Consider the following 230,686-nt stretch of genomic DNA (forward strand, 5'->3'; position numbering starts at 1 on the left):
ATTCAGAGCCCCGAAACGGTAAAAGAAAAAGACGTCAGAGACACTCTCTGACGTCTTTTTTTACGGGAGCCGGATGCTGCCCGCATATTTGTCCTTCCAATAAGCGCTTGTATTCATATTTGTGATGGTTACGCCTGCGGACACAGTGACATGAATCACTTGTCCGTTCCCGATGTAAATGGCCGGATTCAAGCTCTCCGCTTTAAAGAAGACCAGATCGCCGGGCTTCAGATCCTGTTTATCGACCGGAGCGCCCGCCTGCATCTGCTTGTCCGCGTAACGCGGCAGGCTGATTCCTTTTGCTTTTTGATAGACGTATTGAACAAATCCGGCTGTATCAAAGCCATTTTCCGGTGAAACGCCGCCTTTCAGATAAGAAATTCCGATATGATCAGCCGCTGTTGACACAACGGGATTATCTTTAGAAATAGTCAGGTTGCTGAATCGGCGCACTCCTGTAAAATGCTTTTTCCAATAATCTTCCGCCAAATAAGAAATGGTGACTTTTTCGGAGCGGCTCGCTTGGATGAATCTTCCCTCTCCCGCATAAATGCCTGCATGGGAAATTCCTTTTTTATACGTGTCGCTGAAATAAATCACGTCCCCGGGCTTTATGTCGCTCAGTTTGATTTTCTCACCGACCAGCCACTGCTGCTCCGCAGATCTCGGCAGGTAAATGTGAAGCCTGTTTTCGAAAACATATTGGACAAGCCCTGAACAGTCGAATCCCGCTTCAGGCGTGCTGCCGCCGAATACATACGGAATGTCGAGATAACGGGCGGCCTCCTGAACGATCAGATTATCAGCCAGCTCCGGATCTTTTTTAATCCGTCTCGCGCCAAGATATAAATTCATCCAATAACTGCTTTTTTGAAAGCGCGTGATCGTCACGCCTTCTGACGGAGAACTGTGTATCATCTCTCCGTTTCCGATATAAAGACCGTCTTGGACGGGCGTGTTTTGTGTTGAATCCGACTTTTTGAAAAAAACAATATCTCCCGGTGAAAGGTCATTTTCTTTGACCGCAGCTCCGACTTTCCATTGATCACTGACCGTTCTCGGCAGATGGATGTTCTGTCTGCCGAAAAGATAATGGATCAATCCGGACGGATCAAAACCGTCCTCAGGCTCTTCGCCTCCGTAAACATATTTATTTCCGACAAGTTTTTGTGCGTCTGAAACGATCAGGACAGAAACTTGAGAATCCGCTTCAGCAATTTCCGTTCTCGTTACTGCAGGTGCCACAAGACAAATCATAAGGCCGGCAAGGATGTACTTCCTCCAGCTTGTGAGCATGTTTTTTGTTCACTCTCCTTGTTTTTAGTAGTTTTTACATCGGTAACTTTTAACAAATGTTTAGAGAGCATAAAAAAAGAATGCCCATATCAGGCATTCTTTACTGGATTCGGTGCAAACAATATGCCGGCAAGCGGAATCATGCGCTTATTTTGCGCCCGCTGTGTCCTCTTGCTGAATTTTTTGCATTTCCGTGTCAATTTTTTGTTTTTCCTGATCTGTGAGCTGATCATTGTATTTAAAAGCTGACATAAACATAAATACCATAATGATCGCGGCAAACGGCCATCCGGCTTTAATGATTTTCATTTGTTTTTCCCTCCGCTTTCTTTTTTAAGATATTGCTGTGGTCCACATCAAACGTTAACTTTCCGTCCTTGACGCTCCAATTGAAATTCGATTCTTTCGTCAGTTCTCGTATGATTGTTTTATGATTGATGCTGCCTTTTTTAACCGGCGCAGGCGTCGCTTCATGAATGTTCATCGGCGTGACTTCAAAGCGTCCCGTGCCGTTTTTTTGCAAATGATATTGTACAAGCGCCGTGTCTCTCGTTCTTGTCCATCCCTGGTCAAATACGAAGTTGCCCAGGCTGTAGAAAATAACGGTACCGTGGTACATTTCGATCGGTTCAAGCACGTGCGGATGGTGTCCGACGATGATATCCGCTCCGGCATCTGACATTGCTCTTGCCAACTGGCGCTGTCTGTCATTCGGATCATTATCATATTCCTGTCCCCAGTGTGTTTGAACAATGACAAGATCGGCTTTCTTTTTGGCTTTGGAAATCATCGGAATGAACAGCTCAGGATCGGCCGGAAGCACACCCGGCGCATTTCGTTTAGCTGCAAAGCCTTTTCCGGAAACATCGGTGAATCCCAGTGTTGCGATTTTGATTCCGTTTACATCTTGATATGAAATGTTCTGCTCAGCCTCTTTAAGCGTCAAGCCCGCACCGACAAGTTCAAGGTTCTGCTTTGAAAATTCTTCAACAGTATCCCGCATTCCTTGAGGGCCGTAATCCATCGCATGGTTGTTGGCTGCCGTCAAAACGGTGAAATTTGTGTCCTTCAATACTTTTACGGCATCTTTGTCTGACTGAAGGTGAATATTTTTGTCTGCTTCTTTGTAGTTCTTTTTATATGTAACCGGGTTTTCAAAGTTTCCCGATACATAGTCAGATGCTTCAAAAAATGGCTTTGCGTAGCGGAAGACGCTTTCCGTTCCGTTATGCTTTGTCACTTTCTCCACATTCCGGCCCATCATAATATCTCCGACGAACGAGGCTGATACAAGGTCATCGGCATTTCTTTTCACACTCGGTGTCTCCGCCTTCCCTGTCAGGATGCAGATGAACATCAGGCAAAAGACGATCGGCAGTGCGATAAAAACGTGAAGATTGGTTTTCTTTTTCTGCTGTTTGGTCAGCTTCAGCAGTTTCTCTTGAAAGCTTAATTGTTTTTTCATCGTTTGACACACCTTACATTAGATTAAGTAGTAAGCAAACATAATGGCAAAAGTGGCGCCGCTTAAAAACAGCGTGCTGGCAAATGTAATCGTTAATCCCTGTTTCTGAATGGTGTTGGCGATCAGACCCGGTACAATGATACCGATTCCGCGGAATTCTGATATCTCAAATGGTACGATCGGGTAGAGAAAATCCAATGCGATTTTTAAGCAGATTCCCGTGATCAGCATAGCTGCGAATTTTCTGCGTCCGTATAAAATCATAAATCTGGATAAACCGTATTTGACGATCACGTATGTAAGAAGACTCACTAACAATACGAGTAAAATAAAGACCGGCTGGTTAAAAACGAGCCCTAAATAACCTGGTACAACTAAACCGGCAGGTACGATACCTGTTTTTTCCGCGAAAATTAAACTGATTAACACGCCTAAAATAAGTGAGATATATAAATCTGATCCGAACATTTATCCTTTTCCTCCTAGCTAACGAGCTGTTTCACCTTATACTCTTGGATTTTTTCAATTAATGGCTCCGCTGAACCGTGGATGTTGCCGACGCCATATATGACACGGTTTTGCATTCTAGTTTTCAGCACGTCCATGATTTCGTCTGTAGATTTGTATTCGAGATCGTGCAGGGTATCGGCAGGAATCTTGCCTTCTTCATAAGCTTTGACGATCGGTTCTGTCGTCTCGCCGATGAGAATGAGTTCCTTCGTTTTAATGTACGGAAGCACGTCATTGGCAAACTGAATCGTTCTGTCCACGCGGTCGGCGCGGCAGTTCATGATGACGATCGGTTCATCTGTCGGATAGCCGATTTCCTTTACACGTTTCCATATATTCAAAGTAGAAGATGCATCATTTGCGGCAAAGCCATTTACGAAATGACCGGGCTCTTTTGTGCTGAGCAGCGGCAGAATTCTCATGGCGCCTGGATCAGGCGGCGCATTCAGCATGCCTTTAAACGCCGTTTCTTCATCTATACCAAGAGCCTGGGCAACGCCGAGCGCAAGTGAAGCGTTATCAGGAAAGACCATATATTCGAATTTCCGCAGGTATTCATCAGTAATTTTAGAGTTATCCGCAATAATGACTTCGGTATTCCGCTCTGCGGCTTTTTCTTTAAAGAAATCTGTGTATTCACTGTCTGTAATCACAAGATGGCCGTTATAAGGAATCGTCGCGGTGAAAGCTTCAGCGATTTCATCAAGCGTCGGCCCCATAACGTCCATATGGTCTTCAAGCACATTCACGATGACGCCGATGTTAGCTTGAAGGAGTTCTTCCTGAAAGATAATCTGATAATCCGGGTTTACCGCCATACATTCACTGACAATGGCATTGGCGCCCCGTTCTACGGTTTCCTTCATTACTTCTTTTTGCTCGCCGATATTCGGGCCCTGCGGTTTCCGTTTGATCGGTTTCTCCTCAGGTGTATCCCAATAGATCATCCTTGCATCTGTTCCCGTCGTTTTTCCGACTGTTTTGTAGCCCGCCTCCATCAGTATTCCGGTCGTCAGCCTCGTTACGGTTGACTTTCCGCGGATACCATTAATATTGACGCGTACTGGCAGAGCATCGATATTCTTCTGATGCCGCCTTTTTTCAATGATTCCGATGATTAGTACGGCAGCACAGGCTATAATGAGTAACCACATTGATTTTTGACATCTCCTTCTGTATTGATAAATTCATTCATCAGTATATAGCTTCACTATGAATTCTCAATCGGCATTATGTAACATAATCTTCCCGCTTTCACTGAGCCAAACTTCTCTATTAGTGACGCTATTCTTCCTATTATCGAATTGCTTTTTTTGGGAATCGGCAGGACTTAGAACTTACTTCAATTTTTTTCAGAAAAAATGAATGCGTTTACATTTTCCCTCGTCTATTTATTTGGACTAATAGAACTATTCGCGTTCCGGAAGAAAAAGATGTAATCATAATCCATCTTATCCAGCCTTTTATACCAGTGTTTTCCGCATTGCGCATACGTTTTCTGACTCTTTGTCCGCTGGATGCACACTTCCTGTTTTGTTAAGAATAAGGTCTTAAAGTCATTCATTTTTCCCCTGTATTCTGCTGTCAGTCCCATTCCAAAATAACTATTGAGATGTCTTGTACATGACAGAAACAGACGGGTCCGGAGTGTTTACAAGAAATATACATTTTATATGCGGAAAGCCTATCTGCTTTCGTTCCGTTTACAGGCCATTTCTCACTCTTTTGAAATAATTTTAATAAATCTTTAAATTCGTTCAAGAAAAGTTCATCCATAATTGTGGAGTTTATGGAAAAACAGCAAGCAGCATCAAGAAATTCCTCTAATTTATAAAATGCATAAAAAAGGAATGGATAATGATCCCCGCCGGCATCTGAAAGTAAAAATTCATTTAAAGCTGAATGCACGTGCCTTGGAATATATGAAAGACAAGCTGAATTCCTATGCGGCTATCGGCAAAATGAACAAACAAGCCTCAGCCAATCTGAACGAGCGGAGCAAGCATCTCAATTGGGCGTGAGATCTATCCTTTCATAGAGATTGTCCCTGATATCAAAGTGAACATCTCTCAAATCGGTATCGTGAATGAATAGAGGCTCCGGCCTCTTTTTTTTGTTGCCAAGCGAAAATATTCGTGATACTCTTTTTGTGTAAACGGTTACATAAATAGAGGAGGAGTGTTTGTTGGCAACGATTAAAGATGTCGCAGGCGCTGCCGGCGTCTCTGTTGCCACGGTCTCGCGTGTCCTCAATGACAACGGCTACGTGCATGAAGATACAAGAACGAAGGTCATGCTTGCCATGGAGAAGCTGAATTATTATCCGAATGAAGTTGCCCGCTCTCTTTATAAAAGAGAATCCAGACTGGTCGGACTTTTGCTTCCGGATATTACGAATCCCTTTTTCCCGCAGCTTGCCCGCGGCGCTGAAGACGAATTGCAGCGGGAGGGGTACCGGCTGATGATCGGCAACAGCGATGAGGAATTGGAAAAAGAGCTCGACTATCTGCAGACATTTAAACAAAATCAAGTTGCCGGAATTTTGGCGGCCACCAATTACCCTGATCTTCCCGAATACAGCGGGAGCCTTTACCCGGTCGTATTTCTGGACCGGGCAAAAGAAGGCGCTCCTTCCGTATTCAGTGACGGCCGGGCAGGCGGAAAACGGGCGGCTGAGGAAATGCTCCGCGGCAAAAGCACAAGCATCACGCTCGTCAAAGGCCCCGGCCGCCTTCCGACCGCTCAGGAACGTTTTAACGGCGCACGTGACGTGCTGCAAAAAGCGGGCGCGCAGTTCAATGTCATCTCCGCCGCTTCATTTTCCATCAAGGATGCCGCCATTTTAGCGAAAGAATTGTTTGCCGCATTCCCGGAAACTGACGGCGTCATTGCCAGCAACGACATTGCGGCGGCGGCCGTCCTTCATGAGGCGCTGCGGCTCGGTAAAAAAGTTCCCGAGGAGATTCAGATTATCGGATACGACGATATTCCGCAGAGCAGTCTCTTGTTCCCGCCTCTTTCAACGATCCGCCAGCCTGCATATGAGATGGGAAAACGAGCGGCAAGCCTGCTGCTGCAATTAATAAAGAAAGAACCGCCAAAAGAGACGTCCATTCAAATGCCAGTCACATACATGGAAAGACAAACGACGAGAAAGGATGAGTACAAGTGAGTGAAATTTGTGTTATCGGAAGCTGTTCTATGGATCTTGTCGTCACATCCGAACGGCGTCCGAAAGCGGGAGAAACCGTACTGGGCGCAGACTTTCAAACCGTGCCCGGGGGAAAAGGCGCAAATCAGGCCGTAGCCGCTTCCCGCCTGGGCGCTGACGTATATATGGTAGGGAAAGTAGGGAGTGACAGCTACGGAAAAGCGATTATTGAAAACCTGCAGGCAAACGGTGTCAATACGGACTATATGGAAACGGTTACACACAAAAAAAGCGGAACGGCTCATATTGTGCTCGCAGAAGGAGATAACAGCATCGTCGTCGTAAAAGGCGCAAACGATGACATCTCCCCCGCTGATGCCAAAAGCGCACTCGCGAAACTTCCCGGCATTGATATCGTGCTGATCCAGCAGGAGATCCCCGAAGAAACCGTTGAAGAAGTGTGCAGCTACTGCCGCGCGCATCAAATTCCGGTGATCCTTAATCCGGCGCCGGCCCGTCCGCTGAAACAATCAACGATTGAGGATGCCGCTTATCTTACGCCGAACGAACATGAAGCATCCATTTTATTTCCTGGCCGGAAGAAAGAAGAGGCGCTAGCCGGCTATCCCGGCAAACTGTTTATTACCGAAGGGAAACAAGGTGTGCGGTATTCTGACGGCACTGCAGAGCGGCTCGTTCCCGCCTTCCCTGTGGAAGCGGTCGACACGACGGGAGCCGGTGATACTTTTAATGCGGCACTTGCCGTCGCACTCGCGGAAGGACAGGACATTGAACAAGCGCTTCTGTTTGCCAACCGCGCCGCCTCCCTATCCGTGCAGCATTTCGGCGCCCAGGGCGGCATGCCGGACAGAAAAGCAGTCGAGGAGTTGCTGTCATGAAGAAACACGGAATGTTAAACAGCCACATTGACAAAGTATTAGCCGATCTCGGGCATACAGACCTCATCGCGATCGCCGATGCGGGTCTCCCCGTCCCAGACGGTGTCCCTAAAATTGATTTGTCCTTAACGGCGGGCGTTCCCGCCTTTCAGGACGTGACCAGCCTGGTGGCCGGGGAGATGGAAGTCGAAAAGGTGATAGCCGCCTCCGAAATCAAAGACGCCAATCCTGAGAATGCAAGTTTTCTAGAAAGCTATTTCTCAGAGCGGACAATCGAGTACATGCCCCACGAAGAATTCAAACGGCTCACACAGAAAGCAAAAGCCGTCATCCGAACGGGTGAAATGACACCATACGCCAACTGCATCCTGCAGGCGGGAGTGATTTTCTAGAAGGAAGGGATCCAGCATGCACATCGGCATGACAGACATTCATAAAGCATTCGGGAAAAATCAAGTGCTCTCCGGCGTCACATTTGAGCTCCTGCCGGGAGAAATCCACGCTTTAATGGGAGAAAACGGAGCGGGTAAATCGACTTTAATGAATCTGCTCACCGGACTGCACCGCCTCGACAAGGGAAACATTACGATAAACGGAACAAATATGACCTTCTCAAATCCAAAAGAAGCCGAAAAGCACGGAATCGCCTTTATCCACCAGGAGCTGAATATATGGCCGGACATGACGGTGCTTGAAAACCTGTTTATCGGCAAAGAGCTGACGACGGCATTCGGCGTTTTGGAGACGAAGAAAATGAAAGCGCTAGCAAAATCACAGCTTGAAAAACTGGGAGTCTCTCTGCCTCTTGACCGGGAAGCCGGACAATGTTCCGTCGGCCAGCAGCAGATGATTGAGATTGCTAAAGCGCTGATGACAAACGCCGAAGTCATCATTATGGACGAACCGACCGCGGCGCTGACCGAACGGGAAATCAGCAAGCTGTTTGACGTAATGACGGCGTTAAAGCAAGACGGCGTTTCAATTGTCTATATATCGCATCGAATGGAAGAGATATTTTCAATTTGCGACCGGATCACCATTATGCGGGACGGCCTCACTGTCGATACGGCGCATTTAAAAGATACTAATTTTGATGAAGTGGTCAAAAAAATGGTCGGCCGGGAGCTGACTGATCGGTATCCGACACGCACACCGTCACTCGGCGATAAGGTGCTCGAAGTGAAAAACGCCTCAAAAAAAGGAAGGTTTTCACAGGTCAGTTTCCATGTGCGCGCCGGGGAAATCCTTGGCGTCTCCGGCTTAATGGGTGCCGGACGGACAGAAATCATGAGGGCGCTGTTTGGAATTGACCGGCTCGATTCCGGAGAGATCTGGATTTCCGGCCGAAAAATCGGCATTCGGGGTCCGGCTGATGCCATCCGCAAGGGACTCGGCCTGATTACAGAAAACCGGAAAGATGAAGGACTGCTTCTGGATACGTCCATTCGTGAAAACATCTCATTGCCGAACCTGACCAGTTTTTCTCCGAAAGGCATCATTGACCGAAAACGCGAGGCGGAGTTCGTCGAGCTGCTGATCAAGCGGCTGACCATTAAGACCGCGTCTCCGGAAACCGCCGCGCGTCATTTATCCGGAGGAAATCAGCAGAAAGTTGTCATCGCCAAATGGATCGGAATCGGCCCAAAAGTTCTCATCCTCGATGAACCGACAAGAGGCGTCGACGTAGGTGCGAAACGGGAGATCTATTCATTAATGAATGAGCTGACCGACCGAGGCGTCGCCATCATCATGGTTTCTTCCGAGCTGCCGGAAATTCTCGGCATGAGTGACAGAATCATCGTCGTCCATGAAGGACGCATCAATGGAGAAATCAATGCGGCCGGCGCAACACAAGAACACATCATGACACTTGCCACGGGAGGGCAGCAGAATGAAAACTGAACCAATGACATCAACTGAACAACAGCGTTTTTCCATTCATACCTTTACGCAAAAACTCGGTCCGTTTCTCGGCTTACTGATTCTTGTGCTGATCGTTTCCGTCTTAAACCCGAGTTTTCTTGAACCGCTCAATATTCTCAATCTTCTTCGGCAGGTTGCGATTAACGCGCTGATCGCTTTCGGAATGACGTTTGTCATTTTAACGGGAGGCATTGATCTTTCTGTCGGAGCCATCCTCGCCTTATCGAGCGCATTGGTCGCCGGTATGATGGTATCAGGCATCGACCCGATCTTAGCCGTTATCATCGGCTGCGCGATCGGCGCCGTACTAGGCATGATGAACGGTTTATTAATCACAAAAGGAAAAATGGCTCCGTTTATCGCCACTTTGGCGACAATGACGGTCTTTCGCGGACTGACCCTCGTCTATACGGACGGAAATCCGATTACGGGACTCGGTACAAATTACGCGTTTCAATTATTCGGGCGCGGTTATTTTCTCGGCATCCCCGTACCCGCCATTACCATGCTGATTGCATTTGCGGCCCTATGGGTTCTTCTGCACAAAACACCGTTCGGCCGCCGGACATACGCCATCGGCGGCAATGAGAAAGCGGCGCTGATTTCCGGTATCAAAGTGCCCCGCATCAAGATCATGATCTATTCTCTGACAGGTTTATTATCGGCTCTGGCCGGAGCGATTCTGACATCACGCTTAAATTCCGCACAGCCGACGGCCGGGGAATCATACGAGCTGGACGCCATCGCAGCGGTCGTCTTAGGCGGAACGAGCCTGTCCGGCGGACGGGGACGCATCATCGGTACGCTGATCGGGGTTTTGATTATCGGTACGCTGAACAACGGCTTGAACCTTCTCGGCGTATCGTCTTTTTATCAGCTCGTCGTCAAAGGAATCGTCATTTTAATCGCGGTGCTGCTGGACCGCAAAAAATCGGCATAGTAGGAGGAGCATTATGAAGAAGGCCATCATCGCGATTGCGGCATTATCACTGTTTTTACTGTCCGCCTGTTCACTTGAACCGCCCCAATGGGCAAAACCGTCAAATACCAAACATAAAAAAGAATTCACACTCGGACTTTCCGTCTCCACTTTGAACAACCCGTTCTTCGTTTCATTAAAAGACGGCGTGGTAAAAGAAGCCAAAAAACGGGGCATGAAGGTCATCGTTGTCGATGCCCAAAACGATTCATCAAAACAGTCGAATGACGTAGAAGACCTGATCCAGCAGGGAGTCGATGCGCTGCTGATCAATCCGACCGATTCATCAGCGATTTCAACCGCCGTCGAATCTGCAAATTCCCTCGGCATTCCCGTCATTGCGCTTGATCGTTCAGCCGAACACGGCAAAGTCGAAACGCTTGTCGCTTCTGACAATGTCAAAGGAGGAGAAATGGCAGCCGGCTACCTCGCCGATCAGCTCGGAAAAGGCGCCAAAGTCGCGGAATTGCAGGGAGTTCCGGGCGCATCCGCGACCCGGGAACGCGGTACGGGCTTTCATCATATCGCCGACGAAAAGCTGAATGTCGTCACGAAGCAAGCGGCCGATTTTGACCGTACTAAAGGATTGACCGTCATGGAAAACCTGCTCCAGGGCCATCCTGACATCAAAGCCGTGTTCGCCCATAATGATGAAATGGCGCTCGGTGCGCTCGAAGCGATCAACAGCTCAGGCAAACACATTCTGGTTGTCGGTTTTGATGGAAATAAGGATGCGATTTCCTCCATTAAAAACGGGAAGCTGACAGCCACGGTCGCCCAACAGCCGGAGCTGATCGGAAAACTGGCGGCGGAAGCGGCGGAACAGGTGCTGAAAGGAGAAAAAATCAAAAAAACCATTTCCGCTCCATTGAAACTTCAAACGCAAAAGTAACCGTCCGATGTTTAGATTTCCGGAAAAACGTGAAAAGAAGATGTAAAAGGAGAGATAGAGATGAAGAAAACAGCCAAAGCGGCATCCATCCTGACCCTTGCAGCGGGAATATCAGCGGCTTCAGCTGCCGGAATAACGCCTCTTCCTGAGACACACGCGCAAGAAGCGGTCAAGATTGACGATCTGTACAGCTATCCGCTTGACTCTTATCTCGTTTCCGCGGAAGCATTGAACGTCAGAACAAAAGCATCGGCTGTCAGCCCGAAAGCTGATGTCCTTCATTTAGGCGACAGCTTAAAAATCATTTCATTCCAGAACGCAGACTGGGCAAAAGTTCATTATAAAAACGGAAAAACAGGATTTGTATCTACTCATTATATTGTTAAAGCAGCAACAACCGTAAAAACGACCGCAAAAACTAAAGTATTTACAGAAAACCGAGCAGTCAAAGCTTCCCTTGCTAAAAATACGAGCGTTTCTTTCTTAGGATGGAAAAAAACTGCCGGCGGCGGCATTGATTTCGGCTGGGCGCTTGTCGATTACGGAGGCGCAACTGGATACATCAGCACAAAAGATCTGCAAAAACTGACATAATTTCAAAAACGGATTTCGCACATTCACCGCGAAATCCGTTTTTTTCTTTCTGACAGTCAAAATTGTCGGGGATTCGAAATATTTCTCAGGAAATATTGTCACATAAAGACGAATGCATACTGCATCAGCGGATCATTTTAAAATGATTTCTTTATGTAATCCGCCAGACTTCTCGCATTGTCACGAATATCTGCCGCACCCGCCCCATTTACACCGTACAGCGCGAAAGCCGGCAAATAGGTCATACCCGTAAAATTAGCCATTGCCTGAAACGGCCTTAAAAGCTCGCTCAATGTAAAGTGGTTGGAACCGCCTGCCTGGTATGCATCCTCCCCGGCACCTACGGAAACAGCCAGCAGTAATTCTTTGCCGTGCAGCGCCTTGCCTTTGGAGCCGTAAGCCCAGCCGTACGACAGCACATGATCCATCCATGTTTTTAAAAGCGGAGGAGCACTATACCAGTAGAGCGGAAATAGAAATACGATCCGGTCATACTGTTCACACAGCTGGCGTTCCTTTTCCGCATTGATTTTCCCGTCCGGATATTCTTTATAAAGCTCACGGACCGTAATGTCATCGTGATTTTTTAACTCTTCTGTCCACGCCTTATTGACCACTGAGTTTTCCATGTCAGGGTGAACCGCCAATACCAAAACTTTCACAGCTACCACACCTTTCCCTTTTGACTGTATTTTACCTAATCATTGCCGATTCAGCCAAATAAAAAGAAAGCCCGGGAGAAAAACGGGCTTTCTTTTTTCATTTATTCAGGGCTTCCTTCGGTTGTTTCAATATCCTTCGCGAAATTCGGATTATCTAAATTCGCGTTGAAAAAGTCCGCCGTATTCGGAAGCTTGAGATTCATGTTCATTTTTTGAGAAATGGTCACTTTGCAATCTTTAATGATATAGTCAAACACATGTCCGCCGGAATTGCGGCCTTCATCAATGAAGTGCAGGTGATACCCGGAAACAGCGATGCCGTTTGCGTAACCCGGCGTCCAGAAGCCGGCAATCGTTCCCTGAATGTCGTCAAAGTTGAACACAGGCTGTGTTTTCACCGCTTCGATCATCGGAACGTACGGTTTCTCCTGACGTTCTACCGTTCTCGTCTGCACCTTTTTAAATACACCGTCTAAACGGATCGCATAAAATAAGTTTTTACTAGGCAGAAGGCTGGCCATTTCCTGTTCGAATTCTTCACGGGTCATTTCGCCGTCGATCGTATGCGTCATATCCGGTGTGAAAAATGTGAATGAACAGAATGGTGACAGGTCTCCGCCTTTCACAGGCGTAGCCGTTCCGTCGCCGCGCAGACGGTAAAATTGTCCGTCAAATCCGATTAATTCCCCGTCCAGTTTGTTGAAAGTGCCGATTCCGAAATCACCGAACTTCGGAATGTCAGCCATATCAAAATCTCCGTCATATACTCCGTCCAGCAGAGATGTCATTGTTGATACTTGATAGATCTGATCCTCAGGTGAGCCTTTTTCTCCGCGGCTCATCACTTGGATGTCGTTTGCATTTTTCATTCTCTTCACTCCTTTTAAATTAGGCTGTTTTAGAAAACAGGTCATGGTGCGCAGAGTGCTAGAGAGCTTTTGCTTTCATTCTTTCTTTGAATTGCTTCGGAAGCATGTCACTTGATAAATGAACGTTGTCACTGTAATCGACAGGAATGTCGATGATCACAGGGCCTTCTGTGTTCAAGCCTTTTTGCAGCATGTCTGCCAGCTGTTCCGGTGACTCGACACGCAAGCCGGTGGCGCCGAAGCTTTCTGCATATTTTACGATGTCAATGTTTCCGAAATCTACGCATGATGTACGGTTGTATTTTTTCATTTGCTGGAATGCGACCATATCATATGTGCTGTCATTCCATACAAGGTGAACGATCGGCGCTTTTAAGCGGACTGCCGTTTCCAGTTCCATTGCGGAGAACAGGAATCCTCCGTCTCCTGAAACGGATACGACTTTTTCACCCGGATTCACCAATGTGGCAGCAATCGCCCAAGGAAGCGCTACGCCCAATGTCTGCATGCCGTTGCTGATCATCAGCTTCAGCGGCTCATAAGCGCGGAAGTAGCGGGACATCCAGATCGCGTGAGAACCGATGTCACAAGTAACGGTCACATCGTCAGCAATCGCGCTGCGAAGTTCTTGGACGATTTGCAGAGGATGCACTCTGTCGGATTTATGATCGCTTGGCGCCTTCTCGCTGTCTGTCAGCATTTGTTTTAATTCGCTCAGCACTTCTTGTTCACGGCTGCCCATATCGAATGTCACAGCATCGTGCTCGATTTGTTTAACCGTTGCGGCGATATCCCCTAATAACTCTAATTCCGGCTGATAGGCATGATCGATATCGGCCTGAATTTCGTCAAGATGGATAATAGCACGGTCGCCGTTTACGTTCCAGAACTTCGGATCGTATTCAATCGGATCATAACCGATCGTTAATACGACATCCGCCTGTTCAAGCAGAAGATCGCCAGGCTGGTTGCGGAACAGTCCGATCCGGCCGAAATATTGGTCTTCAAGCTCTCTGGACAATGTGCCGGCCCCTTGGTACGTTTCAACGAAAGGCAGTTTTGTTTTGGCAAGCAGTTTGCGGATTTGTTTTACCGCTTCCGGTCTTCCGCCTTTCATGCCGACTAACAGAACGGGAAGTTTCGCCGTCTGGATTTTGGCGATAGCCGCGCTGACCGCTGATTCCGGTGCAGGGCCTTGTTTCGGCGTCGGCACGCTGCGTACGTTTTTAACATTTGTGATTTCATTCACAACATCCTGCGGAAAGCTCACAAAAGCCGCGCCTGCCTGACCTGCTGACGCTGCCCTGAAGGCGTTTGTTACCGCTTCTGGTATATTCCCTGTTTCCTGTACTTCTACACTGTATTTTGTGATCGGCTGAAATAGTGCCGCATTGTCTAATGATTGGTGTGTCCGTTTTAACCGGTCCGCGCGAATCACGTTTCCCGCCAGTGCCACTACCGGATCACCTTCTGTATTAGCCGTTAACAAGCCGGTCGCTAAGTTGGATGCCCCCGGGCCTGAAGTAACGAGACAAACGCCAGGTTTTCCTGTCAGTCTTCCGACAGCCGCTGCCATAAACGCAGCGTTCTGTTCGTGACGGCATAAAACCAGTTCAGGTCCTTTATCTTTTAACGCATCAAATACTGCATCAATTTTTGCACCCGGAATGCCAAAAACATGTGTGACACCTTGCTCCACTAAGCAATCAACAACAAGCTCCGCCCCGCGATTTTTTCCAGAGGTTCTCAGTTCATTTGTTGCTTTTGCCAACACCCTCACTCCTTATTATGCATATTAAATATAAAATTTTAAGTAATTTGTGATATTATTCACTATACACCCTTTGGAAATTGACCTCCAATATCAATTCGCCGTATGATTAATATGTTTCACGAATAATTAACAAAGGGAAAGGAATGGATAAGGATGGAGCTTCGCCATCTTCAATACTTTATTGCCGTTGCTGAAGAACTTCATTTCGGCAAAGCCGCGCTTCGGTTAAATATGACACAGCCGCCTCTCAGCCAGCAGATCAAACAGCTTGAGAAAGAAGTCGGCGTGACTTTATTAAAGCGCACGAAACGGGTTGTAGAGCTTTCTGCTGCCGGAGAAAGTTTTTTGAAACACAGCAGAAACGCGATCGAACAAATAGAAAAAGCGATTGAAATGGCGCAGAGGACAGCGCGGGGAGAGCTCGGCCGGCTTGTCGTCGGTTTTGTCGGCTCAGCCACATATGAATTTCTGCCGCCGATCATTCGGGAATTCCGCGAAAAATTCCCCTCCGTCAAGCTTGATCTGCGTGAAATCTCTTCTTTCAGACAGCAGGAAGAGCTTCTGAAAGGCAACATTGATATCGGCATCCTTCATCCGCCTTTACAGCATTCGGCTTTACATATGGAAAAGGTGCAGAGCAGTCCTTGCATTCTGGCCTTGCCGAAGCAGCACCCGCTTACCGCCAAAGAGACAATCGACATTCAGGATTTAGAAAATGAACCGATTATCACACTGGCGAAAGAAACATGGCCTACTTTATACCTGGAATTTGTAAACTATTGCGAGCAGGCGGGCTTTAAACCGAAAATTGTTCAGGAAGCGACGGAGTATCAAATGGTGATCGGATTGGTAAGCGCCGGAATCGGTGTAACCTTCGTGCCTTCTTCAGCTAAAAAACTGTTTAATCTCGAAGTCGCCTATCGCGACATCAATCAGGTTCAGCTTACCGCCGATTGGGTCATCGCCTACCGCAAGGACAACCAAAACCCGATCCTGAAACATTTCTTGGAGATTATCAATAAACGCCAGGCTTTATTGCAGGCGGATAAGGAAAAAGTATAAAAAAGAGGACGCCGAGAAGCAGCCTCTTTTTTTTTGTGCTTTAATGGAATTTTACTAAATTAGTAGAAACGCTCAGTACACCTTTCGGCCTGTACTCGTATACATACAGTACAACTGATCAGGAGGGATAAAAATAACGGGGCGGCAATGACCCATCCAAAAAGGAGGCAGAACATATTACACATATTAGCGTCATATTGACCCTGATTTCTTTCTTTGTGACCATTATTCTTATTTTTTGGAGACCCCGGGGATTAAATGAAGCCGTTCCGGCATCGCTGGGCGCCATTTTCGTTTTGTTATGCGGAACCGTTTCCTTTCATGATTTAGGAGATATAGGGTCTAAAGTCACCGGAGCATCGATCACCATTATTTCCACAATGATTATGGCGATCGCGCTCGAAAGCTTCGGTTTTTTTAATTGGGCGGCAGCCAAGCTGCTCCATCGCGCCAGAGGATCAGGCATCCGGCTGTTTTGGCTGACCAACCTGCTTTGTTTTTCAATGACGCTCTTTCTGAATAATGATGGCAGCGTCTTAATCACCACTCCTATTTTACTGTTGGTATTAAAGTATCTCGGACTTAAAAAACATCATAAAACGCCCTATTTAATCAGCGGCGTCTTAATTGCGACGGCGGCAAGCACTCCTATCGGCGTCAGTAATATCGTCAATTTAATTTCTCTCAAAATGATAGGCATGGACCTTTATTTGTACACCAATATGATGTTTATCCCCGGCACGCTGGGGCTCGTGTTTATGGCCTTTCTGCTGTTTGCTGTTTTTTACCGCCGCTTGCCGAAACAGCTCCCCGATATTCCGGTTCATTTTGATTCACTGGAACACAAAAGATATCATCCGCTTCAGCCTCCGCCAGATCAGGCCCAAAACAGCCGTACGAAAATCATGTTTTGTGTTTTAGCGTTTGTATTGTTAGTGCGGGTCAGTCTGTTTGCCGCTTCATACAGCGGCATATCCGTTTCACTTGTGGCAGTCATCAGTTCAGTCATCCTGCTTGCCTGGAGATGGTTTCATTTAAAAATGAGTCCGGCAGACTTATTAAGGAAAGCGCCCTGGCATATCTTTGTTTTTGCCTTCACGATGTACATTATCATCTACGGACTGCATAATATCGGACTGACCGCATGGCTTGTTCAGTATATTGAGCCTTATGTCTCACAGAGCATTGCCCACGCGGCTTCTATTATGGGTATTGCTACATCCGTCCTCTCTAATTTGTTTAATAACCATCCTGCCCTAATGATCAGCACCTTGACATTAACTGAAATGTCAATTGACCCATTAACCGTAAAAATCATTTATTTGGCTAATATTATCGGCAGTGATATCGGATCATTGCTTCTGCCAATCGGGACATTAGCCACGCTGATCTGGATGCATATCATCAGACAGCACGGCGAAAAAGTCTCTTGGTCAGAATATATCAAAACGACCATTGTCGTTGTCCCTCTCACCGTTGTATTTACCATTACCGTTTTATATGTTTGGATCAGCTGGATCTATCTTTAGCTCCGATGAAAAAAACTGCCTGCTGTATAAGAGAGGCAGTTTTATTATTTATGGGAGGTGCATGGTTTTTAAATGATTCAATTTCCAAAAGACCGTATCTCCGTCCGCATTGGTCAATTCAAGAATGTTATCTGAGACGTCCTGTAACAGCCCCACTTTATTCGGTATATCTCCTAAATCCAGAATAATCAATTTGCCGGTATATTTTTTTAATTGCTCCTCAAAATTCCGGACAAGGGGCACACTGGCAGGAACGACCGGCAGTTCTGAGCTGTTTAATGTATACGGCGTCTGCTCATCGGAATATGGTGTCAGCCATTTTAAATGATGCATTGAGATGAAAAGCGTCTTATAAACCGGAGAGAAGAAAACAAAATAATCGTTTAAAACACTTGTTACATACCCATGAATGGACCGGTCTCCCGTAACGAATATTTCTGTAAATCTGCCTTTTATATGCTGGAGGGTATTCCGGTAAGAAAATGAATGTTCCTGTTTTTCAGGATGCGGACTTTCTTCTCTTGTGTGCGGCCCTTTATTCTCATCGTCCGGCACAGTCAAAGTCATCCGCTGCAGATGCAGCAGCGGGATATAAAGAAACGTCCGGCCGTCATGGATCACAATAATATCATGACCGATATCCAAAAGAGTTCCTGAAAATGTTGTATTTCCCGATATCTCAATATCGACTTGTTTATCCAGAAATCTGCTTAATCCAGCCATTTCATCCTCCCCTCTCCCTCGTTTTCGGACAATCTTTCCGGTCATTTACGGCCGTGTTTCCACCGGTAATCTATTGTTCTTAATACAGTGGCGTAGCTATAAGATTCATCTTCTTCCCGTTTTGAGGATCGTACGGACTTTGATGATCTTTTCGATTTTTTAGAGGAAGTATGCTGCTCTTCATGTGATTCTTCTTCAGCGCACTCTTTCTCATCTTTATTCTCGTCTTGATTCTCGTCTTTTTTGGCCGCTCCTTTTGCCCCTTCGCTGATGCTCTTGATATGAAAAGGATAGATCCGCAGCACTTCTTTATCTTTCACAAGAGTGTAGTGGCCGTCGGAATTATCCACAAGTATACCTTCAACGGCTTCAGGACCTCCGCGGTTGATGGAAACCCATTTGTGGATCAGGCGTTTAAATATGCCGTGAAAATCATCAGCCATTTCAAATTCCGGGCGCTCTTCCTCTTGGCCGTCCTCTTCTTGTTCGGCGCTGATGCTTTTGACATGGTCGGCATTAAAATAGACGATTCCGTCATCTTCCGTTTCCAGCACGAGAAAATCATCCCCTGTTTCGTGAAGCTTTCCTCTTTTCGATTCCGGACCTCCCTGATTCAATTGCACCGTGCGATTGGTCATCCTGCTGATCAGGTCTTGAAAATCATCAGCTCTCTCGCATTCTGCCGGCTCAACCGGCGATAAGGTCTCACTCGTATTTTCCGTAACGCTTTTCACGTGCTTCCATTGATAGTAAACGATTTTATTATCAACCTGAAGAGCGATATAATCCGATTGAATGTCTGCCAATCTTCCTGTCTTGGACTCCGGGCCTCCCCGATAGACAGTAATCACTTTTCCTTCCATCGCATGCAGAAAGTTGTCATCAGACCGATGCCGATTCGTATTGCGTTTCATCTATTGTCCTCCTAGTCATATTTCTCATTAATGTCAAACATAATGCATATATACGTATCCCGATTCCTTTCGGGAACTGGTTCACCAGCCTATTTGTAAAAAACCTTTCTTCCTTCCCAAATCAGATATTCCACTGCTCTAACTCGCTGCTGATGAAAGCAGACCGTTCCTTAATGTATTCGCAAATCACATCAGGCTCCCGGTCAAAGCGGTCAAGCTCATCTTTTTTATAAGGGTCCTTCGCGACATGCGGCCTGATCTGCTCATACAGCGACATCACCTTCGGCTTCATATGTTCAATAGTAAACAGGGTCTGAAGCGTCTCTTCCAAAAGCTGTTTGTACGCTTTGCGGAAATACGGTTCATCCAGAAGTCTTGCAGTCAAGGTATTAAATCCTTGTATTCTGACATAATCAGCCTCCATCCGGTCACCGTGAATGTCTCGTCCCCACGTCGCATCGTAATCCCACGGAATGACTTCAAAAAGTCCCGTTTCATGGCTGCGGTACAAGGCGTAATTATGAACAAACCCATCGTAGTTTGAGGTAAACACGATGCCCGCAAGCCACCGCAAATACTTATCCGCGTCCAAGTGTTTGATAATCTCCCCCTTGAACTCTGACTTCGGCACGGTATTAATTTTATAAATCATATCCTGCAGATAAAAATCGTCTTCTTTCGTTCCCGTTTTCTTTTCATAGCCAAGTTCGAGCGATGTTTTCGTGTCCCGCTCCAAATCACTGACAAGGGAGAAATTTGCATCATCATCCACCGCGTAAAAAACAGCGCCGTCAGCCAGGTTCCGTTTCGCCAGAAAATATTCATCTACTGACTCCAGCTCAAGGTACACCCCCTCATATTTGCCGTTGATCTGCAAGGATACGAAATTCGCCTTTGGCGACAGCGTTCCAAGCTCCGCGAAGAAATCGAGAGACAGCTTATTCCGCATCATCGACGGATCTTTGTACTCGGCGTTTAAATGTATTTCTTTAGCCCTGCGAAATGTTTTCGGCGAATAAAAAGTGACGTGATACGATTTTTTCTTAAAGTCTCTTATATGAGAGCCGCGGTACGCCAGATCAATGTCAAGGCGTTTTTGATTCACTCTCAGCACCGCAGGCACCGGATCATCATCCCAAATGTCTTTTTTCAGCTCCAACAAGTCCTTCGGGTGAATAAACAGCTGATATAAAGGCAATGCTGATTGGTCTTTCACCTGAAAACCTCCTTGTATTAATTTAGGCTGTGCTTTTTCGATAAAACTCAGCGGAACACACATACACTTTTTTTATCCATGCGTACTATGTGGTAGTAAGGATCGCATCCTTAAAACATATATCAAGAGGAGGTTTCAAAATGGGCCACTATTCCCATTCTGATATCGAAGAAGCAGTAAAGTCCGCAAGCACCGAGGGATTAAAAGATTATTTGTACCAAGAACCAAAGAGCAGTAAGAAAAGAAAGTCCCGCAAAAATAAAAAATCTCGCAGCCACAAGAAATCACGTTCTCACAAAAAATCTCGCAGCCATAAAAAATCATGCCGCTCTCACAAAAAATCTCGCAGCCATAAAAAATCACGTTCTCACAAAAAATCCCGCAGCCATAAAAAATCACGTTCTCACAAAAAATCCCGCAGCCATAAAAAATCACGTTCTCACAAAAAATCCCGCAGCCATAAAAAATCACGTTCTCACAAAAAATCCCGCAGCCGTAAAAAATCGTGCCGTTCTCACAAAAAATCCCGCAGTCAGAAAAAATCGCGTTCTCACAAAAAATCTCGCAGTCAGAAAAAATCGTGCCGCCGCAAGAAAAAACGCACTCAGAAAAAACCTTACCGTTCTCATAAAAAACAAAGCCATAAAAAAGACGATTACTGCACCAAAACAGAGTACTGGAAAGACGGAAATGTCTGGGTTGTAAAGAAAAACTATAAGAAGTAATCCCCCAACAACCTAATATCACTTGTAAATAGGCTGCCGGCTAAACGGAAGCCTTTTTCCTCAAACAGATATATGCCACGAAATAAGATATGCATCCGGGTTTCTTTTGTTGTGCTTCCGAATTTTCTTTCGGTATAATCAGGTCATACGAAAAAGAAAGGCGGCTGACATGATGCATATCTTACGAGCAGACGAATTGAACGCGAAAGATACCTACAAATTGCTTTCGGGCACAGTAGTTCCCCGGCCGATTGCATTTGTCACTACGCGTTCATCTATCAACGGCGCCGTAAACGCGGCGCCCTTCAGTTTTTATAACGTTATCTCCGCAGATCCGCCGCTTCTTGCCATTTCTGTAAACCGCGCGGAGGGACAGCAGAAAGACACTGCGAGAAACATAATCGCTCATCAGGAATTCGTCGTGCATGTCAGTGATGAGTCCATCATTGAAGACATTAACAAAACGGCGGCAAGGCTTGGCCCTGATGTCAGCGAGCTTGACATGACAGACCTTTCCGTGACAGACAGCACCTGCATCAGCGTTCCCGGTGTAAAAGAAACGAAGGTCAGGTTTGAATGTATACTCGAACGCCACCTTCCGTTCCAAAATGACGGCGGGGAAACAACGACAGACCTCATCATCGGGAGAGTCGTTTGTTTTCATTTGAATGATCAAGTATATGATGCCGATAAGGGCTACATACGGACAGATGAACTGCAGCCGGCGGCGAGGCTCGCGGGGAATGAATACGCCAGAATCGGGAAGACATATACACTTGTCCGCCCGACCTGAAACAGGAGCCAATATAATAGAAGAAACTAGTCAAAAAGACCCCTTTTAAAAGGGGTCTTTTTTTATCTGTTGACTGTTTAACTCAGTCTAATGTCTTATAAAAGATTGAAACTTACAAGGTCCTAAACGAATGACAAGTGTTTAGGGGGCAAACGATGGATTTCATTCAGTTACTGATTTTTTCAGCCGTATTTATTTTGCTCAGCTTTATGTTTCAAGTATTTTCCGTCAAAGTTCTCCATTTGCCAAGCCTGTAAAGCAGAAGCTGATAAACGGCACACATCGATTAATCGAAATCATACTGCTTATTTCAGGCATCGCAGCGGTGTCATTAATCAATGAAATGTACGTATTTGCGGGAGTTGTTTCCATGCTTTTCTGCTGCAGCGGCTTAATGGAGCGGCGGCACCGGCGGGAGAAAAAGCAATATGTGTACGATTCGTTTTACGCGGGGCTATCTGCCGCACTCGGCGTACTTATTTTTTTCATCCGTTAACGGATCATGCTCTATACCCCTGCGGCCGCACCGTCGCCGCGCGGGTCGGCCCCGCCTTGGAGAAAACCTTCGTCATCAATGACGATCGCTGCAGCATGTCCCATGATCCGGTCAAAATCGCTAACCGTCTCGACGCGGTGGCCGCTTTGCTTTAATGCTTCTCTCGTTTCACGGCTGATCCGGCTTTCGACCCTCAGCCCTTCATACGCCTCTCCCCATGTCCGCCCCCACACCCAGCGCGGCTCACTGACCGCCTGTTGCGGGTCCATGTTGTAATCAATGATTCGTGTAATCAGCGCCGTCTGAGTTTGCGGCTGGCCTTCTCCTCCCTGGGTGCCGTACAGGATGTGCGGCTTCCCTTCTTTACAGGCCATCGCCGGCATGAGGGTGTGGAAGGTCCGTTTGCCGGGTTCGAGCGTATTGACATGAGATTCATCCAGCGAAAAAAATGACCCGCGGTTTTGCAGCAGAATGCCCGTCTCCCCCGCCGTAACGGCTGACCCGAACTCAAAATAAAGGCTCTGTATAAAGGAAACGGCATTTCCTTCCGCATCTCTGACGGCGGCATAAGCAGTGTCGCTTCCGACCGGACGGCTTACCGCCGGCGCAGCCGTGTAACCGATTTCTTCCGCCAGCTGCTTTGCATATTGTTTATCAAGTAACCGATCCAGCGGAATATGAGAAAACGCCGGATCAGTCAGCACTTCATTCCGATGCTGAAAACTCTTTTTCAGCGCTTCGATCAGCAAATGATAATATTCAAAGGAGCCGTGTTCGATCTTAGAAAAATCATAGTTTTCCAATATATTAAGCGTCATTAAGCCTGTAAACCCCTGTGAATTCGGGGGAGCCTGATAGATGCGGTACCCGCGGTAATCGGAGGATACCGGGTCCGTCCACTCGCCGCGATGGGCTTTAAAGTCATCAAGCGTCAGACGGCCGCCGTTGTTTTGCAAAAATGATATTATGCTTTGGGCGATATCCCCTTCGTAAAAAGCGCTCCTGCCTTTTTCGGCAAGCTGCTCCAAGCTGGCCGCCAGATCCTTCTGGACAAACCGCTCGCCAGGCATGGGCGCTTTTTTGTTTCTCGTAAAAATGGCTGAGGTATAAGGTGTTGAGGCTAAAAGAGCGAGATTTCGTTCTGTGTGGGCGCACTGGTCGGCGGACACCGGGAATCCGTCTGCCGCATAATCAAGGGCGGGCTTCAGCACCTCAGCGAGCGAAAGACGCCCGTACGCCGAAAGCACGGCATCCCAGCTGTCCGCCATTCCCGGAACGGTAATGGCGCTTTCTGTCCCTCGCATCGGTATCGCTTCTCTGCCTCGATACAAGTCTCTCGTCACATGTTTTCCTGAGCGGCCGCTCCCGTTGTAAGCTTTGATTCGCCCCGTTTCTTGATGGTATGTAAGCCAAAATGAATCTCCGCCAAGCCCCGTCATATGCGGATAAACGACTGCCAGGCAGGCGCTGACCGCCACCGCTGCATCAAACGCGTTTCCCCCCTTTTCAAGAATGCCGGCCCCCGCCTGGGAAGCAAGATAATGCGGACTGACGACCATTTGTTTCGTTCCGATGGTAGAAGTATTCATGGCAAGCCCCTTTACAAATTTTCTCAAGTATAAAAAGCGGCACCGACGGCATCTACTTTTCTGAGAGAAAATCTCACACACTATTTTCTTTCCGATAATAAAAAATCAGTATTTATTACGTAACGAAAACAATTAAAAAATTTATCCTTCATACCGTAATATTTCATGATACAATAATGTCTGCCAGATGAAGGAAGGTGAAGCCGATTGGAACATGAGTACAGCATTCCGAACCTTGTACTTGATGAAACGGATAAACATATTCTCTCGATTTTGCACGAGGAAGGGAGGATTTCCTATACAGACTTAGGAAAGCGGGTTAATCTGTCGCGTGTGGCGGTTCAGCACCGCATCCAGCATTTAATGGATGCCGGCGTAATTGAAAAATTCACCGCTGTCATCAACCCGGCGAAAATCGGCCGCCATGTGTCCGTGTTTTTTAATGTGGAAGTGGAGCCGCAGTATTTGGAGGAAACAGCGTTAAAGCTTGAAAAGGAGCCGGCCGTGACAAGCCTTTATCACATGACCGGACCGAGCAAGCTGCATATGCACGGCATTTTCGCAAATGATCAGGAGATGGAAGAGTTTTTGACAAAACGGCTTTATACGCAAAAAGGCGTCGTCAGCGTCGATTGCCAAATGCTGATTAAACGGTACAAAAGCAGAATGGGCATGAAGCTGTAAGGAGGACACAGCAATGAAAAACCCCTATTGGGACATTACCGCGGCAATGGTGCGAACAGGCATTCTCGGATTTGGGGGCGGCCCGTCCGTGATTCCGCTCATCCGCCATGAAGCCGTCAATAAATACAAGTGGATAGATGATGATGAATTCGGAGAAATATTAGCGATCGCAAATGCGCTTCCCGGACCGATTGCCACAAAAATGGCCGCGTATCTGGGCTTCAAGCTGAAAGGCACGTTAGGCGCAATCTTGGCAGCCCTCGCCCACATTCTGCCTACATGCCTTGCGATGGTAGGCTTGTTTGCCGCTGTAAATGTGTTAAGCCACTCAGCGGTTGTTGCCGGCATGATTGGCGCCGTCACGCCGGTTATCGCCGTCATGCTCGGCATCATGGCGTACGAGTTTGGCCAAAAAGCGCTAAAAGGTTTCGGCTGGGTCACCGGCATCCTGTTTTTTATCATCGCTTTTATCGGCCTGCAAACGCTGCAGATCAATCCCGGCTTTGTCATTATTATTTTCTTAGCATACGGCGCGTTTCATTTTAAATTAAAAGACAAAATCACAAATAAACGTTCAAAAGATAAAGGAATGTCGGCTTCATGATTATGATCTATTTATTTATGGCGTTTTTTATTGCAAATGTACTCGGATATGGCGGCGGCCCTGCGTCTATCCCGCTCATGTTTGAAGAAGTCGTCAACAGATACAGCTGGCTCTCAAACGATCAATTCTCAAACATGCTCGCCCTTGCGAACGCATTGCCGGGCCCGATCGCCACTAAAATCGCCGCGTATGTAGGCTACAGCGCAGGAGGATGGCCCGGCTTCCTGATTGCGCTGATCGCAACCGTCGTACCGTCAGCGCTCGCATTGATCGTGCTGCTTCGCATCATTCAGCGCTTTCGACAATCACCCGTCATCAAAGGCATGACGCTGTCCGTCCAGCCCGTCATCGCCGTCATGATGCTCATTCTTACGTGGCAAATCGGTGCAGACGGCATCAAAGCGATCGGCTGGATTCAATCACTAGTCATTGCGGGGATTTCCCTCCTTGCCCTGACAAAATTCAAGCTGCATCCGGCCTTTCTGATTATCGCGGCGTTTTTGTATGGAGGCCTTGTGGTTCCTCATTTGTAGAAAAAAGCACCTGGACAGGTGCTTTTTTATTTTGGCCCGGAAATGCCGTTTGATATGACAGCTGTTTCTTCTCCTGCATCACTCTTGATGATGTGCTTGACTTGCAGCGTAGTTCCTGCCATTCTCACAGATTGCTTCAACTGAGGCGAATCGGTTTCAACCTGTATCCAAACAGGAGGCTGGACCTTCCAAAATAAAAACAATGCAAGAATCAGCATGACAGCAATGACCGACAGCGAAAACTTCATAACGCATCGCTTCTTTTCAGTAAGCTGCTCGCAGCGTTCAGCGCCTGATGATCATGAAGAATATCACCGGGACGATTGCCTTCTCCCAGCACATAGCCTTTAAAGGGCATCCCCATAAAATGAAAAATATGTTCAAATTGCTGAATCAGCGGCAGCCCTTTTAGTTTAGGATTGTCTCCGCCCACTGCTGTTACATAGGCCTGCTTCGCTGACATTTGCTGTTTAAAATCAGGAAATCTCGGATCTCTCAACGTCTGTGACCAGCGATCAATAAACAGCTTTAATGTCCCTGACATGCCAAACCAATAAATTGGGGTGGCAAAGACGAGAATATCACACTGCAATATCCGTTCAATAATAGAATCGCAGTCATCTTGAACAGGACGAAAGCCGCCTTGGGCGTGACGCAGATCTTCAATTGGCCGGATCTGATATTTCCGCAAATGAATGTGCTCCGCATCGAATCCTTGAACAGCTTTATCCGCAAGAATATCCGTATTTCCGCCAGACCGAGTTCTTCCATTAATAACCGCAATTTTCATGATGCATCTGCTCCTTTGTTTACGAATGATTTTCTTCATCATATAATGGATTAATCGATCAATACAGATGATTATTTCGATTATTCCAATCGATAAAATCGATTTAGAAAGGGCGAGATCAAATGGAATTGAAGCAGCTGATCACCTTTATTACCGCAGCAGAACATGTAAACTTCACCCTAACCGCCAAGATGCTTAACTATGCACAATCAAGCGTTACCTCTCAGATCAAATCACTTGAAGAAGAAATCGGGACTCCTTTATTTGAACGGCTCGGCAAGCGGCTTATCTTGACAGAAGCCGGCAAAACATTCAAATCCTATGCGGAGAAGATCATTGCGTTAACAGAAGAAGCAAAAATGGCCGCAAATCAAGTAAGAGAAACAACCGGAACCTTGAAAATCGGGGCGACGGAAAGCCAGTGCACATATCGCCTTCCGCCTATCATAAAAGAATTCAAACAGGCTTTTCCTCAAGTAAAGCTCATATTCAAACCGTATATTTCCAACGAACAAGCGAAAGAACAGCTCTTACAGGGCCAGCTTGATATCACCTTCATTTTAGATGTGAATCGGACGGAAGACGCACTGCACGTTGAATCTCTGATTCAGGATGAGATCAAAATGGTAGCAGCCAATGACCATCCTTTTCCAGCAGACTCACCAGTAACATTGAAGGATCTTCAAAACGAAACCCTTCTGCTGACAGAGGACGGCTGCTCATACCGCACGCTCTTTGAGGACACTTTACAAGACGCCGGAGTCTACCCTAATAAATTAGAATTTGTCAGCATAGAAGCCATCAAACAATGCGTGATGGCCGGACTTGGAATTGGACTATTGCCTGAAATGACAGTAAAAGACGATATTGCCGAAGGACGGATGACAGAGCTCAACTGGCAGAATGAATGCCCTGTTTTTACTCAACTGGCATGGCATAAGGACAAGTGGATGTCTGCACCATTAAAGGCTTTTATCGATTTGACGCGAAAAACATTCAAATAGAAACCTTATCCGCAAGGTCGACAAGGTTTTTAATAAAGCAGACACCAGGCATACAAAAAAACACTTGGCGGCTTTCAGCCCCAAGTGTTACACGTGATTTTTCCGATAAAACGTTCGCAAGACATGTGTTTCAAGGTCAGCCAGACGGACAGGGATCGGCAGTCTGCTTTCATGATTGATCAAACTCATCGTGATTTGATAGCTGCTTTCTAAATCAATGTTATGTCCGCAAGACAAGAAAATAGGCTTCACATCCCGCCGCGTCCGCAGCGCCCGGCCATATACTTCGCCGTCAATGATAATATCGGTGTATGCGCCGACTTCATTTTCAGGCATCTCGAAATCGCAGCCTTTGATTTTGAGATAGGTTTTCGCAATCCCGATCGTCGGCTTCCCCAGAAAAAAAGCCGCATGGGTGGCAACGCCCATATGATTGTAATGCAGATACCCGTTGCCATCAAACAAGAAGGCATCCGGCTCCGTCTCCAGCTTTTTCGCCGCCTCGATAATCAAAGGCAGCTCGCGAAACGCAAGAAAACCGGACACATACGGCACGCTGATTTTCCCCATACTGTGCACCTTTTCAATGACTTCTTTTGTATCGGCGTCAATCACGATGATACTGCACACCCCGTACGGTTCCCCGTCCTGCTCCCAATAAGCGAGGTCGACGCCTGCGCAGGTGTTGATGGAGTCTGGAGGGATGACGGGGGATAGGTTGATTTTATGTATAAGGGATTGTTGTATTTGAATAAAATCCGCTTCATCATTTAGATCAAAATCGTGAATTTGATGTATTTTCATTTCACTTGTTTTCCTCGTTTTCATTTCTAAAATCGTCTTTTCAGTTCAAGTTCTTCATTTCGATATACAACGCAATAAAACTTCCATTAGGATAATCTCCATCCCAGCCACATGGAAAATAGCCCGCTTTATAAATTTTGAAAAGTTTTTCAAAGAAATTGTCTGTTTTCCCGTTTACTGCTCTATTTATTGCACAATTATTTAGATCTGCTACGATCTCTTCAAGAAAAGTATTAAATTTAGTCGTAGCACTTCTGACATTTTCCGAAAAAATATTCAGAAGCATGTCTAGGTTTTGTGGTTTTTGACCATCGTTTAATTCATAAAATTTTCCCCATACCTCACTCATTTCGTTTTCTTTTATATCTTTCCACGTATATTCATCTTCACCAATTATATCTTCGTAAGCATAGTACTTAGCTTTTTCTTCATCATTAATAATTTTAGTAAAATAAGAGATATCATGTGATGCAACTGCTTTAAAGGTTTTGGAAAAATCAATAACTTCTTTTACCTGATTATGATAATATTCGTATTTCATTACTTTATACACCTTTCCTAAGTACAACCGTAGGGTTACCAACTCTCTAAGAAATCCTTTTCCGTTCTTTCTTTTAAAATGAAAGCAGATAAGACTACCTGCTTACTATTAGTATTCTTTTTTCACATCTTTCTCTGATCAGGTCTCAACGCATCAAAAAGAAAATTCATTATTCATATAAACTTTCTATTTCAATCCCCCAGAAGCTCCCTTCATTTATACAATTTGAGTCTACTCTTTTCAGTTCTTCTTTCAACCATTCAATTACATATTCAGGAATATCATTGTCGATAAAAGCATCTTCTCCATTAATTTGAATAGCTTTGTCAATCATTTCTGAGAAAAGCAGTATACTTTCTGCAAATTGATTTATTGAAGAGTTAATAAATACTTCTTTATATTCATTACCATTATCTAAATAAACAATTCTCTCGTTATTTTCTATAATACAAATGGGATCTCCGGAACCAGTAGAACCTAACAACCAATATTTTCGAAACGCTTCCGACACATCAAAGATACTTGTAATTGGTTTAAATGATGTTTGAAAAGAAGTGAAATCCAAATATGGCGGAGGGGTTTCAGGTAAACCTCCTAAAGAAATAAATTTTTTAAATTCCTCCGAAAAAGGAGTCTCTACTAAGTCATCGTATGGAAACTTTAATATCGGACCATTTTTATTAACATCCCAACTTCGATTAAATTCTTCAAGTGTTAGCATGCTGACACCTTAGCCTTCCGCTGTTACTCATTCTGCAGTTATAAGTCTAATCCTCAATTAAATCAAGATAATATTTATCATTTTTCATAAGTTCGATTAAAAACTCTTCTAATGAATCTGCAATTTTTATATCATCGTAATATATTGCATTGTTTTGTTCATTGCCTAATGCAATTAACAATAAAGCACTTTCATTTGCTTCAAAAAAAATTAATTTATCTTCTTCAAGTTCCTCATAAACTTCTATATCTGGATAAAACTCAAAGTCATTAACTTTTAATCTTGCATCTCTAAGTGAAGCAGGTCCAAGAATGCGATTAATATTATATTCTGATTTTTTTAGAAAGCCGTAACCAATCTCAAGAAGAAACTGTCTCAAATCATAAGGCAACCTTAAACCTAACCTATTTTCTACTTCTAAGATTTCATTCTCGCTTACTGGATAAAATGTATTTTCTTTGTAAGTTTTAATAAAATCATATTTCACAATTATTTACCTCCTTTGAATAGTTCATTAGCAGGCGAACCCGTACCGTGAATACCGGATTGATGCTCATTAGGAAACTTAGATGGGTAAATATTCCCCCACTCGTGCTCTCCCTCAAAACTGTTTTCGATAATATGGTGAGCATCATACTTATCACCTTTTTTTCTCACCGGTTCACACTCCCGCTGTTTCTGCGGTGGAGAGTTTTTCTCCTGTGACAGGTTCATAGCCCAACAGACATTTAAGTCATCTTAAACAGAAAATAACAATTCATTTGTAAAAAAACCTTGAAAGGCTTCACTAGCCAATCAAAGTCAATTAATTCTTCTAACTATCCCATTTTTAAGTCTAATCCTCAATTAAATCAATATAATATTCGTTATCATTGAGGAACTTTTTAAAAAAATCCTCTAACGATTCAGCTATTTGAGTGTCAAAATAAAATATTGGATTGTTTTCCAATTGTAAATCTATAGAAATATAAACACCCTCGTTTACTTCAAAAAAAATAAGTTTATTTTCATCATCATAAAGTTCATCTAAATCTGGATCAAATTCAAAAATTCCTTCTCTTAGTCTAATGTCCGCTACTGCCCCTGGCCCCAATATCCTATTAATTGCATTATCACTTTCACCTTTAATAAAACCATAACCGACTTCTAAATATAATTGTTTTAAATCATTTGGAATATCTACGTTCATTCTTTGTTCAGCTTTTAATATATCCTCTTCAGATACCTTATATGTTTTATTTTCTAAATGATTTATAAATTCAAATTCAGCCATAAACTATTTTTACCTCCTTGGAAAGCAAACATTCATTTTTTGTTCAGTTATTCCTGTTACATACAAAGAAGCACTTGATGCCTTAAGTGCAATCAAGTGCTTGTCTTAACACCAATCCTATTCAACTGGCCCCATAAATTCAGTAATAATAAGAATATGTTCTCTTAATTTTACCTTTTCTAGATTCTCTACTTTTTCAGATCCACCTAAACCTAGTAAAGGAGTGTATCCGAAACATTCGTCATAATCAGGTTTACCGTATATTCTACTAGCTTCAGGATAAGGTTCCCACATTAATTCATCCTTCATAAAATCATTATCCTTTAAATCATCAAAAAAGAAATCAAATCCAGATGAAACAACATGAACGTGCCCTTTCCTAAAGTTTAATAAATTAACATATTTATCTTTTTCCCATACTATAATATCACCCATTGCGGTGGTGAAAATAGGAATCGCTTGCTCGTACCTCGTATAACATCTTTCTAAGATATCCAAATACTCATCTGGATTAATTACTTTTAAAAAACCGTTTAATAATGTTCCAAAACCATATCTATCCCATACTTCTATCAGTTCTGCAGGAAGTTTGTCTTCATATCTTAAAGTAATTCTTTCATCAACTGTATCGTATTTAATATAATTCTCAAAGGTATCCAATTAAAATGCCCCCTCTTGTTATTGGGTCAACTTTACATTCAAATAAGTATTCTTTATTTCTGCAGGTGACATATTCTCCGCCGTTTTCCTAATTTGCTCATCAACAATATCAATTCTATATTTCCATTGTGATCCTAAGGAGGAATTAACTCTTTTATCCCCTAAACCGCCAATACTGTCTGCCCTTCCTCCAGCTATTTGATCTGGATTGTGAAGCGCAGCTTGTGTGTCTATCCAATTTGATGCTTGTTTAGTCGCATCAGCTCTTGAAAGTCCTTGCTTTCGTAGTTCAGCAATTTTATCTTTAAGTGCTTCTTGTCTTGCCATTTTTTGAGCAGCATTTCCTTCTATCGCTCTACCTTTAGCAATATATCTTTCTCTATTTTTCAAATATTCGTCAACTGTTAATTCGTTCATTCCTTTTTCTTGATTTTTTAGTTGTCTTGCAAATTCTTCAGGATCATGTTTTATATTTCTCTTAAACTTCACTTCAATTTCACTTATTCTAGGTACATAATCTAAATGCCTTACATTACCCGTACCTTTTATGCCTTTACCACTGCCCGCCATCTTCACAATCCCAAGATCTTTCACAGCAGTCGTTTTTACATCAGCATGAATGATTGGGAAAGTTGCGCCATCCGGTGTGACAGTCTTGTGGACGCGAATTTTTACATTCGTTGGGACTTTGAATTCTTTTACTTGGTCTAGAATCTTTTTCCCTTTTTCAACTTTTGCTGTTTGTGGCGATTTTGCAAGCGGGATGCCTTTGTTTACATGCTTCGCCAATACACCAGCACCAACCAAACTCAACGCCGCTTCCAGTGCACCCGTTTTCCGCTTCTCCTCAGACACTTTGTTTCCGAACATATCCCGTCCTGTGACGGCTTCTGAAAAACCGTTTGAGGCGACGAGGCCGTATGCGCCCATTTCTGTCATTTTGAGAATGTCTAAGGATTTTCCGGTTTTATAGACGTCTAAAGCGTGTTCTGCGGCCATGACGGTTTTTCCGGTTTTGTAGATGGCTTTTCCGCCTTTGAAAGCGCGGCCCGCCCACCCGACGACCGGTATGAATCCGGCGGCGGCCATTGCTCCCGCTGTGACGCGTTCTGCGGTGGAGAGTTTTTCTCCGGTCACCGGATCAACGCCTTCGGCTGCTCTTTTATAATCATAATAGCCAGTGACTTCTCCGGTAAAGTTGCAGATACCGTCCCATGTTTTCTCGTACCATGGTTTATTGGCTTCTTTTTCAGCCTTTTCCTGAAGCCGTCTTGCTTCGGCCTGCTGGGCTTTTGCATCAATATAGTCCGTTCCCTGCTTTTCTGCTTCAATGACGCTTTTGTAGATTTCATTGCTGTGGAAGGCTTTTTTGTCATAGTACATAGGGGATGCGCTTTTCCCGTTGCTGGTGGCTTGCATGAGAACGGAATATTTGCTGAGAACCGCGTTGTCCAGAGATTCTAAATTTTGATATTCAGTGGTCAGGGATTCATCAAGCTTATCGACTGCCGTGATTGTGTCACGTCTGGTTTTCTGGGCATCGCCCATCTTATCTGCGTAATCATCAAGCGTATACGTGTCGAGATGAATAATATCGCTGATGCCTGACAAGATGGAGTCGATTTCGGCTTTATGGGCGGAGACAATCTCTGAAGCTTTCAAGTCCGCGTTGGGCAGCTCATGCTCCAAAAACGAAGTCTCCACATATGAATCGCTGAGTTCTTGATCTTTAATATCACCTGAAATGCCGTTTAAAAACGCAATTTGAGCAGAAACAAGCGTCAGCCAGCTTTCGGCGATTTCCGCTTGTCCCTGAAAGAAATCCTTTATATTGTCTGCGCCTTTCCCTTTCAAAGCATCACCCAGATCAGCCATGCCTTGAAAGGCTTTTTTGAGCGCATTCAGCTGTTCTTCAAGAGCTTCGTATTGTTTCTTTCTCTTGTCTGCTTCATCCGTTAACGATTGTGATTCAAACACTTTGCTCATCGGCAAGTCCTTTCTTTCGTTATTTTACGGCGATTGCCTCGTCCTGTTCTTTCAGGGAGTCTACATTGTCTTTTACGTCCGCGATGTTCTTATGAACGGCTTGCTTATATTCGCTGATCATGGATACAAGCTTTGCCTCGCGGGAGTGGTACTTGGAGGTATAGTCAAGCTTGTTTTTCCCGTTTGAACCCGCATTCCCGATCGAAACGGCCTCCAGCGCGCTGCTGACGGATTCAAGCTGTTTCATGACGGCTCCGTATTTGAGTTTTATTTCTGTCATTAAAACCAACTCCAGCTTCTTTTGATTGATTGTATTTTGTCTCCCACGGCGTCAAGGGCTTCTTCACCAAGCGTCAGCAGGTGCTCTGCTTCTCTCGCGATGCTTCTGGCGGCAAGGAGCCCTCCTTTTTCAATTTCAAGCTGTGTCATCTTTAAGCCGATCCGATAAATATATCCGTCATATTTGTCTGTAACGATTCTGTATGCCTCTGTATGGGCCTGATCGCGCCGCTCATCAAAATCTTCAGCGAAAGTGCCGGTCCAATGATGATCCAAGTGCGGTCTGAGGATGTCTTTGATTTCAGACACGCCCTCTTCCTGCAGAGATTCTATATCTCTCTTCGCTTCTTTTAATTTATCAATTTGGTGTTCGATCTCGCCCAGTTTATGGCTGATTGTGCTGTTAATATGGCTTAATGTGCTTGAATGGCTCATCTGTTTTCACCTCGTCTTACGCAAAAAGTCGTACAAAAAGCACAGACTTTTCCACACTATATTTCCATATATTATATTTTAAAATAGACAGAAAGCAGCTTAAATAGGTTAAACGGCTTATTTTCAGCAGCCGAGGTGCTCTTTATTAACGCCAAAAGACTCATGCAATCGGCACGTTCATTCACAGACCTCCTCTATATATCCATGATAAATTCCCTAAAAAAAGGAGCCGGTTATCAATAACCGTCTCCTTTGCCGTGTATCATCATTATAAATATAATAAAGGCCGGCGCGGAGGCCGGCCTTTCAAGTGACAGAATCAGTCTGAGGCAGGACGGCTTTTCTTCCGATTGAGATATATTCCACGCCCGCCTGTTCCGCTTCTTTAAGCGAGTGGCAGTTTCTCCCGTCGAAAATAACCGGAGTTTCCATCAGCTCTTTGTAGGCTTCAAGCGGAAAATGCTTAATATCTTCCCAGTCTGTCAAAATCAACACGGCATCAGCTCCCCTGACCGCTTCTTCTATAGACTCCCGATAGGAAACCCCGGGCGGAAGCAGCTCGGAAGCCCGGAATGAAGCGATCGGATCGTACGCTGTCATCCGGGCGTCAAGAGCCGCCAGACGATCCGCAATGACAATGGACGGCGCATCCCGCATATCATCGGTATTCGGCTTAAAAGACAGCCCTAATAACGCTATGGTTTTTCCCGTAACTCCGCCGAGCCTGTTCAGCACTTTATCAACCAGCATGGACTGCTGGTTATTGTTGACTTTAATGACGGACTTCAGCAATTCAAAATCATGCTCCACATGTCCCGCGATCTGCACGAGGGCGTTTGTATCCTTCGGAAAGCAGGAACCCCCGTAGCCGATGCCGGCTCTTAAGAATTGATCGCCGATCCGTTTATCCAATCCCATTCCGTGCGCGACTGATTCCACATCCGCACCGACTTTTTCACATATATTAGAAATTTCATTAATAAAACTGATCTTTGCCGCTAAAAAAGCGTTCGATGCATATTTGATCATCTCGGCGCTTCTGATATCCGTATGATAAACCGGAATGGCAAACGGCGCGAAAACCCGGTCAAGCGTTTCTCCCGTCTGCCGGTCTTCAGTTCCGATTACGATGCGGTCGCCGTGAAAGGTATCGTGAATCGCCGAACCTTCACGGAGAAATTCCGGGTTCGAGGCGATTGAAATATTTACGTCCGATTTCAGCCGTGAATGAATAACTTCGCTGATCCTGTCATTCGTTCCCACGGGAACCGTGCTTTTTGTCACGACGATCGCATCTTTAGAAATAGATTCGGCAATCCGTTCGGCGACATTTTCAATATAGGTAAGGTTTGCGTGCCCGTCTTCTTTTTGCGGCGTTCCGACCGCTATAAAAATAACCTCTGCTTCCGCAAGCCCTTTTTCGTAGCTCGTTTCAAAGGCCAGCCGATGCCGGCCGATATTTCGTTTCATCATATCTTCAAGGCCCGGTTCAAAGATAGGGGATATTCCCTTTCTCATCTGCTCAACCTTACGTTCGTCAATATCTATACATGTTACGTCATGGCCGATTTCTGAAAGAGACACTCCTGTCACAAGACCGACGTAGCCTGTTCCGATCACTGTTATTTTCATCGTGTTCCCCCAACCGTTTAGAAATTGCTGCTGGGCAGCTTACCGTTATTAGCATATGATCCCGGCGCCGGCAGAATGCCGGAAGCCTGCGGTCATGATAGAAAAAACGGTGCCGGCCGCTGATTATAGCATAAGCATAAAAAGATCATCTTGCAAAACAGCCGCTTATGCTTCATTTAAACGGGGTAGGGAAGATGGTTAAAAAAGACCCCAGCGCTTACGGCGGGCCACAGGCAGCGGAGGTTCCTTATAAACGGCTTTGTTTTCAACGAGAAGCGCCGCGTTTTCCGTAAGCATATAAACCAGCTCCGCCCCGGCTTCTTTTTTCAGAACGCCGAGCGCCTCCTGATAATAAAAATTTCTCGACCCGAGATTATGAGCGTCAGATGCGAGAAAGTGGATCAAATTCGCTTCAATAAGCTGCAGTGAAAAGCTCTTCGCTTTCCGCCCGAATGCTCCGGCAAGGCAGCCGGCCGTCACTTGGGCAGCAGCGCCTTTCTTTACAAGACTGTAAAGGACGGACGGGTTTTCGCGGATTTCTCTGTTCCGCTCCGGGTGGGCGATGACAGGGACATATCCCCTCAGCTGCAATTCATAAAATAGCCGTTCGGCATAGGCCGGAACATGATCGGCCGGAAACTCCGCCAGCACATACTTTGTATCATGGAGCGGGATAAGCGGGCCGCTTTGAAGACCTGCCAGCAGATCTCCGTCTGTTCTGATTTCCTGTCCGGGCAGAACGGTGAGCGGAATGCCTTCCTTATTCAAACGTTTGTTTAACAGTCTGACCGCTTCTTTGACCGTATGCCGGTCCGTGTCATAGCGGTATTTCACGTGATGCGGCGTCGCAATGATCGTATCAATTCCCTGTCTGACCGCTTCTCTCGCCATCTCGAGGCTTTCTGTATCATCCGCCGCGCCGTCGTCTATGGAAGGAAGGATGTGGCAATGGATATCTATCATATTTTAATCCCTCCTTCTTAAAAAGAATGGACCGCGCCCATTATGACATTACTGTCCATAATAGGCGTAGTCCGAGTGTTTCGTTTGTTTTTTTCCGTTCATCACGGCTCCGAGGAGCTTGCACGGGCAATAATCGAGCGCTTCTTTCGCCTTGGCCGCTTTTTCCTTGTCCGTTTTCCCGCTTGAAATCACCATAATGGCCCCGTCAGTATAGCTGCCTAATATTTTCGTATCGGCTACGGCCAAAACGGGAGGCGTGTCTAAAATCACCTTATCATAAACTGCGGATGCTTCTGACAGAAGATCTCTCATGGCCCCCGTCGATAAAAGCTCCGCCGGATTGGGCGGGATCGGCCCGCTCGTTAAAATATCGAGATTGGCTTCCTCAGCCCGCAGGACGGCTTTCTGAAACGGAATCTGTTGTAACAGCAGCGACGTTAAGCCGGTTCCGTTATCCAATTTGAAGGTGAAATGAACCGTCGGTTTGCGCAGATCCGCATCAATTAAAAGCACTTTTTTCCCCTGCTGGGCAAATACGACGGCAAGATTGGCCGCGGTAGTCGACTTTCCTTCTTCCGGACCTGCGGATGTGATTAAAAGGGACTTCACCTCCGTATCGACGGAAGAAAATTCAATGTTTGTACGGATCGTCCGATATTGTTCTGAGTTGATGGACTTCGGCTCTGACATCGTAATCACGCTTCGTTTTGCCGGCTTGTCTTTTTTACGCGTCAACTTGTCCGCCTCCCGCTTGTTTGGTTTCTGCCATCCTCAAATTTTTGGCAACGCTGTCTTTTGCGCTGATTGAAGTAACCGTTCCCAAGACCGGGATGCCGAGCAGCGATTCCAGCTGTTCCTCCGATTTGATCGTATTATCCAGATGTTCCAGCAAAAAGGCGAGACCGATTCCGCCCAAAAGTCCGGCTGCAAACGCAATCGCGATGTTCAGCTTACGGTTAGGCTCTGCCGGTGACTGGCTGTCCGCCGCTTCGGCCTTTGAAAGAATGCTGACATTATCCACGTTCATGATGGCCGTGATCTTGTCCTGAAAAACGGCTGCAACCGTATTTGCCATAACGGCCGCCCGCTTTGCATCCGTATCCCGCACGGCGATCGTCACGACTTGTGAATCCTGCTCGCTGGATACCGTGATTTTCGATTCCAGCTCTTTCGAAGTCATGGACAGATTCAGCTCTTTAATCACCTCATCGAGGATGACCGGGCTTTTGATGATGACATTATACGTGTTGATTAATTGGAGGTTGGTTTGAACGTCATTGAATTGGACTTCTTTTTGATTGTTTTTGGATTGACTGACCAAAATTTGCGTTGAATTTTCATAGACCGGCGTAAGAGCGAAGAAACTGATGAGTCCGCCTGCGGCAGATGCCGCCGCGGTGATAATAAGTATAAACAGCAGACGCTTTCTCAGTATTGCGAATATTTCTTTTATGCTTGCGGATTCTCCCATATAACCTCCATATCACTTTCCGTGTATTCCTATTCCCTCCAATGAACTTTTCCAATTACGATTATACAGATTTGAACTGTCATTTCTAACCTTTTCAAATGACAATATTCGACAAAAATACACAAACACTTCTATTCGGTTTATTTTTGTAAGCGCTTTATACGCTGTTATCACAGGAACAATAAAAAATCCCGCGGTCAAGAGCCCGCGGGACTTTATGTTGCATATCCATTTTTAATATGAGAAATCAAATTCTCAAGCATTTCTTTAGTGGTCATCTCAGAGGACTGCTCACCGATGTCGTGCGCATGCATTAAAATCTTCAGAAACTCCTCTTGATCTAACTTCGTTTTCTTCATCATTCGTTTCCTTTCGGCTTCCATTAAATTGAAAACAAGATTATTATATGCTGTCGGGTGCTGTTTTGCAATCTCTAATACATCATTCGACACACTCGGGTTTTTATGTCCTTTTTTAGGAAAAACTTTTTCCGGACCATGTGTTGCGATATAATAGAGGAATTGGAATCTTTTTATTTTGTGACTCGTTAGGAGCGATAATCATGCTTCAGGATATGATTGCTAAAGAAGATGTGCTCGCAGCGGCTGAACAGCTTAAAGAACTTCTTCCTTACAATGAAGACAATGTTCAGCTGATGAAGAAAGCACTCATTTTATATCGGCAGGATTCCGTCTATCGTATACAGGTTCAAACCCCGACAGAGATTTCCGCGTATGTGCAGGATGTTGTGCCTGTAAGGGTCACGCTGAACTTATTTTTCATGGTGAAAAGCGGCTGCGCATGCCCGTCTGAGGCGATCTGCCGCCACGTGCTGGCCGTTTTTCTTTACGTATATGCCCAATTTGAACGGGTCGGTTCCTTTACCGAGCATTGGCTGGAAAGAGAAAAGCTTGAGGAAAGCAAGGAGCTTGTCCGCCGGCAGTTTCAGGAAAAAGTGCTGCCGAATGAAGAGTCGCTGTCAAGCTGGCTCGCTTTTTTTGATTCGGAATTCTCGCTGTGGGAGGCGCGGACGCCGGCCGGAAGCCAGACGATGCAGGGGCTTTATTACGGCTATTTGTCAGCGCTCAAAAAACATGCCCCGAAAAAACCCGAGCTCAAAAGCTTATATCAGATTCATTCGGCGCTTGCCGTCTGGCTTCACATGTTTACTTTGATTGAGTCAGGCAGACTGGATGCCGAAAAAGATTATTACAGCATCAATCCATACGTTGAACAGCTGTTGGATACGATTTACTCCTCCATTGACAGACTGAAAACGTATGCCTTGTCTTTCTCGCTTGATCCCTTTTTGGACCGGACGCCTCCGGTGATCCGCAGGCTTCTGCTGAAAGAGGAGCTTTTTCAATACGAACGCCTCCGGGTATTCGGTGAAGTTTGGAGCGCGCTTTTGAACCGGCCGAAATGGGTCGCGCGTGAACAGGAGATTCTCGCACAGGAAAGCGGCCGCCGTTTTTCACCGGAAGTACGGTTCGGACGGCTTCATTTGGCCTTTTTGCAAAAAGATGATGCAGCGGTCTTTGAAGATATTTCACGCTTCCCTTCCGAAGCGCTGCCTTATACCTTTCAATGGCTCAGTGAGCTCACCGCCAAAAAAGACTGGAAACGGCTGAAAACATGGTACGGTCAGATCGAACCGCTTGCCGTGAACTACACGAAACTTGATAAGCCGTTTAAAGAAATGCGCGATATTATAGGAGAGCTGTTTGTGCTGCTGGCGGATTATGCGCGGCACTCACGGGATGATCAGCTGTTTGAACGGTTTGCCTCCGGCTGCCTTCCCTATACCTTTACAGAATACAGCCAGTATCTGTACGAAAAACGGCGGTATGCGGAGTGGGTGGAGATTCACAGCCTCGTCGGTTTTTCCGTCTGGGAAATCGAAAAGGACATCCTGAAGGAAATTGCCGCCAGTGATCCGGAAGCGCTCATCCCCTCCTATCACCGGGCGGCGGCCTTTTTTATCGACCAAAAAAACCGCAGCGCCTATAAAGAGGCTGCGCGCCATCTGAAAAAACTGCGGACGCTTTATAAAAAGGCAAAAAAACAGCAGGTTTGGGAGCGGTATATCAGCCAGCTGAGCGCAAGCTACAAGAGGCTGCGCGCCCTTCAAGAAGAATTGCAGAAAGGAAAGTTGATTGATGGCGAGTCTTAAGGAAATTTTCATTCATGTAGAACAAATGGAAGATTGGACATTTACGCTGTCAAGCCATGACGAGAAAGAACAGCCGCTTACGCTCAGTCAGATGAAGACTCATCTGTTCCAATGGCATGAGTCCACCTTTTACGGAACGTTTCTTGAAGACGTCAGCTTCATCGGCACTCCGGCTGTTCTGCTCAGCCCGTGGATGACCGTCGAGCTGCTCGGAAAAAACTCGTTCAATTCATTCAGCACCGTTCAGCTGACAAAGGAAACGGAACCATTAATCGAAGCGGCTTCGACGATATACGAATTTATAGCCGACGGCGATTTTCTTCCGGATTATGAGGCTTGGCAAAAGGGCGTCCTGCGCTTCAAAGACCGCGAGCTTTTGCTGGAAGGCTTTACGGCAGACTGGTTCTCCGCCGCGGTTCAGGACTACATTCAGTACAATGATGACCTGCGGGAAAAATGGCAGCAGATCGAAACCCGTTCGCCGGCCGTTCATACGTTTAAAGGCTCCTTTTTGGACGAAGATGATTTTCTCGAGGGAATCGGCTGGAATGATGATTTGACGCCGTTTACCGTCGGGCTGCGATTAAACGAGCCTGATTTTGACGGTGACGACTGGAAAATCGAAATGTTTTTACGCGAGAAAAAAACCGGAGCCATCACCTTTTTCGACGGACTGAAGGGGCTGAAAAAAGCGTGGCAGGCTTACAGCGGAAAAATCGCGCGTGAACAGGACCGCTTCCGCCGAACGGTTCCCTGGCTTTCATTTGATTCGGGAACGACGCTCATTTCTGAAGAAGAAGCTTGGATCTTCTTATCGGAAGCGAGTGAGACGCTTGTCGATATGGGCGTGGAGATTCTTCTTCCATCGTGGTGGCAGATTGTCCGGGAAAGCAATATGATGCTCAAAGCAAAAGTGTCATCCTCGCCGCGGGGCGAGTCCTTCGTCGGCATGAATGCCCTGCTTGATTTCAACTGGAGATTCGCCACAAACGGAATTGAGCTGACAGAGGATGAATTCAATGAGCTTGTCGCAAACAACAGACGTCTCGTCAACATCCGCGGCCAATGGGTGAAAATTGATCCGCTATTTATTAAACAGATGAAAAAACTGATGGAAAAAGCGGAATCTGAGGGTCTCCACATGTCCGACGTGCTGGCGCGCGAACTGATGGATCACGGGGAAAACGGAGCCGAGGACACGGACATCATTGACTCATCGGCATTTGCAGGGATCAAGATCGAATTATCAAAGCAGCTCAGAAGCCTGATCCGCAAACTGACGGAGGCCCGGGATCTGCCGGAGCATGAAGTCAGCGCCGCGTTTCAGGGACAGCTCCGCCCTTATCAGGTGTACGGCATGAACTGGCTTCTCTTCCTGCGGGAAAACGGCTTCGGCGCCTGTCTCGCAGATGATATGGGACTTGGAAAGACGATTCAGATGATCGCCTATTTTCTTCATGTGAAAGAAAGCGGCCGGCAAAAAGCGCCTGCCTTAATCATTGCGCCGACATCGGTACTCGGCAACTGGCAGCGTGAGCTCCAGACCTTCGCGCCGCAGCTGAAGGCCGTGCTTCATTACGGACCCCGCCGGCCGAAGGAGGAAGCATTTGTCCCGGCCTATCAAGACGCGGATGTCGTTCTTACTTCTTACGGCCTCTCGCACGCCGATCAGGAAGAGCTTTCTTCCGTGACATGGAGCACTATCTGCCTTGATGAAGCGCAAAATATTAAAAACGCGCATACGAAGCAGTCCCGCGCGATCAGAAAGCTGAAAGGCGTCCATCATATCGCGCTGAGCGGAACACCGATGGAAAACCGCCTGACAGAGCTTTGGTCGATCTTTGATTTTATGAACAAAGGCTATCTCGGCAGCCTGACCGGCTTTCATAAACGCTATGTGCTGCCGATTGAAAAAGACCGTGATGAAAAAAGAATCAACCAGCTTCAGCAGTTAATCCGGCCGTTTTTACTGCGCCGGACAAAACGGGATGAAGAAGTGGCGCTTAATCTCCCTGACAAGCTGGAACAAAAAGAGTTTATCCCGCTCTCGGCCGAACAGGCCTCCCTTTATGAGCAGCTTGTCAAAGATACATTTGAACATATGGCTTCTCTGACCGGCATGCAGCGGAAAGCGCTGATTTTGAGCATGCTCGGCCGCTTGAAGCAAATATGCGACCATCCTGCGCTCTATTTGAAGGAAGAACAGACAGAGCTGTTAAACGGGAGATCCGTCAAACTGGAAAAGCTGCTTGACTTAATGGCGGCGATCCGCGGCCAAGGGGAAAGCTGCCTCATTTTCACCCAATACATTCAGATGGGCAACATGATGAAGCGCCTCCTGGAAAAAACATTCGGAGAGCCTGTTCAGTTTTTAAACGGAAGCCTGCCCAAGCAGGAACGCGATTCCCTTGTGGAACGGTTCCAGAAGAAAGAATATCCGACGCTGATTTTGTCACTGAAAGCGGGCGGAACCGGTCTGAACCTGACGGCTGCCAATCATGTCATTCACTATGACAGATGGTGGAATCCGGCGGTGGAAAACCAGGCGACCGACCGCGCCTACCGAATCGGCCAGGAGCGGTTCGTCCACGTGCACAAATTAATTACGACGGGAACGATTGAAGAAAAAATTGATGCCATGCTCGAAGCGAAACAAACGCTGAACGATCAGATTATCCAAAGTGAAAATTGGATTACCGAGCTGTCGTCCGATGAGCTTGAAGAATTATTCACCCTCAGCGCATCGGCGCAATCACATTAAACGCAAAAAGGCCGGCTCTCTCGGAAGAGCCGGTCTTTTAAAATGCCGTCCTTACTGTTACGCCGCATTTGCCATGAATGCGTCACGCCAGTCGTGAACAGTATCGCCAAACCTTTTAAAGTAAATTCCTGATCATATGCGCAACGCCGTTTTGATCATTTGTCAATGTAACGGCGTCAGCGATCTCTTTAATGTCTTCTCTCGCATTTCCCATCGCTATGCCTTTTCCGGCCGCTTGAAGCATTGAGTAATCATTTAAGCTGTCACCGACCGCTGCGGTTTCAGCCATCGGAATGCCGAGCTTTTGCGCCAGCCGTTTAAGCGCCTGCCCTTTAGAAGCATGTCGCGACGACAGTTCAAAATTGTGATCGGCAGAGCTGACAAGGGTGAGGTCTTTCTGATCGCTGAATCGGTCCCAGCCCGCTTTCAGCTTCCGCTCATCAAACGAAAACCCGAGAATATTGTAAAAATCCAAATGTTCTTCTTTCTCAAAGAGCTCACGGTATGATTGAATGTAAGCAAAGCCCGACTGGCTGTATTGCACAGAAGCCGCCTGCTCCAAAATAGAAAGGTCGGTTTCCGGATTGGCGCTTTTTACCCGATCCATTTCGATCTCGAGCAGCTCCCTGCCGGTTTCAGGCGTATAGATGGCTTTGTTTGTAAACACCTCATAGTAATATCGATTCTCTTCAAGCCAGGACAAAATCCCCCGGGCCCTTGTTTTTTCAATCGCATCACAATGGTACAGGCTGCCGTCAGGAGCATGAATGGCGGCTCCGTTTGCGCTGATAATCCAAGTTTTTATGCCGAGCGGTTTGAATATGGAGTGCACGTCAAAATGCGCGCGTCCCGTGGACACCACGATTTCAATTCCCGCTTTCCGGGCTTCCCTTAAAGCCCGCTCGTTTTCATCGCTTACTTGATGACTGCTGTTCAGCAGTGTGCCGTCCAGATCTATGGCAATCAGTTTCACATGTCCTCATCCTCTTCTTCAGAATCAGTTACAAGCAATTCTACGCCGTGCCGGTCGAGCAGATCGCAAAAATCCTGATCAGGCAGCCGATCGGTGATCAGCAGGTCAACCTCGTGCAGGTCTGCATATTGATAAAAACTCGTACGGCCAAGCTTGGAATGATCGCTCAGCGCAATCACCTGTTCCGCCTGCCGGATCATTTTACGCTTGACCATGCCGTCTTCTTCATGCGGTATCGTCAGACCGTTTTCCGAGATGCCGACAACGCCGATCAGCACCTTATCGGCGTGATAATCCCCCAGTTTTTCCACCACAGAAGCGCCGTATAAAAACCGATGTTCCTTTTGCAGCTTCCCGCCGAGCAGATGAATGTCAATTCCCTCTTTTGCAGAGAGGATATCGGCCTGATTGATCGAATTTGTAATAACAGTGCAGCCGGTGACATTTAAATGCTCGGCGCAGGCCTGAACGGTTGTGGAGGTATCCAGGATGATCCGGTCTCCTTTATGGATCAGGGAGGCGGCCAGTCTGCCGATTTTGCTTTTCTCTTCAGAAACGGTTTTCAGCCGGCCGGAATAGCCAGGCACTTCCTGATGCACAGACGGCAGAATCGCGCCGCCCCGTGTTCTGATAATGGCCCCGCGCTCTTTCAGCTTGACAAGGTCCCGTCTTGCGGTGTCTCTTGAAATATGAAGCAGCGAACATATCTGTTCAGCGGTGATCCGCCGATGCCGTTTCAAATATTCCATTATCGCAATCAGTCTTTCTTCTTGATACACGTCCTCATTCCTTTTTTCGTCACTTATCTGTAAGTAATTATAAGTTTTTATCTTAAAATATTCAATTATTTTAAGTGTTTATAAGTGAAATCACTTCTTTTTAACCATTTTTTAGACCCCGAACCAAAAAAACCAGTCTTTCGACTGGCGTATAGGAAGGGGGTATTGCGGGGCCCGCCAAAAGGCGGGAAAAAGAGGAAAAAAAGCATGTTATTCAGCCAGCGGCTCTTTCCGTTTTTGATCCATAAACCGAACGGTATCAGCCATGACCTCGGTCACATAAACTTTTACGCCGTCTGTCTTTTCATAGCTTCTCGTCTGGATTCTGCCGCTCACACCGACCAATGACCCTTTTTGGCAGTACAATGCCGTGTTTTCAGCGCTTTTTCTCCAAATGGTGCAGTTGACAAAGTCAGTTCCGGTTTCACCTGACGCGCTTTTAAAATTGCGGCTGACAGCCAAGGTAATATGAGCCACGGCAATGCCCGCTGATGTAAAACGGAGCTCCGGGTCTTTCGTCAGCCGGCCGACAAGCATCACGTGGTTAAACAAGCCGTATCCTCCTCTCTTTTCGAGGGTGGCTTCATTGTAGTACAAGAGCTCCTGAAAGCAAAAAGCGGAAAAAACCGTTATCCGTTTATGCCTCTCTTATGATTTCGCTTTTCTTTCAGATAAAAAAAACTTTTTCTTTTGACCGCTTATGTAATATGTATTTTTGAGCAGCCGCGAAAAAAGTTTCGTTTTAAGCCAGTTTTTCTCAAACATCCTGACAAACTTTCCGCCGTCCCATGCGAACCAGTAAAAACTCAGCTTTTTATCAGTCAGCGAAAGCTGAATTTTATACTGTTCCATGCGGTCTTTTGTTTCATACAAAAAGACGACATTCCCTCTTCTGTTAAGATGCACCTCGCACTCTTCCTTTTTGGATACTAAGTAGGAATGATCGTCTTCCCGCCTTAAGCCGTCTTCTATATAAATTTCCTTCAGGCGCAATTGATTCATAAGCATCTCTCCATGACTATATTCTTTTACATTATAATGAAAAAATAGAAATGATTAAATGTTGACCGCCTACAAAAATGATGAAGCATGTCTTACAGCATTTTCCCGGAAAAAGTGATATGTGTTATAATAAATGAACGAAAAAACATGGACAACAGGGGTGAAAATAGAGATGAAGACCTTTAAACTGGTTGATCTGAATGTGGAACGTTTAGATAAAGACGATCGGCCGATTGAACAGTTTCCCCTTTTAGACGGATTGATTATCAATAAAGAAGACGGTGAAAACCATTGGTTAATTGAAGCTCTGGTCCCGGCCGAACACTTTTCTTTTTTTGACATGCTGATGAAAAGCCAGAAAGAAGCGAAGGTGTTTGTAACGATTACGAAAAAAAGCAACCGTCCCGCCCAGCTGACGGGAAGCATCAAAAATATCGTCGAGCTGGAAAAGAGTATACAAGTTTTAATTTACGGTCAAATGGTGTCAAGAAATCACCCCGGATCAGAAAGCATTCTGGAGTCGCTCGTGAAAGAAGGATACTCAGGCAGCCGGCTGATTGAAGCGTTCAAACAAAAATTATAATCATGAAAAAGGCCGGACGTTAATCATCCAGCCTTTTTTTATGCCCTAGTCATTGTGATGCGCCCGCTGTTTCAGCAGATCTCTGATTTCAGTCAGCAGTTCTGTCTGCTGATCTGTTTCTTCGGCTTCTTCCGCCTCTTCTTCAGCTTCTTTTTTACGTCTCAGCTTGCCTATTGTGCGAATCACGATAAAAATAGAAAATGAAATAATGAAGAAGTTCACAATCGTTTGTATAAAGCTTCCGTACTTGATATGGGCGTCGCCGAATGTCACTGCCAGTCCTGAAAAATCAAGGCCGCCAAGAAGAAGACCGACAAGCGGCATAATGATATCTTCAACGAGTGACGTCACGATTTTCCCGAAAGCGCCGCCGATGACAACACCGATTGCCAGATCCATAATATTGCCCTTCATCGCAAAGCTTTTAAATTCTGACCACATTACATTCACCCCTTTCTACACGAAATGGGCTTTTTTATAAGCCCATTTGTTTATTTTTATTCTCCGAGTGCAAAGGTTAATTCGGCTTCACACACGAGCTCGCCGTCAACTTTGGCAACGCCTTTGCCGCGTCCGATCGTACCGCGTGCACGTGTAATGTCCACTTCAAGCTCCAGCTTGTCACCCGGTTTTACCTGCTTTTTGAAACGGCAGTTATCAATCCCCGCAAAAAACGCGAGTCTGCCCCTGTTTTCTTCTTTAATCAGCATCGCCACAGCTCCGACCTGCGCCAAAGCCTCTACGATTAATACGCCCGGCATAACAGGGTATTCAGGAAAATGGCCGTTAAAAAAATCTTCATTCGCCGTCACATTTTTATATCCCGCCGCCCGTTTTCCTTCTTCGACTTCCGTAATTCTGTCTACCAGAAGAAACGGATAGCGATGGGGAATAATTTCTTTAATTTGCTGAGTATCAAGCATTCTCTTGACATCTCCTTCATCGACAATAGTATGTATAGAAGGTATAAGTGGTAACCAATCTGTACATTTGGAAGTATATTATGAATCAATTTCTTTTTCAACCGCACTATAAACTGTAACCAGCTGGCAATGAGCCTCGTCCATTAATGTGTTATGATAAATAAAGATTTTTACCCTAAGCAAAGAGGTTGGAAGATGATTGCTAAGTTTACTGAAAAACGCACGCTGGTGATGCTGAATGAGTGGTATGACGCCATGGGAAAACGCCAATTCGATCTAGCCCGTTCCCTTCACGAACAAATCAATCAGCATCTCCCCAAATTACAAAAGAATGCAAAGCTCAATCTCAGATATCAGCTGTTTTTTGCACGGTTTCAGCTGCTGTTTGAGAAAAAAGACGGGCTGGTTAAACTGTTCTGTGAGCTGAAGCGGCGCAAAGATGAGATGGATCATGAATTAACTTATTATTTCCATTTTTTTAAAGGATTATTCCATATGGTGAACGGCACTCCGAACCGGGCTGTCTGCCGCTTTAAAGAAGCCGAACAGTACCTGCCGGCCATCCAGAACCGTATTGAAGCCGCTGAATTTTATTATAAAACAGCGGGTGCTTATTACATGATGAAGTCGCCTCCGCTTTCCATTCAATATGTCAACAAAGCGCTGAAGATCTATCAAAATGAATTCGGCTACATCAAAAAAACGCTCAGCTGCCAGCTGCTTCTCGCCGTAAATTACATAGACGAGGCACGCTATGAAGACGCTGAACAGCTCTTCAATGAATCCATAAAAATAACAGACCGCATCAATGACAATAACCTGCTGTGCCACGCTTATTACAATTTTGGTTTTTTAAAGACCGCTCAGAAAAAAGATAAAGAGGCGCTTCCTTTTTACAAAAAGGTATTGGGCAATCAGCGTTTTGAAAAGGAGTCTCCCGTTTCCTACCTTCATTGTGTATACGAAGCGGTCAGAGCACTTTTTAAAACCGGATGCTCCGCCGAAGGACAAACCGTGCTGCAGAAAGGATTATACATAGCTGACAAAGTGCAGAACAACATCATGAAACTGAAGCTGGCCGCGCTCAAAACACTGTATACCTCTCAGGAAGATCCGTACGACCGATTGCAGAAGCTCGTGCTGGAGCTGCAGAAAATTGAAGCGTGGGTGGATTTGGAAGTGCTGCTTCAGGATATTACGGATTACTACAAAAAAAAGGGCGATTTTGAGAAAGCCGCATTTTTCATCATGCGCGGCTGATCAAAACGCCCCCTTCTTTTATTATCTGACTGAGTTGATTAAGCCCAGCATTTGGTCTCCCAATGTAATCGTGCGGCTGTTCAGCTGGTAAGAACGCTGCGACACGATTAAGTCGGTCATTTCCTTAGACATATCGACATTTGAATTTTCAAGCGCCCCCTGCTCCATGCCGATCCCCTGCCGGTTTGCGCCGGTCAGCTCTTCAATCGCTGAAGCTCCCGCACCGTTTACGGAAAACAGATTATCCCCTTCCGCATGAAGCGCCTGAGGATTATTGACATTGACGATGCCGAGATTAAACGTCTGAGAACGGGTCCCTGCCTGGTCTGAAGCTGTCAGGGTTCCGGTTTTGCTGATTTTCAGCTTAGTCAGCGAGCTGTCAATTTGGATGGGCTGACCGTTCTCATCGAGGATGGGATTGCCTCCCGCCGTCATCAGCTGCAGAACCCGGTTATTTCCGCCGGCCGGCTTGAGGGTGAGTGAGCCGTCCCTTGTATACACCCGCCGTCCGTCCGCTTCTGCCTGGAGATATTGATATGGTGATGTGAACGCGATATCAAGATCACGGTCGGTTTTTTTGATGCTTCCCTGCCCTGAATCCAGCTGCGGCGTCATCATCGCTCCGGCGCCGAGACGCAGGCCGGGCGGTGTTTTCCGCATGTTCGGCGAATTTTCCTTTTTATCATCTATTTGATCATACTGCTGCCTGATCAGCTCGGAAAAGCGGGAGTCCCTCGCTTTATAGCCTGTCGTATCACTGTTTGAAAGGTTGCTGCTGACTGTATCCATCTGCTGCTGAAGCTGGTTTAAGGCTGTTGAAGCCGTCAGCATTGATCTGAGCATCATAATTGAACGTCCCCCATTTTATTACACTTTGCCGATTTCATTTGCGGCTTTATCCATGCTTTTATCGTAAGCCTGAATGACTTTCTGATTGGCTTCAAATGATCTGTATGCTTCCGTCATTTCTGTATACGTGCTTGTCACGTCCACGTTTGAAAGCTCCGAGACGCCTTGTTTTAAGGTATACGAGACTTGGGGATTCGCCGCCGCACTCGGCAGTTCAGAGCCGTCGGCCGTGCTGTATAGGTCATTGCCGTCCCGTTTCAGATTGCGCACGTCTTCTTCCATTCTGATGTCAATCTGTCCCGCCGGCCGGCCGTTTGTTGTGACCGTGCCGTTTTCTGATACGGTGAATTTTTCATTGTCGACTGTAATCGGCTGTCCGTTTGTTGATAAAACAAGGTTTCCGTTTATCGTAAGCTGATTGTTTTCATTTAATGAGAAAGTGCTGCTTTTTGAATAGCGGACGCCGCCCGCAGTCTGAACCGGATAAAACAGCTCGGCGTTTTCATTCGTTTTGGCATTCTTGGGAACCTGATTCTCCATAAGCGCGATATCCGTCGGCTGATCGGTCGTTTTCAGGCTGCCCTGCGTGAACAATGGTTTCAGCTCCTGCATGTACACGCCTGTGTTGACGGAACCGATTTTCGTTTTTTTGTCGCCTTCTATTCGGCTCAAAAGCATTTCGGGAAAGGCGCGGATTGAACCTTGATCCTCTTTGTACCCTGATGTATTCGCGTTTGCGATATTATTTGACAGCATTTCCGTTCTTCTCTGCTGTGTAATCATTGCGGACGTTGCGGTATATAATCCTTTTAACAAGTCTTCCACCTCTGAAATAGCATGATTTCCAGTTGCCTAACCAGAACGTTTGTTCTATAATGAAGATCAGCATTTTTTCTTATTATCGGATTTACATTCCCTTTCGTGAAGGGTTTTACAGAAAAAACCTCATTCTTTTTCAAGAATGAGGTTTTATGATCAGCTCAGTTTGCGTTTTGGAAGCTTGTCCATGTTATCAAGCATGACGCCGGTTCCGACCGCAACACAATCCATCGGATTCTCAGCGACAAGAACAGGCACCTTCAGTTCTTCGGCAAGAAGCTGGTCAAGTCCGTTTAACAGCGCTCCCCCGCCGGTAATGATGACGCCGCGGTCGATGATATCAGCGGACAATTCAGGCGGTGTTCTTTCAAGAACCTGCTTGGCAGCCTGCACAATGACGGCAACTGATTCACGAAGGGCTTCTTCCACTTCTTTGCTGTTTACTGTAATCGTTCTCGGCAGACCGGAAACCATGTCACGGCCGCGAATGGTGATTTCTTCATGACGTGCGTCTGGGAAAACCGTTGCGACCTTCACCTTAATATCTTCAGCGGTACGCTCACCGATCAGCAGCTTGTACTCGCGTTTGATATAATTTAAGATTTCCATGTCAAACTTGTCCCCAGCCATCTTAATAGAAGAGGAGGTGACAATATCGCCCATAGAAATAACTGCGATATCCGTCGTACCGCCTCCGATGTCAACAACCATGTTACCGCTCGGCTGGAAGATTTCCATACCTGCGCCGATAGCGGCAACTTTCGGTTCTTCTTCAAGGTACACATGCTTTCCGCCGCTTTTTTCTGCGGCTTCTTTAATCGCTTTTTGCTCAACGGACGTAATATTCGTCGGGCAGCAGATCAGCATACGCGGTTTTGAGAAAAGTCCTTTTACATTCAGTTTATTAATGAAGTGTTTCAGCATGGCTTCTGTTACTTCGAAGTCTGCGATTACGCCGTCTTTCAGCGGACGGATCGCAACAATGTTCCCAGGTGTACGTCCAACCATTCGTCTGGCTTCTTCGCCGACCGCCAGCACTTTGCCGCTGTTTTTATCAAGCGCCACAACGGACGGCTCATTCAGAACAATTCCTTTTCCTTTTACATGGATCAGTACATTTGCAGTACCGAGGTCAATTCCAATATCCCTTGCAAACATCTATTTATATCCTCCTTGATATCTGTTTCACAGTAAAATATCCACATTGTGCCCTAATTATATATATTATCATAATTTATCAAAAAAAAGCTGCTGAACGAGATAAGTTCTTGACAAAATTTTGCGGATATTCGCGAAACTGCCCGGAGGAAAAAAAGGGAGCCGGCAGACGTCAGACGCTACGGCTGCTGAACGGGCTCCCCTTCTAGAATTTCATCTTTTTTGTACTTTAATTTCGTCGCCTCTCCTCCTCTTAAATGTCTGATGGATTTATGATAATCGAGTATTTCTTTTACTTCATTCGCCAAGTCAGGATTGATTTCAGGCAGGCGCTCTGTCAGATCTTTGTGTACGGTACTTTTGGAAACACCAAACTCTTTCGCAATGACACGAACGGTTTTTTTCGTCTCCACGATATACTTACCAATCTTGATTGTTCGCTCTTTGATGTAATCGTGCACACCACTCGACCTCCCCAGTTGGATGTGAGAAGTGTGAAATGAGATCCGTATTCTGTAACAGATTCACTGATGATGCAGCTTCTTTGTTGTCCGATTATATAAGAAGGTTTTTGAAATATGCCCACGATCCCTCACCTCAAACACTCTCTTTGATAGGTTTGTAACAGTGTATTAGCAATGAATTGGGAATATGCTAAAAACTCAATAAGGACAAGGGACGGATCGCAATTTTCTGCTTTTTGAACGAGGGGCTTTACATCGGCGCGATCCTGCTGTAGAATGAAACAGCGCAATTAGTTACTTAGGTAAGTTTTTTGAAAAGGAGAACGGAAATGATCCCCGTCAACAGACGCCTCATTCATCAAATCAATCAATGCGCCCGCCTGATTACGAAGAAAGCCAATGAGCGGCTGGAACCATTCGGCCTGTACTCCTCTCAATGGTCAATCCTATATTGCTTGAAAACGATCGGACCGATGACCCAAAAAGAAATCTGGTCCTATCTGAATGTGGAGGCGCCGACCGTTACCAGAACGATCAAACGCCTTGAAGAAAACGGCTGGATTCAGCGGGAACAGGGAGAAGACAAGCGGGAAAAGCTCGTCGTCTTGACGAAGGAAGCTGAATTGAAATACGACTGCATCAATCAAGAGATGCTGAAGTTCGAGGAAGACATGCTTGCGGATTTCCAAGATGGAGATAAGGAAGCTTTTTCTGAGTTTCTGAATGTGTTTTTAACGAAATAAAAAAGAAAGGGAAGTGCTGTACTTTTGAGTAAATCTGACTCGATCTGGACCAAAGATTTTATTATGGTCGTACTCGTGAATTTATTTGTCTTTGTGTTCTTTTATACATTTTTGGCCGTGCTGCCTATTTATATGATTCAGGAGCTTGGCGGCAGTGAATCGCAAGGAGGGCTTTTGATCAGCCTGTTCCTGTTATCTGCTATTATTACCCGTCCTTTTTCAGGGTCGATTATTGAACGGTTCGGCAAGAAAAGAATGACGATTGTATCTCTGGCGCTGTTCGCCCTGTCTTCTTATCTGTATTTGCCGATACACAATTTCTATCTGCTGCTCGGACTGCGTTTTTTCCAAGGCATCTGGTTCAGCATTTTAACGACGGTCACGGGTGCAATTGCCGCTGACCTTATTCCCGCCAAGCGGCGCGGCGAGGGACTCGGTTATTTCGCGATGTCTATGAACCTTGCCATGGCGATCGGTCCGTTTCTCGGGCTGAGCCTTGTGAAAGTCATTTCATTCCCGGTTTTCTTTACGATTTTCGCCGTGTTTGTTTCTTTAGGCTTGTTAATTGCTTTCATGATTCGCGTGCCGGATCAAAACAACAGCGGAACGACTGTCTTCCGTTTTTCTTTCTCCGACATGTTTGAAAAAGGCGCGCTTAAAATCGCGATTGTCGGGTTGTCCATTTCTTTCTGTTATTCAAGTGTGACTTCATATTTATCTGTTTATGCAAAGACGATCCATCTGTTGGATGTCAGCGGCTATTTCTTCGTCTGTTTCGCCGTGACGATGATGGCAGCCCGTCCTTTCACAGGAAAGCTGTTTGACAAAATCGGACCGGGAATCGTCATCTACCCGTCGATTATCGTATTTTCCGCAGGGCTTTGCATGCTGGCGATGACAAACAGCGCCCTCATGCTTCTCTTATCCGGCGCCGTCATCGGTCTCGGCTACGGCTCTATCGTACCGTGTATGCAGACTTTGGCGATTCAGAACTCGCCCGGACACCGTTCAGGCTTCGCAACGGCTACCTTCTTCACTTTCTTTGACAGCGGGATTGCCGGCGGGTCCTATGTATTCGGCCTCTTCGTCGCTTCGGCCGGATTCCATTCGATTTATCTGGCAGCGGGGCTGTTCGTCCTGATTGCTTTACTTCTGTATGGCTGGAGCCAGAAAAAAAGAACGCCGCTTGAAGCGGACGGAAACGTTTCAATCGCAGACTGATATGACAAAAAGCCGGGGGCAGCCCCCGGCTTTTTTTATTCTGCCGCTCTTTCCCGCACCATTTGTCCCGCCGCTTTCGCATAAGGCGGATGGAAATACATAAGCACCGTATAACCGAGACATGACACAATCACACCCGCGAACCAGGAAATATCGTAGATGCCGGCGAACGCCGGGACGTACATCCCGATTAAGGAAATAAACGCGCCGAGAAAGGTCGCGGCAAAAGCCCGGTAATTATAGCCTTTGTAATAAGTGTACTGTCCGTTTTCCGAATAAAGGTCTTCAACTGAAAGCTGTCTTTTTCTGATGAGAAAATAATCAGCCATCATCACCCCGGCTACCGGTCCGAGCATCCCGCCGATGAGTCCGAGAAACGCATATACATTCGTGGCGCTCTCCATCAGCTTCCACGGTATTGTGAACAGGGCCAGAACGGCGGTCAAATACCCTCCCCTTCTGAACGTAATATATTTAGGCAGGGCATTCGCCAAGTCATAGGCCGGTGACACGATGTTTGCCGCCACGTTGACCGAGACGGCGGCGATGCAGAGTGTGATGACCGAAAGAGCGATAACGAAAGGATTATCAAACCGGGCCAAAATCTCCACCACATCCCAAATTGGTTTCCCGAATGCAACCTGTGATCCGGATGTCACTGTAATGCTTGCAAATGCAAACAGGGCAAACGTTCCCGGCAGGCCGTAAAACTGGCCGCGGATCTGTTCTTTTTGCGACGCGGCGAACCGGGTGAAGTCAGGAATATTCAGAATCAATGTCGCCCATATTCCGATAATGCCCGTTACTCCCGCCGCAAACGGCCAAAACGTTTCAGAAAAGGTATGAAATTTTCCCGGCTGCGAGTAAATCGGACCGAGCCCGCCGGCAATATCTATCGCCCACCAGACCATGCCGCCGAATACGAGATAAACAAGCGGACCCGCCCACACTTCAAATTTTTTGATCGATTCCATGCCGTGCCTCAGCACAAGCAGATGAATGCCCCAAAAGAAAATAAACGACAGAAAGCCCGGCAGATGAAGCCCGAATATATTCCAATCTCCGCCGAGGCTTCCCCAGCCCGGCCATATGTTCAGCAGCAGAATGTTTAAAGCCGTGCTCCCGGCAAATGTTTGAATTCCGAGCCACATAATGGCCGTAAACGCCCGGAGAAGCGCCGGAATGTTTGCGCCGTATATTCCGTAAGAAGCCCTGATGATGACCGGAAAGGGAAGCCCGTATTTCGTTCCGGCATGTCCGTTTAAGGCGAGAGCGGCGAATAAAATGAGTGATGCTGTCACGATAATGGCGAGCACCTGCCACGGAGAAAGGCCGATCGCAATGAGCCCGCCTACAGTCGCATAGGTCGGGATGTTATGAATGCAGCCCATCCAGATAGATGCAAAATTCACCGCTTTCCATGTCCGTTCTCCTTCTTCTAAAGGCAGTAAATCTTTGTTGCTGAGCCGATCATTCGTTGGTTTTTTCATCTTCACCCTCCTGTATGTACGGTTTCCTCACATATCATGTTAAAGAATATAACTGAAAATTCCGTAAATAACATTGGGCGCTATCGACAATTTTCGTTTTGATTTTTGAGCACATTGCACATAAAAAAAGAGACGGGAAGTACCCGTCTCTTTTTGATGCGGCTGTTAAGAGGCCTTTTTGAGAAGAACCGAAAACCGGAACGCCATCAAAAGGCTTACGGCGCCGACAATGATAAGAATCGTGCCGAGCATATGAAAATGGCCGGCGGTTATTTCTTTTCCGAAAAGAATGCCCAAAATGACGGAAGATAAAATCGAACCGAGATACCGGCAGGTCTGAAACAGGCCGGACGTTGTTCCGACCATGTCGGCTGGACTTGTTTTCAGCATGGCCGCCTGAAACGTCACATTGCCGAAGCCGTAACCGACACCCAGGACGGACAGAATCAGCCCCTTACCTATCATAGGCGCCTGAAGGAAGAAGAACGTTAACAGCACCGCCCCGATCGCAGTCAGGCAGGTTCCGGCAACAATCGGCTGAAGAACCCCTTTCTTATCTATCCATTTTCCGGTCAAAGGCGACACCAGGATGCTCATGCCTGACATAAACAGCATAATCATTCCGCTTGTCTGGACGGACAAATGCATTTCATCCTGAAAATAGCTCGGAAGTCCGAAAAAGATGCAGTAAAAGAATATATTCAGCAGAATAAATTGAATATACACCGACGATAGTTTCCGATGCGTTTTAAACAGCCTGACATCAATAAACGGCTTCTCCGTTTTCAGCTCGCGCCAGATAAACAGCCCGACAAACAAAAGCCCGAATACGCCTTCTGTATAGTGAGGCTTCGTACTGAAGGACAACAAAAATGACAAAAGCAGAATAATCGCCCCGGCAAACAGGAGTATCCCGATCGTATCAAGCTGGCGGAGCACGGCTTTCAAGCCGCCGATCTCGCGCTTTTCATCTTTCGGAAACATATACATCCCGAGAAAAAAGCTGAGAATGATAAACGGCAGATTGACGAAAAAGATCGCGGGCCATCCTCCCCAAACGATCAGAAAACCGCCGAGTGTCGGACCGAGCGCCGTCATAGCTGATGCAAAGATCGACAGGACGGCAAGCGCCGACGCCTGCTTCTCCTGTATATTCGAACGGATCAACCCGACGCCGGACGGATATATCGCGCTGCTTCCGATCGATTGAAACAGTCTCAAAATTAACAACGTCATGAAAGTCGGCGCAAACGGCGCGCCGACGGCCGAGACGGCAACAAGCAGAAGCCCGATCAAAAACAGCTTCTTCCTGCCGAGCATATCACCGAGCTTTCCGGTAACAGGCTGCGCCACCGCACTGGCCAGATAAAAGGACGATATCAGCCAGGACACCGTTGTAAACGACAGGTGAAATTCATGCTGAATACTGTGAAGCGCAAGAGAAATCATCGACGAGTTCAATGGGTTCAGCATCGTCCCCGAAGCCACGGCCGTCAAAAACAGAACGCGGCTTTTTTTGGAGATTGTCATTTTGTCTGTGCGATAAATTCTTCCGTCGTCCGGCTTCTGCCGATTCTCGGGAAGATAAACTTGAGTGTCGCTTCGTGCTGTTCATCGCTGAACGTCGCCATCGCGTCAGTCACGAAAACTTGCTGATACCCGAGCTGAAAAGCTTCCCGCGCCGTGCTTTCCACACCGATGTTTGTCGCAATCCCGCATAATACAATCGTGTCGATTCCCCGTCTTCTGAGCTGAAGATCCAGATCCGTGCCGAAAAACGCGCCCCACTGCCGTTTTGTCACCGTATAATCATCTTCTTTCACTCCGATTTCAGGCACAAATTCCGCCCAATCCGCCGCCGGAGCCGAATGGCCCGCCGCCCCTTCATCCGTCAGCGGCTTCAGCGCATCAGCCCCGTCATGAAAATCAACGTTCACAAAGCTGATAAAACCGCCTTTTTCCCGAAACACATCAATTAATTTTTTCGCGTTTGGCACAACGGCCCCGCTTTTATCCATCGGCACAATGCCTTTTTGTAAATCAATAAGGACCAAAGCCGTTTTTTCAAATTGCAGATTCAAAGATGTTGTCATATTCCATTCCTCCTGATGCAGTTAGTGTTTCTCACCCCGATTATTTTACTCTTTCCCGGACAGGATTTCTTCTTCCGTGCTCCGATGCTCTTTTTATGGATATAAAGTCACATGACGTTCATTTGAAAAGCGACATGATGAACGCAAAAAACCATGTCAGATAACCTTACACGAAAATGTTTTATCATTCTTTTTTCTCTATAATAATGAATTAATCACAATTACATTCTGAATGAGACGGAGGAATACAACATGCAGATGGGCGATACAGTATTTATGTTCTTTTGCGCTTTACTCGTGTGGCTGATGACCCCCGGGCTGGCTTTATTTTACGGCGGAATGGTAAAAAGCAAAAATGTGCTCAGCACGGCGATGCACAGTTTTTCTTCCATTGCCATCGTATCCGTCGTTTGGGTTTTGTACGGATATTCACTTGCTTTTGCTCCCGGCAATACATGGCTTGGCGGCATTGAATGGGCCGGTCTGAAGGGAATCGGCTTTGACCCCGGAAGCTACAGTGATACGATCCCGCATTCATTGTTCATGATGTTCCAAATGACATTTGCAGTCCTGACAACGGCAATTATTTCCGGAGCATTCGCTGAACGCATGAGATTCAGTGCTTTTCTTTTATTTTCCTTTTTGTGGGTTTCCCTCGTATATACACCTGTTGCGCACTGGGTATGGGGCGGCGGCTGGATCGGCCAAATGGGCGCCCTTGATTTTGCGGGCGGAAATGTTGTTCACATCTCTTCCGGAGTTGCCGGACTCGTTCTGGCGATTGTCCTCGGGAAACGCAAGGACGGCACGGCGGCTTCTCCTCACAACTTAATTTATACGTTCTTGGGCGGGGCGCTCATTTGGTTCGGTTGGTTCGGCTTCAATGTCGGCAGCGCCCTGACGCTTGACAGTATCGCGATGTTTGCTTTCATTAATACAAACACCGCAGCTGCGGCCGGAATTATCGGCTGGATTCTAATCGAATGGATGCTGAACAAGAAACCGACTATGCTGGGTGCTGTATCAGGCGCTATCGCCGGACTTGTCGCCATTACGCCGGCTGCCGGGTTCGTTACGCCGTTTTCTTCCATCGTGATCGGTTTTATCGGCGGGCTTGTCTGCTTTTGGGGCGTATATTGGCTCAAAAAGACTTTCGGATACGATGATGCGCTTGACGCTTTCGGCCTGCATGGAATCGGCGGGACATGGGGCGGCATCGCGACCGGTTTATTCGCCACCACTTCCGTCAATGACGGCGGGGCAAACGGGCTGTTTTACGGCGATCCGGGACTGCTTTGGAAACAGATTGCGGCCATTGCGGCAACCTATGTATTTGTATTTATTGTCACTTTCGTTATCATTAAAATTGTAGGTCTGTTCATCCCCCTCCGCGCCAGTGAAGAAGAAGAATCACTCGGGCTTGATTTAACGATGCATGGGGAAAAAGCATATCAGGACTTATAAAGTGAGGAGTGACTTAGATGAGCGGTCAAATGTTCAAGGTAGAAATCGTTACGCGTCCGGCTAAGTTTGAAACATTGAAGCAGGAACTCGGTAAAATCGGAGTCACATCGCTGACTTTCTCCAACGTACACGGCTGCGGCCTTCAAAAAGCCCACACCGAACTGTACCGCGGAGTCAAAATTGAAAGCAATGTGTATGAACGGCTGAAAGTGGAAATCGTTGTCAGCAAGGTCCCCGTTGATCAAGTGGTGGAAACGGCGAAAAAAGTGCTGAAAACGGGAGAGCCCGGCGACGGCAAAATATTTGTCTATGAAATCGGAAACACGATTAATATCCGCACCGGAGAAGAAGGACCAGGAGCTTTATAAACATACAGAACGCCCGGAGACAGCATGTCCCGGGCGTTTTTTTTTCGGGCTTCATTAAAAAGAAGAAGCCTTTTTTTCATGCGGGACAGGCCGCTTATGCCGTACGGTTTGTTTTTTTGAATATGTACTGATATTGACCAGTATGCCGCACAAAAACAGCGTCATAATCAATGAAGAACCGCCGTAGCTGATAAACGGAAGCGGCACACCCGTAACCGGGAGGAGTCCGCTCATCGCTCCCAAATTCAATACAACCTGAAACATCAATTGGAACGTAATTCCGATGGCGAGAAGCTTCCCGAACGGGTCATCAGCACGCATGGCTGTTTTTACGCCGAGAAGCATTAACGCGAAATATAATCCCAACACGATCAGAACACCGAATATCCCCAGTTCTTCGCTGATCACAGCCATAATGAAGTCAGTATGCGCCTCAGGCAGGTAATTCATTTTTTCAACACTGTTCCCAAGGCCTCTTCCGAAAAATCCGCCTCCGGAAATGGCGAAATAAGATTGAATCAGCTGATAGCCGTCCCCGTTCGCGTCACCAAACGGATTGGTAAAAGAAACAAGGCGCTTCACACGATAGGAAGCGGAAAATGCGAGATAAATGACTCCCGACACCGCCGTCGCGCCGAGCACGAGCAAATGGCGCTTTTTCAAGCCGGCACATAATAAAATTGACCCGCACGCCGCCAGAATTAAGGAAGCCGTTCCTAAATCAGGCTCCGCCAATGTCAGCAGAAAAGCGGTTCCCAAAATGACTAAAGGCGGCAGAACCCCCTTTACAAATTGATGAATGTACGGCTGCTTTTTCGTGTAAATCGCAGCGAAATACAAAATCATCGCAATCTTCGCCAATTCAGACGGCTGTATGACAAGCGGCCCCGCTCCCAGCCATCTGCGGGAAAAATTCCGCTCCAGCCCGATTCCCGGTATCAATACGAGCAGCAGCAACACCAGTGATCCGACCACAAACAGCGGTACAAGCCGGGCATAGCGCTTATACGGCAGACAGGCTGCAAATAAAAATAAGCATATTCCGATCAGCAAAGAGGTTCTCTGTTTATGGAAGAAATAGGATGGATCTCCGTATCGCTGAGACCCCATCACATCACTGGCGCTGTACACCATTAACAAACCGAATCCGCAAAGCAGCATGATGACAAACACAAGCGGCAGATCGGCGTTTTTCAAACGTTTCAGCAACGGACAAAACTCCTTCGGCTATTCTTTTCCCTCATACTTGACGCACAGTAATACAGTCACGTTTCATTCTGTTTACTTTTTTATAATTATTTTTAATACCAATTGTGTCTCATAGAAAAAAGCATTACACTGTTCATATAAAATAAAGATAAAAGGTGATATTTGTGAATTACGAACTGTTTAAAGCGATCAATGGTTTGTCGCACCATAGTGCCATTCTCGACTCTATCATGGTATTTATAACGGAATACGCCCTTTACGCCTACGCCCTTTTCCTGCTTGCCATGTGGCTGTTTGGAAACACAAAAGGCAGACAAAACGCCCTGTACGCGGGCTTCACGGGTGTTGCGGCGCTTATCATCAACTACCTCATCACGAAAGTCTATGTCGAGCCGCGCCCCTTTGTCGATCATACGGTTCATACGCTGATCCCTCATGCCGCGGATGCTTCTTTTCCGAGTGACCATACGACAGGCGCTTTGGCCATTTCAATTGCGATTCTGTTCCGCAACAAAAAACTCGGCTGGCCGCTAGTGATTTTCGGCCTTTTGACCGGCTTCTCAAGAATTTGGGTCGGCCACCATTATCCGATTGATGTACTCGGAAGCATTATCGTTTCCCTCGTTGTCGGATTCCTGCTGTTCAGATTTTCAAATGTGCTTCGTCCGATTGTCGACCTGATCGTGCGAATCTACGAAAGCATCGTTCATAAAAACAAATCGACAAACCATCATATATAAAAAAAGCCGGCGTCTTTCACAGACTGCCGGTTTTTGTATGTTTGGCGGTATGTTTTTTCCTTTGTAAAACACAGAATACAGCAATGCCGAGACTGTCAATCAGCACATCACGGAGGCAGCCGTTTCTGCCGAAAAAGAGCTGGACGATTTCTGTCAGGAAGGCGGCGGCCAATGCATAGAGCACCGCCCTCTTCATGCGTCTGCGCTCCCTGAAAAACAAACAAGTGAGCACAAAAAAGGAAAACGCGTGCCCGAGCTTTTGAATCGCCGCTTCAGGTACGGTGAGCTCCGCCATATCGAACACAAAGAAACCGGATGCATCCGGATGGGGCGTGAAACGGAAGGCCATCGTCTGCGTCACAATCATATCGTGAAAGCTTTCAGTCAAAGCAGAAATGAAAATAAAGACGAGCCACCCCGCCGCCAGACATTTATTCATTCAGCATCTCCCTCGTTTTCTATTAGTATAAAGGCACATAAAGCAAAATGAAAAGCGCCTATCAGAGCTGATAGGCGCTTAAGGATCACAGTTACTTGCCTGAATCTTTCATTGAACCGTCATCTTTACCATCTGTCTTGTCTTTTGTGCCGTCTTCTTTACCGCCGGGTTTTTCCTCGGTTTCTTGTTTAGGCGTCACATCTTTTTTCTCGGAAGACTGCTGAATGGACCCTTCCGTTTCTTCTGTTACAGCGTTTTTCTCTTCAGCTGCCGCTTTTTCAATAGATGTTACCGGTTTGTCCATAAAGTTCAGCGGATTCATTGCTACGCCGTCTTTGCGGATTTCAAAGTGCACGTGATTTCCGCTTTCTTCACTGTAAAGGTTTTTTCCTGATTTTCCGATAACCTGGTTCTGCTTCACTTTGTCGCCCTGATCGACGCTGACTTCAGATAGAGACTGATAGACAGTAGACAGGCCGTCTGAGTGTTCAATTTCAACCACATATCCCAGTACCGGATCTTTAGCAGCTTTCACAACCGTACCGCTCAGAGAAGCGGAAACGTCAAATGATTTTCCGTCTTTCTCAGCTAAGTCAATTCCTTTACTTAGGCTGTACGTGTTATTATAGTTAACAAGTGCTGCTTCTTTCTCTTTTTTTGCGGCATTCGTTTCATAAAACTTTTTCACAACAGAAACATTTTCAGAATGAGCAGCCGGCATTGCGACGTTTTCCATTGACTTTCCTACTTCGACGGCATCGTCTTTGCCGCTGTCATACGCGGAGTTTCCGCCGTTATTCGTCAGATTGTCCTTCACATCATTTGAAACGGATTGATACCAAAGGACAGCTGTTAAAATGACGGCCGCACTGACTAAGTAAATTGCAGGGAATATCCAGCGTTTGCGAAAGAACCGCTGAAGTTTTTTGACTTGAGAAGTTTTCTTTTCTTCCTCTCTCATTTGTTCATCACCTCAGCAACATTCTGAACACTTTTCTGAAAATATATACACATCATAAAAAAACTTTTTTGAAGTAGTATGTGCAGATTGCTCATAATTATGTAATGAAATGTGAAGGGAGATCCCGGAATATGAATTTGACCCTGCGCAAAGCCGTATTGGAAGATTTAGATGCGGTTGTGGCTATATACAACTCGACGATCGCCTCAAGGATGGTCACGGCTGATACGGAAGAAGTGACGCCCGAAGACCGGATGGATTGGTTTTTGCGGCACACGGACAGGCGCCCGCTGATGGTCGCGGAAGATGAAAACGGAAAAGTGGCGGCCTGGATCAGCTTCGAAACGTTTTACGGCCGTCCGGCCTATGACAAAACGGCGGAGATCAGTATTTATCTGCATCAGGATTGCCGGGGCAAAGGAGCGGGAAGCTTTCTGCTGAAAGAAGCCCTTGAGATGGCTCCGAAAATCGGCATCCGTAATCTGATGGCTTTTATCTTCGGCCATAATGTGCCGAGCATTAAGCTGTTTGAAAAATTCGGTTTTACCGAATGGGGCGTATTCCCGGGTATCGCCGAAATGGACGGAAAACGATATGACTTGAACATTTTAGGGAGAGAACTGTCATGATCAGCATCGATAAAGAAGAAAAAGACGGTAACCAGCCGCTCAATAAAAAAGCCCGTTCCCTTGCCGACATCGCCAAGTGGGGAAAAATCACCGCCGTGTTTCTTATCATTACGGGCTCTCTTTCCGCCCTGTCAGCCATTGTGACGCTGCTCGGAGCCATACCGGGTGTTTTGCTCATCATTTCCGGCGTCATGCTGATGCGCTCGGCAAAAGCCGCAGCCGCCCTTCAGGAAGAATCAGAAGAAAACGCGGAAGAAAATATGCTCGAACATTACGCATCCTTTATCAAAATGCAGTTTTTTTACGCGGTATCGAGTGTGGCATTGGGCATTATCGCTTTTATTTTATTCGTCATTTTCGCTGTCATCGGAATTGTGGCTTACCACAGCACTGATACGTATGACGCGCCTGATTCATATTACTATGAGAACGACCCTGTGTTTGAATGACAAAAGAGCTGATCGCGCGTCAGCTCTTTTTTAATACAGCATCTCTTTTTTTCGATCTTCTTCTGTTAAGAATTCAATAAAGCTTTTCATCGCAGACGGCTCCTCCGCTACCAATCGGGTATAGGCGCTTTTCCGTTCTTCGGACAGAATATTGCTTTTTCTGATTCTGTTCAGCATATACAGGCGGATCGTTTTTTGCACCTGTTTCCGCTGGTAGCCGGCTTCTTTAAAAAACGCAAGACCCAGAGCCGCAAGGAGTGCAAAAATGCCGGCCGACACGAGGGCTCCTCTCCCGGAAGGGGCCTGAATCAAAAGCGATGCCAGATGAAACAGACTAAAAGCGGCGAGCGGGAAAGCGAGAAAACGGTAAATGATGCTTTTTTTCATCAGCGGTGCGATGGCGATTTGTATTTTCTGAATTTCTTTTTTTATGAATCCCGGCAATTGTTCCGCATGTTCCAGCTTCATACCCTCTCCCCTTTGCTGTCATTTTGTCTTCTTTTTCATATATGCTTATTCTACCGCACCCGGAACTTTCTTTGAAAGAAAACTGCATCCATCTTTGATTCCGGCTCTTTATTCTTTTAAATTGTCAATGTTATAATTTGAAATGGGAATCAGATTGCTGCACTTGTCGGAATACTAATGGGCACAGTCTTGATAAATATGATATAGCGGGGTTGCAAAGTGAGCATTTCATTTATTTTATTCGGATTTTTTTTCGTTTTAAATATACTTTTGGCCGTCATCATGATTTTCAAAGAAAGACGCGACGCCAGCGCTTCATGGGCCTGGCTCTTGGTTCTTTTTTTTATTCCCATTTTGGGGTTTATTTTATACCTGTTATTCGGCCATAACCTGAGACGCAAGCACCTGTTTCAATGGGAAGACCGTAAAAAGATCGGGATTGAAAAGCTGCTGAAGTCTCAGCTGAAAGATCTGAAGTCGAGGCAATTCCAATTTAACAACAGGGCGACCGTGGATAATAAAGATCTCATCTATATGCTTGTCATGAACAACCACGCGGTTTTTACAGAGGATAATTCGGTTGAGATTTTAACGGACGGGCGCGATAAGTTCAAACGTTTAATGCAGGACATTTCCAACGCAAAAGATCATATTCACCTTCAATACTATATTTATAAAGGTGATGAGCTGGGAAAAAAATTGCGTGACGCCTTAGTGAAAAAAGCACGGGAAGGCGTAAAGGTCAGAGTGTTATATGATGAACTCGGTTCACGATCACTCAGAAAAAAATTCTTCAAGCCGCTTCGGGACGCCGGCGGCCATGTGGAAGTCTTCTTTCCTTCCAGGCTTCGTCCGATTAATTTGCGGCTCAATTATCGGAATCACCGCAAGCTCGTGATTATTGACGGCGAAACCGGCTATGTCGGCGGCTTTAACGTCGGAGATGAATATCTCGGCCTGAATCCGAAATTCGGCTATTGGCGGGATACGCACCTCAGGCTTCAAGGTACGGCGGTACATGCCATTCAGACACGGTTTATCCTCGATTGGAACCAAGCCTCCCATCACCATACGCTCACATACGTTCCGAATCATTTTCCGGAATGCGAGCCGAAGGGCAATGTCGGGATGCAGATTGTCACAAGCGGACCGGATTCAGAATGGGAACAAATTAAAAACGGCTATATTAAGATGATCTCAACGGCGAAACGGTCGATCCTGATTCAGACGCCTTACTTTATTCCTGACTCCAGTCTTCTAGACGCCCTCAGGATAGCCTGTCTGTCAGGCATCGACGTCAAAATCATGATCCCGAACAAACCGGATCACGCTTTCGTTTACTGGGCGACTTTATCTTACATAGGCGATCTTTTGAAAGCCGGGGCCTCGGTCTACATTTACGATAACGGCTTTATTCATGCGAAAACGATTGTCGTCGATGATGAGACGGCTTCGGTCGGTACCGCGAATATCGACGTCAGAAGCTTCAGGCTTAATTTTGAAGTCAACGCCTTTATTTATGACGTCACCATCGCGAAAAAGCTCATTTCCTCATTTAAAGAAGATCTGCTCGTCTCCAGAAAATATACGTATGAAGAATATCAGGAGCGTTCACTGTGGATCCGCATTAAAGAATCGGTTTCAAGGCTTCTGTCGCCGATTTTGTAATTCCCGGGTGTAACCCGGGAATTTTATCATATAGAAATGGATGCACGGCAGGAAAAAAACACATTTTATATTCAAAAGAATGACCGAATAGTGTATAAATGAAAAGTGAGTATTTTTTTGTAAAGGAGTGCCATGTTTTGAAACCTGAATCAGTGAATCGTTCGCTTATTTCTATTTCGAAATGGGGAAAAGCGACAGGTATTTTATTCATTATTATGGGCGCATTTGCGGCGCTGGGGGGTGCGTTTTTCTTCTTAATCGGAGCCATTCCCGGCGTTTTGCAGATTATTGCCGGCATTTTTCTGATGCGCTCGGCAAAAGAAGCCGGACAGATGGCGGAACAGTTCAATGAACTGACAGAGGAACATATGCTGGAGAATTACGCAAAATTCGTGAAAATGCAGGGGATCTACCTCATTGTAACGATCGGCCTGTCCGTTCTCGGCATCATTCTCTTCATTGTCCTCATGACGTTCGGCATTGTTGACGGTATGTTTGATAACATTGATGCAAATACATATTAAAAATCCCGGCGCGTGAGCCCGGGATTTTTTCTTATTCGGCTTACAGCTCCACTATTGCCTTTTAACGAGGCTGTCCATTTCTCTGCAGGTCCTCAAAAAGCCAATTTCCGCCGCAATATCATAAGCGGATTTCCCTCGGCTTATTGGCTATTAAATCCCCTCTTACATCGAATACAAAGTAAAACATGACAGATGACTCCGTCAGATTCAGAAACAAGAATTGTGATTCTGCGAAAAAAGAATAAGGTTATGGCGGAACAGGACCGCCCATAATGTATTTTTTAGGCCTTTGTAATTAAATTACAAATACTCATAATCTTCCCTTATGCATTCGTGATATGATATTGAAGGGAGCGGTCAAAAGCTTTGGCGTTAGTCATTAAGAAGGTTTTAAATCTATACGGGTGCTGCCTCACGTCAAAGTCAGAAAAAATATTATAGGAGGTCACATATGTTTAAATTTAAAAAGAAGTTCTTAGTTGGATTAACGACAGCTTTAATGGGTATTAGCTTGTTTTCGTCAACCGCGTCTGCAGCCGGCACAGACTACTGGCAAAATTGGACTGATGGAGGCGGAATCGTAAACGCTGTCAATGGGTCTGGCGGGAATTACAGTGTTAATTGGTCCAATACCGGAAATTTCGTTGTTGGTAAAGGCTGGACGACAGGTTCCCCATTCAGAACCATAAACTATAATGCCGGAGTTTGGGCGCCGAATGGCAATGGATATTTGACTTTATATGGCTGGACGAGATCACCTCTCATCGAATATTATGTAGTGGATTCATGGGGTACTTACAGACCTACCGGAGCGTATAAAGGTACTGTAAAAAGTGATGGAGGTACATATGACATCTATACAACGACACGTTATAACGCACCTTCCATTGATGGCGATAACACTACTTTTACGCAGTACTGGAGTGTCCGTCAGACAAAGAGACCAACTGGAAGCAACGCTACAATCACTTTCAGCAATCATGTTAACGCATGGAAGAGTCATGGTATGAATCTGGGCAGTAATTGGTCTTACCAAGTCTTAGCGACAGAGGGATACCAAAGCAGCGGGAGTTCTAACGTAACAGTGTGGTAACAGATCATCTTTAATCAGGGGCAGCTAACGGGCTGCTGATCGTTCCTTGAGAAATTTTAAAATCAATATGATTGTGAGTGCTAAGAGGCGACGGTCTTTTAGTTGGACTCCAAATATGGAGCCAAAACCGCAGCCTCTTGATCTTTTACGTTTGATGTGTTTCTCCGATGGCTTTCATTTCATGCCTGCGTTCCTTCGCTTCTATCATAACGGCTCTTCCCGCTTTTCCTCCTTATCCCCTGTAACCATTTTCGTTACACTTCTGACGGCATGAAGCCATCTCTTTTTAACAAAAGAGATGATTCATTACATCATAAAGAGATTTGTTCGCCAGTTCATTCTCCATTGCCCGCTGTACGCTTCCGAACGTCTCATCAAGCGCATGCTGAATATTTTTGCCGACCGGACAGTCCGGATTCGGATTGTCGTGAACCGCAAAAAGCTCTTCCTTATTTTGTACCGCCCTGTAAACCTCTAAGAGGGTAATCTCCGACGGATCTTTTTTCAGGCTGGCTCCCGCAACACCTGCCCGGGATGTCAGAAGACCTGCTTTTTTCAGCTGGCTGATCGTTCTCCGCACTACGACGGGATTGGTGTTTACGCTGTCCGCAATCATATCTGACGATGCCCGTTCATCCGTTGAGATCAGCGAAAGAATGTGAATGGCCACAGCAAGACGGCTGTTAATCATGTTTTTCACCACCGGTGTAACCACTATGGTTACATTTCATTTGTTTTTCAATTATTAATATACACTAAAATACGCGGCAGGATGAAATCAAGTTGACAATTGAGGTGTAAATAGGCCGGCGGAAACCGGCCGGAGAGGGATTAAAATAAGAAATAACGCTGTCCGAGCGGAACATAGCTGACAGGCTGGCATGCCAGTTCTTCACCGTCGGCGAACACCTGATAGGTTTTCGGATCGACTTGTATATTCGGCATCGCGTCATTCAGCTTCATGTCGAGCTTACTCAGCTTGCGGATATTCCGTACGGGGGAAATCATTTTTTCAAGCCCGAGCTTTTCCGGTACGCCGTTTGCGATACCGGCCTGGGACATAAATGTAATAGACGTATTGCGGTTTGCTTTCCCGTAGGATGCGTACATCTGGCGCATAAACACAGGCTCAGGCGTCGGAATGGAAGCATTCGGGTCTCCCATCTGGGCGCGGGCGATCATGCCCCCTTTGAGCACAAGTTCAGGTTTGACGCCGAAGAAAACCGGATCCCACAATACGAGGTCAGCGAGCTTTCCTTTTTCAACGGAACCGACTTCATGACTCAGGCCGTGAGTGACGGCAGGATTGATCGTGTATTTGGCGACATAGCGTTTGGCGCGCACATTATCATTGCCGCTTTCTCCTGAAAGAGCGCCCCGCTGCTTCTTCATTTTATCGGCAACCTGCCATGTCCGGATAATCACTTCTCCCACCCTGCCCATCGCCTGCGAGTCAGATGATGTCATGCTGATCGCGCCGATATCGTGCAGAATATCCTCCGCCGCGATGGTGGCCGCTCTGATGCGTGAATGACTGAACGCCACGTCTTCAGGGACTTTTGAATCTAAATGATGGCAGACCATCATCATATCAAGATGCTCGTCCATCGTGTTGACCGTATACGGAATCGTCGGCGTCGTAGAGGACGGCAGAATATTGGCGTAAGAAGCGAGTTTCATAATATCCGGTGCATGGCCTCCGCCGGCTCCCTCTATGTGATATGTATGGATAACCCGGTCGCCGATCGCATCAAGCGTATTTTCTAAAAAGCCCGCTTCATTAATCGTGTCTGTGTGGATTGCCACCTGAATATCCGCCTCATCCGCGACTTCCATGCACGCTTTAATGGCGCTTGGCGTTGATCCCCAATCTTCATGCAGCTTCAGGCCGATCGCGCCGGCTTCTGTCTGTTCAATGAGAGGCGCTTTATCAGAGGCATTCCCTTTCCCTAAAAAGCCGACATTGATCGGAAACTGCTCAGCCGCCTCCAGCATTCTCGCCATGTACCATGCGCCGGATGTACAGGTCGTCGCTTTACTTCCCGTCGCAGGGCCCGTTCCGCCGCCCAAAAGCGTGGTCACGCCTGAAGAAAGCGCGACTTCCATCTGCTGCGGGCAGATGAAGTGAATGTGCGTATCAACGCCGCCAGCCGTTACGATTTTTCCTTCGCCGGAAATGACTTCTGTTCCGGCGCCGATGACCATGTGCGGGTCCACCCCATCCATAATATCCGGGTTGCCGCTTTTCCCGACGCCGACAATCCGGCCGTCCTTCACCCCGATATCCGCCTTGACGATCCCTGTATAATCCAGGACGACGGCATTTGTAATGACCAGGTCAAGCGCTCCGTCTTTCCCTGTGATACGGCCGTTTTGCCCCATGCCGTCCCGGATTGTTTTTCCTCCGCCGAAAATCATTTCTTCTCCGTAATTCGTGAAGTCTTTTTCGACTTCAATCCATAAATCCGTATCTCCGAGTCTGACTTTGTCTCCCGTTGTCGGTCCGAACAGTTCTGCGTATTGCTCACGTGACATTTTCATCGGATCGCTTCCTCCATCCATCCGGCTTTTTTAAGATTTGACAGAGTCTTTTCTTTTCCCCGCTCATCCATATACGTATCGGCCATGCCGTTCAGGCCTCTGACCGTTTTTCGTCCTCCGATTTCCACGAGTGTGACGGTTTTCTCTTCTCCCGGTTCAAAACGGACTGAGGTGCCTGACGGGATGTCAAGACGCATGCCGATTGCTTTCTCCCGATTGAAGGACAGGGCGCCGTTGGCTTCCGCAAAATGAAAATGCGACCCTACCTGCACTGACCGCGTTCCATGATTGGTCACTGATACTTCCAGCGTTTTTCGGCCTTCGTTAATAGTGATGGTCCCCTTTGCGACTTGAATGGCTCCCGGCTTCATGACTTCACCTCCGCTTTGATCGGCTGATGAACGGTGACAAGCTTGACCCCGTCCGGAAACGTCGCTTCCACCTGAATGCTGTCCAGCATTTCCGGAACGCCTTCCATAACGTCTTTTTCCGTCAATACGCTGCGGCCGGATTCCATCAGCTCAGCAACGCTTTTTCCGTCTCTGGCGCCTTCCATCAGATAACAGGTCAAATATGCGGCAGCTTCAGGATAATTCAGCAGAACGCCGCGCTCTTTCCGCTGTTTTGCGAGCTCTCCCGCTGTGAAAATAAGCAATTTTTCTTGTTCAACCGGTGTCAGTTTCATCTGTATTCCCCCTTAGTGATAGTCAAACGCAATCCACATGGTCATACCGAGACGATGCAGGCGGTTACCACCCCCTTCACCTCATGAAATGTTAAGTGATAAAAAGTATTCGACGGTGAACGGCCTGATTCCTTTTGCAGAAATTCCAGATTTCTTATTTTTTTAAAACAAACGTTTAATCAAATGTGAAGAGAGATCACATTCTTTGTGAATATTATAAAGAAATTATCGTAAAATTTATAGAATATTTAAAAAGTTAGTGAATATTAACCAAACGAACTGGAATTTTTGTCATTTCTCATAACAAAAAGCCCAAAATATTTTGGGCTTTTGCTTTGTTTCGATATCAAATTAATCGTCACTGAGTTTATCTTTCGTTTCGCCGACACCCTTTTGCAGGCTGCCTTTCGCTTTGTCCTTCTTCCCTTCCGCTTTTAAGTCGGACTTGTTTGCCATGTCACCTGCTTTGTCCTTCGCTTCCCCTTTCATTTTGTTCATGCCGCCTTTTACTTTGTCTTTTAACCCGTTATCTTGACTCATATCCCTTCAGCTCCTTTTTTGTTTTGTGTACTTGTTTTCTTCCCTTTCAGCATTATCGCAAACATGTAAACTCTCAATTATTGATTTCACAGCGCTCTCCGTAGCGGAGCACTTTGTAAACGGCCAATCCGTCTGACAGCTTATTATCCCCGTGTTTGACCGGCAGAAGGGCAAAGAATACATAATACGTTGAAAAATAGACAAATTGGTAAAAAAATAAGTTTGGCTCGAGAACATCTTTCATGATCAGCAGATTTATTATAAAAATAGAAGCGAGATTAAACAGACAGCCTCCGGAATAGACGAGCGCGCTCGTCAGCCGGTTATCTATCCGCAATTCGCCGAATTGGCAAAAAGAATCTATAAAGTAGATACGCCGCACCTGAATCGGCCCCACTTTTAAAAAACGTTTCCCCATACCGATATCCAATGACGCTTTGCCTCCGAACAGCATTGCCATAAAGCTGTGGCCTGACACATGGATGACAGACACCATCGGTAAAATGATGAGAAAGGATACGAAAAACTTTATCATATCATTAAATCCGAACAACAAATCCCTCCTTTCAATCGTCCGTTTTTCCCTCTTTTGCGATTTTTCCGATTTCTTCAACGCTCAAACCTCATAATGTGCATAAAAAAATAACCATCTGCCGATCAGATGGTTAGAAAATTTATATATCGTATAAACATTGTTCTTTTTGAATGTTTTCTCTCATGTGAATCACTTTTTCATAAAAATACGCCGCTTCTTTATATTGCTCATGGGCGCTTGTGTATATGGCAGCCTCCAAGGCGAAATCTTCAATATACACATACAGCGATTTTTCATTCATATAGTCAAACACTTCATGGATTAAGTCCATATTGAGGGATTCCAGGTAAAGCGCTTGTAAAAACTTATATTTCTCTAAACTGAATCGGTCGCCGCGTTCCTTCGCGATCGTGACCCCTTTTTCATAATAAGTAAGAGCCGCTTCGTCATCACGCAGCCTGAAAAGGGTGTGTGTTAAGCTGAACAGCGCCTTCGGAAGCTGTTCAAGCTGATGTTCTTCAAAAACGGGCACCGCTTTTCTAAAATAACGGGCCGCTTCAGCCAGATCACGCTTTTCAGAATAACAATTCCCCAGATTGTAAAGCGAAGACCCGATCAGGCGGGGCTGTCCTTCAAGCAAAGAAAGGCGGAGCGCTTCGTCTAAATGCTCAAGCGCTTTGTCGTAGTTTTTGCAGTCGATATAGTTTCCTGAGATGACGAAATGGCACTGTATTCTCCGCACTCTGTAAAAATCGTGTTTCATATATGTATCCAGCGCCTGAATCCCGTGATTCATGGAGAAATGAGTCTGCTTCATGACGTAAAACACTTCAGACATCTTGAAATGGAATTCCGCCCTCTCTATATCATCCTCGACAAATGAAAGGAGTTTTTCCGCTTTCCGGTAAAAAGAAATAGCCGCAACATAGTTATTCTGATCGAACTCATACATTCCTCTGAACAAATGGAAATAATACTCGGACAGTCCCGATATGCTGTCCGTGCTTTCGATCGTCTTTTGCAGCTCGCTGTACTGAATTTGAGATTGTTCGGTGAAATCCGGCTTGACGTAATCAAGCATAATATGATGGCGGTAGCTGATCAGCTGGTAATATAACAGCAGCAGCTGGTCTTCCTCCATACGTTGTATATCCTCATCAATTTCCTCTTTCAGCTTTATGGCATCAGCCGCTTGAAACGCTAAAATGTGCTTGTACCATTTGTTGATCTTGACTCCAACTTGAGATGACGGAATCTCGTATGCGGTCATGCCCCTTTCACAACCTTTTCTAATTTCTATTGGTTATATTTTAACATATTGTATGGCTTTGGAATTGAATAACTTGATCGTCCTGCATCAAAATTCCTATCATATATTTCGGCCGGCATCGGTTTTTTTTGAACAGGCCGGAGCTTCATTTGAATAAAAAAGCCTGCCCTTGTTCGGGCAAGCCTTTATTCATCCGCCTATATACGACATTTCCACTTTCTTTTTCCCATCTGTTTTAGAAAGCGCGCGGTCAATTGAATACTGATCCGTGCGATTTCTCCAGACAGAGGCGATGGATTCCGTCAATTCGTCATCAGTCAGGCCGCCGCGCACAAGCTTCCGCACATCGAAGCCGCTAGAAGCGAACAGGCACGTAAAAAGCTCGCCCCTTGCCGACAGACGCGCTCTGTTGCAGGAGGCGCAAAATGCATCCGAGACGGAGGAAATCACGCCGATTTCGCCGGAACCGTCGAGATAGCGGAATCTGGAAGCGACCTCTCCTTTATAATTCGCTTCTATCGGCTCCGCCGGCATGTGCTGATTGATCAGATCAATGATCTCAGCCTTCGTGATGACGTCTTTTTTATTCCATTGATTTGTATTGCCGACATCCATAAATTCAATAAACCGAAGAATATGACCCTTTTCTTTAAAATAACGGGCCATCGGCAGGATGTCTTTTTCATTGACGCCCTTTTGAACAACCATATTGATTTTCACACCGAGTCCGGCTGCTTTTGCCGCTTCAATGCCCTCGAGCACCTTGTTCACCGAGACGCCGCGGCCGTTAATGGCCTTAAACCGCTCATCCTCTAAAGAATCAAGACTGACGGTCACGCGATGCAGCCCCGCCTGCTTCAGCTTTTCCGCATACACGGGAAGCAGAGAGCCGTTCGTTGTCATCGCAATATCGTTAAGCCCCGGGATGCGCGCAAGCTTTTTGATCAATTCAGGCATATCTTTTCTCATCAGCGGCTCCCCGCCCGTCAGCCTGATTTTTTCAACGCCGAAGCGGCCGACAAACAGTTTGGCAAGCCGTTCAAGCTCCTCAAATGAGAGCAGTTCCGTCTTTTGCAGAAATGGATAATCCGGTCCGAACAGTTCGGCTGGCATACAGTACGTGCATCTGAAATTGCAGCGGTCGGTTACAGAGATACGGAGATCCCTGAGCGGCCTTTCCCTTTTGTCTGACACGCGGCGCGTTTCTGTATTCATAAGCCCAAGACCCCTTTCTATTGTTCAACCCGTTCAGGATGTGTGTATACGTTAAACGATCCGTTTCTGACAAAGCCTATCGCCGTCATGTTCAGCTCTTCCGCCATTTGCAGCGCAAGCTCCGTCGGCGCCGATTTTGAAATGACAATCGACACGCCGATTTTTGCGGCTTTCAATAAAACCTCTGAGGAAATCCGTCCGCTGAAGACAATCAGCTTGTCACGGACCGGCACTCCGTTTTTCAGGCAGTTGCCGTACAGCTTATCCAGCGCATTGTGGCGCCCGATATCCGTCCTCATGAAGAGCATCTTTTCCGTATCGCACAGCGCCGCATTATGGACGCCGCCCGTTTCCTGGAATGTGCCGCTTTCGCTTTGCATCTCCTTCATGAGGCGAAGACACGTTTCAGGAGTTATGGTGATGCGGCTGACGGCGGTTTTGGCTGTTTTCACATCCTGCTGAAAGTAAAAATGGCGGCCTTTCCCGCAGCATGAACCGATCACTCTCTTCGTATAGTCTTTTTGCTCAAGCATTTCGGGATTCGTCAGCTCCACATATGCAAATCCGAGACTTTCATCTATCGTAAAACTTTTGATCTCTTTTTCAAAACGAATGACGCCTTCTGACGCGAGAAATCCGATAACGAGTTCCTCTAAGTGGTCGGGCGTGCAGACGAGCGTAACAAATTCCTGCCCGTTCACCATGACAGTCAATGGATACTCTGATACCATCCGATCTGCCGTTTTTGTTAATACCCCTTTTTCATAACGGTATATTTCTCTTACCGCCGTTGTTTTTTCATCCACTGTTTTCCCCTCCGCAGTATCCTTCTCTTTTATTCTTCCATAATCCCTGTATTTTGTCGAATTTGCGGTTTAAAAAAAGAGCCCTCTTCGGACTCTATGTTTCGTTGCGATGATGTCTGCTTAAAATGGTGAATAAAATAACGGCGGCGATAATGGCCAATATACTGACGAATATGAAGGCGGCAAGCTTCAGAAAAATTCCCATCAGTACAAAAACGACTGCCGCCAGCACTAATATAATGCCTGCTCCTTTTAACAACAGCGTTCATCTCCTTTTAGTCGTATCATTCCCGCGGTTCCGTTTTCTAAACAAAAAAGACGCCGCGCGGGCGTCCTTTTTCAGCCTATTCTTTTGCTAAATCCTTTGCAGCGTCTTCCCAAGCCTGTTTGAACTCGTCCGCGCTGTCAGCTGAGACATACGTCCCGCCTCCTGCTTCTGCCGCTTTTTCAAGGCTTTCGCTTCCTTTCATGCCGAAGTTGAAGCCGATGATATTGACGATTGTGTTGACGTTCGCTTTACGGAGCTTTTGAATTTCAGCCTGAGGATTACCGCCGCATGTTTCTTCACCGTCTGTAATCAGGTATACGACGTTTTTCCCTTTAGCGCCGGCCCGCTCAAATTCTTCGCGTGTATCAGAAAGCGCTTTTGCTATCGGTGTCCAGCCTGTCGGTTTAATTTTGCTGAGTGATTGCTCAAACGGAGTCACGGCGTACGGCTGAAGTCCGTATAACGTTTCTGTCGCATTACATGATACGGCTTTGCCGGAGTTTTTATTATTGCCCTTATGGCCGAATACCCGAAGCATCAGATTCGTGTCTTCAGGAAGAACTTTCGCAAAAGAGGTGACAGCATCTTTCGCAACATCTATTTTACGTTCTCCCCCCGTTTTTTGTATCATGCTTCCGCTTGCATCAAACAGCACAGCGACGTTGGTTTCCTCTTGCTTTTTCTCAGCCGCAAAAACAGGTGATCCGAGTGAGAGCGTCAAAAGTCCGACAATCCCCGCAGTAAACATTTTTTTCATTTCCTTCATTCCTCTCCATTTGTTTTTGCCGATGGGCCCCGGCTCTTCTCTATGCTAGTTTAGCTATTTGGAAAAAGATATAGGGCGTGATGCCTTTTGTGGAACGGCGATATATGACCAAAAATGAACAGAATTATGCGCATCATCCTAAAAAGATTGGCTAAATGATGACAGTTTTAATGCCTTTTTCGCCCTTTTTGTAATATAAGTCCGGGATCTGATTCTTTTTACAGTTTTCTCTTCATCTCTTCATGAAAATTTTGTTAAATCAAACATAAAAAAAGGGCCGATAAACGGCACCTTTTTCTTATTCCGCTAATGATCTCGCTTCCATTGTAAAGATACGGTTCATATCCTTTTGGCTGTGAGCTTCGTAATATTTTCCTCCGCCCGCTCCGGCAATCGCATGCAGCTGGCCGTTGAAACCTTCCTTAAAGTCAAAACCGATCACGTTGACTTTAATATGATGTTTGCGTAGTTCTTTCGCCGTCTTAATAGGATCTCCTCCGCATGTCTCTTCACCGTCCGTCAACAGGTAAACGGATTTAAAGCCGAATTTATGAACACCGTTAAAAGAAGCCTTCGCATCTTCTAATGCTTTTGCAATCGGTGTCCAGCCTGTAGGCCCGATTCCGTTCAGAGAGTTGAGGAAGCTTTGTCTGTCAAACTTTTGGAACCCGTACACACCGCGAATGGCTTCACATGATTGAACTTTTCCGGAATTTTTATTATTGCCTTCCGAACCGAAAACCGTCATTCTGACTTGTGATGTAGACTTAATTCGATCCGCAAAACGGATGATTTCATCTTTTGCCATATTGTATTTAGATACGCCGTCTATCCGTTTCGCCATACTGCCGCTCGCATCAAGTAAAATGGCGGTATTGTTTCTGAATAAAAGAGTGTTCTCGTCTGCTTTCTCAGCAGCAAAAGCAGGAGATGCAGCAGTCAGCATCAATCCGAGCATAAGTATGAGTGAAAATGTTTTTTTCATTGCTTTTTCCCCTTTTCAATAGATTTACGTTCAACGCCGAACAATATTTATCGTAAATGAGATGAAAAGGGAAATAAATAGGACGGGCTTCCTCATTATTTTTGCGTACATTCACATAGAAGCGGCATTTTTATCAGTGATTTTCACCCGGTGCGCAGCCATCTGTCCGCAATTGTCAGCCTTTAGCCTTTCGTTATATGAGTCCGTTGGTTGTTTTACCGTTTATGGAATAGTTTTCCGAAAAAAAGACGCTGATGACAGCGTCTACTTTTTCGCCATATATTTGTTTAAAAATGAAGCGGCCTCGGAAATGTTCACTCCCTGATAGTAATGCTTGACGATGTCCGCCACCGATTTTCCCTGCTCCGCCATGTAATTGGCTCCGTACTGGCTCATACCCACGCCATGGCCGAACCCCTTTGTCGTAATGGTGATGCTGCTCCCGTTTCGTTTCCATTCAAAGTCGGCAGACCGGAGTCCGAGTTTTTCCCGGATGTCTCTGCCCTTCAGCTTCTTGCCGTTTATGACGGCCGTCGCCACTTGATGCCCCGGTGTTCTGGCCGTAATCTGCCCCACCGTGCTTTGTCCTGAAAGCTGCACGCCGAGCTTCTGCTGAAACTCAGACACACTGAAGGTCTGGGTGGCGAGATATTTCGGCGATTTCTTATCCCAAGGGCTTTTCACACTCTTTAAATAAGGAATAGCGCTTGTCCAATAGGCTTCCGCATTTTCCGTATAGCCGTTGCTTGTAGAGAAAAAAGATGCCTCAATCGGTTTGTTGTCATACGTTAAAATCTTTCCTTGGGTGCCGGCCACCGCGTTTGTGATTTTCTTAAGGTTTTGTGCGTACTCAGAACCCCATTCTTTTTTCAGCTGGCTCTTGCTTTGATAGACTTGGAACATCTGTGTGTCATCCACCAGCGATCCTTTAGGCGCCTGAACGGCTGAGTCAGCGACCATCAGTCTGACGATGAATGTCCGGGCAGCGAGCGCCTGGGCTTTTAAGGCCTCCGGTTTAAAGTCAACGGGCATTTCGGAAGCTACAACTCCGGTCACGTACTCTTCAAGCGGAATGTTCTCTACAGAATGTTTGGATGTCCGATAAACCGGAATGGATACAGGTGATTCTTTCAATGTTTCTGCTCCTTTTGTCTCTCGTATGGTGTGTGCTGTTTTGTGTCCGGGCTCTTTATTCGCGGCCGCTCCTTTTTCTGCCTGAAACGGAAGAACGAGAATGGTGGGAACAAGAAGAATAAGTACACACAGCCCGGATAGTAGAAATACAATGGGTTTCATATATCAGCTGCCTCCTGCTTGGGATTCGACTCTACTTCATCTTATGGGCAGGGACAAGCTAATATGACTTCCTTTTGGACAGAATCTTTATTCGATTTTTCACGCCAAAAACGTATTCTTTTTTGAAAATCAGAGCATAATAATGATGATAAACCCTATAAAAAAAACAGTATGCCAGATTGACATACTGTTTTTATAACCTTTATGCGTTTAAGTCAGTAACGGCTTCTTTGCTTTCTTGTTCAGCGGCCGTTTCATCAACGACACGCTCAATGTCAGCGCCGAGAGCCGCAAGTTTTTTATGGAAATCCACATAACCGCGATCCAAGTGCTTCAGTTCCGTAACGCGTGTATGACCTTCAGCCACTAATCCCGCAAGAATCAGCGCCGCGCCCGCACGCAGGTCCGTAGCGGCAACTTCTGCGCCTTGCAGCTGTACAGGACCGTTAATGATCACAGAACGTCCTTCAATTTTAATGTCGCCATTCATCCGGCGGAATTCTTCAGCATGCATAAAACGGTTTTCAAACACAGTTTCAGTAATCATGCTTGTTCCGCTCGCACGGAGAAGCAGCGCCATCATTTGCGACTGCATGTCAGTCGGGAATCCGGGGTGAGGCATCGTTTTGATGTCGATCGGCTTCAGCTGGGCAGGACCGATGACACGAAGGCCTTCTCCTTCATCCGTAATTTTGACTCCCATTTCTTCCATCTTCGCAATTAAAGACGTAAGATGCTCAGGAACCGCACCTTTTACTAATACATTTCCTTCCGTGATAGCCGCAGCCACCATAAAAGTACCCGCTTCAATACGGTCAGGAATGATATTATGTCTTACGCCGCGAAGCTTCTCGACACCTTCAATTTTAATGGTGCCTGTGCCGGCTCCGCGGATTTTTCCGCCCATCGCATTGATATAGTTCGCTAAGTCAACGATTTCAGGCTCTTTTGCCACGTTTTCAAGCGTTGTTGTTCCTTCAGCTAATGCAGCTGCCATAATCAAGTTTTCTGTCGCACCCACACTTGGGAAATCTAAATAGATTTTTGCGCCCTGCAGACGGCCTTCCACTTCCGCTTCAATAAAGCCGTTGCCTACTTTGATTTTTGCACCCATTGCTTCAAAGCCTTTTAAATGCTGGTCAATCGGTCTTGAACCGATAGCGCAGCCGCCCGGAAGCGCTACTCTTGAATGACCCGTACGGGCTAATAGAGGGCCCATTACAAGCACTGACGCGCGCATTTTACGCACATATTCAAAAGGTGCTTCTGTTTCTAAAGCGTAAGAAGCGTTTACCGTAACTTCATTATTCTCAAAATGCACATCTGCTCCTAAATGACGCAACACTTCATTAATTGTATATACATCGGAGAGCGTAGGTACATCACATATTACGCTTTTTTCTTCACTTGCTAATAAAGATGCAGCGATAACAGGTAAAACGGCATTTTTTGCTCCTTCAACTTTCACTGTGCCGTTTAACTTCTGACCGCCGCGGACGATGATTTTTTCCAAGGTATTCCCCTCCGCGTCCCTATATTCTCTATATTAATATTCAGTTGTCACGATTGGTGTGCCAACCGTAACGGTATGTTTTTCGCCCATTCCCGCACTTCTAAGCGCAATTTGCACATTCATCTTATGTTTAGATGTCATGATGTAATCTGTCCACTTATGTGTAAATGCAGAAACAGAAACGAAATGAGGCTCAACTACATGTTCAACTGGACTTGCTTCAAATTCTTTCATGAGCTGTTCTGCTTTTTTTTGCAAAACAATACTCATATTATCATTTAAATGACCCTTTAGACAAGTAAAAATATATACTTTATTTTGAAATATGTCATGTGCCTGCCGTTCAAACTGTTCATATGTATCATTCCAGTTTTCCGGTTGCTCCGGGCTCATTTGCTCATATAATAAATACGAAGTTGGGTTCTGGTTTTTGAGGGTAGTGACGAGCTGCAGTTTAAAAGTTGTATGATTTTTTTTGTCAGAATACGTGCCGACAGCCTTTACAATTTTATCTTCTTGAGCGGTTTCCCACTGATATTGCGGATTCTGCGTCTTCAGTTCTTTCACCTTGTCATCAAATTCACTCAGTGACAGGTTCAGATTTTCTTTCGCATGAAGCGTCCACTCATCTACAGTGACATGCTGCCGCTCCATTCCTTCGGCAATCTGGGCAAGCGGAGACAGCTCACTTGCATGAATGGAATGAAATACCGCAATTAAGGCGCTTAAAAAAACAAAAATCAAGATGATACGGCCTGCTCTTTTTTTCTTCATATCGATCTCTCCCCCTTACTCCCATTTTTGCCGGAGCCGGGGAAAGCGATACATGGAAAACTTCGTCAAAACTCGCCAAACGGGTGAAGAAAAATTGGTTTCTCCCCCAGCGATTCCCTTCATTTCAACTGACGAAACACCTTAAAACAAGTATGGAAGCTGCTTCGAATAGGTAAGATAATCTAAAAAGAAGTCAGCGACTGCCGTTCCGATCGCAATGGTAAGAAGAATAATCAGCAGCCTTGCCTGCACTATTTTTCCTTTTCGGATCAGCGGATCAAAGTTGACGGCCTGTAGCGCCCACCATGTCACCGCAATGCATACCAGATGAACCAGAATGCTGATTGCGGCCTGCTGCCCCAATACATTCACACATTCCATCTCCTTTCATTTTTTCCGCCCCTCATATCCTCTCTTATTATATAAGAAGAAAAGAGAAAGATGATCATTTTCACAGCAGAATTTTTATCCAAAATTAGGGGCAATCCCCGCTTAAATGTCCGTTCTCCCGCATGGTATACTTTTTTGGAAAGGAGATGGGAATATGAATCATTCCTTTTTTCATCCGGAAAAGCAGTATGGAGAATCACTGCCCGTATTTGACCATGAGTGGGAAGCGATAGCATTCTACTATGATTATAGACAGTCTCAAACAGAGGAACTGAAAGAATTATGTCAGTTTTTCAACATTTCTCTTGATTATTCACACGGAAGCCTGAAGAAATTAGAAGCTCTCTACTTCCGCAGCATAAAAGAGCTGCTATTGGCGGACTGGAATCTGCCGATTGACGAATTTGAGAAAATGCTCAGTGTGTATGTCATTGATTGCGCCATCAGACACCATGACGATGCCGAATGGATCGTTAAACCATATCCGTATACGGACGGCGCCTATACGACGGGCGTGCGAAGAGGAAACAAAACGTGGCACACTGACAACTGCTGTGAACATTTATATCTGCAAAAAGAAGAGGATCATCCGCTTATCGGCGTCTATGAATCTCTTATGCGTTAATATAGAAAAAGAATCCTTCTCAGACAGCCGAGAAGGATTCTTTTTTAGTTTCCTGCAACATCCAATCTGTTTACAGCCCGCTGTAAAGCAAGCTCAGCCCGACGAATGTCAGTATCATCTGATCGTTTGTTCAAACGGTCTTCCGCCCGCTTTTTCGCAGCAAGGGCGCGCTCTTTATCAATGCTGTCCGCTGTTTCAGCAGCTTGTGCAAGGATAGTGACCTGATCAGGACGGACTTCTAAAAATCCGCCGCTGACAGCCGCCAAGTCGGTCTGTCCGTCTTTTTTAAGGCGGACAGCGCCGATTTTAAGCGGAGCCACGGTCGGAATATGGCCCGGCAAGATACCGAGATCACCGCTCTCGGCTCTTACGCTTACCATTTCAATATCAGCATCATATACTGGGCCGTCGGGAGTAACGATATTGACTTTAACGGTCTTCATGCTTTTACCCTCCTAGGACCAGATTAAACTTCTACACCCATCTCTTTTGCATTCTCAATGACTTCTTCAATGCGTCCCACAAGACGGAATGCATCTTCCGGAAGATGGTCATATTTACCGGAAAGGATTTCTTTAAAGCCTTTAACTGTTTCTTTAACAGGCACGTAAGAACCCTTTTGTCCCGTAAACTGCTCAGCTACGTGGAAGTTTTGAGAAAGGAAGAACTGGATACGGCGTGCGCGGTGAACGACAAGCTTGTCTTCTTCACCCAATTCATCCATACCAAGAATTGCGATAATATCCTGCAGTTCTTTGTAACGCTGAAGCGTTGACTGAACTTCACGCGCCACCGCATAATGCTCTTCTCCGACAATTTCCGGAGCAAGCGCGCGGGAAGTGGAAGCCAGCGGATCAACCGCAGGGTAGATACCCATTTCAGTCAATTTACGCTCAAGGTTAGTCGTTGCGTCCAAGTGAGCGAACGTCGTCGCCGGAGCCGGATCAGTATAGTCATCGGCAGGCACGTAGATCGCCTGGATAGATGTAACTGAACCAACGTTTGTAGACGTAATACGCTCTTGAAGCTGACCCATTTCTGTCGCAAGCGTCGGCTGATAACCAACCGCAGAAGGCATACGGCCGAGAAGCGCGGAAACCTCTGAACCCGCTTGTGTGAAACGGAAAATGTTATCGATAAAGAACAGTACGTCCTGTCCTTGTTTATCACGGAAATGCTCAGCCATTGTAAGACCAGTCAGTGCTACACGCATACGTGCGCCCGGCGGCTCGTTCATTTGTCCGAAGACCATGGCTGTTTTCTTGATAACGCCTGAATCGCTCATTTCGTAGAAAAGGTCGTTCCCTTCACGAGTACGCTCCCCTACACCGGCGAATACGGAAATACCGCCGTGCTCTTGCGCGATGTTGTTGATTAATTCCTGGATTAATACGGTTTTACCTACACCGGCACCGCCGAACAATCCGATTTTACCGCCCTTGATGTAAGGAGCGAGCAGGTCAACGACCTTAATTCCCGTTTCAAGAATTTCAACCTCAGTTGAAAGCTGATCGAATGAAGGAGCTGATCTGTGGATCGGGTCCTTTTGAGCATCCGCAGGCAGCGGCTCATTTAAATCAATTTTATCTCCCAGTACGTTAAATACGCGTCCGAGAGTCACATCACCGACAGGAACGGAAATCGGAGCACCTGTATCAACTGCTTCCATTCCGCGCTGAATTCCGTCCGTAGATGCCATGGCAATTGTACGGACTGTATCATCGCCTAAATGAAGAGCAACCTCTAGCGTTAGATCGATGCTTACTTCATTTTCGCCTGTAGCTGGCTGTGAAACTTTAATCGCATTATAAATCGCAGGCAAGTGGCCGTCCTCGAAACGTACGTCGACAACCGGTCCAAGCACCTGACTTACGCGTCCTTTCTTCATCGCTATCCCTCCTGACAAAATCTTTCTATTCTAAAGCGGCTGCACCGCCGACAATTTCGGTAATTTCTTGTGTAATCGCCGCTTGACGCGCGCGGTTATATGAAAGCGAAAGTGAATCAATGAGTTCTTTCGCATTATCAGTCGCATTTTTCATCGCTGTCATTCTCGCAGCGTGTTCACTTGCTTTACTGTCAAGAAGCGCGCCGTAAATTAAGCTTTCCGCATATTGAGGAAGCAGCACTTCGAGCACCTCTTCTTCATCCGGTTCGAACTCGTAAGAAGCCGTGCGCTTCCCGCCGCTCGTTCCGAAATCCGTTAAAGGCAGCACTTTTTTCTCCGTCACTTCCTGTGAAATCGCACTGACGAAATGGTTATACACCAAATGCAGTTCATCAAAAGCGCCGTCGATAAACATTTGAACCGTCTGACGGGTCAAATCTTTAATCTGAGCAAAAGTGACCTCGTCGCCAAGCCCCACTAACTCAGACAAAATCGGCATCTCCCGTTTTTTGAAGAAATCGCGGCCGACTCTGCCGATTGCAATCACCGTGTATTCATCTTTAGACTGATGGCGTTCTTGAATGGTGCGGTAAGCGTTTCGCAAAACCGAACTGTTAAACGCACCCGCAAGCCCGCGGTCAGACGTAATGACGAGATACGCCGTCTTTTTCACATCTCTTGAGACAAGCATCGGGTGTTTCGCGTTTTTCGCGCCTTTTCCGACGTTAAACACAACCTCCTGGATCTTATCCATATACGGAGCAAATGACTTCGCGTTGGTTTCCGCACGGTTCAGCTTCGCAGCGGATACCATCTGCATGGCTTTTGTAATCTGGCTTGTTTTTTTCGTTGACGTGATCCTTGACTTAATATCGCGTAATGAGGCCAAAGATTTCACCACCTTTATTCTTCATTTGCGTAAAAAGAGAGAAAAAGAGAACCTTTTTCTCTCATCTTCTAAGGGTTAGTTGCTTGGTGCAAATGTGCGTTTGAAGCCTTCGATTGCAGCTTTGAAGTCTTCATCAGCAGGAAGGTTTCCTGTTTTCGCAATGCCGTCAAGCAGATCTTTATGGTTTTGATCAAGGTACATGTAGTACTCTTCTTCAAAACGTCTGATATCCGCAACCGGAATATCATCAAGATATCCTTTTGTCAGCGCATAAAGAATGGCTACCTGTTTTTCAACCGGAAGCGGCTTATTCAAGTCTTGTTTCAGCACTTCAACTGTACGCGCACCGCGGTTCAGTTTCGCCTGAGTCGCCTGGTCAAGATCAGATCCGAATTGGGCGAATGCTTCAAGTTCACGGTATGAAGCAAGGTCAAGACGCAATGTTCCCGCTACCTTCTTCATCGCTTTGATTTGGGCTGATCCGCCGACACGGGATACGGATAATCCGGCATTGATCGCAGGACGCACGCCTGAGAAGAATAAGTCGGATTGAAGGAAAATCTGTCCGTCAGTAATGGAAATGACGTTTGTCGGGATATAAGCGGAGATATCTCCTGCTTGTGTTTCGACGAACGGCAGCGCCGTAATTGATCCTGCGCCTTTAGCGTCACTCAGCTTGGCTGCGCGCTCAAGCAGACGGGAGTGAAGATAGAATACATCCCCCGGGAATGCTTCACGGCCCGGCGGACGGCGAAGAAGCAATGACAGCTCACGGTAAGCGGCCGCTTGTTTGGATAAATCATCATATACGACGAGAACGTGCTTGCCGTTGTACATGAATTCTTCACCCATTGTCACCCCTGCATACGGTGCAAGGTAAAGAAGCGGAGCCGGCTGTGAAGCAGACGCCGTCACGACAATCGTGTAATCAAGCGCGCCATGCTTACGAAGTGTTTCCACCACGCCGCGTACTGTAGATTCTTTTTGACCGATCGCTACATACACACAGATCATGTCTTGGTCTTTTTGGTTTAAGATTGTATCAATCGCAACAGATGTTTTACCTGTCTGACGGTCCCCGATAATCAGCTCACGCTGTCCGCGGCCGATCGGAATTAACGCGTCGATCGCTTTGATACCCGTTTGCAGCGGCTCATGTACCGATTTACGGTCCATTACGCCTGGTGCCTGGCTTTCGATCGGGCGGGTTTTGCTTGTCAGAATCGGGCCCATTCCGTCTACCGGCTGTCCGAGCGGGTTGACGATACGTCCGATTAATTCTTCACCTACAGGAACTTCCATGATGCGGCCCGTTCTTTTGACCTCATCACCTTCACGGATATCTCTGTAAGGTCCTAAGATAACGATACCTACGTTGGATTCTTCAAGGTTTTGAGCCATACCCAAAACGCCGTTTGAAAACTCAACAAGTTCACCGGCCATACAATTGTCAAGGCCGTGCACACGCGCAATACCGTCTCCGACTTGGATGACTGTACCTACGTCATGAACTTCAATTTCAGATTGGTAATTTTGAATTTGCTGCTTTATCAGCGTGCTAATCTCTTCAGCTTTGATGCTCACTTAGGTTTCACCCCTTCTATCGATTTCCTCCGGCAAGTTGACGTTCCATGCGCTCAAGCTTTCCGCTCACGCTTCCGTCATAAATCCGGTTTCCAATGCGGACTTTAATGCCGCCTATTAAATCCGTCTGCACTTCATTTCTGATTCTGAGCGAAGCGATTCCGGCTTTTTTTGCAAACACTTGAGATAATGATAACATTTCCGCTTCTGACAGCGGTTTTACTGAATAAACAACCGCATCCTCTGTCTGACGGGCCTGATTGGCAAGTTTGATAAACTCGTCTGTGAGATCAGGCACAATCGAAGACCGGCGGCGGTCAATCAGAAGAAAAATCGTATGCAGCACAGACTCAGACAGTGCGCCGAACGATTGCTGAATCAGCTCTTTTTTCTTAGCAGCCGATACCTTCGGATGGCTTAGCACTTCCTGTAATCCGGCTTCGTTCCGGAAAACTTCTTTTAGTACGGTAAGCTCTTCTTCGATTTCATTGATTTGAGAAGTCTCAACGGCAATGTCGAAAAGCGCTGACGCGTATCGTTTAGAGACAGCAGATCCACTCATCGGCTCTCTCCTACCTCTTTAAGATAGTCCTGAATCAGTTTCTCCTGGGCTTGTTCATCAAGCTCTTTTTCGATCACTTTCGATGCGATTAAGACAGAAAGTGATGCGACTTGCTCGCGAAGTGCGGAAACCGCTTGTTCTTTTTCTTTGACAATTTCGGTTCTCGCCGCTTCTTTTAATCTTTCAGACTCGGCGCGCGCAGCCTGGATAATATCTTCCTTCTGCTTTTCACCCAGTTTTTTCGCATTTTCAATGAGTGATTGTGATTCCTGTTTCGCTTCTTTTAAAAGAACGCGCTGCTCTTCAATCAGCTTCTGCGCTTCTTTATTTCTTTCTTCAGCGGACGTAATTTCGCCGGTGATATGATCTTCACGCTGTTTCATTATATTTAATAGCGGTCCAAGAGCGAATTTCTTGAGAAGCGCTAATAAAACTAACATAGCTAACAATTGGAATAGGATATCTCCGCCGTTAAACGACAGTCCTAATTCAAGAGGTAATTGAGACATCTACTACGGCAACTCCCTTCTGCAGGTTTTCTCTGCTGATAAAAGCCGTTTCAAGACGGCCTGCTTATCAGACATAAAGCAATGGCGAAGGTTCTCTTAGAGTGATCTTCGCCATTTTTAGTTCATATAAGGCTTTTATGCTTAGCCAAAGAACGCTAAGAACGCGATAACGACAGCGATAATTGGAAGGGCCTCAACCAATGCGATACCCATGAACATAAGAGTTCTAAGTTCTTTTCCTGCTTCCGGCTGACGGGCAATTCCCTCTACCGTACGTGAAACAATCAAACCGTTACCAATACCTGCACCAAGTGCACCTAAACCGATTGCAATCGCAGCTGCTATTAAATTCATGAAAAAGTTCCTCCTTTAAAATGTTATCCGAATTGGATATATGATTTTAATGATCATGACTGATTTTGTGTGACATGTACACCATCGTCAGCATCGTAAAGATAAATGCCTGGATGGTACCGATGAACAAGCTGAACGCCTGCCATGCAAGCATCGGAATAATGGCTCCGACTGTACCGACCAAACCGAGAAAGAAACTGTTTGAGTAGAAATTCGTCGCCAGATTTGCAAGAAGGCCAAGAAGAATTTCCCCGGCGAAAATGTTACCGTAAAGACGAAGTCCGAGTGTCAGCGTATTCGCAAACTCCTCAATGATCTTCATCGGGAACATAAGCGGAACCGGTCTGAGGTAATCCTTAGAATATTCCTTCAAACCTTTCATCTTCACGCCGTAATAGTGTGTTAATGACACGACCATAACGGCTAGAGTCAGAGTAATAGCCGGATCAGCCGTCGGTGATTTCCACCAAAGCTCGTGTCCGACCGTTACAGAAAACGGCAGCCCCAGCATATTTGATACAAATATGTACATCAGCAAGGTTACACCAAGCGCCAAGAAGTTAGCCCCTGTCTTTAAATCCATTGTACTGCCTATAATATTGCGGACAAAATCAACAATCCATTCCATGAAGTTCTGGGCTTTTCCCGGACGGATGGACAGCGTTCTCGTAGTAAGAATCGCAATCAGCAGCACAATCACACTTGCCACAGTAATCATCAGAATGTTTGTCAGATTAAAAGTAAGACCATACAAATCAATAGTTCTGTAATCGTGATTCAATGGGTTTTCACCTCTCTTCCATTGATGAACGTTTGAGCTGAATAATGGAATCTATCATAATGACGGGATAAATTGTCATTAATCCAATAATCACACTTGCCACACTGACTTTGTCGGGATATTTAAAGGCGATAGCCATCGCAAGTATCGCATTGCACCAACGCGCTGCGCTCCCGAGTGATCGTATGGACTTTCCTTTCGCTACGGCCTTGTCAAAAGCATTCATTCTTCTGGTCAAGAGCCACAGATTAAACAAACTGAAAACAGTTCCCAAAAAGAGGCCTAGAAAAACAGTTTTATACGCCGTAAGACCATATCCCAGCAAATAGATTGCCAAGATCACAAATACATATCTCCGTTGTCTGCTGAATGTAAGATTGGGATCGTCCATCAACTATCTGTCTCCTGATGAAAAAGTAATATAATTCCTGGATACGGCATACATGCGGTTAACCCTTTGCAGAAGGCCTTTTTTGTCCCGCAAAAAAACGGCCTGTTCGAAAAAACCACTCATCCTCCTGATGCGGGATGCTGTTTCATTCGCTTAGATAAATCCTCATATAACGGGTTTTTTTGGAGGATTTAAAATGAGGATGGATACTAGAAATGAAAGGAATGAAAACCTTCTCATAATACCCTCGTTTAGCATACAATAGCCCCTAACATGTGTCAATCTGTTTAAAGTTAAAAAACTTTTTATACCGGAAGCATACACAGAATGTTCACAAATTCACCTATAAATGTATGAACTCTCCCCTTTCAGCAAAAATTTGGATAAAAAAAGAAAACCTCTGAATGAGGTTTTCCGATTTATTTTGTTCCGTACAGTCTGTCACCCGCGTCACCGAGACCCGGAACGATATAGCCTTTTTCATTCAGCTTTTCATCCAGGGCCGCGATGTAAATATCAACGTCTGAATGGTGTTTCTGCAGCTCTTCCACGCCTTCAGGAGCCGCTACGAGACACATGAAACGAATGTTTCTCGCCCCGCGTTTTTTCAGGCTGTTTATTGCTTCAACCGCAGAGCCTCCCGTTGCAAGCATCGGGTCCACGACAATAAAATCACGTTCTTCCACATCAGAAGGAAGCTTAACATAGTATTCCACCGGTTTTAAGGTTTCCGGATCACGGTATAATCCGACATGTCCCACTTTGGCCGCAGGGATTAATTTCAGCATGCCGTCAACCATTCCGAGACCCGCTCTCAGGATCGGCACGATACCGAGTTTCTTCCCTGAAATCACTTTGGATGTCGCTGTTTGAACAGGTGTTTTCACTTCCACTTCTTTAAGAGGAAGATCACGTGTAATTTCAAACGCCATCAGTGATGCAACTTCGTCCACAAGGTCTCTGAAATCCTTTGTGCCTGTATTTTCATTCCGAATATATGTCAGCTTATGCTGGATTAAAGGATGATCAAATACGTAAACCTTTCCCATACTGTGTTCAGCTCCTTTTTTGTTGTCCGAGTAACTTTTTCACACTTCTATTGATTCTACAGAAAAAGACAAACAGTTTCAAGAAAATCATAAAAAAACCCGCCGGATTAGGCTTCCGGCGGATTTCTTCCTTATCAATAGTCCAGTTCTTTATATAAAGGAAACTTTTCAGTCAAGGCAGATACACGCTGTCTTGCTTCTTCAAGCTTTGCTTCGTCTTCGTGATTTTTCAGCGCAAGGCCGATGATGGCGCCGACTTCTTCAAGTGCGTCACCGTCAAATCCGCGGCTTGTCACAGCTGCCGTACCGAGACGGATTCCGCTTGTGACAAACGGTTTTTCCGGATCATAAGGGATCGCGTTTTTATTAGATGTAATGCCGATTTCATCAAGAACATGTTCAGCGACTTTTCCGGTCAGACCGAGAGAACGGAGGTCGACAAGCACGAGGTGGTTATCCGTTCCGCCTGATACGAGCTGAATGCCCTCTTTGGTCAGAGATTCAGCAAGACGCTTCGCGTTCGAGATGACGTTTTGCGCATATGTTTTGAAATCATCTTCAAGCACTTCCCCGAAAGAAACGGCTTTGGCCGCGATGACATGCATAAGCGGTCCGCCTTGGATGCCCGGGAAAATGGATTTATCAATCTTTTTGCCGAACTCTTCACGGCAAAGGATCATTCCTCCACGCGGTCCGCGAAGTGTTTTGTGAGTCGTTGTCGTTACAAAGTCAGCGTAAGGAACCGGATTCGGATGAAGGCCGGCCGCGACAAGACCCGCGATGTGCGCCATGTCGACCATGAAGTAAGCGCCGACTTCATCAGCGATTTCGCGGAATTTTTTAAAGTCGATCGTGCGGGGATACGCGCTCGCTCCGGCAACGATCAGTTTCGGCTTATGCGCCAACGCTTTTTCACGCACATCTTCATAATCTATATATTGCGTGTCTTTATCGACACCGTATTCAACAAAGTTGTATTGAACGCCGCTGAAATTAACCGGGCTTCCGTGTGTTAAGTGGCCGCCGTGGGAGAGGTTCATCCCGAGCACCGTGTCGCCGTGCTCTAAAATCGTGAAGTAAACAGCCATGTTCGCCTGAGCGCCTGAGTGCGGCTGAACGTTTACATGCTCAGCTCCGAAAATCTCTTTCGCGCGGTCGCGGGCGATGTCCTCGACGACATCAACGTGCTCACAGCCGCCGTAGTAGCGTTTGCCGGGGTAGCCTTCAGCATATTTGTTTGTTAAAACAGAGCCTTGCGCTTCCATTACCGCTTCCGTCACGAAGTTTTCAGAAGCAATTAATTCGATATTAGTCTGTTGACGCTTACGCTCATTTTTAATGGCGTTAAACACTTGTTGATCTTGTGCAGGTAAATGTTTCATCAGCGAAATCCTCTCCTATCCGTTTCCTGTTCTTTATTTTTACCACCCTTATTGTACATGGTTTTTCAGGTGAATGTAACAGCTTATTTAAAAAAAACACAATATTTAATTGGAAAACACGAACATTATATAGGAAAAGCATTTTCATCATTCGCATTCATAAACGGCGCGAATTCCGCCGATCAGCTTCGGCCTTGTCCGGGCCATCGTCACATGCGCTTCTCCGAGCTCACGGCTTGATATCCGGACAGGGACGGCAACGGGTTTTAAATGCATGCCGATGAACGTATCACCGATGTCAATTCCGGCGTCAGCCTGAATCGATTCAGCGAGCACGGGAGATTGCATCTGCCGGTATGCATATGAAGCCATCGCTCCGCCCGCTTTCGGGACGGGGACGGCTGAAACGATGGGGAGCTTGAACCGCTCGGCCGTTTCCGCCTCAATGACAAGCGCCCTGTTTAAATGCTCGCAGCATTGAAAAGCAAGATGAACACCCGTTTTTTCCTTGAACCGGGCAAGTCCGCCGTAAATCAATTCAGCCCAATCGCCGCTCCCCGCGGTGCCGATCCGGCTTCCCGCGGCTTCACTCGTACTGCACCCGATGACCAGCAGACTGCCGGCCTTAAGTCCGGCCTGCTCTTGAAATTCAGTCAGCATGTCCGTCCATTTTCGCTTCATCTCTTCCATTGTCCAGCACCTCTTACAGATTTTTTTCTTCGTAATCTGCGATTTTGCCGATCCGCCGTTCGTGGCGGCCGCCCGTAAATTCAGTCGTCAGCCAGATTTTTGCGATTTCGCGCGCCAGCCCCGGGCCGATGACGCGCTCCCCCATCGCAAGAACATTCGTATCATTGTGTTCCCGCGTCGCTTTTGCGCTGAAGGTGTCATGCGCAAGCGCACAGCGTATTCCTTTTACCTTGTTTGCGGAAATGCTCATGCCGATGCCTGTGCCGCAAATTAAAATTCCCCTGTCAACTTCACCGTTCACCACTTTTTCCGCTACCGGAAAAGCGTAGTCAGAATAATCAACAGAACCGCTGCCGCATTCACAGCCCATATCAATGTATTCAATCTGCAATTCATCCAGCAGACTTTTGATTTCTTCGCGGATATGGACGCCGCCGTGATCTGACGCAATAGCTACTTTCATTCATTTACCTCCTAGGTGTGGCTGGGCGAAGACAGCCCAGTGTGCTTGTCCTTTTTTACGAAATCCGTTGATTTTATTCTACTCTTTCATATTCGTTTTGCAAATGACCTGTTTGCAGATTTTCTGACAGATTACTTGCTTTTTCCGTCAAGCAATTGGTCAGCCAAAAGGGTCAGCAGTTCCTCCAGTTCGTCCCGCGTCCTTTTATAAACATCAAGCGGACCGCCGAACGGGTCAGAAATATCGCCGCTTTTTCCCGTTACGTATTCTTTAATGGTAAATACTTTACCATGACTGTTTCGATATCGGCTTTCGATCAGCTGTTTATGCTGTTCGGTCATCGTCAGCACCAGATCGGCCGTCTCGATATGTTCTTCCGTTAAGGGAGATGAACTGTGATTGAGAGCGATCCGTTTTTCAAACAGCGCTTCCACGGCATGAGCCGACGCTTTTCCGTTCGGGGACGCGAATACTCCGGCAGAGCTTGCGCTGACGTCCAGCCCTTTCGTTACTGCAATGGATTTAAAAAGAGCCTCAGCCATGGGACTGCGGCACGTATTGCCTGTACAAACAAAAATTATTTTCATATCCGTCACCTCTTACTGCCTATTATAAATGAAGAAAAAAGAAACGGCATCTTCGTTTCTTTTTTACTCAGCCCTATATCGGTAAAAGCAGTTTCAGCCCGAATCCGATCAAAATGGCTCCGCCGAGGGCTTCGCTGTAGGAGCCGAGCCATGATTGCACCTTTCTTCCCGCCAAGAGCCCCGCCCATGTTAAAACGGTGCTGAAGATTCCGAACAGCGCAACGGCCAGCATCGGGTTGGAGCCGTTCATCCCGAGGCTGAGCCCGACAGAAAAACTGTCAAGACTGACACCGACCGCGAATAAGAACAGTCCCGAGCCTGCCGGAGATATGAGCGGCCCGTCCGATTGTTTAAACGAAGCGATGATCATTTGCACTCCTAAAATGAAAAGAAGAGACCCGCCGATGTAAACGGCAAGCATCCCCAGAAAACCGGACAGCAGATGCCCGGCTGCCATTCCTGCCAGCGGCATGATGACATGAAACAGCCCGATGACAATTCCTATATGAAAGATTTGTTTTTTCTTCAGCTGAATCATTCCCATTCCGAGCCCGACGGAAAAAGCATCCGTCCCCAAAGCAAATGCCATGATGCTTAAGGAGACAAGCTCCCCGATGAATAGATTCGACATGAAATAAAAAACCCCCTTGGACGTGCCCGCTTGTTTAGCTTATGCATGTCCGAAAAGGGGTAGAACAAGTTAATGGATAACGGTGCCGCCCGCAGCCTTCATCAGCCTGTTCATAATGGCGAGTCCCACTCCGGTGTCCGGAAAGGATTCAGAAATAATCATATCCACTTTTGCATCATCAAAGCTGCGGAGCGCATCGTACAAGGCCGTCGCCACTGTTTCAAGGTCGGCGCGCCGGCCGCATACCTTAATAAAATCAGCCTCGTACCTACCGGCATTCTCCTCTGTTGTCAGAATGCCGATCCGTTTTCCCCGGCTTTTATATTCGTCAGCCAGCTCTTGAATTCTCAAAGCGCCGCCGTCGGCAATAGCCATCGGCGCAGAAGGCGCATAGTGTGTATATTTCATACCGGGAGAAATAGGAACCTGATCTTCTTCGGTCAGCCCTTTATCCACAAGAACCGGACCGGCTGCGGATTCAATCTGTTCTTTTGTCACGCCGCCCGGACGAAGCAGCACGGGCTGTTTCCCCGTACAGGACAGAACGGTTGATTCCACTCCGATTCCGGTCGCTCCGCCGTCCACAATGCCGGCAATGCGGCCGTTTAAATCATGAGCCACATGCTCGGCCTTCGTCGGGCTCGGTTTTCCTGATAAATTGGCGCTCGGCGCTGCGATCGGCAGTCCGGCCGAACTGATGAGGGCTAACGCCACCGGATGATCAGGCATTCTGACCGCTACCGTCTCAAGTCCCGCGGTGACACGGGGGGACAGCACGCCGGGCTTACACGGCAAGACCAGGGTCAGCGCGCCCGGCCAAAAAAGCGTCATGAGCTTTTTCGCCGTTTCAGGAATATGGCTGATAAAACGATCAAGCTGGCTGATGTCAGATATATGCACAATCAGCGGATTATCGCTCGGCCTTCCTTTCGCCTCATAAATTTTCGTTACGGCTTCCGTATTTTCAGCGTTAGCGCCCAGTCCGTAAACGGTTTCTGTCGGAAAAGCCACAACTTCATTCTGCCGGAGCAATTCCGCGGCTTGTGTAATCTGGGGATCGGTTGTGGATAATTTTGCGGAAGAATCCACAAACCATCTTCTTGTTTTCATGTATAACCAAACTCCTTATTTTAAAGCGGTAAAACTTTATTTTCTCTCATGTATTCCTTTTGAAAGTATAAAAGATGTCCTTTAATAAAACAAGTGTTATCCACAAACTGTGGACAACACTTTTCGATAAGTGGATAACTTTGTGCATAAGTGAGGTTATGCAGAGGTTTTCACCATCAAAAACGAACCTTCTGTGCATAACGAATTGCGGAAATGCTCGGACGTATACAGTTCATCAGGCACATCGGCGCATTCTTCAAATCCCATCACACTCAGAAATTCAGCAGATGAGGGCTGATTGGCGACTAAGTAGACATCTTGAATTTCATGTTTTTTGCACAGCACATCCATACTTTGAAACAGCGTAACGATATGGCTTTGGTTCAGCCTGTCCGACATAACGAGTGAACGGAGAAGCCCTTTTCCGCCGCTGAATTTTTCGATCCCGAGACAGGCGGCAATCTCTTTCTCACTGTCCTCCAGCATGATAAACCGGCTGATCTGCTGATCGATTTCCGCATGTGCCGTATCAGCCTTTTTCAAAAAGGCCTCCAGCGCCTCCGTATCTTGATCTCTTGCCACTCTCAGCTGATAAAACATATATTTCCCCTCCGTTTCGATCAACTCTTTCTTCCAATCTATGAATCGAATCCGGATTTATGCCTTTTTGCTTCAGGAAAACAGATCTGAAATCCAATCGACGAGGAAAAACTTCACTTCAGTATCATCGTCATCTTTATTTTCTTTCTTCGCTTTATCAGCTTTCGCTTTGACGTCATCCATCACTTTTTCTGTCTGTTTTTTCGTTTCTTCCTGCTTCTGTCCGCCGTCTTCCTGATCTTTCACCGCTTCACCGTTTGAAAAATCAAGGAAGCATAGCGGCGGAAACAAGACGCACCACCAGTTGGCGCCCTCGCCATTGCCGAGGGTAATTAAAATCGCTTCATATTTTCCGGCCGGATAGACCATATTGCCGTAAAGCTTTGTCGGAAACGAAATTTTATTGAATTCAACTGAAACGGATTGATGCGCACCTTTTTCTTTCATTGTTTGTTTGGCGATTTCTTTAATTTCAGGAAGCTTTGAACGGATGAGCCGCCGCGCTTCTTCAATAGAAGTGATATCTTTCACCCAGCCCGTGATTTCCTTGTTTACAGCATCTCTGATCTGGCGCTTGAGCGTTTGATCCTCATCGTTATCACTGTTGGCTAAGATCCGAAGCCGTATCGCTTCATCCGGTATGACAACGGGCTCATTGGCTGACGCCCGCGCTGTTTCTTCTTTCGTTAAGCCCGCAAGCGCTCCTGATAATAAAAGAAAAATATATATGCAGATCATCATTGTCTGTTTCATCGGTCCCCACCGTTCCTCTCCGTGCTTTTTTATCTAGTCTCATTATGGACATGACCGAAAAGGTTTAAACCGGCGGGAAGAAAAAAATCTAGCAAGCTGATAATCTGCATTGACAGACTCAGAATATGGTACGATATTATTTTGATAGGAGGGTTTTCAGATGAAATATAATTACACCGTGCTGCTGTCGGCGGCATGTATGTCTGTCATTTATTCTATTTTGTATGTTCATCAATTTATTTTCGCGGCTTTCATTTCGATGGCATTTTATTTTTTGTTTCCCTATTTGATTTTTGCGCTGCCGCTTCAATACTTTTTGAATAAAAAGCCGAAGAGATTTCATCCGCTTTATTTCCTTTATTATTTAGGAACGTCATTTGTCGCAAACGGGATCATCTTCGGTCTGTTGCAGCCGTCAGGCCAATCTCTGTTTTCTAATTCGGCCTTTTATATTTTTGCGGTTTTAACAGCCGCCGTCTATTGGGTGTGGGATTCCGTATTGCTGCAAAGACAAAGTCCGGCTACAGAAGCGTAATCAGCAGACAGACGGCTGAAGGCAGAGCGGCGCAAAAGAAAACGGCTGCCATCTTTAAACGGGCGTGCCGGCCTTCTTTTGTTTCAGAATGATAATTGGCCCGCTGTTCTGCTCCGCTTACGGCCAACCCGGAAACGATGATCGCTGTGATGATAAGAACGGCCGTAACGGCACCGAAAATGCCGTCAAAGCCAAACGGCAGAACAAACCCCGCCGCATAAGCTGCGGCGGCCAGTATACAGCCGAAAGCAAATGCTTTTTTCAAGGCGGATACCCCTTTCATTTTCTTTCCATTGTAACAAAAGCCTGCCGTGTGCGTCACCGGCAGGCTTTTTTCATGATGTGATGACCGCGGATACGGTTCTGTCTTTTCCATTGATGTCCTTTATGACTTCCACTTCCGCATTCGGAAAGGAATGACGGAACAGGTCTTTCACGGCTTTTCCCTGATTATATCCGATTTCAAAGACGACAAGCGCTTCATCTTTCATGACAAGAGGCAGCTCCTCCATAAACCGCTTGTAGAATTTCAAGCCGTCACCGCCGTCCGTAAGAGCATGAAGCGGCTCATGAAAACGGACGATATCGGATAACTCCGCCATCTCTTCTTCAGAAATATACGGCGGGTTGGACACAATAATATCCGCTTTTATTCCTGATGAAATAAAAGGAGTTAAAAGATCTCCCTGCAAAAAGCGGACGTCCGCTCCGAGGTTTTGCGCATTTCTTTCCGCCACCTGAAGCGCTTCTTTTGATATGTCCGAAGCCGATACTGAAAAATGTCCGCATTCAAGCGCAAGCGTCACCGCAATGGCTCCGCTCCCCGTTCCGATATCAATTACATTCAGACGTTCTCCCTCAGAAAACACCCGCTTCTGTCTGTCCAGCAGATGAAAGACGACTTCTTCCGTTTCCGGACGCGGAATGAGAACATCGTCATTCACAAAGAATTCCCTGCTGTAAAACTGTTCTTTCCCGATAATATATTGAATCGGAATGCCTTCTTTATGCATTTCCACATGCCGTCTGAAACGGTATAGCTCATCCTCGCCGACAGGCTCCTGCAGACTTGCGAGAAGCTTGCTCCGATCCATTCCCGTATCATTTAACAGCAGCAGCTCGGCCGCGTTTTTTTCTCTTCCCGCTTCGGTTAAATAAGAAGAAGCCCAGCTTAGGGCTTCAAAAACGGTCTTCATCTTAATTTTCCGCCTGCTGGAGCTTGCTTGACTGGTCTTCTACGATTAACGCTTCAACCACTTCATCAAGCTTCCCTTCAAGGATTTGGTCCAGCTTTTGAATCGTCAGTCCGATGCGGTGATCCGTCACACGGTTTTGCGGGAAATTGTATGTGCGGATACGTTCAGAACGATCGCCTGAACCGACGGCTGATTTGCGTGTCTGATCATATTCTGCCTGGGCTTCCTGCTGGAATTTGTCATAGATTCTGGCGCGGAGCACCTTCATCGCTTTTTCTTTGTTTTTAATCTGAGATTTTTCATCCTGACAGGATACGACGACACCCGTCGGCAAATGCGTCAGGCGTACGGCCGACATTGTCGTGTTTACGCTCTGTCCGCCCGGTCCGCTTGATGCGAATGTATCGACGCGGATATCCTTTTCATGGATGTCCACTTCTACTTCTTCCGCTTCCGGAAGACACGCCACCGTCGCCGTAGACGTATGAATGCGGCCGCCTGATTCCGTTTCCGGCACCCGCTGCACGCGGTGCGCCCCATTCTCATACTTCAGCTTGGAGTACGCGCCTTTTCCCGTAATCATAAAGATGATTTCCTTGTAACCGCCCGTTCCGGTCACGTTTGCTTCCATGACTTCGGTCTTCCAGCCTTGGATTTCGGCATAACGGGAGTACATTCTGTAGAGATTTCCCGCAAACAGAGCGGCTTCTTCTCCGCCCGCTGCGCCGCGGATCTCCATGATTACGTTTTTGTCATCGTTCGGGTCTTTCGGGATGAGGAGCACTTTCAAACGCTCTGATAAGGTTTCGGTCTCTCCCTGCAGTTCGGAAATTTCTTCCTTCACCATTTCTCTCATATCGGCATCAAGCTTATCCTCAAGCATTGCTTTCGCATCGGCAAGCTGTTCTGATGCATCTCTGTATTGTCTATAGACTTCAACAGTTTCCTGTATATCAGACTGCTCTTTCGAATATTCTCTAAGCTTTTTCGGATCGTTGACCACTTCCGGATCACTTAAAAGCTCATTTAATTTTTCGTATCGTTGTTCAATTGACTGTAAACGGTCTAACACGGTCTTCACCTCTGTTTTCCTGTGCGTAACATTCTCATTATAGTATAGGGCTTATCACCAGTCAAAAGCAATCGGCCTCTGCTATACTGAAACAAAAAAGGAGGAGCGGATATGCTGAAATCCATCCACCATATAGCAATCATATGCTCTGATTATGAAAAGTCGAAAGCTTTTTACACCGAAACGCTCGGTTTCGGTATTATAAAGGAAACCTACCGAAAGGAGCGCGGGTCTTATAAACTCGATCTGGCGCTGGACGGCACATATGTGATTGAATTGTTTTCCTTTCCCGATCCGCCCGAGCGGCCGACCCGTCCTGAAGCAGCAGGTCTCCGGCACCTCGCCTTCACTGTAAACGATCTTGAAGCGGCTGTCAGGGAGTTAAAGGAAAAGGGCATCGACACAGAACCGGTCAGAACCGATCCGCTGACGGGGAAACGCTTTACCTTTTTCTTCGATCCCGACAAGCTTCCGCTGGAATTGTATGAAGCGTAACGTTTTTTGAAGAAATGTTGCTTTCTTTGGCGAATTCCTTCTTGTTTTGTCTAACATGAAGGGAACGCCGCATCATGGTCGAATACCTAGCTGAAAAGGAGGTATGTGATCATGAATACAAACATGGCTGCGAAAGAACTCGGTGTCTCCGCAAAAACGGTGCAAAGGTGGGTCAAGCAGCTGAATCTTCCGGCTGAACGAAATGAGCTCGGGCATTATTCCTTTACGCCTGAGGACCTTGATGTGCTAAAATCGGTCAAACGGCAAATTTCTGAAGGCACTGCTCTGCTGGACGTGCAAGTGCCCCGGCAGCCGAAAAAACGGACGGGCTTTATTTTGCAGCGGCCGAAAACCAGCAGCGGCGCCGAACAAAGGTTGGCAGAGCTGGAACGCAAGCTGGATATTCTCACGAAAGAGAAACAGGACGGGGACCAACTGCTATCAAGAATAGCTGAGCTGGAACGCCAGCTGAAACAAAAGGCGGATGAAGGTGTGTCTTATCAGCTTCTTCAGCACAGACGGGAAATCGACGACCTCAATGCCGAATTGCAGACATTGGCCTCCCGCATCCAGGAACTTGTCCAGACAGCTCCCCTCTCAGAAACAGCCGCTTCTTCAGAACATAAGAAACCCAGAAAAAAAACGAGATTTTCGCCTTTTAAATTTCAATTCTAATTAAAAAAGCTCCCTGAAACAGGGAGCTTTTCATTATGCAGTCAGCGCAATGATGATCGGCAGTGAGATTAGAGATAAAATCGCACTGATCACGAACGCAGACGCAGTTTCTTCCTCTTGTTTTTCGAAACGTGTGGCAATCATCGCCGCTACCGCAGATCCAGGGAATGCAACAAGCAATACCGCTTTTGTGATCTGGTCAGCCGGAAGTCCGACTGCAAGAGCGATCAAGTACATCAATGCAGGCTGAACGGCAACTTTTAACAAAGCGATACCGAAAGCCGGCACACTGAGCTTGATGTTGCGGATACCGACAGTTACACCGACGGCGAAGAGCGCAACACCTGATGTTGTGCTTCCGAGCTGCTCAAGCATTTTGTCGCCGAGCTCAGGAAGACTTACACCGAACAGCACTAGGATGATACTGATAAGCGGTGCAGCCGCAAGCGGTTCGGAAAGACCGTGAAGAATAGACTTACCAGTCATTTTCCAGAAGCTTTCGTTTTCATTGTCTTTTTTCTTAGATGACTCACCGACAGTAGCGATAATGATCGCAAGCGGATCAAGCATAGCGTTAACCACGATACCCGTTACGGCAATAGGAATCGCTACTTCGTTTGCGCCGAATAAACTTCCGAGTACAGGAATACCCATAAATGCAAATGTCGGCTGTGCTGAGTTTAAAGAAAATACAGATGAGTTCGTTAAATCATACTTAAAGATGAATTTACACACCAGCAGAATGACGATATAGAATCCGACAATCCCGATGATCAAAGCGATCATTAAAGGAACCTGTGTTAAAAACGCACTTCTTGAAGTGGTTAAAATACTGGCGATAAAATGCGCCGGAAGCGCGTACTTCGTAACTAAGGTACTTACCCCTTTTGCTGACTTCGCGTCATAACTTCCGAAGCGACCTGCGAACCAACCCAGCACGATCACGAAAAAGATCGGTGCCAGGAGGATTAAAATATCTAAGAAGCTCAAAATGTTCTCCTCCAAATCCTTAATGTCCGTATACTTTAGCCTTTATATAAAAGCTTTCCCTCGGACTGTAAAATTAATCGTAAAATTATTTAGCTACAACTTGTTTGTATTGCGGTTTCCACATTGCATCAAGAACGGCTTGTTCTACATTTTCAGGAGTGCGGTTTGCCACGCCTTCTTTAATTGCAGTTTCTGCTACGGCGATCGCAACTTTAATTGAAACTTCTTGTAAGTCGCTCATGCTCGGCAGAAGGCCTGCACCCGGTGTTTCAAAATCAACGCTTTCTGCGATTGCGTCAGCAGTTGCCGCAAACATTGCAGGAGTAATCACTTTCGCTTCTACAACGATTGAGCCGAGGCCAAGTCCAGGGAACGCGAATGCGTTGTTAGATTGTCCGATTTCATGAGAAACGCCATTGTACTCAACATTTTCAAACGGGCTTCCTGTTGCCACAAGAACTTTACCGTCAGTCCATTTGAAAAGATCGCTAGGAACAGCTTCAGCAAGCGGTGTCGGGTTAGACATCGGCATGATGACCGGACGCTCAACGTGTTTTGCCATTTCTTTTACGATTTCTTCACTGAATGCGCCGCTTTGGCCTGAAGTACCGATTAAGATAGTCGGTTTTGCTTGACGGATCACTTCAATGAAAGGAATTTGTCCATTTTCATCGCGTTTCCAATCTTTAATTTCTTCAGCTGTGCGCAGGTACGGCTCTTGGAAATCAAGAATGTTTTCCATACCTTCAACTAACAGGCCTCTGTAGTCCATTGTGTAGAATGCTTTGTTGGCTTCTTCTTCAGAAAGACCTGCAAGCACCATAGTGTCGCGGATTTGGTCAGCGATTCCGATTCCGGCAGATCCAGCACCGAAGACAACCACACGCTGATCTTTAATAGAAGCGCCTGTTTTCTTCATAGCTGCAAGCACACCTGCAAGCGTAATCGCACCAGTACCTTGAATATCATCGTTGAAAGTAAGAATTTCATGATTGTATTTCTTCATGATATTGCGCGCGTTTTTGTTTCCAAGGTCTTCCCAGTGAAGAAGAGCTTTAGGGAAATATTTAAGCGCAGCTTTTACATAAGCGTCAATGAAAGCTTCGTAACGTTCGCCTTGGATACGTTCATGGCGGTTACCGATGTATAAAGGATCGTTCAGAAGTTTTTCATTGTTCGTACCGACGTCAAGAACGACAGGAATAACACGGCTTGGATCAATACCGGCAGCGGCTGTGTATACAGCTAATTTACCGATGGCGATGTTAATTCCGCCTACACCCCAGTCACCGATTCCGAGGATGCTTTCTGAGTCTGTCGCAACGATCAGATCAATATCGCCGGCAGTGGCATGAAGGTTTTCAAATGCTTCTTCAATGCCTTCCACATTGTCGATAGAAAGGTAAATCCCTTGAGGTCTTCTGTACTCATGGCTGTATTCTTGAATCGCTTCACCTACAGTCGGTGTGTAAACAACCGGCAGCATTTCGCGAAGATGGTTTTGAAGCAATTTAAAGAAAAGAACTTCGTTACGGTTTTGCAAATCATTCAAATATACGTTTTGGCGAAGGCGGTCCGGCTGAGCCTGAAACTGCTCGTATGCGCGTTTAGCCTGTTCATCAAGAGACAGAATTGTCGGAGGAAGCAGCCCGTCTAATCCAAGGCTTTTTCTTTCCTCTGCTGAAAACGCAACGCCTTTATTTAAAGTAGGGATAGATAGAACTTCTTTTCCTCTTAAAGTAGTTTCTAAGTTGCCTTCCTTCGTTACTTTAATATTATTCAAGAAAATCTCCTTCTTTCTTCAAATAGTTAACAAAGTTAAGTAATTACCCAATTTGGTTAATGTGATCGCGATCTGCTATATCTTTTTTTGACAATTATTCGAACAATGTCTCATAACTATTTACATTACTTAGTCATTTTATGCCTGTAAAAATGAAAATTCAAGAGATGAAAATTACTTAATTTTTTCATACTCTTTTTTAAGTTATTTAACTACAATATTTGAAAAAACGTCAAAAAAACACCGGAAGTTTTACCGATGTTTTCATGAAAAGGGTTATTTATCAGTCTGTTTTTTCGGCACTTCGTGATGATGCCTGCATCTCGCTTCGTATGACTCTGATGCGCCGACTAAAATGACCGGGTCATCATAGGAAGCGGGCTTCCCGTCAATTAAACGCTGCGTACGGCTTGCCGGCGACCCGCAGACAGAGCATACCGCCTGCAGCTTCGTTACCGATTCGGCAACCGCCATCAGATTCGGCACAACGCCGAACGGCTCTCCGCGGAAATCCATATCAAGTCCGGCCGCGATGACACGATAGCCTTTATCGGCAAGCCGGGATAAGTCGTCAATGATCGATTCGCCGAAAAACTGCACTTCATCTACCGCGATGACGTCCGTGCTTTCACTGATATGATCCCATATTTCAGCCGAAGACGAGATGACGTGGCTTGTCATGGATGTGCCGTTGTGGGAAACGACGGCTTCCTCACTGTAGCGATTATCAATGGCAGGTTTGAATACCTTAACCTCCTGCTTCGCATATGTCGCTCTTTTCACTCTGCGGATCAGCTCTTCTGATTTCCCAGAGAACATGCTGCCGCATATCAGCTCAAGCCATCCGCTTTGCTTCATTATGTACATAGGCTATCCGCTCCCCTTTTTTCCTGTTTATAGACATAAAAAACAGGCAAGAAGCAATTCTTGCCTGCCTGTAAAATCTATTATTACTTAAGACCGTATTTTTTGTTAAAGCGATCAACACGACCATCAGCAGAAGCGAATTTTTGACGTCCAGTGTAGAATGGGTGGCATTCAGAGCAAATCTCAACGCGTACCTCTTCTTTTACTGAGCCTGTTTCAAATTCATTTCCGCAAGCGCATTTAACTGTTGCTTTTTTGAAATTAGGATGAATTCCTGCTTTCATTGTATCCATCTCCTTCCGCCCTGAATCCCATGTGGAAACAGAGTTATTATTCCGGAGCGAATCCGGAACGCATATGAGAGAATTATATCAGTCATTTACTGCATTTGCAAATACATTTTTTATCAGCGGCGGGCTGATGATGACAGGTTCGCCTGCTTCCATTCTTGGTTGATCAGATCGAAGAATTCCTGATTTGTTTTCGTTTTTTTCATTTTTCTCATAAACTTCTCTGCGAAGTCCGGAGAATCAGACATCGACTTGCGGATCGCCCATAAACGGTCAAGATGCTCTTTCGGCACGAGCAGCTCTTCCTTCCGTGTACCGGAGCGGCGGATATCGATCGCCGGGAAAATCCGTCTTTCCGCAAGAGAACGGTCAAGGTGAAGCTCCATGTTGCCCGTTCCTTTAAATTCTTCATAGATGACGTCATCCATCCGGGAGCCCGTGTCTACGAGTGCCGTCGCTAAAATGGTCAGGCTGCCGCCCTCTTCAATGTTTCTCGCGGCACCGAAAAAGCGCTTCGGACGATGGAATGCAGCCGGGTCAATACCGCCGGAAAGCGTACGTCCRCTTGGCGGGATAACGAGGTTGTAGGCGCGTGCCAGGCGGGTAATGCTGTCCATCAGGATGATAACGTCTTTTTTGTGTTCAACGAGACGCATCGCCCGTTCAAGCACAAGCTCCGCTACCTTGATGTGATTTTCCGGCACTTCATCAAACGTGGAGCTGACGACATCGCCCGCTACGGAACGTTCGATATCCGTTACTTCTTCCGGTCTTTCATCAATTAAGAGCACGATCAATTCAGCGTCAGGCTGATTTGTCGTAATGCTGTTAGCGATTTCTTTTAACAGCATGGTTTTACCGGCTTTCGGCGGCGCCACGATCAGACCGCGCTGGCCGAAACCGACAGGAGCCATCATATCGAGAATTCGTGTAGAGAGATAATTCGGTTTCGTCTCAAGCACCATTTGGCGGTCGGGATAAAGCGGAGTCAGCGCAGGAAAATGAACGCGCTCCTTCGCGGATTCCGGATCATCGCCATTTACCGCTTCAACGTGCAAAAGTCCGTAATAGCGTTCGTTCTCTTTCGGCGGGCGCACCTTGCCGGAAACTTTGTCACCGTTTCTTAAATCAAAGCGGCGGATCTGGGAAGCAGAAATGTAGATGTCTTCTGAGCTTGGCGAGTAATTAATCGGTCTGAGGAAGCCGAACCCTTCCGATTGGATGATTTCGAGCACACCTTCCATAAACAGAAGATCCTCCTGCTCGGCGTTGGCTTTCAGTATGGCAAAGATTAATTCTTTTTTGGTCAGTTTGCTGTAATAGGAGATTTTATAATGTCTTGCCAGTTCGTACAGTTCTTTTAATTTCATATTTTCCAAAGAGGAAATAGATACGTCTTTCATAAAAAACACCACGCTTTTCATAGTCAATGTATTGCTGTTTTCATTCAAATCGGCTGCTTTGCATGATTCCGCCAAAGCACATTCTTTTATAAAACATTCAGGAACTTCTATCGGTAACACTTCCACCCATGATCGGCGCTTTTTTTAAAAAGGATTGTCTTAATGAGTTTTGAAGGAAGCGAGGACAAAAACTTGAGAAGATCAATATTTATATCGTCTGTATGCGGTAGAATTTGAAAATTTCCCAGTACTCAAAAGAAGGAATGACACAGAAAAATCGCAGCACTCTTTATTTTTACCTCATTTTAAAAAATTATTCAACTTAAATAATGCTTTGACATATAAATGATAGGGTTGACTCTTTTTTGCAAAAGAAAAGCGGGACGGAAAGTCCCGCTTTTCTCTATTTATGGCCGGATCACAAGATTTGGTTTTTTCTTCAGGCTGTGTCTTCCGTCAACGAATCGGACTGTTCCTGATTTCGCCCGGATAACCAGACTTTCGGTCGTGCCGACTGTGCCTTTGAACTGAACGCCTTTCAAAAGCTCTCCGTCCGTTACGCCCGTTGCCGCAAAAATGGCGTCGTCCCCTCTCACAAGATCCTCCATCCGGAGCACTTTGGATACATCAAGGCCCATCCGCTCACAGCGGGCTTGCTCTTCCGCACTTTGCGGCAGAAGCCTGCCGATGATTTCGCCGCCGAGCGCTTTTAACGCAACGGCAGACAGCACGCCTTCAGGTGCCCCTCCTGAGCCGAAGAGAATGTCTACGCCCGTATGGTCAAAGGCCGTATTGATGGCGCCCGCGACATCACCGTCGTTGATCAGTTTGATTCTGGCGCCGGCCTCACGCAATTCAGAGATGATTCTTTCATGTCTGTCGCGATATAAAATGGTTGCCACGACATCTTCAATGTCTTTGTTTTTCGCTTTCGCAACAGCTTTTAAGTTATCAATGACAGGAGCTTCGATGTCGATGCAGCCTACCGCTTCAGGTCCGACCGCAATTTTTTCCATATACATATCAGGAGCGTTCAGCAGTGTTCCATGGTCAGCGACCGCGATCACCGTCAGCGCATTCCAGCCGCCGCTGGCTACGATGTTAGTGCCTTCAAGAGGATCGACGGCGACATCGACGCGGGGGCCGTAGCCGTTTCCGAGCTTTTCGCCGATGTAAAGCATCGGCGCTTCATCCATCTCTCCTTCCCCGATAACGACCGTTCCTTTCATCGGCACCGTGTCAAACACGTCACGCATGGCGCTTGTCGCCGCATCATCGGCTTCATCCTTTTTCCCGCGGCCCATCCATCTGGCAGATGCTAAAGCCGCCGCTTCTGTAACCCGAACCAATTCCATTGATAAGCTTCTTTCCATTTCAACACGATCTCCTCTCAAAAGTCCGCATTTCTATGAATTTTGGAGCTGTTCTATCTCTTCGTCCGTCAGCCTCTGCCGCCAGATTGTGGCGCCCAGACCTTCGAGTTTTTTCTCAAGATTGCTGTAGCCGCGGTCCAAATGCTCAAGACCGGTAATTTCGGTTACGCCGTCGGCCATCAGCCCTGCTACGACCAGACAAGCGCCTGCACGCAGATCGCTCGCCTTTACTTTTGCGCCCTGCAGCTCGGCCGGACCGGTGATAATCGCTGACCTGCCTTCCACTTTCATGTTGGCTCCCATCCGTCTCAGCTCATCAATATGCTTAAATCTGGCCGAGTAGATGGTGTCAGTCACGACACTCGTGCCGCCCGCTCTCGTTAACAGAGAGGTCATCGGCTGCTGAAGGTCAGTCGGGAATCCCGGGTAAACAAGCGTTTTTACGTCGACCGGTTTTATCTGCTTCTGCCCGCCGAGCATAAGAAGCTGGTCGTCACTCGTCTCGATGTGAAAACCCATTTCCCTGAGCTTTGCCGTCAAAGACTCCAGGTGGGTCGGTATGACATTATCAATAATGACTTCTTTCCCCATCGCCGCGCCGGCGATCATAAAGGTGCCCGCCTCAATTCTGTCCGGGATGATGGTATGTCTGCACCCGTGCAGCTCTTTCACGCCGTCGATTCTGATCACATTGGTTCCCGCGCCTTTTATCTTTGCGCCCATGCTGGTGAGCAGTGTGGCAACATCAATAATCTCAGGTTCCTTGGCGGCGTTTTCTATCACGGTTTTTCCTTCAGCGAGCACAGCGGCAAGCATGATATTGATCGTCGCCCCGACGCTGACGACATCTAAATAAATCCGTGCGCCTCTCAGCCTTTCGGCGCGCAGATAAATCGCGCCTTGTTCATTGGTGACTTCAGCCCCAAGCGCCTCAAACCCTTTTATATGCTGGTCAATCGGCCGAGGCCCGAGATGGCACCCGCCCGGCAGTCCGATGACCGCCTGTTTGAAGCGGCCGAGCATCGCGCCCATTAAATAATAAGAAGCACGGAGTTTTTTCACTTTGCCGTTGGGAAGCGGCATGCTGATCATCGGTGAAGGGTCCACGACCATTTCTCCTTTTTCAAAATGGACGTTTCCGCCGATTTCTTTCAGCAGGTCACGCAGCGTTTCAATATCTGAGATCTCCGGAAGCCCTTCGATCGTTACTTCGGAATTTGCCAGAATGGTTGCGGGTATCAATGCGACGGCGCTGTTTTTCGCACCGCTGATATGTACGGTTCCGTTTAACGGATCGCCGCCGGCAATATTCAACTTTTCCATGATAGTCTCCTTCCATAAGAAGATAGCTGCGGAGCATAAATAAAATGGCATTTTATTCTGTCTCTGCAAATAAAGCTCTTGTCCAAAATGTAGCCAATTCGAAGAGAAAGAATACAAGGACATTATAAAATAACAGGAAGAAAATAGCGAAGCTTTACGGGGCATTTTTTACACAGGATGCACAGAGACCCGCCGGGTTCACATTCCGGGGAACTTTGATATGAAGGCCCGCCGTCAAACAGGAAATAGGGTGCGGCAAACGGATGCAACCGGTTTGCCGCCCATTACACCCTTATTTATTCCAGTCTGCCAAAAATTGCTCAATGCCTTTATCCGTTAACGGATGTTTTGTCAGCTGGTGAATGACTTTCAGCGGCATCGTACCGATATGTGCACCGCGCAAAGCCGCTTCAGTCACGTGCTGCGCATGACGGATGGAAGCTGCGATGATTTGTGTATCAATGTCATGAAGGTCAAAAATCTGTCTTACTTCTGAAATCAGGTCAAGGCCGTTATGGCCGATATCATCCAGGCGGCCTAAGAACGGAGATACATAAGTCGCTCCGGCTCTTGCGGCTAAAAGCGCCTGGTTGGCGCTGAAGATGAGCGTTACGTTTGTTTTTATGTTCAGGTCGCTCAGCGCTTTTACGGCTTTTAACCCTTCAGACGTCATCGGGATTTTCACCGTGATATTCGGCGCGATTTTCGCCAGTTCTTTACCTTCTTCAATCATTTCTTCAGCATTCAGGGAAATGACTTCTGCGCTTACTGATCCGCTCACGACTTCCGTAATTTCACGAAGTCTGTCATGGAAAGTCACGTCAGCTTCTTTTGCTACTAAACTAGGGTTTGTCGTCACTCCGGCAAGAACGCCAAGTTCGTAAGCTTCTTTAATCTCGTCAATGTTTGCTGTATCAATGAAAAATAACATAAGGAAAGCCTCCCCAGTAATAAGTTTTCAGAACTGTAAAACATGATTGCGCTTTCTAAAGGTAAGACATAAAACCGCCTGGCAATGCTGTCAGGCGGTTTATGGATGTTACACCGGATTAAGCTTGGTTTGAAGAACCGAACTCACGCATTTTACCGATAACCGTTTCTTTGATCGCTTCACGAGCAGGTCCAAGATATTTACGAGGATCGTATTCGTTCGGCTTAGCTGCCAATGTTTCGCGGACAGCTTTTGCAGAAGAAATTTGGTTTTCAGTGTTTACGTTGATTTTAGCCGTACCAAGTGAGATTGATTTTTTAATGTCGGCAGTCGGAATTCCTGTACCGCCGTGAAGTACTAACGGAAGGCCGGTTGATTTGCCGATGTCTTCCATTTCTTTGAAACCGAGGTTCGGTTCGCCTTTGTAAGGGCCATGAACAGAACCTAATGCAGGTGCAAGGCAGTCGATGCCAGTGCGCTCTACAAGTTCTTGACACTCTTTAGGGTCAGCATAGATTACGCCTTCAGCGATAACGTCATCTTCCTGTCCGCCGACAGTTCCGAGCTCAGCTTCAACTGAAACGCCGTGGAAATGAGCAAGCTCAACCACTTTAGATGTAGTTGCTACGTTTTCCTCAAACGGATGGTGAGATGCGTCGATCATTACAGAAGTGAAGCCTGCATGAATCGCTTTCGCACAAGATTCAAAGCTTGAACCGTGGTCTAAGTGAATGGCAACAGGTACTGTCACTTTGTATTCTTCCATAAGAGCTTTAACCATGGCAACGACTGTTTTGAAGCCGCCCATGTAGCGTCCCGCGCCTTCTGAAACACCAAGAATAACCGGGGATTTTTCCTCTTCTGCTGCTTGTAAAATAGCTTGAGTGAACTCAAGGTTATTTAGGTTAAATTGTCCAACAGCATATCCTTTTTCTTTAGCTGTATTCAACATTTCCGTCATTGAAACTAAAGGCATGTCGAAAGTCCTCCTTATGTAGCCTGATTTGCTTCTTCTCGAAAAAAGCTTTCCACCCTATAGCATGACCATAAAAACCTGTCATATGTAAAACAACAGATCGCTTTTTCTCCATCTCTAGGATACCAACTTTTCGACAAATCGGCAACACAATGACATAATTGTTTCTAATTTTATTAATTCGATTTTAGAGGTAAATACTTTTTCACCGCGTCTCTGATCTCGTCAATGTCGAAAGGTTTTGCAAAATGAGTCAGCGCTCCGAGCTCTTTTGATTCCTTAATCATATCGAGTTCTCCGTAAGCGGTCATAATAATGACGCGGATGGAGCCGTCGATCATTTTCATGCGTTTGAGAATTTCGATTCCGTCCATGCCGGGGATTTTCATATCTAAAAGCACAAGATCCGGCCGTTCTTTCGTTACGATGTCCAGCGCCTGTATGCCGTTGGCGGCCTGAAACGTCTGGTACCCTTCTTTATGAAACACTTCATTGAGCAATATACGTATACCATATTGGTCATCTACGATTAAAATCTTTTCATTCATCATTTTACACCCCAATATTATCATTTTCGTCAAAAGGAAGCAGTTGTTAATGTATTCTGTTTGATTTTCACATTTCCTTTAATTATAATAGTCTACTTTCCGACATTTTCTGAGCATTTTCTCTTTTGTTGTATACTGTTCTTGTTAGTGTAAAGGAGGTTTCACTCATGTTAAAGATCTTTACGACGCAGCTTGCAGGCATTTTTTCCCGCATTCAGGATAAGGAATCCGAAGCAATAGAAGACGGCGCGCGGCTGCTGGCTCAGGCGGCCGTCAGCGGCCATTCCATCTATTTATACGGCGCAAATGAGATGCAGGGCATTTTGTGCGAGGCGGAACTCGGCTCTGAACCGATGCCTTCGGTCAAGGCGTTTCCGGATACAGCTGATTCGATTACAGAAAGCGACAGGGTGCTGATGTTCTGTTCAGGCCCGGGTACGGCTGAAGAACAGGCGCTGGCAAAAAAGCTTTATGAAAAAGGGATCGGCCTTGTCTGCGTGTCCCCCGTCATTAAGGATCAAACCGGGATTGAGGCATTTTGTGATGTTCATATTGACAGCAAATTAAAAATGCCGCTTCTGCCCGATGAAGACGGAACAAGATACGGCTTTCCTTCATTAATGACAGGCCTGTATGTCTATCACGCACTGTCCTTTACATTAAAAGAAATGGTGCAGGAATATGACTGATGAAGAAAAAAGACTTGCCGCTTTTAACGGAGGCAAGTCTTTTTTTATTACTTCTGTTCGGCAGCTTGTACGGAAGCGCCGATAAAGTCTTTGAATAAAGGCTGAGGTCTTGTCGGTCTTGATTTGAACTCAGGGTGGAATTGGCAAGCGACATACCAAGGATGGTCTTTCAGCTCGATAATTTCCACAAGGCGGCCGTCAGGGCTTGTGCCTGAGAACACAAAACCGTTCTCTTCCATTTGCTGTCTGTATTCATTGTTGAATTCATAACGGTGGCGGTGGCGTTCGTATACCACTTCATCCGCATATGCTTCGAAAGCTTTCGTGTCTTCCTGAAGCTTACAAGGGTACAGTCCGAGACGAAGCGTTCCTCCGAGATCCTCGACATCTTTTTGTTCAGGAAGAAGGTCAATGATCGGATAAGGAGTGGACGGATCGATCTCCGCAGAGTGCGCCCCTTCCAGACCTAATACGTTTCGCGCATATTCAATGGATGCAATCTGCATACCGAGGCAGATGCCGAAGAACGGAATTTTATTTTCACGCGCGTACTTGGCGGCGATGATTTTCCCTTCTACACCGCGGTCTCCGAATCCGCCGGGCACGATGATTCCGTCTGTGCCGTCAGTCAGCTCTTGAATATTGCTTTCCGTCACTTCTTCGGCGTTAATCCATTTGATCTTCACATCAGCGTCAAACGCATAGCCCGCGTGGCGCAGTGATTCAACGACTGAAATGTAAGCATCTTGAAGCTCGACGTATTTTCCGACGAGACTGATTGTAATGGTTTTAGACAAGTTTTTCACTCTTGTGACAAGGTCTTTCCATTCCGTCATATCCGGATCTTTGCACTCTAATTTCATATGATCGCAGACAAGCTTATCGAGTCCCTGCTCCTGAAGGTTAAGCGGGATGGAGTAAAGGTTGTCCGCATCTTCACATTCAATAACCGCTTTCGTGTCAATATCGCAGAAGAGCGCGATTTTATCTTTCATATCTTGAGAAATCGGCATTTCTGTGCGCACGACGATGATATTAGGCTGAATGCCGAGGCTTCTCAGCTCTTTTACGCTGTGCTGCGTCGGTTTTGTTTTCAGCTCGCCCGCCGCTTTGATGTACGGAACAAGCGTACAGTGAATGTACATTACGTTTTCATGGCCGATGTCGCTTTTCATTTGACGGATGGCTTCAAGGAACGGAAGGGATTCGATATCTCCCACGGTTCCGCCGATCTCAGTAATGACTACATCTGCATTTGTTTCTTTGCCGGCGCGGTAAACGCGGTCTTTCAGTTCATTTGTGATATGCGGAATGACCTGAACCGTTCCCCCGAGGTAGTCCCCGCGGCGTTCTTTCTTCAATACAGCAGAGTAGATTTTACCGGTCGTCACATTGCTGAATCTGTTCAGATTAATGTCAATGAAACGCTCGTAGTGCCCTAAGTCAAGGTCAGTCTCAGCGCCGTCATCGGTTACGAACACCTCACCGTGCTGGTACGGGCTCATCGTTCCCGGGTCAACGTTGATATAAGGGTCAAATTTTTGGATGGTGACGCTCATGCCTCTGTTTTTCAACAGGCGGCCCAGTGATGCTGCCACAATTCCTTTTCCGAGTGAAGATACAACTCCCCCGGTTACAAAAATATATTTCGTCATTTCGTTTGCTCCTCTCTTCGGTCTGCGCTACATTCTTTAAAATGTGCCGTTTTATAGAAAATCATTTCACTAAAAACAAATGATGTATAAAAGAATTTGGGAGATGAAAATAAGAAAGCTCCCTTTCAATTTCTTGAAAGGGAGCGTAGCACTCTTATGAATTCTCTTCTTTTTGAAGAGCCCAAAATACATACTACATAGTTCGACAATGAAAGTCAAGATCGTTTTGCTGCTATGAAATCAGCGTTTTTGATCCTCGTCTTCATCCTCATCATCTTCCTCATCTTCTTCAAGCATATCCTCTTCGATCTCAAGATCGTCGTCATCTTCTTCATCGTCGATATCTTCGTCGTCAAAGCTGTCTGCTTCAAGATCAATATCTTCTTCCAATTCATCGAGATCGATGTCATCTTCATCAACTTCCTCGAATTCGTCAAGATCAAGATCTTCCTCAACGGCTTTTTTCGCTTTTTTCTTTTTCGCTTTTACAGTCGGCTGTGTTTCTTCGTCCAGCTGATCGTACGGATACCAGCTGCGAAGCCCCCAAGTCTGATCTGACAGAGCAATAAAGCGGCCGTCAATGTTGAGGTCAGTATAAAATTGGGCGATGCGGTCACCCAGTTCCTCTTTCGTAACACCGAGCAAGGAAGTAATTTCATTCAGCAGCTCCTGGAACGGAACCGGTTTTTTATGTTCTGAGAAAATTTCGTGAGCGATTTCAACTAAAGCCATCTGCTTCAGCTGTTCCTGAGAATATTGTTTGATACTCAAGGTCGGACACTCCCTTTCTATTACTTATATGTATCTGTTTCTATCCTATAATAAGAACGATTTTGTATTGTTTTGTTCATAAACCATACCTCTCATTATAAACAAATTAAAACAGAATATGCTACCCTTAACAGTGTAATTTAAGAAATTTTAGAGGCGTCCCTTCATAATTCGGCCGATGTGCGAAAACAAAGCCGCCGGCATATGCGCGGGCGGCCTGCTTCTCTCTATGAAGACTCTTGTTTTCCCGTACCGAATACAGACATGGCGAGCAATTCACTGACATCATAAGTGCCGATCGCGTCTTCGGCTTCTTTCGCTTTTGTACCGTCACCGAGCATGGTCAGGCAGTAAGGGCAGCCGGAGCTGATGACCGTCGGGCTGACAGAAAGCGCCTGCTCAGTCCGGGCCGTGTTGATTCTCACTCCCGTTTCTTCTTCCATCCACATGAGGCCTCCCCCGGCGCCGCAGCACATTCCGTTTTCGCGGCTGCGCTCCATTTCCTTCAATTGAACGCCCGGGATGGCTTTTAAGATCGCTCTCGGCGGCTCATACACTTCATTGTATCTGCCTAAATAGCATGAGTCATGGAAGGTGATCGTTTCATTCACCGGATGAAGCGGTTTTAGTTTCCCCTGCGACACCAGCTCGGCTAATAATTCAGTATGATGATAGACTTCAGCCTGGAATCCGAAATCCGGATATTCATTTTTGAACATATTATAGGCGTGCGGGTCAATCGTGACGATTTTTTTGATCCCGTGTTTTTCAAATTCGCCGATGTTGTGTTCCGCCAGCTCTTGGAACAGAAACTCGTTGCCTAAACGGCGCGGCGTATCGCCTGAGTTTTTTTCTTTATTGCCGAGTATCGCAAAGGATACGCCCGCTTCATTGAGCAGTTTTGCAAATGAGACGGCGATCTTTTGGCTTCTGTTGTCATAAGAACCCATTGAACCGACCCAAAACAAATATTCAAACTCTTTCTCTTGTTTTTTCATTTCTTTCACTGTCGGAATCTCTGTATCCGTCTGCTCCCGCCAGTTTTCCCGCTCTTTCCGGTTTAAGCCCCACGGGTTTCCCTGTCTTTCAATGCTTGTCATGGCCCGCTGCGCGTCGCTGTCCATCTTCCCTTCCGTAAGCACAAGATAGCGGCGCAGATCGATAATTTTATCAACGTGTTCATTCATGACCGGACATTGATCTTCACAGTTGCGGCATGTGGTGCACGCCCAGATTTCCTCTTCCGTAATGACCTCGCCGATTAAGCTTGGGTTGTAGTCAATGGCTGCCGCCGCTTCACGCGATCCTCCCCCTGAGGAAGCCGCGGCGAGCTGATTCGCCTTCGTGTGCTGAAAAACGGGCGCGGGCACCCACGGAGATTTTGATGTCACGGCAGCGCCCTTTTCCGTCAGGTGGTCTCTCAGCTTTAAGATGAGATCCATCGGTGAAAGCATTTTGCCCGTACCGGAAGCAGGACACATATTTGTACAGCGGCCGCATTCGACGCAGGCATAAAGATCGACAAGCTGGGAGCGGCGGAAGTCTTCAATCTTTCCGACACCGTAGCTTTCTTTCGTTTCATCGGTGAAATCAATTTTTTCCAGTTTCCCTTTTGAATCCAGCCTGCTGAGGAACACATTCGCCGGACCCGCAATTAAGTGTGCATGCTTTGACTGCGGCACGTACACTAAAAAGCTGAGCAAAAACAACAGATGAAGCCACCATGAAACATAAAACACGGCGGCTGCGGCCGGTGCTGAAAGACCGCCGAGCACAAACGCAATGGAGGAAGCGATCGGCTCCGTCCAGGACAAAGAATGATCGTGCCATAAAAGGTTCATGGCGTTCCCGAGAAGCACCGTCACCATCAGTCCGCCGATGAACAGCAGGACAAGCCCCGCTTTAAACCCGCGTTTCAGTCTGACGAGTTTTTCAATGTAGCGCCGATAAAACGCCCAAACCACAGCGATTAAAATAAGAAACGTGACGATTTCCTGAAAAAAGGTAAACGCCGGATAAAGCGGGCCGAACGGCAAATGCCGGTCGGGAAGCAGCCCTTTCAGAATAAAATCAATTGCGCCAAACTGAACGAGTATAAATCCGTAAAAAAACAGAACGTGGATGATTCCGCTTTTTTTATCTTTCAGCAATTTTTTCTGTCCGAACACATTCACCCATATCATTTGCAGACGTTCTTTCAGGCGTTTATCAAATTCTTCCCTTTGGCCGAGCTTAATATAAGCGATCCTCGTTCTGATCAGGTAAACGAATAAATAAACGGCGTAAGCGGTTACAGCTAAGAACAGCAGCGCGTTTACCATGAGAAAAGCGTTCATCTTGTCTCCCCCTTTGTTCTGATTCCCCTCTGCATTGTCATATCTTTACTTTATCATAAATAATGAATGAGTGTTCAGTCAATAATTAAATTTGCATTCTCAGGGCACACTACGGATACTTCGGAAAGGAGCGTCGGTATGAAGGTCTTTGTTGTGTTGCTTATCATTTTCATCATATTAATCGCACTTATGCTGCTTGATATGCTGCTTGGCCGGGCGGCGTACAAAAAACAGGCGTATGAGCCCGTTTTTGACCCGAAAAAGAGTGATATCAGACTCATTCACTGCGGCGGCGAGCTTGTGCAGCAAATGACGGCCGATATCCGCCAAGCCGTCTCTTCTATTCATATGATGTTTTTTATTATGAAGAACGACCAAGTCTGCCTTGATATGTTTCATTTATTGAAAGAAAAGGCGCAGGCCGGCGTCTCCGTATATCTGCTGCTTGATTGGGCGGGCAGCCGCCAAGTGAAAAAGCCTTCTATTCAAACGATGAAAAAAGCCGGCGTTCATGTTCATTTTCTGAACAAACCCGGATTTCCGTTTCTTTTTTTCAAGCTGCAAAAACGGAATCATCGGAAAGTAACCGTCATTGACGGCAAAATCGGCTATGTAGGCGGATTCAACATCGCGGAAGAGTATCTCGGCAAAAAAGCGAAGTTCGGAAACTGGGAGGATTATCATCTGCGGATGACCGGCGAAGGCACGGCGGATCTCCAGACTCTTTTTTTAAGCGACCTGAAACGAAACACCGGAAAAACACCCGAGTCACCCGAGGTTTATCCGCCGTTGCCGGAAGGGAATATCTCTCATAGGACATATGCGTCGGACGGTTTTTCGCTTGAATCGCATTATGAAAACTGCATCCTTAAGGCGGAGAAAAAAATCATAATCGGCACGCCTTATTATGTACCGAGCAAAAGGCTTCAAGCAGCGCTTATTGCAGCCTGCCGAAAAGGCGTCAAAGTCACCTTGATCGTGCCGATGAAGTCAGACCATCCGCTCGTTCGGGAAACGGCTTTTACCTATTATCCCGAGCTTTTGAAAGCAGGCTGTCTCATCTACCGGTATTATCAAGGCTTTTATCACGTCAAAGCCTTCATTATAGACGACCGCATCAGCATTATCGGTACGCCGAACTTTGATAAACGGAGCCTGTTCTTGAATGAAGAAGTGAATGTCATCATTAACGATGAGGCCTTTACGGAAGAAGTGCTCTCAACCATAAAGCAGGACATCGAAAAATCCGAGCTTCTCACATTAGAAAAAGTGAAACAGCGCTCCTTCAGACAGCTTCCTGCAGAATGGCTGGGAAAAGCCATATCTTATTTTTTATAAAGGAGAAACCATATGCTGTTCAGATTCGGTTTCGTTTCAAACGCCATGTGCCTTTGGGACGCATCCCCCGCCAAAACCTTAACATATGCGCGCTATACAAAACTTTCACCCGGCGAGCGGAAAGAGGCCCTGCTTTCTGTGACGAAAGCAAATCTTACCAACACGCTGCGCACCCTCCACTATGCGGTCGGACACGGCATCCCTTTGTACAGGTTCTCAAGCTCGATTGTGCCGCTCGCCACGCACCCGGATGTACTGTGGGATTTTGTCACGCCGTTTCGCCAGGAGTTCCGTGAGATCGGCGGGCTGGTCAGAAAATATGATCTCAGAACGAGCTTTCACCCGAACCAATTCACCCTTTTCACAAGCCCGAAACGGGAGATTACCGCTAATGCGGTCAAGGATATGGCCTATCATTATGACATGCTGGACGCCATGGGCATCGCGGACCGCTCCGTCATTAACATTCATATCGGAGGCGCTTATGGCGACAAACAAAGCGCGCTTGACCGTTTCGGCATGAATCTGAAAGAGCTCCCCGATGTCATCAAACAGCGGATGACTTTGGAAAACGATGATAAAACGTATACGTCTGAAGAAACTCTCAGTGTATGTGAACAAGAGGGCATTCCGTTTGTGTTTGATTATCATCATTTTTACGCCAATCCGGCCGATGATGCTGATTTAGATGACATTCTCCCGCGGATGATGAAAACATGGCAGCGGATCGGCTTAAAGCCGAAGGTCCACCTCTCCTCGCCAAAATCAGAATCAGCCGTGCGCAGTCATGCGGACTATGTGGATGCGAATTTTATTCTGCCGGTGCTGGAGCGGTTCAGCCAATGGGAGACGGATATCGACTTTATGATTGAAGCGAAAGAGAAAGACCGGGCGCTGCTTCGGCTCGTCGAAGAATTAAGCGCTATCCGCGGAGTCAAACGCCTGGCGGGAGGCGTGCTGAGGTGGAAAGCATAACCAGGTTTATCACCGGTTTATATGGGGAATTTCCGAAATAACAGACCATCAGACGGAGGAGAAAACACATGAAAAACATTACATCTTTGAAAATAGCCGCTAAGAAGTTCACTTTACGAAACATGCTTCAGCTTTATCAGCTTTGCCACACGGGAGGCCACGAGCTGTATATCTACTCTAAAAAAACGATGTGCAAAATCAAAGACATCATCGAACTGGAAACGTTCAGAATGGCGCATAAAGAACAAGAATATTTAATTGTAGTGGAAGGAAAGAAAGCGGTGCAGCTCATTGACCGTTTCAAACATATCATCGAACCTGCGCATAAAGAAGCCCATTAAATACGGACTACATAAAAAAGGATAGACAGGAGGCGCCTCGGCCCCCGTTCGTCTATCCTTTTTCTATATTAATGAATCAGTTCGCCGAATTGCGCCTGATGGAGTCTTTGGTACATGCCGCCGGATGCCAGAAGTTCCTTGTGGTGCCCTTGTTCGGCGATGCCTTCTTTCGTGACGACGACGATCCGGTCCGCATCCTTAACCGTAGCCAGCCGATGGGCGATTACAAGTGTCGTGCGGCCTTCAGAAAGTTCCTGCAGAGACTTTTGAATGGCGGCTTCTGTCTCTGTATCGAGAGCCGATGTAGCCTCATCCAAAATTAAGATCGGCGGGTTTTTCAAAAACATTCTGGCGATGGAAAGCCGCTGCTTCTGTCCGCCTGACAGCTTCACTCCGCGTTCGCCGATCACCGTGTCTAAACCGGCAGGATACCCGTTTACCAAATCCTCTAAATGCGCCTGGCGGACGGCCTGCCAGATTTCTTCCTCGGAAGCGTCCAGCCGTCCGTAAGCAATATTTTCCCGCAATGTGCCGGAAAACAGAAAGACATCCTGCTGGACGACGCCGATTTGTCCGCGCAGAGATGACAGCGTCATGTCTTTAATATCAATTCCGTCTATGGAAATCGCGCCTTCAGACGGTTCATAAAAACGCGGCAGCAGACTTGTCAGCGTTGATTTCCCCGCTCCCGAAGGCCCGACAAATGCAACCGTCTCCCCCGCTTGAATGGACAAATTAATACCGGACAGCACCGGATTGTTTTCTTCATAGCCGAATGACACATGATCATAGCGGATATTCCCTTTTAAACCCGACACATGTTTCGCATTCGGGGCATCCTTGATGTCAGGCTCCGTTTCCAGAATTTCCATAAAGCTTTTAAAACCGGCAATGCCTCGCGGGTACATCTCAATAATCGCGTTGATTTTATCAATCGGACGGAAGAGAACGTTTGTCAACAGCACGAAAGCGACGAATTCCCCGTAGGATAATGATCCGCGGATGACAAACCATGTGCCGCACAACAGGACGAACAGCGTGACGAATCTTGTCAGCATGTAACTGATCGAGCCGTTTTTCGCCATGATTTTATATGACGTCAGCTTTGTTTTGCGGAAACGCTGATTGTTCACGTCAAACCGCTGATTTTCAAACGCTTCATTACTGAAAGCCTGGACAAGGCGGATGCCGCCGATATTGTTTTCGACCCTCGCGCTGAAATCCCCGACGTCTTTGTTCAGTTTTGTAAATGCAGAGGTCATTTTTTTATTGAAATACAGAGCGAGCCAAATGACGACCGGCATGATGATAAACGTCAACAGCGCGAGCTGCCAGTTAATGAACAGCATGACGCCGAACGCGCCCAAAATCGTCATGATGGCGATAAACAGATCTTCGGGCCCGTGGTGGGCGGTTTCTCCGATATACATCAAATCATTGGTGAGCTTGGACATTAAACTGCCCGTTTTGTTGTTATCGTAAAATTTGAACGAAAGCTTTTGCAGATGGTCAAAAAGCTTTTTCCGCATATCGGTTTCAATGTTAATGCCGAGCATATGGCCCCAATACGTTACAACATACTGAAGTGCCGAGCTGAGGGCGTAGACCCCGAATAAAGCAGCGGAAGTCAAAATAATCAGACTCCAATCCCGGCCCGGGAGCAATGTATCGATAAAGTAATTGACAATCAGAGGAAAACTCAGCTCCATCAATCCGCCGGCAATGGCAGAAAAGAAGTCGAGAAAAAACAGCTTTTTGTACGGTTTATAATAAGAAAAAAATTGTCGCAGCACGATTCCGTCCTCCTTGTGCCTCGTTCTTAATGATAATATTTCTCAATTATACTATACACAAGGAGTTTTTAAAGCGCTTTTTATAAAACGCCTGAAAATAACCGCGCGAAGGATTCCTTCGTTCTTTCCCATAATGTGCGCTTATAGAAACGGACGGGGCTGATTTTCTCAGACTCTCTCATATCCTCCAGATAATGCGCTTCAAGATCTTTGATCGCCTTTTGATCTGTAAAAAAGACATTGACTTCAAAGTTCAGCTGAAAGCTTCTCATGTCCATATTCGCCGTCCCGACAGAAGCGAGGTTTCCGTCAGTGATGAGCACCTTTTGATGCATAAAGCCTTTTTGATAGGAATAGACTTCGATTCCTTCGCGAAGAAGCTCGGGGAAATACGATCTCGTCGCGTACTGGGTTAAAAACCCGTCATTGGTTTCCGGCACCATAACACGCACCTCAACGCCTCTGGCAGCTGCCTCCTTTAACGCTGTGCGGATCGGCTCATTCGGTACGAAATAAGGCGTCGCAATCCATACAGACGATTCGGCTGCCGCAATCATGGCATAATACAGGTCGCTCATCCGCTCCTTCATATCAGGGCCTGTCGGAACGACTTGATAGATGCCGCCGCTTTCTGCAGGGACCGGGCGGCTGTATGCTTTCTGATCAATAAGCACCTCATCCGAAACGTATTCCCAATCAAGCATAAAAATGCTGTGGAGCGTCTGAACAATTTCTCCTTCCACTTTCATATGGGTGTCACGCCAAAAACCGACATTTCGGTCTTTGCTGATATATTCCTTGCCGACATTCAGCCCGCCGACAAAACCGGTTTTCCCGTCAACGATCACGATCTTGCGGTGATTTCGGAAATTGAATTTCTGGTTGAAAAAGCCGTATTTCAGCGGCAGAAACGGGACGATATTCACGCCCGCATGTTTCAGTTTTTTAATGTCTTTTCCGGCCAGCTTCAAGCTGCCGGCCGCGTCGAACAAAAACCGCACTTCCACGCCTTCACGGGCTTTTTCCATCATAATCTCCATCATCTTGTGCCCGAGCATGTCTGATTTGAACATGTAATACTCAATATGTATAAATGACGTTGCCGCCCGAAGCGCCTCAAACAGCTCAGGGAATGTTTCATCCCCGTTTTTGAGCACCGTCAGCCTGCTTTTTGTATTGATATTCATATGGGCCGCTTTGATTGAATACTGAAAGAAACGTTTTTGATTTCCTTTCAATCCGGACAAGTCGGGAGTTTGCTCCATATCAAATATCGTCCTCAGCTTTTCCCGGTTATATGTCCGTTTCGACCTGAACAGCTTGCCTTTTTCATAAAGCTGGCCGGAAAAAAGGTAAAATAAGTACCCGGCGATCGGAAAAAAGACAAGAATGTGAATCCATAACAGCGTGTGCTGCGAGGTGCGGTTTTCTAGGATTAACGAATAAATGCTGAACAAAATAATGCTTGCATAGCAAAGCAATCCGCCGTAAAACTCAAGCCTGGAAACCGGAAAAAACCATATGACATATGCTCCGATAAGCATCATATATAAAAAGCAAAATTCCAGTCTCCTTTTCAGCATCCCGACTCTCCCCCATCTGATCCGATATCTCTGTATACCCTCTGTTTTCCGGCCTGTAAACATATGAAAAAGCCTCTCCGAACGAGCGGAAAGGCTTACGATGAGGCTTCCTGTGATTGCCCCGGCGTGAGGTTATGAAGCAAAACCGGCTTGAGGGAGCTGCTGTTTTTGATTTTATTTTTAAAAATGCCGATGATCAGGGCCGTGACCGCAATCGACACTAAGGAGAAGATCCCTCTCAGCAATCCGACGGAAAAAATGCCCGCCAGCACTACGCCAAAATCGAAAAGGAAATTAACCGCACCCGGATTCCATCCGCAGCGCTTTTGCAGAAATAAAGCGAGGATATTGGCGCCGCCGAGCGATGCCTGATGGTAAAACATGAGCGACAGGCCGAACCCGATCAGCGATCCGCCGCAAATCGCCCCGGCAAGCGGTGAAACAGAGAACGGCGGCAGCCAGTGATCTGCGCCTGTAAACATAGTCAGCACTGTGACTGCAAAAACGGTAGATAGAGTGAATTTGATGCCCATTCTGATGAGGGAAAATACATAAAACGGGATATTAATCAGAAAGAAGATAACAGCAAACGAGGGTTGAAACAAATATGACAAGCTTAGTGACAGTCCGGCCGTGCCGCCGGTTAATATATGAGAATGTCTGAGTGTCAGGACGCCGGCGCTTGTCATGAGACAGGCAGCTACAATGAAGAAAACCCGCTTCATTCTTCACTCTCCTTTTGTTCATGTTATTTCACATCAAACATAACAGGAATCCCGGCCGCCCAGCCATTACATTGGCAGAAAATATCTTATATTTTTATTTTTTTCACCATAAAAATCCCCCTCTTGCAAGGGGGATTTTCATGAGCGTTTCCGATAAACAACATAGCTGCGGGTCAAATACTTGAGCGGCAGGCTGAACACATGAACCAATCTTGTAAACGGCCAGAGGATAAAAACAACATACCCAATGATGATATGAAACTTAAACCATAGCGGGACACTCTCCATCAAAGAAGCGTCAGGCCGGAACAAAACGATTTCCCTGAACCACGGCCCGACTGTCGCCCTGTAATCAAAGCCTTTCGAATCAATGTTGAGAAACGTGGCCGCAACGCCTGACAGCATCATGAACAGAAGCAGGATGAGCGTAAGGATATCCGATGGCGAGCTGGTTTTGCGGATTCTTTTGTCAAACAGTCTTCTATACGTCAGGATCACTAGTCCGGTACACGCCGCGATCCCCGCCGGCAGTCCCGCGCCAATCGCTATTTTGTGATACATATGCTCTGAAATGCCGATGGAAGCGTACACGGCTTCCGGGATCAAAATTCCCATGACATGGCCGCCGACAACGCACAGCAGTCCCCAATGAAAAAGTGTGCTGCCCGCCGCGAGTTTTTTCTTTTCTAACAGCTCGCTTGATTTCGCCGTCCAGCCAAACTGGTCATGCTGATAGCGGTAAATATGCCCGCCGATAAAGATCGTCAATACAATGTACGGCATAATCCCCCACAGGATCGGCTCGCTCATGCCTGAACAGTCCCTTCTTCAATGCATTCACGCACGCCGAGAGTGTCCAGCGCGGCCAGCAGGGCATGCAGGAGCCCGGCGTATATGCTGTCATTTTTTTCGAGGCGGGATGCCAGCTCCCTCACATTGGACAGATATTTCTCAAACACGCTTCTCGCCGCTTCAGTCTCCGCAGCCGCCGCAAATTCCAGCATCAGCGGCAGGTAATCAGGCAGTTCTTTCTCTGTCGGCAGGAAACCGGATTGCTGGTAGGTGTTTTTTAAATGAAGCAGTTCAATCCCGCGTTCCCTTTGTTCGCCTGAGTTAAAGTAGGTGACGTACATATTCGTTTTTTTCCCGAAATCGAACGTATAGACATAGTGTTCAATCAGCGCTTCCGGAGAAAATCCGGCTGCCGCCTCTAAAAAGTGCAGCAGCTTCTCCCTGATTTTCCGGCTGCTGATTTCAACAATAAGAGACTTCCAATCAGGAAGCTCGGCTCTCCATTCTTCATCAGGATAAGAGAGAAGACAGGAAAGAGCAGAAAACGTAATTTGCCGGTCCATGGTGTTCATCTTGTTCCACCTCATTTATCAAAAGTTAGAAACAAGAGCCTGGGCCGCCTGAAAATGATAAGCCGCAGCTCCCTTGTTCAGCGTATAAATCAGACACTTCTTCCCGATGGCTGCTTGGAATCACAAAGCGGTCATCATATTTGGCGATCGCCAGCAGCCGATACATGTCTTTAATTTGCTGTTCTGTTAAGCCGACGCTGGAGATCAGTGCCGGGTCGATGGATTTATTCGTCTGGACTGCTCTCATATATTGGCGCATAACAGACATTTTCTTTAACGTTGACCGAATATGATCCGTATCCCCCGCCGTTAACAGCTGCGCCAAATAGTCAATCGGAATTCTCATTTGGTCGATAGCCGGGAAAATAGCTTCCGCGGATTGCCCGCTGCCTTTTCCTTCAAAGAGATTCATAATCGGGCTCAGCGGCGGAATGTACCAAACCATCGGCAGTGTGCGGTACTCAGGGTGAAGCGGCAGCGCAATCTTCCAGTCGATGATCATTTTGTAGATCGGTGATTGCTGTGCGGCCTCTATCCATTCAGCCTGGATGCCTTGTTCTTTTGCCAGTTTGGCAACCTCAGGATCATTCGGATCAAGAAAAATGTCTAATTGGGAATGATAGAGATCCTTTTCATTTTCAACAGATGCCGCTTCCTCCACTTTGTCCGCATCATACAGCATGACACCGAGATAGCGGATTCTGCCGACACATGTCTCGGAGCAGATGGTCGGCAGCCCCGCCTCTAAGCGCGGGAAGCAGAGTGTACATTTTTCCGCTTTGTTCGTCTGCCAGTTAAAATAGACTTTTTTATAAGGGCAGGATGACACGCAATATCTCCATGAACGGCACGCGTTTTGATCCACAAGCACAATGCCGTCCTCCTCGCGTTTGTACATGGCGCCGGACGGACAGGATGACACGCATGCCGGATTGATGCAGTGTTCGCAAATACGCGGCAGGTACATCATAAAGACCTCATCGAACTCCGTTTTGATCGATTCCTCCATCTTTTGCACGTTGGGATCTTCAAGCCCTGTAATGTGGCCGCCCGCGAGATCATCCTCCCAGTTCGGGCCCCACTCAATATTCATGAAATCCCCCGTCAGTGACGATTTCGGCCGTGCCACCGGCTGGTGTTTTTTCTGCGGACTGTTTGTTAATGTTTCATAATCATAGTTCCAAGGTTCATAGTAATCATCAATTGTCGGCTGATTCGGATTATAGAAAAGGCCTGCAAGCCGGTTTGTTTTCGGGCCGGATTTCAGTTCAAGCTTCCCTTTTTTCAATGTCCAGCCGCCTTTATATTTGCCCTGGTCCTCCCATTGCTTCGGGTAGCCGATGCCCGGCTTTGTTTCTACATTGTTGAAATACATATATTCCGCACCGGCACGGTTTGTCCACGTGTTTTTGCAGGTGACGCTGCACGTGTGACAGCCGATGCATTTATCCAAGTTCATGACCATCCCGATTTGCGCTTTAATCTTCAAGCCAATCGACCTCCTTCAGCTTGCGGATGACGACATTCAGGTCGCGCTGGTTCCCCGTCGGGCCGTAATAGTTAAAGCCGTAGCTGAGCTGGGCGTAGCCCCCGATCATCTGTGTCGGCTTGACGTGAATCCTTGTCGGGCTGTTATGGGTGCCGCCGCGGTTATTTGTCAGTTTTGTGCCGGGCACGTTGATATGGCGGTCCTGGGCATGGTGCATAAACGCCATTCCTTTAGGAATCCGGTGAGACAAAACCGCCCTCGCGACGACAACGCCGTTTCGGTTAAAGCATTCAATCCAATCGTTGTCTTTGATATCCGTATCCGCGGCGTCATCTTTATTCATCCACACGGTCGGCCCGCCGCGGAACAGCGTCAGCATCGGCAGAGAATCAAAATACATGCTGTGGACGGACCATTTATTATGCGGCGTCAAGTAATTAAGGACGATTTCTTTGCCCTCTTGGTCAGGCCGTTTGCTTAGAAACGGGCGATGCTGGAGGATCGGTTTAAATGTCGCCATCGTTTCACCGAATTCCATCATCAGTTCATGATCGACATAATAAGATTGTCTGCCGGTCAGTGTCCGCCACGGAATTAATTTTTCTACATTCGTCGTAAACGGCGAGTACCTGCGTCCCCCTTTTTCTGAGCCGGTAAAGGCCGGAGAGGTGATGACCGTTTTCGGCTGGGCTGTAATTTGTTCGAACGTAAAGCATTCTTCCTCCCGTTCTTCCGCCAGGTCTTTCAGCTCCAGATTGGTGACGTTTTCAAGTGATTCCCATGCTTTTACGGCGACTTTTCCATTGGAGGTGGACGACAGGGTTAAAATCGCTTCCGCCGCCTGCTTCGCTTCACTTATATTCGGACACCCCTTTGCGACGCTGTCCGAGGTGATTTCTCCAAGTCTCTTTTTGAGTGATTCATATTCATCGGCTATCGACCAGCTCATGCCTTTCGTTCCGCTCGGTTTTAAACCGGTGTAAGGCCCGAGCGCGGTCATTTTATGAAAGATGTGCTTGTAATCCCGTTCAACAACATGGATGTTCGGCATTGTTTTTCCCGGAATGGCTTCACATTCGCCTTTGCTCCAGTCATTGACTTTGCCGAACGGCTGGGCCAATTCCTGCATCGTGTCGTGGAGGAGCGGCGTTGCAACCACTTCTTTCACCGGCTCCATCTCGACTTCTTCCGCCAGATCGGAAACGGCTTTTGACAGTGCCTTGAAAATATCCCAGTCTGACTTCGATTCCCACGGTGCCGAGATCGCCGGAGCAAAAGGATGGATGAACGGATGCATATCCGTGCTGCTGAGATCGTGTTTTTCATACCATGTCGCCGCCGGCAGCACGATATCGGAATACAGCGCCGTACCCGCCATTCGAAAATCGAGATTGATTAATAAGTCGAGCTTCCCTTCCGGCGCCTGCTCCCGCCATTTAATTTCTTCAGGGCGGATGCTGTCGCTGTCGTCATTCATCAAACCGTTCGTCGTCCCCAGCAGATGCTTGAGAAAATATTCATGCCCTTTTCCTGAGCTTGAGATCAGATTGGCCCGCCATACGAAGAGATTCCTTGGGAAATTGGCTTCATTGTCAGGATCTTCAATCGCAAATTTCAGCTTTTTGTTTTGAAGCTGTGAGGCTATATACACACCAACGTCTTCAGGTGTCTCCGCCCCCGCTTTTTCAGCCTCTTTGTACAGGTCAATGCCGTTTTTATCGAAAGTCGGGTAGGACGGCAGCCACCCTAATCGCGCCGCCAGCACATTGTAATCGGCGTGATGCTTGTAGCGGGATGAAGAAGCGATCGGTGAAGCCAAGTCACTGATCGGCTGGTCTTCGTAACGCCACTGGTCTGTCGCAAAGTAGAAAAATGAGGTGCCGTTTTGCAGCTTAGGCACGCCTTCCCAGTCCTTTGCGGTTGCGATCGTTTGCCACCCTTCAGCCGGACGGAGCTTTTCCTGCCCGACATAATGAGCCCAGCCTCCGCCGTTTACGCCTTGGGCGCCTACGAGTAAAACAAGATTTAACACCGCGCGGTAGATTGTGTCGGAATTGAACCAGTGGTTAATCCCCGCTCCGACGATAATCATGGATCTGCCGTCAGTATCAATCGCATTTTGAGCAAACTCTCTCGCAATCTTAATGACAGCTTCTTTTTTGATTCCTGTGATCTGTTCCTGCCAGCCAGGTGTAAACGGCTCAGGATCATCATAAGATGCGGCTGATTGTCCGCCGATGCCCCGGTTCACGCCGTAATTGGCCAATATCAAGTCAAACACGGTCGTGACGTACGTCTCTTCGCCGTTCAGATCCAGTTTTTTAATAGGAAGATCCCGCTTGAGCACTTTGTTTCCGTCATTTGAAAAATACGGAATGCGCACCGAGCCGATTTCGTCCTCTATTCCAAGCACAGAGAGACGGGGTTCAATCGGTTCCCCGGTGTCTTCATCGATCATATGCAGGTTCCATTTCTGCTGCCCGTCCCAGCGGGAGCCCATTGTCCCTTGCGGTATGGCAAATTCGTTAGTCTGTTCATTCCAGACTGCAGGCTTCCATTGATCATGCTTTGTCTGCCGCCCGATATCCTTCGCATGCAGAAACCGGCCCGCTGTGTATACACCGTTTTCTTTTGACAGAGTGACGAGGAATGGAAAATCCGTGTATTGCTTCGCATACTTGATAAACCGCTCCGTCTCTTGATTCACGTAAAATTCCTGCAAAATGACATGCCCCATTGCCATCGCAAGCGCCCCGTCAGTCCCTTGGCGGATACTGAGCCAGTCATCGGCGAACTTTGAGGATTCCGCAAAATCCGGACTGATCGAAATGACCTTAGCGCCTTTATAGCGGGCTTCCGCCAAAAAATGTGCGTCAGGCGTTCTCGTTAACGGAACGTTGGAACCCCATGTGATGATATAGCCTGAATTGTACCAATCACTGCTTTCCGGAACGTCCGTCTGGTCGCCCCAAATTTGCGGGGACGCCGGCGGAAGATCCGCATACCAGTCATAGAAACTGAGCATAGGACCGCCGATTAAAGACATGAATCGCGAACCTGATGCGTGGCTGATCATGGACATCGCCGGAATCGGAGAAAAGCCGACATTCCGGTCAGGCCCGTATTTCATGACTGTATACAGCAGAGAGGCTGAAATCAGCTTCAGCACCTCAGACCATTCAGCGCGCACAAATCCGCCTTTCCCTCTTGCCTGTTTATAAGACTTCGCTTTTTCAGGGTTTTCAACAATTGATTTCCAGGCATCAAGCGGATTTTGATGCGCCTGCAGTGCTTCCCGCCACAAATTGACCAGCACACCGCGCACGTACGGATATTTCACACGGAGCGGGCTGTAGATGTACCACGAAAAACTGGCGCCCCGCGGACAGCCTCTCGGTTCGAAATCAGGCATATCCGGGCCTGTTGATGGATAATTCAAGTTTTGTCCTTCCCACGTGACAATTCCGTTTTTCACGTAAATATTCCAGCTGCAAGAACCCGTGCAGTTGACGCCGTGGGTGGAGCGAACGACTTTGTCGTACTGCCATCTGTTTCTGTATACATTCTCCCAATCACGATCTTCGCTAGTGGTTTGGCTATGTTTATTTGAATGATGTTCGATAGGAGAAAAATAGTTTAATCTCCTGAACAGCGGACTCATTTTCTTTTTCTTCATGATCGTTCACTCCTTCTGAGTCAGGTGATGCTACATACACTATAAACAGGGAGAGCGCATTTCCTTGTGAACTATGTCACACACTCTGCTTTATTCACAAAACGTTCACACAAAGGAGCAGGAAAGACGGCGGCGTTCATGGCAGGACGTTTTCTTTCAAAGAAAAAAACCGGCTCTATTTAAGAACCGGGCTCGGCGTTTTCATCGCGTGATGTATGCAGGTACCTCAAAAACAACTGATAGGAACAAAAGACATTTTGCTGAAGCATCGCCAAAAAATTCATTTGCAGCCGCGGATGGTAAGACATCATCTGCTTAAAAACGGAATATGGAATATGTAGTGCCAGAATGTCCGGTGAGGCATTGACTGAGATAAAAGGCGATAAAGAATGCCCGCCTTTTTCATCAATCGGAAACACATCGCCTTTTTCCCACAGCGCAACGGTTTGCGATCCTTCAGGCAGCCTGCTGTCCTTAAAACGGATACTGCCTTTTAATACAATATAAACGGATTGTGAATGAAGAAAGGATGGGGACTGATCAGATGATCCGCTGATAAACGTCCCGTTTTTCAGCAAAGTTTCGACAATGGACAGGGGCACTTCGTTAAACATAGGAAGTTGTTTCAGAAATAATAAATAGTCACACTGATTCATAGGAAAGCCTCCTGTGCTGATGATAGCTTTAGTGTAGCCCGATTGAGCCTGTGCGGCAGTGATGTATTTCACAGCTTGTATGATGAATATCACTTATCAGGAGGATGCCTGCATTTATAATGACATACAAAAGGAGGATTTCGATGAAGGTGATGATTCCGAATCAGCACGGCGCATGGGCGATGCTGCTGATTCCGTTTTTACTCGGCATGGTCAAAGGAGGCCCGGTTTTCTGGCATATTCCGCTCCTTCTGGGCTGGCTTTTCCTTTACTTAACGGTTTATCCCGTTTCGCTCGCCTTGAAAAAGAAACGGCTCAAACCCTATCAAAAGTGGATATCTATTTACGGTTTTCCGGCCTGCTGCTTTTTGATCATTTCTATCTATCATAAACCGCAGCTCGTCTGGGTCGGCCTTTCTTTATTGCCGCTGTTTCTTATCCATATGCATTATGCCCGCCGAAAAAACGAACGGGCACTCGTGAATGATATGGCGGGAGTTTTGTTCTTTTGTTCAGGCGGGCTTGCGAGCTGCTGGCTTGGGACGGGAACCCTTGACGGCTGGGCTTGGTTTATTCTCTCTCAATCTGCTTTATTTTTTATCGGAAGTTCCTTTTATGTGAAGTCAGTCATCCGGGAGAAAAAAAAACAGAACATTTGCGTACTGGTCATGGGGCTATCATTTGCTGCTCCCCTTTTTATCGTGTCTTCTCGGAGCAGGCTGGGCATTTCTCGCTTTTATCCCCAGCAGTTTGCGGGCGTGGTTTTTTTCACGGGAGAAATTGGCCCGCGAAAACGATCGGCATTCTGGAAATCTCAAATGCCGGCTTCTTTTTCGCCGTCATGTGTATATGTATCACAAATTGAAAAACAAGGACACCGGCTGTCCTTGTTTTTTCAGTCAATATTGCAGATCTCAAGCGGACAGTTTTCACACTCGATCTCACACCGTAAATAGTCCCGCTTGTGCAAAATAATTTTTCCGGTTTCGTCTATCGAAATAACCCCTTGTTTGCGCAGATCTCCCAGCATGCGGTTGACACTTTCCCGTGCCGCCGCACAAAACTTTGCCAAATCCTGATTTGTCAGCACAATGTTAATCAGAATCCCGTCGCTTCGTTCCACCCCGTAGCTGTTTGACAGACGGATAAGGGTGGAATAGAGCGCCCCTTTTTTGCCGTGAAGAAGCAGATCCCTGATCTTAGACTGGATTTTTCGCAGATGGGTGCTCATCCATTTCATAAATTCAAACGTCAAATTACCGTTTTGAATCAATTCCTTTTCCAGCTTGTTTTTATTAATGACGAGCACCTCGCCGTCCTCTAACACTTTTGCACTGAGCATATACCTCGGCTCTTCTGTGAACAGTGTCAGTTCCCCGACGATATCGTGTTTCTGGCAGATTCTAAGGGTCAGGTCTTTTCCGTCAGACGTCAGCTTGCCGATTTCAATGAGCCCCGATTGAATCAGATAAAGCTCTTCTGCATCCATTCCTTCTTGAAACAAATAGGTGTGTTTTTTCATTTTCTTTTTCGTGCTGATTGATTCCAGCAATTCATGCAGTTCACGGGAAAGAAGTTCTTTATCAGATTTTCGGACAGAGAGAATATTCATGAGCTCACCTCGAAGAAAGTCACGTTGCGTATATATATTGTAACGTGACTTGATTTGCACTCACCCAGAAAAAACTAACAATCTTGTGAATGGATCATTATGAATTGAGGCTCTGACTGTTTCTCTCCGTATGTGTTTTCATTCTTTCCTGCCAATACAGCCAGATCACAAGAACAAAGCTGGCTAACGCAACCTCTGAAAGCGCCATGAACCCGATCGCGTATTGGCCCGTTGCCTGAAATACACTTGCCAGAATCAGCGGAGGGAAAAAACCGCCCAGCCCGCCCATAGCAGACACAATACCGTTGGCAATCCCCGCCTGCTTCGAAAAATAGAAAGGCACCAGTTTAAATACCGTCCCATTTCCAATCCCTGAGCAGACTGCCACCGTCAGTGATCCGAACGCATAGAGGCCGATCGTCGGCGAGAAAGACAGCATAACGCCTGACAGCGTAAGCCCTGCGAAAACGAACATCAAAATGCGGAGCGGGTTCATTTTATCGGCAAGAAATCCTCCCGCTGGCCTGAGCAGCGTAGAGACCGCAATAAAGCCGGCCGTCCGCAGCCCTGCATCCGCGGGGCTCAGCCTGAAATGCTCAACCAAAAAGTTCGGCAGATAGATGGTAAAGGCGACAAAAGCGCCAAACGTAATAAAATAAAACATGCTCAAAAACCACAGCACATGATTTCGGTAAACGGCTTTGATTTGGTTTTTTACGGAAACTTTGGCCTTCTTCTCATGCCGGTCGCCGAACAAAACGTGCAGTAATGCGAAAACAGCCAGCAAAACGAGATACATCTGCACGGTTGCTCTCCATCCCGCGGCCTGAGCGATAACCGGCGCCGCAAAAGTGGTAATGGCGGTTCCGATGTTTCCGGCACCGTAAATCCCATTGACGGCACCGTGCTTTTCTTTCGGATAATATTTCGGAAGCGACGTCACTCCGATGGAGAATACCGCCCCTCCGATCCCTAAGAAAAAGCCGCCCGCGATTAAATCAAACAGAGAATCCGCCATACTGATCCAAAACACGGGAAACAAAAGCAGGATGAAGCTGATCATGAACATCAGCCTCGCGCCGTACCTGTTCGTTAAATACCCTAAAGGAATGCGGAGAAGCGATCCTAGAATAACGGGAATCGCCGTCACCAATGAAATCTCGCCTTTGGTTAAATGAATATCTGATGTCATTTGGGAAATGAGCGATGAAATCAGCACCCACACCATAAACCCCGCCACTAAGCTTAATGACTGCAACGATAATTGAATATGTTGACGATTGATCATTCGGCTTGCCCCTTTCACTGATTCAATATCAGTCTTATCATACAAAAACTCGGTGTGCGAGATTGTGAAGTACATCACACGTTTTATATACAAAAAAAAGACAAAGCCCGAAGACTTTGTCCTATCATAATGATTACATTTTTTCCGGAGCCGATACGCCGATCAGCTGAAGCGCGTTGTTCAGCGTAATTTGCGTCGCCTTCATTAAAGAAAGGCGCGCGCGGCTCTTCTCTTCATTTTCCGGATCGATGACTTTCTCCGCGTTGTAGAAACTGTGCAGAGCGGAAGCCAGATCATAAATATAGTTTGTGACACGGTGCGGGATTCGTTTTTCCGCCGCTTCTGCCACTGCCTCAGGGAAGCCGCCGATCGTTTTCAGCAAGTCATATTCTTTTTCTGATTGAATATGGCTGAAATCAAGATCCGCCGCCGGTTTAAGTCCCTGCTCCTCCCCTTGGCGAAGCATGCTGCAAATACGGGCATGTGCGTATTGCGCGTAATACACAGGATTTTCGTTAGATGTCGATACGGCAAGGTCCAAGTCAAAATCCATATGCGTATCAGCGCTGCGCATCGCGAAGAAATAACGGACCGCGTCAAGGCCGACCTCTTCAATCAGATCACGCATCGTGACGGCTTTCCCCGTACGTTTGCTCATCTTCATTTTTTCGCCGTCTTTATATAAATGAACGAGCTGAATGATTTCAACTTCCAATGTGCCTTTTTCGTAACCGAGCGCTTCAATTGCCGCTTTCATACGCGGAATATAGCCGTGGTGATCCGCGCCCCATACATTGATGAGCTTGTCGAATCCGCGGTCAAGTTTGTCTTTATGGTATGCGATATCCGGCAGCAGATAAGTGTAAGAGCCGTCTTTTTTGATCAGCACGCGGTCTTTGTCGTCGCCGAACGTTGTGGAACGGAACCATGTCGCGCCGTCCTCTTCGTATACATGGCCCTTTTCGCGAAGCGCCTCGAGCGCCTGATCAATTTTTCCGTTTTCGTACAGTGACGTTTCAGAATACCATACGTCAAACGGCACGCGGAAATTCTCCAGGTCGGAGCGGAGTTTATCAAGCTCGTACTTTAAGCCGTATTCCCGGAAAAATGCCCGGCGTTCGCTCTCCTCTTCATGTACGAAGCGGTCGCCGAAATCTTCGGCAAGCTTTTTCCCGATAGCGATAATATCTTCCCCGCGGTAGCCGTCTTCCGGCATCGGTTTTTCGAGACCGAGCGCTTCAAAATAACGGACTTCAACGGAAAGCGCCAGATTGTTAATCTGGTTGCCCGCATCATTAATATAGTATTCGCGGCTCACATCATAGCCCGCTTTAGAAAGCACGCTGCACAGCGCGTCACCTACCGCCGCGCCGCGCGCATGGCCTAAGTGAAGATCTCCCGTCGGGTTGGCGGACACGAATTCAACCTGAATCTTTTCGCCCTGTCCGACGTTTGTCTCACCGTAATGTTCACCCGCTTCAAGCACGGACGGGATCAGTTTTGTTAAGTAGCTGTTGTTCATGTAAAAGTTGATAAAGCCCGGTCCCGCAATATCCATTTTTTCAATGGAAGCCTTGCCTTTATCAAATGACGCCACGATCTCCTCGGCGATTTGGCGCGGCGCTTTTTTTGCGATTCTCGCCAGCTGCATCGCCATGTTTGTGGAATAATCACCGTGTGTTTTGTCTTTCGGTGTTTCTAACAGTACGCTTGGAATCTGGCTTTCTTCCGCCAGGCCCGCTTTCAGAACGGCCGCTTTGATTTCTTCCTTCAGCACGTCCTTCATTTGTTCCGCAATGTTCATGCGTGAGTTCCTCCCTCATACGTGATCGTCATATTATGTAAATGCTGCTGCTCGTCTCCGACATGCATGTCATATGCGATGCTGATTCGGCCTTTTTCTTCACCGAGATCAGATTGAATCGATTTTGTGCTTGTTTCCAGCTCAAGCTCACCAAATGACATTTTATATTTCGCAATTGTGGAAGCTCCCGGTATGAAACGCTGATTCATTTTAACAGCGCCTGACCTCATGATCAGGACTTCGCCTTCGCTCACCTTCACAATCGTTTTTACTTTGCCTAGGTCGTGTTCTTCATAATAAGATAGATACACTTTTTGTTGTTTTACATAGTAAAATCCGGTAGTACGGAATTCGATGACTTCCTCATTTCCGTCATCCTCGATCACAGACTTCACATGGAGTGTTATCGGTGTCTCTTGCTTCATTTTGACACGTCCTTTTCATCATTCCACTTTGACTTGAATAGTATAATCATTCAGCTTGTAAACTTCAACTGCTTCTATCTTACCATCATTGCTCATTAGATTTGAAGATAAACCTCATAAAAAGCGGTTCCTTATAAGAAGAGAAAATCATATCACTATGTCACCCAATCCGTGAAAAACATGACAGCAGCTTTTCAGAAACTCACACAGTCTCATCAAAGCTGCTGCGACTTCCGGCAACATAGATTGTGCAGCAGCTATGCCAACGATGTCAAAGCGCTGCGTGTTCAAAATTGTCAAAGCCGTCCCTTTCCGCTTTCACACGCCCCTTGCCGTATTAATGGGACTCGCAGTGTTACTGATTTTGTATTTATTGTATTTTATGCGGACGTACTTGCTGCAGCTTTTCCAGCATGGCAGGCAGCCTGTTCAAAAAAGGGCTTGCGGGAGCCTGGCTGCCATCCAGCAGATCGGCTCATTTATTTATAAACGATTGTCTTATCGCAGCTCTGCTTCTCTCAACCTGAGAAATAAGCTACATTGCAATCGCAGACGGACCCGCGCCAACCGGGATCACCGTCACAGCTGTATAATCGCTCGTGCGGTACACGGTCACGGTATTGTCGTCGGGCTGCGCTGCATAAATGTACTGATTATCAGGTGTTACGGCGAGGTCAGAAGCGCCGGGGAGAGACACGTTTGCAATGATCCTCTGTCTAGCCGTATTAACTACGTATAAGTTATTAATGAGGAACGGTTCACTATATGGCTCTAGAAAATAAGCCCTAGTGCTATCGCGAGAAAATACAATCGTCCTCAGAGTTTCAAATAAACGGTTGAAGTCGCCTCCCCTGCTTAATGGTGACAAACTGATCTCCGTTACACCTTTCGGCAGCAGCTCACCATTCAACACATACGCAAAATTTCCAGCGTAAGGAGTGGCAATTAAACTGGGAAATTCAAATGTATCTATGATACTTTCTACCAACTGCCCAGTATTTACATCATATTTATCAACCGACCAACTGCTTCCATTAGCGGTATAGACATACTGTCCATTCGGATCAAGAGCAAAGTCTAAAGCGCCGGGTATCGGAATGACATCAATGACCGATTGAGAGGCCATGTTGATCATATATATAGATCCGGCGGCCATCACGTACGCGAACTCATCTGTTGAATCAAATTCAACCTTTCTCGGCCCTTCTCCAACAGTAATGGTATTTATGATGGTTAATGTTTTATTATCTAGCACTGAGACAAGGTTGGTATTCCCATGGAGGACAAACGTGAAAGCTTTATCAAAAGTAACGCCTAGATGAGTTGGCACGTCAGAAAAAGGGATTGTTTTTACAACAGTGTTTAAATCTGCATCAATAACCGAAACCGTGCTGTCTCCTGAATTGGCTGTAAACACATACGATTGAGGGTCTGGCGATGGCGGTAAAACAAGTGTCCCGGTCACCGTAAGCGGACTGCCGTAGAAAGGCGGTACAATGAGAAGATCTTCCACTGTTATTTGACTGAAATCAGGACAGCGGCCAGACTGCGCTGCATAATAAACGACTTGATCAATCTCTTCAGTATGAATCACAGAAACAGACCCGTCCCCTTGTCCATATTGATTTCGTACAGGCGACACACTGACAAGAAGCGTAACTGTACCTTTTACTCTCACGGCATATCGAACACCGATATCTTCTGGTTCCGGCCCAGTCTGGATTAAGCAAGGCTCACTGATACATAATAAATGAGCAGTACTCCATGTAACCGCCGCAGCTGCTTCGGCAGAATCAATAGTGAACCCCTCGGGAATGTCAATCGGCACTTGAAACGGCGCTTCTCTGCTAATTTCCTCATCACAAAAACAGAAACAATTTTCCTGTAAAGCAGAAAGATCATTCTTTTTCATGAATTCACGTCCTTTTAGAAATGTACAGCATGCAGTTGGTTAAATCACAATATCTCCCGGTGAAACCCCAAGAGATATCACAGTCTCCACAGAATAATCATCCGTGTTGTAAACAGTGATGTTCTGCTCTAAAAAATGAGCAGCATACAGAAATTCGCCATTCGGAGTAAACGCAAAGTCTCTTGCCGATTGCGGAACATTTCCTATAACGCCTGCACCATTCGGACTGACAGCATATAAATTGCCAGTGAAGCTGTCATGTAAATACACCCCTGATCCACTCGTAAACATTACATATTGGCCATCAGGCTCCAGCTCTTGGGTAATGCTTACCGTAAACGTATTTAAGTCAATAACCGTCAAATAATTGAACAAGAATTCTTGTTCTAAGACATACGCATACCGCTCCGGCCAATTTGTTTCTATGGATGATACGATAAGCTCTCGTTCAATCGTTCCTGTGACTTCACCGGTGAATAGGTCCACTTTTTGCACTGAACCAAAATCAAGAACATAGGCGAATAACCCATTGGGATCAATTGCAAAATCAAACCCTTCCACAGGAATCGACCTATCCACAGTTAACGTATCAATTCCAATCACATAAATCGCAGTATCGCCGAGAACATAAGCAAACTCATGATTTGGAATACATTTTATCGATCTAGGCGGCTGATCCAGCAGTATGGATGCTGTCACTGTTAAAGTGTCATAATCGATGACAGAAATCACATTATTGTCGAAGTGCAAAACAAACACAGCGCTTTTATCCGGAGTTATTTCAATACCTGTCGGCCGGTACGGAAGAGCAATCGTTGTCACAACAGTATGAGTGTTTGTATCAATCACAGAAACTGATTGATCATTTGGATTCGCTGTAAACGCATAAACGGGTTCCGGCTCAGGAACAAACACAATCGTGCCCGTCACCGATAAAGGACTGCCATAGAATGGCGGAACGACAACAAGGTTCTCGATCGTAATGTCACTGACATCCGGGCAATCATCGGGTTCATCAGAATAATAGACGACTTGGTCAATCTCTGCATTGCGGATGACAGAAACAGACCCGTCCCCTTGTCCATATTGATTTCGCACTGGTGAAACACTGACGAGAAGCGTAACAGTTCCCTGCAGGCGCACTGCGAATTGAACACCGATTTCATCAGGCTCAGGCCCCGTCTCAATGAAACAGCGTTCAATGACACAAGAAAGGCTGTCTGCATTCCACGTCACGTTTGCAACAGCTTCAGCCGGATCAACGACAAACCCCTCAGGCAATTCAATTGGCGCTTGAAACATCGCTTCACGGCTTGCTTCTTCCTCGCAAAAACATAAACATTCTTCTTGTGCGGCTCCTGCTTTTTCTTTAAAGGAAAGCTTGTTATTTCTCATATCTTCACTTCCTTTTCAGACATACACTGCTCACGCAGATACAACAGAATATGGAAGATGCATTTGTTTGCTTGTACAAATTGTCGGGGATCATAGCGGATTTTTGAAATGATATCCGCAGACATGCGGTTTTAACGAAAGAAAATATTGCGGTTTTTTTGCGCTATCCTTCCGAATGAAAATGATAAAATATGTCATATACATAACGTGGAAGGGAGGGATTCGGAATAGTGGCGAGTGTTGTATCGTCTTCAGCGGTTGGAGAAAAAATCAACGAATGGTATATGTATATTCGAAGGTTCAGCATCCCGGACGCCGAGTACTTGCGGAGAGAAATCAAAGAAGAGCTTGCAAGCCTGGAAGATGACCAGGATCTTCATCTGTACTATTCTCTCATGGAATTCCGCCACAATCTGATGCTCGAATACCTCGAACCGCTGGAATCGCAGCGGATAGAAGAACAGCCGAGACTATCGGATCTGCTCGCGGATATCGATAAAAAGCAGGCCCGGCTGACCGGACGCCTTGATTATTATTTTAATTTTTTCCGGGGGATGTATGAGCTGGAATGCCGTGAGTATCTTTCAGCTATTCAGTTTTTTAAGAAAGCTGAATATAAGCTTGATTTTGTCACAGATTGTATTGAGAAAGCTGAATTTTATTTTAAGATGTCAGAGTCCTACTATTATATGAAGCAGACTTATTTTTCTATGGATTATGCCCGGCAGGCTTATAAAATTTATCATAAGCAGGAGGCATATAATATAAGGGTGCTTCAGTGCCATTCATTGTTCGCTACCAACTTTCTTGATTTAAAGCAATATGATGAAGCAATTCAGCATTTTAAAAAAGCTTATGCCATGGCAGAGGCAGAACAGCAGCCTCAATTAATGGGCCGGACTCTATATAATATCGGGCTTTGTTTTAACAGCCAAGAAAATTACAAACCAGCTATTGATTACATAAAACGGGCAATAGCTGTTTTTGAAGATGGGAACATCATCACTTCTCTTCCGCAAGCCTATTTCTTAATCACACAAATACATTATAAAATCGGAAATATGGCCATAGCCAGGCAATATCATGACAAAGGGGTATCTTACGCGAAGGAGGCAGAAGATTCATTATATATAGCGGAGTATGAATTTTTAGAATCTTTGTACGTCGGTGAGCCTGATGAAGAAGCAATCATGGAATGTTTTGACTTCCTCAAGGATAAATTGATGTATGCTGATCTTGAAGATTTTGCCTTAGATGTGGCAAAATATTACCACGAGAGAGAAAATTTCGAGAAGGCTTCCGCATATTTTTTAAAAGTGGAAGAAACAAGACAGCAAATTCAAGGAGGTGTGAAGTTGTATGAAATTGAAGTATAAATTAGTACTTACTTGCTTAGCGATAGGCACTGTTTTTGTTTCAGCCGACATCGCAAGTGCACCGGAACATCAATTTGAAGTTGCTCAGCGCGGAATGATTTAAAAATTAACCTTGATAGCAGCCGACATCTTACGGCTGTTTTTTTATCTGTTCTTCCTTATAAAAAAACCCGGAACAAAGGCTTCTTCTGCCCTATTATTCCGGGTTTTTTTCTTTCTACTTCACAAACCCAAGCAGCATTTCACGAATCATCTTGCTTGCCGTGTTTGCGGTTTGTTCTGAGTGGTCATAGACCGGTGCGACTTCTACGAGGTCAGCGCCTTTTACGTTGACTTCTGAGCGCGCGATTTCATGAATGGAGGCGAGCAATTCCTTAGACGTGATGCCTCCTGCGTCAACCGTGCCCGTTCCCGGCGCATGAGCGGGGTCAAGAACATCAATATCAATGGTGACGTAAACAGGACGTCCCGCGAGCTGCGGCAGCACTTTTTTCAGCGGCTCAAGCACTTCAAACTTAGAAATGTGCATGCCGTTTTCTTTCGCCCATTCAAATTCTTCCTTCATTCCGGAACGGATGCCAAATGAAAATACGTTCTGCGGCCCGATGAGCTCGGCCGCTTTGCGGATCGGAGTAGAGTGGGAAAGCGGTTCGCCTTCATAATCCGTGCGCAGGTCAGTGTGCGCGTCAAAATGAATGATGGCAAGGTCCGGAAACTTCTTATACATGGCTTTTATGACAGGCCATGACACAAGGTGCTCCCCTCCCATGCCGAGCGGGAACTTTCCTTTTTCTAAGATGCTGTCCACATATTCCTCAATCATATCAAGACTTCTTTGCGGATTCCCGAACGGAAGCGGAATGTCGCCGGCGTCAAAGAAATTCAAATCAGCCAGATCACGGTCGAGATACGGACTGTATTCTTCAAGTCCGATAGACACCTCGCGAATTCTGTTTGGGCCAAAGCGTGAGCCCGGGCGATAACTGACCGTCCAATCCATCGGCATGCCGTAAAGGATGGCGTCCGCCTCTTTCCAGTCGGGACGGCTTGCGATAAATACTTTTCCTGAATAAGCTTCATCAAATCTCATCTATAATACCCTCGCTTTCCTGTAAAAAAGCGCAAGATTCGCTCCTGCGCCATACATTTTTATTTGATTAAGTCGCTCACAAATTTCGGAAGAACAAATGCCGCTTTGTGAAGCTCTTTCGTGTAATACTTCGTGTCGATCTCGAAGAAACGGCTGTCCTCCACTTCAAGCGGATCGTACTTTTTAGAACCGATTGTAAATGTCCATAGACCGCTTGGGTACGTCGGGATATTGGCCGTATACAGGCGGGTGATCGGGAAGATTTCTTTCACGTCACGCTGTACGTTTGTAATCAGTTCCGGCGTAAACCACGGGTTGTCCGTCTGCGCGACGAAGATGCCGTCTTCTTTTAACGCCTTGGAAATTCCGGCATAGAAGCCTTTTGAGAACAGATTGACGGCCGGTCCGACCGGCTCTGTTGAATCAACCATGATGACGTCATACTCATTTTCTGATTTCGCGATGTGCATGAAGCCGTCATCGACTCTTACATCGACGCGCGGGTCATCAAGTTTGCCCGCAATGGACGGAAGAAATTTTTTAGAGTATTCAATGACCTTGCCGTCAATGTCGACAAGCGTCGCTTTTTTTACGCCCGGATGCTTCAAAATCTCTCTGATAACACCGCCGTCTCCGCCGCCCACGACGAGGACGTTTTCCGGATTCGGATGCGTAAATAACGGTACGTGCGCAACCATTTCATGATAAACGAATTCGTCTTTTTCAGAAGTCATGACCATTCCGTCTAAGAACAGCATGTTTCCGAATTCTTCTGTCTCTACCATTTCCAGATGCTGAAATTCAGTCTGTTCAGTATGTAATGTTTGTTTCACCTTTAATGTAATGCCGAAATTCTTCGTCTGCTTCTCCGTATACCAAAGCTCGCTCAATTGTCATCTCCCTTTCAATGCTTATTTCATTTATTGTAAGCGTCTGTTTCGCTTTTATTCCGGTTAAAATCTCATTTTCACCTAAGGAAAAAGTATAGAGGATGGCGGGGAAAAAGTAAAGAAGTGTCGGGTTTGATATGTTTAAAAAACCCCCTTTTTTCACATAATAATAGAATCATGAAAAAGGGGGTTCCCAAAAGTGGATAAAGTATCTGGAAAACAGCTCAGAATCACGCTCAAAATCATCCGCGCCTGCATCTTTCTGACACTGATCGGCGGAATGCTGGCCGGTGTCTGCTTCACATCCGTTCTTCTTGCAGCGAAATGGCAGGGCGCCCCCTCCGTCCGGGTCCCTCAGTCTACGATTCTTTATGCAAATGACGGCTCAAAGCTGGGGGAGACCGATTTCGGTGAAAAACGCTATTGGGTCCGGTTAAAAGATATTAATCCGATGGCGGTGCAGGCCGCCATTGCGGTAGAAGATCAAAACTTTTACAGCCACCACGGATTTGATTACCGGCGGATGGCCGCTGCCGCGCTTGCTGACATAAAAGCAATGGCCAAGGTTCAGGGCGCCAGCACCATCACCCAGCAATACGCAAGAAACCTCTATCTTGAGCATGATAAGACATGGAAACGAAAATGGAATGAAGCATTTTATACGATCCGCCTTGAACAGAACTATTCTAAAAACGAGATTTTAGAAGGTTATGTAAATACGATATATTACGGCCACGGCGCATATGGAATCGAAGCCGCCTCCCGCTTGTATTTCGGCAAACACGCCAAAGATCTGAACGATGCGGAAGCCGTGCTTCTGGCAGGCATACCGAAAGGCCCGTCCGGCTATTCGCCTTATGTCAGTGAAAAGAAGGCCAAACAGCGCCAGGAAACGATTCTCCGATTGATGACCGAACAGAAAATGATCTCAAAAGAAAAGGCGGAAAAACTCAAGAAAACACCGCTTGCCTATCAGCCGCTGAAAAACAGAACCGCGGCAAAAACGGCGCCTTATTTTTACGATGATGCGATGAAAGAACTCGAGAAAAAGCTCGGGATGACGCGCGAACAGCTGACAACAAGCGGGCTGCGTGTTTATACAACGCTTGATAAGCGCATGCAGCGGATCGCAGAAAACACTGTGGCACATACGATCCGTACCGGCTCTGACATTCAGGTCGGCTTTTCCGCGATTGATCCGGCAACAGGGCGCGTACTTGCGCTGATCGGCGGACGTGATTACGAAAAAAGCCCGTTTGACCGGGCGACACAGGCGAAACGCCAGCCGGCTTCCACGATCAAACCGCTTTTATACTACAAAGCGATTCAAAGCGGCTTTACTCCGGTCACGCTGATGAAAAGCGAAGAAACAGAGTTTCAGATTGACGATAACGGAGATACTTATTCTCCAAGCAATTACAACGGCTACTACGCCAATAAACCGATTACGCTGCTTCAGGCGCTTGCGTTATCAGACAACATCTATGCCGTGAAGACCCATCTCTTTCTCGGCATGAATAAGCTCGTGTCGGCGGCAAAGGAATTCGGCATCAGCGAACATTTAAAGCCCCTTCCGTCTCTGGCGCTCGGAACTGAACCCGTGCGCCCGATTGAAATGGTCAATGCCTACGCGATGCTCGCAAACGGAGGGAAACAAATCACCCCTTCCTTTATCACAAAAGTGACGGATACTGCCGGCAATGTCTTGTATGAACAGCCGCGCAGACATCAGCAGGCGCTCGATAAAAAAGCCGCATTTGTGACAGCGAGCATGATGACGGGCATGTTTGATCAGGATTTAAACGGCTATACTTCCGTCACAGGACGCACCATTTCAGACAGGCTGACCCGGACGTACGGCGGGAAATCAGGCACCACAAGCGCGGACAGCTGGATGATCGGCTTTAATCCCGCTCTTGCTGCCGGTATTTGGACAGGCTATGACAAAAGCAGCACGATAGATTCCGTAGAGGAAAAGAGCTATGCGAAGACGATTTGGGCGGACTTTATGGAGAAGGCGCTTAGAGGAGAACCGGAAATAGCGCTTAAACCGCCGAAGGGCGTCACGGGCGTCTATATCGATCCCGCATCCGGCTACACTTCCGGACCCGGATGCGCCGCAAAGCATTATACGTATTTCATCGCAGGCACTGAGCCCGCGGATGTGTGCTACGGACCGGAACCGTCTAAAAAAGAAAAGGAACACGCTCCAACCCGCAAGGAACCTCCGCGCAGAAAGTGGTGGGATAAGTGGCTCGGCAAAAAAGACTAAGCCCGGTGCATCGTGCGCCGGGCTTTACTCCGCATCTTCCTCAAGCACCCATGGGAGCAAGAGTGAAAAGTCGAGATGAATTATAGGATCTGGAAAATCCTTCGGTATAAAAAATGTTGTACTCGGCAAAGAAAATGAAAAGCGGATATCTCCCGCTCTCTCAATATGATACTCCGGCCAGCCTTCCCTAGGCCTGCCGACAATCGGATAACTCCCCGCATAATGATGCAGGCCGTTTTCCTTTCCATGCTCCCCTAAGTCGCGGCAGACAGCCGGACGAATCCCAAACTGCGTAAACAGCCTTGTTTTCTCGGCGGGAAGGAGATTCATCGCCTCGGAAAAGTTCCGGCAGCTCCCGCAATCGCAAGGATCAGCCCATGATTTTTCATATTGTTTTCTCGTTTCCGCCGCATCTGCTTCAATGACCCAAGGCCCGATTTCAAATACGGTGAACATGATGAAACCTCCGCTCAACATGAAAAACCCCGAGTCTTGGTTCGGCTCGGGACTTTCCATGTCCTGATTCTGTATCAACAGTTTACTCAGTAAAAATGTAAAATAGTGCAAATATTTATAAAGTTCACAAAAAGTTCACAAATTATTTTTCTTCCGGAAGCAGACCCGTCTTCAATTCATCAGATGAACGGTCCCAGAGCCCTTGGTCATGCTTCTGAAGAAATTCAGCAAGCACCTGCTTTGAGCTGTCATCCATTTTATCCACGATAATGCGGCGCTTCATTGATTTATCCATTAAATTCACATGCTCCGGCAATGACTTATAACCTCTGCGGATACTTCTGTCCACGGTCATTTCACAAGCCGTCACACCCGCGTAATAAGGGCCTTCTTCTTTTCTGTCAATGGTGACCCACACGAGCCAGTACGGTTTTCCGTTCGGCACTTCATCCTTGTTCGGCAGGAATTTGATCCCTTTTTCTACGACACTGCGGGCGTGCATGGCGCCGATATCGACGAAGGCTTCCTTCTCTTCCACATCGACAAATACCGGAGAAATATTGTCAAGGCTCAGCGATCCGGCGCCGAAACCGCCATGTCCGTCGGTCGGATCACTTTTAATGATATTAAATCCGATTGTTTTTTTCTTTTTTTCTTCCATGAAAATACCCTCCTACAAAAGCGGTTGAAATATAATGGCAAAAACCTTGAGAATCCAGTCTCTACCCTCGCTTAACAGCGGCCACACGACATAGGAGCCGACCGGTGTCACAAACAAAACGAGAAACACGATGATCCCGTAGCTCTCAAATTGAGTCATTTTCGCGCGCACCCGCGGCGGCACGAGATCCTCAATAATCCGGTAGCCGTCAAGCGGAGGAAGCGGCAGCAGGTTGAATAAACACAGTGCGAGATTCAGCTGAATCCAAATAGAGAAAAAGCGGTCAAGCCCCATGCTGAATGCCGAAAGCAGCTCCATTCCGTAAGCATGCATCAACACTAGCAAAAAGAAACCGATAAAGGCAAGAAGCAGGTTGCTTACAGGCCCGGCGACGGAAACCAGCACCCCGGCCAGCCGCGGTCTTTTAAAGGCGCGGCGGTTCACCGGCACCGGACGGGCCCAGCCGAAACCCGCGACCAAAATAAGAATGGTTCCGAAAACATCAAGATGTTTAATCGGATTGAGCGTTAATCTTCCCTGTCTCGCCGCTGTATCATCACCGAACCGATACGCGACATACGCGTGCGCCAGTTCATGCATCGTAAATGCCACGATCAGCGTAATGACGACATAGGGCATAAGCTCCAGCGGATAATATAAAAATCTGTCCAAATGTAAAAATCCCCTTTTTTTAAAAATGCAAGATTGTCCTTCATTCAGTATACTATAAGTGATCTCTCTTCCAAAGAGAGGAAACGATAAAGGAGGATCAGCACCATGCCGCTCGTAACCGTTAAAATGCTTGAAGGCCGCACAGATGAACAAAAACGGAATCTGGTTGAAAAAGTAACAGAAGCCGTCAAAGAAACGACAGGCGCAGCCGAAGAAAAGATCATTGTCATGATTGAAGAAATGAGAAAGGATCATTACGCCGTCGCCGGCAAACGGATCAGCGATACGGAGTAATCCTTGATAAAGGCCGGCAATGCTGTACGCAGGCCGGCTTATTTCACAACCTTTTCAACCAGGCTGAAAAAGATTTTCTTTTCTTCCTCTGTCAATGCTTCGAACAGTTCGTCAATCAGCAGCTGCCGGTTTTCAATCATTTGCATGGCCGCCATTTTTCCCGATTCGGAAAGCGTCATCCATACCGTGCGGCGGTCTTCGTTGTTTCTCGACCTTTCCACGAACCCTTCTTTTTCTAAATGATTGAGAGCGGTTGTCGTGGCGGAAGGTGATAATGTAACCTCCTGCAATATATCTTTAATCGTACACGTGCCGTGCCGGTAAATAATCCTCAGAATAAATCCTCTGATATTGTTGATACTCTTCGGAATTGTCGCCTCATCAAGCTTTTTCGTGCTCTTTAAATACTTTGTAAGAGCGTAATCCAGTACATTTGCTTGCAAGTTATCGTGCTTCATGCAGAAACTCCCCATTTCAAGATGCATCCATCATCATTTGTTAGTTTTTTATTACATTTTACTGATACCTTACGGAGAAAGTCAAAATTCCGGCCGGAATGCCCGCAACTTTTATCCTGCCTTGTCCAGACTTTTGTCTCCCTCTTTTTTACCATATCCTTTTATGCAATGCTGGTTTTATAGACACGATTCAGGTAAAATCATAAAGGTGGCTGATCTGATCGGATGCGGCAGACAATATGATTGGAAAAGAAACGAAACAGACAGGGAAACAGAACACAGGATTGTTGATTACACAGAAGATGTGACACGGGTAAAAGCCAAAGAGCTCCTCTTGGTTTTTGCTTTCGGATGGAGGGATGCGTGTTGCGGAATATCCTACAAAAAAAAGACATCACCCAGCTGCTTGAACAAAGCAGAAACAGGCAGACTGCCAAAACGATGGGTGGATTTGATTTAACATTACTGGGCATCGGCGCCGTCATCGGGACGGGTGTCATGGTCCTTACAGGCATTACGGCCGCGAAAAACGCCGGGCCTTCCGTTATCTTTTCTTTTATCATTGCAGCCGTTGTCTGCAGCCTTGCAGCATTATGTTACGCCGAAATCGCTTCTGTTCTCCCGGTTTACGGAAGTGCTTATATTTACTCTTACACGACGATGGGAGAAATTATCGGCCATTTAATGGGCTGGACGCTCTTATCCGTTTATATGGTGACGGCATCCGCGGTCGCAAGCGGCTGGTCAAGCTATTTCAATAATCTGTTAGCCGAAATCGGCATGCCTTTGCCGGACAGTCTGCTGCACGTGCCGAGCCAGGGAGGCATCGTCAACCTTCCTGCCATCATCATTACTCTATTAATTGCGGTCGTTCTGTCACGCGGCTCCAAAGAGAGCAAAACATTTAATAATATAATGGTTCTCGTAAAAATCGGAATTGTTTTGCTGTTTATCATCACAGGCAGCTTTTTTGTAAAGCCGGGCAATTGGCATCCTTTTATGCCTTTTGGAATGAAAGGCGTCATCACAGGGGCTTCTGCCGTCTTTTTTGCGTTTCTCGGGTTTGACGCGATTTCCGCTTCGGCTGAAGAGGTCAAAAAACCGCAGCGCAACCTGCCGATCGGCATTATCGGTTCACTGGTGATCTGTACATTAGTATACGTCATTGTCTGTCTCGTCATGACGGGGATGGTTCCGTATACACAGCTAAATGTGCCGGAAGCCATGTCTTATGTATTGCAGACTGTCGGACAAAATGCGGTGGCGGGCGTGATCGCTGCAGGAGCGGTGATCGGGCTGATGGCCGTCATTCTCGCGCATACGTATGCAGCGACCCGCATATCCTTGGCGATGGCAAGAGACGGAATGCTGCCGAAAGTCTTTACCATTGTCGGAAAGAAATCGGGAGCGCCGATCTTTAATACGTGGCTGATCGGACTGATCAGTGCATGCATTGCGGGTTTTGTTGATCTGAAAGAACTGTCGGATCTCTCAAACATCGGCGCATTGCTGACATTCGCCATGGTCAGTCTGTCCGTGCTGATTCTGCGCCGCACTCATAAGGATCTGCCTCGGGGATTTAAAGTGCCTTTCGTTCCCGTACTGCCGATTTTGGCCATTATCTGCTGTTTGTTTTTAATGGTCAATCTGCCGCTGAAAACGTGGCTTTATTTTGCCGCCTGGCTGATCATCGGCGTGATCGTTTACTTTTTATATTCGTACAAGCACAGCAAATTGAGACAATAAACAAAACCAGGCCCGCATGTTGCGGCCTGGTTTTTACATAAAAAAAGACGAAAGCCATCGCCTTTAACAAATGTGTTTCAGCTCTTCTATGTAGTGAAGCGCCTCATCATATTCTTCATCTGTATATTTCTGCTTGCTCTTTATCGTAAACACTTTCTCTTTCTTTTCCTCAGCTTCAAGGCCGTCAAAATACAAAATCGTAGACACCAGCTCCAGAAACCGGGATGAACGGCTGTTGACGCTGTCGATGTACTTCTTCATATCCGGCATCGTCAGCTCCGCGTGATGTAAAAACTCAGCGCCCGTCTCCGTCAGCGAATACCGGTATTGAAAGTAGCCGCCCTTTTTTTCCTTCACCTCATCCAGAAACCCAAGATTGCACAGCTCTTCAATTCGAAGCGTCAGTTCTTCGGAATACGGGCCGTAAAAATGAAAATCATATTTTTCGTAGAAAGGATACTGCATTTTCTTCGCGATATAAATGATTTTCTGCAGCTTTTTCCGCCCGATGATTTCTCCAGAATCCGAGAACACCTTCATCAGTTTTGCATGTTCTTTCAACAAATTCCCGACATCTCCTTTTCCTTCTTTACCAAAATCCTTTTATGTCAGTCCCAGCAGCTGCCGGATTTTTAATTTCGCTTCAGGGTTTTCTGAATCGTCAAAAATGAGGTCCATCGGATAGTACAGCTTATGATCCGTCCGCAGTTTCCCCGAAATGGATTCGACAATGGCGGACTGCCTGGACAGCTCTTTGATCTGGCCGTTCTGCGTTAACAGATGAATCGGCAGACGCTCCTCCTCTTCACCCGGTCGGTAAAAATCATACGGCAGATCCGATGAAGAATCGACCACCAAATAATAATTGGGATCAATTCCCGCCTCTTTAAACAGAGCAGTCAGTTCAAAATAAGCCGACATTTCCTCATTCGGGTTAAATTCGGCATACTGAAACAGCTGGCGGTTAATAAAGCGGCGGCACAAGTCGGACAGAATCTGATCCTCTTCATCCTCCCAAGCCTGGAAATAATATAAAATGATAGCTTCATCTAACTTCAGATAATCCTCAAGCGTCAGCTTCCCTTCAAAGATGGAATAAAAATGAACGGGAGCATGCGTGAAGATATACCCTTCTTCATGGAGCTGCTTCGCACGGTGGAGGATTTTCGTCAAAATGACTTCAGCGCTTCTCGTCACGGGATGAAAATACACCTGCCAATACATTTGATAGCGGCTCATAATATAGTCTTCGACGGCGTGCATGCCGCTTTGCTTAATGACGATCTGGTCCTCACGCGGACGCATCACCCTTAAAATCCGTTCCATATCAAAATGTCCGTAGCTGACGCCCGTATAGTACGCGTCCCGCTGAAGATAATCCATCCGGTCGGCGTCAATCTGGCTCGAAATCAGGCTGACCACCTGTTTGTTTCTGTATGTTTTAGCAATGACTTCTGCAACATCCTGCGGAAATCCGGGACCCGCCTTTCTGAGAACCTGATTCACCTCGGTATCGCCGAGAATAATTTCTCTCGTAAAGTCTTCATGATCCAGATGAAAAACCTTTTCAAAGGAATGCGAAAACGGCCCATGTCCCAAATCGTGCAAAAGCGCGGCGCTGAGACAGAGTTCGCGTTCATTGTCATCCCATTCAGGGCGCCCTTTAAAAACATCGTCAACCATTCTTCTGACAATCTCATAGACGCCGAGAGAATGGTTAAAACGGCTGTGTTCCGCGCCGTGAAACGTCAAATACGTCGTACCGAGTTGTTTGATCCGGCGCAGCCGCTGAAATTCACGGGTGCCGATCAAATCCCAGATCAGCTTGTCCCGCACATGTACATAGCGGTGAACGGGATCTTTAAACACTTTTTCTTCTGATAATTTTCCATTTGGATACGCCATCGTCATTCCCTCTTTTTTTTAGCCGTGATTCTATTATATCGGCTCAGTCTTTTGAAAACATCCTTGAATTTGTCCGGCGTTTTGTTCCACTTTTTCCGAAACTGATTTTTTTGAAGCAAAAAAGCCTGACCCATCGGGCGAGGCTGTCGAAACACACATTTACTTTTTGATCTTCTTTTTCACTTTCTCAATCAGCTCGTCCTCAGTCGGCGCCGACAGCGGGCGGTTGTTTACGAAAGCAAACGATTTTTTGCGTCCGGGCCCGCAATATGACTGACAGCCGACCTCCACTTTTGCATCCGGGTCAGCTTCTTTTAAACGCGGCAGCAATGTCTTAATATTGGTGGCTTGGCAATCATCACACACTCGGAATTCATTAGCCATGATGTACGCTTCCCTTCATTCAATGTTCCTCTATGTTAAATCTTAATTTTAAAAACGAAAAAAATCACATCACATCTCATTGTACAAGGATTCATCTTATCCTGCAAGGCTCTGCGTATCTCTCATTCTTTCAGCCAATTTGTATAAATATTTTCCAATCTGGACATTCTAATACCATCAAAGATATTGGGGGTTGAGAACATTGACAAAACAAAGACAGGACGCCTGGTCAGAAGAAAACGACCTGCTGCTTGCGGAAACCGTGCTCCGTCACGTTCGGGAAGGAAGCACGCAGCTGAACGCCTTTGAAGAGGTAGGCGATAAGTTAAACAGAACGTCGGCAGCGTGCGGATTCAGATGGAATGCCGTCGTCCGCCATCAATACGAAAAAGCGCTTCAGCTCGCCAAAAAACAGCGGAAACAGCGGATGCGCGCGCTCGGAAACGGACAGCCGGCCAAGAAGAAACTATTATATCAGCCGCCTGCTCCGGAAGCGGATATCATGCAGGAAACCGCAGCCGAAGAGACGGTTCAAGCAGAAGCGCCTAAAGAAGACCGGCAAGCCGTCATGTCCGGCGAACATATGCCTTATGTCGATGAAAGCTTCAAGGAAGAGTTAGCTAGTTTATCACATTTGCTGGCGCCTCAGCAGCCGAGCCAAAAGGCGGAGCTCACAATGGCAGACGTCATTCAATTTCTGCAGAGCTATGAAGGCAGCGGAAAGCAAACTTCCTCCCTGCAAATGGAAAATGACCGTTTAAAACGGGAAAACAAAGAATTGCAGTCTAAAACCGAGCAGCTGGAAGCGGCCGTCGAAAAGCTTGAAAAAGACCAAAAAACCATTCAGGAAGACTACGAAACCTTGGTTAAAATTATGAACAGAGCCAGAAAACTAGTTTTATTTGAAGAAGACGAACACGCCTCCCCGTCCTTCAAAATGGACCGGAACGGCAATTTAGAAAAAATGGCCGAATAACGGAAAAACCCCCTTTCCTTGTCATGGAAAAAGGGGTTTTTGCCATTTGTCAATGACGTACAACCTGATCTATATTAATGTAAACATTGTTCATGAGGTCTTCTTCCCGCAAGGCCTGCATAACTCGGTTCCCGCCCGCCCATAAGCATAAAGATTCAATTCCTCACCCCAAATGGTTCTTGGGAATTATTGCTTGATTTACTACTGTGCAATACACTGTATAGAGAATACAATTATTAGATATGATGGGAATGATAGTAAATGAGTAGCCAATTACGAAAAGGAGCGTTGGAACTTTGTGTGTTATCCCTGCTTCTTTATGAAGATTTATATGGTTATGAATTAATCAAGATCATAAGTGAAACGTTCCCTGTATCGGAGGGCACCATCTACCCCATATTACGAAGACTCACAAAAAATAACTATTTAAAAACGTATACAGCAGCTTCAGATCAAGGCCCGTCACGCAAATATTACAAAGTAACAGAAGAAGGCGCCTTTTATCATCACACATTAAAATCGGAATGGCTTGACCTGTCCGAAAAAGTGAACAGCATCATTAAGGAGGGAAAATGAATGTGTAAAGACCAATATTTAAAACATCTCCGGCGGGAAATCAAAGATCTGCCGGAATTTGAGCAAAAAGAGATACTCGCGGATATCAGCGAAATATTTGACATGGGCGGGGCTGAAGGAAAAAGCGATGAACAAATCGCCGGCAATTTAGGTAATCCCAAAACACTTGCGCGCACTCTAAAAGCGGATATTTTCATCAATAATGCCCAGGAGCAGAAGACATGGCGCTCCTTTTTCAAGGCATTCGGCCTGCTGCTGGGTATGGGCATGTTCAACTTCATGTTTATGCTGACACCGTTTCTTTTTGCCTCTGTTACGGTGTTAAGTTTGATGGCGATCGGCCTTATGCTGATGACCGGATCATTCTTTCTCCTCGTAAAAGTGCCGATTATAACAGCCATCTTTAACGGATGTATTGTCCTCGGAGCCGGTATGGCAGTGTTTATGGCCGGATTTGATCTTTCGAAACTGATATTCCGCATCTTTTTGCGCTATTTCAAATGGAATGTCAGCGTTGTAAGGAGGGAAACCATTGAATCGCAAAATGTGGTATAGCATTGCTCTCATTTTAATCGCAGCCGGTCTGATCGGAAGCATGTTCTTCGGTTTTGACGGCTTTTATCCTAATTCATAAGGAAGGTGTGCAAATATTATGACTGAACCGGCCCTGATATTGAAAAATGTTTCTAAAACCATCAATCATACTCCGATTGTACAGTCAATTTCTTTCGATGTGAGAAAAGGTGAGATTTTCGGCCTTCTCGGACCGAACGGCTCGGGAAAAACCACTATTTTCAGAATGATCGTACAGCTCATTAAAAAAACGGAAGGAACCATTTCGTTCAGGGGCAGACCGGACAGCGACTTTGAATATTTTATGAATCATATCGGGGTTATCATCGAAGGCCCGGACATGTATCCGAATATGACCGCTTTGCAAAACCTGAAATATTTCACCAGACTGCGGAGCACCTCGATGAAAACGGATGACCTCATGAATATCCTTGCAAAAGTCGGATTAGAGCAGGCTGCCCGTAAAAAAGTGAAACATTTCTCATTAGGTATGAAACAGCGCTTGGGGCTCGCTTATTCTCTTCTTCACAATCCCGGGTTATTAATTCTGGATGAACCGATGAATGGCCTCGATCCTAAAGGAATGAGAGAATTGCGCACCATTCTTTCTGATTTAGCGAAGCAAGAGGTTTCTATTTTATTATCAAGCCATTTATTATCTGAAATGGAGGAAATTTGCGACAGGGTTGCCTATATCAAAAAGGGCCGGATTTTAGGAATTGAAGAAATGAAGAAAAGAAATGACCCTGCCCAGAAAAAGCTGTTTACCGTCACGGTCAATCATCCTGAAAGGGCGAAAGAAATTTTGGAACAGGAAGGTATTCTTCAAGTAAAGCAAAAAGACAGCCGCATCATTGAATTGGAAGCGGAAGAAGATACCATCCCGTATGTTATTAAATCTTTGGCAGAGAAAGAGATTCTGATTTCCCGCGTTTCTGCAAGAACTCTGTCGTTGGAAGAAAAATACATGATGATTACAGATCAGGAGGACGCGGTATGAGCATATTTCATCTGGCGCAGAACGAATTCATAAAAATAACCCGAAAAAAAGGCACGCTTTTATCTCTTTTTTTCCTGTTTCTCATCGTTTTGCTGGCAGGCCTTATTATGAATCATGAGTTAGATGCTTCCTCGGATAACAATTGGAAGGAACGGCTTCTCGCCGAAAAAAAACAGGAAGAAATTGATAAACCGGCTGAAACGACAGGCGTTTATTATTCTGCTGATGTTAAGAATAAAGACTATTATTTAGAGCATAACATCAACCCCTATGAATGGAGCGGCTGGAGGTTTTTCGGCACGGTTACTTCAAACGGACTTGAGATTTTCGTAAGCTTAACCGCGATTTTAACCGTCTGCGGGGTTGTTTCTAAAGAGTTTGCCCTTGGGACGATTAAGTTTATCGCCACAAGCCCGAACCGAAGATGGCGGATCTTAGCATCAAAATTTCTCGCGTCCCTTCTGTTTACCGGTATGGTTTATTTGTTTTACTGTGTGAGCTGTTTGCTGATCGGCGGCGTGTTATTCGGTTTTTCCAATGCTTCATATCCGCTCGTCTATACTCATTTAAATGACAGTCTGTATACCATCAGTTCCTTAAAAGCATCCGGGATCATTCTTCTTTTGCGTTTCATTTCAATTATAAGTATTGTCACCATCGCGTTCACTTTGTCAGTATTGTTCAAAAGCCAAGCTCTCTCCCTTTGCTTATCCGTTTTACTGCTGTTTGCCGGCAGTATATTGGGCGGGACAGATTTGCTTGCTCAATTTACGTGGTATAAATTCACACTATTTCCGCATTTAAATCTCGTTGCTTATGTAAATAAAAACGCGGGTGATGCAATTTCAACGTTAAACATTCCCTATTCCGTGACGGTTATAGCGATCTACTTTCTTATTTGTTTATTGATTTCTTTTTCCGTCTTTCAAAGGAGAGACATTACAGCATAGACAGAGAGGCGGCGGCATAATGAGCGGACGGCAGAAAATACTGACGGTCCAGCAATTTGCCGCTGGCCTTCCCTTGATCCATCGCTAATGGATTCAAATAACCGAAGCTCCCGCTGCTTCGCTGCTGAAAGCGTAGAAATTCCCGCCCTTCCTGTATAAAAAGAGCCTCATCGAACCGAAGAAATTTCATAATGGCTGTGTATTTCGCAACGGCATCAATGTGATACTTTCTGCACTCGGCTAACATTAAACCTGAGAAAGCAAAGTCCGATGTTTTGTACCATTTTGTGAGAAAAGGCTGTAATTCTTTCATTTGCAAATAAGAGACGGCATAAAGGGCATCCGCCTGTTCTTCCTGCATGCCGCCCGGTGCCGTGAGCAAATCGGCCTCCCGTTTCATTGCAGTTTCTAAGAAAATGATCAGCTCTTCCGGGGTCACTGCCCCAAAATAAGCTGCTAACACCATGAGGATCATAGAGGCGGGCTCTGATTTCAGTTCCTCTTGTAAACCGCGGACCATTTGTTCCAGTCCGTTATGAAAAAAAATGCTTTTTGCGGCATCCATCCTGCGGTAAACATGATACGCATACGCGAACAGGACCGGGTGGCATTCATGTGTTTTTTCTCCGAAATAACGGTCTAGGAATAGAATAACTTCCTCTGTATCCTTTCTGCTTTCAAAATGATGACATGCCGCTAAACCGCAAAACAGGTGCATAAGGTCATCAGCTTCCATCTCTTCCGGCTGCAGCTGAAGGTTCTTCCAAAAACCCAGCAGCCATTCTTCTGTTTTTTTTATATTAAAATGTCCCTTTACTATCTGCATGTTCCACACTCCAGATTCAGAATCTCAATCGCCGGCAGAAGAGCCGGAGCACATTGAATGGATGGATTCCCGTTATTTATGTAATGAAGGGCTGCTTGACAGCCATAAAAAAAAGGATCGATACACGATTGGATCAATAACATAGTGCAAAGCTGTTTCATTTTTCGGCTGCTGAGACAAAACACAAGCCATTTTTGAATGGAAGCCTTCAAGCCGGGATGAAGCTGATGCTCCCCCTTATTCAAATGAAGAAGACAGTACTCAATAAACTCAAGCTCGTTTTCAGCTGTTCTTTTCCATGCGTCGCGGAGCAAAGGCTGAAACATCGAATTTTTGTAAAAACGGACTTTTTCCTGATCAAATGGCATTTCCAGTTCGTTCAGCAAACCGACTAATTCGGCGTATTTAAAATAAGGCCATTCTTTTTTTGTAAGATATCCGTTTTGCAATCCATGACGTATGATCTGATCATCCGCTTGCAATCCCTGCTTCTTTTTATAAGTTTTTGATGTTAAATAGATATGAATCAATTCATTGACTATGGCCGTATTGCAGTGAAACAGATCCTCCCAGCATGACTTATCAACGAAGGCTGCCGCAATCCTTTCAATATGTTCTTTTAGAACGGAAGAATGGCTCGTCTTCCTGTAGTATTTGCAGAAGCCGGCAAACAGCTGAATGCTCTTCATATCCGGAAGCGATTGTTCAGCAAAAGATAATAAAAATTGATCTGTCTCTTCAGCTAATCTGTTCAAGTTAATCGTTCCTTTCTGCTCTAAGACAAGCATGCGCGGCACCCGCGGCGACAAGTGTTGTATGGTAGCAGTGTTTAAACACATCTTCTCTTTGCTGTTCACCTTTTAAACCGGGTTTATGTTGATAGGTGATGCTCGGGATATTCCCTTCTTTCATTCGGCCCTGAAATATTTTATTCCAGGCTGCCTCATAGAGCGGTTTATGATTTTCTTTTTCCATGTCGATATGTAAAAAAGAGCTGCACATCAATAATTCACTGGTAATATCTAAATTCTCAAGACATATATAAATCCCGAGAAATTTCAGGACCTTTTCTTTTAAGGAGGGCAGATGATACTCTTTATCTGTAAGCGAAGAACATCCCATATCTGTTATATAAAAAATCGTATGAGTTATACTGTACGCATCATGGTCAGTCATATATGTATTTGGGATATTTTGACCGGCTGCCGTGTAGCAATATAAATCAGAAAAATCCGGCATTTCTAAATTTACGCCTGCTCTTTGCAGACTGTACTTCAGATCCATTTTTCGAAAAGGAATTTTAGCAAGGCTTTCATCAAAACGAGACGCCGTGAATTTTTCCAGCTCCCATATCACTGAAGCCCGTGTCGGGTGATCAGTTAAGACAAGAAATTCACCTGCAATAGCCAATCCGGCAAGGCCGTCCGGATCAAAATGAATAAATTCTTCAAGCTGATCATTACGGAGCCTTTCTGTAATAAATTCCGTTAAAACAGCAACTTCCTTATCATCTGCCTGATTTCTAATCAGGTAATTGGTAAGAAAAATAAGCTCTATAAATGTTTTAAGCCGCCATCTGAAATCGTTCGCTACTTTATGATTCATATCAAAATAATGGATATTCTCAACAATCCATGACAGTGCTCCCCGCTTAATTTCTCTTATATACTCCTGTGTCAAACTCTCACCGCCTTTTCTAAGATGCGTAGGTTCCAAACGGATGAATCTAATTCTGAACGGCTAAATCATTGAAATTCAAATTCGGGTTTTGATTGTCTTCTTGGCTCGGTACTACAAGCACCCAGCCGCTCCAAGCAAAGCTATTGCCTGATTGCTCCGCATCTCCGGCTAACAAATGTGTCGGGATCGTGATTCTTTTTTCCTCTTTTATTTTTTTAAAATTCATATCTCCATCTCCTCTAGTTTATAGAATTATTTGGAACCTACAACAATATATTAATCAAATAAGGGATAAATTGTAAACTAGTTTTAGAATAACGATTCTTTTTTCACTATAACTAATTAGTATATAATTACTAAAAATAAAAAAGCCCGGACCTAGTCCAAGCTTTCCTGCGTACCGAACACCTTCTCATTCCGTTCCAGCATTCGGGTCAGATTTTTTTCAAATACCATTTCTTCTTCCGGCGATAATCCGGCTGCATACAGGCGGCCGCTGCGTTCCTTCAGTTCGGTTAAAAGTGACAGCATTAAGTCCTGCACGGTAATGTCCGTTTGCAGCAATTCGCTTAAGGAAGCCATCGTTTCAGGCCGGATGTCGGGGTACACGCCTTTTGTGTCATTGCTTTTGTCTTTTAAAGCGGCTTGATAGAAACGTCTGATCAGATCGGCACGTTCGCTTCCGCTTTTATCGGCGCAGAGGTAAATCTGAACTGCGGTTCCGCCCCGCAGGCGTCTTTGTGAGATTCCCGCGAATTTCCGCCCGCCGATGCTGAGATCATAGCTGCCCGGACAATACGATCCTTTAATTTCATAGGCTTCAATTTCAGCATTGTACGAACGCAGCATCCGCCGCACCAGCTCCGTCATCGCCTCGTAGCCTCTGTCGATGTCGATGCCTTTTTTCTCGTCTTCAAAAATAAGCGAGATATTCAATACGCCTTCATCAAGAACGACCGCGAGGCCTCCTGAATTGCGGACAATTACACGATAGCCTTCGTCCTCCAGCAATTTCACGCCGTCCTCTAAAAACGGCAGGCGTGTGTCCTGAATGCCGAGCACGATCGTCCGGTGGTGCACCCAAGAGCGTGCTGTCGCAGGCGATTCCCCTTTGCCTACGGAGGCGCACAGCGTATCATCCATTGCGAATGACTGCTTCGCATCAAAATAAGGACCGAGGCTGGATTGGTCAATGATTCTCCAGCTCGGCTGCATCAATAAATCAATCGGTTGCTTTCCCATCTATATTAAATCCCTTTCGTCATAGGCTTTCCATGCATTTATTATATCATTCCGCTTAAGATGATTGAAATTGACTTTTCAAAAGAGCGATGAAGATTTCTTTGTTTTTTGTGTTCTCCATAATGGAAGATTGAATGATAGACAGTTTCCGTTTTAAGGAAAATCCTTTAATCTGAAGCACGGAAATGCTGCCGTGAAGCAGATCCTTTTGCAGTACGCTTTTTGACAGAACGGAAAGACCCATTCCGCTGATCACAGCTTCCTTGACGCCCTGGTTGCTGCTGATCGTCATCATGGATTTCGGCCGCAGTCCGTTTGAATGCAGGACATGATCCAAATACTCCCTCGTCCCCGAACCCTTCTCCCTCGTCACCCACGCTTGATTTTGCAAGTCGGTCACCGGGATGTTTTTTCTGCCGGCGAGCGGGTGTCCGTTAGGTGCGGCAATGCATAATTCATCCTCCATGAACGGCTGAATGTCGAGCTCGTTTTTCCCCGTATGTCCTTCTATTAATCCGATATCGGCTTGAAGCATCCGAACCGCTTCGCTGACCTCCTCCGTGTTCCCGATCATGACGTCAAGGTTCAGTTCGGGATACTCGTCATGAAGCTTTGCAAGAAGCGGCGGCAGAATATATTCGCCGATGGTAAAGCTCGCGGCGATTTTGAGCTTCCCTTTGACATAATGATGATGGGCGTAAATTTCGGTTTTCGCCTGCTCGTACAAGAAGACCATTTGCTTGGCGCGCTGATAGAGAATGTCCCCCGTCGGCGTAGTCGTAAAGTGCTTCGGAGAGCGGTTCAGCAAGGCGGTTTGGAATTCTTTCTCCAGATTTTTAATGTGAAGGCTGACGCTCGGCTGAGAAATCATCAGCTTCTGCGCCGCTTTTGTAAAGTTTTTTTCTTCGACGACGGCAATGAATGTTTTCAATTCCCCATAATACAAAAAGCATCGCCCCTTATCATTATTTTTTCTAATCGTTTAGATCATATAAATATATTTTACTAATGATTAAGACCGCAGTAAAGTGGAGTTATCAACCTAATGGGAAGTGACTGAGATGAAGATAGTAAAGGGTGTTTCAGTTACCGCAGGAATTGCGTTTGCGGCTTTCTATGCCAGCCGCCTGCCGTTTTTAAATTTGCTCGGAATGCTTGTCCTCGCGATGCTGATCGGAATGGTCTGGCGCGCCGTTTTCGGACAGCAGGCGGCATTGGAGCCGGGGATTGGATTCTCAAGCAAATACTTGCTGAAAGCCGGCATTATCCTGCTTGGCATGAGACTGAACCTGACGGATATCTATCATGCCGGCTGGCACGTATTTGCAATTGCCGTCTGCTGTATGATGGTTGCGGGTGCGGTCGTATACGGACTGTCCCGGCTGTTCCGCATTGATCAGACACTCAGCATGTTAACAGCCTGCGGCACAGCGATCTGCGGGGCGGCTGCCATTGCCGCGATCGCGCCGCAGATCAGGTCAAACGAAAATGCGACAGCCATCAGTGCAGCCGCCGTTTCGTTATTAGGAACCGTTTTTACTGTTGTATATTCTCTTTCTTATCATGTATTGGGCTTTTCTCCTGCTGCTTACGGCGCCTTTTGCGGGGCAACGCTTCATGAGGTGGCGCATGCGGCGGCGGCCGGAAGCGCCGGAGGAAAAGCAGCCGTCGAGATGGCGGTGATCGTCAAGCTGACGCGGGTCGCGCTGCTCGTCCCGGCCGCATTCATGCTTGGAATGCGGGCGCGCAGCGGCGGGAAATCAGAGACAGTCTCTGCTGCTTCACTGCCGATCCCTTGGTTTATCTTCGGATTTCTCGGAATGAGCGCCATCCACACATCAGGCATCATTTCCGCCGCGCATTCCGCGTTTCTTGTTCAAGTGTCCTATGTTTTAATCGGCATGGCAATGGCGGGTCTCGGTTTGAACGTTCACATATCGGCGTTTCGTCATAATGGCTGGCGGGCGCTCGCGGCTGGCTTGATCGGTTCTCTCTGTTTATCGCTGTTCGGCTGGGCCGCAGTGGCTTTCTTTCTATAAAAAAGCCGGCCTTCTTAAAAGGCCGGCTTTTTCCGGATTACAGCGCTTGAGCAGCCGTAATTAACGCAAGATTGTAGACGTCTTCCGCATTACATCCTCTGGAAAGATCGTTTACAGGCATATTTAATCCTTGCAGAATCGGTCCGACCGCTTCAAAGCCGCCTAAACGCTGAGCGATTTTGTAGCCGATGTTTCCTGCTTCAAGGCTTGGGAATACAAATACATTCGCGTCTCCTTTAATATCGGAGTCCGGCGCTTTCTTCTCCGCAACAGACGGCACAAATGCAGCGTCAAATTGGAATTCGCCGTCAAGCGTAAGCTCAGGCGCTTTTTCCTTCGCGATTTTCACCGCTTCTGACACTTTTTCCGTCTCATCAGATTTTGCCGATCCTTTTGTAGAGAAGCTGAGCATGGCAACGCGCGGGTCAATATCAAACATTTGAGCCGTATTGGCGCTTTCAATGGCGATTTCAGCAAGGTCCTGGCTGTCAGGGGCAATGTTGATCGCGCAATCAGCGAACACATATTGCTCGTCACCGCGGGCCATGATGAAGACGCCTGATGTTTTTTTCACGCCTTCTTTTGTTTTGATAATTTGCAGTGCAGGGCGCACCGTATCGGCAGTAGAATGTGCAGCTCCGCTGACAAGTCCGTCCGCGAGACCTTTGTACACAAGCATCGTGCCGAAATAGTTCTCGTCTAACAAAGCTTTGCGGGCCTGTTCTTCCGTCGCTTTGCCTTTGCGGCGTTCTACGAAAGCCTGAACGAGTTCTTCCATGCCTTCATATGTATGCGGGTCAAAAATGTCAACGCCGTCAAGTGTAAGATTTAATTCTTTCGCTTTTGCTTGAATGTCTTCTTTATTGCCGACTACGATCGGCTTTAATACCTTGTTGCCCGCCAAATTGTTGACCGCAACCAGGATACGTTCGTCCAACCCCTCAGGAAATACGATTTTCACATCTTTTCCTGCTACTTTTTCTTGTACTTTTGTAAATAAATCTGCCACGATATACCCTCCTCTATGTTGACAAAAAACGCTTACTTTTACAGCATACTCTTCTTCCAGCTAAATTCAAATAACCAACTTCTATTATAGCGCTTTCAATAAGAAATCTTATTTTTCTAACTAATTTAACTGACGGGTAGTTTACGGCTTAGTTTCTGATACAAGGGGTGGGATTATTCAAGGTTTCTCCACAGCCGAAACGGTTAAACTGTGATATAGTGAAGGCATCAATGAAAAGATATAGGAGTGAAGATACATGAGTGAGCAGCAAAAAACGAACGAGGCCGCACAAACGCTTGACGGCTGGTATGCGCTTCACGATTTCCGCACAATGGACTGGACGTCATGGAAGCAGTTATCCAGCGATGAGCGCCTGTCGATTATACACGAATTTACGGGACTGCTTGAAAAATGGGGCGTCGCCCAAAAAGAAGGCAAAGGCTCGCAAACCATCTACAGCATCGTCGGACAGAAAGCTGATTTTATGCTGATGATTCTTCGCCCGACAATGGAAGAGCTGAACGAAATCGAGCTTGAATTTAATAAATCAAAGCTTGCTGAATTTACAATCCCGGCTTATTCTTACGTGTCCGTGGTTGAGCTGAGCAACTATCTGGCAAGCGGAGAAGGCGATCCGTATGAAAATCCGCATGTCCGCGCCCGCCTGTATCCTGAGCTGCCGGAAGCGAAATATGTCTGCTTCTACCCGATGGATAAGAGAAGAAGCGGAAATGACAACTGGTACATGCTTTCTATGGATGAACGCAGAAACCTGATGAGAAGCCACGGCTTAATCGGACGGAGCTACGCAGGCAAAGTCAAACAGATTATCACGGGATCTGTCGGTTTTGACGATTATGAATGGGGCGTCACGCTCTTCAGTGATGATGTGCTTCAGTTCAAAAAGCTTGTCTATGAAATGCGTTTTGACGAGGTCAGCGCGCGCTACGGCGAATTCGGCTCATTCTTTGTCGGAAACCGATTGTCTCTCGACACGCTTCCGAAGTTTTTGCACGTGTAACACCCACCCGCCTATCCGGCGGGTTTTTTCATTTGTCAGAATTTAAATAAGATTTGCTGTTTTAATCATTTTTTTTTACGATGTTAAGGAGATTCCATTTTGTAAAGGGGTGCAGACAGTTGTCAAAACGAACCGCATTTATTATGGGCGCCAGTCAGGGGATCGGCAAAGCGATTGCTTTGAAACTGGCGGACAATGGCTTTCATACCGTCATTAATTCACGGGTTCCCGAAAATATTGAATCGGTAAAAGAGGAGATCCTCGCCAAGCATCCGGATGCGGGCGTCACCGTTCTGGCCGGGGATATGTCGGACCAGAAGACGAGAACCGGCATTTTTGAGGACATCAGATCAAAATGCGGACGGCTTGATGTATTGATCAACAACATTCCCGGCGGTGCGCCGGATACCTTTGAAAACTGTGATATAGAGAATATGACCAATACTTTTACGAATAAAACAATCGCCTATATCGACTCTATGAAAACGGCCGCAGCGATCATGAAGCAGCACGAATCCGGCAGAATCATTAATATCGTCGGAAACCTATGGAAAGAACCCGGCGCCGACATGTTCACCAACAGCATGATGAACGCCGCTTTAATTAATGCCAGCAAAAATATCGCCACTCAGCTTGCGCCTTTTCACATCACTGTCAACTGTCTGAATCCCGGATTTATCGCCACGGATCGTTATCAAAAATTTGTGCAGAACATGATGAAGAAAAACGGAATTTCCGAAGCGGAAGCGGAAGCACGGATTGCCTCGGACGTTCCGATGAAGCGTGTCGGAACCGCCGAAGAAACCGCGGCGCTGGCTGCCTTTCTCGCCTCGGAAGAAGCTTCTTATATTACGGGACAGCAAGTGTCGGCCGACGGCGGAAGCATGAAAAGCATATAAAAAAACATCCCGCTGTCAGCGGGGTGTTTTTTATAAACTTTATTTACCGATACAATGATTGGTCGGCCTTATGCTCATAACTGCCATATCTTCTGTAAGCAAAAACGCTGAGGACAAAGCCGATGAGGGTGACGGCCGCACAGATAAACCCGACAGCTGCATATCCGTATCCGACATAGACCGGACCCATGACAGCCGAGCCCAAGGTCACGGCCAAATTGGACGCCAGACTGTAAAATGCCATGATTTTGCCGCGGCGGCTATGTGAGCAATCGCTTAAAATGGTGCTGAGCAAGGTCACCGTCAGGCTTTGCATCAAGCCCCAGATGAATAACCCGATGACCAAAAGCGGCATTGATGACGGCGCATAGGCGAGGCAGGCAAGCCATATGCTGATCACGGCCAATGCCGCGATCAAAGAGCGCATTTTCCCCGCCTTGTCTGCGATTTTCCCCGTGAACACGCTCATGGAAAAACCGATTCCGTACACCATGATCATCAGCCCGGAAGCGGTATTTCCCCCCGGCAGCACGCGGTGAAGATATGTGCCGAGAAATGAATACATGCCGTAAAAACCGATCATGTTGCAGAAGGTGATCATGAGGTATACAGGGACACGGGGCACCTTCAGCGCATCCCGGAAGGTGCCTGCCTGCCGTCCGCTTTCCTCTTCTGTTTTGTTCCCGTCTGCCGTGCTGCGGCGCGCCTCAATGAAAATGAGCGAAGCAACGAGGACAGACATCAAAGCGAAAATCCAAAACGTCCACCGCCAATTCAAAACGCCGCCGATAAAAGAGCCGATCGGAACGCCGAAAATCAAAGCGAGCGACCAGCTTGAAACGATCAGACCCATCACCTTGCCGCGGTACGCATAAGGCACACGGTCGCCGACGACCGCATATGCTGTCGGCACAAACGCCCCCGCCGCAAGCCCGGAAAGCGCCCTGCCCAGAAAGAAGAAAAATAGATTGTGCGCCAGCGCGCAGATCACCGTGCCGGCCGTAAAGATAAGCAGCCCCGCTATCAGACTGAGTTCTCGGGAATATTTATCGCCAAGGGGAACAAGAAGCGGTGCGCCGATAAAAATCATTACTCCGTAAATACTGATGGAAAGCGCCAGCACACTGACATCCGAGCTGAAAGCCCGCGCTAAATCCGGAAGCAGCGGGGAAATCACCAGCTCTTCAGAACCCGCGGCAAATACGCCTAAAGTCAAAGCAAGCGCGAGACAGAGCGGAAATCGGCGTTTCATTTCAATGTGATCGGTTTGTTTGCTGTTCATGCTCTTTGAACACTTCCTCCGTAAAACTTTTTAACATTTGTTATTTCATAGTTTAGCATCCTTATTTTCCATTTTACATTTCATTCGAAAAAGAATTATGTTTTTTTATTTGCATTCAGATTTTAAATAATCTATTTATTTTATATTCGATAAACGATATAAAATATGCCTTCCGGTTATGCTATAGTGATAGAATCATTTGTTAAGGTGGGTCATGGAATGAATAACGCTGGTTCAAAGGCCGCCCGCGCAAGCTTCGGCATGGTATTGATTCTCGGGACGCTCGCTTCATTCGGGCCGCTTTCGCTCGATATGTATCTGCCCGCTTTGCCTGAAGTGGCGGCCGATCTCCATACGACAGCGTCCCTTGCGCAGCTGAGCCTGACGTTTTGTCTTTTGGGGCTGGCGGTCGGCCAAATCGTTGTCGGGCCGCTCAGTGATATGATCGGGCGCCGGAAACCGCTGATTCTGTCATTGCTGCTTTATACGCTGGCATCTTTATTATGCGCCTTCAGCCCTTCTGTTTCGTTTTTAATTGTCATGAGGTTTATTCAAGGATTCACAGGAGCGGCCGGCATTGTCATCGCACGGGCTTCCGCGCGCGATATGTATTCCGGAAAAGAATTGACGGCTTTTTTCTCATTGCTGATGCTCGTCAATGGGGCGGCGCCGATTTTAGCGCCGATTACAGGGGGATTTATCCTTCAGTTTGCCGGCTGGAAAATCGTATTTATCGTGCTGGCGGTGATCGGCTGTATTATTTTTGCAGCCGTGCTTACGGCATTGCCTGAATCACTCCCGCCGGAAAGGCGGACAAACGGCGGACTCAGGGAGACGCTGATGACGTTTCGCGGCCTGCTCGGTGACAGGATGTTTATGGGATTTGCGCTCAGCCAGGCATTTGTGATGACCGGCATGTTCGCATATATTGCCGGGTCGCCGTTTGTGCTGCAAAATATCTACGGCGTATCGGCGCAAATGTTCAGCCTGCTGTTTGCCGTAAACGGCGCGGGAATCATATGCGCCACCCAAATGACGGGACGGATGGCCAAAACACATGATGAACGGAAGCTGCTTGTCTCCGGATTGGTTATTGCCGTCATCGGGAGCGTCGCTTTGCTTTTATCGCTTGCTTTCGGTTTGAGTCTGACGGCGGTCTGCATTTCTTTATTTATTATTGTTTCTTCTGTCGGGATCGTCACGACGACAGGGTTTTCTTTGGCTATGCAGAAACAGGAGAAAGGCGCGGGAAGCGCAGCGGCTCTTCTCGGACTCCTGCCCTTTATCGGCGGCGCGCTTGCCGCTCCCCTGGTCGGTATTGCCGGAGAAGAAAACGCCTGGCCGATGGCTGTCAGCATTTTCGGTTTTCAGCTCTTTGCCGTTCTTTCCTACGTGCTGTCGGCAAAACGAAAAACAAAGTAAAGCCCGCCGCTTTTTACGGAGGGCTTTTTTTCTTATCCTGCTGCGCCTTTTTCCGAAGAAGCCGGCTCACGTTTCAGGCGTTTTTTGATACCGAAGTGGTAATACGCGTAACAGATGATCATCAGCGGGACGCCGCAGTACAGGCCGATACGCTGGTCCGGAATAAAAATGAGACTGATTAAGATAAGACCGTAAACTGAAAATCCGAGAATCGGCACGATCGGATAAAGAGGCGTTTTAAATGCCAGGTCTTTCAGATTTCCTCCTTCAGCCAGAAAGCGTCTCCGGAAAACGAATTGTGAAGCGCAGATTGACATCCACGCGACGACGGTAATCATACCCGAGATGGAAATGAGCCACACATACACCGTTTCAGCAGCGACTACACTTGTCAGCAGGGATAAACCTGAGATGGCGATGGTGATGGACAGGGCTTTCAGAGGCACGCCTTTTTTCGTCAGTTTTGTTAAGGAAGCGGGGCCCATCTTAGTTTTTGATAGGGACCACATCATTCTGGACGAAGCGTACAGCCCGGAGTTCGCCACCGACAGCATGGCGGTCAGAATGACAAAGTTCATGATGTCAGCCGCGTACGGAACACCGATTTTATCCAGCACAGCGACAAACGGGCTTTCGATGACCCCTGCCGTTTGGTACGGCAAAATGGACACGAGAACAAACATCGCCAGCACGAAGAAAAACAGCGTGCGCCATATGACGTTTCGGATTGAGCGGGGAAGCGTCTTTTCCGGATTTTCGCTTTCTCCCGAGGCGATTCCGACCAGTTCGGTTCCTTGGAATGAAAAATTCACCATGACAAGCGTAAACAGCACGGCCTGAGCCCCGTTCGGGAAAAGCCCTTTGTCCGTCGTAAAGTTTGACAGATACGGCGCCGTCTGCCCGCCGTTAAAACCGACAAAGCCGAATACGGCAGCGCAGCCGAGAATAATAAATAATACAATAGCCATGACCTTAACGCTGGAAAACCAAAATTCCATTTCCGCAAAACTCCGCGCCGACAGCGCATTAATGGAGAAAATGACGACGCCGAATACAAGGCACCACACCCAAATCGGAACGGCCGGAAACCACCGCTGCATTAAAATCCCCGCCGACGTCAGCTCAAGCCCCACTGTATTGGCCCAGCTGAATGCGTACATCCACCCGATCGTAAAACCAGTAGACGGCCCGAGAAACTTTGCCGCATACGCCTGAAATGATCCTGCGACCGGCATGGCGACTGCAAGCTCCCCCAAACAAAGCATCACCAGATACATTAAGAATCCGCCGATCACATAAGCCAATATCGCGCCGATCGGTCCAGCTTCACTGATCGTAAAACCGGAGCCCATAAACAGCCCCGTCCCGATCACGCCGCCGAGTGCGATCATAAACAAATGCCGGCCCTTCATCGTGCGCTGCAATTCATTTTGATTGGTATCTCCCTGCATATACATCCCCCTTATTCCGTTATGTCAGCCTTTTGTGCGATGTCTAATCGATAGCTGTGCAAAAGGTGCAGCGTCGTCTGCTGAATGAGTTTCGGCAGAACATGGAATGTGTACGGTTTATACACCCGTTCCGTCCATTTATGGCCATCCTTGCCGTATACCCCCATATTGACTGACGGAATATTTAATTCCCTTATTTCTTTAAAAGGAATCGTCCCGATGACATCCCAGCCCGGAAAATTATCGGTAAAGGCAGCGACCTCCGCGTCTGTTTCATGCAGCGATAAAAAGCTTCCATCCGCTAAATAAGGGAAGAACTTTTTAAAGATGAATGTTTCCCCCGTTGACGCCGCTGTTTTATCAACGGCTTCTTGAATGACATGCTGCAAAAGCCGGTCCCGCGTGCTCTCTTTCTTCAGATAATTGTGCGGAAGGTAAGGCGGCGCATAAAAAATAATAACCTTGGCGCCCTGCTCAGGATCCAGTTTTTGCAGTTCCTCGACGGCTTTAAAGCATCTCATCCGCAGTTCAAGATGTTCATATGTTTTAAATGCCTGCTCTATACACTGCGCCGGGTCGATGCCGCGGCTTCTCAGCCTTTTCAAGTAATCTTCCAGACTGTACACTTGAACGTTCCATGTGATGTCTTTTTTCGGGAGGCTCGTTCTCTCGCAGTATTCGTCGTAATAATCAGATAATTTTTGTTCTGTCTCTTTGCATGCTTCCTCAGCCACGGCAGTCAGCTGATTCATGACTTCTTTGGCGGTTTTTTCGTAAATAAAGTAATTAAAATAGACATGGCTGCTGACGGCGGTCTGCACGTTATACGCTTCCTTGTTATCACGCTGGTAGAGGCAGGTCGGCGGCAGCACAAGCTCACCTTCAATGTTTTCCGTCATATGAATATTGTTGTGGATTCTTCTGGTGATTTCTGAGGCGATCAAATTCGGGTCAATGCCGGACAGTGTATCACCGACATGCACTTCCCGCCCGTAAATCGCAAAGCAAGGCAAAAGCTTTCCTGCCGCGCCCGTGTAGATATACCTTGTCGTGTCACCTTCATACAGCGGGGTGATGAAGTCGTTATTAATCGCTGCTAAATATCGAAGCTGCTTTTCTCGTTTCAGCCGTTTTAATTCAGAAATGCTCGTTAAAATGCCGGAATGCTGGCTTTCTTCATCCGGGTTTGCCATGAACAGAATATGGCCCGGCAGCTGATCGCGCCGTTCAGAAAAGTGAAGCAGATTGGTGAGATGAACGGCAATACCGCTCTGCATATCAACAGAACCCCTTCCGAACATCCACTCGCCTGAGCGGGCGTCCCGCTGCACATCCCGATCAAATTCATAGCTTGAGAAATACGCCGCGAGACGGTCGGAATCAAAAGCGATATCTTTTAAAGGGCCGAAGTCTTCTATGCCGACCGTATCAAGATGAGCGTGATAAATGACCGTATTCAGGCTGTCACCGTTTCCTTCAATAAAAGCGAAGATATTCTTGCGGCCGTAAGGGTCCTCAGGAATCGCCTGCTCCCACACATGTGACGGGTTTTCCTGAAAGTAGGGAAAGCTCTTGATCATATCTTTGATATAGTCGGCTTTTTTTCCTTCTCCCAATGTGCCGTTGATGCTGTTTAACGCCACCAGTGATTTCGTAATGGCTTCTATTTTCTCCTCCGGAAGCATCTTGCTGAGCTGCTGATACATGTTCCATCCTCCTTACCCTCATATAGAGAAAATAGCGCGACTCTTTTTTCATCGCGCTATTTCCGAAAGATTAATAGGCTTCAGACGTTGTTTTCGCCTGCATATGAAGAATCAGATAGTCAGGTCCCCCGGCTTTTGAATCCGTTCCTGACATATTGAAGCCGCCGAACGGCTGGTATCCGACAATCGCTCCGGTACAGCCGCGGTTGAAGTATAGATTTCCGACGTGAAAATCTTCACGGGCGCGTTCAATGTGCGCGCGGGTTTTCGATAACAGTGCACCTGTCAGTCCGTAATCCGTATTATTGGCGATCTCAAGCATATGGTCGAAATCCCGGGCTTTTGAGATCGCGACGACCGGCCCGAAAATTTCCTCCTGCATCAGGCGGGCGTTTTCATCAACATCCGCAAAAATGGTCGGCTGAATAAAATATCCTTTCGAATCATCACCTTCGCCTCCCGTCAGAAGCTTTCCTTCTGTTTTGCCGATTTCGATATATTTCATGACTTTATTATAAGACGCTTCATGGATGACAGGCCCCATGTATGTATCAAAATCTTCCGGACTTCCGACAGTGAGTGACTTCGTTAAAGCGACGGCTTTTTCGACAACTTCATCATAGACGTCCTGATGAATGACCGCACGGGAACCGGCTGAACATTTTTGGCCTGAGAATCCGAAGGCGGAATGCACGATTGAGGAAGCGGCAAGATCAAGATCAGCATCTCTGTCTACAAGCACCGTATCTTTTCCGCCCATTTCGGCGATGACCCGTTTCAGCCATTTTTGGCCCGGCTGCACTTTTGCGGCTCGTTCATAAATGCGGCATCCGACCGCGCGGGAGCCTGTAAACGACACAAATCTCGTTTTCGGATGCTCAACCAGGTAGTCGCCGATTTCTCCTCCGTCGCCCGGTATGAATTGGAGCACGCCGTCTGGCAGGCCCGCTTCCTTCATCACTTCAACGAATTTCGCCGCCACGACAGGCGCCGCATCCGCCGGTTTCAGCAGTATCGTGTTGCCTGTTACGATGGCTGCCGCCGCCGTTCCGGCCATGATCGCAAGCGGGAAGTTGAATGGAGAAATGACGATCCCCACCCCAAGCGGCTCATAATGATACTGATTATATTCTCCGTCACGGCTCTTTACAGGGGAACCGTCTTTCAGCTTCAGCATCTGACGGGCATAATACTCTAAAAAGTCAATTGCTTCCGCCGTATCCGCATCCGCTTCCTTCCATGGTTTTCCGGCTTCTTTCACTAGATACGCGGAGAATTCATGCTTTCTTCTTCGGATGATTGCCGCCGCTTTAAACAGCACATTCGCGCGGTGTTCCGGCCGTACTTTTTTCCATGTTTGAAATGTCTGCAGCGCAGCCTGCATGGCCTTTTCCGCATGTTCTTTTCCGGCCGCCGATACAGAGCCGATTACTTCCTTTTTATCAGCCGAATTGACGGAAATGATCTTTTTATCCGTCTCAATCGCTTCACCGTTGATGATAAGCGGATAGTGCTTGCCGAGCTGTGAATTCACATAAGCCAGCGCTTCTTGAAACGATTGTTTATTTGTCTCTTCCTGAAAATTTGTAAATGGTTCGTGTGCGTATGAAACTGTCATTAGAATTCCTCCTGTATTTTGTAATGTGTGCTCACGCTTTATGAAGATGCAAGAAGCATACCAGCATAACAATTAGCCGAAAGCAGACGAAGCTCGTCTGAATCTGTCGGCTGATTCAGGTGATGCAAAGAAATTTTGCAATCTCCTATATAAAAGGCGCAAAATATTTTTGCAGATCACCCTTATACCCAGCCGCGGAATCGGGCCGCTTCAGCCGACTTTCTGATGCCCGTCATATAGGCGGCCAAGCGCATATCGACTTTGTGGGTATGCGCTGTCTGATAAATGGATTCGAACGAATTCACCATGACGCTGCGCAGTTTTCCGGCGACTTCCTCCTCAGACCAGTAAAAGCCTTGATTATTTTGCACCCATTCAAAATAAGATACCGTCACGCCGCCGGCGCTTGCCAAAATATCCGGCACGAGAAGCACGCCTCTTTCATTCAGAATTTTCGTGGCATCTATCGTTGTCGGGCCGTTTGCCGCCTCCACAATGATTGAGGCTTTAATGTGATGGGCGTTTTCAGCTGTAATCTGATTGGAGATTGCGGCAGGCACGAGAATATCACAGTCTTTCTCCAGCAGTTCCCGGTTCGTTATGATATCTGAGAAGAGATTCGTCACCGTGCCGAAGCTGTCCCGCTTATCCAGCAAGTAATTAACGTCAAGGCCCTCAGGATCATACAAAGCGCCATGGGCGTCTGAGATGCCGATCACCTTGGCGCCGGCGTCATGCATAAATTTAGCGAGAAAGCTCCCCGCATTTCCGAACCCTTGAATGATGATGCGCGCATTTTCCAATGGAATCCCTTTTTTCTTAACGGCTTCCTCAATACAAATCGTGACGCCTTGCGCGGTCGCCGTTTCCCGCCCTTGTGAACCGCCGAGAACGATCGGCTTTCCCGTAATGAATCCCGGTGAATCAAATTCTCTCAGGCGACTGTATTCGTCCATCATCCAAGCCATAATCTGCGAGTTGGTATATACGTCGGGAGCCGGAATATCCTTTGTCGGACCGACAATCTGGCTGATTGCCCGCACATATCCGCGGCTCAGCCGTTCCAGCTCACCGAAAGACATTGTCCGCGGATCACAAATGATACCGCCTTTTCCGCCCCCGTAAGGAAGGTTTGTGATGCCGCATTTTAAGGTCATCCAGATGGAAAGCGCCTTGACCTCTTCCTCACTGACTTCCGGGTGAAACCGCACGCCCCCTTTTGTCGGGCCGACAGCGTCATTGTGCTGCGAGCGGTAGCCCGTGAAAACCTGCACTGATCCATTGTCCATTTTGACAGGGATGCGGACGGTCAAAAGCCGCATCGGCTCTTTCATCAGGTCATACATATTGTCAGGATAGCCCAGTTTGCGCAGGGCCTCTTTTATGATCGATTGTGTTGACAGGAACAAATCAAGAACTTCTTTTTCTTCGTCTTTCTGATTGCTTTTAGAAAGCGGGTTGGCTGACATGTTTTATCACCTCATCGTATTTTACGTGTAAGCTTCAATTACCGGCAGAACAAATTGTAAGCGTTTTTACACCAAGACCCATCAGTCCCTTTCACATAGTCGTTACGTCCCTTTTTATATGCAAGATTCATGCCAGCCTTTTGCGCATAAAAAAAAAGAGACTGTTGTCAGCCTCTCAGATTAAAGAGAAAGGAAGATTTGAAGACGTATACAGAAGAAACCTTATTGCTTTTATTAAAATCTAATACGTCTTAAACGTACAGAAAACGTTGTTTCTTTGAAGGGGACACTATTTAGAGATATACTTCCTTCCATTTGCTCTACTAATCTCTTAGTAATTGTCAGCCCCAATCCGCTTCCCTGATAATTGGTGTTTCTCGAGTCCTCTAATGTGTACATTCGTTCAAAGACACGGTCTTTATGCATTTCATTTATCCCTTTTCCTTTATCTGATATTTCTACAAAAACATCATGATCAGTTATTCTGATCTTTAAACCCACCATCTTACCATCGGAACCATATTGAATTGCATTCGTAATTAAATTATTTAGAACCCTCTCAATTGCATCTTCATCTCCGCTAACAAATACAGGATCATCGGGTATATCAATCACTACTTCAAATTCTTTGCTTATTAAAATTTCGTAGTAATCCAAAATTATTTTTCGGCTGACTTCACATATGTCAATTCGTGAAGAGTTTAATTTTTTATCTCCTGACTCTAATTTTACAAGTTCAAAAAAACGGTTTATTAGCGCTAATACCTCGACCGTTTTTAAATTAACTGTTTTTAGTAAACTCATAATCTTTTCCGAAGTCAGACTTTTATCGTTATTTATAATTTCAATATAACCTAGTATAACTGTTAAAGGCGTCTTTAAATCGTGTGAAATATTTGATAACATTTTTCGCATGGACAGTTCAATACTATTGTAGTTCCCTTTGATCTTTTGATTATGGTCTAAAAGACGGTTTATTTGAATTAACAAGGATTTTATATATTTATCATCCGTGTTAAGCAATAATCTTTCGCCTGTCTCTTCATTAACAACTTTTCGAAGTTTATTTCTAATATATTTAATCTCAGTCCTTAGATGTAATCGGCTTCGGAAAAGAAATATATTTACTGCTGCAGAGGATATGAATAAAATAACCAACATATAAAACAATTTAAAAATCTCCCAACTTATAACCGATTCCCCACAAAGTTTTTATGTACATTGGATGAGATGGATCGTCCTCAATTTTCTCTCTAAGCCGTCTAATATGAACATTAATTACATTCTCATCTCCATGATACTCATCTTCCCATACGGATTTATAAAGTTGAGCCTTAGTATATACTTGTGAAGGATTAGAAATAAAGAGTTTTAAAATATTAAATTCTTTTGCCGTGAGATTAATCTTTTCATTGAATTTTTTAACAGAAAAGCCATGCAGGTCAACACTCAAATCACCTATTTTAATGATTTTTTCTTCCTTTGGAGACAGGGAGCTCTTATAGTGTCTTTCTCTTCTAATGGTTGCTTTAATTCTAGCTAATACTTCCAGCATAGAAAAAGGTTTAGAAATATAATCATCAGCTCCAAGGCCGAGACCAAGTGCCTTATCTACATCTTCATCTTTTGCAGACATGATAAGAACTGGAATCATGCTTTTAGAACGAATCATTCTTAAACATTCCATACCATCTATCTTCGGAAGCATTAAATCCAATAATATAACCTCAAACTTTTGTGTGTTCAATATGTCTAAAGCTTCTTCACCGTCAAAAGCTGCTGTTACTTCAAACCCTTCTTTTGTTAAGCTTTCGCTTACCATATGGCTTATGAATTGGTCGTCTTCTACAATTAATATTTTGTAACCCAAGCTTTCCGCTCCTTAAATATAAAACTGATATTCTTATTTCACTGTTTATTTCAATCAATATACAGATAATTAATCTCATTATAATTCTTTTTTATCCAAAAGGAGATAAATACTCCAAAACATTTTAAATACAAACAAATAAGACAACCATTCTTCAATAGCGGGAATTGTTGTCTTGTGTTTTTCTCTTTTTATCTAATCTTTATCGAACCATCTTCACTAAATAGACTTACTTTATTACTTCCCGCGCTTCACCTTTTTTCAGTTTTACGCCATCATCTAGATCAAGCGTTACATCAGAATTACTCTGAGCAAAAACAGCAAGTGAAGTTGGCGCTTTTTTATAAGATACACCTATATCTCCTGATTTCGTATTTACTGATAAAGATTTTCCTTTTGTTATGTCCTTGATTGAAACCGTCCCATCTATAGAAGAAACCTTTACATTAGAACTACTTGGTTATTTCAATATTGTTCATACCTGAATCGGGAACATTAATATAGATTGTGCCGCCCTGTTTTCCAAAAGTAAATCCTTGACATCGCCATAATTTTCTTCAATATGTAATTTCTCCTCACTTATATTAAATCTTTTTGTTCTATTTTACGGTAAGAAAGATAACCCACTGAAAGACCAAATAAACAAAGTATAATTGGAATGATAATAAATTGACTTAAACTGACTGTTTCTCCTCCGTCGGAAACTGTTGCATTGATAAAGAACCCGATTATGACAGCCCAAGTGATTGTAGCAGCAGTTGATTTTTTTCTCATGCCGAAAAATAAAGGAATCAGACTCACTCCTCCCATCATAAAAGCGGTGAGAAGAGTCGATGGCATAGCGGAAATAACTTCACTCATTTCAACAGGCTTCTCGAATAAATATAAGTGCGGACTCACGAAGAGAATTAACAAGTTAATAACAAAAGTAGCAATAACAATACTTACAAAGCAGAATAGGAAGACAATAGATAGTTTAGCTTGCATTAATTTTTTTCTTTGTAAAGGATAAGTAAACAGCAATTGTATTGTTTTATTTTTATATTCATCAATAACTAAACGGGATAAAATCACAGCAGAAAAACTAATAAACACAATTCTAATTAAAATATTAGTTAGAGATATAAAATCTGCATAATCACGAAACATAAGTTCATTTTCATTTTTAGATTCCCATCCCATAAGAGCCACTAAGGCAAAGATGATTAATATCCAAAGTGCCACCCATTTAAAATACTGTGATAAGTGATGTTTTTTGTACTCTAATTTCATAAGTTTTAACATGCTAATAGCCTCCAGCAGAAGAATTTAAGACAATGCAAATAAGGTTCATAACACAGACGGGCAATCTATCTAGTGTGTATTCCCTCCCCATTCATAGAATTTAAGAAGTATTCTTCTAAAGAACTGTGTTTTTTATTTATACTTTCTATACCAATGTCATTCAGAATAAGTACTTTAGAGATTTCTTGTTGTGTAACTGCTGTTTCATAGATACGAATTAATTGTTGATCAATCATTTTAAAATTTCTTATCCCCAGATTTTGCTCTAAAATATATAATGCTTTTTTTATGTTTTGGACTTGTACCTCTATATACTCTGTTTGTTTTCCGTTTATACTCTTCATAGAAACTTCTTTTATTAACTTGCCATTCTGTATGATACCAATAGTATCTGACATTTGTTCCATTTCGGCTAAAATGTGACTGGAGACTAATAATGTAATTCCATATTCTCTGCAAAGTAACTTAAAGAGATCCCTCAACTCTTTTATACCTATTGGATCCAGGCCATTAATTGGCTCGTCTAAAATGAGAAGTTCTGGTCTTGTAGAAATAGCTCTGGCTATTCCTAACCTTTGTTTCATTCCTAAAGAAAACTCTTTCACTTTTTTATTATCAATATTATGTAACTTTACAAGCTCGATAGCGTGGTCAATGGATTTTTTATCGTAATAGCCCATATATTCACAATGGAAATCTAAATTTTCTTTAGCAGTGAGGTTGTCATAGAAAATGGGATATTCAATAATGGTGCCCATTCTTTTTAAAACTTCAAATGACGTATCTGTTAATTTCTCACCGAAAATTTCGATTTCACCACTTGTAGGCTTGATTAAATTTGTAATCATTTTCATAATGGTTGTTTTACCTGCCCCATTGGGACCCAAGAATCCATAAATCTCCCCTTTTTTCACGTGCATATTAACTCCGGAAACAACTTCTTTTCCTTTAAATGATTTTGTAAGCTGACTCGTTTTTAAGATGTATGTCATTCGCTTTCCCCTTTCCCTATATACTCCTACTATATAAAGGAAAGTTCTCTTTTCTCTTAAGCAAATATTACTTTTTTCTTAAGATTTTCAAATCCTATCCCCATTCTATAAATCATTTTTTGTTTTTTTAGGATGCATGATGTCCATAAGAGAAGAAAGGGAGGATCTCTTAAATTTCAGTTCCCTAACTGACCGCCATTTTCCAAGACATTTTTGATGAAATTGTTCTTCAGGCCAGCAATCATGATATAGCGGGCGGTCGTATCTTATTCACCGGCAAACACAAAAACGAAGACATCCGCTGTCTTCGTCTTCTGCGCTACCGGTGAGCCGTCTGCCAGTCAAATCCGATGGTGTCATCATTCCACGGGATTCTTTTTTCATCCGGCTGATCCGGATTGTAGGACATTGTCGTGAAATAAATAATGGTCAGCGGCGTTTCTCCCAGCACTCTGTACCCGTGCGCGACACCTTTGGGAATGAGAAGCAGCATCGGATTGTCTTCTCCCATGTAGTAGACATCCGTTTCTCCCTTGGTTGCTGACTCTTCACGAAGGTCATGCAGCACGACCTGGGCGTGGCCCGTCGGGAAAAACCACAGGTCATCCTGTTTCTCGTGATAGTGAAATGCTTTAATGACGCCGGGATAGCTTTTGGACCAGGAAGCCTGCCCGAATCGCTCCAAGAGATGTTCATCGTCGCGGACGAGTTCTGAAAAGAAACCCCGGTCGTCACTGTGTTTGGTCAGCTTTTTGATTTTTACGCCTTCGATCACTTGCATTGCCCCTCCCTTTGTAAATAATCACGCAGCGCATCCCGCCAGTGCCTCATGCCGAGCCCCTGCCGTTCGATCGACTCAAGGCTTAACACCGAGTAAGCGGGACGCGGCGTCTCATTTCCGTATTCCTCCGTCGTCACGGGCAGCACGGCGGCGTTCCTGCCGCTTTCTTCAAAAATGGCCTTGGCGAATTCATACCAGCTGCACACTCCGCTGTTTGCGGCGTGGTACGTGCCCGGCGGCCTGTCAAACAGACCGATCACCGTTTCGGCTAAATCCTTTGTATACGTCGGCGAGCCGACTTGGTCATTGACGACACGCACTTGTTTATGTGTATCCGCAAGCTTCAGCATTGTATTGACAAAGTTATGCCCGCCGCTGCCGTACACCCACGATGTTCTGATAATGGTATGATTTTTTCCCGTTAACCGGATCAGTTCTTCACCGAGTTTTTTGCTTTTTCCGTAAATCGTGCCGGGGTCTGCGGGATCATCCGTCCGATAAGGCCGTGTTCCTTTGCCGCTGAAAACGTAATCGGTGCTGATGTGAATGAATCTCGCTCCGGTGTTTTCAGCCTCAAGCGCGGCATAATAAGCGCCGATTCCGTTTATTAAATACGCTTTGTCGAGCTCCGTTTCACATTTGTCAACGGAGGTGTATGCCGCCGTATTGACGACGATATCCGGCTTGTAATGGCTGAATGAGTGCCGCACCGAACGCTGGTCGGATATATTCATCATCGCTTTTGTCAGGGCGATCACCTCATACCCTTCCCGCTTCAGCAGGCGGCATAATTCCCGCCCCAGCTGGCCGGCAGCTCCGGTTACTAATACCTTCGTCAATCGGATCCCCTTCTTTCCGATCAGTCTTGGCTGTCTGTATACCAGCGAATGGTTCTTCTCATTCCTTCTTCAAATGTGACCTGCTGCCGCCAGCCCAGCTCATTTTTCAGCTTTGAGGCATTGATGGCGTAACGGCGGTCATGCCCTTTTCTATCTTCGACATGAACAAACCGCTCCTCCACTCCGAGCTCCTTCATGATAAATGCCGCCAGATCTTTATTCGTCCGTTCATTTCCGCCGCCGATATTGTAAATGTCACCGAGCGTTCCATTTTCCAGCACGAGCTTAATGGCGCGGCAATGATCCTCGGCAAACAGCCAGTCTCTGATCTGCATCCCGTCGCCGTACAGCGGAACCGGCGTGCCGTTTACCGCGTGCCTGATAATGGTCGGAATCATTTTCTCATGATGCTGGTAAGGCCCGTAATTGTTGCTGCATCTCGTGATGATGGCAGGGAGCTTATGGGTTTTCACATAAGACATGACGAGCAGGTCTGAGCCCGCCTTGCTTGCGGAATACGGATTGTTCGGAGAAAGCGGCGTCGTCTCTGTGAAAGCGGGATCGTCCGGCCCCAAATCTCCGTACACCTCGTCTGTGGAAATGTGAATCAGCCTGCCGGCTTTGCCCTGTAACACCGCGTCCGCCAGTCTGTATGTGCCCATCACATTTGTTGTGATAAACGGCTCTGCCTGATTAATGCTTCTGTCCACATGGGATTCAGCCGCAAAATGAATGACAGCGTCATACATTTGGGAAAATGCTTTATCAATGTCTTCTTTTTTGGAGATGTCACCTTTGATAAAACGGAAACGGCCGTGCTTTTTTAAGGCTTCTATTTCAAGCGGCCTGCTTGCATACGTGAGATTATCCAGAACGGTAATCTGCGCGTCCGTTTCTTTCAGCATCATGTTTGTAAAGGTAAGGCCGATAAATCCTGCGCCGCCTGTAATTAAATATGATTTTGGCATGATTAATGTTCCTGTCCTTTCTGTATTGCCTGCTGCGCCAGGCTTCCGGCGAGATAGAGCGATTCATGCGTGCCCGCATCCACCCACCAGCCCGTTAACACATCATACGTCAGCTCGCTGTGTTCAATGTATAAATTATTGACATCGGTAATTTCCAGTTCGCCGCGTTTTGATGGAGAAATTTGTTCAATATAAGAAAACACTTCTGCGTCGTACATGTAAATCCCTGTGACACATAAGCTGGTCGGCGGATGCTCCGGCTTTTCAATGATCGACTTGATCCGTTTGTTTTCTTCATCAATTTCGGCGATGCCGAAGCGCTCCGGATCGTCAACTTCTTTCAGCAGCACTTTTGCCCCTTTTCCCTGCTGTGCGAAACGTTCCGTATAAGGTTTTAATGAATCTTCGAAAATATTATCTCCTAACAGCAGGACGAAGGGGTCGCGTCCGGTGAACCGCTTTGCGTACGATAAACCGTCCGAAATCCCTGATGCGGCGGGCTGAACCTGGTAGGTGATCGACACGCCGAGCTCTTCTCCGGTTTCAAGAAGCTTATGAAATTGCGGAATATACTCTTTTTGCGTAATCAGCAATATATCCGTAATTCCCGCTTCTTCCAGCTTCATGATCGACCAGTAAATCATCGGGTACGGACCGACAGGGAGTAAATGCTTATTAACCGCTTTCGTCAGCGGCATAAGGCGCGAGCCGGTGCCTCCGGCTAAGATAACACCTTTCACATGAACACTTCCTTACGTGTGGTTTTATCACAAATCATAAAGAATCGCCGCCGCCCGTTTGATGCCTCTCCCGTCAACCAGCGGCGTTCCGTTCTGATGAAGCCCGAGCCGTCTCGGATAATCAGCAGCCAGCTCAGACATATGCCGAGCGAGCACGTCCGCCGGGGTGTGTTCTCCCAGGCCGAGATGAACGGCGCCGCCGCGTGCGGCGAATTTTTCAGCCGTCACGGTTTGATGCGCCACTTGAGAAAGAACGATGCAGGGCACACCCGTACAAATGGTTTCATATAAAGTGATGCCGCCGGACACGACGGCCATATCAGCCCTCGTAAGAAGTGCGGCCATGTCATTTGTCTGCCTTACCATCTCGGCATAAGGCATTTGCGCGATAAGCGTGCGCACGTCATCAGCGTGAGCCGCAGCTCCGCCCATGACAATAATCACTTGTTTTCGATGAATATCCGGAATCCGGCGGCATGCTTCTATCACTTTAAAGACAAGCTTCTTCGGATCGCTTCCTCCTAAAGAAATCAAAATGGTCCGGCATTCTTTTCTCAGCTGATAGAGCTGTTTGGCTTTTTCAAATTCCGGATGAAGAATGATATATTCCGGGCCTTCATATATAACGGCTCTGCCCATTTTCATTGTCCGGCTTTTCAGCCCGCCATATATGCCGTTTATGACGGCATCACATAAATGAATGACATGCTCCCGCTTTTCTTCAAATAAGACGATGCGTGCCGATGAATGCCGTCTGATTTCTTCAAGCCAGTCAGAAGGCATATCAAGCACGTCGAATATGAGCATGTCAGGGGCCTGCCTGTTTATTTCCCGGACAATAAATTCCTTCTGTCCCGTGTCAGGCTTGATGATCACTTCCCATTGATCAGCAGACAGGTATGAAGAAGCCTCTTTATTGGTGTAAAACGTGATTGAGCATTTATTCAAAATGGCGCCGGCAAGCAGCTTCATCCTGACGGCGTGGCCCATACCGATTTCACGGCCCCCGTCTGCGAATATCAAAACCCGCATCCTAATCAGCCTCTTTTTGCCGGATCATTTGATTAATGGCCCTGAGTTCAGGATCGTTATTCAGCAGATGAATCAATTCTTTTGCCGAAATATCAGGGTGCGAGCCTGCTTTTTCGTATAGCTCGCGGGCCAGCCTGTAGTCCTCTTCGGTATCGACGGTCAGCCGCAAATGAGGAGCCCGGAGTTCCTGCGGGGGTTCGGGAAAAAGCAGCCGGTACCTCTCAGGAGATTCTCTAATTAAAAGCGTGACATGCTCCTGATATTTGTTTGCCAGCGTTTTGTCGGCATTGATCTCCGTTAGGAGGCGCGCGTTAACCGCCTCGCCGCCGATGCCGAGCGGCGTACCGCTGATATACGTGTAGTCTGCGTGCTGATCTGAATGCGATTGAATCAGGACATCGAGCAGCGAAGGGTCGACAAACGGGTTATCTCCAGTCAGTCTGACTGCGATGGCTGGTTTTACTTGTTCAATGACTTGCGCAAACCGGTCAAGCACGCGATGTTCGCTGCCGCGGTGCACCCGGTAGTGCTTGCTGAGGCAGTGCGCGTACAGAATGTCGTCGGTCTTGCTGTCGGATGTGGCCACGATCAGATTATCCCGCGCTTGATCGTAATACGCGCTTTGCCGAACCCTTTTGACAATCATATCGAGGATGGTATACCCGCCGATCGGTTTCAGCACTTTGCCGGGAAGACGCCCGCTCCCCATCCGCGCCTGAATGATGAACAAAATGTCAGTCATCATAAGAGCTGCCTTTCGTCAAAAGGTCATCCCAAGTGATACCCGTGTCGGCAGGGATATCCCTGACCGCACGCGCCCCGTCAATTAAAAGCTCAAAATACCTCGGGTGAAGCCCCTGCGGTTTTTGGCCGGGACGAAGGACGGCAAGATTATCCGCCGTAAAACATTCGCCTTTTTGAATCGGCGCTGTTGAAAAAATGCCTCTGTAAGCGAATTTTCTGATATCCCCTTCAATCGGTGTCGTGGTCTTATGGGAGCTTCCCGACAGCATTTCCGGTACCGGAGCGTGATGCCCCTGCCGCAGCTCTTCTTCAACTGACCGGATCGCCGCAACCATTTCTTTTAATTCATCCGGGTTGAGGGCGAAGGAGTGATCAGCGCCGGGCAGATTTTTATCGATCGTAAAATGCTTTTCAATCAGTTTCGCTCCGAGCCTGACAGCCGCGCACGGGACATCATACGGATGGGCGCTGTGGTCGGAAAAACCGATCACAGCATCAGGGAAAGCGGCGGCAAGCATGGGAATGACGCTCAGATTGCTGTGTTCGGGCGGAGCGGGATATTTCGCCACACAGTGCATGATTGCAATTTCTTTGTTCCCCTCGCCGGTAATGGTTTGATAAGCCTCCTGAATATCTGAAATATCAGCACCCGCGGTTGAAAAGATAATCGGGGTCTTCAGCCCTGCCACATATTTCAATAACGGCAGATGATTCAGCTCGTAGGAGGCGATTTTAAAGGCGGGCGGGGAAGTCGCATAGAGTAAGTCGGCAGAGCCTTCGTCACATACCGTGCTTAAAAACAGCACGCCTTTTTTCTTACAATATTCAAGCAGCGGTTCGATCCATTCAGCGGGCATTTCCATTGATTGCACGAGTGAAAAAATAGAGACGTCTTTTCCCGCAGCGGTTTTGTATAGACCGGGGTCTTTCTGATACATTTTGTCAGCCTGAAACATTTGGAACTTCACCGCATCCGCACCGGCCTCACTGGCCGCGTCTATCAATTCAAACGCCTGGTTCAGCTTTCCGTCATGATTAATCCCGGCTTCGGCGATAATGAAAACGGGCGAATCTCCGCCGATTGACTTCGATCCGATTTTGCATGATGCCATCAGTCCGCCCCCTTCCCGGGCCACACATGATAGTAATAATAAGATGCATCCGCTTTAAAGCCCATTCGTTCATACAAACGGATGGCTCTTACATTGTGGAGCTGCGTGCCCGCTGATACAGTCTTATGCTGAAAGCGCAGTGATTGTTCAATAATGCGCGCCGCTAAATGGTATCCCGCTCCTTTTCCTTCAAATCCCGGCTTTACCGCCATCAGATCAAGGACGAATTCATCGCCTTTAGAAAGCCCCTGCACAAAGCCCACGGTCTCTCCCTTATATTTGGCGGCGAATTGTAACGAAGCCCTGCCTTCCGCGTTATTCCGCGCCCACTCTTCAAACAGGCGGTTTGCACTTTCATAGCTGAGATGGGGGTCCTGGTAATACCTGCTTTTTGTAAAGGCATCTCGGGCCAGCCGGCTGATCGCTTCCGCGTCGCCGGGACCGGCTTCTGCAATCTCAAATGGCGGCGTGCTGTTAAATACACGCACCGGGCTAACGAGTTTGAACAGACTCCCGACAAAACAAGCATTTGGAAGCTGCTGCACGACCTGCATCGCGCCGACATCCTCAGCCGGTATTTTAATAAATATAAAATCAGTGCCGTCCGCCCGCCTTGACGCGTAAAATTCCTGAAACAGCCTTTTGAGCTGACCGGTGCTGTTTGCGGCTGCAAGCTTCACATTGATGATTTTTTTTTGGAACAATTGACTTTCCCACGAAGAGCTCTCATATAAAATCACGCCTTGAAGGCTGTTTTCTTCCAATAAACAGAGTGACGACTCATAGGCCTCCGGCTGAATGCCCTTCTGTTGCAGAAAAGCTTGAATCACATCCTGTGCAAGATTTTTCTTCAGTCTGTACACCTAATCAGCCCCTTTGATGATATCCGTAACTGCCGCAATGACGTATTCAACGTCATCATCTGTCATTGACGGATAAAGAGGGAGTGATACGGTGCGGTGATAATACGCGGCCGCGGCCGGAAAATCAGTTTCCTTATATCCGTACGTTTTTTGATAATACGGATGAAACGGAACCGGAATAAAATGAACGCTTGTGCCGATGTTATATTGATCTTTTAAAGCGGAAATCAGATCGTTCCGGCTGATCCCGGTTTCCTGCTCCTCTATTTGAAGAACATACAAATGCCATGCATGCCGCCCGTCATCACTGACATATGGGACGGTCAGCCCTTTCATGTCCCTGAAAGCGTCCTGGTAGCGGCTTGCAATTTCAGCCCTTCTTTGCTGCATGCTGTCAATCCGTTTCAGCTGGTGAAGCCCAAGCGCTGCCTGAAGGTCAAACATATTCATTTTATAGCCGGGCGCTTCGACCTCGTAATACCAGCTTCCGTTTGAAGAATAGCGGTTCCACGCGCCTTTGCTCATCCCGTGAAGGCTGAGCACCCTGATCTGATCGGCAAGCCCGTCATCATCGGTCGTCAGCATGCCGCCTTCACCGGTTGCCAGGTTCTTTGTCGCGTAGAAACTGAATGCCGTCGCGTCCCCGATTGATCCGACCATTTTCTGTTTATACGTGGTGTACACGGCATGTGCGGCGTCCTCTAAGACAAACAGCTGATACTTTTCGGCGATGTCCAGAATCCGATCCATATCACACGACTGACCGGCGAAATGAACGGGTACAATCGCCTTTGTCCGCGGGGTGACGGCCGCCTCAATGTTCTCAGGGTCCGCATTCAGCGTAAGCGGGTCAATATCAACAAACACCGGGACGGCGCCTGTATGCACGATGGTATTGGCTGTTGAACTGAACGTCACCGCAGACGTGATGACCTCGTCGCCGGGACCGATTCCTTTCGCTTTCAAGGCCAAAAACAAAGCGGCGGTACATGAGTTCAGCGCGATCGCGTGCTTTGCTCCCGTCCAGGCGGCAAAAGCTTTTTCAAACGCCTCCACTTTCGGTCCCTTTGAAAGCCAGCCCGTTTCTAGCGTATCAATAACCTCCTGAATTTCGTCCTTCCCGATCATGGGCAATGAATAGGGAAGAAAAGCTGATCTTTTTTGCACCATTTTCTTTGCGCTCCTATCGTTTTTATGAAGAGTCAGCCTTTCTGAAGCCGACTCCGGTTTTTTCCTGAAGCACCTGACATAAAGCCGCAAGCGAATCCTGAACCGGGTAGTTCGCCGCGATAAAAGCCCGGCGCGCCTGTTCCGCCTTTTGATATGCTGCGGGGCTTTCGCATACCCGGATTAATTCCTGAGCCAGTGCCTGCGGGTCCTCAAAGGCAAATTCCCCGAGTGAATGGTAATAAGGGTATTGGCGGGTTCCCGCTGTTTTTCCGATCAGCACGGGTTTTTGAAACAGCATCGCTTCAAGACCGACCGTTGATGTCTGTGTCACCGCGGCGTCAACATACGGGAGAATATCGTAAAGCCCCATTTCCTTCTTGATGATTTTGCCGGCTTTGTATTTCCGCAGCACCTGATTGTAAGCATCCAGCTTGTTTTTGCCGATTTCCCACGGATGCGGTTTAATAATGAGCTGCATGTTCTTATGCTTGACAAGTTCATCAAGCACCCTCGTGTAAAAGTCATCAGAGAACGGCTGCGTGGCGATCAGCACCGTCCGCTGCGACGGGAGAAAGGAAAGCTTGCGGTAAAACGTGTCTTTATCTATCGGTTCTCTTGAGAAGATCTCATCGAAGCGGGGATGCCCCGTGATGATGATTTGTTCATCCCTGCAGCCTTTCGCTTTATACCACTCCGCTTCATAAGCCCCGAATACAGCCTGATAATCCGTAAACACGGGCAGAAACGCTTCATCTCCCATGAGCGCTCCGTGCTGAAGACAGATGCTGACGGCGTTTTTTTTCGCGCACATCAGCGCCAGCACACGGCTGTAAATATCCTCTGTCGTGCCGACCACAACGGCGGAAATGGGCTCAGCCGTAAACAAACTATCAAGCGCATCAATCGCTTCAATAAATAACGGAATATCTTTATATAATCGCTCCTGAAATTCTCTGTTTCCGAAAGCGGGATGGCTGTGCAGCTCTTTCAGAATGGCATGGGCTTTTTCAATATAGGGGACGGGGTTCCCTTTTTGGCCCATTCCCGCCAATTCCAATTTGCAGATAACGGGCAGCCCGTGATGGTCAGGCAGACTCCATCTGGCCAGTACCGCTGTTTTTGCCGGATCAAACTGCCGGTAATTTTCCTCGGTGAACCGAAGATGGTCGAAATGCAGAATGAGTTTTCCGTTTACCGGTTTCTCACCTGTTTTCTTAATGGATTGCTTCTTTTGATCAAAATAAGACTGAATATCGGCTTCAGGAATATGCCGGTCGGCGGAACCGAAAAGCTCTGGGTTCTGTTCCATGCTCTCCCGAAGCGCCGGGCTGATATATTGATAAAAATTACTGATCAACGCGAGCGGAATGTCTTTGTAGCGAAGTGACTGAAAAAGGTCAATATACTGCCGGTACAGCACCCAATAGTTCGCTAAGTATGCCGACAAGCCCTCACCCCTTTCCAAGCTTTTTTAATGATTCCCTCAGCTCCCGGCACGTGGCCTGCTGCGGAAGGCTGCTCACAAACTCATTTTTTTCCGCCGCGAAAAGCTGATAATGAATGGATTGATCGGTAATATAATTGATATCAAGCTCCTCAGAAATCGGGTGAAACGGATAAAAATGATTCACCCTCCAGAAGAAACGGGCATCACCGATGCGGTAAAACGCGGGGCTTTCATCCCAATAGGAACCGAATGCCGATTTGACCTGTTCCAACACGGAAAACCGATGCATGACTGAGCAATGGTCAATGGCACACGGCGCATTCCATACGATCCGGTCGGCGGGCCTGGCCGTTTCCTTCACCGTCTCCTTCTGCTGATTCAGATGATAGGTTTTGGAACTTGAATACACAACGGCTTTTTCCGGGTCGGCATCAAGCTCTTTCACCATTTTCTCAAGCCGGTCCGGCACATATGTGTTGTCGTCGGTCGCATACGTCACGTACTCGCCCTCCGCCATTTCTATTGCCTGATTAATCAAGGCGGCGTAGCGTGTTTTTTCCGTCCTTTCTTTGACGCCCGATACATCGCTTTGATAAAACCGGACGCGGGGATCGGTGAGAAAAGGGCGTATTTCCGCCAATGTCGCTTCATTTGAGTTGTCATCCATAATAAAAAGCTCAAAGTCTGTAAACGTCTGGGACAGAATACTTTTAATAGAGCGGGCCACATAGTCACTTTTGTTATAGCTCGTCATGATCACTGACACTTTAGGCAACTCGTCACCCCCTTTACGTACCTGAAACTACCGCTATCATATGTTTCTTATGTCAAAGATGCGCTAGGATTACAGACTATTGTGTGAAAAGTCAGCTTTTCTTCACACAAAAAAGCCGGCTTTGATGGCCGGACTAAAGGAAGCGTGTTTCTTTTTTTGCATAAATCTTTCTATGGGCTCATATGGTGGAATAGATAAAAACGGCAGCCGATTTAAGGCTGTCTGATACTTGTCAGGAGGTTCCAGCACCAAGAGGTTTTCATCAAAGGAGGAACAATATGAAACCGAAAAAGAATCAATATCAGCAAATGCAGGGGATGGGGATGGGAATGGATATGCAGGGATACCAGCCGCAGCTCGGGCCTAATCCTTATCCGCAGCCTCAGGGCCAAGGATCACAGATGATGCCGATGCAGCAGCAAATGCCAATGCCGATGCAGCAAAGCCAGCAGGGCTTCGGCGGAGGGTTCTCCGGCCAGCCGCAGCAGCAGGGCGGCGGGTTTCAAATCCCGTCGGGTCCATCATCATCACAAAGCGTTCCCGGCATGCTGCCGATTGAAGAATCATACATTGAAAATATTCTGCGGTTGAACCGGGGCAAAACGGCGACAATTTATATGACATTTGAAAACAGCAAAGAATGGAATTCAAAGATTTTCCGCGGTGTGATTCAGGCGGCGGGGCGTGACCATATCATTATCAGCGACCCGAAAACGGGCACCCGCTATCTGCTTTTGACCATTTACCTTGATTACATCACGTTTGATGAAGAAATTGCTTATACTTATCCGTTCTCCATGTCTTCCTATTCTCCGAGATAAAGCAAAAAGCCAATCGCTCACTTGGCAGAGGATTGGCTTTTTTTCTTTATAAATATTTGACGGCTGCGACGATAATCATAATCCATGAAATAATAAACGCCACGCCGCCGAGCGGTGTAATCGCTCCGAGAATGGAAATCTGAGTCACGCTCAATACGTACAGGCTTCCTGAAAACAGAACGATGCCCGCAAACATCAGCCAGCCTGCAACCGAAACGCTGCCTGCGCCGGAGAGCTTCTCGGCCAAAAAGGCGACAGCCAGAAGGCCGAGCGCGTGATACATATGATATTGCACGCCTGTGTGCCATACCTGCAGATATTTATCGGGGATTTTCCCTTCAAGCCCGTGTGCGCCGAAAGCGCCCAGCGCCACTGCCAATAAGGCGTTAATCGCGCCCAGAATAATAAACACTTTCATCTATTTTCTCCCGCCTTTTCGTTAAAGTTTCCATTTCAATCATAACCCAACATCGGCAAAATTCAACGTCCGTCCTCCGATGACACGAGATTGTCGGATTTTTTCTTTTTGATAAGCTGGGTTCGGTCAATCGCGATCGCCAGCAGCGTCCCCAGCACAAGGCCGTTGCTTAAGAGCGAAATCAGGATCGGGTGCATCCCTGATAATGCGCTCTCCGGAACAAACATCACCCCGACTCCCGTCAGAAGCGCCAGACCGATGATGGAACGGATTCGTTTTTGCTCCGCTTTCTCATAAGAATCAAACTCTGTAAAGGCAAGACCCGCCATTGTTGAGAAAACGACGAAGTTTACCGCAAAGCCGACCGGTGAGGGCAGACTCGCAAACGCATTCATAAATAATGGGATCATACTGATGATGATGACAAATACACTGCCCAAAAGAAACGGCTTTTTCGAAGGAAGCTTCGTCGTCTCAATAAAACCGGCCGCCCCTGAGATCGGCACAGGCGCAATGCCTCCCGACAGCCCGCTTAAAAGGTGGCTGATCGAGGCCGCAAACCCGGCCGGACGCTCACGCCGCTTCCCCACGGTGCCGCCGAATTTTTTCACAGCCGCTTCAACAACTCTGATGCTCGCGAGCATATTGACAATCAAAAGCACTGTAATGAAGAGTGACGTAATGATCAGCCCGCTGTCGAACGCAGGTTTTCCAAACGGAAAGAGAGTCGGAAGCTGAATCATGCGGTCCGGTATTTGAATCGGTCTGGCAGCGCCGAAGACGGCAAACAAGAGCCAGCCGCCGGCAAGCGAAAGAAGAATCGCATACTGCCTTAAAAAAGTAACATTTGATCGGGACATGATGAACATCGCAGCCGTCACAACCATGGCGAGCCCGAAGACAAGACCATCGACGCTGTTTTTTAAATAGCCGATGCCCAAAAGGCCTTTTACAATCGGCTGACTCAGCTGCATGACCAAAAGCAGCAGATACACGCCCGTCACTACCGGTGTAAACAATACAGCCAGCCGTTCAATCACTTTAAAAAGGCTGAACAAAAAGAAAAAGACAGCGCTTAATAACAGCGCCCCCTGCAGCGCCCGCAGCGTCTCGCCGAATGTCGCAAACACCGTGCCCGTCAATCCGCCGTAAATCGTGTATACGCCCCACCATAAGCCTGCCGGGCTTTCATTAATCGGCAGACGATGGCCTTGAAGACATTGGATGACCGCAGCGACGCCAAGCACAAAAAATGTGCTCTGAATCAATACGGCAGAATCGGCATGGTTCAAGTGAAATGATTGTGCGATGGCGACAGGAACCACAATTGCAGCCGCAATCATGAATGCCGTCCATTGCAACCCCCCGAGTATCAGTTTCAAATCAATCAACCTCTCCTGTTAAAAATCGAAAATGGAATCTCCGTTTCCGTCTTCCTCACGTTCATCTTTCGCTTTTTTCTGATATTGGCTCAGCCCGGCGCTGCCCATCATTTTTTCAAGCAGAAGCGGGTCTGTCGAAGGTGACGAGGACGGCTTCGTCGCCGCTTTCGGGATCGGATTCTGCACAGGCGCCTGAGCGGTATCCGTCTGGGTGCCGAGCACGACGTCACACAAAGAGCGGATGGCGGCCGCGTGCATTTTGACATCCTCGGCTCGGGATGCTGTTTTGGCCTGCCTCAGTTCTTCTTCCATCTTCTGAATCAAAGCAGAGATATGTATGTTCATGAGTAAATCCTCCAGCAGTAATTTGTCTTCTTCCTGCATTTTATCAAATTTCTGAACCAATCGCAGAATTGAGTTTGTTATTTTTTCTGACAGCATACCGCCCGGAACGTCAAAAAAGACGCTTCCGCCGGGCGGAAGCGCCTCAAAACACCATTTATTGCGGCAAGTCGGGAATGCACCAGTCGATCGGCTGTTCACCCATTTTTTCAAGGGCGGCGTTTGTCCGGGAAAACGGTCTGCTCCCGAAAAAACCGTTCCTTGCCGAAAACGGGCTCGGATGAGTCGATTCGATAATAATGTGTTTCGATGTGTCAATGCGCTCTTTTTTCATCTGTGCGTGACGCCCCCACAAGATAAAGACGATCGGCTTTTCTCTTTCATTCACCACATCAATGATGCGGTCAGTGAGCCGCTCCCACCCCTTGCCTTTGTGGGAATTGGCCTGACCGCGGCGAACCGTAAGCACTGTGTTTAACAAAAGCACTCCCTGCTCCGCCCAGCTGACAAGCGATCCGTGATTCGGTACAGGGCAGCCGATATCATCCTGAAGCTCTATGAAAATATTTTTCAAAGACGGCGGCTGTCTGACGCCGGGCTGAACGGAAAAACTAAGCCCGTGCGCCTGTCCGGGCCCGTGATACGGATCCTGCCCGAGAATGACCGCTTTTACATCCTCATAGGACGTATAATGCAAGGCATTAAAAATATCATGGCTGTCAGGATACACCGTTTGGCTGCGGTATTCTTGTTTCAGCATCTCTCTCAGCTCTTGATAATACGGTTTGTCGAATTCATCTTTCAGCTGATTCCACCAGCTGTCCTTTAAAAGCTGTTTCAAACTGTCCGTCCCCCTTATGAAGTGTGCAGTCTTGAATAGACGGGCTTTCCGTCCCACACAATGTCCGTCGGCGCCTCCCGCCTCTTCATGTCCGGCTCTTCAAGAAGAACCGCGAAATTTTTCGTCGGGAGCTCCCCAAGCCCGTGCTTTTCGCTTAGCCGGTCTAAGTACTGCTTCCGTTTTGCGCCGAGGTCCGCAGACTGATTGCCGCCTCCCTCAAAAAACGCATATATGACGCTCGCGCAAGGAACACGCTTCACACGGTGCTGTTTCGCAGCGCGCAAATAAAAATCCCAGTCCCAGTAATTATGGACATCCGGATCAAAATATCCTAACGTGTCATGCAGAGAACGCCTGTACATGCTGCCTGACGGGACATACGTGGAAAACACCCGCATATCCTCATAATCGGCCGTATAGGCGAATGGCTTTCGTGAAACCGGAAATCTCGTGTTGTCCCGTTCTTCAAATGACACAATTTCCGCATCAGAATGAACCAAGTCGGCATCAGCGAGCTCAGCCGCCATTCTTTCCAAATGGCCAGGCGTAATGAAATCATCATCATCGCACAGCATGATACAATCACCTGACGCTTTTTTCACACCGGCGTTCCGCGCTTCCACATGTCCGGCATTCTGTTCTAAATCAATAATCTGAATCGGCAGATCGCTGTACAGCTTCTTCGCCTCCTCGACTGATTCCCCGGCATCATTTACGATGATGACTTCATAAGGCTTTACGGTCTGATTGGAAATCGACTCCAGCAGCTCACATAAAGCCGGAATCCGATTATACGTGACTATGACAATTGATATATTCATGATCCGCTCCTTCTGCTTATTCTCATGTTCTATTAAAACATAAAGCGGCGGAGAGATCAGGGGGGATTTTTGATTTCAGCCCATTCAGAAACAAATCATGGTCATGCCCGCCAGCAAAACCAGAATGATCAGAAGATCTCCCCAAACAGCGCAAACCGCCTTGGCATTAAGTCTGCCCGCCTCCATGACATTCCAAAGTTTTGATTGATAAACAGGCACCAACACCATCGCATAGCACGTGCACAAACAGACAAAAGCCGGCGGGACAAGCGCGCATCCCTCCTCCTGCCAGTCATGAATCAGTTCCGGTATACTCACCCCGCTGTCAATGTACAAGTATAATACCCCGGCCAGCGGAATGAGAGAACTGATCTGAAGCTCAAAAAGTTTCACTTTCCACTCACGTGCAAATGAAACAGCCCAAAGCCATCCCAGCGCATAAAATAAGAGAAGGAACAAAATCCCGAAAACAGCAAAAAAATCGTCTTGCAGCGTGTTCATTACCATAATAAAAAGACTCATAACAGGCAATACGAGAAGCAAGCTGAAAACGGTAAATACGGTAACGGCTATTTGGGCGCACGCGCCGTATATCCACGAACCCAGTCTCATTTCATCACCCCTATATAGAAATTCTATGTATATAGTAAAAAAATCAGGCAAGTCTCTGCCTGCCTGCGTAAAAACCCAATTTTCCGCAAAACGGAAAACAGACTGTCACAATGGCGCATACTGCCGCAAAGCCCGGTGTGACCGCCGAAGGAAACAGCTCCGCCGGAACGAGGTTGAATAAAAAGATGAACATAAAACATAGATTCGGCACCATTGATGCCCATACCGTCCGTTCAGTGAGCTTTTTGCCGCCGGGCCCGAACTCTTTACCAGCCTGGTAGCCGATTTGGAACCAATACAGCACATAACCGATCATGATCAGCCATACTGACACGGAAATCCCTTTCCAAAGCGCGTCCACAGCCGGATGAAGCCTCCACGCGTGCATCATTGTAATCACCGCCCCCATCACAAAAAGACCGCAGTTGCAGAACAGATGAAAAAGCATGAAAGTCCGCGCGGGAACCGCTGAAGCTTTTTGAAAAGCAGAGATAATTTCCGACGGAGTCCCTACTTCCCGCAAAATAAGCTCCATCGCTTCGCTTTCGGTTTTGCCTTTTTCCAGGTGATCACAAAAGCTATGATGAATATGGCTCTCAAGTTCTTTTAACAATTCACGGCTCCCGGTCTGGCCTTCAAGCCCTTTTTTGATTTCCTGGACATAAAGGTCTTTATCCATTCTGCCCGCCTCGCTTCAGCATACGGTCCATCAGAGCAGAAAACAGACTCCATTCCTTCGTCCGTTCGGCAAGAATATTTCTTCCTTCATCGGTGATCCGGTAATATTTTCGGTCCGGTCCTTTAGTCTGCTTTTCCCAATAAGAAGAGATATAGCTTTGGCGTTCAAGCTTATGAAGCGAAGGATACAGCGTACCTTCCTTCAATTGCAGTTCATTCCCGCTCCTTCTCTCCATTTCTTTCACAAGTTCATACCCGTACATCGGCCGTTCATTCAGCAGCGTCAGCACGAGGATGACCGTGCTTCCCTTTACAAGCTCCCTGTTGAACATTTATTTTTTCACCCTTACCTAGTATTCTTATGTAGGTATTGTACGCACATCCCCTGCTGCTGTCAAATCATTCCTCTAAGCCTTTCGTATTGTGATCGGGAGAAAATCTAACTATAATGAGGTATAAAACACTGATGGAGGCCATTGATATGTCAATGCACAAAGCACTTACTATTGCCGGTTCTGATTCCAGCGGCGGCGCGGGAATTCAGGCCGATTTAAAAACATTTCAAGAAAAAAACGTATACGGAATGACGGCTTTGACCGTTATCGTAGCGATGGACCCGGAAAACAGCTGGGATCATCAAGTATTTCCGATCGATGCCGGCACGATCCGCGCACAGCTTGCGACGATCGTTGACGGAATCGGCGTAGACGCCATGAAAACAGGCATGCTTCCTACCGTGGAGATCATTGAGCTTGCGGCGAAAACGATTAAAGAAAAACAGCTGAAAAATGTCGTTATCGATCCGGTCATGGTCTGCAAAGGAGCGAACGAAGTGCTGTATCCGGAGCACGCCGAAGCGCTGCGCACCCAATTGGCCCCGCTGGCAACCGTCATCACGCCAAACCTGTTCGAAGCAAGCCAGCTGAGCGGCATGGATGAATTAAAAACGGTGGAAGACATGAAAGAAGCGGCCAAGAAAATTCACGAACTCGGCGCGAAATATGTATTAATTACAGGCGGAGGCAAGCTGAAACATGAAAAAGCGGTCGACGTGCTGTATGACGGGGAAACCGCGGAAGTATTAGAAAGCGAAATGATTGATACACCTTACACGCACGGAGCCGGATGCACATTCTCCGCCGCCGTTACGGCAGAATTGGCCAAAGGCGCTGAAGTGAAGGAAGCCATCTACGCGGCAAAAGAATTTATCACCGCTGCCATCAAAGAGTCCTTCCCGCTGAACCAATACATCGGTCCGACTAAACATTCGGCGATGCGTCTTAGCGGAAAATAAAATAAATATCCCCCTCATCACCGAGGGGGATTATTTCATTTTTTTCGCGGATGAACGTAAAAACATCTCAATCGATTGCACAAACAGCGCATATTCCTTCATCTGTTCATATGTATGGCTCAGCCGATCACTCCATTCGTTGTGCGGCTCGGCTCTCTTGAGCATGCGTTTCAGCTGAAGCAATACTTCTTTATATTCTTCCCGCTTATCTTCCACTTGCTCTGCGGCTTTGATAAGTAAACATTTCGGCGTCATCTTCTGATTTTTCAAAACTGAGAAAACAACTCCTTTTATTCCTGAAAATAGTAGTCTTTCGTTTGAAGATTAGCACAGATGGCATAGGTTTCACATAAGAAAAAAGAACGATTTTCTACAAAAGTGTCCAAATAGAGGCAGTTATTTCCGTTCTTCCTCTCGATGTAACCGTTACCTCATCATTTCCCGGGAAAGGAAAATATCTGGCGCTGAATACCTCTTCTCCGTCATTTAAAAACAATTCGATGGAGGATGCATCCAAAAAGAGCTGGACGGAACGCACTTCACTGATGGCACAGCTTCTCGTTTCTTTTTCTTCTCCGCTGAAAGCAGTGCGCTCCAGCACGGCAAGCCCCTCTTCCTGATGAAATATAAACCGGGCCGCGCCCCGAATAGAGATTTCAAAACCCGATTCATGAGTCATGTCTTCCAGCAGCACTTCAGCCCGGGACGCCTCTTTCACCAGGAGGGTTTCTGACGAGCGATTCAATTGAAGACAGCGCTTTTGCTCATCCGTGCGGCGTAATTTCATTTCCTGAAGCGGACGCTGTATGATTCTGCCGTTTGACAGTGAAAGCTCTCTCGGCATTGTCAAGCAGTGAACCCAGTGATACGCATGTGTCGGATGTTTGTCCTCCTGCTGATCGGGGACGCCCATCCACGCGAACAGAATCCTCCGTCCCTTATCGTCTTCCAGCGTCTGCGCCGCGTAAAAATCAAATCCCCTGTCAAGCTCCGTGAATTCACCGTGCTTAAACTCAAGCGGCTCTGTATCCAGTCTGCCGAGGAAATAGCCCGCCTGATGGCTGTTATGATATTTTATCCCGTCAGCGTCAAGCCCCTGCGGACATACAAGCAGCACGTCGGTTCCGTCCAACGAAAACAAGTCCGGGCATTCCCACATATAGCCGAATGACCCGAGACCGCCGGAATCCGCCCCCGCAATCGCACCGAGAAACGTCCAATCCGTCAAGTTCTCTGATGTGAACAGCACAGCGCTTCCGATGAGATTTTCTGTCTGCGCGCCGAGCACCATGTAATACGTCCCGTCCTTCTTCCAAACCTTCGGATCACGGAAATGAGCGGTATAGCCTTCCGGGAGACGCGCAACGACTCCTTTTTTTTCAAACACTTTTCCGTCTTCAGATACGGCGAGGCATTGATATGTTTCACGATTGCCTTCTCCGTCACGGACATTGCCTGTGTACAACAGGCAGAGCCGGCCGTCTTTTTCAATGGCGCTTCCGGAATAACAGCCGTTCTTGTCATACCATTCGCCCGGCGCAAGCGCGATTTCTTCCTCTTTCCACTCAACAAAATCCTTCGTCGTCACATGCGCCCAAAATTTCGCGCCATGCCCCGTATGAAATGGCTGCCATTGAAAAAACAAGTGATACTCGCCGTGCCATTGGATCACGCCGTTCGGATCGTTTAAAAGCCCGACCGGCGGCATAATATGATAGTTCTGGCGGTATGGATCTGATGCAGCGGTTTCTCGGCGCTTCTTCTTTGCTTCCTCAGCCTGCATGCGCAGCTCTTGATCCAGTGTACTCATTTGGCGGCCTCCTTTTCTTTAGCTCCCATAATGTAAGCGGCAATAAACGCCGTCACAGAGGCGATGCCCATTCCGATCAGATAGTTTATGAGATTTCCTAAACCGAGCGGAGCCGTGATGGCAATCATCGGAATTCCGCTCAGACCGTAGGCATTGGCAGCGACACCGGTCACCACGACATAGGCGCCTCCCAGCGCTCCGCCGATCATTCCCGCGATAAACGGCTTGCGGTATCTTAGGTTCACTCCGAAAATGACGGGCTCGGTTACGCCGAGAAAAGCGGAAAATGCGGCAGGCAGAGCGATTTCTTTCATTTTCACTTTTTTCGTCAGGAAAAATACAGCCAGTCCCGCCGCGCCCTGGGCGACATTCGCCATCGACCAGATCGGAAGGATATAGTTTCTGCCCAAATCAGCGATGAGGCCGGCCTCAATCGCATGAAAGCTGTGATGCACACCGGTAAGCACAATAAGCGGGTAAGCCCCTCCGAAAAGAAGTCCTGCAACAATGCCCGCATGATCATACACATACATCAGCGAGACGGTAATGCCTGATCCAATCGCCCTGCCAAGCGGACCGATTGCGATAAAGGTGATAAATCCGGTCACCATCACCGTGACAAACGGCGTGACCAATAAATCTAAAGCGTGAGGCACAATTTTCCTCGTGCCTTTTTCCACCTTGCTCATAATATAAACGGCTAACAGTACGGGGATGACCGTTCCTTGGTAGCCAAGAAGCGCAATGTGGAAGCCGAAGAGTTCCATAAAATCAGGCGCTGAATCCGCAAGCCCCCACGGATTCAAAAGCGCCGGATGAATCATAATTCCGCCGAGCACCGCCCCGAGATAGGGATTTCCGCCAAATTCCTTTGCCGCGCTCAACCCGATGAATATGGGCAGAAAGAGAAAAGCCGCGCTTGAAAACATGTTGAGAAGCTTAAACAGCGGAGATTGTTCAGACACCCAATGAAAGGCCTTCATCATGCCGAGCAGTCCCATTAAAAGACCGCTTGCCACGATAGCCGGAATGATGGGGACGAATATGTTAGACAGTGTTTTCGCCAATCTGGCGGCCGGGTTCAGCTTTTTTTTCGCTGCGTCCTGATGGGTCTCACGATCTTCCCGCCCCAAATCGGCTTCTTTTGAAAAAGCGTCATACACTTTATTCACGAGGCCGGTGCCGAATATAATCTGATATTGTCCCGAGCTGCTGAAAGCTCCTTTTACGCCCTCTATTTCTTCAATGCCGGCCTGGCTGATCTTCTGTTCATCCTGAATGACAAGCCTGAGCCGCGTCGCGCAATGTGTCGCGCTGATGACGTTTGATTCCCCTCCGATATGGTTGATAAGCTGTTTTGCCGTTTTTTGATAATCCAATACGTTTCCCCCTTTCCAAAATCAAATAAGACCTAAAATTCGCCAACGAAAAAGGTAAGCATGATCCCTTTTTCATGTACGCAAATTTTAGGTCTTGCCTGCATAACCAGTCACAATCCCGCCGGATTCAGTTTTATAATGCGCTATCATTTTATTTCATGACAGCGCTTTCGTCAATATATTTTCAAAAAAAAGTCTGTTTCTCCAAACAGACACGTTATTCCGGGTTTTTTTGAAGACGCTGGACATGCAGCGTAATATAGCCGGCCTCGGATTCCGGCAGTTCCAAATCATATTCATTTTTTAAAAACGCCGCCAGTTCAAGCGCACACCGATAAGCAAACGGATACTTTTTTTGGATGAAATAAAGCATCTCCTCGTCCATGGAGTGAAGAGCTTCATTTGAATCCAACCGGCTGACCGCATACCGCAAGTGCGTGACGAGGCGCTGATAAGAAATACTGTCTTCATCAACCTTCTGTTCAAAAAAGGATTCGATCTTTTCGATCATTTCTTTGATCATGGTTGTATGCTTCATCGCCGAATACATGCTTTTGGCATCCGCCTTAGCAGTGTGGATATGAAGCGCGATATACCCCGCCTCATCGTCAGGCAATGATATACCGAGGGTTCGTTTCACGTGTTCGACCGCCCAACGGCCGATTTCATATTCTTTTTTATAGAGCGCCTTAATTTCATGAAGCAATCGGTTATGCACCTGAAAGCCGTTTTGAATCCTTTCGATCGCAAAGGATAAATGGTCCGCCAGCGCAATGTGGATATGATCGCTCAAAGGCGCCGCAAGCTCTCCCTCCGCATGGCTGATGATATCCTCAGCCGCTTCTATATGCTCTTCGGGAAGCGTTTCTAACACTTGTTTGAACTTTTCATTTTCGTCGTGCACGACAAATATTTTTTCAATTTTATGTCTTTGAATCACATCATTTTTTCTCTTTTGAAAAGCGATTCCGGGACCCATTACGATCTTTTCCCGTCCGTCTTCTTTTATTAACGCCGCATTGTTATTTAATACTTTGTCTATTCTCAAGAGGTTCGCTCCCGTTCATATGTTTAGTGGGATTGTACCCTCTTTTTCATATGATGTAAAGGCACCGGACCTGCGCGCTCCCGTTTCGGCAATTCTTTGAGGACCGGCACCCACCGGTTTTTATCCAGCCTGCCGCAGGCCGATTTCGTCTCATCGGTCAAGTCCGCCGATCGGACTCGGCTCACAAACGAAAATGCCCCAGCCGTCCGTTTCGCTTTCTTATGATAGACAGCTTGGTTTCCATACACAGCGGCTAATTGATATCTTCCGTTACCCGGCGCCATCCAGTTCATCAGAAAGACCATCCACACCCGTAAAGATACCAGCAAACGTTTCATTGCAAATCATCCCTCCGCTTCTTTTTGACAGACAGCTTGTTCGCAGGCCTGTTTTCTCTCCGCTTTAACGGAAAAGGCGGCCGATCCTTCTCCGCTAAAAACTAGCGGGTCTAGCAACCCTATGACTCTATGATAGACGCGGCCGGGCGAATTGTTTGTCACAATATGAGTGAAAAAACAAACTAGTTTTCAGAAGTTTTGTTGAAAGCTGATGGAAATGACCTGAAAAATGGAGAAGCGATTAAAAAAGTTATACACACTTTATCCCTTGGTTAAGCACAGCTTAAACACAAGTGATATCCACATATCCACAAACATGATCTATATTTTGTATAGGAACATTCGTTCCCAACAATATATATACACAAATTTATTCAGTTATGCACAGGATTCTGTGTATAACTCCCTCCTTATTCACAGGACAATTTCCAGAAATGAGTCCTATGTCACAAGGAATATTTTGAATTTTCGAGAAATATATACTAGATTTCTAATTTAGATAAAGAAAAAGGGGGAAACACGATTGAAAAAAGGAATCATCCGTTATCTTCTTCCGGCTTTTGTCTTATCCTTTACCTTATCCACAAGTTCACAGGCGGCGCCGGCTTCAAAATCTCAAGCTCCTGATCTTGAGAAGGCAGAGGTGTTCGGTGACATTGATATGACCACCGGCAAACAAACGACGGTCATCGTAGAGCTGAAGGAAAAGTCACTGGCGGAAGCAAAGGAACTCGGTAAAACACAATCAAAAGGCAAGCTGAAAAGCGAACGCGCAAAAGTAAAAAACAAAGCGCTCAAAACCATTAAACACGGAAAGATCAACAGGGAATATGAGCAGGTGTTTTCCGGTTTCTCCATGAAACTCCCGGCCAATGAAATCCCGAAACTGCTGAGTGATCAGGATGTCAAAGCGGTTTATCCGAATGTCACCTATCATACCGATCAGCTGAAAGATAAAGACATCACCCTTGCTAAAGATGCCGTGTCTCCGCAGATGGATGACAGCGCGCCTTATATCGGGGCAAATGACGCGTGGAAGCTCGGCTATACGGGGAAAGGCGTCAAAGTTGCCATTATTGATACGGGCGTCGAATATAAACACCCTGACTTAAAGAAAAATTTCGGACAATATAAAGGATATGATTTTGTGGATAACGATTACGATCCTGAAGAAACGCCGTCCGGTGATCCAAGAGGCGCGGCGACTGACCACGGAACTCACGTCGCTGGCACAGTAGCCGCAAACGGAACGATTAAAGGCGTCGCGCCCGATGCAACGCTCCTTGCCTACCGTGTGCTCGGTCCCGGCGGAAGCGGAACAACTGAGAACGTCATCGCCGGCATCGAACGCGCCGTACAGGACGGAGCAAATGTCATGAACCTCTCGCTCGGCAATTCTGTGAATAACCCGGACTGGGCGACAAGCACGGCGCTTGACTGGGCGATGTCAGAAGGCGTCACGGCCGTTACATCAAACGGAAACAGCGGGCCGAACAATTGGACCGTCGGCTCTCCGGGAACGTCCAGAGAAGCCATCTCCGTCGGAGCGACACAGCTGCCGCTGAATGAATACGCCGTCTCCTTCGGTTCTTATTCCTCAGCGAAAGTGATGGGCTATAACAAAGAAGATGACATAAAAGCACTGAATAAAAAAGAAACAGAGCTCATAGAAGCGGGTATCGGCGAGCAAAAGGATTTTGAAGGCAAAGATCTGAAAGGAAAAGTCGCAGTCGTCAAACGGGGCAGCATCGCCTTTGTGGATAAAGCCGACAACGCCAAAAAAGCGGGCGCGATCGGTATGGTTGTGTATAACAATGCCCCGGGAGAAATTGAAGCCAACGTACCGGGCATGTCCGTGCCGACGATTAAGCTTTCATCAGAAGACGGCGAAAAGCTCGTCAGCCAATTAAAAGCGGGCAGCACAAAAGCGACATTCAATTTATCAGTGGCTAAATCGCTCACTGAACAAATGGCAGACTTCTCGTCTCGCGGTCCTGTTATGGACACATGGATGATTAAACCGGATGTCTCAGCTCCCGGCGTAAACATCGTCAGCACCATTCCGACGCATGATCCTGCCAACCCGTACGGCTACGGATCGAAGCAGGGAACGAGCATGGCCTCCCCGCACGTAGCCGGCGCAGCTGCCGTCATCAAACAGGCCAAACCGAAATGGAGTCCGGAACAAATAAAAGCCGCTCTCATGAATACGGCAGAAACCTTAACGGACGCGGACGGTGATGTATACCCGCATAATGCGCAAGGTGCCGGAAGCATCAGAATCATGAAGGCAATTAAAGCAGACTCCCTTGTCACCCCGGGAAGTTATTCTTACGGAACGTTTATGAAAGACAAAGGCAACGAAACGAAAAAAGAAACCTTTACGATTGAAAACCAATCGTCCATCAGAAAATCATATCAGCTCGAGTACTCTTTCAACGGCACGGGCATTACCGTTTCGGGCACAGACCGGGCCGTGATCCCCGCTCATCAAACCGGAAAGTTCAATGCGAAGGTAAAGGTCAATGCCAAAAAAGTAAAGGCAGGGACCTATGAGGGAACAGTCACAGTGCGCGAAGGCGGAAAAACAGTCGCAAAAGTGCCGACGCTGCTGATTGTAAAAGAGCCGGACTATCCGCGGGTAACGTCAATCGACGTGCAGGACGGCACAACACAGGGAACCTACCAAATTGAAACCTATCTTCCGGCGGGAGCCGAAGAGCTTGCCTTCCTTGTATATGACAGCAATCTTGACTTTGTCGGCCAAGCCGGCATTTACAAAAAGCAGGATAAAGGCTATCAATATTTCGACTGGAACGGCAGAGTCAATGGTGACACCGCACTGCCGGCAGGAGAATATTACATGCTGGCCTATGCCGCGAACAAAGGGAAATCAAGCCAGGTGCTGACTGAAAAACCTTTTATCATTGAATAACCAAACAACCCTGCTGAAGCATCAGCAGGGTTTCTTTCTGATCATTCGGCGAAGGCTTCGCGAAGCAGCCGGTACGACTGAAGTTTATCTTCAAAATGATGAGTAATGGTCACAGCCATCACTTCTTCCGTTCCGTATGCTTTACTGAGAGCCAGAATCTGTTCTTTCACTTGCTGCTTTGTTCCGATGATCATTCGATTCCGATTATCGGCAATTCGTCTTTGTTCATACGGTGTATACGTATTGCCGCGGACGGTTTCGTAAGACGGTACGCCGTGAAGCGGAATCCCCTGTTCACCCGCAAGAAGCGTATAATCCATGACGGCCGCGAGTTCCTCCGCTTTCTCTTCAGTGTCCGCGCACAGTACAAATACCGCCACGGCCGTTTTTGGTTCTTTTCCTAATACAGAAGGTTTAAATCGGCGCTTATATTGTGCCGTCGTACTTTCTCCGCCTTCTCCATTAATAAAATGGGCAAACATATAGCCCGCTCCCGTTTCTGCGCTCAGAAGCGCGCTTTCCCCCGAAGAACCGAGAAGCCAGACTTCCGGCGCCGTCTTAATGAGTGGTGATGCGGTCAGATTCGGAAAACGGTGATTTTCGTCGGCAGCATCATGCAAATACATCGCCAGCTCACGAATCTGCTGCGGGTATTGATCAGCATTCCGCTTCCCGCCGTCATTCAGCGCCCATGACGCGATCGGCATTCCGCCCGGCGCCCGTCCCAATCCGAGATCGATTCTGTCCGGCGTCAAACCTTCAAGCACGCGGAAATTCTCCGCCACCTTATATGCGCTGTAATGCGGAAGCATGACACCGCCCGAGCCTACACGGATTCTGTTCGTTTTCGCCGCAATATGGCTGATCAGCACTTCAGGGCTTGAACCCGCCAACCGCTCTGAAAAATGATGCTCTGACACCCAAAACCTCTTATATCCGAGTTTCTCCGCCTCCTGCGCGAGCCTCACTGTATCCCGCAGCGCACTCTCTGCAGTACTCCCTTCTGATACAGGAGATTGGTCTAATATACTTAATGAAATCATCACTGTCACCTCCTCAACATCGTACCACTGCTGGGCCGTTTTTTCTTTCTGTATGCTTATAAGCATCTCTGATGCTAAACATTTATATACCTTGTTCCATTTTGTCGAAATATGTTACACGTGAAACATGAAAAAAACCTCTCCTGACAGGAGAGGTTTTTTCTTAATTTTTTTGAAAGCCTTTATCTTTTACATATTGATTTAAATACGTTCTCGGTTTTTGTTTCATGAACTGCAGAATTTGATCAGACCATGTTTCAACCCGCTTGCCGTTTGTCCGTTTATCATAATAGTCGGAGATGGTTTCATCATATTCCTTCATATAACTGCGGAAGTTTTCTTCATTCGTATCGTACGTGTTTTCATGATATACGGCTTGTTTCGGCAAACGCGGCTTTTGACCTGACGGATGAGCCGGGTGGCCGACTACCAGACCGAACAGCGGCAGCACATGGTCAGGTGTACCGAGCACTTCCGTCACCTGATCAAGTTCATTCCGAATGCCTCCGATGTAACAAATGCCAAGGCCCATTGATTCTGCGGCAACACTTACGTTTTGTGCAGCAAGTGCGGCATCAATGACGCTGACCATAAACATTTCCGTATTCTCAAGAAGCTCAGTAATGTTTTCGCCTTTTTCTTCAGCAAGTTTTTTATGACGGTACAAATCAGCGCAAAAAACAAACAAGTGCCCGTTATTCTCGACGTAAGGCTGATTTCCGGCCAGCGCCGCCAGCTTTTGCTTTTTCTCCGGATCGGTTACGCCGATGATGGAGTAAGCCTGTACGTAACTGGATGTTGACGCCGCCTGGGCGCTTTTCACTAATGTATCTATCTCTTCTGCTGTCAGCAGCTCGTCAGTAAATGATCGGATCGACCGATGATTAAGTATAGTTTCGATGGTATTGTTCATATAAAAGCCTCCTTCTCTATATATCATATCCCAAAGAGAATCATGTCAAAAGCAAAATGCTCTGAACAAAAAAAGACAGCCCGAAAAACGAGCCGTCTGACATTATGAATTGAACAAATAACTTTTATATTTCGTCAGCTGCACACTTGCGTTATATACAATCCCGAAGCTGATCAATGTAGATAGCACCGAGCTCCCTCCATAGCTGACAAACAGCAGCGGAATTCCGGTAACCGGCATAATGCCGATATTCATCCCGATGTTCTGGAAGGTGTGAATCACGATAAGTGCAGTAAATCCTACGCAAAAGAACGCGCCAAATCGGTTAAAGGCATGCAGACGGTCAATCAGCACCACAAGCCTGTAAATTAAAAAGAAAAACATGACAACCGCAATGGCACAGCCTAAAAACCCAAAACTTTCACCCAAAATCGCAAAGATAAAGTCGGTCTGTCCTTCAGGCACGTACACTTTCAGATTATGAACGCCGTTTCCGGTAATACCGCCCGATCCGATCGCCATAACGGCCTGATCCACCTGCCAGCTTTTGTCACTCTCTGCCTGTGTCGTAGCCGCGCTTGAATCAGACATCCACGATGTAATCCGGTTAATTTGATAGTCCGCAATGCCGATTGAATTCGCCACATGGGGAAATTCAATTACGAGCGCTAAGAAAAGGGCGACAACAAGGGCGGCTGATCCGCCGATAATGGTGATCAGCTTCCAGTTCACACCCGACATAAACACCATCACCATAACGATAAACAGACAGATCGCTCCCGTTCCGGCATCCTGCAAAACGATCAGTCCGATCGGAATCACTGTCCATGCCGCAATTTTCAAAAGCAGATTCACATCTTCCCGAAGTGATCTTTGATCTTTCGGGCTTGCCTTCGATATAATGGACGCGACCATCATCATAATTCCTATTTTCGTAAACTCAGATGGCTGGAGGGTAAAGCTTCCGATTTTAAACCAGCTTTTTGCCCCGTTCTTAATCGGGGCGATGGATTCCGGTGCGACACGCAAAAGAAGCAGTGACAGCACGCCGGCAATTAATACGTACAGACTCAGTTTTTCAAGCTGCTCTAAATCAAAATACATAATACCGACCATGAGACCGGCTCCGATGACATAAAAGACGATCTGTCTCATCCAGGCATCACTTCCATACTGCCCGAACTGTCCGGCCGCATAAATCGCCGCAACACTAATTATTAAAAACACACCAAATATAAAAATCAAATCCCCCTGATAATAGGGATTTTGCTGTTTCTTATATCGACTCATTCTATCCCGCCTTACATTTTCATCGGAAGTCACTATTGTTTATTATACATGAACACCGTTCAAGAAAACATGATGAGGTTGTTTCTTTTTACGGTTTGGGGACTACACGACATATGACGTGTCAGAAAAGGAAATGTTTCGGTCATGGTGAAACTTTTCTGATAAAAAACCCCCTTCTCGTCAGAAAAGGGGGTTCATCTCATGTTTAATGTCATAAACAAACTGTTCGGATCCTCATTGTAGTCTGCAAACGGTCCACAATATTGAAACCCGGTTTTTTCATACAGGCGTCTGGCGGGGAGAAAAGCATCCATCGAACCGGTTTCCAAGCTGATCCGCTGATAGCCTCTCCGTTTTGCTTCTTCAATTATATGGTGAAGGATTCGTTTGGCCGCGCCTTTTCTGACATGCTGTGGAGAGGTTTTCATTGATTTCACCTCACCGTGCCGGCTGTTCAGCTACTTTAAGGCGCCGCAGCCAAGCAGGACGCCGTCTTCCCTCGCACTCCAAAACGTAACGTCAGGCTGGCGCAGGCGGTCCGCATTGAGCGCGTGTATACTCTCCGGGGGAGAATGCAGGGTCATGCTCTTCAGATGCGCCTGCAAATGCGCAATGACATCCGGCGCTGTTACATCTTCTTTCCTTACGTGCACTTCAACCACCCTTGCTGTGCATATTTTCTTTGACCATAGCAAAGGTTCACAGCCTGCGCCACTCCATTGTACGAAAATGTGACAGGTGTTTGACCTTTCCGGTTTCTTGTACCTATCCAAAAATGAGGCAATAGTTGCAATACATTTCTCGAAAAAGCGGTATCAAAAATTGGAAAACATGGTATAATAATTGTAACAAAATGTTCAAAAAACGACCACAAAACAGACACATTTTATTCTCTGTATTTCATTTTGGAAACGTTGCCATAAAATGAAAGGAGACATGTAAGATGGACATGTTTTTTGCTTATTTACTGGTCGCAAGCGCAACACCCCTCTTTATCTGGCTGGATAACAAAAAAGTGGCCCTCTCGGCCATACCGCCAATCATTTTAATGTGGGTTTTCTTCTACTTTTACGCAACCAGCAGTCTATCCCCTCTCGGCCACACACTCATGATCATCCTGTTTGCCGTCAACGTCATCGTTGCCCATATCGCCGCCTTTATCATTTACGGTCTTCCGCACCTGCGCCGGAGAAGAAGCCGATAAAGGCACAAAAAACCCTCTTCGCCTGAACGAAGAGGGTTTCTTTTTATTCCTGATGTTCGGAATGTTGTTTCGCACCGCCTGGAGGGTTTCCATCCATATGGTCACCGTGTTGGTAGTGCGCCGCAAAGATCCAGATGGAACCAAGGATGATAACAATCGCTCCGAAAAATCCGAAGAGCGTGTTTCCGACTTGAATTCCGCCGTTTTCGCTTTCTGTCATGTGCATGAACATGAGAAGCTGCAGGCCGGCTTGAATAAATGCGAATCCGAAAATGATCCAAAGTTTTGCTGATGAGCTTAAATCTGTATATACCGCAACCCAAAGGGCCAGCAGGGTCAGAATAATAGACAACGCAAAACCTACGATATGCTTCCACGGAAAGTGGCTGTGTTCAGCAGATTTGTTTGCCATATTATAGTCCCCCCAATCCGATGAGATAGACGCCTGTAAAGATGAAAATCCAAACAACGTCTAAGAAGTGCCAATATAAACTTGAGATAAAGATTTTTGAAGACGTCTGCGGCGTTAATCCGCGTTTCTTCAATTGCAGTAAGATGCCGGCAATCCAGAAGATACCGATCGTTACGTGCGTTCCGTGCGTTCCCAGAAGGACGAAGAATCCAGACCAGAAAGCACTTGTACCGAGAGATGCTCCTTCATGTACATAGTGGATGAACTCGTTAAGCTCACATCCGACGAAGCCCGCGCCGAGAAGAAGCGTAATGATCGTCCAAATGACGACGCCTTTTAAACTTCCGCGACGCATTTCATGAACAGCGATCCCGCAGGTGAAACTGCTGATCAGAAGCAGGAATGTCATGATCATGACAAGCTTAACTTCAAATAATTCAGCCGGTAAGACCCCTCCTGCTGTTCTTCTTTGAAGAACGAAGAAGGTTGCAAATAGTGTTGAGAACAACACAATCTCTGCCCCTAAAAAGATCCAAAACCCGAGAATATTGAGTCTGCCGGTTTCAGATTGATATTCCATAGGCGCGTTAGAATTGCCGTGTTCTGCATGTTCCATAAATCACGCCTCCTTTATTCGGAAATCTTTCTTTCCGTCTCTTTTATTTCCTCAACAGGTATATAGTAGCCATTGTCATATTCAAATGAACGAAGCACCATGCAAAGCAGAATGCCGATCAAGCCGACAATGCCCATCCAGAACCATTCAAATACAAGTCCGAAGCCTGCAAAACCGAACGCGACTGACATAATAAGCGGTCTGCCGGAGTTGTGCGGCATATGGATTTTTTTGAATTTGCTTTCCGGATGAATATCCGTTTTGTCTTCTTTCAATTGCAGGTACGCATCTTGAGATTTCACTTCAGGAAGCACCGCAAAGTTGTAGTGCGGCGGAATCGCAGATGAAGTCGCCCACTCAAGCGTACGTCCCACGCCCCATGAATCTCCGCTGATCTCGCGAGTAGAGTAGCGGAAGCTGTAGTAGATGTTGTAGCAAAGGATTAAGAATCCGACACCCATCATGAAGGCTCCGACAGTTGAAATAAAGTTTAACGTAGTCCATCCGTCATTCGGTCCGTAAGTGTAAATACGGCGAGGCATACCTTGCAGCCCCAGGAAGTATTGAGGGAAGAAACATACATTAAATCCGATCATAAAGATCCAGAAGAACCATTTTCCGATTCTTTCGTTCAGCTTGTGGCCGAACATTTTCGGATACCAGAAAATAAATCCTGCGAAACAAGCAAATACCGTACCCGCGATCAGCACATAGTGGAAGTGAGATACAAGGAAGTACGTATTATGGTATTGATAATCCGCTGCAGCCATCGCGAGCATAACCCCTGTTACCCCGCCGACAACGAAGTTCGGGATGAACGCAAGCGCCCACAGCATCGGTGTTGTAAAACTGATTCGGCCTTTATACATCGTAAAGAGCCAGTTAAAGATTTTAACCCCGGTCGGAACCGAAATCGCCATCGTTGTAATCGAGAAGAAAGAGTTAACAGACGCACTGTTCCCCATTGTGAAGAAGTGGTGAGTCCATACAAGGAAACTCAGGACGGAAATGGCGATAATAGAGCCGACCATCGCTTTGTAACCGAATAACTGCTTTCTTGCAAAAGCTGAAATAATTTCAGAGAAAATACCGAATGCCGGTAAGATAACGATATAAACTTCAGGGTGTCCCCAAATCCAGAATAAGTTAGCCCAAAGCATCGGCATACCGCCGGCTTCCAGCGTGAAGAAGTGAGCGCCGAACAAACGGTCAAATGATAAGAGCGCCAATGCCACTGTCAGAACAGGGAAGGCGAATACGATAATAACCATTGTAATCAGCGTCGTCCATGTGAACATCGGCATACGCATCAGCGTCATGCCTTTCGTACGCATTTTCAGGATTGTCACCATAAAGTTGATACCCGTCATCAGCGTACCGATACCGGCAATCTGAAGACCGAGCAGGTAGAAGTTCTCACCAGGCCCAGGGCTCATGTCGTTGCTTGCCAGCGGCATGTAACTCGTCCAGCCTGCGTTCGGAGAACCCCCGATAACGAAAGAAATATTGAATAGCATCGCACCTACGAAGAACGTCCAGAAACTCAGGTTGTTCAAGTACGGGAATGCTACGTCGCGCGCACCGATCTGCAAAGGTACGACAACGTTGATCAGACCGATTAAAAACGGCATCGCCATGAAGATAATCATGATCGTACCGTGAGTCGTAAAGATCTCATTATAGTGGTTTGAGTCTAAAAAATTGTTATTAGGAAGCGCTAACTGGGCACGCATCATCAAGCCGTCTACCCCGCCGCGGAACAGCATGATAACAGCAGAGATAATGTACATGATTCCAAGCTTCTTATGGTCTACGGACGTAAGCCATTCAGACCAGAGCCACTTCCACTTTTTGAAGTATGTGAGTACAACGATGATAGCAATAGTGGAAAGCGCAATGGAAACTTGTGCGCCCAGAATTAATGGGTCACCTGTTACAAAAAATTCATCCCATCTCAATTTCATTCGGGCTTCCTCCTTTCTTGTTCAATTTCAATCTTGTTTATCGTCGGATACTTTAAATTCGTTTTTCTTTACATTTTCCCACGGATCTGTTTTAGAGTGCGGTGATACGGCTTTGTAGCCAAGGCGTTTGCGCGCCTCCATCGCATATTCGGCATCTTGGCCGTGGTCAACGTATTTTAAGTGTGTAGAAGAGAACGTTAATTTACCGACATTCTCCGGAAGCATCAGTTCGTCATACTTCTCTTTCGTCAGCTTTGGAGAATTGTTTTGGGCTTTTTTCACCCAGCTGTTAAAGTCTTTTTGCGTAACGGCTTTTACGTTGAATTTCTGGTCGGCAAAGTGTTCGCCGGTGAAGTTCGCGTTGCGGCCTTCATATGTTCCCACTTTGTCAGCCTGTAAGTATTGATCCATCAGCATTCCCGCCATCGCGTATTTTTGTCCCCCAAGCTGAGGAATCCATAGCGACGCCATTGAATCTGCTGAAGAAATTTTAAATAATACCGGACGGTCTACAGGAATGTTCAGGTAATTTACCGTCTCAATATCCTGCTCAGGGTAGCTGAATACCCATTTCCAGTCTACCGAAGTAGCATAAACGACAAGCGGTTCTTTATCCTTAGTCGCTTCAGGCGCTTTTTCTAACGAATATATCGTCTGTACGGTAGGCACAGAAAGTGCAATGACAATTAAAATTGGGATCACTGTCCAGACTACTTCTAAGAACGTGTTGCCGTGCATCTCAGGCTTGTAATTTCCGCTGTCTTTGCCTTTGCGGTCGCGGTATTTCACTAAAATGATTGTAAATAGTACGAATACGACGCCGACAATGAACAGCATAAATCCGATTGACAAGAGAATCAGATCTTTTTGCTGGTCTGCTACAGGTCCTTTCGGATCTAACACGGAAATGTCGCTGCATCCGCCCAGTACGAAAACAACAGCCAACATCGCTAATAAAAGTAACGGTTTAAATGCTCTGAACAAGAAGATCACCATCCTTCCTATTGATGTAGTGAATCTGAAATGTACTTTCTCAAAATCTTTTCTCTATCTACCTTGTTATGCTATCAAAATCTGCTCTTATTAGCTTTATTTTTTTCTAAAGTTCATCTTTTTTTCGCCCTAATGTCACAAAATCGTCAAAAAATGCATGAACTTTTTTCACTTGCGTAAATCAAACATAAAAAGTTTTAGATCATTTAGCATATATAGAGAAAAAAGATAGTGAGAATGAATAATACCAAATAAAGGTTTACCACAATAAAAAACGCGGGTCAACAAAAAGTTTCATTTTGTTAACCATTCCATAAAGAAAATAATTTCCCTTTGCTCTCACCTTTTCACACGGTTACCATTTTAACGCAACGCATAGGGAAAAAAAAGACCGGAACGCGCCTTGATATGTTCATTATAAAAAACACATTCCTATGTTTAATATAGACAAAACGAAGGAATCATATAGGCATAAATAATAAAAAATAGGAAGTGATATTTATGAGTTTTATCGTATCTCTGATTGTTGCCATTATTATCGGCTGGATCGGAAGTTTATTTGTAAAAGGAAGTATGCCCGGGGGGATTATCGGGTCAATGATCGCAGGTCTGATCGGCGCATGGATCGGGCACGGCCTGCTCGGCACATGGGGCCCTCACCTTGCCGGCTTTGCCATCATTCCGGCAATCATCGGAGCGGCGATCGTGGTATTCTTATTCAGTCTGATCGCCAGAAGCAGAGGATAAAAAAAAGCCTCGTCCCTTAAGGGATGAGGCTTTTTTCAGGCAGAGCGTGCAAATGGCCGATAAACCGCCGGAAAGCCGCTCTGCCTTCTTCTGTCTGTTTAAAGACGCCGGCATGCTCCAATATCCGCGCAAAGACATGGCCGATTTCTTCTTTTAGAATCTGTTCCGCGTTTTCTTCCGTTACCTTCCGCTTATGCAGCACGCCGAGCGCCCAATCTTTATGCTTGGCCGCAAAAGGATCGGCCGTTAAGGCCGCATCCGGGTCCGGTGAGCACAGCGCTTCAGCCGTGCGTTTCAACTCTTGTTCAAGACGCCCCGGCAGAATCGCCAGCCCCATCACCTCAATCAGTCCGATATTTTCTTTTTTCAGATGATGAACTTCCTGATGGGGATGAAAAATTCCCAGCGGATGTTCATCAGAGGTGCGGTTATTTCTGAGGACGAGATCTAATTCGAATAAACCGTTTCTCCGCCGGGCTATCGGCGTAATTGTATTGTGCGGTGTTTCCCCTGAATAAGCGAGGATATCCGCCGCTTCATCGGTATAGCCGCGCCATGCCCGCAGGATGGTGTCCGCCGCGTCAGATAGCTCAGATGCGCTCTCGCTTTGCAGGCGGATGACCGACATCGGCCACTTCACAATGCCCATCTTCGTCTTCGGATAATCAGGCAGCCTGTAACGGCTTTCTGTCTCCGCCTGCGCCATGGGAAATTCATGATCGCCGCCCTGAAAATGATCGTGGCTTAAAATACTGCCGCCGACAATCGGCAAATCAGCATTGGAACCGAGAAAATAGTGAGGGTACTGGCTGACGAACGCCAGCAGCCTGTCAAACGTTTTTTTGCTGATCTTCATCGGTTCGTGCCGGTCTTTCAATACGATGCAATGCTCCCGGTAATACACATACGGAGAAAATTGCAGAAACCACTGCTCCTCGCCGAGAATCACCGGAATGACGCGAAGGTTTTGACGCGCCGGGTGATCCGGCCTCCCTTCGTACCCGACGTTTTCTTTACAGAGAACACATCTCGGATACTCGGATTGAGGCTGCTCTTTGGCAGCGGCAATTGCTTTCGGATCTTTTTCAGGTTTTGAAAGGTTGATCGTGATATCCAGCTTTCCGTAAGCCGTCTCAGCCGTCCACCCGATATTCCGCTGAATTCTGTCCGAACGGATATAATACACATCCTCTGAAAATCGGTAAAATGCCTTTGTCGCCTGCTCCGGCCCGTGCACCGCCTTTGTTTCTTCAAAGCGCCGGACAATCTCAGACGGCTGCGGGGCAAAGCAGCCCATGATCTTCGCACTCAGCAGATCGCGATATGTGTCTGTATCGGCTGCAATCCGGCCTGTTGCTGCCGCCCATTCGTAAATCGGGGCCAGTATGTCCGGCAGAGATGCCTCCGATTCATTTTCCGTCCGTGCTGATGGCGCCGGATGGGTGATATGCAAAGTTTCATATAAACGGTTTCTTGTATATTCAATATCAAGAAAGGAAATCAGCTCTTTTTGCAGTCCGTACCGGATTAAACGTTCCACATGCCGCTCAATCGCCATCGTCATCCCCCCTTAGTTCTCTCGCTCCGGCTCCGATGTCCGCCGTATAAAAATCGGCCTTTCCCCCGGTCTGTTCCTCATAGCAGGCTCCTGCCGTTTCAATAAAATCTGAAACCGCATCATCCTTGACGATACTGACCGTACAGCCTCCGAAACCGGCTCCCGTCATCCTTGACCCGACAACCCCCTCGTGGCGCCAGGCCGCTTCAGCCAGTGTGTCCAGCTCAAAACTTGTCACCTCGTAATCATCGCGTAACGAGAGATGCGAATCCCTCATTAATTCACCGATATGATGAAGCTGATTGTTACTGAACATGCCGGCTGCCTTTTTGGTGCGGTGATTTTCATAGACGGCGTGTTTCGCCCGGCGCCTGTTCACTTCATTCTGAATCAGCTCCGCATGCGAATCAAAAGCGGAGGGAGACAGCTCCCCCAGCGACTGAATGGAAAGGTGCTTCTGCAGATCATAAAGCGCTTCCCGGCACTCCTTGAGCCTCGTATTATAGCCTGAGTCTGCAAGCGTCCGTTTTTTATTGGTATTCGCAATCACGATCGACAGTCCCGACATCCCGAGTCTAATATATTCAAAGGCGAGCGTTCCGCAATTCAGCAGGATCGCATGATGTTTCTTTCCCATCCCGACGGCGAATTGATCCATAATGCCGCAGCTGACGCCGATAAAGGAATTTTCCGCCGCTTGAGCCAGTTTCACCAAATCGGGCATATCCGTATCAAGCTCATGACATTCCTTGAGAATGACCGCCGTGACAAGTTCAATAGAAGCTGATGATGACAGCCCTGCGCCGTTCGGGATATTTCCCCAGAATACAATATCGAAGCCGTGCGGAAGGGAAAAACCGCTGCGGAGGCATTCCGCCATGACCCCTTTCGGATAATTGGCCCACCCGTCCTCTTTCTGATAGCGGATATCATCGAGACTGCATTCTTTTATGCCTGCTTCCTTAAAATTGTGAGAGTACATTCTGACGAGCCTGTCCCCTCTTTCTCTGACGGCTGCATATGTACCGATCGTCAGCGCGCACGGAAAGACGCAGCCCCCGTTATAATCCGTATGCTCCCCGATGAGATTCACTCTGCCGGGCGCAAAGAAAAGACGCAGACCCTCCGATTCCCCGAATACATCAGCAAACGCTTTCTTTATTTTGTGTTTCATACGCATCCCCTTTCACCGTTACTCTTTCCCCCCGGGCGCGGAAAGAAACCGTTATGACACGCCCCCTTCTTTCGCTTTTCTGAAAACAATCCACTTGCTGGCAGCATAGTTGACGACTACGATGATGACGTTATCGGCGATTTTCGCCAACGTTTCATTCATGTGAAATTGACTGACCAAAAGAATCATCATCGCGAGATCTATGCCGAGAGACAAAACCCGCACGCTGAAAAAGGCAGTCAATTCTTTCATCAGACTCCGCATCCCCGCGGTTTTTTGCTGAAATACATACAGTTTATTCGTGACATATGCAAATAGAACGGACAGAACCCAAGCGGCGACGGTCGCCGCCTTGTAATCCATCTCAAATACCGCCGTCAGAATGTAAAAACTGACGATGTTCACGATCGTCGTGAACACACCCATAATGATATACATCATAATTTCTCTGTAACGCATGGCAGTTCCTCGCTTTCTGAAAAACTTTTCTAAACCTTTTGTCAAATCAAGAAGAACGTTACCCTGATTTTCTGCCGCTGACAAAAACATAGAACGCGTCAAACATGCTGCGGAAAGCAACCGGCCTTCCCAGCACATTGGATTGCTTAATCATCCCGTCGATGAGCGCGCACATCATGTTAGCGGTATGCTCGGTATCTATATGGTCTTCTATTAAATTTCTCGATTTGAGCCAATTTATGTACATGGTGCTTTCTTCTATCCATAACTTATACAGGCGGATATACGCCTCATATTCACTGACGACTTTGTAAGTAGGCATATGAACGGCAAAAGACACCACATTCCAGGCAGGCTTGCTGTTTACAAACCGCATCAACAGGCTTGCTGCGCTTGCCGCGGCTTCACAAAGCGTCAACGGCCGCGCTGTTTGCTTTTCTAATTCGTCGAGATAGCCCGTGATGATCCTTTTTTTAATCTGACGCCTGTCTAACAAATGCTTCAGAAAATCTTCCTTGCTTTCAAAATGAACGTAAAACGCGCCTTTGCTGAAACCCGCCGCTTTACTGATGTCATCGATTGAGACTGAATCGTAAGCTCTGTCAATCAGAAGATGAAGGCCTGCGTCAATAAAACTTTCAAATGTTTCTTCTCTCTTAATTTGAAATTTGTTTTTTTTCATTTTTTACCCCAGCTGTTTGATCATTCACTTTATCTTACACCGAATCATTCTTTTGCGGTATTTTTTATACAAAAAGAATATGCTAGTCGACGATCAAAGGGTAAATGTTAATAGGTCATATGATTTATTTTTATTTACATACTATCCAGTCAGTATTTATTTGTTTATTATTATACGTAAGAATTCTTGAAGGATTTTGGTTATTTCAGTCATTTTTTTAGGGAATAGGTAGGTGAATTCATCTTCAATTTGGGATTACCGGCCAACTATGTGTGATATTTGTTACACATTGGCTGCTGTAGCTGGGCAAATCATTTTTTCAATTGGAGGTTCTTATGAAAACTCATGTAATGAAGAATATAGATCAAGATTGGCAATTGTTAATTCAAGAAGCTAGAATCATGGGTTTGCACATTGACGATGTAAGGCGATTCTTAAATACTGAAAAAGCGGTGAAGAAAAAAACACCAATGAAAAACACCATCCGCCAGCAGTAAGATTTACAGGCGGATCCTTTCACCCGAGTTTTCAAAGGAACACTGCCATCTTAAGAGGGGAATCAGAGTACAAAACCGTGAACGGACAACCATTCCCGCCCCATTCCGCTACCTGAACCAGCCAAACATGGTGATATGAGATCCCCCCGCTGCATATCTTGTGTATTATGCCCATTTATGAGGTGATACACGGATGGATACGAATCCCTATTATGATGAAAAACAACAGAGCTACTACGAAGGCCTGAATCCTTATTTATTAAACAAAATAGACAAAAACTGGCGGACAGTGCTCGATGTCGGCTGCGGCACGGGCAATTTAGGCGCGGCGATTGAAGACCGCGGAATAACGGTTTACGGCATTGAAGCGTTTCCCGAAGCAGCAAAAAAGGCGGAAAGTAAATTGAGCCATGTGCTTTGCGGCGACATTGAATCCGCCATTCTTCCGTACGAATCAGAACAATTCGATTGTATGCTGTTCGGAGACGTTCTGGAGCATCTTGTCGACCCGTGGTCAGTGCTGAAAAAGCTTCGCCCGTATGTCAAAAAAGACGGCACGGTGCTTGCATGCATACCGAATGTCGGCCACATCTCAGTGGTGCTGGAGCTTTTAGCCGGCAAATGGACTTACAGGGACGCCGGGTTAATGGATCAGACCCACCTGCGTTTTTTTACCCGGGAAGAAACTCTTTTATTATTTAAAGCGGCAGGCTACGAGGTGAAACGCATTGAGGCGATCCGCGTTGATCATCCCTCTTATCACCGGGCCATCGCCTCATTGCACGAAGTATGCGTACAGCTTGGCATAAGACATGATTTTCTGACAGAAGCATCGGCCTATCAATACGTGATTGAGGCCGAGAGGAGCATGTAATGGATGCACATTCATTTCTGTTTGTCATTTGCGTGAATGATGAGTCGCTCTACTCCCGATGCAAAAACCATATTCTGAAGCTTACCGTTCCCCCTTCACATTCCGTTGATATCATGCCGATATACGATTCAGAAAGCATGGCCTCCTCCTACAACAAAGCGCTGAAACACCCTTCCAAAATATAAAATGTATCTGCATCAGGATACATTTATCATTCATCAGCATTTCCTGCGAGACATGCTTCATATCTTTCAATCTCACCGTGAGCTCGGTCTTCTCGGTGTCGCGGGCTGCAAAACGCTTCCGCCGAACGGCATTTGGCGGGAAAGCGGGCAGCGGATGGGGAAAGCGCAGGAATGCTTACCATCCGCTTGAATTCGAGAACGGTGATGAAGACGGACTGTTTATGCCCGCTGACGCCATTGACGGATTGTTAATGGCCGCTCAATATGACATGGAGTGGCGAGAGGATTTGTTTCAAGGCTTTCATTTTTATGACACATCACAGTCGCTCGAATTTCAAAAACACGGCTATCAAGTCGCTGTCGCCTGCCAGAAAGACCCTTGGTGCCTTCATTTTTGCGGTGACTCCTTTGACGCCGCGGCGTATGAAGCGGACAGACAAATATTTGTCCAACACTATATGGGAAAGCCCTCTTGCTGATGCAAAGAGGGCTTTTTACGGATTAACGTTTATTCAATTCCCGTTCAATGATTTGTTCGAAAATTTCCTTTCCCGCGACGCCCGGGATTCTTTCATCGCCGATGATAAACGTCGGCACTGCTGTAATGCCGGCTTCCTCATAGGCATGGCGGAGCGCTTCCCGCTGCACGTCCCTGTATGCTCTTGTCTCAAGCGCCTCCTTGAACGCGACGCCGTCAAGTCCGGCTTCTTCCGCGAGCTTTGTCAGCACGTCTATGTCACCGATATTTTGTTCTTCCTGAAAGAATGCCTGAAAAACGCGTGTATGGTATTCGCTTTCTTTCCCATGTTCCTTCGCAAAATGAAAACCTTCAAACGCCAAATCCGTGTAGGGATGCGGTGATACGCGTGGGAATGTCATCTCAACGCCTAAAGACTGCGCCATCGGTTCAATTGAATTTTTCCACATCTGCCGCTTTGCGGGATCATTTACCGGATCAAGTTTCGGTGAGGGGCTCGGACGCAATTCAAACGGCATCCATTCCACCTGTACGTCCTTGTCCTTGATTGCTTCTTCAAACGCCGCTTTGCCGACAAAGCAAAACGGACATACATAATCAGTATATACTTTAATCTGCAGTGTCATTGTATGTCTCCTTTCCTTTTTATTTTACGTTGTAACAAAAATAGTTACAAGTGTTTTTTAAAAACACCTTCCATATGGAAGGTGTCACGATTCCAGCAGCTTCTGGGCGATATATTCTCCTTTTTTACAGCCTCCGGGACAGGCGAATAAAGAAGAGCCGATCGTTTGTGTGTATTCATTCAGCGCATCCTTTGCCGCCAAAGCTTTCAGCATCGGGACAAATTGGCGGTCCGGGTCTTTTTGAAAGCTGATAAACAGCAGGCCTGCGTCAACATAGCCCGTCTTCGGGTCGATTCCGTCCGTATAAGAAAACGCCCGCCGCAGAATCTGTCTGCCGGTTGATTTCGCCACGCTGACATGCGAGTCGGCGGGAATTTGATTCAACTTGACGGGATCAGTCTCCTTTTTTTGTCCGAAAGGAGCGCCCGAGCTTTTCACTCGCCCAAACGTATCCTCTTGTTCCTTCAAGGATGAACGGTCCCATATTTCTAAAAACATTTTAATTTTCCTAAACGCCATGTACGTGCCGCCCGTCATCCAGTCCGGCTCCCCTGATTGAACCCAAACGATTGAATTCATCAGATTTTCATCCTTTGTGCTTTGGTTGCCGGTGCCGTCTTTGAATCCGAAAAGGTTGCGCGGGGTTTCGCCGTTTTTCCCGCCGCTTAAGAAACCTTTATTGAGAAAACGGACTTCACACACGCCGACAGCCTGTTTAATCAGATTGCGCACCGCGTGGAACGCCGTTTGTTCATTATCCGCACAGACCTGAATGACGATATCACCGCCGCCTTGTTTCTGATCGAGCTTGTCGTTAGGCATCGGCGGAATGTCAGCGAGGTGCTTCGGTTTTTTATCCTTCAGCCCAAAGCGGTCCTTCCCGTCTTTTTCAAAAAATCCGGCGCCGAAGCCGAAGGTAACGGTTAAATTCGCCGGTGCCAGATCCTGCGACTCCCCGGTATCCTGCGGAGGCATATATTTATTTTTTTGCTCGCCTGACAAAGCGGCGCCTGAGGTCAGCAGCTGCGTCAGACTGGTCCAATTTCTGAAGAGGGAGATGACATCAGCTTTGTCGCTTGACTTGACATCAAGCGCCGCAAAATAAACATACGTCTGATGCGCCGTTGTGATTCCCGCTTGGTGCTTCCCGTAAAAAGGAACGATTTGGTCATTATCACTTTTTCCTTCACTCTTCTTTGAAGCGGTGGCCGCCGGTTTGAAGAGCGGAGCGAGTCCTCCGAGGCCGCTCGCTCCCACAGCGACGGCGGCGCCCGCTACGGCGCCCCACTTCAGGACATCCCGTCTGTGGATCTGTTTTTCCTTGTTTTGTTCATCGCTCATGCTGTGTCATAACTCCTTTTAAAGCACATCGGCAATCTTCGACATGGTTTCAGAAAGGGCCGTCAGCTTCGTGCTTATCTCTCTGATTTGATCTTTACTTAATTTATCATAAGGCGTATACGAATGATCGCCTGTTTTGTATTTCGACATCAAAACTTCAAATTCGCTGAATTCCGTATCAAGTTTTTCCGTGACGCCGGAATGATCTTTCACAAGTGCGCTTTTCACTGTTTCATAGACGGCTTTTGAGCCTTCGACGTTGGCGGCCAGATCTGTTAAATCAATGCGGGAGTAACGTTCTTCTTCACCCGTGATTTTTGAGATGCCCGCTTCATTCAGAAGCTCCATGGCGCCGGCGACGATTTGTTCAGGTGTCAGTTTGAGAGAAGCGACAGAACCGTCAAGCTTCTTCACATCCTTTAACAGGACGGAGGCCGTTTCTTTTTCGCCAGAAATCTGATTGTCCTTCCAGAGCGCTTTTTCAAGCTTGTGGAAGCCCGTCCATTTGCCGCCTTCTTCCACATCATTTTCTCTGGCGTCGATTTTCGGATCAAGCGTGCCGAGGCTTTCGGCAATCGGTTCAATTCGCTCATAATAGACGCGCGCCTTCGGATAAAGTTGTTTCGCTTGATCGATGTTCCCCGCCTTGACGGCGTCTGTGAACGCTTCGGTCGATTTTACAAGCTGATCGCTCTGTTCTTTGACATATGTTTTATAGTCACCAGCCGCTTTTTTGAGCTGGTCACTGGCCTTTTTGCTGCTTTTTCCAGCGCCCGTCAGCTCCTCCAGCGAGGCTGTCAGCGATATAGATTCCGATTTAATCTTCTCTGTATCAGGCTTATCTTTTTGTGCTTCTGTATAAATCGGCTGCAGGTGCTTTTCGATATCCGTGTATTCAAACGGATAATCTCCGCGGATTTTATTTTCAAATGAGAGCCAGTAGCTGTTCAGTTCTTTTCCTTTTTGCTGAATGCCTTTCCGGTCTTGTTTTTTAACGGATTCATTCAGTTTGGTCAGAATATCCTCCATTTTGTCCACTGATGCTTTGATGTCCTGATTTACACTGTTTTTTTCAGCTCCTTTGTCAGACGCTGACTGCTGAGCGCCGCAGCCCGAGCACAGAGCGAGGAGTAAGCCGGCTGATAAAGCCGCTTTCCGGATCTGTTTCATTTTGCAACTTCCCTTCTATTCGATTTTAATTTTACGGCTTCCATGATGAGTGCTGCGGCTAAAAAGCCAATGATGAACAGCTGCGGAATGGTGCTGAAAACCGACGGATAGATGCCGAGAAACGATACCGACGGAAGCCAGCTTTCAGCGTCAGACGGGAGAATATCCGCCAGCTGCAGGCTGTGGATGCCCGTACCGAGAAATTTCACGCACATATACAAAACGACGGCCATGGACAGCAGAAAGAACGGCTTTAACGGAATCCGCATTCCGAGCTTAATCATGAGAAAACCCGCTGCCGTAAGGATCAGCAATCCCGCTGCGGTTCCTCCTATTAATTCGGTAAGCGGCAGCTTGCCGACGAGGCCGATAAAAAAGATTACCGTTTCAAGCCCTTCTCTGACAACTGCCAAAAAGGCGATCAGCGCGAAGGACAGCAGACTTCCTTTTTTAAGCGCCTGCGATTTTTGTGTATTGATTTTTTCCCGCCATTTATCCATTGAAGCGTTGCGGTGGAGCCAGACGCCGACAAACAGGAGCATCACGGCAGACAGAATGCCGGTCACGCCGCCGAGCAGAAAATTGTTTTCTCCGAAAATGTTTGAGGAAAACAGCAGGGTGACGCCGACTCCCGCCCCGAGAGAGACGAGCATGCCGAGTGACGCTCCGCCCCAGATCCAAGCGGATGAACGGGTGACCCGGGCTTTTTTCGTCATCGTCAACAGCGCGCCGATCACAAGAAGCGCCTCCATTCCCTCCCTTATCGGGATAAGAGCGGCGTCCAGCCAGCTATAGCTGCTTGACGCAATCGGCTCAAGGAGCTGAATCATTTCGTCAATATGTTTAACGGCCTGATCCGGGCGGTTTTCGGCTTCCGCCTTCATGAGTGCCAGATTCTCTTCTGAGGTTGTGTAGGCCGTTTTGGATTGGGATACGACGTCTCCTTCGACAGCCAGCCAATTCGTGACAAGCTGATCGATTTTTGCTTGGGCTTCAGCAGTTTGGCTGCTTTTGATCAGCTGTTTTGTCTCTTTTAAGCTTTGAATATAGGCTGAGAGTGTAAGCCTTGAGCTCCCGCCGGCTGCACCTTTTAATGTGACGGCCTGCCGGTAGGTTTCTAAATGGGACCCCAGCTCAGAAAGCTCCGCCTGTACCTTTTTTGTGTCTTTATTAAGCAAAGAAAGTGAAATCATTGCGATATTGGAGTTCATTTTTGAATAGGAAGATAGATTTTCTTTTTTAATAGCAGGCTCTTCTCTTTTCCATACTGTTTTGAATTGTGAAAATGTTTTTTCGGCGGATTGCAGGTTTCCGTCCTTTGCAGATTGGATCATTTGCTGATTCAGGCTGATAAGTGAAGCGATGGGATCAGCGCCTTTCGCCACGGCAGAAGAACTGGCTATGACGAGCAGGCTGAATAACATGAAAGCAAGCTTCCGTGCCATCATGCACCTCCTGTAGTTGAAAATGATTATCATTATATATCATAATCATAGTCCGATCTCGGCCTTTGTCAATAAAAAGTTGCGCATACAAAAAAAGGGCCGTCCTCCCCGGACAGCCCTCCTGACAGAAACATGTCAGCTTTTTGCTTTGGAACGCTGAATTTCTTCAAAAAATCTGCGCGCCGCCTCTTTTGGATCATCGGCTTGGCTGATGGCGCTGATCATGCTGACGCCGTCTGCTCCCGCTTTAATAACGGGCGCCGCATTCGCCGCCGTAATGCCGCCGATTCCCACAATCGGAATGGTGATACCCTGACGCCGCACTTCTTCAATCAATGTAACGCCCTGCACAGCTTCAGCATCTTTTTTCGTTTCGGTCGGATAGACCGGTCCCATTCCGACGTAATCGGCTCCGGCAGCTTCCGCCCGCTTCACCTCGGAGACATTATGTGCTGATACACCGAGAATCATATCACCGATTGCCGCTCTCGTTTCTGCAGCGTCTGCGTCATCCTGGCCGATATGCACTCCGTCCGCCTTAAGGCGCAAGGCCAATTCAACATCATCATTAATGATGAAAGGAATGCCGGCCTGTCTGCAGACATCCTGCACCTGCTTTGCAAACTGGACACGTTCCTCCCCTGTTAAAGAACCGCTCCCCTTTTCCCGAAATTGAAAAAGCGTAGCGCCGCCCTCTATGGCTTTTTTCACCACAGACACGGGGTCTGCGTCAGTATTATTTGATCCCATAATAAAATAAACCGATAACATATCCTTCATCATTTCCCGAGAAATACGCGTCATTTTTCTGTCATCCTTTCAATTGCAGCAAGCTCAGCCGCTTCTTGTTCTGAAATGCTTGCCAGCTTGTTTAAAAGCTCAATCTGGAAGCTGCCCGGGCCCTTGTGAGACGTGTCCAAAGCGGCAAGCTGAGCGGCGCTTCCGTATACAGAAACGGCTGAAACCGCCGCTTGCAGAACATCCTGGCCCGCTGCGCAGAAGGCTCCGATTACAGACGTCAGCAGGCATCCCGCCCCCGTCACCTTCGTCAGCAGTTTATCACCGTTATGAACGGCGTATGTGCAGGTGCCGTCAGAGATGATGTCAGTTTTTCCGGTAATCGCAATGACCGTTTTCAGCCCGCTTGCAGCCGTCTTGGCGAGCTGAAGCGTATCTCCTCCGCCTTCCCCAGCATCCACGCCTCTTATCTTCCAATCGGATACGTCGGCAATATTGGCGATTTCCGCGGCATTTCCGCGAATGACGGACAAGCGGACCTCCTGTATGATTTTGCGGGCTGATGCCGTCCGAAACGGCGTGGCGCCGGCGCCTACCGGATCAAAAATGACCGGAACGCCGTTTTCGTTGGCTGATTTTCCCGCGGCGATCATAGCTTCAACCGATGCCGGACTGAGGGTGCCTATATTCAGGACGAGCGCTCCGGCGATTTTCGCCATGTCGGCGGCCTCCTCAATTGCATAAGCCATAACGGGCGATGCGCCGAGCGCGAGCAGGCCGTTGGCGGTGAAGTTCGTGACGACGTTATTGGTGATACTGTGAACGAGCGGGCATTGCTCCCGCACTTTACTCAAGTGTTGAGCTGCGGTTTGTGCATCCATGCTTAATCATCCTTTTTTCTCTTTTTCGGATTCCACAAGTACGATTTTGTATGTTCCAGCCAGGCTCTGGCGGCAAAGGACATGTAGCGGTCCTTCCGCCAAATGATGGCTAAATGCCACGGAATGACCGGGTGAACGAGCGGAATGGTTTTGACTTTCTCAGGATCAAGGCCGCGGCAGATTCTTTCCGGCAGCAGGCCGATGCCGAGATTGGCCGATACCATTTCGCTGATAAAGTCCCACTGTGACGTTTCATAAATGACATGCGGCCTGAACCCGGCTTTCACACATTCCGTCATAATTCGATTGTGAAGGACAAAATCCTCCCTGAAAAAGATGAACGGCTCTTCTTTCAATTCGTGAAGACTGCATTCTTTCTCGTCCGCGAGCCGATGTAACGGATGGACGACGAGCATGAGGGTTTCCTTTACGATTGTAAACGTATGAAAAATCTCTTCATTCGCGGGAAGCACGACGACCCCGATATCAAGCGAGCCGTCCTCCACACCTTGCTGCACTTTAATAGAGCCGTCTTCTACGAGCTGAAACGTCACATCGGGATATGTGACGCGGAAGTCACCGAGCACTCTCGGGAAAAAGCCCGACCCGATCATCGGCGGCAATCCGATGCGGACGTGCCCTTTCTTTACCTCCATAATATCATTCAGCTCTGATGTCAGGTTTTGAAATGACTTTGTGATTTCCTGCGCCTGCACATACATGCTCTGTCCGGCATCAGTCAGTTCAACCTGCCGGCCATTGCGGTAAAACAGCTTGATGCCGAGCTCCGTCTCCAGATTTTTAATCATTTTTGAAATTGTCGGCTGTGAAACATACAGTGACTGCGAAGCCTTTGTAAAACTTTTCAAACGGGCCACTTCCAAGAAATACGTCAAGTGCCGGATGTCCATTTCATTTCATCCTTTCTATAGACAAAAGGAATACATATTATTCTTTATATATATTTTACCTATAGCAAAACCTTATGTACAATATAAATATAAGGGAGGCATCATTATGAAAAAATTGTTGCTTACCGTTATTCAAATCGCTCTGCTGTTTATATTTGCGCGTCTGATCAATTGGGTCACGGCGGCTCTTCATATAAATATTCCCGGCAGTATAATCGGGATTGTGATTCTTTTCACATTGTTGCATTTCAAGATTATCAAGCTTGAATGGATCGAGCTTGGCGCAGCATGGCTCCTCGGTGAGCTGCTGTTGTTTTTCATCCCGTCTGCCGTCGGAGTGATTGAATACGGAGATATTATGTCTAAATTCGGTGTAAGCATTTTACTTGTCGTCATCATCAGCACATTTGTCGTGATGGTTTCAACAGGTACGCTTACACAGCTGATAGCAAAAAGAAAGGAGAAAAAACAAACGTGTTCATCGGAATCATAAGTTTATTCTTAACTGTCTTAGTGTATTTGGGCGCGAAAAAACTCTACATTCGTTTTCCGCGGGTGTATACGTCGCCGCTTCTGATTACGCCCGCTGTTTTGGTCGTACTGCTGCTTCTTGTCAATGTCCCGTATCAGACATACAATCTCGGCGGCGGACTGCTGACCGATATGCTTCAGCCGGCAACAGTGGCGTTCGCCATCCCGCTTTATAAATATTTCCCGATTTTAAAGAAATACGCCGTGGAAATTATTTTGAACGTAGCGGTCGGTTCATGTATCGCCATTCTGTCAACGGCCTTTATCGCAAAATGGTTCCATCTCGGCAGCAGCTTAGTCGACAGTCTCGTGCCGCGATCAGTGACGACGCCGATTGCCATGAACGTATCAGAAATGATCGGCGGGATGCCGGCCGTTACAGCGGTTTTCGTCATTTTAACGGCTTTATTGGGAACGATCATCGGGCCGATGGTCATCCGCTATTTCCGCATTGATAACGAAATTGCCCGGGGCGTGCTGCTCGGAACAAGCGCACACGGAGCGGGAACATCTAAAGCATTTGAGCTCAGCTCCGTTTCAGGTACGATCTCAAGCGTGTCCATGATTCTCGCCGCGATTATGACGCTGTGCGCGGCCCCGATTTTGCTTTCGTTTATGTCATAAAAGACTGCTCCTGACAGAGCGGTCTTTTTTATTTGCCAGAGATCAATCAGTCTGTCCTTCATAAAAAGACGAAAACACGATATGATAAGACATGAAATGAAAAGATTGAAGAACGGATGTGTCATATGAACGGCCAGCAGCGAAATAGCATCAGAAAAGGGCTTGAAGTCGATATCGTCTTGAAAGCCGATCAGCGTTCAGGAAAACTGACAAGAGGAATCGTGAAAGATATTTTGACGAACTCAAGCTTCCACCCGCGCGGCATTAAGGTTCGCCTGGAGGACGGGCGAATCGGCCGGGTCCAGCAGATTATTGAATAGAAAAAAAGCCGGGGCTGCATGCCCGGCTTTTTTTGTTTATTTTTTCCGTAAGAAAACAACTTTCAAATAGTTCCCTTCTTTAAACGCGGGAATCGTTTTGAAATCTTCCGGAAGCGTATATTCTTCCAAAATGTCGTAACGCTCGTTTGTTTCTTTAAAGGCGGTCTCTATAAAGCCTTTAAATTTCTTCATATTGAAGGCGCTGCTGTTTGTCGATGCAACGATGATGCCGTTTTTTGCGGTGATGGCGATCGTTTCCTTCAGCAGGTTTTTATAATCTTTCGCCGCGCTGAACGTCCGTTTTTTTGTACGGGCGAAAGAAGGCGGGTCAAGAATGATGAGGTCAAACGCCAGCCCTTTTTTCTCCGCATAGCCGAAGTATTTGAAAACATCCATGACTTTAATATCATGTGCTTCGTAATCAATTCCGTTGGCGCTGAACTGTTCAATCGTTTTTGCAAGGCTGCGGTTGGCGACATCGACACTGGTCGTTTTCTCAGCTCCTCCAAGCGCCGCCGCAATCGAAAATGCCCCCGTATAAGAGAACGTATTCAACACCCGTCTGCCGTTTGCATACTTGTCCCGAATCGCTTTGCGTACATGACGCTGGTCTAAGAAAATGCCCGTCATCGCCCCGTCGTTTAAATCCACCGCATACTGTATGCCGTTTTCTTGAACAATGACCGGAAAGTCTCCTCTTTCACCTTTGACAAAGTCGTCGTCTTCCACGTACTGTCCGGCGGTATCAAACCGTTTCTTTTCGTAGATCGCCTTATAAGAAAGCTCCAGGCCGTCAATCGCTTCAATCAAACTGTCCTTATATGCGTAAATGCCTTTGCTGTACCACTGAATCAGCAGATAACCGTCATAGACATCAATCGTGACGCCGCCGATGCCGTCGCCCTCACCGTTGAACAGACGGAACGCCGTCGTATCGGGCGCCTTAAAAAGATGGGCTCTTCCTTCAGCCGCTTTTTTCAGCTTGTCCAGAAAGAAACGTCCGTCGATTTGTTCGTCTCTCGCACGGGACAGCACCCAGCCGACTCCTTTATTCTGCAAACCGTAATAGCCTTTCCCGATAAATTCGCCCTTCTCGGATGTCACATCAAAAAGATCGCCCTCTGTTAAGTGAGCCGAGCTTCCGGACAGAGCGTCTTTTTCAATCAGGGGGAATCCTTTTTTCAGCTTTCCGGCAAATGTATCTTTCACTGTAAGTAGCTTCATTGTGCATTCCTCTTTCGTTTTGCTTTCTCTTATCGTACCATAAAACATGCATTGTCCCGAAAAATTCAAAACAGGGGGAAAACCATGACAGCCAAAAGAATCGACCATACAGGCATTATGGTCAAAGATATTGAAACATCCATTGCTTTTTACCAAGACGTTCTCGGTATGCAGTTAAAGGATCGTATCACTCATACGAACGGCATTATTGAACTTGCTTTTCTCGGCTTTCAGGAAGGGCCTGAGACGGAGATTGAGCTGATTCAAGGCTACAGCAGCGAGCTCCCCGCAGAAGGAAAAGTGCATCATATCGCTTTATTAACTGAAGATATCGCGGCGGAATTCACGCATGCAATGCGTCAGGGCGCCGTATTTATCGATGAAGAAATCACGACGCTTCCGAACGGGTACCGCTACTTTTACATTGAAGGACCTGACGGCGAATGGATCGAATTTTTCCAGCGTTAAAAAAAACGGGCAGAAGCGCCCGTTTTTTTTATATTTCTTCTGTGACGTTTTGTTCCGCTGCCCGTTCCTCTCTCCATTTTTGAAGATCCCACATTCTGAAAAACGGATAATAAATGATAAATGTAATCAGGAGGTTGATCAGCTGCATGACCGAACCGGAGATCTTCCCGCCCGTCGCCAGATAACCGGAAATCAGCGGCGGCATCGTCCATGGTACGGCGATTCCCGCCGGTTTTGCCACCATTCCCGTGCTCATCCCGATGTACGTCGCCGTAATGGTCAAGAGCGGTGCGATGATAAAAGGCACGATTAACAGCGGATTCATGACGAGCGGCATCCCGAAAATAATCGGCTCGTTAATGTTAAAGATCGCGGGTCCGATGCCGAGTCGGCCGAGCTGTTTCATCTGTTTGCTTCTGGAGCGCACAAGCATGGTCAGCACAAGGGCAAGCGTTGCGCCGCTTCCGCCGACATTGATCCATATTTGAAAGAACTGTGTCGTAAAAATGCTCGGCAGCGCTTCTCCCGCCTGAAAAGCCAAACGGTTGGCGTCCATCGCCCCGTACCAGATCGGCGACATGACGCCGCCGATAATGGACGCGCCGTGTATGCCGCACGACCAAAGCAGCATTTGCACGAATTCGGCGATAAGACTTCCGCCGAGACTCCCGCCCAAAATAGACAGCGGGGTGCCCAGCAGATCGCCTACGACATTGTGGAGGCTTTTAAAAGGAGTTATTTCAATAAACAGACGGGCCAGCCATACGAGCGTAATAATAATGAAACCGGGGATGAGCGCAACAAACGATTTGCTGACCGCAGGCGGCACTCCGTCAGGCATCTTAATGACGATATTTCTTTGTACGATAAACCGGTACACTTCCGTAGACAGCATTGCTATAATCATCGCGACAAACAGACCTTTGCTTCCGAGCAGCGAAATCGGAATGCCGCCTCCCACCATAATCTCTGTTGACGAGCCGTCAGGAATAAAAGGAATCTGATACGGTGTCGCCAATAAAAAGGCGGCAAGGGCAATGGCTCCCGACGACAGGGCATCGACCTCATAGCTTTCCGCAAGCCGGTAAGCAATCCCGAAGGCGGCGACAAGCGCCATAATGTCAAAGGACGCATTCACGGGATACCCGAGCTTTTCAACCCAATTTTCACCGAAAAGACCAGCCATAAAATCGGCATAACCGGGAATCGGAAGACTCGTCAGAATCAGAAAAACCGATCCGATGATAATAAGCGGCATAGTCAAAATAATGCCGTCCCGCAAAGCTCTTAAGTGCCTTTGGCCGGCGACTTTTCCGGCGACAGGCATGATTTTTTCTTCCATTACCCGATTAAACGTACTCATTTATCAAAAAACCCCCTTTTTGAGTTCATTGCGCAGATGTCTTAAAGCATTTTCTCCATCATATTTTGGAAACGCTTACATTTGCATACAGAAATTTTCCTTATCCCTTAGGAAAAAAAGAATTCCGCACTGCCGATATATAAAGAAAAAGGGGGAATCACAATGTATCACACCCTGAAACCGATCATGGCCGCGGCCTTGTGCGTCACCCTGTTCGCCGCCGCGGCACCCGCTCACGCCGAGACACAGGACCGGGACGTTATCGTGGTCTACAAAAATAATAACGGCAAGGAGTCCGCCATAGACAGCGGAGCGGATGTAGAACAGACCTATCAGCATCTTCCCGCAGTCGCCGTGTCGGCTGATTCGGAAACGGTGAAAGACCTGAAACATGATCCTGACATTTTATATGTTGAAGACAATGTATCCTTTCAGGCAGCAGGCGGTTCTGATATCCACCCGTTAACAGCGGCATCAAGCAGCAGTTACACGCTGCCGCAATGGGATATAGAGCCCACTCAGGTCAAACAGGCCTGGAAAGAAGGCTTGACGGGAAAAAAGGTGAAAGTGGCTGTCATTGACAGCGGCATTTACCCTCACGATGACCTTTCCGTTGCGGGAGGCTATTCCGCAGTCAGCTATACATCTTCATACAAAGATGACAACGGGCACGGTACGCATGTCGCCGGCATCATTGCCGCCAAACATGACGGATACGGCATTGACGGCATCGCGCCGGATGTCCGGTTATATGCGGTTAAAGCATTGGACAAAACAGGCGCGGGAGATCTCAAAAGCCTTCTTAAAGCGATCGACTGGTCCATCGCCAACAAAATGGACATCATCAATATGAGTCTCGGAACTAACGCAGACAGCAAAATTCTTCACGACGCTGTCGACAAAGCATACAAAAAAGGCATTGTGATCGTAGCCGCCGCAGGAAACGACGGCAACAAAAAACCCGTCAATTATCCGGGCGCCTACAGCAGCGTAACGGCAGTCTCAGCGTCAACCGAAAAAAACGGTCTTGCGGCTTTTTCTACGACCGGAAAACAAATTGAATTTGCCGCACCCGGCACCAATATTACGAGCACGTACCTGAATCAAATGTACGCCGTGGCTGACGGCACATCTCAAGCCGCGCCGCACGTCACCGGAATGTTCGCGCTGCTCAAGCAAAAATATCCGGAAGAAACAAATACACAGCTCCGGCAGCAGATGCAGCAAAACATCAAAGATCTGGGCGCTCCCGGACGTGACAGCCAATTCGGGTACGGGCTGGTGCAATATCATGCAAAGCAAAAGAGCTTTGCCGAACGGGCCGTAATAAAAGCGGAAAAAACGAAAAAGCAGGCAGATATCAATCAAGCAAAAACGGCCGTCAGCAAGCTTTCAAAGTCAAAGGGAAAAACCGCCCTCGAGTCCCGAATCAATAAAGTTCAGACAGCAAGAAATGTGACGGACGCCAAAGACAAAGTCCGGACTGCCGAAAAACAAAAGAAAAAAACCGCCGTTAATGCGGCACAAAGCGCCATCCGGAAATTACCGGCCGGATCAGAGAAAAAAGGACTGCAAAAGCGGCTTGACGCTGTCAATTCAGGCCTTTTGAAAACGGCTGGGGCCAGCGTCAGACAGGCCGAAAAAAAGACCTCTGAGGCCAACGCCGCAAAAGCCAAAAAAGCAGTGAGCGAGCTTCAGCCGGGAAAAGAAAAAACCGCTCTGGAAAAACGGCTTGACCGGATAAAAGAGAAACTCAACCGGAAGCAGGCAAGGGACAAAGTGAAAACGGCCGAAAAAACCAAAACGAAAAAGGCAAAATCAGCGGCCCAAACGGCGGTCAGCCGGCTGAAGCCGTCTGCTGAAAAGACCAGCCTGCAAAAACGCGTGCGCGCAATTCGGGTGAAACATTAAAAAAACGCTTATGAGCCGCATCATGGCTTCATAAGCGTTTTTCTCCCATCTGCCTATTGGTTCATGGCCGGGCGATCGATCGTGTTCCATTTCGTAAAGGACATATATCGGAAATAATGATCACGGTACGGGTGCGCGGTGCCTGTATTCCAAGGCTTGTCTCCGCCGCAGAAATGGACGATGGCCGGTTCGGCCCGTGTTTCTCTGTAACGTATACGGTCGATCAGTTCAGGAGGCGTTTTCTCATTCATGATAATATGCGTCTGCGCGTTCCAGCGCGGATGAAGTTCATGCCATTGATCATA

General features: G+C 46.8%; 246 protein-coding genes and 6 pseudogenes (2 of these 252 cut by a window edge). 69 read left to right on the forward strand and 183 right to left on the reverse strand.

Translation table 11 applies throughout. From position 1 onward, the window contains the following. A protein-coding gene (locus AC1DN5_RS01755) for a sunset domain-containing protein (RefSeq protein ID WP_327814703.1) crosses the window boundary here: on the forward strand, positions 1-22 show its final stretch. Its footprint begins 704 nt before the window's first position; 22 of the gene's 726 nt are visible here — the last part of the coding sequence; the start codon falls outside the window, past its left edge; it ends in the stop codon at positions 20-22. Positions 23-60: 38 nt separating this feature from the next. On the opposite strand, the gene AC1DN5_RS01760 is transcribed toward AC1DN5_RS01755, so the two are convergent. From AC1DN5_RS01760 to pgsB, 5 genes are all read right to left on the reverse strand, one after another. After that, entirely contained in the window at positions 61-1,296 is a 1,236-nt protein-coding gene (locus AC1DN5_RS01760; protein WP_366969833.1) for a C40 family peptidase, read from the reverse strand. 147 nt (positions 1,297-1,443) lie between these two features. Next, entirely contained in the window at positions 1,444-1,605 is a 162-nt protein-coding gene (gene edmS / locus AC1DN5_RS01765; protein WP_003151344.1) for an extrachromosomal elements maintenance protein EdmS, read from the reverse strand. Further along, a complete protein-coding gene (locus AC1DN5_RS01770; RefSeq protein WP_016937733.1) occupies positions 1,592-2,761 on the reverse strand; it encodes a CapA family protein in 1,170 nt (389 codons plus the stop codon). Before AC1DN5_RS01770 ends, edmS begins: the two co-directional genes overlap by 14 nt. Positions 2,762-2,779: 18 nt before the next feature. Then, complete coding sequence (gene pgsC, locus AC1DN5_RS01775) at positions 2,780-3,229, reverse strand: poly-gamma-glutamate biosynthesis protein PgsC (protein WP_003151340.1); 450 nt, start codon at positions 3,227-3,229, stop codon at positions 2,780-2,782. A gap of 14 nt (positions 3,230-3,243) precedes the next feature. After that, complete coding sequence (gene pgsB, locus AC1DN5_RS01780; RefSeq protein WP_016937732.1) at positions 3,244-4,425, reverse strand: poly-gamma-glutamate synthase PgsB; 1,182 nt, start codon at positions 4,423-4,425, stop codon at positions 3,244-3,246. 696 nt (positions 4,426-5,121) lie between these two features. Here pgsB and AC1DN5_RS01785 point away from each other — a divergent pair. The 8 genes from AC1DN5_RS01785 (at position 5,122) to AC1DN5_RS01820 (ending at position 11,709) form a co-directional block, all read left to right on the forward strand. Further along, entirely contained in the window at positions 5,122-5,292 is a 171-nt protein-coding gene (locus tag AC1DN5_RS01785) for a hypothetical protein (protein ID WP_235714284.1), read from the forward strand. 164 nt (positions 5,293-5,456) lie between these two features. Beyond that, positions 5,457-6,443: a LacI family DNA-binding transcriptional regulator gene (locus tag AC1DN5_RS01790; protein ID WP_095241226.1), complete on the forward strand. Its 987-nt coding sequence runs from the start codon at positions 5,457-5,459 to the stop codon at positions 6,441-6,443. Continuing rightward, positions 6,440-7,321: a ribokinase gene (gene rbsK / locus AC1DN5_RS01795; protein ID WP_366969834.1), complete on the forward strand. Its 882-nt coding sequence runs from the start codon at positions 6,440-6,442 to the stop codon at positions 7,319-7,321. Before AC1DN5_RS01790 ends, rbsK begins: the two co-directional genes overlap by 4 nt. After that, complete coding sequence (rbsD, locus tag AC1DN5_RS01800; RefSeq protein WP_016937727.1) at positions 7,318-7,713, forward strand: D-ribose pyranase; 396 nt, start codon at positions 7,318-7,320, stop codon at positions 7,711-7,713. Before rbsK ends, rbsD begins: the two co-directional genes overlap by 4 nt. 16 nt (positions 7,714-7,729) lie before the next feature. Then, entirely contained in the window at positions 7,730-9,223 is a 1,494-nt protein-coding gene (locus AC1DN5_RS01805; protein WP_016937726.1) for a sugar ABC transporter ATP-binding protein, read from the forward strand. Continuing rightward, positions 9,213-10,184 (forward strand): ribose ABC transporter permease RbsC, encoded by a 972-nt coding sequence (gene rbsC / locus AC1DN5_RS01810; protein WP_016937725.1) that lies wholly within the window; start codon positions 9,213-9,215, stop codon positions 10,182-10,184. The genes AC1DN5_RS01805 and rbsC overlap by 11 nt, the downstream gene beginning before the upstream one ends. Before the next feature lie 13 nt (positions 10,185-10,197). Then, on the forward strand, positions 10,198-11,115 hold the full coding sequence (rbsB, locus tag AC1DN5_RS01815; RefSeq protein WP_016937724.1) for a ribose ABC transporter substrate-binding protein RbsB: 918 nt from the start codon (positions 10,198-10,200) through the stop codon (positions 11,113-11,115). A 60-nt stretch (positions 11,116-11,175) separates the two neighbouring features. After that, positions 11,176-11,709 (forward strand): SH3 domain-containing protein, encoded by a 534-nt coding sequence (locus tag AC1DN5_RS01820; protein WP_016937723.1) that lies wholly within the window; start codon positions 11,176-11,178, stop codon positions 11,707-11,709. 137 nt (positions 11,710-11,846) lie between these two features. On the opposite strand, the gene AC1DN5_RS01825 is transcribed toward AC1DN5_RS01820, so the two are convergent. From AC1DN5_RS01825 to alsS, 3 genes are all read right to left on the reverse strand, one after another. Further along, positions 11,847-12,371 carry an NAD(P)H-dependent oxidoreductase gene (locus AC1DN5_RS01825; protein ID WP_016937722.1) on the reverse strand — a complete coding sequence of 175 codons (525 nt, stop codon included), beginning with the start codon at positions 12,369-12,371 and terminating at the stop codon, positions 11,847-11,849. A gap of 101 nt (positions 12,372-12,472) precedes the next feature. After that, positions 12,473-13,240 carry an acetolactate decarboxylase gene (budA, locus tag AC1DN5_RS01830; protein ID WP_016937721.1) on the reverse strand — a complete coding sequence of 256 codons (768 nt, stop codon included), beginning with the start codon at positions 13,238-13,240 and terminating at the stop codon, positions 12,473-12,475. A gap of 58 nt (positions 13,241-13,298) precedes the next feature. Beyond that, positions 13,299-15,011, reverse strand: coding sequence for an acetolactate synthase AlsS (alsS, locus tag AC1DN5_RS01835; RefSeq protein ID WP_016937720.1), 1,713 nt, complete (start codon positions 15,009-15,011; stop codon positions 13,299-13,301). Between the two features lie 156 nt (positions 15,012-15,167). Here alsS and alsR point away from each other — a divergent pair, with 156 nt between their 5' ends. After that, positions 15,168-16,076 (forward strand): acetoin biosynthesis transcriptional regulator AlsR, encoded by a 909-nt coding sequence (alsR, locus tag AC1DN5_RS01840; protein ID WP_016937719.1) that lies wholly within the window; start codon positions 15,168-15,170, stop codon positions 16,074-16,076. A 197-nt stretch (positions 16,077-16,273) separates the two neighbouring features. Beyond that, on the forward strand, positions 16,274-17,605 hold the full coding sequence (locus AC1DN5_RS01845) for an arsenic transporter (RefSeq protein ID WP_016937718.1): 1,332 nt from the start codon (positions 16,274-16,276) through the stop codon (positions 17,603-17,605). Between the two features lie 48 nt (positions 17,606-17,653). Here AC1DN5_RS01845 and AC1DN5_RS01850 read toward each other — a convergent pair whose 3' ends face one another. The 3 genes from AC1DN5_RS01850 to AC1DN5_RS01860 form a co-directional block, all read right to left on the reverse strand. Next, positions 17,654-18,328, reverse strand: coding sequence for a hypothetical protein (locus AC1DN5_RS01850; RefSeq protein WP_047475828.1), 675 nt, complete (start codon positions 18,326-18,328; stop codon positions 17,654-17,656). Between the two features lie 41 nt (positions 18,329-18,369). After that, a complete protein-coding gene (locus tag AC1DN5_RS01855; RefSeq protein ID WP_366969835.1) occupies positions 18,370-19,242 on the reverse strand; it encodes a spore coat protein in 873 nt (290 codons plus the stop codon). 121 nt (positions 19,243-19,363) lie between these two features. Beyond that, the gene (locus AC1DN5_RS01860) at positions 19,364-20,458 is read right to left on the reverse strand and encodes a CotH kinase family protein (protein WP_366969836.1); all 1,095 of its coding nucleotides are present in this window, start codon (positions 20,456-20,458) and stop codon (positions 19,364-19,366) included. A gap of 140 nt (positions 20,459-20,598) precedes the next feature. On the opposite strand from AC1DN5_RS01860, the gene AC1DN5_RS01865 reads away from it, so the two are divergent. The 3 genes from AC1DN5_RS01865 (at position 20,599) to AC1DN5_RS01875 (ending at position 22,472) form a co-directional block, all read left to right on the forward strand. Beyond that, a complete protein-coding gene (locus AC1DN5_RS01865) occupies positions 20,599-21,183 on the forward strand; it encodes a CotG/ExsB N-terminal domain-containing protein (protein ID WP_366969837.1) in 585 nt (194 codons plus the stop codon). Between the two features lie 172 nt (positions 21,184-21,355). After that, a complete protein-coding gene (locus AC1DN5_RS01870; RefSeq protein WP_045927246.1) occupies positions 21,356-21,976 on the forward strand; it encodes a flavin reductase family protein in 621 nt (206 codons plus the stop codon). Positions 21,977-22,301: 325 nt separating this feature from the next. Further along, on the forward strand, positions 22,302-22,472 hold the full coding sequence (locus AC1DN5_RS01875; protein ID WP_395941060.1) for a hypothetical protein: 171 nt from the start codon (positions 22,302-22,304) through the stop codon (positions 22,470-22,472). An 11-nt stretch (positions 22,473-22,483) separates the two neighbouring features. Here the strand turns inward: AC1DN5_RS01875 and ggt are convergent, their stop codons facing one another. Next, positions 22,484-24,061 (reverse strand): gamma-glutamyltransferase, encoded by a 1,578-nt coding sequence (gene ggt, locus AC1DN5_RS01880; RefSeq protein WP_099745186.1) that lies wholly within the window; start codon positions 24,059-24,061, stop codon positions 22,484-22,486. A gap of 207 nt (positions 24,062-24,268) precedes the next feature. Between ggt and AC1DN5_RS01885 the strand changes: the two genes are divergently transcribed. The 3 genes from AC1DN5_RS01885 to chrA are packed head-to-tail and all read left to right on the forward strand — an operon-like array spanning position 24,269 to position 25,882. Next, the gene (locus AC1DN5_RS01885; protein WP_016937711.1) at positions 24,269-24,745 is read left to right on the forward strand and encodes an Lrp/AsnC family transcriptional regulator; all 477 of its coding nucleotides are present in this window, start codon (positions 24,269-24,271) and stop codon (positions 24,743-24,745) included. A gap of 13 nt (positions 24,746-24,758) precedes the next feature. Continuing rightward, positions 24,759-25,349 (forward strand): chromate efflux transporter subunit ChrB, encoded by a 591-nt coding sequence (gene chrB / locus AC1DN5_RS01890; protein WP_049627543.1) that lies wholly within the window; start codon positions 24,759-24,761, stop codon positions 25,347-25,349. After that, entirely contained in the window at positions 25,346-25,882 is a 537-nt protein-coding gene (gene chrA, locus AC1DN5_RS01895) for a chromate resistance efflux protein ChrA (protein ID WP_095241214.1), read from the forward strand. Before chrB ends, chrA begins: the two co-directional genes overlap by 4 nt. Before the next feature lie 26 nt (positions 25,883-25,908). Here the strand turns inward: chrA and AC1DN5_RS01900 are convergent, their stop codons facing one another. Both AC1DN5_RS01900 and AC1DN5_RS01905 read right to left on the reverse strand, forming a co-directional pair. Continuing rightward, the gene (locus AC1DN5_RS01900) at positions 25,909-26,130 is read right to left on the reverse strand and encodes a hypothetical protein (RefSeq protein WP_095241213.1); all 222 of its coding nucleotides are present in this window, start codon (positions 26,128-26,130) and stop codon (positions 25,909-25,911) included. Further along, entirely contained in the window at positions 26,127-26,672 is a 546-nt protein-coding gene (locus AC1DN5_RS01905; RefSeq protein WP_366969838.1) for a flavodoxin family protein, read from the reverse strand. The genes AC1DN5_RS01900 and AC1DN5_RS01905 overlap by 4 nt, the downstream gene beginning before the upstream one ends. A gap of 122 nt (positions 26,673-26,794) precedes the next feature. On the opposite strand from AC1DN5_RS01905, the gene AC1DN5_RS01910 reads away from it, so the two are divergent. Continuing rightward, a complete protein-coding gene (locus AC1DN5_RS01910; RefSeq protein WP_366969839.1) occupies positions 26,795-27,676 on the forward strand; it encodes a LysR family transcriptional regulator in 882 nt (293 codons plus the stop codon). A gap of 87 nt (positions 27,677-27,763) precedes the next feature. Here the strand turns inward: AC1DN5_RS01910 and AC1DN5_RS01915 are convergent, their stop codons facing one another. The 15 genes and pseudogenes from AC1DN5_RS01915 to AC1DN5_RS01985 all read right to left on the reverse strand — a co-directional run bounded on the left by AC1DN5_RS01915 (position 27,764) and on the right by AC1DN5_RS01985 (position 38,800). Beyond that, positions 27,764-28,480: an endonuclease V gene (locus AC1DN5_RS01915; RefSeq protein ID WP_366969840.1), complete on the reverse strand. Its 717-nt coding sequence runs from the start codon at positions 28,478-28,480 to the stop codon at positions 27,764-27,766. Positions 28,481-28,520: 40 nt separating this feature from the next. Beyond that, positions 28,521-29,021, reverse strand: a complete 501-nt coding sequence (locus AC1DN5_RS01920) for a hypothetical protein (RefSeq protein ID WP_366969841.1) — start codon at positions 29,019-29,021, stop codon at positions 28,521-28,523. 169 nt (positions 29,022-29,190) lie between these two features. Continuing rightward, positions 29,191-29,742: an SUKH-4 family immunity protein gene (locus AC1DN5_RS01925; protein WP_099745191.1), complete on the reverse strand. Its 552-nt coding sequence runs from the start codon at positions 29,740-29,742 to the stop codon at positions 29,191-29,193. Between the two features lie 46 nt (positions 29,743-29,788). Continuing rightward, entirely contained in the window at positions 29,789-30,229 is a 441-nt protein-coding gene (locus AC1DN5_RS01930) for an SMI1/KNR4 family protein (protein ID WP_099745192.1), read from the reverse strand. Between the two features lie 2 nt (positions 30,230-30,231). Next, positions 30,232-30,399, reverse strand: a pseudogene (locus tag AC1DN5_RS01935) (WXG100 family type VII secretion target); the annotation flags it as partial. A gap of 178 nt (positions 30,400-30,577) precedes the next feature. Next, positions 30,578-31,015, reverse strand: coding sequence for an SMI1/KNR4 family protein (locus AC1DN5_RS01940; protein ID WP_099745193.1), 438 nt, complete (start codon positions 31,013-31,015; stop codon positions 30,578-30,580). Positions 31,016-31,132: 117 nt separating this feature from the next. Further along, a complete protein-coding gene (locus AC1DN5_RS01945; protein WP_099745194.1) occupies positions 31,133-31,675 on the reverse strand; it encodes a T6SS immunity protein Tdi1 domain-containing protein in 543 nt (180 codons plus the stop codon). Between the two features lie 18 nt (positions 31,676-31,693). Further along, complete coding sequence (locus tag AC1DN5_RS01950) at positions 31,694-33,661, reverse strand: T7SS effector LXG polymorphic toxin (protein WP_366969842.1); 1,968 nt, start codon at positions 33,659-33,661, stop codon at positions 31,694-31,696. A gap of 19 nt (positions 33,662-33,680) precedes the next feature. Then, positions 33,681-33,941 (reverse strand): YwqI/YxiC family protein, encoded by a 261-nt coding sequence (locus AC1DN5_RS01955; protein ID WP_016937698.1) that lies wholly within the window; start codon positions 33,939-33,941, stop codon positions 33,681-33,683. Continuing rightward, positions 33,941-34,375, reverse strand: coding sequence for a YwqH-like family protein (locus AC1DN5_RS01960; protein ID WP_366969843.1), 435 nt, complete (start codon positions 34,373-34,375; stop codon positions 33,941-33,943). Before AC1DN5_RS01960 ends, AC1DN5_RS01955 begins: the two co-directional genes overlap by 1 nt. Positions 34,376-34,681: 306 nt before the next feature. Then, a complete protein-coding gene (locus tag AC1DN5_RS01965) occupies positions 34,682-36,007 on the reverse strand; it encodes a UDP-glucose dehydrogenase family protein (RefSeq protein WP_366969844.1) in 1,326 nt (441 codons plus the stop codon). Between the two features lie 198 nt (positions 36,008-36,205). Continuing rightward, positions 36,206-36,970, reverse strand: a complete 765-nt coding sequence (locus AC1DN5_RS01970) for a tyrosine-protein phosphatase (RefSeq protein WP_016937694.1) — start codon at positions 36,968-36,970, stop codon at positions 36,206-36,208. A 48-nt stretch (positions 36,971-37,018) separates the two neighbouring features. Then, positions 37,019-37,660: a CpsD/CapB family tyrosine-protein kinase gene (locus AC1DN5_RS01975; protein ID WP_095241279.1), complete on the reverse strand. Its 642-nt coding sequence runs from the start codon at positions 37,658-37,660 to the stop codon at positions 37,019-37,021. Positions 37,661-37,694: 34 nt separating this feature from the next. Next, positions 37,695-38,441 (reverse strand): protein-tyrosine kinase activator TkmA, encoded by a 747-nt coding sequence (tkmA, locus tag AC1DN5_RS01980; RefSeq protein ID WP_016937692.1) that lies wholly within the window; start codon positions 38,439-38,441, stop codon positions 37,695-37,697. 215 nt (positions 38,442-38,656) lie between these two features. Next, on the reverse strand, positions 38,657-38,800 hold the full coding sequence (locus AC1DN5_RS01985; protein ID WP_014471134.1) for a YwzD family small protein: 144 nt from the start codon (positions 38,798-38,800) through the stop codon (positions 38,657-38,659). Positions 38,801-39,003: 203 nt separating this feature from the next. Between AC1DN5_RS01985 and AC1DN5_RS01990 the strand changes: the two genes are divergently transcribed. Both AC1DN5_RS01990 and AC1DN5_RS01995 read left to right on the forward strand, forming a co-directional pair. Further along, positions 39,004-40,614: an SWIM zinc finger family protein gene (locus AC1DN5_RS01990; RefSeq protein WP_366969845.1), complete on the forward strand. Its 1,611-nt coding sequence runs from the start codon at positions 39,004-39,006 to the stop codon at positions 40,612-40,614. Next, positions 40,601-43,375, forward strand: a complete 2,775-nt coding sequence (locus tag AC1DN5_RS01995) for a DEAD/DEAH box helicase (protein WP_366969846.1) — start codon at positions 40,601-40,603, stop codon at positions 43,373-43,375. The genes AC1DN5_RS01990 and AC1DN5_RS01995 overlap by 14 nt, the downstream gene beginning before the upstream one ends. A gap of 115 nt (positions 43,376-43,490) precedes the next feature. On the opposite strand, the gene AC1DN5_RS02000 is transcribed toward AC1DN5_RS01995, so the two are convergent. The 4 genes from AC1DN5_RS02000 to AC1DN5_RS02015 all read right to left on the reverse strand — a co-directional run bounded on the left by AC1DN5_RS02000 (position 43,491) and on the right by AC1DN5_RS02015 (position 46,129). Next, complete coding sequence (locus AC1DN5_RS02000; protein ID WP_366969847.1) at positions 43,491-44,348, reverse strand: Cof-type HAD-IIB family hydrolase; 858 nt, start codon at positions 44,346-44,348, stop codon at positions 43,491-43,493. After that, positions 44,345-45,127 (reverse strand): DeoR/GlpR family DNA-binding transcription regulator, encoded by a 783-nt coding sequence (locus tag AC1DN5_RS02005; RefSeq protein ID WP_045926380.1) that lies wholly within the window; start codon positions 45,125-45,127, stop codon positions 44,345-44,347. Before AC1DN5_RS02005 ends, AC1DN5_RS02000 begins: the two co-directional genes overlap by 4 nt. A 210-nt stretch (positions 45,128-45,337) precedes the next feature. Then, positions 45,338-45,679, reverse strand: coding sequence for a single-stranded DNA-binding protein (ssb, locus tag AC1DN5_RS02010; protein ID WP_045926379.1), 342 nt, complete (start codon positions 45,677-45,679; stop codon positions 45,338-45,340). A gap of 96 nt (positions 45,680-45,775) precedes the next feature. Further along, positions 45,776-46,129, reverse strand: a complete 354-nt coding sequence (locus AC1DN5_RS02015) for a hypothetical protein (RefSeq protein WP_060964082.1) — start codon at positions 46,127-46,129, stop codon at positions 45,776-45,778. Between the two features lie 172 nt (positions 46,130-46,301). On the opposite strand from AC1DN5_RS02015, the gene AC1DN5_RS02020 reads away from it, so the two are divergent. Further along, a complete protein-coding gene (locus AC1DN5_RS02020; RefSeq protein WP_016937685.1) occupies positions 46,302-46,712 on the forward strand; it encodes a YwpF-like family protein in 411 nt (136 codons plus the stop codon). Between the two features lie 45 nt (positions 46,713-46,757). Here AC1DN5_RS02020 and mscL read toward each other — a convergent pair whose 3' ends face one another. Beyond that, positions 46,758-47,153, reverse strand: coding sequence for a large conductance mechanosensitive channel protein MscL (gene mscL, locus AC1DN5_RS02025; RefSeq protein WP_016937684.1), 396 nt, complete (start codon positions 47,151-47,153; stop codon positions 46,758-46,760). 56 nt (positions 47,154-47,209) lie between these two features. Continuing rightward, positions 47,210-47,635 carry a 3-hydroxyacyl-ACP dehydratase FabZ gene (fabZ, locus tag AC1DN5_RS02030; protein WP_003151242.1) on the reverse strand — a complete coding sequence of 142 codons (426 nt, stop codon included), beginning with the start codon at positions 47,633-47,635 and terminating at the stop codon, positions 47,210-47,212. Between the two features lie 195 nt (positions 47,636-47,830). Here fabZ and AC1DN5_RS02035 point away from each other — a divergent pair, with 195 nt between their 5' ends. After that, positions 47,831-48,895, forward strand: coding sequence for a tetratricopeptide repeat protein (locus AC1DN5_RS02035; RefSeq protein WP_016937683.1), 1,065 nt, complete (start codon positions 47,831-47,833; stop codon positions 48,893-48,895). A 21-nt stretch (positions 48,896-48,916) separates the two neighbouring features. Here AC1DN5_RS02035 and AC1DN5_RS02040 read toward each other — a convergent pair whose 3' ends face one another. The 4 genes from AC1DN5_RS02040 to spoIIID form a co-directional block, all read right to left on the reverse strand. Continuing rightward, positions 48,917-49,738: a flagellar hook-basal body protein gene (locus AC1DN5_RS02040; RefSeq protein WP_029575297.1), complete on the reverse strand. Its 822-nt coding sequence runs from the start codon at positions 49,736-49,738 to the stop codon at positions 48,917-48,919. Positions 49,739-49,762: 24 nt separating this feature from the next. Next, the gene (locus AC1DN5_RS02045) at positions 49,763-50,560 is read right to left on the reverse strand and encodes a flagellar hook-basal body protein (protein ID WP_224988319.1); all 798 of its coding nucleotides are present in this window, start codon (positions 50,558-50,560) and stop codon (positions 49,763-49,765) included. A 159-nt stretch (positions 50,561-50,719) separates the two neighbouring features. Continuing rightward, on the reverse strand, positions 50,720-51,721 hold the full coding sequence (gene mbl, locus AC1DN5_RS02050; protein WP_016937680.1) for a cell shape-determining protein Mbl: 1,002 nt from the start codon (positions 51,719-51,721) through the stop codon (positions 50,720-50,722). Between the two features lie 179 nt (positions 51,722-51,900). Further along, positions 51,901-52,182 (reverse strand): sporulation transcriptional regulator SpoIIID, encoded by a 282-nt coding sequence (gene spoIIID / locus AC1DN5_RS02055; RefSeq protein ID WP_003151236.1) that lies wholly within the window; start codon positions 52,180-52,182, stop codon positions 51,901-51,903. Between the two features lie 332 nt (positions 52,183-52,514). On the opposite strand from spoIIID, the gene AC1DN5_RS02060 reads away from it, so the two are divergent. After that, positions 52,515-52,928 (forward strand): MarR family winged helix-turn-helix transcriptional regulator, encoded by a 414-nt coding sequence (locus AC1DN5_RS02060; RefSeq protein WP_016937679.1) that lies wholly within the window; start codon positions 52,515-52,517, stop codon positions 52,926-52,928. A gap of 24 nt (positions 52,929-52,952) precedes the next feature. Beyond that, positions 52,953-54,149 (forward strand): MFS transporter, encoded by a 1,197-nt coding sequence (locus AC1DN5_RS02065; protein WP_045926376.1) that lies wholly within the window; start codon positions 52,953-52,955, stop codon positions 54,147-54,149. A gap of 35 nt (positions 54,150-54,184) precedes the next feature. Here the strand turns inward: AC1DN5_RS02065 and AC1DN5_RS02070 are convergent, their stop codons facing one another. The 3 genes from AC1DN5_RS02070 to AC1DN5_RS02080 form a co-directional block, all read right to left on the reverse strand. After that, on the reverse strand, positions 54,185-55,639 hold the full coding sequence (locus AC1DN5_RS02070; protein WP_366969849.1) for an NCS1 family nucleobase:cation symporter-1: 1,455 nt from the start codon (positions 55,637-55,639) through the stop codon (positions 54,185-54,187). Between the two features lie 165 nt (positions 55,640-55,804). Then, entirely contained in the window at positions 55,805-57,169 is a 1,365-nt protein-coding gene (locus AC1DN5_RS02075; protein WP_264819282.1) for an MFS transporter, read from the reverse strand. Next, complete coding sequence (locus AC1DN5_RS02080) at positions 57,166-57,732, reverse strand: isochorismatase family protein (RefSeq protein ID WP_016937675.1); 567 nt, start codon at positions 57,730-57,732, stop codon at positions 57,166-57,168. Before AC1DN5_RS02080 ends, AC1DN5_RS02075 begins: the two co-directional genes overlap by 4 nt. 252 nt (positions 57,733-57,984) lie before the next feature. Between AC1DN5_RS02080 and AC1DN5_RS02085 the strand changes: the two genes are divergently transcribed. Continuing rightward, entirely contained in the window at positions 57,985-59,196 is a 1,212-nt protein-coding gene (locus tag AC1DN5_RS02085; RefSeq protein ID WP_016937674.1) for an ammonium transporter, read from the forward strand. Between the two features lie 17 nt (positions 59,197-59,213). Continuing rightward, entirely contained in the window at positions 59,214-59,564 is a 351-nt protein-coding gene (locus AC1DN5_RS02090) for a P-II family nitrogen regulator (protein ID WP_003151222.1), read from the forward strand. A 54-nt stretch (positions 59,565-59,618) separates the two neighbouring features. Here AC1DN5_RS02090 and ftsW read toward each other — a convergent pair whose 3' ends face one another. Continuing rightward, entirely contained in the window at positions 59,619-60,773 is a 1,155-nt protein-coding gene (gene ftsW, locus AC1DN5_RS02095; protein ID WP_366969850.1) for a putative lipid II flippase FtsW, read from the reverse strand. A gap of 164 nt (positions 60,774-60,937) precedes the next feature. Here ftsW and AC1DN5_RS02100 point away from each other — a divergent pair, with 164 nt between their 5' ends. Next, the gene (locus AC1DN5_RS02100) at positions 60,938-61,513 is read left to right on the forward strand and encodes an undecaprenyl-diphosphatase (RefSeq protein ID WP_366969851.1); all 576 of its coding nucleotides are present in this window, start codon (positions 60,938-60,940) and stop codon (positions 61,511-61,513) included. Positions 61,514-61,529: 16 nt separating this feature from the next. Here the strand turns inward: AC1DN5_RS02100 and AC1DN5_RS02105 are convergent, their stop codons facing one another. Together AC1DN5_RS02105 and AC1DN5_RS02110 are read right to left on the reverse strand one after the other, a co-directional pair. Further along, positions 61,530-61,952: a VanZ family protein gene (locus AC1DN5_RS02105; RefSeq protein ID WP_047475853.1), complete on the reverse strand. Its 423-nt coding sequence runs from the start codon at positions 61,950-61,952 to the stop codon at positions 61,530-61,532. Positions 61,953-62,043: 91 nt separating this feature from the next. Further along, the gene (locus AC1DN5_RS02110) at positions 62,044-62,913 is read right to left on the reverse strand and encodes a stage II sporulation protein SpoIIQ (protein WP_016937669.1); all 870 of its coding nucleotides are present in this window, start codon (positions 62,911-62,913) and stop codon (positions 62,044-62,046) included. Positions 62,914-63,050: 137 nt separating this feature from the next. Here AC1DN5_RS02110 and AC1DN5_RS02115 point away from each other — a divergent pair, with 137 nt between their 5' ends. Together AC1DN5_RS02115 and AC1DN5_RS02120 are read left to right on the forward strand one after the other, a co-directional pair. Continuing rightward, entirely contained in the window at positions 63,051-63,542 is a 492-nt protein-coding gene (locus AC1DN5_RS02115) for a GNAT family N-acetyltransferase (RefSeq protein ID WP_095241277.1), read from the forward strand. After that, positions 63,539-63,991 (forward strand): DUF5362 family protein, encoded by a 453-nt coding sequence (locus AC1DN5_RS02120; RefSeq protein WP_045926368.1) that lies wholly within the window; start codon positions 63,539-63,541, stop codon positions 63,989-63,991. The genes AC1DN5_RS02115 and AC1DN5_RS02120 overlap by 4 nt, the downstream gene beginning before the upstream one ends. Before the next feature lie 30 nt (positions 63,992-64,021). Here the strand turns inward: AC1DN5_RS02120 and AC1DN5_RS02125 are convergent, their stop codons facing one another. Then, entirely contained in the window at positions 64,022-64,459 is a 438-nt protein-coding gene (locus AC1DN5_RS02125; RefSeq protein ID WP_016937666.1) for a DUF5392 family protein, read from the reverse strand. A gap of 219 nt (positions 64,460-64,678) precedes the next feature. Here AC1DN5_RS02125 and cls (AC1DN5_RS02130) point away from each other — a divergent pair, with 219 nt between their 5' ends. The 3 genes from cls (AC1DN5_RS02130) (at position 64,679) to xynA (ending at position 67,744) form a co-directional block, all read left to right on the forward strand. Further along, on the forward strand, positions 64,679-66,127 hold the full coding sequence (gene cls / locus AC1DN5_RS02130) for a cardiolipin synthase (protein WP_064777925.1): 1,449 nt from the start codon (positions 64,679-64,681) through the stop codon (positions 66,125-66,127). Between the two features lie 137 nt (positions 66,128-66,264). Beyond that, positions 66,265-66,651, forward strand: coding sequence for a DUF5362 family protein (locus tag AC1DN5_RS02135; protein ID WP_045926366.1), 387 nt, complete (start codon positions 66,265-66,267; stop codon positions 66,649-66,651). Positions 66,652-67,102: 451 nt separating this feature from the next. After that, positions 67,103-67,744 (forward strand): endo-1,4-beta-xylanase XynA, encoded by a 642-nt coding sequence (xynA, locus tag AC1DN5_RS02140; protein WP_016937663.1) that lies wholly within the window; start codon positions 67,103-67,105, stop codon positions 67,742-67,744. Between the two features lie 286 nt (positions 67,745-68,030). Here the strand turns inward: xynA and AC1DN5_RS02145 are convergent, their stop codons facing one another. The 16 genes from AC1DN5_RS02145 to AC1DN5_RS02220 all read right to left on the reverse strand — a co-directional run bounded on the left by AC1DN5_RS02145 (position 68,031) and on the right by AC1DN5_RS02220 (position 81,310). Continuing rightward, entirely contained in the window at positions 68,031-68,435 is a 405-nt protein-coding gene (locus tag AC1DN5_RS02145) for an Rrf2 family transcriptional regulator (RefSeq protein ID WP_016937662.1), read from the reverse strand. A gap of 140 nt (positions 68,436-68,575) precedes the next feature. Further along, positions 68,576-70,285, reverse strand: a complete 1,710-nt coding sequence (ureC, locus tag AC1DN5_RS02150) for an urease subunit alpha (RefSeq protein ID WP_016937661.1) — start codon at positions 70,283-70,285, stop codon at positions 68,576-68,578. After that, positions 70,282-70,656 (reverse strand): urease subunit beta, encoded by a 375-nt coding sequence (ureB, locus tag AC1DN5_RS02155; RefSeq protein ID WP_016937660.1) that lies wholly within the window; start codon positions 70,654-70,656, stop codon positions 70,282-70,284. Before ureB ends, ureC begins: the two co-directional genes overlap by 4 nt. Continuing rightward, the gene (gene ureA / locus AC1DN5_RS02160) at positions 70,653-70,970 is read right to left on the reverse strand and encodes an urease subunit gamma (RefSeq protein ID WP_016937659.1); all 318 of its coding nucleotides are present in this window, start codon (positions 70,968-70,970) and stop codon (positions 70,653-70,655) included. The genes ureB and ureA overlap by 4 nt, the downstream gene beginning before the upstream one ends. A gap of 351 nt (positions 70,971-71,321) precedes the next feature. After that, entirely contained in the window at positions 71,322-71,510 is a 189-nt protein-coding gene (locus tag AC1DN5_RS02165) for a CsbD family protein (protein ID WP_016937658.1), read from the reverse strand. Positions 71,511-71,583: 73 nt separating this feature from the next. Beyond that, on the reverse strand, positions 71,584-72,063 hold the full coding sequence (locus AC1DN5_RS02170) for a hypothetical protein (protein WP_016937657.1): 480 nt from the start codon (positions 72,061-72,063) through the stop codon (positions 71,584-71,586). A gap of 121 nt (positions 72,064-72,184) precedes the next feature. Then, complete coding sequence (locus AC1DN5_RS02175; protein WP_016937656.1) at positions 72,185-73,315, reverse strand: response regulator aspartate phosphatase; 1,131 nt, start codon at positions 73,313-73,315, stop codon at positions 72,185-72,187. A gap of 189 nt (positions 73,316-73,504) precedes the next feature. Continuing rightward, positions 73,505-74,530: a GTP 3',8-cyclase MoaA gene (gene moaA, locus AC1DN5_RS02180; protein ID WP_016937655.1), complete on the reverse strand. Its 1,026-nt coding sequence runs from the start codon at positions 74,528-74,530 to the stop codon at positions 73,505-73,507. 17 nt (positions 74,531-74,547) lie between these two features. Next, positions 74,548-75,336: a formate dehydrogenase accessory sulfurtransferase FdhD gene (fdhD, locus tag AC1DN5_RS02185; protein ID WP_099744607.1), complete on the reverse strand. Its 789-nt coding sequence runs from the start codon at positions 75,334-75,336 to the stop codon at positions 74,548-74,550. A gap of 94 nt (positions 75,337-75,430) precedes the next feature. Then, positions 75,431-75,595: a hypothetical protein gene (locus tag AC1DN5_RS02190; protein ID WP_007407587.1), complete on the reverse strand. Its 165-nt coding sequence runs from the start codon at positions 75,593-75,595 to the stop codon at positions 75,431-75,433. Between the two features lie 85 nt (positions 75,596-75,680). Then, a complete protein-coding gene (locus AC1DN5_RS02195) occupies positions 75,681-76,361 on the reverse strand; it encodes a VWA domain-containing protein (protein ID WP_016937653.1) in 681 nt (226 codons plus the stop codon). A gap of 307 nt (positions 76,362-76,668) precedes the next feature. Beyond that, positions 76,669-77,355 (reverse strand): vWA domain-containing protein, encoded by a 687-nt coding sequence (locus tag AC1DN5_RS02200; RefSeq protein WP_045927230.1) that lies wholly within the window; start codon positions 77,353-77,355, stop codon positions 76,669-76,671. Between the two features lie 264 nt (positions 77,356-77,619). Next, positions 77,620-78,651: a stage II sporulation protein D gene (gene spoIID / locus AC1DN5_RS02205; protein WP_188154346.1), complete on the reverse strand. Its 1,032-nt coding sequence runs from the start codon at positions 78,649-78,651 to the stop codon at positions 77,620-77,622. Between the two features lie 202 nt (positions 78,652-78,853). Continuing rightward, positions 78,854-80,164 carry a UDP-N-acetylglucosamine 1-carboxyvinyltransferase gene (gene murA, locus AC1DN5_RS02210; protein WP_016937650.1) on the reverse strand — a complete coding sequence of 437 codons (1,311 nt, stop codon included), beginning with the start codon at positions 80,162-80,164 and terminating at the stop codon, positions 78,854-78,856. Between the two features lie 33 nt (positions 80,165-80,197). After that, complete coding sequence (locus AC1DN5_RS02215; protein ID WP_327814746.1) at positions 80,198-80,938, reverse strand: YwmB family TATA-box binding protein; 741 nt, start codon at positions 80,936-80,938, stop codon at positions 80,198-80,200. Positions 80,939-81,079: 141 nt separating this feature from the next. Beyond that, entirely contained in the window at positions 81,080-81,310 is a 231-nt protein-coding gene (locus AC1DN5_RS02220) for a DUF1146 family protein (protein ID WP_007614366.1), read from the reverse strand. Between the two features lie 172 nt (positions 81,311-81,482). On the opposite strand from AC1DN5_RS02220, the gene AC1DN5_RS02225 reads away from it, so the two are divergent. Continuing rightward, positions 81,483-81,953 (forward strand): hypothetical protein, encoded by a 471-nt coding sequence (locus AC1DN5_RS02225; RefSeq protein ID WP_045927227.1) that lies wholly within the window; start codon positions 81,483-81,485, stop codon positions 81,951-81,953. Between the two features lie 44 nt (positions 81,954-81,997). Here the strand turns inward: AC1DN5_RS02225 and AC1DN5_RS02230 are convergent, their stop codons facing one another. The 18 genes from AC1DN5_RS02230 to spoIIR all read right to left on the reverse strand — a co-directional run bounded on the left by AC1DN5_RS02230 (position 81,998) and on the right by spoIIR (position 96,176). Then, positions 81,998-82,396: a F0F1 ATP synthase subunit epsilon gene (locus tag AC1DN5_RS02230; RefSeq protein WP_013353907.1), complete on the reverse strand. Its 399-nt coding sequence runs from the start codon at positions 82,394-82,396 to the stop codon at positions 81,998-82,000. A 23-nt stretch (positions 82,397-82,419) separates the two neighbouring features. Further along, positions 82,420-83,841, reverse strand: coding sequence for a F0F1 ATP synthase subunit beta (gene atpD / locus AC1DN5_RS02235; RefSeq protein ID WP_045927226.1), 1,422 nt, complete (start codon positions 83,839-83,841; stop codon positions 82,420-82,422). Between the two features lie 25 nt (positions 83,842-83,866). Then, positions 83,867-84,730, reverse strand: a complete 864-nt coding sequence (atpG, locus tag AC1DN5_RS02240) for an ATP synthase F1 subunit gamma (RefSeq protein ID WP_049627570.1) — start codon at positions 84,728-84,730, stop codon at positions 83,867-83,869. A 75-nt stretch (positions 84,731-84,805) separates the two neighbouring features. Continuing rightward, the gene (gene atpA / locus AC1DN5_RS02245; protein ID WP_016937645.1) at positions 84,806-86,314 is read right to left on the reverse strand and encodes a F0F1 ATP synthase subunit alpha; all 1,509 of its coding nucleotides are present in this window, start codon (positions 86,312-86,314) and stop codon (positions 84,806-84,808) included. 16 nt (positions 86,315-86,330) lie between these two features. Then, complete coding sequence (locus AC1DN5_RS02250) at positions 86,331-86,876, reverse strand: F0F1 ATP synthase subunit delta (RefSeq protein WP_003151169.1); 546 nt, start codon at positions 86,874-86,876, stop codon at positions 86,331-86,333. After that, positions 86,873-87,385, reverse strand: a complete 513-nt coding sequence (gene atpF / locus AC1DN5_RS02255) for a F0F1 ATP synthase subunit B (RefSeq protein WP_016937644.1) — start codon at positions 87,383-87,385, stop codon at positions 86,873-86,875. The genes AC1DN5_RS02250 and atpF overlap by 4 nt, the downstream gene beginning before the upstream one ends. 141 nt (positions 87,386-87,526) lie before the next feature. Next, on the reverse strand, positions 87,527-87,739 hold the full coding sequence (atpE, locus tag AC1DN5_RS02260; protein WP_003151167.1) for a F0F1 ATP synthase subunit C: 213 nt from the start codon (positions 87,737-87,739) through the stop codon (positions 87,527-87,529). 46 nt (positions 87,740-87,785) lie between these two features. Further along, on the reverse strand, positions 87,786-88,520 hold the full coding sequence (gene atpB, locus AC1DN5_RS02265; RefSeq protein WP_016937643.1) for a F0F1 ATP synthase subunit A: 735 nt from the start codon (positions 88,518-88,520) through the stop codon (positions 87,786-87,788). Positions 88,521-88,527: 7 nt separating this feature from the next. Next, positions 88,528-88,911 carry an ATP synthase subunit I gene (gene atpI / locus AC1DN5_RS02270; protein ID WP_013353910.1) on the reverse strand — a complete coding sequence of 128 codons (384 nt, stop codon included), beginning with the start codon at positions 88,909-88,911 and terminating at the stop codon, positions 88,528-88,530. Positions 88,912-89,330: 419 nt separating this feature from the next. Beyond that, entirely contained in the window at positions 89,331-89,960 is a 630-nt protein-coding gene (upp, locus tag AC1DN5_RS02275; protein WP_016937640.1) for a uracil phosphoribosyltransferase, read from the reverse strand. A 134-nt stretch (positions 89,961-90,094) separates the two neighbouring features. Continuing rightward, positions 90,095-91,342, reverse strand: a complete 1,248-nt coding sequence (glyA, locus tag AC1DN5_RS02280) for a serine hydroxymethyltransferase (protein ID WP_060964057.1) — start codon at positions 91,340-91,342, stop codon at positions 90,095-90,097. Positions 91,343-91,489: 147 nt separating this feature from the next. Further along, the gene (locus AC1DN5_RS02285) at positions 91,490-92,032 is read right to left on the reverse strand and encodes a TIGR01440 family protein (RefSeq protein ID WP_099744610.1); all 543 of its coding nucleotides are present in this window, start codon (positions 92,030-92,032) and stop codon (positions 91,490-91,492) included. Positions 92,033-92,045: 13 nt separating this feature from the next. Then, positions 92,046-92,495: a ribose 5-phosphate isomerase B gene (gene rpiB, locus AC1DN5_RS02290; protein WP_016937637.1), complete on the reverse strand. Its 450-nt coding sequence runs from the start codon at positions 92,493-92,495 to the stop codon at positions 92,046-92,048. 131 nt (positions 92,496-92,626) lie between these two features. Next, positions 92,627-93,082, reverse strand: a complete 456-nt coding sequence (locus AC1DN5_RS02295; protein ID WP_047475863.1) for a low molecular weight protein arginine phosphatase — start codon at positions 93,080-93,082, stop codon at positions 92,627-92,629. Between the two features lie 73 nt (positions 93,083-93,155). Next, a complete protein-coding gene (locus AC1DN5_RS02300; RefSeq protein WP_016937635.1) occupies positions 93,156-93,713 on the reverse strand; it encodes a manganese efflux pump MntP in 558 nt (185 codons plus the stop codon). Positions 93,714-93,782: 69 nt separating this feature from the next. Then, entirely contained in the window at positions 93,783-94,823 is a 1,041-nt protein-coding gene (locus tag AC1DN5_RS02305; protein ID WP_342007153.1) for an L-threonylcarbamoyladenylate synthase, read from the reverse strand. Positions 94,824-94,979: 156 nt separating this feature from the next. Next, positions 94,980-95,423 carry a GNAT family N-acetyltransferase gene (locus tag AC1DN5_RS02310; RefSeq protein ID WP_029575296.1) on the reverse strand — a complete coding sequence of 148 codons (444 nt, stop codon included), beginning with the start codon at positions 95,421-95,423 and terminating at the stop codon, positions 94,980-94,982. 72 nt (positions 95,424-95,495) lie between these two features. Next, positions 95,496-96,176 (reverse strand): stage II sporulation protein R, encoded by a 681-nt coding sequence (gene spoIIR, locus AC1DN5_RS02315; RefSeq protein ID WP_047475866.1) that lies wholly within the window; start codon positions 96,174-96,176, stop codon positions 95,496-95,498. Positions 96,177-96,336: 160 nt separating this feature from the next. Between spoIIR and AC1DN5_RS02320 the strand changes: the two genes are divergently transcribed. Next, entirely contained in the window at positions 96,337-96,711 is a 375-nt protein-coding gene (locus tag AC1DN5_RS02320; RefSeq protein WP_045926574.1) for a UPF0715 family protein, read from the forward strand. Here AC1DN5_RS02320 and AC1DN5_RS02325 read toward each other — a convergent pair. From AC1DN5_RS02325 to prfA, 3 genes are all read right to left on the reverse strand, one after another. Further along, positions 96,698-96,976, reverse strand: a complete 279-nt coding sequence (locus tag AC1DN5_RS02325) for a DUF5316 family protein (RefSeq protein WP_029575295.1) — start codon at positions 96,974-96,976, stop codon at positions 96,698-96,700. The two genes, AC1DN5_RS02320 and AC1DN5_RS02325, sit on opposite strands and share 14 nt — an antisense overlap. Before the next feature lie 70 nt (positions 96,977-97,046). Next, positions 97,047-97,907, reverse strand: coding sequence for a peptide chain release factor N(5)-glutamine methyltransferase (prmC, locus tag AC1DN5_RS02330; protein ID WP_366969852.1), 861 nt, complete (start codon positions 97,905-97,907; stop codon positions 97,047-97,049). A 1-nt stretch (position 97,908) separates the two neighbouring features. Beyond that, positions 97,909-98,979 carry a peptide chain release factor 1 gene (gene prfA, locus AC1DN5_RS02335; RefSeq protein ID WP_029575294.1) on the reverse strand — a complete coding sequence of 357 codons (1,071 nt, stop codon included), beginning with the start codon at positions 98,977-98,979 and terminating at the stop codon, positions 97,909-97,911. A 111-nt stretch (positions 98,980-99,090) separates the two neighbouring features. On the opposite strand from prfA, the gene gloA2 reads away from it, so the two are divergent. Continuing rightward, complete coding sequence (gene gloA2, locus AC1DN5_RS02340; RefSeq protein WP_045926575.1) at positions 99,091-99,474, forward strand: SMU1112c/YaeR family gloxylase I-like metalloprotein; 384 nt, start codon at positions 99,091-99,093, stop codon at positions 99,472-99,474. Between the two features lie 111 nt (positions 99,475-99,585). Next, entirely contained in the window at positions 99,586-100,149 is a 564-nt protein-coding gene (gene racA / locus AC1DN5_RS02345) for a chromosome-anchoring protein RacA (protein ID WP_366969853.1), read from the forward strand. A gap of 33 nt (positions 100,150-100,182) precedes the next feature. On the opposite strand, the gene AC1DN5_RS02350 is transcribed toward racA, so the two are convergent. From AC1DN5_RS02350 to spo0F, 11 genes and pseudogenes are all read right to left on the reverse strand, one after another. After that, on the reverse strand, positions 100,183-101,139 hold the full coding sequence (locus AC1DN5_RS02350) for an AEC family transporter (RefSeq protein ID WP_316099674.1): 957 nt from the start codon (positions 101,137-101,139) through the stop codon (positions 100,183-100,185). 85 nt (positions 101,140-101,224) lie between these two features. Then, positions 101,225-102,922 (reverse strand): oxaloacetate-decarboxylating malate dehydrogenase, encoded by a 1,698-nt coding sequence (gene malS, locus AC1DN5_RS02355; RefSeq protein ID WP_316099676.1) that lies wholly within the window; start codon positions 102,920-102,922, stop codon positions 101,225-101,227. 276 nt (positions 102,923-103,198) lie between these two features. After that, complete coding sequence (locus AC1DN5_RS02360; RefSeq protein ID WP_016937623.1) at positions 103,199-103,789, reverse strand: thymidine kinase; 591 nt, start codon at positions 103,787-103,789, stop codon at positions 103,199-103,201. A gap of 83 nt (positions 103,790-103,872) precedes the next feature. Further along, on the reverse strand, positions 103,873-104,073 hold the full coding sequence (rpmE, locus tag AC1DN5_RS02365; protein ID WP_003151132.1) for a 50S ribosomal protein L31: 201 nt from the start codon (positions 104,071-104,073) through the stop codon (positions 103,873-103,875). 122 nt (positions 104,074-104,195) lie between these two features. Next, positions 104,196-105,482 (reverse strand): transcription termination factor Rho, encoded by a 1,287-nt coding sequence (rho, locus tag AC1DN5_RS02370; RefSeq protein WP_003151107.1) that lies wholly within the window; start codon positions 105,480-105,482, stop codon positions 104,196-104,198. A gap of 66 nt (positions 105,483-105,548) precedes the next feature. Next, positions 105,549-105,688 (reverse strand): annotated as a pseudogene (locus AC1DN5_RS02375) (hypothetical protein); the annotation flags it as partial. Positions 105,689-105,889: 201 nt separating this feature from the next. Further along, a complete protein-coding gene (gene glpX, locus AC1DN5_RS02380) occupies positions 105,890-106,855 on the reverse strand; it encodes a class II fructose-bisphosphatase (RefSeq protein WP_016937621.1) in 966 nt (321 codons plus the stop codon). 33 nt (positions 106,856-106,888) lie between these two features. Further along, positions 106,889-108,178, reverse strand: coding sequence for a UDP-N-acetylglucosamine 1-carboxyvinyltransferase (locus tag AC1DN5_RS02385; RefSeq protein ID WP_016937620.1), 1,290 nt, complete (start codon positions 108,176-108,178; stop codon positions 106,889-106,891). 292 nt (positions 108,179-108,470) lie between these two features. Then, positions 108,471-109,109, reverse strand: coding sequence for a fructose-6-phosphate aldolase (fsa, locus tag AC1DN5_RS02390; RefSeq protein ID WP_016937619.1), 639 nt, complete (start codon positions 109,107-109,109; stop codon positions 108,471-108,473). Positions 109,110-109,227: 118 nt separating this feature from the next. Continuing rightward, a complete protein-coding gene (locus tag AC1DN5_RS02395; protein WP_269774160.1) occupies positions 109,228-110,085 on the reverse strand; it encodes a class II fructose-bisphosphate aldolase in 858 nt (285 codons plus the stop codon). Positions 110,086-110,261: 176 nt separating this feature from the next. Next, complete coding sequence (gene spo0F, locus AC1DN5_RS02400; protein WP_095241197.1) at positions 110,262-110,636, reverse strand: sporulation initiation phosphotransferase Spo0F; 375 nt, start codon at positions 110,634-110,636, stop codon at positions 110,262-110,264. 164 nt (positions 110,637-110,800) lie between these two features. Here spo0F and AC1DN5_RS02405 point away from each other — a divergent pair, with 164 nt between their 5' ends. Further along, a complete protein-coding gene (locus AC1DN5_RS02405) occupies positions 110,801-111,322 on the forward strand; it encodes a DUF2529 domain-containing protein (RefSeq protein ID WP_326351180.1) in 522 nt (173 codons plus the stop codon). Between the two features lie 47 nt (positions 111,323-111,369). Here AC1DN5_RS02405 and pyrG read toward each other — a convergent pair whose 3' ends face one another. The 3 genes from pyrG to AC1DN5_RS02420 form a co-directional block, all read right to left on the reverse strand. Then, the gene (pyrG, locus tag AC1DN5_RS02410; RefSeq protein ID WP_016937615.1) at positions 111,370-112,977 is read right to left on the reverse strand and encodes a glutamine hydrolyzing CTP synthase; all 1,608 of its coding nucleotides are present in this window, start codon (positions 112,975-112,977) and stop codon (positions 111,370-111,372) included. 240 nt (positions 112,978-113,217) lie between these two features. Continuing rightward, positions 113,218-113,748 (reverse strand): DNA-directed RNA polymerase subunit delta, encoded by a 531-nt coding sequence (gene rpoE, locus AC1DN5_RS02415; RefSeq protein ID WP_016937614.1) that lies wholly within the window; start codon positions 113,746-113,748, stop codon positions 113,218-113,220. 227 nt (positions 113,749-113,975) lie between these two features. Beyond that, complete coding sequence (locus tag AC1DN5_RS02420) at positions 113,976-116,084, reverse strand: (Fe-S)-binding protein (RefSeq protein ID WP_327814765.1); 2,109 nt, start codon at positions 116,082-116,084, stop codon at positions 113,976-113,978. A 138-nt stretch (positions 116,085-116,222) separates the two neighbouring features. On the opposite strand from AC1DN5_RS02420, the gene cls (AC1DN5_RS02425) reads away from it, so the two are divergent. From cls (AC1DN5_RS02425) to AC1DN5_RS02435, 3 genes are all read left to right on the forward strand, one after another. Continuing rightward, positions 116,223-117,422 carry a cardiolipin synthase gene (gene cls / locus AC1DN5_RS02425; RefSeq protein WP_045926578.1) on the forward strand — a complete coding sequence of 400 codons (1,200 nt, stop codon included), beginning with the start codon at positions 116,223-116,225 and terminating at the stop codon, positions 117,420-117,422. Between the two features lie 12 nt (positions 117,423-117,434). Next, entirely contained in the window at positions 117,435-118,397 is a 963-nt protein-coding gene (gene uvsE / locus AC1DN5_RS02430; RefSeq protein WP_327814766.1) for a UV DNA damage repair endonuclease UvsE, read from the forward strand. A 68-nt stretch (positions 118,398-118,465) separates the two neighbouring features. Then, on the forward strand, positions 118,466-118,738 hold the full coding sequence (locus AC1DN5_RS02435) for a hypothetical protein (protein ID WP_016937610.1): 273 nt from the start codon (positions 118,466-118,468) through the stop codon (positions 118,736-118,738). 68 nt (positions 118,739-118,806) lie between these two features. Here AC1DN5_RS02435 and AC1DN5_RS02440 read toward each other — a convergent pair whose 3' ends face one another. From AC1DN5_RS02440 to AC1DN5_RS02475, 8 genes are all read right to left on the reverse strand, one after another. Then, positions 118,807-120,531, reverse strand: coding sequence for an ABC transporter ATP-binding protein (locus AC1DN5_RS02440; protein ID WP_045926580.1), 1,725 nt, complete (start codon positions 120,529-120,531; stop codon positions 118,807-118,809). Positions 120,532-120,611: 80 nt separating this feature from the next. Further along, complete coding sequence (gene cls, locus AC1DN5_RS02445; protein WP_045926581.1) at positions 120,612-122,114, reverse strand: cardiolipin synthase; 1,503 nt, start codon at positions 122,112-122,114, stop codon at positions 120,612-120,614. 95 nt (positions 122,115-122,209) lie between these two features. Further along, the gene (locus AC1DN5_RS02450) at positions 122,210-122,839 is read right to left on the reverse strand and encodes a YitT family protein (protein WP_047475880.1); all 630 of its coding nucleotides are present in this window, start codon (positions 122,837-122,839) and stop codon (positions 122,210-122,212) included. A gap of 138 nt (positions 122,840-122,977) precedes the next feature. Then, positions 122,978-123,649: a respiratory nitrate reductase subunit gamma gene (narI, locus tag AC1DN5_RS02455; RefSeq protein WP_366969854.1), complete on the reverse strand. Its 672-nt coding sequence runs from the start codon at positions 123,647-123,649 to the stop codon at positions 122,978-122,980. After that, positions 123,646-124,203, reverse strand: coding sequence for a nitrate reductase molybdenum cofactor assembly chaperone (gene narJ, locus AC1DN5_RS02460; protein WP_366969855.1), 558 nt, complete (start codon positions 124,201-124,203; stop codon positions 123,646-123,648). Before narJ ends, narI begins: the two co-directional genes overlap by 4 nt. 25 nt (positions 124,204-124,228) lie before the next feature. Then, positions 124,229-125,692, reverse strand: a complete 1,464-nt coding sequence (gene narH / locus AC1DN5_RS02465; RefSeq protein WP_366969856.1) for a nitrate reductase subunit beta — start codon at positions 125,690-125,692, stop codon at positions 124,229-124,231. Beyond that, positions 125,682-129,368 carry a nitrate reductase subunit alpha gene (locus AC1DN5_RS02470; RefSeq protein ID WP_366969857.1) on the reverse strand — a complete coding sequence of 1,229 codons (3,687 nt, stop codon included), beginning with the start codon at positions 129,366-129,368 and terminating at the stop codon, positions 125,682-125,684. The genes narH and AC1DN5_RS02470 overlap by 11 nt, the downstream gene beginning before the upstream one ends. Before the next feature lie 179 nt (positions 129,369-129,547). Next, complete coding sequence (locus AC1DN5_RS02475; protein WP_045926587.1) at positions 129,548-130,024, reverse strand: cyclic nucleotide-binding domain-containing protein; 477 nt, start codon at positions 130,022-130,024, stop codon at positions 129,548-129,550. A gap of 143 nt (positions 130,025-130,167) precedes the next feature. Here AC1DN5_RS02475 and AC1DN5_RS02480 point away from each other — a divergent pair. Then, positions 130,168-130,889: pseudogene (locus tag AC1DN5_RS02480) on the forward strand (YwiC-like family protein). Between the two features lie 30 nt (positions 130,890-130,919). Here AC1DN5_RS02480 and fnr read toward each other — a convergent pair. The 4 genes from fnr to AC1DN5_RS02500 form a co-directional block, all read right to left on the reverse strand. Next, a complete protein-coding gene (fnr, locus tag AC1DN5_RS02485; RefSeq protein WP_016937599.1) occupies positions 130,920-131,636 on the reverse strand; it encodes a fumarate/nitrate reduction transcriptional regulator Fnr in 717 nt (238 codons plus the stop codon). A gap of 97 nt (positions 131,637-131,733) precedes the next feature. After that, a complete protein-coding gene (gene narK / locus AC1DN5_RS02490) occupies positions 131,734-132,924 on the reverse strand; it encodes a nitrate transporter NarK (protein ID WP_099743949.1) in 1,191 nt (396 codons plus the stop codon). A gap of 133 nt (positions 132,925-133,057) precedes the next feature. Beyond that, a complete protein-coding gene (argS, locus tag AC1DN5_RS02495) occupies positions 133,058-134,728 on the reverse strand; it encodes an arginine--tRNA ligase (protein WP_016937597.1) in 1,671 nt (556 codons plus the stop codon). Next, positions 134,725-135,153 (reverse strand): YwiB family protein, encoded by a 429-nt coding sequence (locus AC1DN5_RS02500; RefSeq protein WP_045926590.1) that lies wholly within the window; start codon positions 135,151-135,153, stop codon positions 134,725-134,727. The genes argS and AC1DN5_RS02500 overlap by 4 nt, the downstream gene beginning before the upstream one ends. Before the next feature lie 153 nt (positions 135,154-135,306). Here AC1DN5_RS02500 and AC1DN5_RS02505 point away from each other — a divergent pair. After that, positions 135,307-135,679: pseudogene (locus tag AC1DN5_RS02505) on the forward strand (bacteriocin biosynthesis protein AlbG); the annotation flags it as partial. Positions 135,680-135,688: 9 nt separating this feature from the next. On the opposite strand, the gene AC1DN5_RS02510 reads toward AC1DN5_RS02505, so the two are convergent. Continuing rightward, on the reverse strand, positions 135,689-137,065 hold the full coding sequence (locus AC1DN5_RS02510; RefSeq protein ID WP_016937595.1) for a YncE family protein: 1,377 nt from the start codon (positions 137,063-137,065) through the stop codon (positions 135,689-135,691). 39 nt (positions 137,066-137,104) lie between these two features. Next, the gene (locus AC1DN5_RS02515; protein WP_366969858.1) at positions 137,105-138,460 is read right to left on the reverse strand and encodes a YncE family protein; all 1,356 of its coding nucleotides are present in this window, start codon (positions 138,458-138,460) and stop codon (positions 137,105-137,107) included. Between the two features lie 230 nt (positions 138,461-138,690). On the opposite strand from AC1DN5_RS02515, the gene AC1DN5_RS02520 reads away from it, so the two are divergent. Together AC1DN5_RS02520 and AC1DN5_RS02525 are read left to right on the forward strand one after the other, a co-directional pair. After that, positions 138,691-139,836, forward strand: a complete 1,146-nt coding sequence (locus AC1DN5_RS02520) for a response regulator aspartate phosphatase (RefSeq protein WP_080735914.1) — start codon at positions 138,691-138,693, stop codon at positions 139,834-139,836. Next, positions 139,820-139,939, forward strand: a complete 120-nt coding sequence (locus AC1DN5_RS02525; protein WP_045926593.1) for a PhrC/PhrF family phosphatase-inhibitory pheromone — start codon at positions 139,820-139,822, stop codon at positions 139,937-139,939. Before AC1DN5_RS02520 ends, AC1DN5_RS02525 begins: the two co-directional genes overlap by 17 nt. Positions 139,940-140,053: 114 nt before the next feature. On the opposite strand, the gene speB is transcribed toward AC1DN5_RS02525, so the two are convergent. Both speB and speE read right to left on the reverse strand, forming a co-directional pair. Further along, on the reverse strand, positions 140,054-140,926 hold the full coding sequence (gene speB / locus AC1DN5_RS02530; protein WP_016937592.1) for an agmatinase: 873 nt from the start codon (positions 140,924-140,926) through the stop codon (positions 140,054-140,056). Positions 140,927-140,985: 59 nt separating this feature from the next. Beyond that, entirely contained in the window at positions 140,986-141,816 is an 831-nt protein-coding gene (gene speE, locus AC1DN5_RS02535) for a spermidine synthase (protein WP_264819313.1), read from the reverse strand. A gap of 199 nt (positions 141,817-142,015) precedes the next feature. Between speE and AC1DN5_RS02540 the strand changes: the two genes are divergently transcribed. Then, positions 142,016-144,088 (forward strand): transglycosylase domain-containing protein, encoded by a 2,073-nt coding sequence (locus tag AC1DN5_RS02540; protein ID WP_064777896.1) that lies wholly within the window; start codon positions 142,016-142,018, stop codon positions 144,086-144,088. A gap of 24 nt (positions 144,089-144,112) precedes the next feature. Here the strand turns inward: AC1DN5_RS02540 and AC1DN5_RS02545 are convergent, their stop codons facing one another. The 3 genes from AC1DN5_RS02545 to AC1DN5_RS02555 all read right to left on the reverse strand — a co-directional run bounded on the left by AC1DN5_RS02545 (position 144,113) and on the right by AC1DN5_RS02555 (position 145,877). Further along, positions 144,113-144,544 (reverse strand): hypothetical protein, encoded by a 432-nt coding sequence (locus AC1DN5_RS02545; protein WP_366969859.1) that lies wholly within the window; start codon positions 144,542-144,544, stop codon positions 144,113-144,115. Between the two features lie 142 nt (positions 144,545-144,686). After that, positions 144,687-145,205 carry a YwhD family protein gene (locus AC1DN5_RS02550; protein ID WP_016937589.1) on the reverse strand — a complete coding sequence of 173 codons (519 nt, stop codon included), beginning with the start codon at positions 145,203-145,205 and terminating at the stop codon, positions 144,687-144,689. Positions 145,206-145,217: 12 nt separating this feature from the next. Beyond that, positions 145,218-145,877: a site-2 protease family protein gene (locus AC1DN5_RS02555; protein ID WP_003151043.1), complete on the reverse strand. Its 660-nt coding sequence runs from the start codon at positions 145,875-145,877 to the stop codon at positions 145,218-145,220. A 105-nt stretch (positions 145,878-145,982) separates the two neighbouring features. Between AC1DN5_RS02555 and AC1DN5_RS02560 the strand changes: the two genes are divergently transcribed. Then, positions 145,983-146,171 carry a 2-hydroxymuconate tautomerase gene (locus AC1DN5_RS02560; RefSeq protein WP_003151042.1) on the forward strand — a complete coding sequence of 63 codons (189 nt, stop codon included), beginning with the start codon at positions 145,983-145,985 and terminating at the stop codon, positions 146,169-146,171. Between the two features lie 38 nt (positions 146,172-146,209). Here AC1DN5_RS02560 and AC1DN5_RS02565 read toward each other — a convergent pair whose 3' ends face one another. After that, positions 146,210-146,629 carry a MarR family transcriptional regulator gene (locus tag AC1DN5_RS02565; RefSeq protein WP_003151040.1) on the reverse strand — a complete coding sequence of 140 codons (420 nt, stop codon included), beginning with the start codon at positions 146,627-146,629 and terminating at the stop codon, positions 146,210-146,212. Between the two features lie 366 nt (positions 146,630-146,995). Between AC1DN5_RS02565 and AC1DN5_RS02570 the strand changes: the two genes are divergently transcribed. Further along, complete coding sequence (locus AC1DN5_RS02570) at positions 146,996-148,375, forward strand: APC family permease (protein WP_016937587.1); 1,380 nt, start codon at positions 146,996-146,998, stop codon at positions 148,373-148,375. A 63-nt stretch (positions 148,376-148,438) separates the two neighbouring features. Here the strand turns inward: AC1DN5_RS02570 and AC1DN5_RS02575 are convergent, their stop codons facing one another. The 3 genes from AC1DN5_RS02575 to AC1DN5_RS02585 form a co-directional block, all read right to left on the reverse strand. Further along, positions 148,439-148,939 (reverse strand): YwgA family protein, encoded by a 501-nt coding sequence (locus AC1DN5_RS02575; protein WP_007407653.1) that lies wholly within the window; start codon positions 148,937-148,939, stop codon positions 148,439-148,441. Positions 148,940-148,978: 39 nt separating this feature from the next. Continuing rightward, complete coding sequence (locus tag AC1DN5_RS02580) at positions 148,979-150,280, reverse strand: HD domain-containing protein (RefSeq protein ID WP_016937586.1); 1,302 nt, start codon at positions 150,278-150,280, stop codon at positions 148,979-148,981. Between the two features lie 159 nt (positions 150,281-150,439). After that, the gene (locus AC1DN5_RS02585) at positions 150,440-150,664 is read right to left on the reverse strand and encodes a YuzB family protein (RefSeq protein WP_003151034.1); all 225 of its coding nucleotides are present in this window, start codon (positions 150,662-150,664) and stop codon (positions 150,440-150,442) included. A 202-nt stretch (positions 150,665-150,866) separates the two neighbouring features. Here AC1DN5_RS02585 and AC1DN5_RS02590 point away from each other — a divergent pair, with 202 nt between their 5' ends. The 5 genes from AC1DN5_RS02590 to AC1DN5_RS02610 all read left to right on the forward strand — a co-directional run bounded on the left by AC1DN5_RS02590 (position 150,867) and on the right by AC1DN5_RS02610 (position 154,739). Further along, a complete protein-coding gene (locus tag AC1DN5_RS02590; protein WP_366969860.1) occupies positions 150,867-151,640 on the forward strand; it encodes an RsfA family transcriptional regulator in 774 nt (257 codons plus the stop codon). Between the two features lie 261 nt (positions 151,641-151,901). Continuing rightward, positions 151,902-152,216: a PadR family transcriptional regulator gene (locus tag AC1DN5_RS02595; RefSeq protein WP_012118696.1), complete on the forward strand. Its 315-nt coding sequence runs from the start codon at positions 151,902-151,904 to the stop codon at positions 152,214-152,216. Continuing rightward, positions 152,217-152,771, forward strand: coding sequence for an HAAS signaling domain-containing protein (locus tag AC1DN5_RS02600; RefSeq protein WP_366969861.1), 555 nt, complete (start codon positions 152,217-152,219; stop codon positions 152,769-152,771). Between the two features lie 97 nt (positions 152,772-152,868). Beyond that, on the forward strand, positions 152,869-153,789 hold the full coding sequence (locus tag AC1DN5_RS02605) for an ABC transporter ATP-binding protein (RefSeq protein ID WP_366969862.1): 921 nt from the start codon (positions 152,869-152,871) through the stop codon (positions 153,787-153,789). Next, positions 153,786-154,739, forward strand: a complete 954-nt coding sequence (locus AC1DN5_RS02610; RefSeq protein WP_366969863.1) for an ABC transporter permease — start codon at positions 153,786-153,788, stop codon at positions 154,737-154,739. The genes AC1DN5_RS02605 and AC1DN5_RS02610 overlap by 4 nt, the downstream gene beginning before the upstream one ends. On the opposite strand, the gene AC1DN5_RS02615 is transcribed toward AC1DN5_RS02610, so the two are convergent. From AC1DN5_RS02615 to AC1DN5_RS02640, 6 genes are all read right to left on the reverse strand, one after another. Then, positions 154,729-155,565, reverse strand: coding sequence for a hypothetical protein (locus AC1DN5_RS02615; protein WP_366969864.1), 837 nt, complete (start codon positions 155,563-155,565; stop codon positions 154,729-154,731). The genes AC1DN5_RS02610 and AC1DN5_RS02615 overlap by 11 nt on opposite strands. Further along, on the reverse strand, positions 155,556-156,353 hold the full coding sequence (locus AC1DN5_RS02620; protein ID WP_366969865.1) for a hypothetical protein: 798 nt from the start codon (positions 156,351-156,353) through the stop codon (positions 155,556-155,558). Before AC1DN5_RS02620 ends, AC1DN5_RS02615 begins: the two co-directional genes overlap by 10 nt. Next, on the reverse strand, positions 156,322-157,245 hold the full coding sequence (locus tag AC1DN5_RS02625; RefSeq protein ID WP_016937576.1) for a DUF6895 family protein: 924 nt from the start codon (positions 157,243-157,245) through the stop codon (positions 156,322-156,324). The genes AC1DN5_RS02620 and AC1DN5_RS02625 overlap by 32 nt, the downstream gene beginning before the upstream one ends. A 46-nt stretch (positions 157,246-157,291) precedes the next feature. Continuing rightward, positions 157,292-157,471 carry a hypothetical protein gene (locus tag AC1DN5_RS02630; protein ID WP_016937575.1) on the reverse strand — a complete coding sequence of 60 codons (180 nt, stop codon included), beginning with the start codon at positions 157,469-157,471 and terminating at the stop codon, positions 157,292-157,294. A 152-nt stretch (positions 157,472-157,623) separates the two neighbouring features. Further along, positions 157,624-158,487, reverse strand: a complete 864-nt coding sequence (gene lipL, locus AC1DN5_RS02635; protein ID WP_045926605.1) for an octanoyl-[GcvH]:protein N-octanoyltransferase — start codon at positions 158,485-158,487, stop codon at positions 157,624-157,626. Between the two features lie 55 nt (positions 158,488-158,542). Then, a complete protein-coding gene (locus AC1DN5_RS02640; RefSeq protein ID WP_016937573.1) occupies positions 158,543-159,433 on the reverse strand; it encodes a LysR family transcriptional regulator in 891 nt (296 codons plus the stop codon). Between the two features lie 115 nt (positions 159,434-159,548). On the opposite strand from AC1DN5_RS02640, the gene AC1DN5_RS02645 reads away from it, so the two are divergent. Next, positions 159,549-160,526, forward strand: coding sequence for a YeiH family protein (locus tag AC1DN5_RS02645; RefSeq protein WP_099743990.1), 978 nt, complete (start codon positions 159,549-159,551; stop codon positions 160,524-160,526). A gap of 37 nt (positions 160,527-160,563) precedes the next feature. Here AC1DN5_RS02645 and pta read toward each other — a convergent pair whose 3' ends face one another. Next, on the reverse strand, positions 160,564-161,535 hold the full coding sequence (gene pta / locus AC1DN5_RS02650; protein ID WP_045926607.1) for a phosphate acetyltransferase: 972 nt from the start codon (positions 161,533-161,535) through the stop codon (positions 160,564-160,566). 256 nt (positions 161,536-161,791) lie between these two features. On the opposite strand from pta, the gene hemQ reads away from it, so the two are divergent. Further along, entirely contained in the window at positions 161,792-162,556 is a 765-nt protein-coding gene (hemQ, locus tag AC1DN5_RS02655; RefSeq protein WP_016937570.1) for a hydrogen peroxide-dependent heme synthase, read from the forward strand. Between the two features lie 119 nt (positions 162,557-162,675). Beyond that, entirely contained in the window at positions 162,676-163,455 is a 780-nt protein-coding gene (bacG, locus tag AC1DN5_RS02660) for an NADPH-dependent reductase BacG (RefSeq protein WP_264819327.1), read from the forward strand. 43 nt (positions 163,456-163,498) lie between these two features. Here bacG and AC1DN5_RS02665 read toward each other — a convergent pair whose 3' ends face one another. Beyond that, a complete protein-coding gene (locus AC1DN5_RS02665; RefSeq protein WP_366969866.1) occupies positions 163,499-164,737 on the reverse strand; it encodes an MFS transporter in 1,239 nt (412 codons plus the stop codon). Between the two features lie 219 nt (positions 164,738-164,956). Here AC1DN5_RS02665 and AC1DN5_RS02670 point away from each other — a divergent pair, with 219 nt between their 5' ends. Then, complete coding sequence (locus AC1DN5_RS02670; RefSeq protein WP_366969867.1) at positions 164,957-166,159, forward strand: multidrug effflux MFS transporter; 1,203 nt, start codon at positions 164,957-164,959, stop codon at positions 166,157-166,159. A gap of 32 nt (positions 166,160-166,191) precedes the next feature. Here the strand turns inward: AC1DN5_RS02670 and AC1DN5_RS02675 are convergent, their stop codons facing one another. From AC1DN5_RS02675 to AC1DN5_RS02770, 20 genes are all read right to left on the reverse strand, one after another. Then, a complete protein-coding gene (locus tag AC1DN5_RS02675; protein WP_366969868.1) occupies positions 166,192-167,610 on the reverse strand; it encodes an amino acid permease in 1,419 nt (472 codons plus the stop codon). 11 nt (positions 167,611-167,621) lie between these two features. Further along, on the reverse strand, positions 167,622-169,316 hold the full coding sequence (locus AC1DN5_RS02680) for a M20 family metallopeptidase (protein WP_366969869.1): 1,695 nt from the start codon (positions 169,314-169,316) through the stop codon (positions 167,622-167,624). 70 nt (positions 169,317-169,386) lie between these two features. Beyond that, complete coding sequence (pruA, locus tag AC1DN5_RS02685; protein ID WP_366969870.1) at positions 169,387-170,934, reverse strand: L-glutamate gamma-semialdehyde dehydrogenase; 1,548 nt, start codon at positions 170,932-170,934, stop codon at positions 169,387-169,389. A gap of 182 nt (positions 170,935-171,116) precedes the next feature. After that, a complete protein-coding gene (locus tag AC1DN5_RS02690; protein WP_342007177.1) occupies positions 171,117-172,403 on the reverse strand; it encodes a Glu/Leu/Phe/Val family dehydrogenase in 1,287 nt (428 codons plus the stop codon). Positions 172,404-172,637: 234 nt separating this feature from the next. Beyond that, positions 172,638-173,573: a sensor histidine kinase gene (locus tag AC1DN5_RS02695; RefSeq protein ID WP_016937557.1), complete on the reverse strand. Its 936-nt coding sequence runs from the start codon at positions 173,571-173,573 to the stop codon at positions 172,638-172,640. Between the two features lies 1 nt (position 173,574). After that, positions 173,575-174,273 (reverse strand): response regulator transcription factor, encoded by a 699-nt coding sequence (locus tag AC1DN5_RS02700; RefSeq protein WP_095241172.1) that lies wholly within the window; start codon positions 174,271-174,273, stop codon positions 173,575-173,577. Positions 174,274-174,502: 229 nt separating this feature from the next. Further along, entirely contained in the window at positions 174,503-174,703 is a 201-nt protein-coding gene (locus AC1DN5_RS02705; protein ID WP_320109046.1) for a DUF4097 family beta strand repeat-containing protein, read from the reverse strand. Between the two features lie 149 nt (positions 174,704-174,852). Beyond that, on the reverse strand, positions 174,853-175,557 hold the full coding sequence (locus tag AC1DN5_RS02710) for an ABC transporter permease (protein ID WP_095241171.1): 705 nt from the start codon (positions 175,555-175,557) through the stop codon (positions 174,853-174,855). 65 nt (positions 175,558-175,622) lie between these two features. Further along, positions 175,623-176,549 carry an ABC transporter ATP-binding protein gene (locus AC1DN5_RS02715; RefSeq protein WP_049627602.1) on the reverse strand — a complete coding sequence of 309 codons (927 nt, stop codon included), beginning with the start codon at positions 176,547-176,549 and terminating at the stop codon, positions 175,623-175,625. Between the two features lie 319 nt (positions 176,550-176,868). Then, positions 176,869-177,324 carry a dTDP-4-dehydrorhamnose 3,5-epimerase family protein gene (locus tag AC1DN5_RS02720; RefSeq protein ID WP_047476039.1) on the reverse strand — a complete coding sequence of 152 codons (456 nt, stop codon included), beginning with the start codon at positions 177,322-177,324 and terminating at the stop codon, positions 176,869-176,871. Beyond that, positions 177,321-178,169, reverse strand: a complete 849-nt coding sequence (rfbD, locus tag AC1DN5_RS02725) for a dTDP-4-dehydrorhamnose reductase (protein WP_016937552.1) — start codon at positions 178,167-178,169, stop codon at positions 177,321-177,323. Before rfbD ends, AC1DN5_RS02720 begins: the two co-directional genes overlap by 4 nt. A 20-nt stretch (positions 178,170-178,189) precedes the next feature. After that, positions 178,190-179,137: a dTDP-glucose 4,6-dehydratase gene (gene rfbB / locus AC1DN5_RS02730; protein ID WP_016937551.1), complete on the reverse strand. Its 948-nt coding sequence runs from the start codon at positions 179,135-179,137 to the stop codon at positions 178,190-178,192. 2 nt (positions 179,138-179,139) lie between these two features. Next, complete coding sequence (locus AC1DN5_RS02735) at positions 179,140-179,877, reverse strand: sugar phosphate nucleotidyltransferase (RefSeq protein ID WP_016937550.1); 738 nt, start codon at positions 179,875-179,877, stop codon at positions 179,140-179,142. A 27-nt stretch (positions 179,878-179,904) separates the two neighbouring features. Next, the gene (locus AC1DN5_RS02740) at positions 179,905-180,909 is read right to left on the reverse strand and encodes a PseG/SpsG family protein (RefSeq protein ID WP_016937549.1); all 1,005 of its coding nucleotides are present in this window, start codon (positions 180,907-180,909) and stop codon (positions 179,905-179,907) included. Position 180,910: 1 nt separating this feature from the next. Continuing rightward, positions 180,911-181,651: a cytidylyltransferase domain-containing protein gene (locus AC1DN5_RS02745; protein WP_366969960.1), complete on the reverse strand. Its 741-nt coding sequence runs from the start codon at positions 181,649-181,651 to the stop codon at positions 180,911-180,913. Beyond that, entirely contained in the window at positions 181,644-182,765 is a 1,122-nt protein-coding gene (locus tag AC1DN5_RS02750) for an N-acetylneuraminate synthase family protein (RefSeq protein ID WP_049627606.1), read from the reverse strand. Before AC1DN5_RS02750 ends, AC1DN5_RS02745 begins: the two co-directional genes overlap by 8 nt. Next, entirely contained in the window at positions 182,765-183,628 is an 864-nt protein-coding gene (locus AC1DN5_RS02755) for a GNAT family N-acetyltransferase (RefSeq protein WP_342007183.1), read from the reverse strand. Before AC1DN5_RS02755 ends, AC1DN5_RS02750 begins: the two co-directional genes overlap by 1 nt. Beyond that, the gene (locus tag AC1DN5_RS02760; RefSeq protein ID WP_366969872.1) at positions 183,629-184,798 is read right to left on the reverse strand and encodes a DegT/DnrJ/EryC1/StrS family aminotransferase; all 1,170 of its coding nucleotides are present in this window, start codon (positions 184,796-184,798) and stop codon (positions 183,629-183,631) included. It abuts the gene before it with no gap. A gap of 22 nt (positions 184,799-184,820) precedes the next feature. Next, complete coding sequence (locus tag AC1DN5_RS02765; RefSeq protein ID WP_366969873.1) at positions 184,821-186,245, reverse strand: capsular polysaccharide export protein, LipB/KpsS family; 1,425 nt, start codon at positions 186,243-186,245, stop codon at positions 184,821-184,823. Between the two features lie 4 nt (positions 186,246-186,249). Further along, positions 186,250-187,020, reverse strand: a complete 771-nt coding sequence (locus AC1DN5_RS02770) for a glycosyltransferase family 2 protein (protein ID WP_016937543.1) — start codon at positions 187,018-187,020, stop codon at positions 186,250-186,252. Between the two features lie 278 nt (positions 187,021-187,298). On the opposite strand from AC1DN5_RS02770, the gene gerQ reads away from it, so the two are divergent. Next, a complete protein-coding gene (gene gerQ, locus AC1DN5_RS02775; RefSeq protein WP_047475915.1) occupies positions 187,299-187,841 on the forward strand; it encodes a spore coat protein GerQ in 543 nt (180 codons plus the stop codon). Positions 187,842-187,887: 46 nt separating this feature from the next. On the opposite strand, the gene AC1DN5_RS02780 is transcribed toward gerQ, so the two are convergent. The 8 genes from AC1DN5_RS02780 to AC1DN5_RS02815 all read right to left on the reverse strand — a co-directional run bounded on the left by AC1DN5_RS02780 (position 187,888) and on the right by AC1DN5_RS02815 (position 193,267). After that, complete coding sequence (locus AC1DN5_RS02780) at positions 187,888-188,259, reverse strand: DUF423 domain-containing protein (RefSeq protein ID WP_003150969.1); 372 nt, start codon at positions 188,257-188,259, stop codon at positions 187,888-187,890. Between the two features lie 62 nt (positions 188,260-188,321). Continuing rightward, positions 188,322-189,641: a purine/pyrimidine permease gene (locus tag AC1DN5_RS02785; protein ID WP_016937541.1), complete on the reverse strand. Its 1,320-nt coding sequence runs from the start codon at positions 189,639-189,641 to the stop codon at positions 188,322-188,324. Positions 189,642-189,659: 18 nt separating this feature from the next. Next, the gene (locus AC1DN5_RS02790; protein WP_045925773.1) at positions 189,660-190,082 is read right to left on the reverse strand and encodes a YwdI family protein; all 423 of its coding nucleotides are present in this window, start codon (positions 190,080-190,082) and stop codon (positions 189,660-189,662) included. A gap of 58 nt (positions 190,083-190,140) precedes the next feature. After that, entirely contained in the window at positions 190,141-190,824 is a 684-nt protein-coding gene (locus AC1DN5_RS02795; RefSeq protein WP_016937539.1) for a uracil-DNA glycosylase, read from the reverse strand. A gap of 14 nt (positions 190,825-190,838) precedes the next feature. Continuing rightward, positions 190,839-191,645 carry a glycosyltransferase family 2 protein gene (locus tag AC1DN5_RS02800; RefSeq protein ID WP_047475917.1) on the reverse strand — a complete coding sequence of 269 codons (807 nt, stop codon included), beginning with the start codon at positions 191,643-191,645 and terminating at the stop codon, positions 190,839-190,841. Between the two features lie 84 nt (positions 191,646-191,729). Next, positions 191,730-192,257, reverse strand: coding sequence for a hypothetical protein (locus AC1DN5_RS02805; protein ID WP_366969874.1), 528 nt, complete (start codon positions 192,255-192,257; stop codon positions 191,730-191,732). Positions 192,258-192,300: 43 nt separating this feature from the next. Beyond that, complete coding sequence (locus AC1DN5_RS02810; RefSeq protein ID WP_045925770.1) at positions 192,301-192,936, reverse strand: permease prefix domain 1-containing protein; 636 nt, start codon at positions 192,934-192,936, stop codon at positions 192,301-192,303. Further along, positions 192,929-193,267 (reverse strand): PadR family transcriptional regulator, encoded by a 339-nt coding sequence (locus AC1DN5_RS02815; RefSeq protein WP_047475920.1) that lies wholly within the window; start codon positions 193,265-193,267, stop codon positions 192,929-192,931. The genes AC1DN5_RS02810 and AC1DN5_RS02815 overlap by 8 nt, the downstream gene beginning before the upstream one ends. Positions 193,268-193,416: 149 nt before the next feature. Here AC1DN5_RS02815 and AC1DN5_RS02820 point away from each other — a divergent pair, with 149 nt between their 5' ends. Next, the gene (locus AC1DN5_RS02820) at positions 193,417-194,229 is read left to right on the forward strand and encodes a bifunctional hydroxymethylpyrimidine kinase/phosphomethylpyrimidine kinase (protein ID WP_045925768.1); all 813 of its coding nucleotides are present in this window, start codon (positions 193,417-193,419) and stop codon (positions 194,227-194,229) included. Between the two features lie 30 nt (positions 194,230-194,259). Here the strand turns inward: AC1DN5_RS02820 and AC1DN5_RS02825 are convergent, their stop codons facing one another. The 5 genes from AC1DN5_RS02825 to AC1DN5_RS02845 all read right to left on the reverse strand — a co-directional run bounded on the left by AC1DN5_RS02825 (position 194,260) and on the right by AC1DN5_RS02845 (position 198,804). Further along, positions 194,260-194,484 (reverse strand): hypothetical protein, encoded by a 225-nt coding sequence (locus tag AC1DN5_RS02825; protein ID WP_045925788.1) that lies wholly within the window; start codon positions 194,482-194,484, stop codon positions 194,260-194,262. A gap of 115 nt (positions 194,485-194,599) precedes the next feature. Further along, positions 194,600-196,039 (reverse strand): sucrose-6-phosphate hydrolase, encoded by a 1,440-nt coding sequence (locus AC1DN5_RS02830; RefSeq protein ID WP_366969875.1) that lies wholly within the window; start codon positions 196,037-196,039, stop codon positions 194,600-194,602. Next, entirely contained in the window at positions 196,036-197,418 is a 1,383-nt protein-coding gene (locus tag AC1DN5_RS02835; protein WP_095241163.1) for a sucrose-specific PTS transporter subunit IIBC, read from the reverse strand. The genes AC1DN5_RS02830 and AC1DN5_RS02835 overlap by 4 nt, the downstream gene beginning before the upstream one ends. 217 nt (positions 197,419-197,635) lie before the next feature. Further along, a complete protein-coding gene (locus AC1DN5_RS02840; protein WP_045925765.1) occupies positions 197,636-198,466 on the reverse strand; it encodes a PRD domain-containing protein in 831 nt (276 codons plus the stop codon). A 23-nt stretch (positions 198,467-198,489) separates the two neighbouring features. Further along, positions 198,490-198,804 (reverse strand): hypothetical protein, encoded by a 315-nt coding sequence (locus AC1DN5_RS02845; protein WP_045925764.1) that lies wholly within the window; start codon positions 198,802-198,804, stop codon positions 198,490-198,492. 523 nt (positions 198,805-199,327) lie between these two features. Here AC1DN5_RS02845 and AC1DN5_RS02850 point away from each other — a divergent pair. After that, the gene (locus AC1DN5_RS02850) at positions 199,328-201,739 is read left to right on the forward strand and encodes a S8 family peptidase (protein WP_366969876.1); all 2,412 of its coding nucleotides are present in this window, start codon (positions 199,328-199,330) and stop codon (positions 201,737-201,739) included. Between the two features lie 41 nt (positions 201,740-201,780). Here the strand turns inward: AC1DN5_RS02850 and AC1DN5_RS02855 are convergent, their stop codons facing one another. The 4 genes and pseudogenes from AC1DN5_RS02855 to AC1DN5_RS02870 form a co-directional block, all read right to left on the reverse strand. After that, positions 201,781-202,782: an LLM class flavin-dependent oxidoreductase gene (locus AC1DN5_RS02855; RefSeq protein ID WP_049627614.1), complete on the reverse strand. Its 1,002-nt coding sequence runs from the start codon at positions 202,780-202,782 to the stop codon at positions 201,781-201,783. A gap of 163 nt (positions 202,783-202,945) precedes the next feature. Further along, positions 202,946-203,695: an oxygen-insensitive NADPH nitroreductase gene (gene nfsA / locus AC1DN5_RS02860; RefSeq protein WP_047475928.1), complete on the reverse strand. Its 750-nt coding sequence runs from the start codon at positions 203,693-203,695 to the stop codon at positions 202,946-202,948. Positions 203,696-203,797: 102 nt separating this feature from the next. Then, positions 203,798-204,985 carry an FtsW/RodA/SpoVE family cell cycle protein gene (locus AC1DN5_RS02865; protein WP_016937524.1) on the reverse strand — a complete coding sequence of 396 codons (1,188 nt, stop codon included), beginning with the start codon at positions 204,983-204,985 and terminating at the stop codon, positions 203,798-203,800. A 194-nt stretch (positions 204,986-205,179) separates the two neighbouring features. Beyond that, positions 205,180-205,638 (reverse strand): annotated as a pseudogene (locus tag AC1DN5_RS02870) (GNAT family N-acetyltransferase). A gap of 290 nt (positions 205,639-205,928) precedes the next feature. Here AC1DN5_RS02870 and ywcE point away from each other — a divergent pair. Beyond that, positions 205,929-206,189, forward strand: a complete 261-nt coding sequence (gene ywcE / locus AC1DN5_RS02875; RefSeq protein ID WP_016937522.1) for a spore morphogenesis/germination protein YwcE — start codon at positions 205,929-205,931, stop codon at positions 206,187-206,189. Between the two features lie 43 nt (positions 206,190-206,232). Here the strand turns inward: ywcE and qoxD are convergent, their stop codons facing one another. Genes qoxD through qoxA form a run of 4 tightly spaced genes read right to left on the reverse strand, consistent with a single transcriptional unit; the run spans position 206,233 to position 210,174 of the window. After that, positions 206,233-206,601 (reverse strand): cytochrome aa3 quinol oxidase subunit IV, encoded by a 369-nt coding sequence (gene qoxD / locus AC1DN5_RS02880; RefSeq protein WP_045925758.1) that lies wholly within the window; start codon positions 206,599-206,601, stop codon positions 206,233-206,235. Between the two features lies 1 nt (position 206,602). Further along, positions 206,603-207,217, reverse strand: a complete 615-nt coding sequence (qoxC, locus tag AC1DN5_RS02885) for a cytochrome aa3 quinol oxidase subunit III (RefSeq protein ID WP_003150930.1) — start codon at positions 207,215-207,217, stop codon at positions 206,603-206,605. Positions 207,218-207,231: 14 nt separating this feature from the next. Beyond that, entirely contained in the window at positions 207,232-209,181 is a 1,950-nt protein-coding gene (qoxB, locus tag AC1DN5_RS02890) for a cytochrome aa3 quinol oxidase subunit I (RefSeq protein ID WP_016937520.1), read from the reverse strand. Between the two features lie 27 nt (positions 209,182-209,208). Further along, positions 209,209-210,174, reverse strand: coding sequence for a cytochrome aa3 quinol oxidase subunit II (gene qoxA, locus AC1DN5_RS02895; protein ID WP_366969961.1), 966 nt, complete (start codon positions 210,172-210,174; stop codon positions 209,209-209,211). Positions 210,175-210,675: 501 nt separating this feature from the next. On the opposite strand from qoxA, the gene AC1DN5_RS02900 reads away from it, so the two are divergent. Further along, positions 210,676-210,921: a GlsB/YeaQ/YmgE family stress response membrane protein gene (locus tag AC1DN5_RS02900; RefSeq protein ID WP_014419187.1), complete on the forward strand. Its 246-nt coding sequence runs from the start codon at positions 210,676-210,678 to the stop codon at positions 210,919-210,921. 16 nt (positions 210,922-210,937) lie between these two features. Here the strand turns inward: AC1DN5_RS02900 and galT are convergent, their stop codons facing one another. From galT to AC1DN5_RS02920, 4 genes are all read right to left on the reverse strand, one after another. Then, positions 210,938-212,479: a UDP-glucose--hexose-1-phosphate uridylyltransferase gene (gene galT / locus AC1DN5_RS02905; RefSeq protein WP_366969877.1), complete on the reverse strand. Its 1,542-nt coding sequence runs from the start codon at positions 212,477-212,479 to the stop codon at positions 210,938-210,940. After that, complete coding sequence (locus tag AC1DN5_RS02910) at positions 212,469-213,653, reverse strand: galactokinase (protein ID WP_366969878.1); 1,185 nt, start codon at positions 213,651-213,653, stop codon at positions 212,469-212,471. The genes galT and AC1DN5_RS02910 overlap by 11 nt, the downstream gene beginning before the upstream one ends. A 51-nt stretch (positions 213,654-213,704) precedes the next feature. After that, positions 213,705-214,091: a GtrA family protein gene (locus AC1DN5_RS02915; protein WP_032864817.1), complete on the reverse strand. Its 387-nt coding sequence runs from the start codon at positions 214,089-214,091 to the stop codon at positions 213,705-213,707. Between the two features lie 79 nt (positions 214,092-214,170). Next, positions 214,171-214,794, reverse strand: coding sequence for a TetR/AcrR family transcriptional regulator (locus AC1DN5_RS02920; protein ID WP_016937515.1), 624 nt, complete (start codon positions 214,792-214,794; stop codon positions 214,171-214,173). Positions 214,795-215,129: 335 nt separating this feature from the next. Between AC1DN5_RS02920 and AC1DN5_RS02925 the strand changes: the two genes are divergently transcribed. The 3 genes and pseudogenes from AC1DN5_RS02925 to AC1DN5_RS02935 all read left to right on the forward strand — a co-directional run bounded on the left by AC1DN5_RS02925 (position 215,130) and on the right by AC1DN5_RS02935 (position 216,829). Continuing rightward, complete coding sequence (locus tag AC1DN5_RS02925) at positions 215,130-215,291, forward strand: anti-repressor SinI family protein (protein WP_016937514.1); 162 nt, start codon at positions 215,130-215,132, stop codon at positions 215,289-215,291. 193 nt (positions 215,292-215,484) lie between these two features. After that, positions 215,485-216,165, forward strand: coding sequence for a class I SAM-dependent methyltransferase (locus AC1DN5_RS02930; RefSeq protein WP_327814842.1), 681 nt, complete (start codon positions 215,485-215,487; stop codon positions 216,163-216,165). Further along, positions 216,165-216,829 (forward strand): annotated as a pseudogene (locus AC1DN5_RS02935) (glycosyltransferase family protein). Before AC1DN5_RS02930 ends, AC1DN5_RS02935 begins: the two are co-directional and overlap by 1 nt. A 22-nt stretch (positions 216,830-216,851) precedes the next feature. Here the strand turns inward: AC1DN5_RS02935 and AC1DN5_RS02940 are convergent. The 7 genes from AC1DN5_RS02940 to cidR all read right to left on the reverse strand — a co-directional run bounded on the left by AC1DN5_RS02940 (position 216,852) and on the right by cidR (position 223,940). Continuing rightward, positions 216,852-217,454: a DsbA family oxidoreductase gene (locus tag AC1DN5_RS02940; RefSeq protein ID WP_366969879.1), complete on the reverse strand. Its 603-nt coding sequence runs from the start codon at positions 217,452-217,454 to the stop codon at positions 216,852-216,854. Positions 217,455-217,538: 84 nt separating this feature from the next. After that, a complete protein-coding gene (efeB, locus tag AC1DN5_RS02945) occupies positions 217,539-218,795 on the reverse strand; it encodes an iron uptake transporter deferrochelatase/peroxidase subunit (protein WP_047475941.1) in 1,257 nt (418 codons plus the stop codon). 18 nt (positions 218,796-218,813) lie between these two features. Beyond that, on the reverse strand, positions 218,814-219,965 hold the full coding sequence (gene efeO / locus AC1DN5_RS02950; RefSeq protein ID WP_327814843.1) for an iron uptake system protein EfeO: 1,152 nt from the start codon (positions 219,963-219,965) through the stop codon (positions 218,814-218,816). Continuing rightward, positions 219,962-221,410, reverse strand: coding sequence for an FTR1 family protein (locus AC1DN5_RS02955; protein ID WP_366969880.1), 1,449 nt, complete (start codon positions 221,408-221,410; stop codon positions 219,962-219,964). The genes efeO and AC1DN5_RS02955 overlap by 4 nt, the downstream gene beginning before the upstream one ends. Positions 221,411-221,545: 135 nt before the next feature. Continuing rightward, entirely contained in the window at positions 221,546-222,214 is a 669-nt protein-coding gene (gene thiE, locus AC1DN5_RS02960; protein ID WP_366969881.1) for a thiamine phosphate synthase, read from the reverse strand. Then, positions 222,211-223,029, reverse strand: coding sequence for a hydroxyethylthiazole kinase (gene thiM / locus AC1DN5_RS02965; RefSeq protein WP_366969882.1), 819 nt, complete (start codon positions 223,027-223,029; stop codon positions 222,211-222,213). Before thiM ends, thiE begins: the two co-directional genes overlap by 4 nt. A gap of 2 nt (positions 223,030-223,031) precedes the next feature. Continuing rightward, the gene (cidR, locus tag AC1DN5_RS02970; RefSeq protein ID WP_016937506.1) at positions 223,032-223,940 is read right to left on the reverse strand and encodes a cidABC operon transcriptional activator CidR; all 909 of its coding nucleotides are present in this window, start codon (positions 223,938-223,940) and stop codon (positions 223,032-223,034) included. A gap of 106 nt (positions 223,941-224,046) precedes the next feature. On the opposite strand from cidR, the gene AC1DN5_RS02975 reads away from it, so the two are divergent. The 3 genes from AC1DN5_RS02975 to AC1DN5_RS02985 all read left to right on the forward strand — a co-directional run bounded on the left by AC1DN5_RS02975 (position 224,047) and on the right by AC1DN5_RS02985 (position 225,415). Continuing rightward, complete coding sequence (locus tag AC1DN5_RS02975; protein ID WP_016937505.1) at positions 224,047-224,433, forward strand: CidA/LrgA family holin-like protein; 387 nt, start codon at positions 224,047-224,049, stop codon at positions 224,431-224,433. Continuing rightward, positions 224,415-225,095: a CidB/LrgB family autolysis modulator gene (locus AC1DN5_RS02980; protein WP_012118753.1), complete on the forward strand. Its 681-nt coding sequence runs from the start codon at positions 224,415-224,417 to the stop codon at positions 225,093-225,095. Before AC1DN5_RS02975 ends, AC1DN5_RS02980 begins: the two co-directional genes overlap by 19 nt. 125 nt (positions 225,096-225,220) lie before the next feature. Further along, the gene (locus AC1DN5_RS02985) at positions 225,221-225,415 is read left to right on the forward strand and encodes a YwbE family protein (protein WP_016937504.1); all 195 of its coding nucleotides are present in this window, start codon (positions 225,221-225,223) and stop codon (positions 225,413-225,415) included. 36 nt (positions 225,416-225,451) lie between these two features. Here the strand turns inward: AC1DN5_RS02985 and AC1DN5_RS02990 are convergent, their stop codons facing one another. Then, complete coding sequence (locus AC1DN5_RS02990) at positions 225,452-226,639, reverse strand: class I SAM-dependent rRNA methyltransferase (protein WP_327814847.1); 1,188 nt, start codon at positions 226,637-226,639, stop codon at positions 225,452-225,454. An 84-nt stretch (positions 226,640-226,723) separates the two neighbouring features. Between AC1DN5_RS02990 and AC1DN5_RS02995 the strand changes: the two genes are divergently transcribed. Then, positions 226,724-227,107 (forward strand): VOC family protein, encoded by a 384-nt coding sequence (locus AC1DN5_RS02995; RefSeq protein WP_016937502.1) that lies wholly within the window; start codon positions 226,724-226,726, stop codon positions 227,105-227,107. 28 nt (positions 227,108-227,135) lie between these two features. On the opposite strand, the gene celB is transcribed toward AC1DN5_RS02995, so the two are convergent. Then, a complete protein-coding gene (gene celB, locus AC1DN5_RS03000; protein WP_016937501.1) occupies positions 227,136-228,470 on the reverse strand; it encodes a PTS cellobiose transporter subunit IIC in 1,335 nt (444 codons plus the stop codon). A gap of 162 nt (positions 228,471-228,632) precedes the next feature. Between celB and AC1DN5_RS03005 the strand changes: the two genes are divergently transcribed. After that, positions 228,633-230,381, forward strand: coding sequence for a S8 family peptidase (locus AC1DN5_RS03005; protein WP_366969883.1), 1,749 nt, complete (start codon positions 228,633-228,635; stop codon positions 230,379-230,381). Between the two features lie 53 nt (positions 230,382-230,434). On the opposite strand, the gene AC1DN5_RS03010 is transcribed toward AC1DN5_RS03005, so the two are convergent. Further along, positions 230,435-230,686: the 3' portion of a glycosyltransferase family 8 protein gene (locus AC1DN5_RS03010; protein WP_064779130.1), read on the reverse strand. 609 nt of this gene lie beyond the right edge of the window; 252 of the gene's 861 nt are visible here — the last part of the coding sequence; its start codon lies off the right edge, out of view; the stop codon is at positions 230,435-230,437.

The organism is Bacillus sp. 01N42_2 (genome assembly GCF_056399565.1).

Coding starts and splice junctions, on each gene's coding strand:
- AC1DN5_RS01760 (WP_366969833.1), bottom strand. CDS start 1,296: ATGCTCACAAGCTGGAGGAAGTACATCCTTGCCGGCCTTATGATTTGT.
- edmS (WP_003151344.1), bottom strand. CDS start 1,605: ATGAAAATCATTAAAGCCGGATGGCCGTTTGCCGCGATCATTATGGTA.
- AC1DN5_RS01770 (WP_016937733.1), bottom strand. CDS start 2,761: ATGAAAAAACAATTAAGCTTTCAAGAGAAACTGCTGAAGCTGACCAAA.
- pgsC (WP_003151340.1), bottom strand. CDS start 3,229: ATGTTCGGATCAGATTTATATATCTCACTTATTTTAGGCGTGTTAATC.
- pgsB (WP_016937732.1), bottom strand. CDS start 4,425: ATGTGGTTACTCATTATAGCCTGTGCTGCCGTACTAATCATCGGAATC.
- AC1DN5_RS01785 (WP_235714284.1), top strand. CDS start 5,122: ATGGATAATGATCCCCGCCGGCATCTGAAAGTAAAAATTCATTTAAAG.
- rbsD (WP_016937727.1), top strand. CDS start 7,318: ATGAAGAAACACGGAATGTTAAACAGCCACATTGACAAAGTATTAGCC.
- AC1DN5_RS01805 (WP_016937726.1), top strand. CDS start 7,730: ATGCACATCGGCATGACAGACATTCATAAAGCATTCGGGAAAAATCAA.
- rbsC (WP_016937725.1), top strand. CDS start 9,213: ATGAAAACTGAACCAATGACATCAACTGAACAACAGCGTTTTTCCATT.
- rbsB (WP_016937724.1), top strand. CDS start 10,198: ATGAAGAAGGCCATCATCGCGATTGCGGCATTATCACTGTTTTTACTG.
- AC1DN5_RS01820 (WP_016937723.1), top strand. CDS start 11,176: ATGAAGAAAACAGCCAAAGCGGCATCCATCCTGACCCTTGCAGCGGGA.
- budA (WP_016937721.1), bottom strand. CDS start 13,240: ATGAAAAATGCAAACGACATCCAAGTGATGAGCCGCGGAGAAAAAGGC.
- alsR (WP_016937719.1), top strand. CDS start 15,168: ATGGAGCTTCGCCATCTTCAATACTTTATTGCCGTTGCTGAAGAACTT.
- AC1DN5_RS01850 (WP_047475828.1), bottom strand. CDS start 18,328: ATGGCTGGATTAAGCAGATTTCTGGATAAACAAGTCGATATTGAGATA.
- AC1DN5_RS01855 (WP_366969835.1), bottom strand. CDS start 19,242: ATGAAACGCAATACGAATCGGCATCGGTCTGATGACAACTTTCTGCAT.
- AC1DN5_RS01865 (WP_366969837.1), top strand. CDS start 20,599: ATGGGCCACTATTCCCATTCTGATATCGAAGAAGCAGTAAAGTCCGCA.
- AC1DN5_RS01870 (WP_045927246.1), top strand. CDS start 21,356: ATGCATATCTTACGAGCAGACGAATTGAACGCGAAAGATACCTACAAA.
- ggt (WP_099745186.1), bottom strand. CDS start 24,061: ATGAATACTTCTACCATCGGAACGAAACAAATGGTCGTCAGTCCGCAT.
- chrB (WP_049627543.1), top strand. CDS start 24,759: ATGAAAAACCCCTATTGGGACATTACCGCGGCAATGGTGCGAACAGGC.
- chrA (WP_095241214.1), top strand. CDS start 25,346: ATGATTATGATCTATTTATTTATGGCGTTTTTTATTGCAAATGTACTC.
- AC1DN5_RS01900 (WP_095241213.1), bottom strand. CDS start 26,130: ATGAAGTTTTCGCTGTCGGTCATTGCTGTCATGCTGATTCTTGCATTG.
- AC1DN5_RS01905 (WP_366969838.1), bottom strand. CDS start 26,672: ATGAAAATTGCGGTTATTAATGGAAGAACTCGGTCTGGCGGAAATACG.
- AC1DN5_RS01910 (WP_366969839.1), top strand. CDS start 26,795: ATGGAATTGAAGCAGCTGATCACCTTTATTACCGCAGCAGAACATGTA.
- AC1DN5_RS01915 (WP_366969840.1), bottom strand. CDS start 28,480: ATGAAAATACATCAAATTCACGATTTTGATCTAAATGATGAAGCGGAT.
- AC1DN5_RS01920 (WP_366969841.1), bottom strand. CDS start 29,021: ATGAAATACGAATATTATCATAATCAGGTAAAAGAAGTTATTGATTTT.
- AC1DN5_RS01925 (WP_099745191.1), bottom strand. CDS start 29,742: ATGCTAACACTTGAAGAATTTAATCGAAGTTGGGATGTTAATAAAAAT.
- AC1DN5_RS01940 (WP_099745193.1), bottom strand. CDS start 31,015: ATGGCTGAATTTGAATTTATAAATCATTTAGAAAATAAAACATATAAG.
- AC1DN5_RS01950 (WP_366969842.1), bottom strand. CDS start 33,661: ATGAGCAAAGTGTTTGAATCACAATCGTTAACGGATGAAGCAGACAAG.
- AC1DN5_RS01955 (WP_016937698.1), bottom strand. CDS start 33,941: ATGACAGAAATAAAACTCAAATACGGAGCCGTCATGAAACAGCTTGAA.
- AC1DN5_RS01960 (WP_366969843.1), bottom strand. CDS start 34,375: ATGAGCCATTCAAGCACATTAAGCCATATTAACAGCACAATCAGCCAT.
- AC1DN5_RS01965 (WP_366969844.1), bottom strand. CDS start 36,007: ATGAAAATAACAGTGATCGGAACAGGCTACGTCGGTCTTGTGACAGGA.
- AC1DN5_RS01970 (WP_016937694.1), bottom strand. CDS start 36,970: ATGATAGATATCCATTGCCACATCCTTCCTTCCATAGACGACGGCGCG.
- AC1DN5_RS01975 (WP_095241279.1), bottom strand. CDS start 37,660: ATGTCAGAGCCGAAGTCCATCAACTCAGAACAATATCGGACGATCCGT.
- tkmA (WP_016937692.1), bottom strand. CDS start 38,441: ATGGGAGAATCCGCAAGCATAAAAGAAATATTCGCAATACTGAGAAAG.
- AC1DN5_RS01985 (WP_014471134.1), bottom strand. CDS start 38,800: ATGAAGAAAACGAAGTTAGATCAAGAGGAGTTTCTGAAGATTTTAATG.
- AC1DN5_RS01990 (WP_366969845.1), top strand. CDS start 39,004: ATGCTTCAGGATATGATTGCTAAAGAAGATGTGCTCGCAGCGGCTGAA.
- AC1DN5_RS01995 (WP_366969846.1), top strand. CDS start 40,601: ATGGCGAGTCTTAAGGAAATTTTCATTCATGTAGAACAAATGGAAGAT.
- AC1DN5_RS02015 (WP_060964082.1), bottom strand. CDS start 46,129: ATGAATCAATTGCGCCTGAAGGAAATTTATATAGAAGACGGCTTAAGG.
- AC1DN5_RS02020 (WP_016937685.1), top strand. CDS start 46,302: ATGAAGACCTTTAAACTGGTTGATCTGAATGTGGAACGTTTAGATAAA.
- mscL (WP_016937684.1), bottom strand. CDS start 47,153: ATGTGGTCAGAATTTAAAAGCTTTGCGATGAAGGGCAATATTATGGAT.
- fabZ (WP_003151242.1), bottom strand. CDS start 47,635: ATGCTTGATACTCAGCAAATTAAAGAAATTATTCCCCATCGCTATCCG.
- AC1DN5_RS02035 (WP_016937683.1), top strand. CDS start 47,831: ATGATTGCTAAGTTTACTGAAAAACGCACGCTGGTGATGCTGAATGAG.
- AC1DN5_RS02040 (WP_029575297.1), bottom strand. CDS start 49,738: ATGCTCAGATCAATGCTGACGGCTTCAACAGCCTTAAACCAGCTTCAG.
- mbl (WP_016937680.1), bottom strand. CDS start 51,721: ATGTTTGCAAGGGATATTGGAATTGACCTCGGTACTGCAAATGTACTG.
- AC1DN5_RS02060 (WP_016937679.1), top strand. CDS start 52,515: ATGATCCCCGTCAACAGACGCCTCATTCATCAAATCAATCAATGCGCC.
- AC1DN5_RS02070 (WP_366969849.1), bottom strand. CDS start 55,639: ATGAAAAAACCAACGAATGATCGGCTCAGCAACAAAGATTTACTGCCT.
- AC1DN5_RS02075 (WP_264819282.1), bottom strand. CDS start 57,169: ATGACAATCTCCAAAAAAAGCCGCGTTCTGTTTTTGACGGCCGTGGCT.
- AC1DN5_RS02080 (WP_016937675.1), bottom strand. CDS start 57,732: ATGACAACATCTTTGAATCTGCAATTTGAAAAAACGGCTTTGGTCCTT.
- AC1DN5_RS02085 (WP_016937674.1), top strand. CDS start 57,985: ATGCAGATGGGCGATACAGTATTTATGTTCTTTTGCGCTTTACTCGTG.
- AC1DN5_RS02090 (WP_003151222.1), top strand. CDS start 59,214: ATGAGCGGTCAAATGTTCAAGGTAGAAATCGTTACGCGTCCGGCTAAG.
- AC1DN5_RS02105 (WP_047475853.1), bottom strand. CDS start 61,952: ATGAATAAATGTCTGGCGGCGGGGTGGCTCGTCTTTATTTTCATTTCT.
- AC1DN5_RS02110 (WP_016937669.1), bottom strand. CDS start 62,913: ATGAGAGAGGAAGAAAAGAAAACTTCTCAAGTCAAAAAACTTCAGCGG.
- AC1DN5_RS02120 (WP_045926368.1), top strand. CDS start 63,539: ATGATCAGCATCGATAAAGAAGAAAAAGACGGTAACCAGCCGCTCAAT.
- AC1DN5_RS02125 (WP_016937666.1), bottom strand. CDS start 64,459: ATGAAGCTGGAACATGCGGAACAATTGCCGGGATTCATAAAAAAAGAA.
- xynA (WP_016937663.1), top strand. CDS start 67,103: ATGTTTAAATTTAAAAAGAAGTTCTTAGTTGGATTAACGACAGCTTTA.
- AC1DN5_RS02145 (WP_016937662.1), bottom strand. CDS start 68,435: ATGATTAACAGCCGTCTTGCTGTGGCCATTCACATTCTTTCGCTGATC.
- ureC (WP_016937661.1), bottom strand. CDS start 70,285: ATGAAAATGTCACGTGAGCAATACGCAGAACTGTTCGGACCGACAACG.
- ureB (WP_016937660.1), bottom strand. CDS start 70,656: ATGAAGCCGGGAGCCATTCAAGTCGCAAAGGGGACCATCACTATTAAC.
- ureA (WP_016937659.1), bottom strand. CDS start 70,970: ATGAAACTGACACCGGTTGAACAAGAAAAATTGCTTATTTTCACAGCG.
- AC1DN5_RS02165 (WP_016937658.1), bottom strand. CDS start 71,510: ATGAGTCAAGATAACGGGTTAAAAGACAAAGTAAAAGGCGGCATGAAC.
- AC1DN5_RS02175 (WP_016937656.1), bottom strand. CDS start 73,315: ATGACCGCATACGAGATTCCGTCATCTCAAGTTGGAGTCAAGATCAAC.
- moaA (WP_016937655.1), bottom strand. CDS start 74,530: ATGAATACAGAAACGCGCCGCGTGTCAGACAAAAGGGAAAGGCCGCTC.
- AC1DN5_RS02195 (WP_016937653.1), bottom strand. CDS start 76,361: ATGAAAAAAATGTTTACTGCGGGGATTGTCGGACTTTTGACGCTCTCA.
- AC1DN5_RS02200 (WP_045927230.1), bottom strand. CDS start 77,355: ATGAAAAAAACATTTTCACTCATACTTATGCTCGGATTGATGCTGACT.
- spoIID (WP_188154346.1), bottom strand. CDS start 78,651: ATGAAACCCATTGTATTTCTACTATCCGGGCTGTGTGTACTTATTCTT.
- AC1DN5_RS02215 (WP_327814746.1), bottom strand. CDS start 80,938: ATGAAGAAAAAAAGAGCAGGCCGTATCATCTTGATTTTTGTTTTTTTA.
- AC1DN5_RS02225 (WP_045927227.1), top strand. CDS start 81,483: ATGAATCATTCCTTTTTTCATCCGGAAAAGCAGTATGGAGAATCACTG.
- AC1DN5_RS02230 (WP_013353907.1), bottom strand. CDS start 82,396: ATGAAGACCGTTAAAGTCAATATCGTTACTCCCGACGGCCCAGTATAT.
- atpD (WP_045927226.1), bottom strand. CDS start 83,841: ATGAAGAAAGGACGCGTAAGTCAGGTGCTTGGACCGGTTGTCGACGTA.
- AC1DN5_RS02250 (WP_003151169.1), bottom strand. CDS start 86,876: ATGAGTGGATCTGCTGTCTCTAAACGATACGCGTCAGCGCTTTTCGAC.
- atpF (WP_016937644.1), bottom strand. CDS start 87,385: ATGTCTCAATTACCTCTTGAATTAGGACTGTCGTTTAACGGCGGAGAT.
- atpE (WP_003151167.1), bottom strand. CDS start 87,739: ATGAATTTAATAGCAGCTGCGATTGCAATCGGTTTAGGTGCACTTGGT.
- atpI (WP_013353910.1), bottom strand. CDS start 88,911: ATGGACGATCCCAATCTTACATTCAGCAGACAACGGAGATATGTATTT.
- upp (WP_016937640.1), bottom strand. CDS start 89,960: ATGGGAAAGGTTTACGTATTTGATCATCCTTTAATCCAGCATAAGCTG.
- glyA (WP_060964057.1), bottom strand. CDS start 91,342: ATGAAACATTTACCTGCACAAGATCAACAAGTGTTTAACGCCATTAAA.
- AC1DN5_RS02285 (WP_099744610.1), bottom strand. CDS start 92,032: ATGGAAGAGATGAAGCGAAAATGGACGGACATGCTGACTGAATTTCAA.
- rpiB (WP_016937637.1), bottom strand. CDS start 92,495: ATGAAAGTAGCTATTGCGTCAGATCACGGCGGCGTCCATATCCGCGAA.
- AC1DN5_RS02295 (WP_047475863.1), bottom strand. CDS start 93,082: ATGAAAATAATTTTTGTTTGTACAGGCAATACGTGCCGCAGTCCCATG.
- AC1DN5_RS02300 (WP_016937635.1), bottom strand. CDS start 93,713: ATGTCGAATCTATTCATCGGGGAGCTTGTCTCCTTAAGCATCATGGCA.
- AC1DN5_RS02305 (WP_342007153.1), bottom strand. CDS start 94,823: ATGAAAACAAGAAGATGGTTTGTGGATTCTTCCGCAAAATTATCCACA.
- AC1DN5_RS02310 (WP_029575296.1), bottom strand. CDS start 95,423: ATGTTTTATCAGCTGAGAGTGGCAAGAGATCAAGATACGGAGGCGCTG.
- spoIIR (WP_047475866.1), bottom strand. CDS start 96,176: ATGAAACAGACAATGATGATCTGCATATATATTTTTCTTTTATTATCA.
- AC1DN5_RS02320 (WP_045926574.1), top strand. CDS start 96,337: ATGAAATATAATTACACCGTGCTGCTGTCGGCGGCATGTATGTCTGTC.
- prmC (WP_366969852.1), bottom strand. CDS start 97,907: ATGAAGACCGTTTTTGAAGCCCTAAGCTGGGCTTCTTCTTATTTAACC.
- gloA2 (WP_045926575.1), top strand. CDS start 99,091: ATGCTGAAATCCATCCACCATATAGCAATCATATGCTCTGATTATGAA.
- racA (WP_366969853.1), top strand. CDS start 99,586: ATGAATACAAACATGGCTGCGAAAGAACTCGGTGTCTCCGCAAAAACG.
- AC1DN5_RS02360 (WP_016937623.1), bottom strand. CDS start 103,789: ATGTACATAATGAAGCAAAGCGGATGGCTTGAGCTGATATGCGGCAGC.
- rpmE (WP_003151132.1), bottom strand. CDS start 104,073: ATGAAAGCAGGAATTCATCCTAATTTCAAAAAAGCAACAGTTAAATGC.
- glpX (WP_016937621.1), bottom strand. CDS start 106,855: ATGGAAAGAAGCTTATCAATGGAATTGGTTCGGGTTACAGAAGCGGCG.
- AC1DN5_RS02385 (WP_016937620.1), bottom strand. CDS start 108,178: ATGGAAAAGTTGAATATTGCCGGCGGCGATCCGTTAAACGGAACCGTA.
- fsa (WP_016937619.1), bottom strand. CDS start 109,109: ATGTTATTTTTCATTGATACAGCAAACATTGACGAGATTAAAGAAGCT.
- AC1DN5_RS02395 (WP_269774160.1), bottom strand. CDS start 110,085: ATGCCTTTAGTTTCAATGACGGAAATGTTGAATACAGCTAAAGAAAAA.
- spo0F (WP_095241197.1), bottom strand. CDS start 110,636: ATGATGAATGAAAAGATTTTAATCGTAGATGACCAATATGGTATACGT.
- AC1DN5_RS02405 (WP_326351180.1), top strand. CDS start 110,801: ATGTTAAAGATCTTTACGACGCAGCTTGCAGGCATTTTTTCCCGCATT.
- pyrG (WP_016937615.1), bottom strand. CDS start 112,977: ATGACGAAATATATTTTTGTAACCGGGGGAGTTGTATCTTCACTCGGA.
- AC1DN5_RS02420 (WP_327814765.1), bottom strand. CDS start 116,084: ATGAACGCTTTTCTCATGGTAAACGCGCTGCTGTTCTTAGCTGTAACC.
- cls (WP_045926578.1), top strand. CDS start 116,223: ATGAAGGTCTTTGTTGTGTTGCTTATCATTTTCATCATATTAATCGCA.
- uvsE (WP_327814766.1), top strand. CDS start 117,435: ATGCTGTTCAGATTCGGTTTCGTTTCAAACGCCATGTGCCTTTGGGAC.
- AC1DN5_RS02435 (WP_016937610.1), top strand. CDS start 118,466: ATGAAAAACATTACATCTTTGAAAATAGCCGCTAAGAAGTTCACTTTA.
- cls (WP_045926581.1), bottom strand. CDS start 122,114: ATGCTGAAAAGGAGACTGGAATTTTGCTTTTTATATATGATGCTTATC.
- AC1DN5_RS02450 (WP_047475880.1), bottom strand. CDS start 122,839: ATGAAGCGGGTTTTCTTCATTGTAGCTGCCTGTCTCATGACAAGCGCC.
- narI (WP_366969854.1), bottom strand. CDS start 123,649: ATGAGCGAGCCGATCCTGTGGGGGATTATGCCGTACATTGTATTGACG.
- narJ (WP_366969855.1), bottom strand. CDS start 124,203: ATGAACACCATGGACCGGCAAATTACGTTTTCTGCTCTTTCCTGTCTT.
- AC1DN5_RS02470 (WP_366969857.1), bottom strand. CDS start 129,368: ATGAAGAAAAAGAAAATGAGTCCGCTGTTCAGGAGATTAAACTATTTT.
- AC1DN5_RS02475 (WP_045926587.1), bottom strand. CDS start 130,024: ATGAATCAGTGTGACTATTTATTATTTCTGAAACAACTTCCTATGTTT.
- fnr (WP_016937599.1), bottom strand. CDS start 131,636: ATGAATATTCTCTCTGTCCGAAAATCTGATAAAGAACTTCTTTCCCGT.
- narK (WP_099743949.1), bottom strand. CDS start 132,924: ATGATCAATCGTCAACATATTCAATTATCGTTGCAGTCATTAAGCTTA.
- argS (WP_016937597.1), bottom strand. CDS start 134,728: ATGAACATTGCGGAACAAATGAAGGACGTGCTGAAGGAAGAAATCAAA.
- AC1DN5_RS02500 (WP_045926590.1), bottom strand. CDS start 135,153: ATGAAGCAAGAGACACCGATAACACTCCATGTGAAGTCTGTGATCGAG.
- AC1DN5_RS02510 (WP_016937595.1), bottom strand. CDS start 137,065: ATGAAAAAGAATGATCTTTCTGCTTTACAGGAAAATTGTTTCTGTTTT.
- AC1DN5_RS02515 (WP_366969858.1), bottom strand. CDS start 138,460: ATGAGAAATAACAAGCTTTCCTTTAAAGAAAAAGCAGGAGCCGCACAA.
- AC1DN5_RS02525 (WP_045926593.1), top strand. CDS start 139,820: ATGAAATTGAAGTATAAATTAGTACTTACTTGCTTAGCGATAGGCACT.
- speB (WP_016937592.1), bottom strand. CDS start 140,926: ATGAGATTTGATGAAGCTTATTCAGGAAAAGTATTTATCGCAAGCCGT.
- AC1DN5_RS02545 (WP_366969859.1), bottom strand. CDS start 144,544: ATGTTCACCGTATTTGAAATCGGGCCTTGGGTCATTGAAGCAGATGCG.
- AC1DN5_RS02550 (WP_016937589.1), bottom strand. CDS start 145,205: ATGGAAGAAAAAAAGAAAAAAACAATCGGATTTAATATCATTAAAAGT.
- AC1DN5_RS02560 (WP_003151042.1), top strand. CDS start 145,983: ATGCCGCTCGTAACCGTTAAAATGCTTGAAGGCCGCACAGATGAACAA.
- AC1DN5_RS02565 (WP_003151040.1), bottom strand. CDS start 146,629: ATGAAGCACGATAACTTGCAAGCAAATGTACTGGATTACGCTCTTACA.
- AC1DN5_RS02580 (WP_016937586.1), bottom strand. CDS start 150,280: ATGGCGTATCCAAATGGAAAATTATCAGAAGAAAAAGTGTTTAAAGAT.
- AC1DN5_RS02585 (WP_003151034.1), bottom strand. CDS start 150,664: ATGGCTAATGAATTCCGAGTGTGTGATGATTGCCAAGCCACCAATATT.
- AC1DN5_RS02595 (WP_012118696.1), top strand. CDS start 151,902: ATGAGTAGCCAATTACGAAAAGGAGCGTTGGAACTTTGTGTGTTATCC.
- AC1DN5_RS02600 (WP_366969861.1), top strand. CDS start 152,217: ATGTGTAAAGACCAATATTTAAAACATCTCCGGCGGGAAATCAAAGAT.
- AC1DN5_RS02605 (WP_366969862.1), top strand. CDS start 152,869: ATGACTGAACCGGCCCTGATATTGAAAAATGTTTCTAAAACCATCAAT.
- AC1DN5_RS02610 (WP_366969863.1), top strand. CDS start 153,786: ATGAGCATATTTCATCTGGCGCAGAACGAATTCATAAAAATAACCCGA.
- AC1DN5_RS02615 (WP_366969864.1), bottom strand. CDS start 155,565: ATGCAGATAGTAAAGGGACATTTTAATATAAAAAAAACAGAAGAATGG.
- AC1DN5_RS02620 (WP_366969865.1), bottom strand. CDS start 156,353: ATGCTTGTCTTAGAGCAGAAAGGAACGATTAACTTGAACAGATTAGCT.
- AC1DN5_RS02630 (WP_016937575.1), bottom strand. CDS start 157,471: ATGAATTTTAAAAAAATAAAAGAGGAAAAAAGAATCACGATCCCGACA.
- lipL (WP_045926605.1), bottom strand. CDS start 158,487: ATGGGAAAGCAACCGATTGATTTATTGATGCAGCCGAGCTGGAGAATC.
- AC1DN5_RS02645 (WP_099743990.1), top strand. CDS start 159,549: ATGAAGATAGTAAAGGGTGTTTCAGTTACCGCAGGAATTGCGTTTGCG.
- hemQ (WP_016937570.1), top strand. CDS start 161,792: ATGAGTGAGCAGCAAAAAACGAACGAGGCCGCACAAACGCTTGACGGC.
- AC1DN5_RS02665 (WP_366969866.1), bottom strand. CDS start 164,737: ATGAACAGCAAACAAACCGATCACATTGAAATGAAACGCCGATTTCCG.
- AC1DN5_RS02670 (WP_366969867.1), top strand. CDS start 164,957: ATGAATAACGCTGGTTCAAAGGCCGCCCGCGCAAGCTTCGGCATGGTA.
- AC1DN5_RS02675 (WP_366969868.1), bottom strand. CDS start 167,610: ATGCAGGGAGATACCAATCAAAATGAATTGCAGCGCACGATGAAGGGC.
- AC1DN5_RS02680 (WP_366969869.1), bottom strand. CDS start 169,316: ATGTATCAGCAGCTCAGCAAGATGCTTCCGGAGGAGAAAATAGAAGCC.
- pruA (WP_366969870.1), bottom strand. CDS start 170,934: ATGACAGTTTCATACGCACACGAACCATTTACAAATTTTCAGGAAGAG.
- AC1DN5_RS02690 (WP_342007177.1), bottom strand. CDS start 172,403: ATGTCAGCCAACCCGCTTTCTAAAAGCAATCAGAAAGACGAAGAAAAA.
- AC1DN5_RS02710 (WP_095241171.1), bottom strand. CDS start 175,557: ATGTTAAAACTTATGAAATTAGAGTACAAAAAACATCACTTATCACAG.
- AC1DN5_RS02715 (WP_049627602.1), bottom strand. CDS start 176,549: ATGACATACATCTTAAAAACGAGTCAGCTTACAAAATCATTTAAAGGA.
- rfbB (WP_016937551.1), bottom strand. CDS start 179,137: ATGCCAAAATCATATTTAATTACAGGCGGCGCAGGATTTATCGGCCTT.
- AC1DN5_RS02740 (WP_016937549.1), bottom strand. CDS start 180,909: ATGCGGGTTTTGATATTCGCAGACGGGGGCCGTGAAATCGGTATGGGC.
- AC1DN5_RS02745 (WP_366969960.1), bottom strand. CDS start 181,651: ATGACTGACATTTTGTTCATCATTCAGGCGCGGATGGGGAGCGGGCGT.
- AC1DN5_RS02750 (WP_049627606.1), bottom strand. CDS start 182,765: ATGGCATCATGCAAAATCGGATCGAAGTCAATCGGCGGAGATTCGCCC.
- AC1DN5_RS02760 (WP_366969872.1), bottom strand. CDS start 184,798: ATGGTGCAAAAAAGATCAGCTTTTCTTCCCTATTCATTGCCCATGATC.
- gerQ (WP_047475915.1), top strand. CDS start 187,299: ATGAAACCGAAAAAGAATCAATATCAGCAAATGCAGGGGATGGGGATG.
- AC1DN5_RS02780 (WP_003150969.1), bottom strand. CDS start 188,259: ATGAAAGTGTTTATTATTCTGGGCGCGATTAACGCCTTATTGGCAGTG.
- AC1DN5_RS02790 (WP_045925773.1), bottom strand. CDS start 190,082: ATGCTGTCAGAAAAAATAACAAACTCAATTCTGCGATTGGTTCAGAAA.
- AC1DN5_RS02800 (WP_047475917.1), bottom strand. CDS start 191,645: ATGAATATATCAATTGTCATAGTCACGTATAATCGGATTCCGGCTTTA.
- AC1DN5_RS02805 (WP_366969874.1), bottom strand. CDS start 192,257: ATGAGACTGGGTTCGTGGATATACGGCGCGTGCGCCCAAATAGCCGTT.
- AC1DN5_RS02810 (WP_045925770.1), bottom strand. CDS start 192,936: ATGGATAAAGACCTTTATGTCCAGGAAATCAAAAAAGGGCTTGAAGGC.
- AC1DN5_RS02815 (WP_047475920.1), bottom strand. CDS start 193,267: ATGTTCAACAGGGAGCTTGTAAAGGGAAGCACGGTCATCCTCGTGCTG.
- AC1DN5_RS02820 (WP_045925768.1), top strand. CDS start 193,417: ATGTCAATGCACAAAGCACTTACTATTGCCGGTTCTGATTCCAGCGGC.
- AC1DN5_RS02825 (WP_045925788.1), bottom strand. CDS start 194,484: ATGACGCCGAAATGTTTACTTATCAAAGCCGCAGAGCAAGTGGAAGAT.
- AC1DN5_RS02830 (WP_366969875.1), bottom strand. CDS start 196,039: ATGAGTACACTGGATCAAGAGCTGCGCATGCAGGCTGAGGAAGCAAAG.
- AC1DN5_RS02845 (WP_045925764.1), bottom strand. CDS start 198,804: ATGAAACGTTTGCTGGTATCTTTACGGGTGTGGATGGTCTTTCTGATG.
- AC1DN5_RS02855 (WP_049627614.1), bottom strand. CDS start 202,782: ATGATTTCATTAAGTATATTAGACCAATCTCCTGTATCAGAAGGGAGT.
- nfsA (WP_047475928.1), bottom strand. CDS start 203,695: ATGAACAATACCATCGAAACTATACTTAATCATCGGTCGATCCGATCA.
- AC1DN5_RS02865 (WP_016937524.1), bottom strand. CDS start 204,985: ATGAGTCGATATAAGAAACAGCAAAATCCCTATTATCAGGGGGATTTG.
- ywcE (WP_016937522.1), top strand. CDS start 205,929: ATGGACATGTTTTTTGCTTATTTACTGGTCGCAAGCGCAACACCCCTC.
- qoxD (WP_045925758.1), bottom strand. CDS start 206,601: ATGGCAAACAAATCTGCTGAACACAGCCACTTTCCGTGGAAGCATATC.
- qoxC (WP_003150930.1), bottom strand. CDS start 207,217: ATGGAACATGCAGAACACGGCAATTCTAACGCGCCTATGGAATATCAA.
- qoxB (WP_016937520.1), bottom strand. CDS start 209,181: ATGAAATTGAGATGGGATGAATTTTTTGTAACAGGTGACCCATTAATT.
- AC1DN5_RS02900 (WP_014419187.1), top strand. CDS start 210,676: ATGAGTTTTATCGTATCTCTGATTGTTGCCATTATTATCGGCTGGATC.
- galT (WP_366969877.1), bottom strand. CDS start 212,479: ATGGCGATTGAGCGGCATGTGGAACGTTTAATCCGGTACGGACTGCAA.
- AC1DN5_RS02910 (WP_366969878.1), bottom strand. CDS start 213,653: ATGAAACACAAAATAAAGAAAGCGTTTGCTGATGTATTCGGGGAATCG.
- AC1DN5_RS02915 (WP_032864817.1), bottom strand. CDS start 214,091: ATGTATATCATTATGGGTGTGTTCACGACGATCGTGAACATCGTCAGT.
- AC1DN5_RS02920 (WP_016937515.1), bottom strand. CDS start 214,794: ATGAAAAAAAACAAATTTCAAATTAAGAGAGAAGAAACATTTGAAAGT.
- AC1DN5_RS02925 (WP_016937514.1), top strand. CDS start 215,130: ATGAAAACTCATGTAATGAAGAATATAGATCAAGATTGGCAATTGTTA.
- AC1DN5_RS02930 (WP_327814842.1), top strand. CDS start 215,485: ATGGATACGAATCCCTATTATGATGAAAAACAACAGAGCTACTACGAA.
- AC1DN5_RS02940 (WP_366969879.1), bottom strand. CDS start 217,454: ATGACACTGCAGATTAAAGTATATACTGATTATGTATGTCCGTTTTGC.
- efeB (WP_047475941.1), bottom strand. CDS start 218,795: ATGAGCGATGAACAAAACAAGGAAAAACAGATCCACAGACGGGATGTC.
- efeO (WP_327814843.1), bottom strand. CDS start 219,965: ATGAAACAGATCCGGAAAGCGGCTTTATCAGCCGGCTTACTCCTCGCT.
- AC1DN5_RS02955 (WP_366969880.1), bottom strand. CDS start 221,410: ATGGCACGGAAGCTTGCTTTCATGTTATTCAGCCTGCTCGTCATAGCC.
- thiE (WP_366969881.1), bottom strand. CDS start 222,214: ATGACGCGTATTTCTCGGGAAATGATGAAGGATATGTTATCGGTTTAT.
- thiM (WP_366969882.1), bottom strand. CDS start 223,029: ATGGATGCACAAACCGCAGCTCAACACTTGAGTAAAGTGCGGGAGCAA.
- cidR (WP_016937506.1), bottom strand. CDS start 223,940: ATGGACATCCGGCACTTGACGTATTTCTTGGAAGTGGCCCGTTTGAAA.
- AC1DN5_RS02975 (WP_016937505.1), top strand. CDS start 224,047: ATGAAAAAATTGTTGCTTACCGTTATTCAAATCGCTCTGCTGTTTATA.
- AC1DN5_RS02985 (WP_016937504.1), top strand. CDS start 225,221: ATGAACGGCCAGCAGCGAAATAGCATCAGAAAAGGGCTTGAAGTCGAT.
- AC1DN5_RS02990 (WP_327814847.1), bottom strand. CDS start 226,639: ATGAAGCTACTTACAGTGAAAGATACATTTGCCGGAAAGCTGAAAAAA.
- AC1DN5_RS02995 (WP_016937502.1), top strand. CDS start 226,724: ATGACAGCCAAAAGAATCGACCATACAGGCATTATGGTCAAAGATATT.
- celB (WP_016937501.1), bottom strand. CDS start 228,470: ATGAGTACGTTTAATCGGGTAATGGAAGAAAAAATCATGCCTGTCGCC.
- AC1DN5_RS03005 (WP_366969883.1), top strand. CDS start 228,633: ATGTATCACACCCTGAAACCGATCATGGCCGCGGCCTTGTGCGTCACC.